Origin of the sequence: Kribbella soli, from assembly GCF_004331345.1 — a bacterium.
Taxonomy (GTDB): Bacteria; Actinomycetota; Actinomycetes; order Propionibacteriales; family Kribbellaceae; genus Kribbella; species Kribbella soli.
In genome coordinates this window covers 740963-971648 of record NZ_SJJZ01000004.1, presented here as the reverse complement: position 1 = coordinate 971648, position 230686 = coordinate 740963, and the positions used below count along the sequence as shown (strand labels likewise).

The window sequence follows — 230686 nt, the reverse complement described above, 5'->3', positions numbered from 1 at the left end:
CGCCGCCTTCTCCTGGCGACCCAGACGGGACTCGAACCCGCGACCTCCGCCGTGACAGGGCGGCACGCTAACCAACTGCGCCACTGGGCCAAATGACTCGATGATCTTACAGCATCTTCGAGGTACTTCTTGCACCGGTCTTTCGACCGTATCCCCAACGGGATTCGAACCCGCGTTACCGCCTTGAAAGGGCAGCGTCCTAGGCCACTAGACGATGGGGACTCGGACCCGCGGGAGCCGAAGCTCCAGGGACAGCCGTAAGCATAGAGGAGACCGCGCCAGCTTCCAAAACGGGATACTGGCCGGGTGATCGAGATGAGTCGGGGCGACTTCGAGGGGCTCGTGGCGCAGGCGCTGGACGAGGTGCCGGAGGAGTTGGCGGCGCTGATCGACAACGTGGCGGTGTTTGTGGAGGACGAGCCGCCGGCGAGCGATCCGGATCTGCTCGGGATCTACGAGGGCATTCCGTTGACCGAGCGCGGGCACGACTACGGCGGCGTACTGCCGGACCGGATCACGATCTATCGCAGCCCGACGCTCGCGATCTGCGAGACCGTCGACGACGTCGTCGATGAGGTGAACATCACGGTCGTGCACGAGATCGCGCACCACTTCGGCATCGACGACGCCCGGCTGCACGAACTCGGGTACGGCTGACCGTAGGCCGATCGCGGATTGGTGAGGTAGCCTCGGGCGGCCGGTTTCGGGGACCGGACCGCCTACTCTTTTGAACGATCTAGTGAGGCTCCCGCCGTGAGCGATCAGCAACCGCCTGCCTGGAACCCCGACCACCGCCCGACCGGGCCGTACGGCGCCCCGCCGCCACCGCCCGGTACGCCGTCCCAGCCGTACGGCGCACCGTCCCAACACACCGCTCCGTTGCCGCAGTACGGCCAACCGCCGTCCCAGTACGGCAACCAACCACCGCAATACGGCGGCCAGCCACCCCAGTACGGCAATCAGCCACCGCAGTACGGCAGTCAACCGCCCCAGTACGGCGGTCAGCCGCCTCAGGGCCCGTACTCAGGCGGCCAGCAGCCGCCTGGCAAGCGTCCGAGGGGCCCCTGGCTGCTAGTCAGCGCTGTCGGTGTGGTCGTCGCGCTTGTCGCTGGTGCAGTCGTGCTGCTGACGACCCGCGGCGACGACACGGCCGACGGCGGTGCCCCGGTCCCGACGGCCACCTTCACCGACGCGGTGGAGACCCCAACCGCCAGCCCGTCCACCGAGCCCCCGTCGGTAACCCCGTCGAACACGCCGACCCCGTCCAACACCTCCAAGCCCACGCCTGCCGAGCGGCGCCGGACCCTGAAGGACGTCGACCAGGGCATCGCCGTGTACGACGACGTGTACGTGAACCCCGCCGCGGGCTGGCGTAAGAGCCGCTCGACGACGTACTCCGTCACGCTCGGCGCCACGACCAGGGCCGGTGCCGCCATGGTCGTGGTCAGCCCGGCCGGTATCTCCCCGCGGACCGCGGTTGTCGCGGTTGCGCAGGCGCTGATCAAGGCCGACAAACTGAAGGCCGCCAAACAGGGGCCCGTACGGACGGTCAGCCCGGCGAACTCGAACATCGGCGCCCAGGCCGAGATGACCTACTCGGGCCGCTACACCTCGCCGGACGGTGCCGTGTTCTCGCTCGTCGCCAGGTGTACGACGATGACCGGCGTCGAGTCGATCCACAATGTGACGGTCACGCTGTGCATCGCGGCCCGGAAGGACGCGCAGAAGCCGGTCTTCAGGGACGGAGCCCGCATGCTCGCCTCCGTCGCGCGTTCGATCTGATGCCGCAGCAGAACCCTGCGAGCGGTCGTGCGATCGCGCTCTTGACGGCTGCCCTCGCCGTACTGCTGGTCGGCGTCTTCATCCTCGCCGGGCAGCTGACAAAGGAGCCCACCCGAGCAGCATCCGCCGAACAGACGACTCCCAAGCCGACAAGGCACAAGGCGACAGCGAGCGAGCCGGCGCCGTCGGTGACGCCGTCGCGCAACCCGCGCCGAGAGCCCGACGTCGACCGCGGTACGCCGCTCGGTCAAGGCGTCTTCGTCGAGGTCGCGGACGGGTGGACGACTGTCCACTCGTTCACGAACGGTCTCGAGGTGACGTCGTGGGACCGCGGCGCGGACGCAGCGTTCTCGTTGTCGCCGCGACCGATGCCGTCACTGCCGTTGATGCTGCCGGCCGCGAAGGCGTTCGCCGACGAGCAGTCGATCTACGGGTTCCAGGCCGGGCGTGCCCGCGCAGTGCCGCTCCCCAGCCGCAACATCGTCGAGGCGGTCTCGATCGGTTTCACGGGCCGGCTTCGTCAGGACGACGTGACGTACTCACTGGCCGGCGAGTGTGTGCGGCTGCGGGGTGTGCCGGAGACCAACGATGTCAGCATCAGCGTCTGCTGGGCGGCGTACGTGCAGGACCTCGGCACGGTGCGTGCCGAGATCCAACAGATGATCGCGTCGGCGGCCCGGTCGATCTAGGAGCGGCCGAACAGGAGCTTCCACGGCATCAGGGCCGACTCGAGCTGGACCTTCAGTGACATCTTGGAGACGCCTTCGGTGCGTTCCTCGAAGTGGATCGGGACCTCGGCGATCTTCAGGCCGCGCTTGACCGTCCGGTAGTTCATCTCGACCTGGAACGAGTACCCGTTGCTCTCGATCGACGACACGTCGATCCAGCGCAGGGTGTCGGCCTTCCACGCCTTGAACCCGGCGGTGGCGTCCTTCACGTGCAGCCGCAGGATGGCGTTCACGTAGAAGTTCGCGAACGCGGACAGCGCCCGCCGGTGCCAGCCCCATTCGGCCGCGGCCGAGCCGCCCGGCACGTACCGGGAGCCGATCACGACGCCGGCCTCCGTGGTCCGCAGCGTCTCGACCATGGTCGGGACGACCGAGGCCGGGTGCGACAGGTCCGCGTCCATCTGGATGACGATGTCGGCGCCTTCGTCGAGCGCGCGGGTGATCCCGGCGACGTACGCGCGGCCGAGTCCGTCCTTCGCGGTCCGGTGCAGTACGCCGACCTTCTCCGGCGAGGCCTTCGCCAGTTCGTCGGCGACGTCGCCCGTACCGTCGGGGGAGTTGTCGTCGACGACGAGAAGCTCCAGGCCGGGCAGGTTCAGGTCGGACAGCAGCCCGGCCAGCACGGGCAGGTTGTCCCGCTCGTTGTAGGTCGGTACGACGACCACGATCTTGGCTAGCTCACCCATGACTTTCCTTCGTCGGAGACACCGAAAGCTACCGTATCCGCGGTCAGAGCTGGGTGAGCGCCTCTGCGACCGTGCTGTAGATGCGGAACTGACCGCCGAGGCCGGTGACGCTGAGCGGGCGGTCGATCGGGCGGCCGACGCCGACCAGCGCCAGGGTGATGTTGTGCTCCCCGGCCAGGTTGCGGGCCTCGACCAGGTTGCCGAGGCCGGCCGAGCTGCAGAACGTGACGGCGGACACGTCGATGAGCACCAGCCGTGCCGGCGGCGCGACCGCGGCGCGGATCGCCTCGGCGGCGAAATCGGTGCTTGCGATGTCGATCTCGCCGGACATCCGGACCAGCAGTACTCCTGGTTCCAGCTCCTCGGTGACCGCCTCGAAGGTCGTCCTGACCATCTCGCCGTCCCGCGGCTCTTGGTGGCTGGTCACGCGGGTTATCTCCCCCGGGTAGCGCCACGAACGCGGGTCCTGGCGGAAATGGAACTGCCCTGTCCTCACACCGTATGCCCCAGGGCGCGGCGTCACAACGGGTCTGCCGTCGATGGACGCCGGAGCGTGACCTCAGGGCTGTAAGCGCTGTCAGAGTAAAACAAACGACGGACCTAGCAGGGTGGTAGACAAGGCGGTATGGGCGTTCTCGACGGTAAGACAGCGCTGGTCACCGGAGGTTCACGGGGCATCGGTGCGGCGATCGTACGGCGGTTGGCCGCGGACGGCGCCGTGGTGACTTTCACGTATGCGAGCAGCGAAGCGGCCGCGGCCGAGGTGGTCGCGGAGGTGAAGCGGGCCGGCGGCGAGGCAATCGCCGTACGGGCGGACCAGGCGGACCTGTCCGCGATCGACGGACTGTTCGATCGCGCGGCCGAGCCGACCGGGACGCTGGACGTCTTCGTCTGCAACGCGGCGCAGGCGTTGGTGAAACCGATCGCCGACGTCACCGTCGAGGACTACGACGAACTGTTCGCGACCAACGTCAAAGGTCCGTACTTCGCGATCCAGCGCGCCGGCCGCGTCCTCGCCGACGGCGGCCGGATCATCGCGCTGTCCACCCTGAACACGGTGATGCCGGGACCCGGGATCTCGCTGTACGCCGCGAGCAAGGCAGCGCTCGAGCAGTTCGTGAAGATCGCCGCCCGCGAGTACGGCCCACGCGCGATCACCGTCAACACGGTGTCCCCGGGAGCGACCGACACCGACATGTTCCACGACCACAATCCGCCGGCGGTGCAGGACGCCCTGGTCGGCATCACCGCGCTCGGCCGGATGGGCGAACCCGCCGAGGTCGCGGACGTGGTCGCGTTCCTCGCCGGTCCCGACGCCCGGTGGATGACCGGGCAGAACCTCCGGGCGACCGGAGGAATGCTGGTGTGAGTACGCAGGACCTGATCGCCGACATCGACGCGGCCGCGGATCCCGCGGTGGCGGAGGTGCTCGCGCGGTACTTCCAGCTTCAGCCCGGCGGATACGGCCACGGCGACCAGATGATCGGCGTGAAGCTCTCGACGATCCGCGGCATCCTCAAGCCGTACCTGCGCGCCGATCTCCCGCTGCCCGAGCTCGAGCAGGCCCTGACCAGCCCGGTGCACGAGCATCGTCTCGCAATCCTTTGCCTGCTGGCCGATCGCGCGTCCCGCAGTCTCAAGCCACGTACGGCGAACCCGCACGAGCTGACCGCGATCTACGAGCTGTACTCCCGCAGTACGGCGTACATCAACAACTGGGATCTGGTGGACTGCAGTGCTCCCCAGGTCGTCGGCGGGTACCTGATCGACAAGCCGCGCGATCCCCTCTACACGCTGATCCGCTCCAAGGAGCTCTGGGAACGCCGGATCGCGCTGGTCGCCACGCAGTACCTGATCGGCCAGGGGCAGACCGCGGACACCTACAAGCTGGCCGCCGAGGTACTCGACGATCCGGAAGACCTTGTCCACAAGGCCTCCGGCTGGATGTTGCGGGAAGCGGGCAAGCGGGTTTCCGAGGACGAACTGCGCGCCTTCCTGGACCGGTACGCGACCCGGATGCCGCGCACCATGCTCCGCTACGCCATCGAGCGCCTGGATCCCGTCAGCCGCAAGCAGTACCTCGCGCGATAAGTCGACAAATCAGCTCGGTGTCCGACTGTCGGCGTACGGCGGGGCTTCCAGCGCGCAATGCGTGTGGTGGTGCACGAGGTGGCGCTTGTGCGGTTCGGCGCGATCGCCGAGGGTCACCCACGCGATCACGCCGCCGGCTGCCGAGAGGACGGCGGAGATCCACAACGCGTGCCCGAATCCGTTGTGGAAGGCAACGGGATCGAGGTACGCGTCGCCGGTGATACCGGCCGCCATCGGGATCGCCGCGACCGCCATCAGTTGCGCCGACCGGGCGACCGCGTTGTTCACCCCGGACGCGATCCCTGCATGGTGGTCCTCGACCGACGACAGTACGGTCGCGGTCAGCGGCGCCACGGTCGCGACCAGACCGAGCCCGAGTACGACGACGGCGGGCAGCACGGCGCTGTAGTAGCTCGTGTCGGTGTCGATCCGCAGCATCAACAGGAACCCGACGGCCATCAGCACCGGCCCGACGGTCATCGGGATGCGCGGGCCGATCCGGTCCGCCAGGCCACCGGCGTACCCGGACAGGCCGAGCATCAGCACGGTCATCGGGAGCAGGGCCGCCCCGGCCCAGAGGGCGGAGTAGTGCAGCGCGGTCTGCAGGTAGACGACGACGAGGAACGTCGCCGTACCGAGGGCGCCGTACACGACGACGGTGACCAGGTTCGCGCCGGTGAAGCGGCGGTTGGCGAAGATACTCAACGGCAGCATCGGGTGCGCGCCGCGCCGTTCCACCTCGATGAACGCCACGAAGGCGACGACCCCGATCACCAGGCTGGTCAGCACCATCGGGTCGCCGAAACCGTGGTCGCCCGCGCGGATCAGGCCGTACGTGATGCCGGCCAGGCCGAGGGTCGCGAGGATCGCGCCGTTGATGTCGAGCTTGCCGGCGGCCTCCTCGTCGCGAGTCTCCGGGACGTGCCGGAGCGTGACCAGAACGGTCACCAGAGCGAGCGGCACGTTGAGCAGGAAGATCAGCTGCCACGATCCGCGGTCGACCAGACTGCCGCCGACGAACGGGCCGACGGCCGCGGCCACCGAGGTGAGACCGGACCAGGTACCGACGGCCTTGCCGCGATCGGAGTGCTGGAACGTCGTCTGCAAGATGGCCAGGCTGCCCGGAGTCAGCAGCGCGGCACCGATTCCTTGCAGGACGCGGCCCGCGATCATCACCTCGAGGTTCGGCGCGATCGCACACACGATGGAAGCCGCGGCGAACCAGATCACCCCGACGACGAACGTCCGCCGCCGCCCGAGCCGGTCGCCGAGCGAACCGCTGAGCAGCACGAGCGACGCCAGCATCAGCATGTAGCCGTTCACGATCCACTGCAGACCGGCCATGTCGGCGTTCAGGTCCTCGCCCATTGCCGGCAGCGCGACGTTGACGACGGTCCCGTCCAGGAATGCCATGCCCGACCCCAGCGCGGTGGCGGCCAGCACCCACCGCCCTCGCGCCGTGCCCAGCGCGATCCGCTCATCACTCATGGAGTCAGCGTGGCAGATTCAGCTGGAGTACGACGAGGGCCTTGCCGGCCGGGATGGCGGGCCGGACCGTGAGCCGGGGCGGATCGCCGACAGCGCACCTGGGCTCGTCCAGCAACGGGCAGACCACGTTCAGCAGGCCGCTGGTGATCGTGAGATCAGTCGGCAGGGTGCTCTCGACGCTCGCGGTGAGGGGACTAATGGCCGCGCCGGCCCGGGTCGACCCCGAAGGGGTGGCGCGCACCGTCGAGCCGGACAGCCGGTAGGTCAGCTGGATCTTGGTCGCGCCGGGGGGCAGCCGAACGAAGCCGGCGCCGGTGATCGTGGTGTTCCCGAGCGGCACCGACCTGCCGTTGGCGGCCACCTTCAGGTTGGTCACGCGTGGTGTCGTCGGGGCCATCATTCCGGGCAGGTTCTTACCGGACGCCGGTAGCTGCAACGGCAGCCTGCCGGTGGCCTCGGGCAACACCAGGTTCTCGGTGACGTCGAACGAACCATCGGGAAGCGGTACCGCAGTGAGCTTGATCCCGGGCTTGGTCTGGTTGGTCGCCGGCTGAGAGGCGACCGGTGGACTCGCCGGCGCGGACGGAAGGGAACCGCTGACGCCCGGGCTCGGGGCAGCCGGGGCCTGCGACCCGTCCGAGCAGGCGGCGGTCGCGCTGTACCCCAGCACCAGCGCGACCGTCACCAGATATCGGGCTCGGATGCGCCGGGGCTCCTCCACCCCCGATGCCCTGGCCGGGAGGAACCCTGGGCGTCCGCGTCCTGACACGAAGTCACCGCCCCCCAAAAACGGACTTGGCCGGAAAGAAGAAAGCTTACCTCTGGTGAGCAGGTCGGACTTCCGCATACGATACGCCCCAATTCATGGGGTCGGGCGTTTGTTTCATAATATCGGGTGAACTCCGAGGGGGAGAAAAAATGCGGAGACGGAGCGTGTCCGGGCAATCCCGGGCGGTGCATCAAAATGTTTCGAGAATTCACGGTCCGGTAATTCGGCGGGCCCTTGGGCTGCTGCTCGCGGTGCTGGTCGCGGCCGCACCGGCACTACTCACCGTGCCCGCCGACGCGGCCGCGGGCGCCAACCTGTACTTCGTCCAGGGCCTGCCCGGACGCACTCTGGACATCAGTATCGACGGCCGTCAGGTCGCCACCGGAGTGGCCGGTGGGAAGCTCGTCGGACCGTTCGGGGTCGCGTCCGGCAAGCGGACGATCGTCGCCAAGCAGGACGGGAAGGTCGTGGTCCAGCGCGCGATCACGGCGGGTTCCGGCGCGAGTCTGGACGTCGTCATTCATCAGCCGGTGTCGCCGACCGGGGCGCCGCTGATCACGACGTACGCGAACAAGCTGACCGCGGTGCCGAAGGACAAAGCCGGATTGCGGGTCGCGCACGACGCGGCGGTCGGGCCGGCTGACATCCGGGTGAACGGAAAGGTGCTTTTCCAGAACGTCGCGAACGGTGAATCCCTGGACGTGGTCGTTCCGGCGGGCACGTACAAGGTCGACATCGTGCCGACCGGTGCGACAACGCCGGTCGTTCTCGGTCCGCTGGATCTGCCGGTGCAGGCGGGGTACCTGACCCGGGTGTTTGCGATCGGCGCTCCGAGTCAGAAGACCATGACCGTCGCGCTCGGCACGATCAAGGTCCCGGCCACCGGATCGGCCAAGCCGGCCGAGGTGAACACCGGAACCGGCGGACAGGCAGCGGGGCTCGACCAGGCGCAGAGCCCCGCCGGCCAGTCCGGTCTCTGGATCGTGGTGTTCCTCGCCGCGCTCGGGGTGGCGGTCGTCACGGGCCGGAAGGTGGTCCGTCGCTGAACCGGCGACTGACTGGTACGGCGTTGTGCTGTCTCGCCTTGGCCGGCTGCTCGGCCAAGGCGGACGGCGCGGCGCCTTTACCCACGACTACGGTCAGTTTCAAGTTCGGCGGTACGCCGTCACCCGCCGGGCCGACCGCATCACAGTCCGCACCGCTGCCCGCGCCACCGGATCGGACCGGTACGCCGGCGCCGAGCCAACGCATCCGTTTCGTCCCGCAGCAGGTCGTGCTGCCCGGGGGAGCCGGCGCATCGGTGCTTCCGGCAACTACCGTCTCCGGTCAGCTCCAGGTGCCGGTCAAGGCGCAGCGGGTCGGCTGGTGGGACGGTGGCGCCCAGGCCGGTGATCCGTTCGGTTCGGTGGTGCTGGCCGGACACGTCGACACCAAGACCGAGGGGCTCGGGTTCTTCGCCCGGTTGCTCGACGTACGGCGCGGTGAGGTCGTCGTACTGAAGGGGTTCGGGCATACGGCGTCGTACCGGGTCGTCTCGGTGGTGTCAGTGCGGAGGGACGCGCTCGCGACGAGGAGCGGCGCGTTCGACCAGACCACCGACCACCGGCTCGTACTGATCACCTGCACGGGTGCGTACGACGCCTCGCGCGGCGGCTACGAGGACAACTTGGTGGTGACCGCACTGCCCATCGGCCTGGCCCAGTGAGGGCATGTCTCCCGACCCCACGCCTACTGCGCGGCACTCGGCACGGCACCTCGCCGCACGTGAGCAAAGGCCACGATGCTCCGCATCGAGACCTTCGCCCCCGCACGCCGAGCCACCGCACCGAGCACCTGCTCGCGACGGCGTGGGATCGGGAGACATGCCCTAAGCTCGGCGGTCATGGCCAGGTATTTCGACATCCATCCCGAGAACCCTCAGCGGCGGTCGATCGGGCAGGTGGTGGACCTGCTGCGTGAGGACGGGCTGATCGCGTACCCGACCGACTCCTGCTACGCGCTCGGCTGCCAGCTGGGCAACCGGGACGGAATCGACCGGATCCGCACGATCCGGCACCTGGACGACCGGCACCACTTCACGCTGGTGTGCGAGAACTTCTCGCAGCTCGGTCAGTTCGTGCATATCAGCAACGCGGTCTTCCGCTCGATCAAGGCGGCCACGCCGGGCAGCTACACGTTCATCCTGCCGGCCACCAAAGAGGTGCCGCGGCGGCTGCTGCACCCGAAGAAGAAGACCGTCGGTGTGCGCATCCCGGACCACGTCGTCACCCAGGCGCTGGTCGCCGAGCTGGGCGAGCCGCTCGTCTCCAGCACGCTGCTGCTTCCCGGCCACGAGGAGCCGATGACGCAGGGCTGGGAGATCAAGGAAGAGCTCGACAACCAGATCGACGCGGTCATCGAGGGCGAGGCCGGCACCGAGCCGACCACCGTCATCGACTTCTCCGAGGACCTCCCCGAGGTCGTCCGTGTCGGCTCCGGAGACCCAACCCCGTTCGAGTGATCTACCAGCGGTCCCAATGCAGGACCTGCTCACGCGGGACCCGCTTGGCCGGCCGGAAGTCGGTCCCGATCGTGAAGGCCAGCGGGATGAACGTCGCCAGCATCACCTTGTCGTAGGGAACGCGGAGAACTCCCGCGAGTTCACGTTCGAGCGGACCCTGCGCGGTGGTCCAGACCGTGCCGAGACCGCGTTCGCGGGCCGCGAGCATGAAGCTCCAGACGGCCGGCAGGATCGAGCCCCAGGTCCCGGCCTGCTCGGTCGTCGAAGCCCGGTCGGTCCGTCCTTCCACGGCCGGGATCACGAACGCAGGCACCCGACAGGTTCAGGGCCATGGGAAACCTTCCGCTAATAGATAGTCTGCTTCAGAACTATCTCATATCCTCTTGTTCCCAGGTAGTGAATGACCGATGGTGGCGGGTGAGCGTTAGTTAGTTACCTCATCCGCCCCGGAGGGACTCATGCGACGTGTTCTGCTTGTTGTGGCCGTTGTGCTGGTCACTGCCCTGATGCCGGCGTCCGCGCAGGCCTACGCCAACGCCTTCTTTCCGACCCAGAGCAGCGGCAACCGCGGTGCCGACGTACAGGCGCTCCAGTTCCTGCTGCAGCACGCCGGGCAGTCCGTTGAAGCGGACGGGGTGTTCGGCGCGACCACCGTCACTGCAGCGAAGGCGTTCCAGGCCGCCAAGGGTCTGGGGGTCGACGGGATCGTCGGACCGCAGACCTGGGGAGCGTTGGCTCCGACCATCCGTTCCGGCGACAGCAACGCCGCGGTGAAGGCGCTGCAGGTCGAGTTGAACGCCAAGCGCCGCCTCAGCCTCCCGGTCGACGGTGTCTTCAGTACGGCGGTCCGCGACGCGGTCGTGTCCTTCCAGTCGCACGCGGGGATCGGCGCGGATGGCGTTGTCGGCCCGATCACCTGGCGCAATCTGGCCTGGCACTACGACTACCCGGACTTCAGCGCGAACCTGTGCGACCAGGACCCGGACGGCAACGGTACGGCGGCCAACTGGGCGGCTGCTGCACCTGTGGCGCAGATGGAAGCCGCTGCCCGCTCCTTCGCGTCCACCGGCCAGGGCAAGGTTCCGTACGGCGATGCGGGGTTCGAGCACGGTGGCGACATCCCGGGTCACGCCAGCCACGACAACGGGATGGACATCGACATCTGGCCGATCCGTACCGACAACGCCCAATGCACCGCGGGCCGGATCACTTGGGAGTCCTCGACGTACGACCGGGCCGCTACTCGTCAGCTCATCCAGGCCGTTCGTGCCGCGGCGCCGGGGCACGTGAAGTACATCTGGTTCAACGACCCGACCCTGATCAGCGAGGGCCTGACGCAGAACTGGCCGGCCCACGACAACCACCTGCACGTCCGGTACTGCGAGAAGGTCCACCCGAACAGCACCTACGTCTGCTGACACACTGTCCGCGTGACCTACACCCTCGACCTGAACCCCGACGAGCTGCTCACAACGACTCGTACCGTCCGCAAGCGGCTCGACCTCGAGCGGCCGGTGCCGATGGAGCTGATCCGGGAGTGCATCGAGATCGCGTTGCAGGGCCCGTCGGGGAGCAACCGGCAGACGTGGCACTGGCTGGTGATCACGGACGCCGAGAAGCGCGCTGCGGTCGGTGAGTACTACCGGCGCGCAGTGGAGCAGTACCTGGCCGGCCCAGGTGCGGCGGGGAAGCTCCACGCCGACGACCCGGAACGCGGTCCGGTCCAGCGCCGGATCGGCGACAGTGTGGCGTACCTGGGCGAAAGGATGGGGCAGGTCCCGGTACTGGTCATCCCCTGTCTGCAGGTGCGAAACCTGCCTGCTGGGAATCAGGCCGGGCTGTGGGGCTCGATCCTGCCGTCGGCGTGGAGCTACATGCTCGCGGCGCGTGCGCGCGGCCTCGGTACGGCGTGGACGACGCTGCACCTCAGCTACGAGCAGGAGGTGTCCGAGCTGCTCGGTCTGCCCGAGGACATCCGCCAGACGGTGCTGATCCCGACGGCGTACTCGATCGGGACGAACTTCAAGCCGGCGCCCCGGCAGCCGCTCGACGACGTACTGCACGTCGACAGCTGGTGATCAGGAGGCGGCCATCTCCTCGATCGTGAGGCCGCTCAGGACCGAGCGGGGCTCCGTGACGGTCAGGTCCAGGGCCGGATCGGCGTCCGCGTCCTTCACCTTGACCAGCAGCCAGTCGCCGCCGGTGCGGGTGAAAGCCCAGGCCCCGTTCAGCTTCACGCCGTGCAGTTGCACCTTCAAGTGTCCCCGTTCGATCGCCTCGGCCGGGTCGACCAGCTGCCGCCGGTCGTCGCGGGTGAGGTTCGTGTAGACGCCGGCGTCCCAGACGATCACGGCACCGCTGCCGTACTGCGCGTCGCGGTGCACCCCCTCGTACGACGCGTACTCGAGATCGTGGTCCGTGGTGAACACCGCGAGCCGTTTCACGATCGGATCCAGCGACGGTCCGCGCGGCACCGCCCACGACTTCAGTACCCCGTCCACCTCGAGCCGGACGTCGTAATGCAGCCGCCGGGCATCATGCAGTTGCACGACGAAGATCGGCTTGGACAACTGGGCTCCTGGATGAATTCGAGTTACCGCTAACGGTCTGTCATGTTGCGGTTGTACGCTTGCGACTGGTCGGGAAACCGGCCCCCACAAACTTCCTCCATCATCCGCCCCTGTCCCTAAGCAGGTGCCCATGCCCGTAGCCCCCTCACCGGCGCGGCCGATCGCCGTCCAGATCCGCATCGGCGGACGCTGGATCGCAGGCCAGGAGCTGGGTCGCCGGACCGGGACGGCCGGGACCGACGAGATTCTCGTCAGTCACCACGGCCATCTCGTCTGGGTCGACCAGAGCTCCGTCCGCGAGTCCAGAAGCTGAATCCCCTTACAGGTAAGGGTTTTCAGCAAAGAGTTTTCGCAACCAGGTTGCCGATCTCGACCGCCGACCCTGACCCCGTCGGATCGAACAGCGTCCTGGTCAGCGCGAACGTGACCCCTGAACGCGTGTCAGCCCACGCCACGCTGCCACCCATGCCCGGCCATCCGAACGACGCCGGGCTCTCCTCGGCGGTCGACCCCAGCCGGCCGATCGCGTAGCCGAGCGCCATCGTCGCCGGGTTGCCGAGCAGTTCGTCCTGCGCGACCAGCGCCGGTCCGGTGATCGCCGGGACTGCTTCCGGCCGGACCAGGCGGACCCCGTCCACCTCGCCGATCAAGCCGGCGTACAGCTTGGCGATCCCACGAGCGTTGAGGATCCCGCTCGACGGGTCCTCGATCGCGAGCTGCTCAGGCCGGTTCAGTACGGCGGCCCGCGGCTGCATCGCCCGCGGTACGACCTGCTCGAACATCCCGGCCAGCATCGCGAACGTCTCCTCGGCGCCCTCGGGCTCCACGAGTTCGGCGAGCCGATGCCGCTGATCCACGGGCAGCGCGAAGAATACGTTTTCCTGCAGGCCGAGCGGGGTCAGGATGTCCCGCAGTACGTCGGAGATTGTCCGGGCGGTCGCGCGGTGGACGATCTCGCCGACCAGCAGGCCGAAGGTCTCCGCGTGGTAGGTCATCTTCGTCCCCGGCTCCCACCACGGCTTCGCGGCGGCCAGGCGCTCTGCTTGCTCGGGGAGCGTTTTCCGGGTGGTGTCGACCGGTAGCGCGGGCAGGCCGACGGAGTGCGTCAGCACGTGCCGCAGCGTCGCCTTGTCCTTCCCGTGCGCGCCGAACTCGGGCCAGAGCTCGACGATCGGCCGGTCGTAGTCGAGGACGCCGCGATCCACCAGTACGTTCGCGACCGTCGCGGACGCGCCCTTGCCCGTCGAGGCCGCGAAGTACAGCGTCTCCGAGGTCACGCCGTCGCCGGCCACCGCGTCCACGACGAGCTCGCCGTGTCGATACACCGCGACCTGCAGACCGAGTTCGGTCTCCACCAGCTCGTCGATCCGCCGCTGCACCACATCCTGAAGCTCCATGCGGGTACGTCGGCGCTGCGGCGGGAGGTTCGACATCGCCTGGAGCCTAGGCGCTGCGGAGCCGTGTGACAGGTTCTGGTGGGCTTGCACCTGATATTTCCTGTCCGCAGCACCTGGAAGTTGTCTGTTCCCCCAGCGGTCGGGCGGTTTTCGACACGTCTCAGACGTAGTCGTGCGCGAACTGGATCGTGCGTGCTCGCTCCGCGTCCGTCCCGACCGGGCAGACCAGGAACTCCGTCGTACCGGCGTCCGCGAACCGCTGCAGTTCCTTGGCCACCGTCTCCTCGTCACCGAGGACGGCGGTGTCCTCCGGGCCCGCCTTGCCGCCGCGGTCCAGGACGGCCCGGTACGCCGGCATGTCCCCGGCTGCCCCGAACTGGTCGTGGATCCACTGCCGCGTCGCGTCCGGATCGTCCGTGACCGCGACGCAGACGCCCGCGATCACCTGCGGCTCGGGCCGGCCCGCTGCGGTCGCGGCCCGGTCGATCGTGGGGCGGATGAAGTTCTCGATCACCTCAGGACCCGCCCAGCTGGTCGCCGTACCGGCGGTCAGTTCGCCGGCCGTCTTCAGCATCCGCGGGCCGAGTGCGGCCAGGATGAGCTCGGGCGTCTCGGCGCCGGCGATGCCGATCTGCCCGCGGGCGGTCAGCCGCTCGCCCACGTAGTTGGTGGGCTGGCCGGCCAGCAGCGGGCCGAGCGCCTCGACGTACTCGCGGACGTAGGCCGCCGGGCGGTCCATCGGCAGGCCGAGCATGCCTTCCACCATGTGCGGATGGCTGGCGCCGACCCCGAGCGTCAACCGGTTGCCGGTCAGCACCTGGACGCTGAGCGCCTGCGCCGCGAGCGCCAGCGGATGCCGTGGGTACACCGGCACGACGCCGACGGCGTACCCGATGGTCGAGGTGTACGGCGCGACGCCCGCGATCAGCGTCAACGCGTCCCACCCGAGCCGCTGGCTGAACCAGATCCGGTCGATGCCGGCGTCCTCGGCGGCCTTCGCGGCGGCCCCGATCTCGTCGATGGTCTGGCCCTCTTCGTCGATCCACAGTCCGATCCTCATGTCCACCAGTCAACGGTTCCGGAGGCCGCCGACCCAGACGCAGTTACGCTGTGCAGCGATAAGGGATCGTGATCGCCGGAGGTGTCCGATGGAGCTGCGGCAGCTGCGGTACTTCGTGACCGTCGCCGAGGAACTGCACTTCGGCCGGGCCGCCGAGCGGCTCAACATCGTGCAGCCGGCCGTCAGCCAGCAGGTCGCCCGGCTCGAGCGCGAACTCGGTCTGCAGCTCCTCGACCGGTCCTCTCGGCACGTCCGCCTGACCGGCGACGGGGAGCGGATGCTGCGTGAGGCACGCGCGGTCCTGTCCGCTGCGGATCGGGCTGGTGAGGTGGCCGCGGAGCTTGCCTCCGGGCGTTCCGGCGTACTGCGGATCGGCACGGCGCCGGGGCTCCGGGACCGGCTGGAGCGTGGCCTCGCGGCGCTGCGAGCCGAGACGCCGGATCTCGACCTCAGACTCACCTCGGGCTCCACCGCCGACTACCTCACGGCGTTGCGGGCCGGTGAGCTGGACTTCGCGTTCGTGCGTGGTGACGTGGCCGCCGCCGATCTGCGGGTGATCGAGCTCTGGCGCGATCCGCTGTCCGTCCTGGCGCCGGCGTCGTACCGCTGCGACGACGGCGTCAAGCTGGTCGATCTGGCGGACCTGCCGCTCCGGCTGCCGTCCGACCAGTGGTTGCGCGATGAGGTGACTGCCGCCTGTCGGGCAGCCGGTTTCGAGCCGCGGATGGGCCGGCCGGCGGATGATCTCGAGGCCGCGATCGTCGAGATGTCGACTGGGTCGCCTGCGTGGACCGTCGTCTACGGCACGGCCTGTGAGGCCGCCGAGGGCGCGCTGTGGATGGGGCCGTTCGCGTCGCCGCTGAGCGCCCCGGGGCAACTCGTCGTCGGACCGGGGCCGACCGCCGAGTGCGTCGACGTACTGGTGGCCGCCTTCTCGTGAGGACCTCCGGCGGGCCCTGACAGCTCCGCCGGAGGCCGGGTGTTGATTACTCAACAAGCACCGGATCGTACGTTGGAAATCGCGTTCCGAGGAGGGTCCGTCTCATAATGCGCCGAACCGGCGTTTGATGGCTCCCGGTGAACGGTTGCTGACGGTGCGGGATTAAAGTTGGTAGTTGCAACCAAATAGCCAGGTCGGGTGAGGGCATCGCCGGCCGTTTCCGCCTCGGAGCAGCACACGCCGCTGCTCCGGTCGTCGCGTTCCCGCCGTACGAAACGGAAGCTGATGTCTGCCACCCAGGCCTCGCCGGCCACACCTGCCGCCGGCTCCACACCACCTCGGTATCGCTCGCGGTACGCCGCCGGTGACCCCGACCCTGCGCCGTCCACACCGCCGCCGCCCACCCCACCGGCCGGAGACCCCGAGCTCACCCACCGCGAGATCCTGGAGATCCTCGCCGGGCTGCTCGCCGCGCTGTTCACCGCGGTCCTCAGCTCGACGATCGTCAGCAACGCGCTGCCGACGATCATCGCGGACCTCGAAGGCACCCAGACGCAGTACACCTGGGTGGTCACCGCCAGCCTGCTCGCGATGACCGTGTCCACGCCGGTGTGGGGCAAGCTGTCCGACCTGATGAGCAAGAAGCTGCTCGTGCAACTCGCGATCGTCATGTTCGTGACCGGCTCGGTGCTGGCCGGCGCCTCGCACAACGTGCCGTTCCTGATCGGATCGCGGGTTCTGCAGGGGATCGCGATGGGCGGGCTGATGGCGCTCGCGCAGGCGATCATCGGCGCCGCGATCCCGCCGCGGTCGAGGGGCCGGTACTCCGGGTACATGGGTGCCGTGATGGCGCTCGCGACCGTCAGCGGCCCGTTGGTCGGCGGCGTGATCGTCGACACCTCGTGGCTCGGGTGGCGGTGGTGCTTCTACGTGTGCGTGCCGCTCGCCGTACTGTCGCTGATCGTCCTGCAGCGGTTCCTGCACCTGCCGGTGGTGAAGCGCAAGGTCAAGATGGACTACCTCGGCGCGCTGCTGATCGCGGGCGCGGCCAGCCTGCCGCTGATCTGGGTCTCGTTCGCGGGCGAGCACTTCCCGTGGTGGTCGTGGCAGACCGGTGCCTACCTGGGCGGTACGGCGGTACTCGCGATCCTGGCCGTGGTGGTCGAGACGCACGCGGCCGAGCCGCTCGTGCCGATGCGCGTCGTACGGGAACGGACGACGGCGCTGGCGATCCTCGCGAGTGTGGCGGTCGGGATGGGGATGTTCGGGAGCGCTGTGTTCCTGGGGCAGTACTTCCAGGTGGCCCGCGGGTACAGCGCCACCGAGGCCGGGTTGCTGACGATCCCGATGATGTTCGGGTCGTTCCTGGGATCGGTCGGATCGGGGCAGTTGATCACCCGGTTCGGGAAGTGGAAGCGGTACCTGGTGATCGGCGCGTTGTTCCTGACCGCGGGGCTCGGGCTGCTCGGGACGATCGACCACACGTCGCCGTACTGGTATGTCGGGCTCGGGATGCTTGCCATGGGCATCGGGATGGGCATGACGATGCAGAACCTGGTGCTCGCGGTGCAGAACACCGTCGACGTCAGCGAGGTCGGGGCCGCCGGTGCGTCGGTCACGTTCTTCCGGAGCCTTGGTGGTGCGGTTGGCGTGTCGGTGCTGGGGGCGATCCTGGCGACGCGGGTGACCAACCTGATTACTGAGCACCTGCGCGAGCTCGGTCCGGGTGCGGCTGCTGCGGCGCAGGGTGGTTCGGGGAGCCTGCTGGACGTGAACGCGCTGCCGGGGCCGATCCAGGAGATCGTGCGGCACGCGTACGGCGACGCAACCGGCCGCATCTTCCTGATCGCCGCCGGCGCCGCCGCGGTGAGCTTCCTAGCAGTCCTGTTCATCCACGAAGTCCCCCTCCGCCAAACCGTCGCAATCCGCCCGTCCACCGACGGCACACGCGACGACGCGACGGACGGTGCGACCGGTGCGACCGGTGCGACCGGTGCGACCGGTGCCGCCGGTGTCGCGGCGGACGGTGCGGGCGCGGGTGGTGCGGCGGGTGACGGGGCGACCGGTTCGGGTGCGGCGTCGTACCGGGAGACGGCGGACGACCCGGCTGAGCGGGCTGCGGTGGTTGCGCTTGACGTGATCACGTCGGCGGAGCGTACGGCGCGTGAACGTGAGCGGGAGGCCAGCGAACGGGTGCAGGCCGCCGCGAACACGATCCGCCAGATGCGGACCGACGTCGCGGACCTGTTCACCCGCGTGGACCAGCAGATCGCCGACCTGGAGAGCACCCTTCCGGACGCGGCCATCCCGCACCCGGCCGCGGCAATCCTCGACGCCCAGCGCCCCGCAGGCGAACTCGTCGACGAACTCCGCCGGTACGAGCTGAGCGTCCTCAGCGCCAGCCAACGCACCGCCGACCACCTCCGCGAAACCGCCCGCACCGAAGCCGACCACCTCCGCGAAACAGCCCAGGCCGAGGCAGACCAGCTCCTCGCAGAAGCCCGCGCCGAAGAACAGCAACTCCGCACCCGCATCACCGAACTAGAAGCCGTAGAACACCGCCTCCTAACCACAGTCCGCAACACCCTCTCCACCACCCCACCCCCACCCAGCACCCCACCCACCCACGAAACCGCCCCACCCACCGCCCCACCCACCGCAGCCCCCGCCCCACCCACCGCCGCACCCGCCGCTGCATCGGTGCACGAAACCGCCCGACCCGCCCACGCATCCGGGCATCACGTCCACCCGCCCACTCACGCACCATCCACCCACGACGCGACACCACCAGCCGCCTCCGGCAACGGCTACCCCGAGGAACTCCACAACCGCCAACCCTTCGGCTGATCCCCATTTGCCTGGCAGACCCACAAATTTGCCTGGCTGACCCACCAAATGCGGGGTTCCACACCCACGTTCAGGGTCCGGAACCCCGGATCTCGTGGGTGGACCAGGCAAATGCGGCGGTTGGGACGGTGCGACTCAGTGTCGGGGTGGTAGGGGGTCGGGTGTCGGTGGGGGGTGGCATGCTTCGGGTAGGGCATGGTGAAGGAGTGGTGTGGGGTTGTGGGACGTGGAGCAGGTGGTGGGGCTGGCGCCTGATCCTGCGTCCGCGAAGGCTGGGCAGGGGCTGGCTCGGGGGGAGAAGTGGTCGGCTGCCGGGGCGACGGAGCGTGCGGTCTGGGGCTTGTGCCAGGGCAGTGGGAAGCAGCCGTACCAGACAGTCGTGGATCTCAGCGGCCCGGCGTACAAGTGTTCCTGTCCGTCGCGGAAGTTTCCGTGCAAGCACGCGCTCGGCCTGCTGTTGCTCTGGGCGAAGCACGAGGTTGCACCAGGAGACGAGCCGGACTGGGTGCAGAGCTGGGTCGACCAGCGGGCCGAGCGGGCTGAGCGGCCGGAGCGGAAGCCCGGGGAGGTGGCCGATCCGATTGCGGCGCAGGAGCGGGCTGCCCGGCGCGCGGATCGGGTGTCGGCGGGTTTGGCGGAGTTGGCCGGGTGGCTGGACGACCAGGTGCGGCAGGGGCTTGGTGGGTTCGATCAGCGGGCGTACACCGAGCTGAGCCGCCTCGCCGCACGGATGGTCGACGCACAGGCGCCGGGAGTGGCAGGAGCGGTACGTCGGGCAGCGGGTGTGGTCGGACGTGGTCACGGCTGGCCGGGTGAACTGCTCGAGGAGCTGTCCCTCGTCCACCTGGTCGTCGCGGCGCACGGTCGTCTCGCGGAGCTCCCGCCCTCGCTCGCCGACACGGTGCAGAGCCGGATCGGCTGGACCACCGAGACGGCCCGCGTACGTGAGGAAGGCGAGAAGGTTGAGGACGACTGGCTCGTGCTCGGCCGCGTGATCGAGCCGGACGACCGTCTCACGGTCCGCCGCGTGTGGTTGCGCGGGGCAACGACTGGCCGGATCGGGCTGATCCTCACGTTCGCGGCCGCCGGACGCCCGTTGGACCCGCTCCCGGCTCGCCCCGGTGAGTACGTCCCCGGCGCGCTGTCGTTCTATCCGGGCGCTCTTCCGATGCGCGCCCTCCTGACTCAGACCGATCCGCGCCTGCCCGCACCACGTCCCGCCGGACTCACGGTCCGCGAGGCGTTGGCGTCGTACGTCGAATCGCTCGCGGCCGACCCGTGGAACGAACGCTGGCCGCTGGTGCTGCAGGACGTACGACCCGCACGGCACGGCGACGGCTGGGCGCTGGTGGATGAGGCCGGCGACGGACTGGAGATCGTTCCGGGATGGGATGCGTTGAAGCTGCTCGCGGTCTCGGCAGGCGAGCCGCTCACCGTCGCCGGTGAGTGGAACCGCGCCGGCCTCCGCCCGATGACCTGCTGGCACGGCGATCGGCCGGTGATCTTGTGAAGGGCTGGGACGGGCTGGTCAGTTCGGCGTTGCTCGGCACCGATCGGCGCCCGCCGCACTTCGACGAACTGCCCGAGCACATCCAGGAGCGCCTCGGCGACGGCAACCTGCTCGACGCTGCTGCGCTGGCGACCGTGTACAAGCGAGCCGGACGCAAGCCGCTGCACGATCTCGAGCCGCTTCCGGCCGCTCCTGGTGAGGATCGGCCGTTGCCGCGGTCAGGAGCGGTTCGGCGGCTAGCCGCGATGCTGGGCGGGTTCCAGACGTCCGCACTGGGTGAGTGGTTGCGTACGGCGGACGCACACGGCTGGGGCGTTCCGCCCGAGCACTTGCCGGCGTTGGCGGACTACGCGCGCAATCGTGCGGAGTACCGTCCGCTTGTCATCGCCGCTGCCGGTCGTCGTGCGCGCTGGCTCGCGGATCTCAACCCCGAGTGGCGATTCCTGCACGCAGCGGTTGCTGAGCGCAACGACCCGGAGTTGTGGACGCACGGCAATGCGATCCAACGACGTACCTGGTTGCGCGCCGCCCGCGCCCAAGATCCCGCCGCCGCACGCGACGCGCTCAAAGAGGTCTGGCCGACCGAGTCGGCTGCCATCCGGGCCGATTTCCTCGGGCTTCTCACGGACAACCTCGCGCAGGCGGACGAGGAGTTCCTGGAGTCCGCGCTCGACGACCGTTCCCGTGAGGTACGGCGGGTGGCCGCGCGGCTGCTCGCCCGGTTGCCGGGATCGCAGTACGGCGTACGCATGACGGAACGCCTGCACGCGCACCTCCTGCCCAGCCAAGGCGTGCTCGCCGTCGACCTTCCGCGCAGTCTCACCCAGTCGATGGAGCGCGACGGGCTCGACTCGCAGAACCCGGAAGGTGTCGGCAAACGCGCGTGGTGGTTCCATCAGATCGTCGCCAACACGCCCTTGCAGGCGATGGACCTCACCTGGCTCCAGACGCCCGTCGAGGGGTGTGCCGCCGAGGTACTGCAGTCCGCCTGGACCGAGGCCGCCATTCGCGAGAGCTCAGTCGAGTGGTCCCGGGCGATCCTGCAGGCCGGATCGAATACCGGCAGCCGTGGTCCGGCCGAGTTGTTGCGGTTGTTGCCCGCGGAGGAGTGGGCGAGCGCGGTCGACGTACTGCGGAAGAACGTCGATGTTGCCGAGCTGGTCGGTGGGTTGCCGGTGCCGTGGCCCGCTCCGCTCGCGAGCATGATCCTCGACCAGCTCGCCAAGGTCGGCACCAACCGTGCCTGGGCCCGCCTCGCCAGCATCGCCGCCCGGGCCGCGCCGCCCGACGTACTCGACCACCCGATCACCCGCGAACCCACCGGCGAGGAAGACACCTGGCGCCGCCGCCTCGTCGAAACCCTGACCTTCCGCCGCGAAATGTACGAGGAGCTCACATGAAAGTACTGATGCCACGCCTCCGGCGCGGCGGGTCATGGGGCTGTGACTCCTGGCCTTCCCTCGTCGCTCCGGTCGCTCCGCTCCCTACGCTCCTCAGTCCAGGCCAGGAGGCCCCATGACCGGCGAAGTACTGCGCCCGCACGCGGAGGTCGAGTACGCCGACGAACTGCAGGCGCTGCGCGCAACGGACGACAAGCCGCGACCGCCGGCCTGGCTGATGTCCCCGAGCGCCGTCGTCACGTACCTGCTCGGTGGGCAGGCCGGTGACACCGAGATCTCACCGAAGTACGTCGGCCCGCGCCGGCTGGTCGAGGTCGCGGTCGCCACCCTCGCGACGGACCGGGCGCTGCTGCTGCTCGGTGTACCGGGCACGGCGAAGACGTGGGTCAGCGAGCACCTCGCGGCCGCGATCAGCGGCGACTCGACGCTGCTCGTCCAAGGCACGGCGGGCACCGCGGAGGAAGCGATCCGGTACGGCTGGAACTATGCCCAGTTGATTGCCCAAGGCCCCAGTGAGGCGGCGCTCGTGCCGAGCCCGGTGCAGCGCGCGATGGCCGAGGCGAAGATCGCCCGGATCGAGGAGCTGACCCGGATGCCGTCCGACGTCCAGGACGCGCTGATCACGATCCTGTCCGAGAAGGCGCTGCCGATCGCCGAGCTGGCCATGGAGATCCAGGCCCGTAAGGGATTCAACGTCATTGCCACCGCCAACGATCGCGACAAGGGCGTCAACGAACTGTCCAGCGCGCTCCGCCGGCGCTTCAACACCGTCGTACTGCCGCTGCCCGATTCCGCCGAGGACGAGGTGGAGATCGTCTCGCGCCGAGTGTCGCAGCTGGGATCGGCGCTCGAGCTGCCGCAGCCGGACGATGCGCTGGAGGAGATCCGCCGCGTGGTGACGATCTTCCGCGAGCTCCGCTCCGGCCGGACCGAGGACGGCCGTACGGCGGTCAAGTCGCCGTCCGGCACACTCTCCACCGCCGAGGCGATCAGCGTCGTCACCGGCGGTCTCGCGCTCGCGGCGCACTTCGGCGACGGCGTACTGCGTCCGACGGACGTGGCCGGCGGCATCCTCGGCGCGGTCGTCAAGGACCCGTCCGCGGACCGCGTCGTGTGGTCGGAGTACCTCGAAACCGTCGTCCGTGAACGCGACGACTGGGCGCCGTTCTACCGAGCCTGCCGAGAGATTTCCGGATGACCGTTCACCTGCTCGGGATCCGGCATCACGGGCCGGGGTCGGCGCGGGCGGTGGCGACCGCGCTGGTCGAGCTCCGCCCTGATGTCGTCCTGATCGAGGGGCCGCCGGAGGCCGACAAGATCGTCGAACTGGCGGCCTCGGAGGAAATGGATCCGCCGGTGGCGCTGCTCGCGTACGCGGTCGACGACTCGACGCGGGCGGCGTTCTGGCCGTTCGCGGTGTTCAGCCCGGAGTGGCAGGCGATCAGGTACGGGCTGGCCGCCGGGGTGCCGGTGCGGTTCTGCGATCTTCCGGCCGCACAGCAGTTCGGCTCCTCGGGCGGGCGGTCGGTGTCGATGGATCCGCTCAAGACGCTGGCCGAGGCGGGCGGGTACGACGATCCCGAGCGCTGGTGGGATGACGTGATCGAGTCGCGGCGCGGTGGTGCCGAACCGTTCACCGTGATCGCCGACGCGATGCGCGAGCTGCGGCACGGCGAGGAAGCGGTTGGCCGCGAAGCGCAACGCGAGGCCTACATGCGAACCGTTCTGCGTAAGGCGATTCGTGAAGGATTCGAGCGGATCGCCGTGGTCTGCGGAGCCTGGCACGTGCCTGCTTTGGAACTACCGTTGCCGCCAGCAACGCATGACGCGCGGATCCTGAAAGGCCTGCCGAAGCGCAAGGTCGCCTGCACCTGGGTGCCGTGGACGCACAGCCGGCTGGCGGCGGTCAGCGGGTACGGCGCCGGCATCACGTCACCTGGTTGGTACCACCACCTGTTCACCGCGCCGGACCAGATCACGACCCGTTGGCTCTCCAAGGTGGCGCGAGTACTGCGCAACGAGGACCTGCCGGTGTCCAGCGCGCACGTGATCGAGGCGGTGCGGCTCGCGGACACGCTGGCGGCGTTGCGTGAACGTCCGCTCGCCGGGTTGAGCGAGGTGACCGAGGCGACGCGGGCAGTGCTCTGCGGCGGGAACGACGTACTGCTGGACCTTGTGACGCGCGAAGCGGTTGTCGGCGAGCTGCTCGGGTCGGTGCCGGGGGAGACACCGCAGGCGCCGGTGGCGGCGGATCTGGCCGCGCACGCGCGCCGGTTGCGGATGAAGCGGGATGCGGCCGAGCGGGTGATCGAGCTCGACCTGCGGAAGGCGAACGACCTGGAGAAGTCCAGACTCCTGCACCGGTTGCGGATTCTCGGGGTCCACTGGGGCGTGCCGGCCGCCGACGAGCGGCGGGCGCAGGGCACGTTCCGGGAGATGTGGCGGCTGGCCTGGGATCCCGGGCTCGAGGTCGAACTGGTGGCCGCCGGCGCTCACGGTACGACGGTGCTCGGCGCCGCGACGTCCGTGATGCTGAAGGCCGCGGACTCGCCGACGCTGGCCGATGTCACGGCTGCGTTGGAGAAATCGCTCCTCGCCGACCTCGCGGAGGCGCTGCCGCCGCTGGTTCAAGGTATCGACACCCGCGCGGCAGCCGACGCCGATGTCGGGCATCTGATGGCGGCACTGCCCGCGCTCGCACGAGCCTCGCGGTACGGCGACGTACGCGGCACCGACACGGCCGGGTTGGCCGCGGTCGCAGGGCGGATGGTGTCGCGGGTGTGCGCGGGTCTCGCGCGGACCGTTCACGGGCTGGATCCGGATGCGGCTGCCGCCGTACAAGAACTGATCGACGGGGTGCAGGACGCGACGGTACTGCTGGCTGAGGACGTGCGGTCGGAGTGGCTGAACACCCTGCAGGGGTTGAGCGATCGGGCGTCGGTGCCGCCGTTGATCCGGGGCCGGTTGACCCGGTTGATGCTGGACACGTCGCGGTTGCCGGATCACGAGGTCGCGCTGCGGCTCGGGCGTTCGCTGTCACCTGGTACGGCGACGGCGGACGCGGCCGGGTACGTCGAGGGCTTCTTGGCTGGTGGCGGGTTGTTGCTCGTGCACGACGAGCGGTTGCTGGCGATGGTGGACGGGTGGTTGGCGGCGATCCCGGACGACGCGTTCGTCGAGGTGCTGCCGTTGCTGCGCCGTACGTTCGGTACGTTCGCGGCACCTGAGCGACGCTCGATCGGCGCACGGGCCCGGGTCCTTGCAGATCCTGGTGCTGTGGTTGTTGCTGATGGCAACGAGCTGGATGCCGAGTTGGCGGCGACCGCGTTGCCGGTGGTCGCGCAGTTGCTGGGGGTCTCATGAGTGACGAGCGTCTGCGCCGCTGGCGGCTTGTGCTGGGCGGTGAGGCCGAGGAGGAGACCGGTACGACGTTGTCGGCCGAGGACCGGTCCGTCGATGCGGCGTTGGCCGCGTTGTACGACGCCGCGGAGGGGGAGTCGGGTACGCAACGGTCGGCCGGGTTGGGTGCGTCGGCGCCTCGGGTGGCTCGGTGGTTGGGCGACATCCGGCAGTACTTCCCGAGCACCGTCGTCCAGGTGATGCAGCGGGACGCGGTCGAGCGGCTCGGGATCACGCGGATGCTGATGGAGCCGGAGTTGCTGGGCGCGGTCGAGCCCGACGTACATCTGGTGTCCACGTTGCTCGCGCTCAACGAGGTGATGCCCGAGGAGACCAAGCAGACCGCGCGGGACGTGGTCGGCCGGGTCGTGGCCGAGCTCGAGGCGCGGCTCGCCGAGCGAACGCGGGCGGCGGTGACCGGTGCGCTCGATCGGGCCGGGCGGACCGCGCGGCCGCGGCATTCGGACATCGACTGGGACCGGACGATCCGGGCGAACCTCAAGCATTTCTCGCCGACGCTCGGGACGATCGTGCCGGACCGGCTGGTCGGGTACGCGCGGCGGAACCACAGCGTGCAGCGGGACATCGTGCTGGCGATCGACCAGTCCGGGTCGATGGCCGAGTCCGTTGTCTACGCCTCGCTGTTCGGTGCGGTGCTCGGATCGATCCGGACGCTGCGGACCTCGCTGGTCGTGTTCGACACCGCGGTGGTGGATCTGACCGATCAGCTCGAGGATCCGGTCGACGTACTGTTCGGGACGCAGCTGGGCGGCGGGACGGACATCAACCGGGCGCTCGCGTACTGCGAGGAGCTGGTCACGAAACCGGCCGAGACCGTGCTCGTGCTGATCTCCGATCTGTACGAGGGCGGGGTCCGGGAAGAGATGTTGCGTCGGGCGCGTTCTTTGGTGGAGTCCGGCGTACAAGTGATTGCTCTGCTGGCGCTCGCGGACTCGGGTACGCCGTCGTACGACGCCGAGAACGCGGCCGCGCTGGCCGAGCTCGGCGTACCGACGTTCGCCTGCACACCGGACAAGTTCCCTGACCTGATGGCCGCTGCCATCCGCCGCGAGGACATCGGCGGCTGGGCAGCAACCAACATCACCTGAGAGGTACGTCGATGTCGACAGTCGAACTGACCCGTTTCCGTGTGCTGCCGTCGCGCTCGGAGGAGCTGCTCGCGGCGCGCGCCGACATGCTGAAGGACTTCGAGGCGGATCGGGCCGGCTTCCTCGGTGCACGGCTGGTGCAGCTCCCGGACAACGAGTGGCTGGACATCGTCGACTGGGCGACCCCTGCGGACTTCGCCGCATCTCGCGAGAAGGGCGCCAACCTGCCCGGCATAGCCCGCTTCTTCGCGGCAATCGACTCGCTCGTCACCGCAGAGGAAGGCGTCAGCGCACCGTAATTCGCCTGACAGCCGCGGGCTCCGGTGCGACGGTGGCGGGATGGAGATCAGCGACGTCCGGCCGGACGAGTACGACCGGGCGGCCGAGTTGTGGGAGGCGTCGGTCCGGGCGACGCATTCGTTCGTGACCGAGGTGGATCTCGACGTGTTCCGACCGTTGGTACGGGCGTCGTTCCCGGAGATCGCGCAGTTGGCCGGGTTGCGCGGTGACGACGGGCTGCTGATCGGGTTCATCGGGGTGGCGGACGGGAACGTCGAGATGCTGTTCCTCGATCCGGCGTACCGCGGGCGCGGCGGCGGCAGCCTGTTGCTCAAGCACGCGTTCGCGCACTTCGCTGCCACCTCGGTCGACGTCAACGAGCAGAACCCGCAGGCCGTGGGTTTCTACGAGCACCACGGCTTCCGGCTGGTGTCGCGAAGTGCTCTGGATTCAACCGGCAGGCCGTACCCGATCCTGCACCTGACGCTTTAGCCCGCGACCTCCAGGATGTCGATCTCGGTGTACGGGTCGGCCTCGGCGAAGCGGAGGGCCCATTGGACGGCTTCCTCCTTGGTGTCGACGCGGATGATCGAGACGCCCGCGACGAGTTCCTTGGTCTCGGCGAACGGCCCGTCGATCACCCGCGGCTGGCCGGGTGCAGGGAACGTCACCCGGGCGCCACGGGAGCTCGGCATCAGGCCCTCGCCGAGCACCAGCACCCCGGCCTGACGCATCTCCTCGAGTACGGCGTCCGCCCGCTCGAGGATGTCCGGGTCCGGCGGGTTCCCGGCCTCCAGGCTGTCGTTGGTCTTGTGCAGCAGCATGTACCTCATAGCGCTGACCTTAATGCGGTCCAGAACGCTTCCGGCACCTCATATTCGTGCCACGCCGCGACCTCGGCGATCTCCCGCGGGCTGCGCGCCCCCACCACCACGGCCGGTACGGCGGGATGCGTCAACGGGAACTGCACCGCAGCAGCCAGCAGCGGTACGCCGTACGCGCTGCAGAGCTCCCGCAGTACGTCGATCCGCCGCAGCACGTCCCGCGGGACTCGCTCGTACCCGTGCGGTGCCCCGTCCGCGGTGTCGGCCAGCACCCCACCGTGAAACACCCCCGCCGCGATCACAGCCACCCCCAGCTTCTCGCACAACGGCAACAACTCATCCGCCCCCGACTGATCCAGCAAGCTGTAACGCCCCGCCAGCAAGATGACGTCCGGCCCCTCCACACCCCTGACATCAACCGCGCTTTCGCGGAGGAAGCGGGCGGCTACGTCGGTGTGGTTGACGCCGAGTGAGATGGCTCGGATCGTGCCCCGGCCGCGTAGCTCGACGAGGGCGCGGAACGCCTCGGTGGACGCGGTGAGGAAGTCCAGTTCCGGATCGTGGATGTGCAGGACGTCGATCCGGTCGATCCCCATCCGCTCCAGACTCGCCTCGAACGACCGGATCGTCGCGCCGTACGAATAGTCCAGCCGCGGCCCCACCCCGGCCGGCGGCTCGGCCCAGATCGGCTGCAGATCCGGCCCGCCCGGCTCGATCAACCGCCCCACCTTGGTGCTCAGCACGAACTCGTCCCGCGGCCGCCCCCGCAACGCCAGCCCGGCCCGCTGCTCCGACAGGCCGTACCCGTACACCGGCGCGGTGTCGAACAACCGCACGCCCAACTCCCAGGCCCGATCGATCGTCGCGACCGCCTGCCGCTCCGGCACGGCCGCGAACATCCCCCCGACCGAAGCAAGCCCCAGCCCCAACTCACTGACCCGCAACCCCGTCCGCCCCAACTCCACCGTCCGCATGCGCCCAACGCTAGGAGCCTGCACCGACAGGAACCGCCACGCCGCCAGAAGTCCGGTTCCGGGCCCGATTCGGCCCGTTGACCCGACTTCTGCCTGCATGGCCGTCCGCAACACCGCCGACGCAGGGTGGACCCTTCCCTCGATGGCTGTGGGCGCGGGACTATGCGGGGATGGGTGAGATCGCGGAGCGGTACCGTCGGCGGGCCGAGGCCTTCGAGCGGAAGGTTGCGGCGGTGCACCCCGAGCAGTGGGGGAACCAGTCACCGTGCGCGAAGTGGACCGCGCGAGACGTGGTCGATCACGTCGTCACGATGCACGCGGTGATGCTGACGCCGGTCGCGCGGAAGCTGGAGCCGGCGGACGACCCGCTGACCGCGTTCCAGGAGGCACGGGCCGCGATCGAGGACGTACTGGACGACCCGGTGGCCGCGCTGACCGAGACCGACACCCCGGCCGGGCGGCTGACCACCGAGCAGCACATCGACCAGGTGGTGTCCGACGACCTCGTCCTGCACGGCTGGGACCTGGCGCGCGCCACCGATCAGGACGAGACGATGGACCCGGCCGACGTCGAGCGGCTCTGGGAGATCGCGGTCGCGATTCCGCCGGAGCTGATGACGAAGTACCGGACGCCCGGCGCCTTCGGCGAGGGCATCGAGGTGTACGGCGCCGAAGTACCGGTCGAGCCGGACGCGCCGCTGCAGGACCGCTTACTCGGGTTGCTCGGCCGCGAGCCGTGACAGGCTGCTCGGCGCGTAGTAGCTGCTCGGGTCGTCGCAGAGCGGTGCCTCGGTGAGTTGTCCGGGACGAGACATCAGGAGCGCGTGACCCTTGGCGATCGCCGGGTCGAGGTACTCGTGCCCCGGGAGGTTCGCGACCGCCGTACGGCAGCCGAGTGCCATGCCCTCGAACAGTGCAGTGGTCGAGACGCCGACCTGGTACGTCGCGGTCGCGAGCAGATCGAGCGTACTGCCGCGGGTCGAGAGCTCCACGCCGTCCGGAATCGTGTAGTCCTCAGCGCGCTCGCTCGGGTGCAAGCGGTAGAGAATCTCCAGGTCCGGGTGCTCCTTGGCCACCGCGTCCGCGACCTCGACGAGCTCCGATCCGACCGTTCCCTGCGACAAGAAGACGACCCGGTGCGGTTCCTTCGGGCCGGGCGGCGGCAGGAACGGCGCGCCCATCACCTCGGTCCGCATCCCCGCGGGCAGGTCCGCGACATCGGTCCAGTACGACCCGAAACACCACAGCTCGTCCGGCTGATCCGCGACCACGGGCCGGCCCGGGTAGCTGTACCCGAGGTGGAACGGGCTGATCGCGCCGTGCTGCAGTTCGACGACGCGGATCCCGAGATCGCGGGCTGCGCCAACGATGTGCTGGTGGAAGTACGCGACGACCAGGTAGACCGTCGTGATCCGGTGCTTCTTGAGGAGCGCGCGGTAGAGGGCGCGGAGCCGCAGGTGCTTCGGGACCTCACGGGCCAGCAGCGCGCCGATCGGGATCCGGACACCGGTGAGTTTCTCCAGCGCGGCCGCGATGCCGCGGTCGTCGGCGGTACGGCGATGGACCGCGCCGGCGGCCGACGTGAAGAAGTCCAGGTTCTTGCTGCCCGGAAGCGGGGTGCCGTTGATCCCGGAGTCCAGGATCAGGGCGCGGTCGCCGAGCGCCGCGCGGAGCTCGTCGGTGTAGATCTCGACACCGTTCGGTTTCCGCGGATGCGGTACGACGAGCGCGTCGTACCGGCCGGGGAACGGGGTGCGCGTGACGACCCCGGCGACGTGTTTCCCGACCAGGGCGGCCTTGTCGTACGGCGTCCGTCGTACCGGATGCGGCGCGCCGTGGATGCCGGTGCGGCGGGTCAGCTCATGAAAGACGCGCATCCGGATGATCGGCCAGGGGTGCGCTCCCCGGATCTGCCACTCGAGCAGCTCCAGGTCCCGCTCCACCGTCCAGATCGCCCGGCACAGCTCCGCCACCGTCGGCCGAACCGTGCCGTTCCCGGTACTCGTCATGGTTGATCCCTACTATCCCGGCGAGACTACCGACGCCCGAGAAGAACCGGCGGACTGCCTTCAGCAGGTGCGTCTTCCGGCCGAGCAACAGCCCGGCGAGGGCGAACCCGATCGCCGAGATCACCCGGGCCGAAGCATAGGCCAGCACCAGGACGTAGCTGACCGCGCCCGGGCGGATCAGCAGGCGGCTGATCGTGTCACCGCTGCCCGAGCGGAAGGCACGCCGTACCAGCCAGCGCAGCGTGGTGCGGCCGACCGGGACCTCCTCGGCGATGCAGGCCTCCTCGCACCAGACGATGCGGAACCCGGCGCGGTGCACGCGGAGGAAGAAGTGCAGGTCGCTGGAGCCGGTGTACCGGAACGCGGGATGGAAGCCTGGCGTGACCGCGTGGTAGACGCGGCGGCTGACCAGCGTGTTGTTCGTGTACGCCTTGCGCAGCTCCTCGCCGGTGGTGTGCCGGCCGGTGGAGTCGTGTACGTCGCTGTAGGCGTTCCACGGCGGCGCGCCGGGCGGGAGATTGCCCTTCACAGGGCCGGTGACGACATCGGCGCCGGTGGACTCCCACGCCTTGAGCAGCGTCGCCAGCCAGCCGGCCGGGGCGACCTCGTCGTCGTCGACGAAGATCAGCGCGTCGTCGTTCCAGCAGAGCTCGACGGAGCGCTCCCGCGCGAAGGGGATCCCCGGCTCCGGTTCCACGACCGACTCGATCGGGTACGGCGTACCGTCCCCGAACTCCTCCAGCACCCGCGCGGCCGACCCTTCCGCGTCGTTGTCCACCACGACGATCCGGATCGCGTACTCCCCGTCCGAGGGCAGCTCCTGCGCCTGCAAACTCGTCAACAACCCCCGCAACAGAGCAGGTCGCCTGAAGGTAATCACCGCGATGGCGACACTCGTGCTCATGGCGCCCGAGACTATCGGTCCCCACCACCAACCGCCCATCCACCGCGTGTGACATTCCCAGCCGCCACCCCGCCCCCCGCCGCCGGAGTGTCGGAACAACCGCCGGAGACCGGAAACAGGCAATTACATGTCCCCATACCCCGCGGGGTATTCCCAGTCCAATCAACTCAGGCGTCGGACACCGCGGATTCCCCGGGTACGGCGGTGGAGCCGATGTGATCGATCCGGATCACGCGCCGACTCATGGCGCCCGAGACTATCGGTCACCGGCCCGCCTGTGGTCTGGGAACAAGGGCCGGCGGCTGGGGACAGGCAATTACCTGTCTCCCGGGACCGCGGGGTGTTCTCAGTCCCGCCTGGTGGTGGGGGTGACGGAGATGAGGGGGAGGCCGAGGTCGCGGATTCGGGCGAGTACGCCGTGGAGCTCGGACTGGTCCGCGATCGTGCCGCGGAGCGTGGTGGTGTCATCGGGTTCTGGGGTGAGGGTGAAGTCGGCGAACCAGCCGGACCAGCTCGGGTCGATGCGCCCGGCGACCCGGACCTCGTAGACGGTCAACTCTGGACCGCAACTGGCTGCCGCACCGCTGTCGTCGTGCGCCAGAGCGAGTAGCCGAGGGCGATCATCGCGATGCCGTTCGGGTAGGCCAGCAGGCGGTAGAGCGAGTCCGGTGCCACGGTCAGCGCCGCGGAGACGAGACCGCCGACGGCCAGCAGGACCGTCGCCCAGCGAGCCAGCACACGGGCGCGGAAGAGCGCGATCCCGAGCAGCAGGCCACCGGCCAGGTAGGCGAATCCCTGCACCTTGAAGACAGTCCCGAGGGCCCCGATGTCGCCGATCGCGTGGCCGCCGGTCGCCACCTCGACCACGTCACGCACATACCCGGGGCTCGTGCCCGCGATCGACGGCAGGACGAACGCCGACACGTACGTCGTGCCGGCAATCAACAGGTAGCCGAACGCGAGGACGACGTACCCGATGAGCCCGAGGACGCCGTTCCGGCGGATCTGACTCAGGTACAGGCCGGTGATCCCGACCAGCGCCAGCGCCGCCATCAGCAGCTTCAGCGTGTTCCGTACGGCGAGCTCGGTCGTGACGATCGAGTTGACGTCGACGTGCGGGTGCCCGATCTGTACCCCGATGAAGATCGCTCCGGCAGCGACGGCGGCGGCGCCGGCGGCCCGGGTCAGTGTGGTTGCGGTGACAGTCATTTCCGACTCCCTCGTTAGTGGTAATCGGAACGTAGGCCGCGACGTAGGGAGTAGGCGTCACCACATGTGGTGACTTAGAGGAGGCCGCGTTCGCGGGCACGACGTACGGCGCCGGAGCGGTTGGTCGCACCGAGCTTGGTGAAGATGCGTTTCGTGTGCGTGCGCAGGGTGTTCAACGAGACGTAAAGCCGGCGCGCGATCTCCGGGCCGGTGAGCTCGGTGTCGAGGAGCCGCAGTACGTCGAGCTCCCGCTCGGTCAGAGGGTCCGGCAACGCGGTCGGTGCCTTCAGGAGCCGGCGTACGAGGGGTTCGTCGGGGGCCGCGTCCTGCAGCAGGGCGCGCATCGGAGCGCCTTCGTCCAGAAACAAGCGCACGTATCGCTCAGGCTCCGGTGCCGCGGCGAGCGCTTGGCGCAGGGCAGCGAGCGCATCGGATCGTTCGCCGCGCACGTGAAGCGCAAGCGCCCGCAGTACGTCGATCTCCAGCAGGCTGCCTGCCCGTCGTGAGGCGTCCCCGCGCAGCCGATCCAGCAGTCCGAGTACGTCGTCACCGCGATGAATCAGCAGCCGCGCAAGGGTCAGCTGCTCGTACTCGTGCAAGTACGACACCGTGTCAGAGATCCCAGTCGCCCACGCTCCGGCCGCGACGAGATCCCCGGCCGCGAGATGGACCCGCGCTCGCATCGCCGCGATCGGTCGGATCTCGGGATACGTCCCGCGCCGGTACAGCCCCTCCGCGTCGTCGAGCAGCCGGAGGGCCGCCGCGACGTCGCCGCGCGCGACCTGCACCTGCGCCATCGCGACGGACCATCGGTGCCGGTTCTCGGTGATCGAGCCGTGCTCGGCGAGGGTCCGCGAGGTCTCGAGATGTGCCTCCGCGCCGGCCAGGTCGTCCAGTTCTCGGTCCAGCTCGGCCAACCCGACGTGCAGGTCCGCCGTGACCCGCGGATACGGCTCGCCGTCGCGGGTCGCCGCTGCCAGCGCCTGCTCAAAGGTTTGCCTCGCCCGCGACGGTCGCCCCGCCGCCATCCAGAGATCGCCTATGACCACCGCACTGTCCTGCACGTCGGTGAGACTGCCCGACGCCTGCAGGCTGCGAACCGCCGTCGCGAACGTCGTCAACGCCTGCTCGACATCACCCGCCGCCCACGCGGCCAGCGCGACGAACCCACCCGCGGCGCCCAGGACGAAATGATCGTCAGGCCCCGCCAGTTCCAGCGCCCGCTCGGCGCACAGAACCGTGGCGGCGACATCACCGCGCGCCTGCGCCAGCGCCGCCCGATAGACCAAGATCAAGGCCGGCGCGGTGCGCAGATCCTCGGTGTCCGCCCAGGTCCCAGCCGGGTCGCCGGCTGCCAGCGCAGCCTCCGCGTCGTCGAGCCAACGTGCCATGCGGTCCAGTTCGCCGGCCATCATCGACGCCCACGCCGCCGTGATGCAGAGCACCGGACGCCGCCGTACGACGGACTCGGGCAGCGACCGGATCCAGCTCAGGAGCAACGAGTCCTGCCGCGCACGCCGTGCCTCAGGCAATGCCTCCTCGATGAGGAACGCGGCCCGCTCATGGTCACCGGCCGCCAACGCGTGTCGTACAGCGTCGGGAGCCATCTGCTGCTCGACGTACCACTCGCTCGCTGCCCGGTGCAGCCGCGGCAGCTCCTCCGGGCGCTCAGCGAGCAGACGCGCACGCAGTACGTCGTGGAACAGGTGGTGGTACCGGTACCAGGTCCGACCGGCGTCCAGCGCGACCAGGAACACGTTGCCGCGATCCAGCTCGTCCAGCACCCGATCGCTGCCGCGCTGACCGGTGACCGCATCGCACAAGGAGCCGGTGAGCCGATCGAGAACCGCCGTACGGAGCAGGAAGTCCCGCACCGGAGCAGGCTGCCGCGCGAGCACCTCGTCGGCCAGATAGTCGATGACGAACCGATGGCTGCCGGTGAAAGCATCGATGAACCCGGCAACCTCGGACACGCCACGCAACGAGAGCGCAGCCAACTGGAGCCCGGCGACCCAGCCCTCGGTCCGCCCCTCCAGCGCCAGTACGTCGTCCGCCGCCAACTGCAGCCCCATGACGTCGTTGAGAAACGCACCCGCTTCCGCCGCAGCGAACCGTAGGTCGTCGACGCGTATCTCCGTCAACTGCCCGCGACCACGCAGCCGAGCCAGCGGGAACGGCGGATCCGCGCGCGTCGCCACCACCAGGTGCAGCTGATCCGGCAGATGATCGAGCAGAAACGCCACGGCCTCATGTACGTCGAGCGCCTCGATCACGTGGTAGTCGTCGAGCACAAGCACTGACTGCGTGTCCGGCCGAGAGGCGTAGTCGTTGACGAGAGCAGTCAGCGCGGCCGTCGTCGGTACGTCGGCTGCGGGCGGCGCGACCTGGATACCAGGCAGGGCCGCCCAGAGGTGCGCCAGGAACCGGGGGAGCTCGTTGTCGCCGTCGTCGAGCGACAGCCAGCCCACCCGCTCGTGACCGGCTGCCCACTCGGCGACGAGGGTCGTCTTGCCGAAACCGGCCGGTGCGGAGACCAGAGCGAGCCGATGACCGGGCTCCAGCGTGCTGTCCAGCCGCTCCACCAGCCACGGTCGCGCCACCAGCCCGGACCGCCGAGCCGGCGGGAACAGCTTCGTGGCGAGCACGGTGGTCGGCACCTACGGATCATAGATCCCGGGGCGTTGTAACGCCGAGGGTCGGTCCAACGATTTAAGGCCTGGACCGAATGTGGTCGGTTCACTCATCTTGGGGGTCCCCTGTTGTCCCGTCCCACTCAACTGCTGCGCCTGGCCCTGCCCGCGGCCCTCGTCGCAGCCGGCTTGGTCGCCCTCTCCGGATCGTCCGGCACCGCCGCGGTCTCCGCCGAGCCGAACGTGCTGCACGCGAAGTTCCGTCCTAGCACTGCTAGCGGACCCGCGTACGACGCCAAGTCCGTGATCGTGAAGTTCAAGCCGAAGGCCACCACCTCGGCCCGGAAGGCGGCGCTGGCCAAGGCCAAGGGCACGCCCGACGTGTCCGTCACGTCCGACGTGGTCACCGTGACCGGTGACAGCCCGGCGCCCGAGCTGCTGAAGAAGGTCAAGGCCGACCCGTCGGTTGAGCTTGCCTCGCTCAACTACATCCGGCAGAAGTCCGCGACCCCGAACGACTGGCTCTACACGAACTACCAGAAGTACCTGTCGACCGTCCGTGTCAACAGTGCCTGGGACCTCTCGAAGACGGCCGGAACCCAGACGATCGGTGTCCTCGACACCGGCGTCGACGCCGGCCACCCGGACTTGGTCGGTCACCTGCTGCCGGGGTACAACACGTTCAACACGGCCCTGCCGCCGAACGACGGCGACGGCCACGGTACGGCGGTGACCGGCATCATCGCGGCCGGTACCAGCAACGGGATCGGCGTCGCCGGTGTCGCCTGGAACGCGAAGGTCCGCCCGGTCAAGGTGCTCGACGACGACGGCACGGGCGACGACTCGAACCTGATCAACGGCATCAACTGGGCGGTCAAGAACAACGTCCGCGTGATCAACATGTCGCTCGGCGGCGAGGGTGACGACCCCGTCCTGCACCAGGCGATCCAGAACGCCGTTGCCAAGGGCGTCGTACTGGTCGCCGCGGCCGGCAACACCGGCTCCTCGGACCTGCACTACCCGGGCGCGTACCCGGAGGTCCTGTCGGTCGGCGCTACCACTTCGGCCGGCGTACTGACCAGCTTCAGCACCTGGGGCGACTCGGTCGACATCGCCGCCCCCGGCTACGACATCACCAGCACAGCGCCCCGCGCGCAGACCGAGGCCGGCTACGAGCCGTACTGGCTCGGCCTCAGCGGTACGTCGTTCTCGTCGCCGATCGTTGCCGGTGTCGCCGCCCTCGTCCGCAACAAGTGGCCGTCGTTGACGCCGGCCCAGGTGATGGCGCGCCTGAAGGCCACCGCCCGCGACGCAGGCCCGCGCGGCACCGACCCGTACTACGGCGCAGGCATCCTGGACGCCTACCAGGCCCTCGGCGGCAAATGGACCACTGACTTCCCGCAGGGTGTCGCAGACAAGAACGACCAGCCGGCCCGCGCAGGCGAACTGATCGCCGGCGTCGCGGTCTCGTCGACGATCAGCGTCGAAGGCGACGTCGACTGGTACAAGCTGCCGACGGACTACGCGCACCAGGTCCGCATCGACGTCAGCGGGCCGATGTTCAACTCGGGCGTCTACGCGCAGAACTTCGGGCCGGTCGTATCGGCGTACGACGAGAACCTCAAGCCACTGGCCTTCGTGCAGAAGCCGGAGCCTCCGGTGGACAGCCACGGGTACGAGATCCCGCAGCCGCTGACCGCATCGACGTACGTCACCGTTCCGGCCGGGCCCATGTACGTCGCCGTCCGGAACGCCAACGGGTCGCGGGACAGCCGTACCTACTCCTTGAAGGTCACCAACGCGGACGGCAACGTCGGCACCGCGCCGATCGACGCGTACCCGGTGCGGGACGTGCAGCCGGCGAATCTGTCCTCCGGTGTCTCGGTCCTTGTCAAGCCCACCGTCACCTTCCCGCGGGAGGTCGACGAGAACAGTGTCGCCAACGGCGGCGTGAAACTGCTCAACGGCAAGACCGGTGCGGTGATTCCGGCGACCGTCTCCTACGACCAGTCCATCCACCGGGCGGAGATCGTGCCGGCGTCCCCGTTGGCTGAGGCAACGCCGTTCCGGATCGTCGCCGACGGTGTCGTCTCGCTCGATCCCACGGTGCCGATGGTGCCGTTCACCTCGGTGTTCAGTACGGAGGACCGCGCTCCGCAGCCGGTGCAGCTCATCGGGGTCGGCGCCTACCTGGCTGCCAACCTGTCGTGGACGATCCCGCCGACCACGGATCTCGACCAGGTGATCGTCCGGCGGAACGTCGGGAGCAAGGCGCCGACGCCGACGACCGGGACGCTCGTCTACGCGGGCACCGGGACCTCGGTGAAGAACACCGGGCTCGCGCAAGGTACGACGTACACGTATGCCGCCTGGGTCAAGGACCGTGCCGGGCACTACAGCGCCCAGGCCGCGGTGAAGCAGCTGCTCGGGATGAAGTCGGGGATCGCTGTGTCGTCGACGCTGATCAACTACGGCGGGGCGATCACGATCAAGGGCAGCACGCTGCGGATCGACAACCTGGCGTACGCCGGGCTGCCGGTGAACGTCTACGTACGGCCGAAGACGTCCTCGAAGTTCACGCTGCTCGCGGCGCTGAAGACGTCGTCGACCGGGACGCTCTCGGTGACGCACAAGCCGCTCGTGTCGTCGGTCTACATGCTGACGTTCCCGGGCAACGGGATCCTGATGGGCACCCGCACCGCCGACGTCACGGTCCAGGTCAAGCCGACGATCTCGGCCACCCTGTCACCGGCCTCGATCCGCCTCGGCGGAACGACCGCCTTCACCGGCTACGTCGCCCCGGCGCACTACGGGCAGACCGTCTACCTGCAGCAGTACGGCAGCAAGGTGTGGAAGTCGATCGCCTCGGTGAAGCTGAGCACCTCCGGCAAATACGCCTTCGGCATCAAGCCCGCAGTACGCGGCCAGATCGCCTACCGCGTCTACTTCCCCGGCGACGCCGACCACGCCCCGACGTACACGCCCACCAAAATCCTCACGATCAGCTGAGGGTTGGGGAGGATTCTGTGCCGATTCGGGTGCAGAATCCTCCCCAACTTCACCTGTACCTCTGGGTACAGTGGGGTGGGTGGAGACAGTGGAGCGGTTGATCCGTAGTACGCAGGAGTTGTTGTGGGAGCGGGGGTATGTGGGGACCTCGCCCAAGGCGATTCAGCGGGCTGCGGATGCGGGCCAGGGGAGCATGTATCACCACTTCACCGGCAAGGCTGAGCTGGCGAAGGCAGCGATCGAGCGGTCCGGGGCCGAACTGCGGGAGGCCGCTGAGGTGCAGTTGGCCGGTGAAGGTACGCCGGCCGAGCGGATCAGCGGTTATCTCGGCCGGGAGCGGGACGTGCTGCGCGGGTGTCAGGTCGGGCGGCTGGCAGCGGATCCCGACGTGGTTGCGGATCCGGAGTTACGGGCACCGGTCGCGGAGACCTTCGAGTGGTTGCGGGCCAGGCTCGCCGAGGTGGTTGCTGAGGGCAAGCGTACGGGCGACTTTCCCGAGTCCCTGGACCCGGAGCGGACCGCCGCGACGATCGCCGCCGTACTGCAGGGTGGGTATGTGCTCGCCCGGGCGGCCGGATCGACCGAACCGTTCGAGCTCGCGGTCCAGGGACTCGTCGACTTGTTGGGAGCGAAATGAAGATCGGTGCGGTGTTCCCGCAGCTCGAGATCGGCGCCGACCCCAACACAGTGCGGGATTGGGCGACGACTGTGGAGGACGCCGGGTACAGCCACGTGCTCGCCTACGACCACGTGCTCGGCGCGGACCCGTCGAACCGCCCGGGCTGGACCGGGTACACCGACAAGTCCTTGTTTCACGAGGTTTTCGTACTGTTCGGGTACCTGGCAGCGATCACGACGAGGCTCGAGCTCGTCACCGGCGTACTCGTCCTGCCGCAGCGCCAGACCGCGTTGGTGGCGAAGCAGGCGGCCGAGGTCGACATACTGAGCAGCGGCCGGCTCCGCCTCGGCGTCGGCATCGGCTGGAACCAGGTCGAGTACGACGCCCTCGGTGTGCCGTTCGAGAAACGCGGCGCGCGGTTGACCCAGCAGGTCGAACTGCTGCGCAGGCTGTGGGCGGATCCGGTCATCTCGTACGACGGCACGTTCGACCGGGTCGACCAGGCAGGCCTGAATCCCTTGCCTGGCAGGGAAATCCCGATCTGGTTCGGCGGCAGTGCTGATGCGGTACTGCGTCGTACCGGGCGGATCGGTGACGGCTGGATGCCGCAATCGGCTCCGGACGAGAAGGCGCGCAAGCAGATCGCGACGATCCGCGAGGCGGCGGAGGCGGCCGGCCGCGACCCGCAGTCCATCGGCATCGAGGCGAGGCTGACGCTGGGCGCCGTACCGGAACACGACTGGCGATCCTTCGCCGACGGCTGGCGAGACCTCGGCGCCACCCACCTCTGCGTCAACACCATGAACCTGGGCCTCTCCCACCCGGAGGAGCACGCCGCGGTGCTCGCCGAGGTGCTCCCGAAACTCACCTGAGACCGCGCCCGGTGGAAAGGAACCCACCGTCGGAGCAACCCAAAATGTATCTCCCGGCGCTTCCCGATCATCCGAACAGGTAAGGGGAGTTTCGTCAGGGAGAGGGGACGGCCATGGCCTCCCAGAGTGATTTCGAGAAGCGGACGTACAACTACCTGCGGCTGGCGATGATCGGAGTCCTGATCATGCTCGCGGTCGCGGTGCTGCGCGAGCACTGGAAGACGGCGTCGGACTGCTGGCAGGGATCGATCAGCGCGTACTACTACACGCCGGTGCATGCGGTGTTCATCGGTTCCCTGGTGACGATCGGCATCTGCATGATCGTCCTGAAAGGCACAACGTCCCTGAAGGACGTGCTGCTGAACCTCGGCGGACTCCTCGCGCCGGTCGTTGCCTTCGTGCCGACGCCGAACGCCGGCAGGTGCTGGTCGGAAGACGTCATCTCGCGCCAGGCGGACGCGGACATCGCGAACAACATGGTGGCGTACTTCGCGGTCGGCGGCGTAGCGCTGCTCGCCTCGATGTTCATCGGGCTGACCTCGAAAGGCAGCGCGAAATGGGACTGGAAGCAGGTCGCGGGTCTCGTCACCTCTGTGCTGCTCTGGTTGGCGGGGATCATCTGGTTCGCGACCTCGCGTCCCAGCTTCGTCGGCAATGCGCACTACACCGCCGCTGTGCTCTTGTTCGCAGTCTTCATCGTCATCGTTGTCCTCAGCGCCAGAGGTCAGCGTCACGAGCCGGCCTCTCGGGCTCCCGAGCGGAGGGCGTTCACCGGTGCCTACGGCCTGATCGCGGTCGGGATGTGCGCCTGCCTCGCGATCGGACTGATCTGGAGGTCGTCGGCGATCCTCGTGGTCGAGACCGTTCTGCTCGTGCTGTTCCTGCTGTACTGGGTGCTTCGAACTGCTGAACAGTGGCGCGCGGGCGAACCTGCAGCCACGGAGAACCTGGCGGAGTCCACCACGCCATGAACGAGGTGCTCAGCACCAAGGACAGAGTGCGGTTGTTGCCGACGGTGATGGGTCGGCTGGCGTCGACCACGGTCGAGTTGGCGGCGTACCGGCTCGGAAAGCGGGGAATGGAGACGGCGATCCTCCCCGCCCCGAAGCCGACGCCCTGGACCTCCAGTGCCGCAGACCTCGGGCAAGACATCCTGAGCCGGGGCTTCCTCGAGCACTCGGTCCGAACCTGGCGTTTCGGGATGGCGCTGGCGCGGGCCGACGGAGCCGACCTCGATCCGGAGTTGTTCTACGTGGCTGCGATGCTGCACGACATCGGGTTGTTCAGGCCCTTGGCCGGCAGGTGTTTCACCGCGGCCGGCGTCGCGGCTGTGCGGGAGACGGCGCCGACGGGAACTCCGGTACGGCGTATCGAGGAGGTCGAGGCAGCGATCTTCGAACACCTCGAGATCCGGAGGCCGCAAGCGACGCTGTCGTGCTACCTGCAGGCCGGATCGCTGCTGGACGTGGCGGGGACGCGGATCACCGCCCTCGGTCCGCAGTTCGTGCGTGCGGCCTGCGAGCACCGCGCCGGGTTTCCCGCAGCGTGCAGAGACGTTTGGCGCGCGGAGTGCCGACGGTTTCCCAAGGGGAGGGCGGCCTACGCGCGTTGCCCGGGCGGTCTGTTGATCGGAACCCGGCTCAACCCTTTGCCGCACTGAGCGGGTGGACGTGCAGGAGCAGGACGGCTGGATTACGGTCGGGGTAGACCGGATCACCGATCACGAAGTCGTAGTTCTGAGTTAAGGAGTCCCCTGTGGCAGTCGAGGTCACCGGCCCGATGGGCGAGCGGTACGACGAGATCCTCACCGAGCGGGCGCTCGGACTGATCGAGACGCTGCACCGTGCGTACGACGGACGGCGGCGGGAGCTGCTCGAGCGGCGCGCGCAGCGGGTCGCGGAGATCGCGGCCGGGGCGTCGCTGGGGTTCCTGGCGGACACGAAGGACGTTCGGGACGACCCGGAGTGGCGGGTCGCGCCCGCTGCTCCGGGGCTCGTCGACCGGCGGGTGGAGATCACCGGACCGACCGACCGGAAGATGACCATCAACGCGCTGAACTCGGGCGCCAAGGTGTGGCTCGCCGACCAGGAGGACGCGAACACGCCGACCTGGGAGAACGTGGTCGGCGGCCAGCTGAACCTGCTGGACGCGATCACCCGGCGCATCGACTTCAGCACCGACACGAAGAGCTACGCGCTCAAGCCGGACGAGGAGCTGGCGACGATCGTCGTACGGCCGCGGGGCTGGCACCTGCCGGAGAAGCACATCCTCGTCGACGGCGAAGAGACGTCCGGCTCGCTGGTGGACTTCGCGCTGTACTTCGCGGCGGCCGCGCAACTGCAGCTCGTCCGCGGCCAGGGACCGTACTTCTACCTGCCGAAGATGGAGTCGCACCTCGAAGCGCGGCTCTGGAACGACGTGTTCGTGACCGCGCAGGACGAGCTCGGGATCCCCCGCGGGACGATCCGCGCCACTGTGCTGATCGAGACGTACCCGGCCGCGTTCGAGATGGAAGAGATCCTGTACGAACTGCGGGACCACTCCGCCGGGTTGAATGCAGGGCGCTGGGACTACATGTTCAGCGTGATCAAGACGCACCGGACCCGCGGTACGGACTTCCAGCTGCCGGACCGGAACAGCGTGACGATGACGGTGCCGTTCATGCGCGCCTACACCGAGCTGCTGGTGCGGACCTGCCACAAGCGCGGCGCGCACGCGATCGGCGGGATGGCGGCGTTCATCCCGAGCAAGGACCCGGCGGTGAACGAGCAGGCCTTCGCGAAGGTCGAGGCCGACAAGACCCGCGAGGCCGGCGACGGCTTCGACGGTTCCTGGGTCGCGCACCCGGGGATGGTCGAGACGTGCCGGAAGGTCTTCGACGCGGTCCTCGGCGAGCGTCCGAACCAGGTCGACAAGCTGCGCGAAGACGTCGCGGTGACCGCTGAGCAGTTGCTGGACGTCGCGGCCACACCTGGTGAGGTGACCGAGGCTGGCCTCCGCAGCAATGTCAGTGTCGCCATCCAGTACCTGGCCGCCTGGCTCGACGGCACCGGCGCCGTCGGCATCTTCAACCTGATGGAGGACGCGGCGACCGCCGAGATCTCCCGGTCGCAGATCTGGCAGTGGCGCCGGAACCAGGTCACCCTCGACTCCGGGGATACGGTCACCACCGAATTGGTCGAACGGATCGCCGACGAGGAGATCGCCAAACTCGGTACGCCGGACCGCTTCGACGCCGCTCGCGCCCTGTTCCTGGAGGTGGCGCTCGCCGACGAGTACGTCGACTTCCTGACGCTGCCGGCGTACGAACGCTTCAGCTGACCAGGCGTCTGCCACCGGGGGACACCGATCTAGATCAATTTCGGTAATGGCCGTAAAGCGTTGACATCGACGCTCGTACGGCCCTACGGTCGCGCCATAAGTCGAGTTCAGGACGCCAGAAAGGCGACACTCCATGGCCAAACGCGCGAGCTCGGTTCCCCCTGCCGGCCAGACCCGGCGCGACTTCCTGCGATTGTCCGGTCTGACCATGGCCGCGATCGGCGGCAGTTGGTCGCTGACCGGTTGCGGTCTGTTCGGTGACGACAGCAAGGCGGCCGACGGCCAGTCGACGCTGAAGATCGACTACGTACCGGTCGAGGTGCTGGACCCGCAGGTGATCACCAACGGCATGTGGATCCTCAGCCGTGGGATCTCCGAGGGCCTGGTGGCCCAGAACGAGAAGGGCGACGGAGTGCTGCCGGCCGTCGCTTCCGAATGGAAGGTCTCCGACGACCACCTGACCTACACGTTCACGCTGCGCGACAACGCGCAGTGGTCCGACGGCAAGCCCGTTGTCGCACAGGACTTCGAGCGGACCTACAAGCGGCTGTTCACGCCGGCGGCGACGTCGGCCGGCGGTACGACGCTCGGCGCGAACAGTTACCAGGTCTCGACCGGGATCAAGGGCGGCAAGGACTTCCTGGCCGGCGTACTGACCGACTGGTCGAAGGTCGGCGTGAAGGCGAACGGGGACCACGAGCTCGTGCTCACCCTGTCCAACCCGAACCCGGACTTCCTGCTGGCGCTGACCCACCCGGCGATGCTGCCGCTGCCGATGGACCTGGTCGAGAGCAAGCCGAAGGACTGGCAGAACCCGCCGAACTACGTGTCCAACGGGCCGTACACGGTGACCGAGTGGGTCCAGAACTCGAAGCTGATCCTGGTGCCGAACGAGAAGTACTGGGACCGCGGCAACGTCAAGATCGGCCGGATCCAAGTCAACCTGGTCGAGCCCAGTGCGGCCGCGACTGCGACCGTGGCGTACGAGAACGGCGAGACCGATCTGGTACAGCTGGCCGGGCCCGACGTACTGCGGTTCCAGAAGGACGCGAACCTGTCGAAGGAGCTCCAGCAGACCGAGAACTACAGCATCCTCTACCTGGCGAAACTGCGCAGCCAGCATCCAGCGATGGAGGATGTCCGGGTCCGCAAGGCGTTGTCGCTGGCGCTCGACCGCAAGACCCTGGCTGGTGTGCAACCCGGTCAGGAGCCGGGGGTCTCGCTGGTGACCAGCCGGACCGGGGGTTGGGACGCAAGCCTCGGGATCAAGGAGGACGTCGCCGAGGCGAAGCGGCTGCTCGCCGAGGCCGGCTATCCGAACGGCCAGGGCCTACCGCCGGTGCGGATCCTCGTCGGCGTACCGGACACCACCCTCGCCGACGCGATGGTGGACAGCTGGACCAAGCAGCTGGGCATCAAGGCGAGTGTCGACCACGTCGAGTCCGGCGTGTACACCGAGCGGCGCTGGCAGGTTCAGAAGGGGAACTACATCGGCTTCTACTACGGCACGTTCGCCGGGCTGCCGACGTGGCCGACGATGGTCGGTTCGCTCTGGTCGCCGAAGAACGTGCAGGAGATCAGCCTGCCGAGCGACCAGTGGCAGAAGTACCAGGCTGTGCAGGAAGACAAAAACCTCAAGCCGGCCGACAAGACCGCCCAGCTCGACGCCATCCTCGCCGGGCACGCCTCGAAGCCCGCACGGGAGATCGGCACGCTGGTCGACAAGGCCAACACCGCGGCGGACGACGCAAAGCGGATGGAGCTGTACAAGCAGGCCGCGAAGCTGCGCGAGGAGCAGTACCTGTACCTGCCGGTGCTCTGGCTGAGTCTCTTCCACGCGGTCAAGCCGAAGGTGCACGGGCTGCAACTGCGGGCCTACCCGGACTACTTCTACCTCAAGTCGCTGAGCGTGGGGAGCTGACGTGGGGCTCGCCGTCTACCTCGGCAAGCGCGGGGTGCGCCTGGTCCTGTCGTTGATCGCGGTCTCGATCCTGACGTTCACCCTGCTGCAGCTCGCGCCCGGCAACTTCGCCGATCTGCAGCGGGTGAACAGCGGCGCCACGAACTTCGGCGGCGTCGGCACCGAATCGATGGTCGGCGAACTCGAGTCCCGGTACGGCGCCGACGTCCCGGTCTGGAAGCAGTACCTGATCTTCATGAAGGGCGCGGTCGTCTGGGACTTCGGGCCGTCGTACAAGTACGCCAGCCGCAACGTCCAGGACATCATCGCGGAGGCGTTCCCGGTGTCGGCGACGCTGGCGTTGCTAGCGGTCCTGCTCGCGCTGCTGATCGCCGTACCGATCGGGGTGTTCGCGGCGTTGCGGCAGAACACCAAGACCGACCACGCGACGATGTTCGCGGTCACCCTCGGGCATGCCTTGCCGAGTTACCTGACTGCGGCGTTCATGATCCTGCTGTTCTCCGCGACCCTGAAGTTGTTGCCGTCCGGCGGCTGGAACGGCCCGGAGGACCTGATCCTGCCGGTGCTCGCGCTCAGCCTCGGCCCGGCCGCGGTGCTGGCGCGATACGTGCGGTCGAGCATGCTGGAGACGCTCCGCGAGGAGTACGTGACCGCGGCGCTGGCCAAGGGCGGTCCCCGGCGGACCGTCATCATCCGGCACGCGCTGCGCAACTCGCTGATTCCACTCGTCACTGTGGCCGGTCCCCTGCTGGCGGCGCTGATGACCGGCACGGTGTTCGTCGAGGCACTGCTCCGGATCCCCGGTCTCGGGTTGTACTTCGCGAACGCGGCAGCCAGCCGGGACATGCCGTTGCTGATGGGTACGGCGATGTTCTTCGCGCTGATCCTGATGGTGACCAACCTGGTCGTGGACCTGATCTACGGGCTCCTCGATCCCCGAATCCGTACCGTGGGAGGTGGGTCCCATGACGGCCACTGAGGGCGTCGAGGCCGTGGTCGGCACCATGAGTACCGGCGAACCGGAGCCGATCGAGCGCGGGACCACCGCGCGCGGTCCCTGGTCGCGGGCCTGGTCCCGGTTTCGCAAGCACCGGCTGGCTTTCGGCAGCCTGATCTTCTGCGCGTTGCTGATCCTCACCGCGCTCGCGGCGCCGCTGATCGCGCCGTACGGCTATGAGGAAACCGACATCCAGCACAAGCTGGCGGGACCCGGTGCGCCGGGGCATCTGCTCGGCACCGACCTGCTCGGCCGGGACATCCTCAGCCGGCTGATCTACGGCCTGCAGACGGCGCTGACCGTGGCGTTCGGCGCCGAGCTGACGGCACTCGTCCTCGCATTGGCGATCGGGTTGCTCGCGGGCTATCTCGGTGGTCGCGTCGAACAGGTGCTGATGGCATTCACCGACGTGATGTACGCATTCCCCAGCTACCTGTTCGCGGTCGTGATGGTCACCGTGCTCGGTCGCAGCATCTTCGCGCTGGTGGTCGCGATCGGGATCGCGTCGTGGGTCACCCAGGCGCGGCTGGTCCGGGCCCAGGTGATGACGCTGAAGGAACGCGAGTACGTCGAAGCAGCGCGGTCGATGGGCGCCAAGGGCAGCACGATCGCGATCCGGTACATCCTGCCGAACGCGATCGGGCCGATCCTGGTCACCACCAGCTTCGCGATCCCGGCCGCGATCGCCGCCGAGGCGGGGCTAGCACTGCTAGGACTCGGCGTACAGCCGCCGACCCCGTCCTGGGGCGCGATGATCAGCGAGGGCAGCCGGTATCTGCTGGCGGCGCCGCACATGCTGGTCGCGCCGGCGGTGCTGTTCGCCCTTACCCTGCTGGCGTTCACCTGGATCGGCGACGGCGTACGGGATGCTTTCGACCCGAGCGGAGAGCAGCGATGAGTGAAGACGCGTTGCTGTCCGTCCGCGAGCTGCGGACGACGTTCCGGCGCGATGGCGCCGAGCCGCTGACCGCGGTCGACGGGGTGTCGTTCGACGTACGACGTGGGCAGGCGCTGGCGATCGTCGGCGAGAGCGGTAGCGGCAAGAGCGTCACCATGCGCAGTGTGATGGGCATCCTGCCGCGGACCGCGCGGATCACCGGAGGCCAGGCGCTGTTCGGCGGCCGGGATCTGTTGGCGATCGGGGACAAGGAGCTGCGCAAGGTCCGCGGCCGCGACATCGCGATGGTCTTCCAGAGCGCGATGGAGGCGATGAACCCGACGCTGACGTTGGAGCGTCAGCTCACCGAACACCTACTCTGGCACGGCCTGTGCACGAAGGCGGAGGCCAAGAAGCGCGCGGTACGGGCGCTCGGCGACGTCGGCATCCCCGACCCGGAGAAGCGGATCCGCACGTACCCGTTCCAGCTGTCCGGCGGGATGCGGCAGCGCGCGATGATCGCGATGGCGATGGTGACCGAGCCGGCGCTGCTGATCGCCGACGAGCCGACCACCGCCGTCGACGTCACCGTGCAACGGCAGATCCTCGACCTGCTGGCGGAGCTGAAGAACCGTGGCACCGGCGTCATCATGATCACCCACGACCTCGGTGTCGCCCGCTACTTCTGCGACGACGCGGTGGTGATGTACGCCGGTCGCGTGGTCGAACGGGCGCCGATGGACCGGCTGCTCGACGACCCGCGCCATCCGTACAGCGTCGGCCTGCTCGGGTCCGGGGTCGAGGTCGGCGGCCGGGACCTGCCGCTGCGGCCGATCCCGGGCAGCCCGCCCGACCTGTCCCACCGTCCCGAGGGCTGTCCGTTCCATCCGCGCTGCGCGCGGGCCGAACTGCCCAGGTGCGCTACCGAGCAAGAGACTCTGACGATCGGTCCCGGCCGGGACGCCGCGTGTTGGAAGGTGGCCGTCGATGCCTGACGAACTGGTCCGCGCCGAGTCCGTGACCAAGGTCTTCCGGACCCGTGCCGGAGAGGTCCGCGCGGTCGACGACGTCTCGCTGACGGTGCACCGCGGCGAGACGCTCGGCCTGGTTGGCGAAAGCGGTAGCGGCAAGTCCACGATGGCGCGGCTGATGATGGGCCTGCAGACCCCGACGTCGGGCCGGGTCGAGTTCGACGGGCAGGATCTGAACAAGCTGCCGGCTCGCGAGTTGCGGACGCTGCGTCCGCGGATGCAGATGGTCTTCCAGAATCCGTACGGCTCGTTGCTGCCGCATTTCAGTGCCATCGGCAACGTGATGGAGCCGCTGCGCCTGCACGAACGGGGCGACAAGGAGTCCCGGCGTACCAAGGCGCTCGAACTGCTCGACCTGGTCGGCATCAACACCGGCCACGCGGAGCTGTACCCCCGGCAGTTCTCCGGCGGTCAGCAGCAGCGCATCGCGATCGCCAGGGCGCTGGCCCTCGAACCCGACCTGCTGGTCTGCGACGAGCCGACCTCGTCCCTGGACGTCTCGATCCAGGCCCAGATCCTCGAACTCTTCACCGACCTCCGCGACCGCCTAGGCCTGTCCTTCTTGTTCATCTCCCACAACCTCGCGGTCGTAGAACGCCTGGCCGACCGCGTAGCAGTCATGAACAAAGGCCAACTCGTCGAGGAAAGCACAACCGAAGCCCTGTTCCGCGCCCCCCAAGACGACTACACCCGCCAACTCCTCTCCGCCGTACTCCCCATCCGCCAGGACTCAGGCCTGAGCTAGATCGACCGCCCGGCTGACGGGTTATCTCACCGATAGCGCGTTGTAGCCCGTCAGCGGTCACATAACCCGCTAGCCGCCTGTGTCCCCCCGCCAATGCCCACCCGAAGCTACGCCGTGTGCCTCGGCCAGGTCTGGGGCTGGGGACTCCTGAGGTCGTTCTAGTCGAGGGTGGGGAGGGTTTTTCCCGTTTTGGGTAGGAAACCCTCCCCAGGTGGCGGTTCTAGCTTGCGACTGCGTTGGTGAGGGTGGTTGCTAGGGCTTGGGTTTGGGGTTCGGTGCCTAGTAGGTAGGGCTGGGGGAGCCAGATGGTGTCGGTGGAGACTTTGTCGGCGTTCGGGCAATCGGCTTGTGGGTAGGGCTGGCCGAGGCGGTCGGTGATTGCTTTTGATTCTCGGAGTACGGCGGCGTTGCGGTGCAGGGGGACGTAGCCGCTGGATGCTCTGGTGACGCCTGCGGCGGCGAGGGATTGCAGGACTGCGTCGCGTTGGCCGGGGACTCGGAGCATGAACAGGTGCCGGCCGTGTGCGGTGATCGCTGGGTCATCGGGGGCGAGTTGGACGCCGTCAACGTCGGACAGCAGGTCCGTGAGCAGTCGGGCGTTGCGTTCGCGCAGCTCCTGCAGTCGCGGGTGACGCCGCAGCTGGACCCGCAGAATCGCCGCCTGGAACTCGGTCAGCCGCAGGTTGTACCCGACCGCCTCGTGCTGGTACCAGCCACCACCCGGCACCCGGCCGACGTTGACGAGCGAATACACCGTGCCCGCCAACTGATCGTTGTCGGTGAGTACGGCGCCGCCTTCGCCGGCGGTGATGTTCTTGCTGCTCTGGAAGCTGAACGTGCCGAGGTCACCGATCGCGCCGACCGCCCGGCCTTTGTACGCCGCCCCGTGCGCCTGGGCCGCATCCTCGATGATCGTCAGCCCGTGCTTGGCGCCGAGCACGTTGAAAGCGTCCATGTCGGCAGGTCGACCCGCGAGGTGAACGACAACGATCGCCTTGGTCCGCTCGGTGATCGCAGCCTCGGCCGCGGCCGGATCGAGGAGATGAGTGTCCGCATCCACGTCGGCAAAGACTGGCACCGCACCCACGAACAGGGCCGCCGAAGCGGTCGCGATAAAGGTGTACGGCGGCACGATCACCTCGTCGCCGATCCCGACACCAGCGGCCCGCAGCGCCACCGCGATGGCCAGCGTCCCGTTGGCGAGGCAGATCGCGTGCCCGGCCTGCTGGTACTCCGCGAACTCCTCTTGGAAGGTCGCGACGACATCACCGCTGGTGCTGCCCCACTTCCCCGAGTTCAGCACCTCCAGCAGGGCCTTGGCCTCTTCGTCGCCGTACTCCGGCCACTCCGGCATTTCAGACATCATGGTGTGATCACCCATCTGTTGTCTCCGGCAACGATATCGGCGGTCAGTTCGACGAAGGGCCGGCCGAGCCGCACCACCGTCCGGGCCGAACCCTCGCCCTCCTTGACGATCGGGCTCGTTCCCGCACTCGGTACGGCGAGCAGCACCGCAGCGCCCGGCACCGGCTCCAAAGCCTCTGCTCGCACGGCCAGACCGTCCGGGTGCGGCTCGATCGACAACACGACCCCACGCCGGCTGCGCTCCCAGCTGTTGATCCGGGTGGCCGTCCACCACGCCATCCCGCGCCGCCGAGCCTCCACAGCGAGCTCGATACACGCTGCCCGGGTCGGTGGGCGCAGGTGCAGATGCGGCCCGTGGAACAGGAAGTGCGCGACGCCGTGTACCGACTGGGCCCCGTCCAGGATCACGTCCCGGACGGAGGCGTGCCCGGCCCAGGCGAGATCCTGGGTGTGCAGCGGCAGGTTGAGTACGTCGTGCATCCGGTTGCCCTCAGCAACCGGAGCCATCGGGAACGATACGTGTGAGGCGCCGAACGTGAAGCCCACATCACCTTGTTTGCTTGGCCCGCGCGACTCGTCGATCTGGATGCCGAGCCGCTCGCACCAGATGTAGAACTCGGTCCAGCCTTCCCAGCGGGTGTAGTGGTTCTTGTTCGAGACGATCTGCTCGGTCTCAGTGACAGCTTGCGCCCAGGCGTACTGCGCGCGCATCTGAGGCCAACCCCAGACCGCGAGGTCCGCGTCGCCCATCGCGTTGTAGTGCAAGGCATTCTCGTGCCCGGCCGCGGTGATCGCCGCGTACAGCTCGGGTGAGTACCCGCCCGGGAACACGTGGCACCACGTGACCTGAACCTCGGCCTCGGCGAACGCGTCGAGGGCCGCCTGACCGTGTTCCTCGACATTCTGGTCGGAGTCGTGCGACATGTGCGCGACGGCGTCGACACCTGCTGGCCAGTACCAGAGCCAAGGCACCGCCGCGCCGGCCTGCGAAGCGCCCCACCACAGGCTCTGTGCGAACAACGAGCACCACCAGTCGGCCTGCGGCTGGTCGAACATCGGTACGGCGCTCGGCGGCGGATAGGTGTGCTCGTACGTCGGAAGCAGTTCCGGCTCACCCGGTGGCATCGCCCGGTCCCGCTCGAAGCTGAGCACCATCCCGTCCTCGCACTTGAGGACGCCGTCGTCGATCGGCGCGGTGCCGTCGGCGGCGGGTTCACCGTCGGCGGTGACGGCGTACCCCTGCTGGATCCGGACGATGCTCTGCCACAGGTCGACGCCGTACGTCAGCACGACGCCCGCGTCGAGCTGCCGGAGGGTGATGGCGGCCGTGTCGTCGTCCTGCCAGCGGGCGAGTGTCTCGACACCCTGGCCAGTGAGTCGACGACCGCCGACGGCGTGCAGTGCGACCGGTGGGAGGGTTGACCAAACCGGGGTTTCGGACAGTACGACGTGGCCGTCCGGGACGCTGTCGCCGGCCGATACACCCGCGAGCGCGGAGAGCGGACCGGGATCGCCGACGAGGATCAGCACGCCGCCGTCGCGCACCCACTGCTCGAGACCGTCGGCGGGGTCGTCTGGAGTGGTCGCGTAGACCAGCACGGACACATCGTCCGGCGGGGCGGCCGCTTCGCGAGGGGAGATCGACCGATAGGGCAGCCGCAGGTGTCCGAGCACCTCGGCCAGGTAGGCCCACCAGGCGTCCTGACCCGCCTGGTGGGCCCGCTCGGTCGCCGCCTGGTCGTCCACCACTGCGACTGCATGAAGGGGTTCTGGCACGCGACCAACCCTGCCCCAGGCGTGCTCCTGCGGCAAGACCTAAATAGCTGTTATGGACGACCGTAATAACTAGCGCGGGATCTTTTCGACCAGGAGTTGGTATGGGCGTGGTGGTCGGCCGAGCTTGCTCGAGCGTGGTGGCGGCATCGGCCAGGCCAGCCCTTCGTCCACCAGCGTGCTCAACGTTCGGCGCGCGGTTCGTAGTGTGACGCCGAGGAGTTCGGCGACCTTCTCCGCGTCGACGATCCGCTCGGTGTCGTTCGCGTTCTCCAGCTGCTCGGCCAGCGTGGCCAGGATCTGGAGCGCGCGAGAATCCGATGGCACCGAGCGCTCGGCGGCACGCGTGCGCTCGCCCGGGACCTGCAGCACAAAGCCGTGCGGCCCGACGACGAACGCGGTACCGCCACCCGCCGCCTTGTCGACCGCGGACTGGGCGTTCACCTCCGCCTCGCGGGTCGACGTACCGAGTCCGATGCCGATCTCGAGCCGGATCCCCAGCTCCTCGGAAATCCGGTCCAGAAAAGGCGCCATCGACAGGTTGTCAGTTGCCAGTCGCAACGAGCCCATCGTCGTGACGATCAGGAAGCTGTGCTCGTCACGCGGCACCACCGCTGCGTCCATCGGCCTGGCGTCGCGCAGCAACTCGCGGTGCAGCGACAGCCGCAACTCCTGGTACCAGTACGCGCTGGCGCTCGCGTGCGCCGGCAGCGACGCGGCAGGCACCCGGACGATCATGGTGACGATCCGGGACTCCTCGAGCTTGGCGCCGCTGCCCATCAGGATCGCCGTGGTCAGCGCCTGCCGGATCGTCATCGACGACGGCGTCATCCGCAGTGTCGGTACGCCGGCCTTGCGCAACGCGACGTCGACCGTCGGGACCGTGGTCACCGCCCCGGTGGTCCGTCCGCGCTCGTGCAGGGTGCGGTGGAAATCGAGGAACGTCTCGGCCGACTCGGGTCCGGTGTACTCCTTCAGCCGTACGCCGGACGCGCTCAGGCCGATCTCTTCGTAGACATGCGTGAGATCGCGCCGCGACATGGTGTCGACGCTGATCCGGGCCGGATCGAAGACCTTCTCGAGCACGCCGCGGAGCAGGGTCGAGAACAACGCCGGCCCGCCGCTCGGCACGTACGTCGCCGGTACCGGCAGCCCGCCTGCGACCGCTACGTCGTACGGCAGCGGTCCCGCGAACAAGAAGGAGTCGACGCGGGAGGCGATCCGGGCGGCCTGTTCGTGTGCGTCGTGCTCGTCGGCGTACTGGGCGGTGACAAGCCGGAGGCCGGGGTTGTCCAGCTCGCGGGCCAGGTTGATGATCCGGTGCACGATCTGCTCGGCGCCGACGACGCCGACCGTCACCTGTTCGTGGGTCGCCACTCCGTCAGGTTAACCGGCTCACCCGCGCGGGGGCGGGTCGACGTTGACGGTGGGGATGCCGCCGCCCGCGCGGGCGATGATCGCCAGGGACGGGTCGTCGGTGGGGTTGCTCTCGCGGTGGACGGTGAAGGCCGGCACGTGCACGAAGTCGCCGGCGACCGCGTCGAGGTACTCGTCGGTGCCCTCGAACTCGAGCCGCAGTACCCCTGACACGATGTAAAGGCTGCTCTCGTTCCGGTCGTGGTGGTGCCAGCCGGAGATCGCGCCGGGCTGCGTGATGACCTGGCCGGCCCACAGGATCGGGAGCTCGAAGGCTCGCATCCGGAGCATGCCGGCGGTCGGGTCGGCGGCGACCAGGTCACCAGCTTTGATCACACGGACTGGCTCACTCATGGCAACAGTCTGCCTCTGCGGGAACTGCCCGGCTATCGGAGTGGCGCGTAAGGTTCGGCTATGGCGAGGATTGTGTTGCGGGTCCGGATGATCAGCGGTGACCACCTGGATGTCGCCTACGAGGAGCCCGGGGCGGCGGACGACGTGACGATCCAGCATGCCGTCACGGCACTCGCGAGTGACAACGGACTGCTTCGGTGCAGACACGGCGACCGCCAGATGGTGCTGTACTCCCGCGGCGTCGCCGCCGTCGAGATCGCGCCACGAGGCGCGGTCCTCTGAGCACAGCCGGATGCCCTGGCCGCCTCGGCCAGGGCATCCGGTGTCGGTTCAGCGTTTGGGGTAGGCCGCGTCGACTTCTACTTCGACGAGCCAGCCGCCGACCGGGAGGTTCTCGATCTCCAGGGCGAAACGGGACGGGCGGGACTTGTTGACCACGAACGGTTTCGCGGGTGCCGCCGTACCGAGAGGGACCGGGACGTAGGCGCCGGTGGTGAGGTCGGTGTTCGCGAAGTACTGGCGGTACGCGCGGTTCCACCCGGCGAAGTCTGCGACTGTCGCGCCGGCTGGGTTCTGCAGGAAGACCCGCATCGTGTAGACGTCGGCGTAGGACAGCCCGGCGGCCGCCAGGTTCTCGCCGATCCGCCGGAGTGCGTTGATCCCTTGTGCCTCGGTGATGGTGACGCCCGCGGGTAACGTCCCGCCCGGGAAGATCGCGGTGTCGATGTACGACGCCTCGGACCCGGCCGGGGCGCCGGTGTTGAGCGCCGACGGCCCGATCCCACTCGTCTTGTAGACCGGGGTGTTGGCGCCGATCCCGACACCGCTCGCGATCATCGGGTTGGCCTGTCCGGCGGGCAGGGCGGGGACGACGGTGCCCGGTTTCGGCGGCTTCGGCCGGTCCCACCATCCGGCCGCCGTACCGGCACCGGCTGTGAACGACACGACCAACGCGACGGAACCCGCGATCAAAGAGGTGCGCTTCATCGGCTCGCCACCCGACTGTGCAGGGCGGTCACGGCCGCGCGGGCGGACACCATCGCACCGTGCTGCCAGGCGATGGCGTGCGACAGATGGTCGCCGGCGAAGTAGATGTTGCCGGTGGCATCGAGCAGCCGGGCGTAGATGCCGTCGGTCTGCGACGGCCAGCTGACCCAGGACGCCTCGGAGTACTTGGTGCCCATCCAGTTCACCGAGAACGACGCCTTCACGTCCTTCGTGTAGACGTCACCGTGCATCTTGGCGCCTTGCATCAGCGCGCGCTCCAGTCGGGCCGGCGGCGTCAGAGCGCCGTACGCGTTGGCGTTGGCGCCGGTGTTGTAGTAGCCGATCACGGTTCCGCGGTTGCCGTGGAACCCGTACGACGGGTACCAGGTGTTGACCGTGTCGAGGTTGCTGTTGGTGATGCCGCCGTAGATCCGGTGGTCCTCCTCCCACCAGCGCCGGCCGTACTCGATGCCGATCTTGCCCGCGTTCGTCGGCACGGCGTACTTGAGTGCCTCGACGATCGGCGCCGGCAGGTTGGACGGAACCTTGGCGGCCAGGTGCGGTGGCAGCGTGCAGATCGCGTAGTCCGCGGTGATCATCCTGGTCCGCGACCCGGTCTTGTAGGTGACCTGGACACCGTTGCCGGTGTTGCTCATCCCGGTCACCTCGGCGCCGTACCGGATCTTGTCCTTGCCGACGGCCCGCTCGAACGCGTACGGGATCCGGTCCATCCCGCCGACCGGCTGGAACATCATCACCGCCTGGTCCCAGCCGAACTCGAACGAGAAGTAGTTGCCGACACCGCTGGCGAAGACGTCGCTCAGCGCGTACGGCGCGGCCGTCGTACCGCCCTCCATCCCGGCGCCCGGCTCGACCGTGTAGCCGCGGCGGCCGTCGGTCCCGGTGTAGGCGAACCCGGAGGCCTTGTTCCCGATCGAGCCGAAGCTGCTGAGGAACCCGATCAGCGCCTGCTTGTCGGCCGCGGTCAGCATGGTGTCGAGCGCGCCCTGATCGGCGGCCGTGGCGAGCAGTTCGGCGACGTAGCCGTACACGTCCGCCTTGGCGGTGCGGTGCCGGATCGGCTTGTTGGACAGGCTGGTGGTGCCTTCGCGGTAGAGGTACGCGTCCGCGTTCTGGTTGACGAACGGCTCGATCGCGACGCCGAGCTCGCGGCAGTAGTCGAGCGTCACGTGGTGCTGCGGCAGCCGTGCCGGCCCGGCGTTCATGTACTGACCGGGTGAGAACGTCGCGCGCTGGGTGTTTCCGGCCAGGTCCGTCTCGACGGTGCCGCCGCGAACGGTCCAGTTGCGGCCGCCTGGGCGCTGCCGGGCCTCGAGCAGCGTGACCTTGTAGCCGGCCTTCAGGAGTTCGTACGCCGACGTGAGTCCGGCGATCCCGGCGCCGAGGATGACGACGTGCTTGGCGCCGCGGCCGTTGAGATCGGCCCGCGACGGGGCGGCGTACGCGGGAGTCTCGGCGACGCCCGTGAGGCCGAGCGCCGACATGGTGGAGTAGAGCACCCCCGCTCCACCGGTGATTCCGACCTGCTGCAGGAATTGACGACGAGTCTGCGCCATACCTTCTCCTCACTGGGCAACTGGGTAGCTGACCAGAAAGGTAAGGACATGGTGTGTTCGGGGCGTGACAGGACCGTAACGTATTGACGCTCGTACTGACAGGTATGTTTCGGATTAACGAACCTGTTGGAGCAGCGCCTTCGCCGCGCCCGCGATCTCCGTGTAAACGCCGGGCTTACCGGGTTGGGCGCAGCCCTGACCCCAGGAGACGACGCCGAGCAGCCGACCGTTCAGGACGAGCGGACCGCCGGAGTCGCCCTGGCAGGCGTCGGTGCCGCCCGCGAGGTAGCCGGCGCAGACGTTGGTTGCGGCGGCGTACCCGTTGGAGACGTAGCTCTTGACTCCCAGGCAGGCCTTGTCGCCGAGATCCGGTACGGCGGCCTTCTGCAGGGTCTCGTCCGGACCGGTGTCCTGCGTGTCACCCCAGCCGTAGACAGTCGGTACGGCGCCCGTCCGGTCCGCCCGCGCACGGGTCTCCAGGGGCAGTACCGGTACGCCGACGAACGGCTTCGCCAACGTCAGCACGGCAACGTCGTACCGGTGGTCCTTCGTGTTGTATCCAGGGTGGACCCACGCCTTGCTGATCGCCGACACCCGCCCGACCGAGCCGTCCGCGAGGTCGGCCCGCCCCTGCACCGCGTAGTACGTCGACACCGCCTCGTCCATGCAGTGTGCGGCGGTCACGATCTTGTTCGGCGCCACGAGGGCGGCCCCGCAGTACCGGCCGCTCGACGACATGGACTGCGTGTTGTTCAACGCGATTGCCCACGGCGCCTCGGTCGGACTCGCCACCGTCCCCCCGACGACCACCGGCTTCGCGCCGGCCGTGACAACCAGGAGAACCCCGACAAGAAGTGCGGCCCGCTTCAACATTTCCCTAACCCTACGTGCGACGACTGTCACAGTAGGTTAGCGAACGTCCGAGCCCACGGGTGCTTGGAGGCTGCCGTAGCGCTCCATGCGTTGCCAGCGGAGCCTGGTGCCGGCCAGTGCGGTGAAGACCGACTGGATGACCACCAGGTACATCAGCTGCCGGTAGACGAACTGCTGCAACGGCAGCGTCCACAGCGGCCCGGCCCGCTCCCCGTCCAGCCGGAATGCGTAGAAGCCCATGGCCACCTGCAGTAGGACGAAGCCGCCCCAGACCGCGAGCACGCGGACCGGGTCGAGGAACACCAGGCCGTAGATCGCGAACACGTCCACGACAGGCGCCAGCAGTGGCAGTAGCACCTGGAAGAGCATGAGGTACGTCAGACCGCGACGGCCGAACTTCCCGGCCCGACCGCCCTGCACCATCGCCCCGCGGTGCTTCCACATCGCCTGGAGCGTCCCGTAGCACCAGCGGTACCGCTGCCGCCACAGTGCGCCCAGCGACGCCGGCGCCTCGGTCCACGCCACCGCACTCTCCTCGTAAACCACGCGCCACCCGTCCCGGCACAGCGCCATCGTCAGGTCGGTGTCCTCGGCCAGCGTCACGTCACTCAGTCCGCCGATCCGCTCCAGCGCCGTACGACGGAACGCGCCGACAGCACCAGGCACGGTCGGCATGCACTCGGCGAGGTCGAACAACCGGCGGTCCAGGTTGAACCCGATCACGTACTCGATGTGCTGCCAGCGGCCGAGCAGGCCGCGCCGGTTGCCGACCTTGGCGTTGCCCGACACAGCCCCGACGGACGGATGCGCGAACGGCTGGATGAGGTTGCGGACAGTGTCCGGCTCGAACACGGTGTCGCCGTCGACCATCACGATCAGTTCGAACCGCGCCGCGCGCAGCCCGGTGTTCAGTGCGATCGGCTTGCCCGCGTTGGCCTGCCGGATCACGCGGACCCCGGGGATGTGCAGTGCCTCGACAATGTCCGCCGTACCGTCCGTCGACCCGTCGTCGACGACGATGACTTCCAGCGGATGGTCCGAGGCGACGAGCGAGCGGATCGCCGCCTCGATACCGGCACTCTCGTTGTACGCCGGAACGATGACGCTGACCGGTTCCGTCACCGGGGGCCCGTACGACCAGTTGCGCATCTTCACGTGCCGTCGGGCCGCGATGACTGTGGTGATCGCGCGCAGGACGCTCAGCGCGCCGGCGGCGTACAGCAGCCAGCCGATCAGGGTCATTACGGCGTCGCTGATCCGCATCGCCCAGATCACGGCGAGACCGCGACTGCGGTCCAGCACGCTCGCTTTCCGGGTGGGGTCGGGTAGACCGACCGAGTCGCTGACCGTGGCGAACCGGAAGCCACGCGCCTTCAGTCGGGGGAGCAGTTTGCTCAGCGCCGCTACCGTCTGGCTGCGGTCGCCGCCCGCGTCGTGCATCAGCAGCACCTGTCCGGCTGTGCTGCGAGGCATCGAGTTGGCAATGACCTGCTCGGTCCCGGGCTTACGCCAGTCCTCACTGTCCTGGCTGGTCAGCACCGCCAGGTACCCGGCTTCACGGGTCTCCTGGAGTGCTTTCCAGTCGCGGTCGGTCAGCGCATTCGGCTCGGAGGAGTACGGCGGCCGGAGCAGCGTCGTACTGACACCAGTGGCACCGGCGAGGATCAGTTGGCTCTGCTTGAGCTCCAGTGAGCGCCGCCAGGAGGAGACGGTCGACAGGTTCGCGTGGGTGAAGCTGTGCACTGCGATCTGGTGACCTTCGGCCACGATCCGGCGGGCCAGGTCCGGGTGCGCGGCCACCGCGGTGCCGACGACGAAGAACGTGGCGTGCACGTGCTGTTCCCGCAGCAGGTCCAGGATCCTGGGGGTCCAGACAGGATCAGGACCGTCGTCGAAGGTGAGCGCGATGGTGCGGGCCTTCGGTGACACGGAGCGGGGAGTGCCGTCGCCGGCGTCGATGACGGGTCCGCCGGTGACGATCTGCCGCGGTACCGATCCGGATCCGCCGGTCGGCTGGACCGCGCCGTCGGGCGCCGTACCGAACATGTGGTGCGTGTAGCCGTTCAGCAACAGCATGCTGGCCAGGCAGACCAGCAACATGGTCAGCACGATCCAGTGCGTGCGGAGCGGGACCTGCTTGGCTCGCCGCGCGGCAGGTCTGCTCACGGGGCAGTCGGCGCCTTGGTCTTACCGGGCGGAGTGGTCGGCTTGTTGCCGTGCGTCGTGGTCGCCGTCGGTGCGGGTGTGGTGGTCGTCGGCGAGTTCGTCCGGCCCGGTGGTGTGGTCGCGGTCGTCGGAGCAGTCGTCGGTACGACGGTCGCCGTCACCGGCGGGATGCTTGTCGGGACGGTCGTCGGCCCTGAGGTCGGTAGGCGGGTGGGGGTCGTCGACGGGGTCTGCGGCGTGGAGTTCGGCCCGTCACCCGGCGTACCGGAAGTGTTCGTCGGCCGGGGTGTTTCGATCGCGATCTCGGCCGGCGGAACGGTCGGCCGGTGCTTGGGCTTGGCCGCTTCCGGGAGCGGAATGAGCGGAGTGTCCATCCGCGGCCCGCCGAGAAGGCTACTGGCCATGAGCACGAGGTAACCGACGGTAGGTACGGCGAGGAAGGCGCCAGTTCTGCGGATGGTGCGACGGCGACGCCCGGTCGAGTCCAGGAAGACCGGCCGCCGGGCGGAATGCGACTTCACAAGCGCGAGAGCTTAGCCGAATCGAGTCAGAATTGGGATGTTGCAAGTCTTGCAGCTTCCTGCAAGCCCTTCCCCGGTGAATTCTCGCAACCGAAACACCCGGGGGTGCGGTGGCCGGGGGCAGGGGTGGCTACTGTCGTCAGGTGCAGAAATGGCCTGGTCGTCCTTACCCTCTCGGCGCCACGTACGACGGCGCCGGGACGAACTTCGCGGTGTTCTCGGAGGTTGCCGATCGAGTGGACCTGTCGCTGATCGGCGACGACGGAACCGAGCAGCTGGTCCAGCTGACCGAGGTGGACGGTTTCGTACACCACGCCTACCTCCCCGGAGTGCAGCCGGGACAGCGCTACGGCTTCCGGGTGCACGGGCCGTACAACCCGGACGAAGGCGACCGGTGCAACCCGTCCAAGCTGCTGCTGGACCCGTACGCGAAGGCAGTCGACGGGCAGATCGACGGTGACGAGTCGCTGTTCAGCTACCGGTTCGCGAAGCCGGACGAGCTGAACACCATGGACAACCGCGAGCACACCATGCTCTCGGTGGTGACCAACCCGTTCTTCGACTGGGCCAACGACCGCCCGCCGGGCCACGCGTACCACGAGACCGTGATCTACGAGGCGCACGTCAAGGGCCTCACCAAGACGCATCCGGGGCTGCCGGACAACATCCGCGGCACGTACGCCGGGATCGGCCACCCGGCCGTCATCGAGCACCTCAAGGAGCTCGGGGTGTCCGCGATCGAGCTGATGCCGGTGCACCAGTTCGCCCAGGACGGCCACCTGCAGGAGCTCGGCCTGTCGAACTACTGGGGCTACAACACGATCGGCTTCTTCGCGCCGCACAACGCCTACTCGTCGACCGGCACCCGCGGTCAGCAGGTGACCGAGTTCAAGGCGATGGTGAAGGCGCTGCACGAGGCGGACATCGAGGTGATCCTCGACGTCGTCTACAACCACACCGCCGAGGGGAACGAGTTCGGCCCGACGCTGTCGTTCAAGGGCATCGACAACGCGGCGTACTACCGCCTGGTCGACCAGGACAAGTCGCACTACTACGACACCACCGGCACCGGTAACAGCCTGCTGATGCGGCACCCGCACGTGCTCCAGCTGATCATGGACTCGCTGCGCTACTGGGTCACCGAGATGCACGTCGACGGCTTCCGCTTCGACCTCGCGGCCACGCTGGCCCGCCAGTTCCACGAGGTCGACCGGCTGTCGGCGTTCTTCGACCTGGTCCAGCAGGACCCGGTGGTGAGCCAGGTGAAGCTGATCGCCGAGCCGTGGGACGTGGGCGACGGCGGTTACCAGGTGGGCAACTTCCCGCCGCTGTGGACGGAGTGGAACGGTAAGTACCGCGACACCGTGCGGGACTTCTGGCGGGGCGAGCAGTACACCTTGGCCGAGTTCGCGTCCCGGCTGACCGGCTCGTCGGACCTCTACCAGGACGACAGCCGCCGGCCGCTGGCGAGTATCAACTTCGTCACCGCCCACGACGGCTTCACGTTGCGTGACCTGGTGTCCTACAACGAGAAGCACAACGAGGCGAACGGCGAGGGCGGCAAGGACGGCGAGAGCCACAACCGCTCCTGGAACTGCGGTGTCGAGGGCGCGACGGACGACCCCGAAGTACTGCGGCTGCGCGCCAGGCAACAGCGCAACTTCCTCACCACGCTGCTGATCTCGCAGGGCGTGCCGATGATCGCGCACGGCGACGAGCTGGGCCGGACGCAGAGCGGCAACAACAACGTGTACTGCCAGGACAACGAGATCGCCTGGGTGGACTGGGAGCTCGGCGAGCCGCAGAAGCACCTGCTCGAGTTCACCCGGTCCGTGGTCCGCCTGCGCAACAACCACCCGGTGCTGCGCCGTCGCCGCTTCTTCCACGGCGACACGGGGATCGACGGACTCGGCGACCTGGTCTGGTTCGCGCCGAAGGGCGCCGAGATGCAGAACGGCGACTGGCAGCAGAACGACGCCCGGGCGATCGCGGTCTTCCTCAACGGCGACGCGATCTCCGAGCCGGACCTCCGTGGCGAGCCCGTGGTCGACGACTCGTTCCTGATCCTGCTGAACAGCAACTACGAGCCGGTCGACTTCCTCCTCCCACCCGAGGAGTACGGCGAGAACTGGACGGTCGCGGTCGACACGACGAGCGCCACCGGCGCCGGGACCGACGAGCCACACGCCGCCGGGACCACGGTCCAGCTGGAGGCCCGCAGCACGCTGGTCCTGACCCGCCCGAGGCAGGCGGCCGGATGAAGGGGGTCCCGCAGGCCACCTACAGGTTCCAGCTCCGCGGCGAGTTCGGCTTCGACGCCGCCGCCGCGGTAGTGCCGTACCTGGACGGCCTCGGGATCTCCCACGCGTACCTCTCCCCGATCCTCCAGGCCGCACCCGGTTCGACCCACGGGTACGACGTGGTCGACCACAGCCGGCTGTCCGAGCCGATGGGCGGCCGTCCCGCGTTCGACCGGTTGTCCGCGCAGCTCACCGAGCACCGCATGGGTGCCGTCGCGGACGTCGTACCGAACCATGTCGCCGTACCGACGCCGGAGAGCCTGAACAAGGCGCTGTGGTCGGTGCTGCGGCTCGGGCCTGGTTCGCAGTACGCGGACTGGTTCGATGTCGACTGGGGTGCGGGGAACCAGCCGTTGCTCATGGCGGTGCTGGGGCAGCGGATCGGCAAGGTACTGGCGGACGGCGAGCTGTCGGTCGACGGCGACGTACTGCGGTACTACGAGCACGAGTACCCGCTGCGGCCGGGGACGGAGGAGCTGCCGATCCAGGAGCTCGTCACCGAGCAGTGGTACCGCCTCGCGCACTGGCGGGTCGCTGACGAGGAGCTGAACTACAGGCGGTTCTTCGACGTCGACACGCTCGCCGCAGTACGTCAGGAGACGCAGGAGGTCTTCGACGCGACGCATCAGCTCCTGCTCGGGCTGCTGCACGAGGGCAAGCTCAACGGCTACCGGATCGACCATCCGGACGGCCTGGCGGACCCACGCGGCTACCTGCGCCGACTGGCCGAGCGCACAGGCGGCGCGTGGGTCGTGGTGGAGAAGATCCTGGAAGGCGACGAGCAGCTGCCACGCGACTGGCCCTGCGCCGGCACCACCGGGTACGACGCCCTGCTGCGCGTCGGTGGCCTGTTCGTGGACCCGGCCGGTGCAGCACCGCTTGCAGCACTCCACTCGGAGCTCACCGGCGCACCAGCCGACTTCGGGCCCGTTGTGGAGGAGGCGAAGCGCGAGATCGTCCAGCACGGGCAGTACGCCGAGGTGCACCGACTGGTCGAGTTGCTGGCCCGCATCTGCCAGGACGACGTACGACTGCGTGACCACACCCGGCGGGCGTTCCACGAGGTCGTGGCCGAGCTGCTGGTCCAGTTCGACATCTACCGCGCGTACGTCGTACCAGGAGAAGAGGCGCCTGCTACTGCGGTTGCTGCGATGGAGCGTGCGGCCGAGAAGGCAAGGGCCAATCTCGACGAGGACCGGCAGGCGACGCTGGACGTAGTACTGCACCTCCTGCTGGGGCGTGAGACGAACGCGATCGACGAGCAGGCGCGAGCAGAGCTGATCGTGCGCTTCCAGCAGACCTGTGGTCCGGTGATGGCCAAGGGCGTCGAGGACACCGCGTTCTACCGATGGCTGCGGCTCACGTCGCTCAACGAGGTCGGTGGGGACCCGGAGCACTTCGGTGTCACGCCGGAGGAGTTCCACGCGTACGCCTCCCAGCTGAACCGGCACTGGCCCAAGACGATGACCACGCTGTCCACTCACGACACCAAACGCTCTGAGGATGTCCGCGCGCGTCTCGGCGTACTGTCCGAGCAGCCGGCCGCCTGGTCGGAGGCGGTGCGTGAGTGGCGCAGGCTCTCGGAAGACCACCGGAGCCCGTTGCTGGACGGCAGCACGGAGTACCTGTTCTGGCAGACGCTCTTCGGTACCTGGAACGACGGACCGCTCGCTGAGGACCGTCTGCAGGCCTACCTCCTGAAGGCGATCCGCGAAGCCAAGAGGCACACGAGCTGGATCTCTCCGGACGAGGAGTACGAGCAAACCGTCGCCGCCTTCGCAAAAGCAGTCCTGCACGACGACACCGTGCTCGACTCGGTACGCCGCTTTGCTGACGAGCAGACCGACTACGTGCGCGCAGCCACGCTCGGACAGAAGCTGGTGCAGCTGACGATGCCCGGCGTACCGGATGTGTATCAGGGCACCGAGCTGGTCGACCTGTCCCTCGTGGACCCCGACAACCGGCGCCCTGTGGACTACGAGGAGCGCATCGATCGGCTGCGGCGTCTGGATGACGGTGGCAAGCCGGAGGACCTGTCCGACGAGAAGCTGCTGGTCACGTCGCGCGCGCTCCGCCTCCGTCGGCAGTACCCGGACGCCTTTGCCGGCAGCTACACGCCGCTCCCGACGTCAAGCGGACATGCGGTTGCCTTCGCCCGTGGAGACGCAGTCATCACCGTGGCCACCAGACTGCCGGCTGCACTGCAGCGTCTGGGCGGCTGGGGTGAGAGCACGGTGGTGCTGCCGAGTGGCCAATGGAAGAACGTGCTGACCGGCCGCGATGTCGGTAGCGGGGCTGCGAGGATCGTCGAGCTGCTGACCGACCTGCCAGTTGCCCTGCTGGTCAGGAGCTGACAGTCATGCACACCTTCCGCGTCTGGGTCCCCGAGGCGACCAACGTCGACCTGGTACTGCGCGACGGTGTGCTGCCGATGCGCTCCGTCGACGACGGCTGGTGGGAACGCCAGGTGGTCGAGGCGCACCACGGCACCGACTACGCGTACTCCGTCGACGGCAGCGACCCGCTACCCGATCCACGCAGCCCCTGGCAGCCGGACGGCGTCCACGGGTTAAGCCGGGTCTTCGAAGCGGACCGCTTCGAGTGGAACGACGACAGTTGGACCGGTCGCGACGTACGCGGTGCTGTCTTCTACGAACTCCACCTGGGCACGTTCACGTTGGAAGGCACACTGGACGCCGCCGCCGAGCACCTGGACTACCTGGCTGTGCTCGGCGTAGAGGTGGTCTCGCTGCTGCCGATAGCCGCGTTCCCCGGCGCACACGGCTGGGGGTACGACGGCGTGGATCTGTACGCCGTCCACGAGCCGTACGGCGGCCCGGAAGCGTTGCAGCGGTTCGTCGACCGGTGTCACGACGCTGGACTCGCCGTCTGTCTCGACGTCGTCTACAACCACCTCGGCCCGAGCGGGAACTACCTGGCGAGCTTCGGTCCCTACTTCACCACTCGCCACTCCACCCCGTGGGGCCCGGCGGTGAACCTCGACGACACCGGCAGTCCCGAGGTACGACGGTGGATCTGCGACAACGCACTGCGCTGGTTCCGCGACTTCCACATCGACGTACTGCGCCTGGACGCCGTACACGCGCTGGTCGACGACAGCCCGACCCACGTCCTCCAGCAGCTGTCGACCGAAACCGCAGCGTTGTCCGAGGACCTGGGACGCCCGCTGGGGCTGGTGGCCGAGTCCGACCTCAACGACCCGCGCACGGTCGAGCCTGTGGCGCAAGGCGGGATGGGCATGACCGCGCAGTGGAGCGACGACTTCCACCACGCGCTGCACGCCCTGCTGACCGGCGAGCGGTTCGGGTACTACGTGGACTTCGGGGATCCGGCCGTGTTCGCGAAGACGCTGACGCGGGTCTTCCTGCACGACGGGGAGTACTCGACGTTCCGCGGCAAGGACTGGGGCCGGCCGATCGATCCACACAAGCAGCGCGGCGGCGAGTTCCTCGTTTACACGTCGAATCACGACCAGATCGGCAACCGGGCGCTCGGCGACCGTCCGGCGCTGACGCCGGGACAGCTCGCGATCGGCGCCGCGCTCGTGCTGACCTCGCCGTACACGCCGATGCTGTTCATGGGTGAGGAGTGGGGCGCCTCGACGCCCTGGCGGTTCTTCACCGATTTCACCGAGCCTGCGCTGGCCGACGCGGTGCGGACCGGCCGGCGCCGGGAGTTCGCGGAGTTCGGCTGGGACGCGGACGAGATCCCGGACCCGCAGGATCCGCAGACGTGGCGGAGCTCGGTGCTCGACTGGTCCGAGCCGGACGAGGCGCCGCATCGCGACGTACTCGCCTGGTACCGGCACCTGCTGACGTTCCGGGCGCGGATGCCGGAGCTGCGCGACGACCGGCTCGAGTCCGTCGGGATCGCGTTCGACCCGGCCGGCGCCTGGCTGGTGGTGACCCGCGGCAGCCTGCGAGTGGTCGCGAACCTGACCGCATCCGAGGCGGTGGTGCCGGTCGACGCGATCCCGGAGTACCTGGTGATGTCGTTCGCCGGGGCCGAGCTGACCGCCGCCGGCGTGCGGTTGCCCGCTCACGGCGTCGCGATCCTCGCCGTCTGAATTTTCCAAACAAGTGCACATTTGTGGGTCAAACCAACACAACACGGCGTTCGAGCGTGTTGATCCGTGGTGATTTCCGGAATCGCTTGCTGCCTGGGCTCTGGTGACGGACTGTAGATGAGCCAGCAGGGGACGGGGGGTTTGAGGGAGGACCGGATGACAGTCGGAGGCGTCGACACCTACTACGATTACGAAGAGAAGCAGTGGAAGAGCCGGAAGCTGGGGGGCGGCCCGATCCGCCGTGGCCCCGTGTGTCCGGCCCCACGCACCGCGGATCACGCGGTGCACGACACACATCCCGAGCGCCGTCGCGACCGCGACGTGCCGAAGCACACGCTGAACTGAAACCACTCCGGTGGCAGGGCCCGCCAGACCAGGTCACCGATCGCACCACAGCGGCCGCCGTAAGACGGTCGCTGTGGCATGCCCTGTTCAGCCGGCGGCGGACAGGATTCTCATGAGGCGCGCTCGAGGAGCCAGCCGCGGTCGGCGGCCTTGACGCCGGCCTGGAAACGGCTGCGGGCGCCGAGGCGGTTCATGATCTGTGCGACCATCCGGCGTACCGTCCGGACCGAGATGTCCAGGTGCGCCGCGGCCACCTCGTCGGTCGCGCCGAGGGCCAGCAGGCGCAGCATCTCCTGCTCGCGCAGCGACAGGTCGGTCTCGTCCGGCAGGTCCCGGTCGGCCAGCGGTACGGCGTCCGGCCAGATCCGCTCGAACAGCTCGAGGGCGGTCACCACCACGCTGGTCAGCCGCAGTACCGCGATGCTGCTGTTGGTGGAGTCGGCGGGGAGTACGGCGACCGAACCGTCGATCACGATCGCGTTCATCGGCACATGCGGGATCGTCCGTACGGCGACACCGGCGAGGGACAGCGCACCGAGGTGCCGTCCGACGGTCGGCGTGGTGCGGGCGTGGTCGGGGAAGATCGCCCGGTAGCGCACACCGTGCTTGACCTCGCGCGGCCCGAACGTCGGACCGGCAAGGGTGCTCATGGTGATCACCTCGTCCTCTGCGGACGCGAGCAACTCGGCGAGCCCACTGTGGGCCGGGATCTGCTGAAAACCGGTGGACCGGTTGAGCATCGTGACAGTCATGAGAGAGGGACCCCCAGAGGTGCGTCGTGGCGGGTAGAAGTCGAATGTGCTGAGCTGGCGGTGGCGGTGGCTGAGGCGCCGCACCGTAAGCGGCGGACCTCATGCGACCAGCTCCGCTTTGGGTCCGGCGATCACCAGCAGCTGGCCGGCGTGATCGCGGACGATCGGGTGTAGGTCGAACCGTCCCGGTGCCGGCTCGGCGACCAGGTTGAGGTCCATCAGCTGATCGATCATCAGCTCGGCCTCGGACTGGCTGGTGCCGGTGAGCCGGGCCGCCTGGCGCAGATCGAAGCGCGTTGTCATCCCGATCGACCGGTACAGCCGCTGGACCGGGCCGGGGAGCGCCTCGTACGCGGCGTCGAAGCGGGCCAGGACCTCGCCCAGCGCCTGGCACCGCGCTGCCTGGTCCTCGAGGCGGGCGGCCATCCGCGCGACGGTCCACGGCTGCCGGTTGCGCAGTCGCTCGACCAGGTGCCGGATCGCGCCCGGGTGACCGCCGCAGCAGCTCAGGATCTGCTCGAGATCGGTGAGTTTCGCGGCCTCGTCCGGTGCCAGTAGGTCGAGCGTCATGGCCGCCGTACGGTCGAGATCGGAGAGCCGCCGGCGGCTGATCACCAGCACCAGCGCGCCCGGGTCGTTCGGCAGCAGGTGCCGGACCTGGTCGGCGTGCTCGACGTTGTCCAGGATCAGCAGGCCGGTTGCCGACGGCCCAGAAATCGGCACCGAGGTCGGGTGGTGTACGTCGACGTACTGCTGGGTCTCGAAACCGGAGGCGGCGGCGACCTCGAGCGCGAACGCGGTCTTGCCGATCCCCGGCATCCCGTCGATCGTGATCACGCCGGTGGCGCCGCGCAGCGCGCGCAGCTCGGGACCGCGGCCGACGAAGGTACGAACCCGCGGCGGCAGGTTCGAGCTCACCGGCGGCACCGGCGTCGGCAGGACCGCGGGCGACTCCTCGCTGAGGATCTGCTGGTGCAGCGCGGTCAGCTCGGCGCACGGCTCGATCCCCAGGTCGCGGACCAGCGCGGTCCGGGCCCGCTGGTACGCCGCCAGCGCGTCGTGCCGTCGCCCGACCTGACGGTACGCCGCCATCAACCGGGCCCACGCCAGCTCCCGGAGCGGCTCCTCCTCGGTCAGCGCCCGCAGTACGGCGATCGCCTCGGCGGGCCGTTCCAGCAGCAGCTGTGCGTCTGCCAGGTCCTCGCGGAGCGCCCGGTGCAGTTCGGTCAGCCGGTCCACGGCCGACGTCGCATCGGCCGTCAGACCGTCGTACGGCGCACCGCGCCACAAGCTCAGTGCGCGCTGGACGACGGTGACCGCCTGCGCCGCGTCCTTCCGGCTGAGCCGCTCGCGGGCCTCGTCGCACAGGGCGGCGGCGACGTCGGCGTCGAGCTCCCCGGGCAGGACGCGCACCCGGTACGCACCCGGACGGCTCTCGATCCGCTCCTCGGGAAGCGAGCGGCGGAGCTGCCAGACGTACGTCTTCAGGTTGTTCTGCGCCGAGGCCGGCACGTCCCGGCCGGCCCAGACCGCGTCCACGAGCTGCTCGGTGCTGACCCAGGCGTTGCGGTGCAGCAGGAGCAGGGTCAGCACGGTCGCCGGCCTGCCGCCGCAGAGGTCCAGTGGGTGTCCGTCGGGCCCGTCGACCTCGAGCGGGCCCAGCACCCGGAAGCTCAACCGGTCTGGTGTGTGCGCTGCGTGACCGTTCATGACACATACGATCCGGGGAGACGATGACATTTCGATGACACACGAGGTTGACCGTGCGCGTACTGGTGGTAGAGGACGACAAGGAGCTGCAGGTGGCCGTCCCGGCGGCGCTCCGCTCCGCCAATCTCGCGGTCGACCTGGCCGTCGACCTGAAGGTCTACAACGTGGACGAAGGCGGCGCGATCTTCGAGATCCAGCTCCCTGCCGTCCAGTAGTAGACCGGTTCTGTACGGCGGATGGACCAGGGCTGAGTAGGGTCACTCAGTGCAGTTCGGCGTACACCAGGGGAGATATCTATGAGCGCGACGATTCCGCCCGGCGAGGCCTATCGGCTGGTGGCGGACAACCTGGCGAAGGTGATCTACGGGAAGCCCGAGGTGATCCGGCTGGCGCTGACCGCGCTGTTCGCCGAGGGGCACCTGCTGATCGAGGACGTGCCGGGGCTCGGCAAGACCACGCTCGCCCGGTGCATCGCGCGCAGCATCGACGCGAGCTGGAACCGGATCCAGTTCACGCCGGACCTGCTGCCCGGCGACATCACCGGCGTGATGGTGTACCACCAGGGCACCGAGTCGTTCGCGTTCCACCCGGGCGGCATCTTCGCCAACGTGGTGGTCGCCGACGAGATCAACCGCGGTACGCCGAAGACGCAGTCCGCGCTGCTCGAGGTGATGGCCGAGCGCCGCGTCACGGTCGACTCGAACACCCGCGCCGTACCGGACCCGTTCCTGGTCATCGGCACCCAGAACCCGATCGAGATGGAGGGCACCTACCGGCTGCCCGAAGCCCAGCTCGACCGGTTCCTGATGCGGATCGAGATCGGTTACCCGGACCACGACGCCGAGGTCCGGATCGTGCTCGGTGACACCGGCCGGGTCGGACCCGACTCGCTCAGCCCGGTCATCGACGTACCCGCACTGCGCAACGCGATCGCCGCCGTCCGATCGGTCCACGTGGACCCCGCGATCAGTTCGTACGCCGTGAAACTGGCCGCCGCGACCCGCGAGCACACCGCGGTCCGGTACGGCGCCAGCCCGCGCGGCAGCATCGCCCTGGTCCGCGCGGCGCGGGCGTTCGCCGCCACCGACGGCCGGGCGTTCACGACACCCGACGACGTCAAGCAGGTCGCGCATCCGGTGCTCGCGCACCGGCTGGTGCTGACGCCGGACGCGGAGCTGAGTCAACGGCCGCCGTCGTCCGTGGTCGACGAGGTGCTGTCCGCCGTACCCGCGCCGACGGCCGGCGCGACAGCGAGCTGACATGCGGCCGGCCGGATGAGGCTGACGGGACGTGGAGTGGCGGTGCTGCTCGGGTCGATCGCGGCGTACGCGCTGGGCCGAGGGCGAGCTAGTTCCCGTGTCGCATAGAGTGACTGCTGTCTCGACAAGGAAGGATTCCGCGCGATGGCCGACGCAGACAAGCCGACGGAGAGCGGACCGTTCCCGGGCTTCGACACGACCAAGCCGAGTATCGCCCGGACATACGACTACCTGCTCGGGGGCAAGGACAACTTCGCGGTTGACCGCGCGTTCGGGGACCGGTTCATCAACGAACTGCCCGGATCCCGGGTGATCGCGTACGACAACCGCGGTGCGCTGACCCGCGCGGTCCGCGAGATCGTCACGAAGACGCCGGTCCGGCAGTTCATCGATCTCGGCAGCGGGCTGCCGACCGCGGACAACGTGCACCAGGTCGCCCAGCGGTACGCGCCGGACGCGAAGGTCGTGTACGTCGACAACGACCCGATCGTGCTCGCGCACGGCCGCGCGCTGCTCGCCGAGAACGACAACACCACGGTCATCCAGGCCGACCTGCGGGAGCCGAAGGCGATCCTCGAGCACCCGGACACCGTGCGGCTGATCGACTTCGGCCAGCCGGTCGGCGTGATCTTCAGCGCCACCCTGCACCACGTGAACGACGACGAGGACCCAGCCGGCATCGTCGCCTTCTGGAAGGACCGAATCGCCTCCGGCAGCCACGTCTTCATCAGCCACTTCCGCAGCGAGAACGACCCCCGCAGCCAGGAACTCGAGCGGGTCCTCCAAGGCTCCCTGGGCCGCGGCCGCTGGCGCACCGACGCCCAGATCCGCGCCCTCTTCGGCGAAGGCTTCACCGTCCTCGAGCCCGGCATCGTCCCCGCCGTCAGCTGGCGCAACGAAGAAGCCCCCGACGACCTCACCGACTACCAACGCCTCATCGCCGCAGTACTCGCGGTCAAGAACTAACTGTTCTTCGGGGATAAGCCCCACGCGTCGGGCTGTAGAGCGGGAGAACCTTCCGTCGGCCACAGTTGCCGGCGGGCACCGGTCAGGTGTCGGATTTCCAGAAGAACTTGTTGGAGGTGTAGGTGCCTTCGGGGCCCTGGACGGTTACTCAGGTGAGTTGGCCTACGGCGCTGCAGGGGGAACTGGTCGGGGACGAGGAGTTGGCCCTCGGCGTCAGGTTCTCGATCCGGACCTGGACGAACGCGCACTCCGGGTGCTGACAGTCGTCGCCGATCGTCGCGGAGGTGGTGGTCGACGTCACCCGCCGAGTCGTGGAATGTGGTCGTGAAAACCAGCCACGATCCACGACTCGGCGGATGGGTCGCGGGTCAGTGCCGACGGGTGAGGAACGCGAACTGAGCGGTCTTGGTGCTGCCGTCCGGTTGGGTGATCTTGGCTTCGGCGCCGAGGACGAATCCACTGCGGCGGAAACGGTCGATCGCCCGCGTGTTGCGTATGTCGGGCTCGACCACGATCCGCGGATGCCCGAGGTGGCCGAAGGCGAAGCGGGCGAGTGCGCTGACCAGATGACCCGTGAACCCGTCGCGTGCCTCGCCGGGCGCGATCAGCAGATGTACCCCGAGATCCCCGGCCGCGACGTCGTACGCCGCACCCGCGGGATCCGCCTGCGGGTCGTAGGTCTGCAGTAGCGCGACCGGTACGTCGTCCAGCCGTACGACGTACACGTGATGTGTCGGCACCGAGTCCAGGAACTGGTACGTCGCCGCGATCTCGTCCCGCGACAACGCGCCCATGCCCCAGAACGCCGCCCGCTCCGCCGTCACCCACTCGTAGATCAGGTCGAGGTCGCGCGATGGATCCGCCTCCTCGATCCGCACGGTCCCGAACCCGTCGACTGCGACCGAGTACGTGCGATCCTCCCGGACCACCGCACCGTCCGCGGGCAGGAGCGAACCGCGCAACCACGACGGCAACTGGTCGTGGTGATGCGGATCCCCGAGTACGCCGGATGCGCCGAGCGGCACCACCCATCGGCTGGCCGAGCGGTCGGCGAGGTCCCAGGCGTAGCGGGCGGCGGACGCGCGGATGCAGACATCGGTGAGCCCGGGCAGGCTCGACGTCGACATCACGCAGTGGTGGTCGCCGGAGAGGCCGAGGTCGTACGGCTCCTCGCCCGGCGCGAACACCGGACCGCGCAAAGCGTGCAGCGGTGTGAGTTGGTGGGTCTCGCCCCACGGCGGCCGCGGGCTGTTGGCGGCGACCTCTTCCAGCGCCTCGCGGGCCAGCCATTCCACGTTGACGTTCGGGAGCAAGTCGGTGGCGAGGAGGCTCTCGAGCGCGTACGAGACGTGCGTCAGCGGGTCCATCCACGGGGTGAAGATGTCGGCGACGTCGGCGTTCTCGAGCATCGTGAAGTGGTCAGTGAGACGGGAGACGAGCGCCTTGCGGATCGCGGCGTACGACGACGCCGTCGTACTCGTCGCGTCCATGTGACGGTCCCAGGCGAGCAGTTCGGTGCGGAGGGCAACTGCTTGTGAGGACAGGTCATCGAGGCCGGTCAGCAGGTCCAGGACGGAGCCGGCCGAGCCGAGGTACGTGTCCCGATGGATGGTCGGCATGTCGTCGAGCGTCCAGTCGGTGCGTGCTTCCACGAGTTCGCGGATCCGGTCGGCGCGGTGCGGCGCGGCGAACTCGACCCCCAACGGCGTCGCCAGTCCGCGCGCGTTGGCCATCACCGCCGGGCCGTCCACGTCCGCCCGCGGCATCTCGTGCCACCCGTCCCACCCGAACCCAGCCTCCCAGGCCGGTACGACGCGCAACCTGTTCTCCCGCGCCCGCCGAGGCACGACCCCGGCCGTCCGATGGAGCAACCCACCCGCGGTATCAGCCGCCAGTACGACGTTGACCGGCTCAACCCACTCGTCGAAAGCCGCGTCGACATCCGCAACGCTGGTTGCCCGCAGCAACCGCCCCATCACCTCGAACCCAAGCCGCCCGGTGACACGCGGCGGATAACGAAGACTGATTCCCTCCTGAATGATCGGGCCGCGCTCGGTCTCGATCACCTCGATCTCGACGGGATCGGCTCCGGCGACCTCTACCACCTCGGTGTGGTGAGAAGCCGGTTCCCAACCGTCCGGGCCCAGCGCTTCCACGCCCGGACCGGTGCGGCGGAGTTGTTCGGCGTACAGGTCCTGGTAATCGGCCATCGCGTTGGTGATCGACCAGGCGACGCTGCCGGTATGCCCGAAGTGCGCGAGCCCCGGAATCCCAGGAACCGCAAGCCCGAGTACGTCGTACTCAGGGCACGTCAGCCGGATCTGCTGATAAACGCCCGGGCTCTCGATGTACCGATGTGGATCGCCCGCAACAATCGCCTGACCGCTGGCGGTGTGCGACCCCGGGATCAACCACCCGTTACTCCCTGCCCCGTGTGGCCCCTCCGACGAGAACAGCTCCAGCGCCGAGTCTCCGAGGTGCTCTGCGACATGGGTGCGCCAGAGCTTAGAAGGGAACCCGGCGAACAGGATGTGCACAGCCAACCAGATCCCGAGCGGCGCCCACGGCTCCCACTCCTGCAGCGTCAGCCCGGTCTCGGCGAACTCGGGCGCGCGCAAGGCACCACCCGGCAGCGCATGGTTCACACCCTCGACGTACGCCGTGACCCACTCGCGCGTCTCGTCGTCGAGCGACTCGAAACACCGCTGCGCCGTGTCCGCCAATCGCGCCTGCCGCGCGAACACGTCCCACGCGACCGCCTCCGCCCCGAGGAACCCCGCGCTCGTCCCGAGGCACCGCCGGCGCTCCAGCTCGAGCTGCCAGGCGCGGTCCCGCGCGGCGTTCACCCCTTGCAGGTACACCAACGCGAGCGGATCCCCGGCTTGCAGGTGCGGTACGCCGTACGTATCCCGGAACACCCTCGCGTTCACAAACGGTCCCCACTTCAGTTAGGTTAGGCTGCGCTAACTTACTCGGCAATAATCTGCCACCACAACCGCATTCTCGCTGGAGGTCCATCGTGAGGCATGGCTGGGAAGGCGCTGTGCTCAAGCTGTTCCGGGGGAAGGACTTCACCTTCACCGTGACCGGTGCCGAACAGGTCACCGAACGCTACCGCCGCGTGCACTTCATTGACGGCGGTCTGCTGCAGGCGCTCGGCGTCCACCCGACGATGTGGGTGCGGCTCTGGTTCGACAACGCCGGCAAGCCGCACCAGCGCGCGTACACGCTGGTCGATCCGGACGTCGAGACCGGTACGTTCAGCCTGGAGTTCGCGCTGCACGACGGCTGCGCGAGCGACTGGTCCCGCAAGGCCGAGCCCGGCGACACCATCGAGGCGACGGTGCAGGGGACCGGGTTCGACGTACCGGATCCGCTGCCGCCGCGGATGCTGGTGGTCGGCGACCCGGCGTCGCTGCCCGCGATCAACTCTCTGCTCGCGGTCGCCCCGAAGCTGCCGGCCACGATCTGGTTCGAGACCACGCACGACACCGACGACGAGCTCCCGTTCCGGATCGAGGACCACCACGACCTCCGGACGGTTCCGCGGCCGCAGATGGTCGAGCAGGTGAAGGCCGATCTGCAGCAGCTCGTCACCGCGGGCACCTTCGTGTGGATCGCGTGTGACACCGCGACCACCCGTGAACTCACGTCGTACGTCCTCAAGGACCTCGCCGTTCCCAAGCACCGGGTGAAGTCCCTCGGCTACTGGAAGGCCGCGTAATCTGGCGCTCGTGATCACGCCGCTCGACCTGACCGACCGCGCTCTCGCCGAGCGACTGCTGGCGATCCAGCACGCCGCGTACGCCGTGGAGGCCGAGCTGATCGGCTTCGACGGCATCCCGCCGCTCCGGGAAGATCTCGACGGCCTGATGTCCTCGACCGAACTCTGGCTCGGCCGGTACGACGGAACGCACCTCATCGGCGCGGTCGCCTACGAGCTGCCGGACGAGCTCACCGTCGAGATCTCCCGCCTGATCGTCGACCCAGCGCACGCCCGCCGCGGGCACGGCCGAGCCCTCCTCGACCATCTCGACCGGATCGAACCACGACCGGTCAGTCTGGTCTCCACGGGCTCGGCCAATCTCCCGGCCGTCAACCTCTACAAGTCCCGCGGCTACGCCACGGCCGGCGAGGTAGAAGTTGCCCCCGGCATCTACGTCACGCAGTTCCGCCGCGCGTCCTGACCTGCTCGAACGCGTAGTAGACCGCAAGCAGGAAGACCAGCAACAAGGTCAGCTGGGCGGAGACGAACGACACCCCGATGCAGGCTCCGTAGATCACGGTGCCGAACGAGTACCTGATCAGCGACTTCCGCATCTGGGCGCGGTCCATGTCGTGCTCGACCAGGTGCTTGCGCAGCACGTGCCACCAGATCGCGCTGAACGCGATCGCGGCCAGGGTCAGGTTGGCGCTGTAGACGGCCGCGGCGACGTTGGCGTTGATCGAGTGGTCTTCCAGGTGCTCCGCGAACATGCTGGTCGGGAACGGCAGCAGGGTGACCCACAGCAGCAGCAACAGGTTGAGGAACATCAGCCCGCGGTCCGCGCGCTGGATCTGGCGGAACATCGAGTGATGGTTGACCCACATGATGCCGAGGATCGCGAAGCTGGTCAGGTACGCCGCGAACTGCGGCCATTCGTGCAGCAGCGCCGGCCACAACCGCTCACCCTCCTCGAGCTCGGGACTGCGGAGTTCGAGGACGAGGAGGGTGATCGCGATCGCGAAGACGCCGTCACTGAAAGCTTCGAGACGACTCGTCTCGGCAAGGTCGGACTGTGTGCTCACGGGGACACAGTCTGAGCCAGCCTCGTCAGTTCGTCGACAGAGAAAGCGCTGTCCAGCTGATCGCCGGTAGCGTAATCGTCAGCTTGCCGTCGACCAGCTGTGCGTCGACCTGTTGTGGGGTAATGCGGTCCGGGTGGTTGGCAGTGTTCGTCGCCAGCCCGTCCTCGTCGTGCACGATCACCGCCTCGTCGATGGTCGACACACCGCTCCGGCTGACGTCGATCGTGACCTCGATCGGGCCTTCGGTCGACCGGTTGACCGCGAAGACCGCGAGCTTGCCGTCGTCGTAGGTTGCGACTGCGTCGACGGCGGACACGTCGCCGTGCTTCGCCGTCGTCACGACGGGCGAGTCGGTCTCCACCCGCAGCACCTGACCGGCCGCGAGCCGGGACGTGATCGCGAACGGGTGGAACGTCGGCTGCCGCCAGGCGGCGCCGCCGGGCTCGGTCATGATCGGCGCGATCACGTTCGCGAGCTGCGCGAGGCACGCCACGCCGACCCGGTCGCTGTGCCGCAGCAGCGAGATCAGAAGGTTGCCGACCACAACCGCATCGGTGACGTTGTACTCGTCCTCGATCCTTCGCGGCGCCACCTCCCACTGGTCGCCCGGTCCGTCGGTGCGGCGGGAGCGCTCGCCGTACCAGACGTTCCACTCGTCGAACGAGATGCCGATCTTCTTGCTGCTTTTGAGTTCCGCGCCGACGTGGTCGGCGGTGGCCACCACGGACTCGATGAAGTGGTCCATGTCCACCGCGGACGCCAGGAACGAGGCTGTGTCGCCGTCGTCGTTGCCGTAGTACGCGTGGCAGGAGATGTATTCGACGAACTCGTACGTCTCCCGCAGCACGTCCCGTTCCCAGGTCCCGAACAGCGGCATCTTCGACGACGACGAGCCGCACGCGACCAGCTGCAGGTCGCGATCGATCATCCGCATCGCCCGCGCGGTCTCCGCCGCGAGCCGTCCGTACTCCGTCGGCGTCTTGTGCCCGACCTGCCACGGGCCGTCCAGCTCGTTGCCGAGGCACCACAGCTTGATCCCGTACGGCGACGCGCCGTGCTGCTCGCGCAGATCGGACAACGTCGTACCGCCCGGATGGTTCGTGTACTCGAGCAGGTCGAGCGCCTCCTGGACCCCGCGGGTCCCGAGGTTGATCGCCATCATCGGCTCGACGCCGGCTTTCACACACCAGCGGCTGAACTCGTCCAGCCCGAACTCGTTCGTCTCGACACTGTGCCAGGCGAGGTCGAGACGCCGCGGCCGATCCGGGCGCGGGCCGACGCCGTCCTCCCAGCGGTAGCCGGAAACGAAGTTTCCGCCGGGATACCGGACGACGGAAACGCCGAGCTCACGGGTCAGTTCGAGGACGTCCTTGCGGAAACCGTCCTCGTCGGCGGTCGCATGGCCGGGCTCGTAGATACCGGTGTAGACGCACCGGCCCATGTGCTCGACGAAGGTTCCGAAGGTTCGGCGGTTCACGGGCGCGATCGTGAACGCCGGATCGATGGTCAGATTGGCAGAGGGCACCAGGTTGCTCCTGTCTTGTGTCTAGCCCTTGATTCCGGCGTCGCCGACACCGCGGACGACGTGGCGCTGGAACAGGGCGTAGACGATCAGCAAGGGAAGACCGCCCAGGACCGCAGAGGCCATGATCTGGGCGTAGCGCAGGCCGTACGAGCCCTGCACGTTGGCGAGGCCGACCGGGATCGTCATCATCGACGGGTCGGTGGTCACGATGAAGGGCCAGAGGAAGTTGTTCCAGGCCCCGATGAAGGTGAAGATGCCGACGGCAACGAGGATCGGTCGCGACATCGGGACCATCACGCTCCAGACGATCCGCCAGCGGGACGCGCCGTCGACCCGGGCGGCGTCCTCGTAGTCGCGGGAGATGCCGTCGAAGAACTTCTTCAGCACGAACACCATCACCGGCGCGACCACCTGCGGCAGCACCATGCCCCAGTACGTGTCGACCAGGCCGAGCCCGGTCATCTCCTGGAACAACGGCACGATCAGCACCTGCGGCGGCACCAGGATGCCGGCGATGATCAGGCCGAACAGCACCTTGCGCCCCGGGAACTTGGTCCGGGAGAAGCCGTACGCCGCCAGGACCGACACGACCAGCGTCAACGTCGTCACGAGGACCGAGACGATCGTGCTGTTGAAGAACCAGCGGATCAGGTCGCCTTGGTCGATCACGCTTCGGTACGCGTCGGCGGTCGGAGCCTCTGGTAACCAGGTGATCGGAGCCCGGGTCGTCTCCGGCTCCGGCTTGAGCGAGGTGTCGAGGGCCCAGAGCAACGGAATCAGCCAGATGACGGCGAGGATCACGGCGCCGACAGCGCTCGCCGCCTTCGGGAAGGTCCAGCGCACCGGACGGCTCGGCTTGGTGGATGCAGGCAAGGTCGCGGTTGTCATTCTGCCTCCCCTCGGCCGGAGAACAGTTTGAACTGTGCGACCGCGACGATCACGATGATCGCGAAGAACAGGTACGAGATCGCGGACGCGTAGCCGATCCGGTAGCTGGTGAAGCCGGTCTCGTAGATGTACATGATGATCGGCCGGGTCGCGTGGTTCGGGCCGCCGGTCGTCATCAGGTAGATCTGGTCGAAGATCTTCAGCGACGCCACCAGTTGCAGTACGACGATCAGACCGGTCGTGCGGCTCAGCAACGGCAGCGTGATCCGGAACAGTTGCTGCCGGCCGTTCGCTCCGTCGATCGCGGCAGCCTCGTAGACCTGGGCCGGAATCCCTTGCAGGGCGGCCAGATAGAGCAGGAAGTTGAACCCGACCGTCCACCAGACGGTCGTGATCACCACGGCGAGCATCGCCCGGTTCTCGGTGTTCAGCCAGTCGATCTCGGCGAATCCGCCGGCCGTCAGCAGGCCGTTCACCAGGCCGAATCCGGGCTGGTAGATCCACACCCAGATCAGGGTCACGACGGTGGCCGGCAGGACGAACGGAGCGAAGTACGAGAACCGCAAGAGCCAGCCGAGCAGGCCTTTGCGGTTGGCGAGCAGCGCCATCACGAGCGCGATGATCACCAGCGGCGGCGTACTCATCGCCGTGAAGACGAGGGTGTTCTTCAGCGACGACCAGACGGCCGGGTCACCGAACAGGTCCCGCCAGTTCTGCAGGCCGAGGAACTCGTGCTTGACGCCGGCGAGGCTGGTGTTGAAGAAGCTGTTCCACAGGCCGGAGACGATCGGCCAGAGCATGAACAGGACGAACAGCAGCAGGAACGGCGCCACGAAGAACAGCCCGCCCCAGCGTTCCTTCCACGGCTGTTCGGTGCCCGCCTTCGCCGCGGTCGGCGGCGTACCGGGGGTGACGCGAGGTGGTGTCTCTACGGCCATGACCGACCTCCTTAGACCGGGGACGGGGTGTCGAGAAGCTTCTGGGTGGCGGCCTTGAACTGCGCGAGCGCAGCCTTCGGGGTGATCTGTCCGGCCGCGATTCCGCTGAAGGCCGCTGCGGACTCGTTCTCCAGCTGCGCCCCCGAACCGCTGAACCATGCATCCGGGTCGTACAGCACGTTCGGAGCGGTGCTTCGGTACTCCGCCTGCGGCTTGAGTTCCAGGTACTCCGGGCTCTTCGCGACCGGCTGGTACGCCGGGATGTGGCCGCCGGCCGCCCATTCGACGCTGTGCTTCAGCATCCAGGCGATGTACTCGATCGTCGCCTTCGTGTCGTCGGCGTTCCGGTGGGCCTGGTGCGGCAGCACGAAGGTGTGCGAGTCGCCCTGGAACTTCGGCACGTCGTACACGACCGGGAACGGCGCCATGCTGAACGGCATCTTCGCGGTCTGGTACGTCGTGACCTCCCACTCACCGTTGAAGCTCATGCCCGCGTCTCCGTTGGTGAACATGGCGACCAGGGCCGCGTAGTTCGCCGACCGGGGCGTGAGCCCCTCACTGGCGAGCTTCGCGATCAGGTCCAGGGCCTCGAGCGCCTTCGCGTCGTCGAGCACCAGTTGCGTGCTGTCCTCGTTGAAGAACTCGCCCTCGAGTTGGCCGTAGAGCGTGTACCACAGCCGCCACGGGCTGGTGGTGTCGACCGAGACGGCGTACTTGCCGGTGACGTCCTTGACCGCGCGGAGCATGTCGAGGAACGGGGTCACGCCCTTGACCGGCTTGATCTTTCCGTCCGGGCCGAGCAGCCCGGCCTTCTTGCAGATCTCGGTGTTGTAGTAGAGAACGAACGGGTGCTGGTCGAGCGGTACGGCGTACAGCTTGCCGTCGACGACGCAGCGGTCCCAGGTGGCCGGCAAGAAGTCGGATTGCTGCACTCCGGCTGCGTTCAGCAGGTCGACCGGGATCGGGTCCAGCATCGTGGTCGGGCTGAAGCCCTTCAGCCGGGACAGGTGCAGGGTCGCCACTTCGGGCGACCGGCCACCGGCCGCGGACATCGCGAGCTTGGTGTAGAACGGCGGACCCCAGGCCAGCGTGTGCGCCTCGAACGCGACGTCCGGGTGCTCGGCGACGTACTGCTGGTGGATCTGCAGGAGGCGGGCGCCGTCGCCGCCGCCGAACAGGTTCCACTCGCGGACCTTGGGCTTGGAGTTGAGGGCGCCGCAGCCGGTGAGGGCGAGGGTGCCGAGCAGGCCACCAAGTACTGCTCGACGCCCCGGGCGGAAGGGGGCGTGGTCAGGGGGCATCTGTCCTCCAGGCGGAAGCGGAGCACGGATTTACATCGGTGTACTACATCGGTGTAGAAGATCGCATGAGCTGTCTTGGACGTCAAGACCTCAGGGCTCGGTCAGTGCACGATTTCAGTGCACGCCGAGTGTCGACTCGCGCGCGTGCAGCTCGTACCGGGCGGCGATCTCCTCGTGGTCGGAGTCGTCGCCGGCCATCCGCCGGACCAGCAGGTCGACGGCCTTCTTCGCGATCTCCGTGCGGCCGGGGTCGACCGTGGTCAGGCTCGGCGTGCTGTAGCTGGCTTCGTCGATGTTGTCGAAGCCCGCCACCGCGACGTCGTCCGGGACCCGGATGCCACGCTGGGCGAGCACCCGCAGCGCGCCGAGCGCGAGGGTGTCGTTCAGGCCGAGGAGGGCGTCGAACTTCAGGCCGGAGGCGAGTAGCCGTTCGGTTGCCTCGGCGCCTGTTGAGCGGTGCCAGCGGCCGGCCGGAAACGCCAGTTCCTCCGGTACCGGGAGGCCGTGCGCGGTGAGGGCTTCGGCGTACGCGCCGTACCGGATGGCCGCGGTGCCGACCTTCTCTCCGGGGTGGACGCCGAGGACCGCGATCCGCCGGCGCCCAAGGGCCAGCAGGTGCTCGACCGCTGCCTTGGTGCCGGCCACGTTGTCGATCATGACGTGGTCGACCGGGCTGTGGAAGATGCGCTCGCCGAGCAGCACCATCGGCGTATTGGCCTTCAGGTGGTCGATGTCCTCCTGGCCCAGGCCGAGCGGGCTGTAGAGCAGGCCGTCCACGAGGTGGCCGCGGGGCCGGGCGAGGACGGTCAGCTCGCGGTCGCGGTCCGCGCCGGTCTGCTCGATCATCACGGTCAGGCCGTGCTCGTCGGCGGCCATGATGACCTGGTCGGCGAGCTCACCGAAGTACGGCAGGCTGAGCTCCGGAACGGCCAGCCCGATCACGCCGGTCCGGCCGGACTTGAGGTTCCGGGCGGAGAGGTTCATCCGGTAGCCGAGGGCATCGATCGCCGCGAGCACCTTGGTCCGGGTCTCCTCGCGGATGTACGGGTACCCGTTCATCACGTTCGAGACCGTCTTCGGGGACACGCCGGCCTTGCGCGCGACATCGCGCATCGTCACAGCCATGGCCTCAGCGTAAGGGCTGTCAAATAATAACCGTCATCTGTACTGTATTGGGCGAAAACCTTCATCTTCCGTTCCGCCCCTCGGAGGTTGCGATGGTTCGCCGATCGATTGTGGTTTGCCTTGCCCTGGCTTTGACCGGGCTCGCGTTGCTGGTTCCGCTGCGACATTCCCAGGCCGACGAGCAGGCCGGTCCGACCGCCGACCAGCTCCGGTCCAGGGCGTCGTGCGAGTCGCAGGTGTCGAACGGGAAGTACGCCCACGACTCCGGCGGATCCAAGACCGCCGCGGTCTGCCGGTCCGGCGACGCGGTGCACTGGACCGCGGACTTCGACATCGACTGCGACGGGCAACGGACGACGCAGTGCAACGAGAACACCGATCCGTCGTACCAGCCGGAGACGTCCTGGCAGCAGTCCGACGGCCGCCCGCTGAACTCGGCCGGCCTGCCGTTCATCGTCGTACCGCTGCCGAGCTCGATCTGGGACTACCGTACGTCGGGTATCGACGGCGCGACCGTCGCCGCGGTCGTGTACCAGGACAAGGTCGCGTACGCCGTCGTCGGCGATCAGGGTCCTACCGGGATCGTCGGCGAGGGCTCGTACAAACTGGCGCAGCAGCTCGGGATCAATCCGGACCCGGCGTCCGGCGGTGTGGACGGCGCGGTCGTCACGTACATCCTGTTCCCCGGCGTCACGTCCGTTCCGATCGAGAACGCGGCCGATGCGGTGAGCAAGGGTGAGGCGGCCGCGAACGCGTTCGTGAACAGCACCCAGACGTGTGCGAGTACGAACCTCGACTTCACGTCGTACCCGACGATCCAGTCCGGCTCGACCGGTTCCGCGGTCGAGGCCGCGCAGTGTCTCCTTGGTGGCACCAACGAACCGTCCGGCACCTTCGACACGGCGACCGCCGATGCCACCAAGTCCTTCCAGACCAGGGTCGGGCTGCCCTCCGACGGTGTGATCGGCGCGTCGACGTGGACCGCACTGCTGGCCGCCGGCGATCAACCGACGCTGCGCCTCAACTCGACCGGTGCAGCGGTCAGCCGCCTCCAACGTTCACTGACCGCGGCCCTCGCCCGAACGGTCGCGATCGACGGCCAGTTCGGTCCACAGACCGAAACGGCAGCCAAGGACTACCAAACCTCAAGACAACTGATAGTCGACGGCGTTGTAGGCCCCGTGACCTGGACTTCCCTCCAAGGTGGCAAGTAGTCAGCGGTCGGACAGGACGCGGCGGCGCTGGGTGACGTCGGTGAGGGACTGAGGTTGCCAGGCGGCGTCGGCGCGGTACAGGTCGGTGCCGGGTGGGACGATCTCGTCGATCCGGTCGAGGGTCTTGTCGTCGAGCGTCAGGTCGGCGGCCTTGAGCAGGCCCTCGAGTTGCTCCATCGTGCGCGGTCCTGAGATCACCGACGTGACCGCGGGATGCGTGGTGACGAAGGCCATCGCCAGTTCGGGCAGCGACGTACCGATGCCGTCGGCAACTTCGACCAGTTGCTCGACGGCGTCGTACTTCGCCGCGTTCGCGGGCAGCGCCTGGTCGAAGCGGTCGGGAGCGAGCGCGGCCCTGGCGGACAGGTCGAGCGGCTGGTTCTTGCGGATCTTCCCGGACAGGAACCCGAAGGCGAGGGGGCTGTACGTCAGCACACCCATCCCCAGCCGGCGGCTGGTCGGGAGGACCGAGCGTTCGATGCCGCGGGCCATCATCGAGTACGGCGGCTGGTTCGTGCGGAACCGCCCGTACCCGCGCCGGTCCGACACGTGGTACGCCTCGACGATGTCCTCCGCCGGGAACGCCGAGCACCCGAACGCGCGGATCTTGCCCGCACTGACCAGGTCACTCAGCACCCACAGCGTCTCCTCGATATCGGTGGTGTGGTCCGGCCGATGGATCTGATAGAGGTCGATCCAGTCGGTATCGAGCCGGCGCAGGCTGTCCTCGACCGCGCGGGTGATCCAGCGCCGCGAGTTCCCGCTCCGGTTCCGGCCCTCGGTGAACGGAAAGTGCACCTTGGTTGCGAGTACGACGTCGTCGCGGCGGTCCTTCAGCGCCTTGCCGACGATCGTCTCGGACTCGCCCGCGGAGTACATGTCCGCGGTGTCGACGAAGTTGATCCCCTGGTCCAGGGCGGCGTGGATGATCCGGACGCAGTCGTCGTGATCCGGGTTCCCGACCGCCCCGAACATCATCGCCCCGAGACAGTGCGTACTGACCTCGATCCCGGTCCCACCCAGCGTGCGATAGCGCATGAACTCCAGCTCCTCTGTGATGACTGCCCCGCACGCTAGGAGCTAGACCGCTCTCTAGGTCAAGCCCCACTTTGAGCACCCACCAACCAGATCGAGGCTCCGGAAATGGTTGGTGGGTGCTCAAAGTGGGGTCCGTAGGGTGGGGGCGTGGAGATTGCGGAGCTTTGGGATGCTGAGCCCGGCTGGTTGAACACTGCCTCGTACGGGCTGCCGCCGCGGCCGGCGTGGGAGGCGTTGCAGGCTGCCTTGGCGGACTGGCGCGTCGGTGCGACGAGTTGGGAGCCGTGGGACGCGTCGACGACGCGGTCCCGGGAGTCGTTCGCGCGGCTGGTCGGGGCGGAGGCGGCGGACGTGTTCGTCGGCAGCACGGTGTCCGCGGCGCTGGCGCCGATCGCGGCCGCGTTGCCGGACGGCGCGAAGGTCCTGACCGACGACGTCGAGTTCACGTCGAACGTGTTCCCGTGGCAGGTGCACGCGGACCGGGGCGTCGAGGTGATCGCCGTACCGGGTGACGAGGTGGTTGCCGCGATCACGCCGGGAATCGACCTGGTCGCGGTGAGTGCGGTGCAGTCGTCGACCGGCGTCGTCCTCGACCTGCCCGCGGTAGTTGCTGCCAGCAAGCAGATCGATGCGCTCGTGGTGATCGACGCGACCCAGGCGGTCGGCTGGCATCCGATCACGGTCGACGGCGTCGACGCGTTGATCGCCCACAGCTACAAGTGGTTGATGTCGCCGCGCGGCGCGACGCTCGGGTACCTGTCGCCGCGGTTGCAGGAGCGCTGCCGGCCGTCGGCGGCGGGCTGGTACGCCGCACGTGACGTCCACGGGTCGTACTACGGGCCGGTGATGGAGCTCGATCCGGCGGCGCGGAGGTTCGACCAGTCGCCGGCCTGGTTCAGCTTCGTCGGCGCGGCGCCGGCGCTCGAGCTGATCGAGGAGATCGGCGTCGAGACGATCAACCGGCACAACCTCGCGCTTGCGAACGAATTCCGCGCCGGGCTCGGACTGGAGCCGTCGAACAGTGCGATCGTCAGTACGAGCCTGCCCGGGGCGCAGGAGGCGTTCGCGTCGGCCGGGATCCGGGCCGCCGTACGCGACGGGAAGCTGCGCGCGTCGTTCCACATCTACTCGACGCGTGACGACGTACAGCAAGCTCTGTCTGCGCTGAAGCCTTTGATCCGGAGTTAGGGTGCGGACATGGATGGACTGAGCATCGGGCAGGTCGCGGAGCGGACCGGGTTGAGCGTGCACGCACTGCGGTTCTACGAGCGTGAGGGACTGCTCGCGGACGCCGTACGGCGGGAGTCGAACGGGCGGCGCGTCTACACCGAGGACGACGTCGACTGGCTGAACATGTGCATCAAATTCCGCTCGTCCGGGATGCCGCTCGACACCATCCGTAAGTACACCGAGTTGGTCCGGCAGGGGGCCGGCAACGAGGCGGACCGGCTGGCCCTGCTCAAGAGCCATCAGGACCACGTGCGCGCGCAGATCGAGGAACTCAACGAGTGCCTCAACGTGATCACCTGGAAGGTCGACATCTACCAGCAGCACGTGGACGCCGGCACCGCCGACGGCCTGTGGGTGACTCCGTCCACGCAGACCGCCAGCGAGGCGTCCTGATCACCTTCAAGCGATGAGAAGGCGGAGGCCGAGATCTGCCGCGTCGAGGTCGGCCAGGTCGCCGTTGCGCTCGGCCCACCGGCCGGAGGCGAGGTCGTCGCCGAGGCCTCGCACCGCGCGCTGCTCCGCCTCCGGACCGACCCTCGTCCAGACCGACATCGCGCGGCGCACGTGGTCCTCCAGATAGGCCTCCGGCCGGCGCCAGTACGCCTCGAACAGGCCGTCGGCGCAGTCCCATGGGACGGGTACCGGCTCGGCGCGGGCACCGATCGCGTCGCCCATCCCGGCGATCGAGGGGAAGCCCTCGAGGACGGAGGCGAACTCGGGCAGGTAGTCGCGGGTGAGCCAGAACCGGTCCTGCCAGCCGGGTTCGTCGGTGTCGAACGTGAAGACCACCACGCGGCGGGCCACCCGGCGCATCTCGCGCAGCCCCGCGATCGGGTCCGCCCAGTGGTGAACGGTCGAGACGGCCATCGCGACGTCGAAGGAGTCGTCCTCGAACGGCAGGCTCTCCGCGGCGGCAGCCACGCACGGCGCCGAGCCGGCCGGCCGCTGACCGCGCATGACCTCCGAGGGCTCGACCGCGGTCACGTCGCGATCGGTTGGCTCGTAGGATCCGGTGCCGGCTCCGACGTTCAGCACCGTCTGCGCATCCCCGAGCGCCTCCCAGATCCGCGCGGCGATCCGCGGTTCGGTACGCCGTGTCGCCGGGTAGGCGCCGCCGATCACGTCGTACAGCCGCGCACCTAGTACCTCCAGTTGCTCCTCCGGTGTCACCCTCAGTCCCTTCGCCCGCGTCTCGAGTTCCCTGTCGATAGCCCGCACCATGGCGTCCGTACGATCACGCCCCTGCACCAGCAGCCCGCGCAGCTGGCGCAGGCGCGCGACCGCATCGGTGGACGGATCGCCGACCAGTTCGCCGACCTCCCGCAGCCCGAAGCCGAGCCGTCGATAGGCAAGGACCTCCCGCAGTCGCTCGACGTCGGCCGCCGAATAGGCCCGGTAGCCGGCCGAGGTTCGCGCCGACGGCCGAACGAGCCCGAGGTCGTCATAGTGGTGCAGTGTGCGGACGCTCACCCCGGCCAGGTCGGCCACGCGTCCCACAGTCCAGTGATCGTCCACGGCACGACTATGGAACCTGACGCCACGTGAGGGTCAAGAGGGTGTGTCGAGAGCCGACTGCATGGCGGCGAGGGTGGTGCGCATGTTCGCCGCCAGTTGGTCGAGCCGGCCTTGGATGACGTCCGCTGCTCGGTCCGGGTGTTGCGCGACGCCGATTCGCATCCCGCTGAGGCCCGGGCCGTGGGTGAACGACTGACGGACGAGGGTCTCGGTGCCGCGGTCCTCCAGCTCGTACTCCCAGTGCGCGAGCGGCACCGTCTCGTCGCCGTACACGTCCCAGCCGAAGCGCTTCCGCTCCTCGAGGACGGTGACCGTGCAGGTCACGTACGTCTCCAGGCCGTCCGGGAAGCGGTTGCGCGCCTCGAAGCGGGCACCCTCCTCGAGCCAGGCGCCGTGGATGCACTCCGGGCTCCACTCGCCGTACCGCTCGATCGCGGTGATGCCGGACCAGGCCTCGTGGATCGGCAGCTTGATGAGTACCTCGACGCCGGTGGTCGCACCGGTCACTCCGTAGTCGTTCATGCCCGGTACGTCGTACGCACCTCAGCGGCCTCGACATTTACCCGTTCCGGGCGGCTGTACAGGTTCAGGTTGCCGTTGCGGATGAAGCCGGCCAGGGTCAGGCCGGACTCGGCGGCGAGGTCGATGGCGAGCGAACTGGGGGCGGAGACCGCGCCGAGGATCGGGATGCCGGCCATCACCGCCTTCTGGGCGAGCTCGAACGAGGTCCGTCCGGAGACGATCAGGATCAGGCCGCGGGCGGGGATCCGGCCGTTCAGCAGGGCCCAGCCGACGACCTTGTCGACGGCGTTGTGGCGGCCGACGTCCTCGCGGACGACGAGCAGCTCGCCGGTCGGGGTGAACAGGCCTGCCGCGTGCAGACCGCCGGTGCGGTCGAAGACCTGCTGCCGGGCGCGGAGTGCATCGGGGAGGGTGGCGAGTACGTCGTACCTGATGGTGACGTCGTCGGTCGCCGGGGAGTGGCGGGTCTTGGTACGGACCGCGTCGAGGGACGCCTTGCCGCAGACGCCGCAGGACGACGTGGTGTAGAAGTTGCGCTCGACGCCGGTGACAGGAGCGGGTACACCGGGCGTGAGGCCCAGGTCGAGGACGTTGTACGTGTTGCGGCCCTCGTCGTCGCGGGAGTCGCAGTACCGCGCGTCATGGATGTCATCGACGCTGCCGATCACGCCCTCGGTGTGCAGAAAGCCGTGCGCGAGCTCGACGTCGTGGCCCGGCGTCCGCATCGTCACGGCGAGCGGCTTCCCGTCGACCCGCAACTCGAGCGGCTCCTCAACCGCAATCGAGTCGGGCCGGGAACGGCTACCGGCCGGGCCGACGCGCACCACCGGCCGCCGCGCAATCAACCGCCCCATGGGGCGGCTCCCGGGTTGAGGGGGAGGAGGCGGGCGGCGATGGCTTCGGCGGGGCCGGGGGCTACTACGGCGAGTGCGTCGGCGGTGGCGGGGCCTCGGAGCATGGCGGCGCCACCGTGACCGACGGGTACGGCGCCTTGTGCGGTGCGGCGGATCGGGACGAGTCGGGTGCTGGTGGGGTGGCAGGGGATACCGCCGGGGACTGCGATGTTGGTGAGCTCGGGGAGCGGGAGGCCGCGCATGCGGGTGATGGCGGCGACACCCAGCGTCAGGAACGCGACCAGCGCGGCGAACGGGTTGCCGGGGAGGCCGATCACGAGGCGTCCGTCCGGCAGTTGCGCGAGCGCTTGCGGATGCCCGGGACGGCAGGCAACTCCGTCGACGATCAGCTCGGCGCCGAGCGTCTTGAGGGCCGGCCGGAGGTGATCGGCTGGTCCCGAGGCGGAGGAGCCGGACACGAGGATGAGCTCGGCCTCGGTCTCCCGCAGCGCGCTCACCAACTGATCCAGCGAGTCCGGCAGATGCCGCACAGAGGCGGCGGGTTTGGCACCGGCACGGGTGATGAGGCCGGAGAGCATGGGGCCGATGGCGTCGCGGACTCGGCCGGGGGTCGACGGGCCCTGGCGGACCAGTTCGTCGCCGGTGACCAGGGCTGCGACCGTGGGAGGGGAGATGACCGTAAGGCGGTTGAGGCCGACGGTTGCCGCGAGGCCGAGAACGGCCGGGTCGATGACAACTCCGGCCGGCAGCAACAGGTCGCCAGGCCGGCATTCCTCGCCCGCGCGCCGGATGTGCCGCCCCTCCTCGGACGGCCCGTCCAGTCGGTCGCCCGTCAAGACAGCGTCTTCCGACCGCACCACGGACGTCGCCCCGGCCGGCACTGCCGCGCCGGTGACGATTCCGGTCGCCTGGCCGTCCTCCAACTCACCAGGATCGGCGGTCCCGGCCTTCACGTGTCCGACAACGCACCACGGCCCGGCGCCACGTACGGCGTACCCGTCCATCGCGGCCCGATCCGCCGGCGGCACCGCAACCGGCGACACCAGCGGCGTGGCCAGCACGCACCCGTCAGCCTCGTCGAGCCCGCGCCGTACGACCGCTCCCGGCCGCGCCACAGCGTGCGCCAGCCCCCGAGCCACGTCCCACGCAACCGCATCCCGCCGCGCCCTCGCGGCACGGCCTTCAGCAGTTGTGTGCCCAGGCCCGTCCTCCACAGGCCCACCCTCTCCGACGCGCCCCCGGTTGTCGAACCGATCCCGCACGCCGGACGGTATCTCCGCCCTGGTCGTGCCGGCCTGAGTCATGCGGGGGCCCGGAGTTGCTGGGCGGCCAGCGCTGCGGCGGGATCGAGGTCGGTGGCGCCGGAGGCGACGTGGGCGATCAGCGCCTGCTTCATCCGGGGGTCCCAGACGGCCTTCATGTGGTTCGCGATGGCGGTGGCGGCGTCCGCGGGCGGACGGTGCGCGAACTGGGCCGCGATCTCGTTCGCCAACCGCACGTACGACGGTACGCCGCCGCTCATCGATTGCCGCCGGCAACGACAGGCTCACGGGTGGACTCGTCGGCGACCGGCTCCGGGATCAGGTCGACCTGGACCGCGGTGACCTTGTACTCGGGGCAGTTGGTGGCCCAGTCGGAGTTCTCCGTGGTGACGACGTTCGCGCCGCTCACCGGATGGTGGAACGTGGTGTAGCAGACGCCCACCGGCATCCGGTCCGAGATCGTCGCGCGCAACTCGGTCCGCCCGACCCGGCTCGACAACGCCACCATGTCCCCGTGCGTGATACCGCGCACCTCGGCGTCGTGCGGATGGATCTCCAGCACGTCCTCGGCATGCCACGCGACGTTCGCTGTACGCCGGGTCTGCGCCCCCACGTTGTACTGCGACAAGATCCGCCCGGTGGTCAGGATCAACGGGAACTTCCGCGTCGACCGCTCCGACGTCGCCACGTACACGGTCTCCATGAACCGCCCCTTGCCGCGGGTGAACTCGTCCTCGTGCATGATCGGCGTGCCCGACGGGTGCTCGAGGTTGCACGGCCACTGGATCGAGCCGAGCTCGTCGAGCTTGTCGAACGAAACACCCATGAACGTCGGCGTCGTCAGCGCGATCTCGTCCATGATCTGCGCCGCCGAGTCGTAGTGCATCGGGTAGCCCATCGCCTGCGCGATCTCGCAGATGATCTCCCACTCCTGCTTCCCGGTCCGCGGCGCCATGATCGGCCGCACCCGGTTGATCCGGCGTTCCGCGTTCGTGAACGTGCCGTCCTTCTCCAGGAACGATGTCCCCGGCAACAACACGTGCGCGAACTTCGCCGTCTCGTTGACGAACAGGTCCTGTACGACGAGCAACTCCAGCGCACCCAGTGCCGCGAACACGTGCTGCGTGTTCGGATCGGACTGCGCGATGTCCTCGCCCTGGACGAACAGCGCCTTGAACGAGCCCTCGATGGCCGCGTCGAACATGTTCGGGATCCGCAGGCCGGGCTCGTTGAGGATCGGCGTACCCCACAACTTCTCGTAGATGTCGCGGACGTCCTCGTTCGACACGTGCCGGTACCCGGGCAGCTCGTGCGGGAACGAACCCATGTCGCACGAGCCCTGCACGTTGTTCTGCCCGCGCATCGGGTTCACGCCGACGCCCGCCCGGCCGATGTTGCCGGTCGCCATCGCGAGGTTCGCCATCCCCATCACCATGGTCGAGCCCTGGCTGTGCTCGGTGACGCCGAGACCGTAGTAGATCGCCGCGTTCCCGCCGGTCGCGTACAGCCGGGCCGCTTCCCGGATCTTCTCCGCCGGTACGCCGGCGATCTCGGCCACCGCCTCCGGGCTGTGCTCGGGCTGCGCGATGAACGTCTCCCAGGCCTCGAAGTCCTCGCACCGGCTCGCGACGAACTCGCGGTCGACCAGGCCCTCGGTCACCACCACGTGGGCGAGTGCGTTGATGATCGCGACGTTCGTGCCCGGGCTGAGTTCGAGGTGGTACGCCGCCTCGATGTGCGGCGACCGGACCAGGTCGATCCGCCGCGGGTCGATCACGATCAGCTGCGCGCCCTGCCGGATCCGCTGTTTCATCCGGGAGGCGAACACCGGATGCGCGTCGGTCGGGTTCGACCCGATCACCAGGATCACGTCGGACTCGTCGACGGAACGGAAATCCTGCGTTCCGGCGGATTCCCCGAAGGTCTGCTTCAGCCCGTACCCGGTCGGCGAGTGGCAGACCCGTGCGCAGGTGTCGACGTTGTTGCTTCCGAAAACTGCGCGGACCAGTTTCTGGACCGCGTACACCTCCTCGTTCGTGGTTCGTGACGAGGTGATCGCGCCGATCGAGCCCTGCCCGTGCGCGGCCTGGATCTCCCGGAGCCGGCTCGCGGTGAACGAGATCGCCTCCTCCCAGGAAACTTTCCGCCACGGTTCCGAAATCGTGTTCCGCACCATCGGCTCCAGCACCCGGTCCGGATGCGAGGCGTACCCGAACGCGAACCGGCCCTTCACACAGGAGTGGCCCTCGTTCGCGCCGCCGTTCTTGTACGGCACCATCCGGACCAGTTCGTCGCCCCGGAGCTCGGCCTTGAACGAGCACCCGACACCGCAGTACGCGCAGGTCGTCAGCACGGTCCGGGTCGGCATCCCGAGTTCGACCACCGACTTCTCCTGCAACGTCGCGGTCGGACAGGCCTGCACGCACGCGCCGCAGGACACGCAGTCCGACTCGAAGAACGACACCCCGGCACCGGCCGCGACCTTGGAATCGAACCCACGCCCCTCGATCGTCAGCGCCAGCGTTCCCTGGACTTCGTCACACGCGCGCACGCACCGCGAGCACGCGATGCACTTGGACGCCTCGAAGTCGAAGTACGGATTGGAGGAATCGGTCGGCAGGTCCATGTGGTTGGCACCGGCCTCCACACCGGAGCCGTACCGGACCTCGCGCAGCCCGGTGACGCCGGCCATGTCCTGCAGTTCGCAGTCACCGTTCGCAGAGCAGGTGAGGCAGTCGAGCGGGTGGTCGGAGATGTACAGCTCCATCACGCCGCGGCGCAGCTTCCCGAGCCGCTCGTTCTGCGTCCGGACGACCATGCCGTCCCGGCACGGCGTCGTACATGAGGCCGGCGTACCTTTCACACCGTCGATCTCGACCACGCACAGGCGGCACGACCCGAACGCCTCCAGGTTGTCGGTCGCGCACAGCTTCGGTACGTCGACCCCCGCCTCCTTCGCTGCGCGCATCACGGACGTCCCCGGCGGAACCTGCACGGTCACGCCGTCGATGGTCAACGAGGTCGTGGCCTCACCGGAGCGAGCCGGCGTACCGAAGTCAGGTTCCTTGAGCAAGCTCATGCGTTGAAGTCCTCTCCGAAATGGCGGACGGCGCTGCGTACTGGCATCGGGGTGAGGCCGCCCATCGCGCAGAGCGAGCCGTCGGTCATGAGTTCGCACAGGTCCTCGAGAACGACCAGATTCTTTGCGCGGTCGGTGCCGGACACGATTCGGTCGATGGTCTCGACGCCGCGGACCGCGCCGACACGGCACGGCGTGCACTTGCCGCACGACTCGGCCGCGCAGAACTCGAACGCGAACCGCGCCATCGCCGCCATGTCCACGGTCTCGTCGAACACGACGATCCCGCCGTGCCCGACCATCGCCCCGGCCGCCGCGAACGCCTCGTAGTCCATCGACAGGTCGAACTGCTCGACCGGCAGATAGGCACCGAGCGGACCGCCGACCTGGACGGCGCGCACCGGCCGCCCCGACGACGTACCGCCGCCGAAGTCGTTCACCAGTTCGCCGAGCGTGATCCCGAACGCGGTCTCGACGATCCCGCCGCGGGCGACGTTCCCGCCGAGCTGGAAGACGCTGGTGCCGAGCGAGCGGCCAGTGCCGTACGCCGCGTACTCCGCGGCACCGTGCGCGAGGATCGTCGGAACCGTTGCCAACGACAACACGTTGTTGACGACCGTCGGGCGGCCGAAAAGCCCTTCCAGAGCAGGGATCGGTGGTTTCGCGCGGACCATGCCGCGCTTGCCCTCCAGGCTCTCGAGCATCGAGGTCTCTTCACCGCAGATATACGCACCCGCGCCGACCCGGACGTGCAGGTCGAAGCCGAACCCTGAGCCGAGAATGTCCGGCCCCAACCAGCCTTCGTCACGCGCACGCTCGATCGCGTCCTCGAGCGTCGCGACCGCGTCCGGGTACTCCGAGCGCAGATAGACATAACCCTCCGAGGCGCCGACGGCGTACGCCGCGATCGTCATCCCCTCGATCAGGGTGAACGGATCGCCCTCGATCAGCATCCGGTCCGCGTACGTGCCGGAGTCGCCCTCGTCCGCGTTGCAGCAGACGAACTTGAGATCCGCGTCGGCGCCGAGCACGGTCCGCCACTTGATCCCGGTCGGGAACCCGGCCCCACCGCGTCCACGCAGCCCTGAGTCCACGACGGTCTCGACCACGTCGGCCGGCGCCATCGCTAGCGCCGCTAGCAATCCGCGCGTCCCGCCGTGCGCCACGTAGTCCGCGGTCGACAACGGATCAACCACGCCCACCCGCCGGAACGTCAACCGCTGCTGCCGCTTCATCCACGGCAACTCTTCGACCAGACCGAGGCTTTCGCCCTCGCCGGCGAACATCCCGGCGGCAACCAGCCCGTCCACGTCCTCCGGCGCAACGGGCCCGTAACCGACCCGTCCCGCCGCCGTCTCCACCTCCACGAGCGGCTCCAGCCACAACATCCCCCGAGACCCGGTGCGCACGATCTCCACATCACCCGAAGCAGCTGCGGCGTGCGCGGAGATACGTTCCGCGACTTCGTCCGCGCCGACGGAGCAGGCAGCGGAATCGCGCGGCACGAATACCCGCACCGGCGAGGCTGCGGGCGTCATCGGGCCTCTCCCAACAGTGCGTTCAGCCTGGTCGATGTGACCCGGCCGTGGAGTTTGCCGGCGACTTGTACCGCGGGGCCGAGGGCGCAGTTGCCGAAGCAGTAGATCTCTTCGAGAGTGACCCGGCCGTCGTACGTCGTCTCGCCGAACTCGCAGCCGATCGTGCGTTTCGCGTGCTCGGCGAGTTCGACCGCGCCGACCGAGCGGCATGCTTCCGCCTGGCAGATCGCGACGGTGGTGCGGCCGGCCGCCGTACGCCGGAAGTCCTTGTAGAACGTGACGACACCGTGCACCTCGGCGACCGCGAGGTTCAGTACGTCGGCGATCACCGCGATATCCGGCTGGTCGACGTACCCGAACTCCTCCTGCACCGCGTGCAGGATCGGTATCAGCGCACCCCGGAGACCGCGCAGTTCCTCCGCGATCTCCCGCACACGCTGGGCACGCCCGGGAGCCGGGACGGGGGCAGCGGCCACGACCTCACTCGTCATGTATACAATATTCCGTCGCCGCCAAGCCACGGTCAAAGCAATGCTGCCTATCAACTGATAGACAGCAGCTATCAATCCTCAGTCCCCGGTTCCTGCCCGATCCGGGCAGACCTCCAAAGAGCGGGGAAACAAAGTTGCATATCGCGACGATTTCTTTCCCCGCCACGACAGCTCCCGTCGCCCGTGCAGTCTCACGCCGAGTCGTGGCGTTGGTTGCCACTCGAAACCGCGAGTCGTGGATCGAGGCTGCATTTGACCGCCAAGACCCACGACTCGACGAACACCAGCACCTGCGCCAGGTTCGCTCGCCGGAGCGCCCTCAATCGGCCGGTTGTGTGCAGCTCGACAGGTAGAGCACCAGCGAGACACCGTACGCACAACCACAATCACGCTCAGGTACACTACCCGGCCAACCAAGACATCCTGTCCTAATGCACGCCGTGCCCCTTCACCGCACCACCCCGAACACATCGACCGGGCCGTAGAGGGCGGTGGGGTGGTTCTCCAGGTAGGCCCAGTAGCGGTCGCCGTACGACCAGTGCCACCACTCGGTCGGGTAGTTCACCAGGCCGGCAGCAGACAGTACGTCGGCCAGCAGCGAGCGGTTCGTCCGCGCCTCGCGGCTGATGTTGGTCGCCGCGAAGAAGCACGCGCCGCTGCTCTGCTCAGGTGTCGCGTCGATCGGCGTACCGAGGTCGAGCGGACCGTGTGCGCCGATCAACGTCAGGTCGACCGCCGCGCCGGCCACATGCGGTGCGACCTCGATCGGCGATACGAAGCGACTGGCGAGCACGTGTGCGTCGTGATCGGAGATGCCGGGATGCAGCCGCTCCAGCTCGGCGCGGTACCCATCCCAGATCTCCTGCTGACTCTCGACCGGCCGCAGTCCCTCGACGACTTGCAGACGGATGCCGACCGGCAGGAACGTGTCGGCCACGGCGAGCCGGTCGGCGACGCTCTCCCGCACGAGCTGCCGCCCGGTCGTCAGCACGTCCCGGGTGAACAGGTCGACCAGCGGCTCACCGCTCTCGATCGCCGGGATGCTGGTGATGCGATCGTCGCTCAGTAATACAGTCATCCGCGCTCCACCGCTGTACGGATCAGGGTGTCGACGACCTCGGCGTACGACATCCCGGCCGCGGCCCACATCCGCGGGAACTGCGACGCCGGCGTGAACCCGGGGAATGTGTTGATCTCGTTGACGACCGGCTCACCGTCGGGCGGTACGAAGAAGTCCACCCGGGCCAGCCCTTCGCAGCCGAGCACCTCGAACACGTCGATCGCCGTCCGCCGCAGTCGGATCGCCAGCTCGGGATCGATGCGTGCCGGTACGACGAACCGTGTGGCGCTGCTGTCGTACTTCGCGGTCGCGTTGAAGAACGGCTGCTCCGGATCCGGATGGATCTCCAGTGCCGGCGCGGTCTCCACCCGCCCGTCCGGGAACTCCAGCACCGCGAGGTCGATCTCGCGACCCACCATCTCCTGCTCCACCAGCACCTGCGGACCGAACGCGGTCGCTTCCGCGATCGCCGCCAGCAGCGTCGGCAGGTTCGTCGCGCGGGTGACGCCGAAACTCGAGCCGCCGTTCGCCGGTTTCACGAACAGCGGGAAGTCCAAGCCAGCCACTTTCAGCTTCTGCAGCGCGGCTTCGGTGTCGGTCAGCTCGGCGCCGCGCAGCGTGACCCCCGGCGTCACCGGGATCCCGTGTGCCTTCAGAACCGCCTTGGTCAGGTGCTTGTCCAGCCCGACCGCACTGGCCGCGATGCCGCTGCCGACGTACGGGATGTGCAGCTGCTCGAGGAAGCCCTGCAGGCTGCCGTCCTCGCCGCCCTCGCCGTGCAACGCCGGGATCGTGACATCGCACGCCTGCAGGATCTCGATCGCTTCGTGCTGCCCGTCCAACCAGTTGCCTTCAGCATCGATCACCAGCGGGATCGCCGTGTGGCCGAGCAGTTCGACGGCCTTCACGATGCCCTTTCCGCTGGCCAGCGAGACGTCGTGCTCCGGGCTCGCCCCACCCATCACCACTGCGACCTTCATCGGGTCCCCTCCTCGTAGCTCCTACGCACCCGGGAACCGATGCCGCAGTAGATCTCGTGCGGGATCGTGCCGGACCACTCGGCCCACTCGGCAGCGGTCGGCTCGCCGTGGAAGCCGTCGCCGAAGATCGTCACCGGTTCACCGGGCTCGACCGTGAGGTCACCGGCGTCGACGACGAACTGGTCCATCGCGATCCGCCCGATCACCGGCATCCGTACGCCGCGGCACTGCACACTCGCCTGCCGTACGGCGGCCCGCGGGACACCGTCGGCGTACCCGATCGGCACCAGGCCGATCGTCGTGTCCCGGTCCGCCACGAAGTCGTGCCCGTACGAAACCCCTTCGCCGGCGCGGATCCGCCGTACCTGGGTCAGCTTGCTCAGCAGCCGCATCGCCGGCCGCAACCCGATCCCCAGCTCGTCGATCCCGTACAGGCCGGCGCCGATCCGGACCAGGTTCGTGTCCGGTGCGTCGAGCGTGATCGCACCGGCCGAGTTGGCCAGGTGGACGACACTCGGCCGCAGACCGGCTCGGTGCGTGAGACCCACCCCGGTCCGCAGGAGCTGCAGTTGCCGCCGGCTCTGCACGGCGTCGGCGGAATCGCCGTGCGAGAGGTGCGACCAGATCCCGCGGACCGTGACGGCGCCGAGCGCCTCGTAGTGCGCCGCCGTTCGGGTGAGCTCGATCCACTGGTCAGGTGCACTGCCGGCCCGGTGCAAACCGGTGTCCAGCTTGAGGTGCACGTAGTGGACGGACGGAATGGACACGACGTGTTGCAGTTCGGCGACCGTCGAGACGCTGACGTCGACGTCCATATCGCCGAGCAGCATGAGTTCGGTCGCGTCGTACAGCCAGGTCAGGATGGGGACGGTCAGCCCGGCCGCGCGCAGTTGCAGCGCTTCGTCGGCGTGCGCGACGCCCAGCCAGGTCGCACCCGCCTCGACGGCTGACCGCGCCACCGGCACGGCGCCGTGCCCGAAGGCGTCGGCCTTCACCACGGCCAGAACGCCCTGCGGAACACGTTTTCTGAAGTTTCGGACGTTGTCGCGGACGGCGGACAGGTCGACGACGGCCTCCGACAGTCCGGTGATCCCACGTGCTGCCGGGCGGTGGCGGGACTGAACCAGGGTCATACCCGTCATTGTTGTTTCTGGCAACGATCGGGATCATCGGAGTGCGGACGGATGTCTGCCTACGACCCTGGTATGACGTACCTCCTCCACAAGAATGAGCGATACTGGACGGGTGCAAGCCACCGATCATCTGCAGGCGTCGCTGCAGGCCGCGATCGCGCTGGCCAACACCTTCGGATCCGCCGAGCGGCAGGGTCGCCCGGCGGTTCCCCCGGACGCCGCGGCGATCGACGCCGTACTGCGGCTGACCACCAACCGCCCGCCCGCCGTCGATGCCGCCGACTACGCCGTCGGCGGGAAAACGTTGTACGACGCCCTCGGCAGACTCCCCGACGTCGATCGGGCCGTCGAACGGGTGAATGCGCTGCTCAGGGAGACCAAGGCCGCGCCGCAGTTGACCCGGGACGGGGGAGCGCCGTGGCACCTGCACTTCGGCAGTCCCGACGACGCGAACGGCTGGCTGGCCGAATTCGCCACCGCCGTGGCGATGCTGCTCGGGAGCGACGAGGCGGAGCGGCTCCGCCGGTGCGAGGCCGACCGATGTGACGACCTGTTCCTGGACTCGACGCGGAACGGGAACCAGCGATTCTGCTCAACCGCCTGTCAGAACCGCGCCAAGGTCGCCGCTCATCGGGCGCGGGTCCGCAACTCCTGACGCCGTCACCATCGTCGCCTCCGCTTCCCAGCCGAGCTTGCGGTAGAGGTGGAAGCCGTCGGTGGTGGCCATCAGCAGGCCGGTCCGGGCGCCACGCTCGAGCGCTCGTGCGGCCAGTGCGCCCATCACCACGCTGCCGAGTCCCCGTCGCCGGTACGCCGGATCGGTGTGAATGTCGTGCATGACGGCGTCGTCGCCGACGATCGCCACCATCCCGCCCGCCGCGACGGTGCCGTCCACGAGGACCTTCACGTACTCCAGTGGGCCGTCCGTCTCGGTCTCGGCAGTCGCCCGCGGGTGCGCGAGCAGGTCGATCGACATCAACGTCTTCTGCTCTTCGAACGGCTGTGTCCCAGCATCTGCCAGCCGGCGGGCGATCTCCGCGCCGTGCTGCGTGGTGACGGTCAGCCAGGTGTCCGCGGGCAGGCTCCGGGCCAGCCGGTCAACGGTCGTCGGGTCGTCGGTGCGGGTGAACAGTTCGCGGTCGCGCCCGGGGAGCCGCAGTACGGCGGCGTACGCGTCGTCGTACTCGATCACCGGCGCCAGGCCGCGGCACAGCCGCCAGCCTTCCAGCCATCGCCTCATCATGGAGCCAGTGTAACTGCCTATGGAGAAATAGACAGTTACTCGATTCCGAGAACGAAGGTCTGGATCGCGACCACGGCGGCGCCGCGGGCCCATTCGCTGAAATCGGCAGGTTGCAGAACCATCGGCAGCTCGGCGGCGGACGGGTGCCGGTTGGCGTGCAGGCCGGCCAGCAGCTCGTCGTGCGCGACCTCGGCGAGCCGGACGCCTTCGCCGCCGAGGACGACCAGTTCGGGCATGGTGAAGTTCGCGGACGCCGCGATCAGCTTGCCCAGTGCGCGACCGGCCCGGCCCACGATCGCGCGTGCCGCGGGATCGCCTTTCGCCGCGAGATCGAGCGCCTCGTCGTACCCGACCTCCCTGCCGAGCTCCGCGCCGACCTGGCTCGTGACGGCGCTGACCGTCAGCAGGCTGAGCGCGCAGCCGCGGTGGCCGCGGTCGCAACGCGGGCCGTCGTGGAGCAGCGGGTGGTGGCCGATCAGGCCGAGCGTGATGTCCGGACTATCGACCACCCGGTTGTGGATGACGAGCCCGTAGCCGACGCCGGCGCCGATCGTGAGCAGGACGAAGCGGTCCGAGTTCCGGCCGGCGCCGAACCAGTGGGTGGCTTCGACGAGCGAGGTCAGGTCGTTCGCGATCACGATCGGGACGCTGGTGTGCGCGGCGAGGAGCTCGCCGAACGGTACGTCGACCCAGTTCAGGTACTGCGCCAGGCGAACCTCGGAACGATCCGCCACCCGGCCGCCGAGCGAGACGCCGAGCCCGCTGATCGCCACATCCTTGATCCCATGCTGTCCACCCGGAACCTGGATCGCCAGCTCGTCGGTCAGCTCGAGCACCAGGTCGGCGACCGCGGACGGTGTCGGGTCGGTGATCGGGCGCTCGACGCTCGCGAGCACATCCGCGCGCAGCGTCGTGAGTACGCCGATCGCGGAGTCGCCGGTGAGCTTGATGCCGACGAAGTGATGGGCGTTCGCGTCCAGGTCGAGCGGCTGCGAGGGCCGGCCGACGCGGGCGTCCGTGGGGCCGCCCTCGACCTCGACCAGCAGGCCGGACTCGACCATCGGTTTCGTCAACCGCGTCAGGCTGCCGGGCGACAGGCCGACCCGGCGCGACAATTCGGCGCGCGACAGCGGCCCGTCCAGCAGGATCTCCAACGCCACCTGCCGCGAGGGCCCCGCCAACGGCCGCCACTCACCCATTGCGTCAGACTAGCTGCGCTTGAGAGGGGACGCCGGGACGTGACCCGGTCCGCGGTACTGGCCGCACAAATCCCGGCGTCAGGCTCATCCCGAAGTATGCAACGGATCGTGGCGGGTGGCGCCGGGACAACGGTGTCAGATTCTCTTCAGTGCGGAAGCTTGCGCGTATCGATCAGTTGCTGAGCGACGTCGCGCAGTTTGGTGTTGGTGTCCTGGGAGTACCGCTTGAGGATGGCGAACGCCCGGTCACCGTCCACGTCGAAGCGCTCCATCAGGATGCCCATCGCCTGACCGACCAGCTTCCGCGCGTCGACGGCCTCCGCCATCGTCGCCTCGTGCCGCGCGGACGCCACCGCCACGGACGCGTGCCGCGCGAGGATATGCGCGATCGCCTCGTCGTCGGCGGTGAACGCCTCGGGCGCCGAGCTGTACAGCCCGAGCACGCCGACCGTACGTCGCGGCGCGTCACCGGTCGCCAACGGTACGTCGAGAACGCTGCGGATCCCGAGCGCGGCGACCTTGGTACTCCACTCGGGCCAGCGGTCGTCGCACGTCGTGTCGGGGATCAGGACCGTGTTGCGTTCGCGCAGTGCAGTGATGAGCGGGCCACTCTCCGCGGTGATCTGTGGGTCGTAGATGTCGGTGACGACCTGATCCGTGACCGCGGCGATCTCCGCCTGCGAGCCACGCGTGTAGAGGGCCACACCGGCGTACGTGCAGTTCACAGCCTGCAAGGCGAATTGCACCACGGCGTCGATGGTCTCCTCGACACCAGGCGCATCGTGCAACTCGATCGCCAACCGGGCGAATGTATCCGCCGAATGGGCAAGCTCAGGCTCAGTCACTGGAAACTCCAGGGCATGGTCACGCAGTAGGGCACAGTAATAATGCAGCCCAACCCTGCCGCAGTGTTAGCCGCCACCAAAACACGTCACTTCGCGGCCACACAGAGGACAGTCGGAGTCGTTTCAAGCTGTCCCGATTACAGTGTTCGCCATGGCGGAGTTGGCCGGTCTTTTGAGCGGGCGGACTGACTGGCGGCGGGGATTTGCGGCGCCGATGCGGGCGTTCTTGCGGACCGAGGCGGGTAGTTCGGGGGTGCTCGCGGCCGCGATCGTGCTGGCGTTGGTGTGGGCGAACGTGTCGCCGGGGACGTACGACGAGGTGTGGCGGACCGATCTGTCGATCGGGCTCGGGCACGACGTACTGAGTCTGGATCTGCAGGAGTGGATCAACAGCGGGCTGATGACGCTGTTCTTCCTGGTCGTGGGGCTGGAGGCGCGTCGCGAGTTCGACCTCGGTGATCTGCGGGAACGCAGCCGGTTCGTGCTGCCGATGCTGGCCGGGATCGCGGGGATGATCGCTCCGGTGCTGATCTACCTGGCGTTCAATGCCGGCGGTCCGGGGTCGCACGGCTGGGGTGTCGCGATGTCGACCGACACCGCGCTCGCGCTCGGTCTGCTCGCGTTGGTCGGCCGTGGTGTGCCGGATCGTGTGCGGGTGTTCCTGCTGACGGTGTTCGTGGTCGACGACCTGCTCGCGCTGGTGGTGATCGCGGTCATCTACAGCGAGGACATCAGGATGATGCCGCTCGTGCTGGCGATCGTCGCGTTCGCGGTCGTGCTGGTGCTGTCGCTGTTCCATGTCCGCAAGGCCTGGGTCTACGTGATCCTCGGCGTACTGATGTGGGCGGCCCTCCTGAAGAGCGGCGTGGACCCGGTGGTCGCCGGGCTCGCGATCGGGCTGACGGCGCCGGCGTACTCGCCCGGGCGTGAGCAGCTGGAGGAGGCGACCGGTCTGTTCCGGTTGTTCCGTGAGCAACCGACGCCGGAGCTGGCGCGGTCCGCGACCGTCGGACTGACCACGACGATCTCGCCGAACGAGCGCCTGCAGTACCTGTACCACCCGTGGACCAGCTACCTGATCGTCCCGCTGTTCGGCCTCGCGAACGCGGGTGTGACGATCGACGCGGCCTTCCTCGGGCAGGCGTTCACCTCGCCGATCACGCTCGGCATCCTGGTCGGGTACGTCGTCGGCAAGCCGCTCGCGGTGACGACGGTGTCCTGGCTGCTCGAACGTTTGAGCAGCGGGCGGATCCGGCCGGGGGTCGGCTGGGCCGCGGTCGTCGGCAGCGGGACGATCGCCGGCATCGGCTTCACGGTGTCGTTGCTGATCGCAACGATCGCGTTCGACGGGCCGCAGCTGGCCGAGGCGAAGGTCGGTCTGCTGTCCGCGGTGATCGTCGCGTCGGCGCTGACCTGGGCGGTGTTCCGCGCGGCCAAGCTGCTGTCGCCGCCGAAGAAGGCGCTAGCACTGCTAGGGGACGCGGAGCAGCTGGTCGACCTGACCGACCCGGTGGATCCCGAGCGGGACCACATCCGCGGCCCGGAGACGGCGTCGGTGACGCTGGTCGAGTACGGCGACTTCGAGTGCCCGTACTGCGGGATGGCCGAGCCGATCGTCCGGGACCTGCTGCAGGACGACGACCTGCGGTACGTGTGGCGGCATCTGCCGCTGTCCGATGTGCACCCGCGCGCCCAGATCGCGGCTGAGGTGGCGGAGGCGGCGTCCGCTCAAGGTGCTTTCTGGGAGATGCATGACCTGCTGCTCGCGAACCAGGAGAACCTCCAGCCGAAGGACCTGATCGGGTACGCGGAACAGCTCGGTCTGGACACCGATCGGTTGCACGACGACGTGAAGCGGCACGTGGCGGCGGCGCGGGTCGCGCAGGACGTCGAGTCGGCGGACACGAGCGGCGTGTCGGGTACGCCGACCTTCTTCGTGAACGGGCAGCGGCACTACGGGGCGTACGACATGGAGACCCTGAAGCAGGCGATCAAGGTGGCGCGGGCGCGGGCGAAGATCACCTCGCGACGGGGCTGAATCAACAACTCAATCGGCGTGGCGGAATCTTGATGTGCTACGTCATTTCTGCCACTGTCGCTGTACCAGGCGGATCGCCGACGCTGGTGGCTCCCGATCAAGGAGGCATCACATGACGACCTCGGCCGTACTGCAGACCCCGGCTGCCGGGCGGGACGCCGCCGTCGCACATTTCGCCGGCCGGCTCTCGTTCGAGGTGGACGCGGCCGATGTCGCCGCGGACATCGGCGCCGGCGTCACCGGCTGGGTGCTGATCGACAGCCGGAGCCGGGAGAGCTGGGACCAGGGGCACGTGCCGGGTTCGGTCCACCTGCCGCACCGCGAGATCGCGGCGCGCGCGGCGGACGTCGTACCGGACGGGGTGACGGTCGTGACGTACTGCTGGGGCCCCGGTTGCAACGGCGCGACGCAGGCGGCGCTCGCGTTCGCGCAGCTCGGCTATCCGGTGAAGGAGATGATCGGCGGGTTCGAGTACTGGGTGCGCGAAGGCGGGCCGATCGAGACCGCGGACGGGATCGAGCGCCGGGAGTCCGACCCGCTGACCGCGCCGCGCGGTGTCGCCTGCGCGTGCTGAAACCCCTGCACGGGTTGAGGTTTTACAGAGATTGAACTCGCCGTGGTGAAGCGCTGACTCTCTGTGCGTTACCCTCGTAATGAACGTGTGCCCCCGCGTCGCGAGGAGACGGTGTGACCGATCAGCCGATGTACGAGAGCGGGCTGATCGCGCACGGGATCGACACCACCCGGCCGAGCGTCGCCCGCGTCTACGACTACGCGCTCGGCGGCAAGGACAACTACGAGTCCGACCGTGAGCTGTATCGGCAGATCATGAAGATTGCGCCGGAGACGCCCGTGTGGGCGCGGGCGAACCGGCTCTGGCTCAAGCAGGTGATCACCTGGCTGGCCGCGGAGGCCGGCGTACGGCGGTTCATCGACGCGGGCTCCGGCCTGCCGACCGTCGAGAACACGCACCAGATCGCCCAGAAGGTGAGCACGGACGCCTCGGTGATGTACATCGACAACGACCCGTCCGTGGTTGCCCATGGGCGGGCGCTCCTGCTGGACAACGACCGGACGCAGTTCACCGCGGCGGACCTCACCAAGCCCGACGAGGTGCTGGCGGATCCGGCGGTCGCGGGGATGCTGGCCGACGGTCAGCCGGTCGCGCTGGTGATGGCGCTGATGCTGCACCACATCGCCGACTACGACGAGACGCTGGAGATCGCCGGCAGGTACGTCGACGCGCTGCCGCCGGGCTCCTATCTGGCGATCACGCACGCCTGTAACCCGGGCGACGGTGGTCCGGTCGACGTGCTCGTGACCGAGCTCCTCGAGAAGGTCAAAGGCGCCTTCCCGACCTTGGCCTTCCGTTCGGTCGAGCAGATCTCGTCCCTGTTCCACGGGCTGGAGGTCCTCGAGCCGGGCGTCGTCCGGCTGGCCGACTGGCATGTTCCGGGCGGCCGCGTCGAGGTGGACCCGCAGGTCGGTATCCGCGACGCCATCTACGGCGGCGTCGCGCACAAGGCTTAGAGGCCTGCCAAGTAGTCGGCGTTGCCGCGGATGGCGGCTTCGTAGCGCTTGATCTCGGCGGAGTCGACCTTGTCGGCGATCACCAGCAGGAGCGTCGCGAGCGACTTGTCCTTCATCCCGGCGGCGTGCAGGGTCAGCGCCTTGAAGACCCGGAGCGAGTCCGACTCGGGGAACTCCGCGCACGCGCTCTTGAAGACGGCGAGCGACTCGTCGAAGCGGTCGAGGTTGCGCAGCGTGCTGCCGTACTGGAGCAGGCACTTCCGACGGGTCTCCCCGCTCAGTCCGGGCAGTGCGCGCTCGTAGTACGCGACGGCCTTCTGCTCGTCGCCGGCGGTGTCGTACGACCCACCGACCTCGTACAGCACGTAAGGGTTGTCCGGGTGCTCGGTGAGGAGCTTCTCGAAGAAGGCGATGGTCGGCCCCATGTTCGCCCGGTCGCGCCGCGCGAACGCCTCGTCGATCGTCGCCGCCAGTTCCGGCGTCAGGTCGACGGGGGTGGTGGGGCGGGGAAGGTATTGGCTGGTCACGGTTCCATCATGCCGCGTCGTCCCGGCGGGTCTGCCACGGCCATGACCCGGAGATCTCCACTTCGAGCGCGAAACTGAGCACGGTCCGGATCACCACGATCAGGCCCAGCACCAGAACGCTCTCGACCGAGCTCTCGACGATGATCGTCCGGATGATGTCCCCGACGATCAGGATCTCCAGCCCGAGCAGGATCACCCGGCCGAGGTTCACCCGCAGCTGCTGGTAGCTCCCGGTGCCCTTGCGGAGGACGTCGTAGCAGTACCGCACCAGGACGACGGCGAGTCCGATCGCCATGATGACCACGCCGGCGCCCTCGATCGTCCGGGCGACGTCCGCGAAGACCTGCTCGAAGTCCATTCCTCAGGGTTACCAGTCAGGCGGCGGACTCCGTGGTCGGCTCGCCGGGCCGGATGTTCTGGTTCAGGTGGAACACGTTGGCCGGGTCGTACGCCGTCTTCAGCGCGATCAGCCGCTCCAGCGTCGCGGGCGGGAACGCGCGGTGGATCGGGTCGTCGTTCAGCGTGTTCACGTACGCCCCGCTCGCGTACGGCGCCAGCGTCGCGGCGTACTCGCGCAGCCGGCCGATCCGCTCCTCGTCCTCGGCCGGGTCCTCCCAGCGCGTGGCGGTGACGAACTCGAACACCGTGTCCCGGTGACTGAATGCAGCGTTTTCCGTGGGTACGTCGGCGATCGCGCCGCCGTACGCCTGCAGACTCGCCGAGACGCCCGGGTTGTCCAGCAACGCGTGGATCGCCTCGTCGGGCAGCGACTTGAAGTAGTGGCCCTTCCAGTACCGCCGAAAACGGTGTCCTTGGACGTTGTCGTCCCGCGTCTGCAGCTTCAGGTACGTCGTCTCCTCGACCATCTCGTCGCTCACCGGCCCGAGCGCGCGGAACGCCGGCAGCAGGTCGTACCCACCCTCGCCGACCCACACATACCCGACCGTCACCGAGTCCGCCGTGATACTGGCGGTGAACGTCGCCTCCCGCGGCGCGTCGGCGTTCAGCTCCCGCCATCCACGCAGTACGTCGAACCCCGCCGACACCGGATAGGTGAACTCGACGATCACCGCGCGTGTCCCGACCTGGTGCAGCTGGAACTCGAACGACGTGACGATCCCGAAGTTGCCACCGCCCCCACGCAGCCCCCAGAACAGCTCGGGGTTCTCGTCCGCACTCGCCCGTACGACGTCACCGTCCGCCGTCACGACCTCGTACGACACGACGTTGTCGCAGGCCAGCCCGAACCGTCGCGCCAGCCAACCCATCCCGCCGCCGAGCGTCAGTCCGCCGACGCCGGTGTGTGACACGTTCCCGGCCGTCGTCGCCAGCCCGTACTTCTGCGCCGCCTTGTCCAGCTCGCCCAGCAGCGCGCCGCCCTGGACCCAGGCCCGCTTGGCCGAAGGGTCCACGCGGACCGCGTTCATCGGCGTCAGGTCGATCATCAGCCCGTCCTCGGGCACGGCGAGACCGGCGATGTTGTGCCCGCCGCAGCGGACTGCGATCTCCAGTCCCGCGGCCCGTCCGAACCGGACCGCCTCGGCGACGTCCGCGGTGGTCGCACACCGGGCGATCACGGCGGGCCGGCGGTCGATCATCGCGTTCCAGACGGTGCGCGCCTCGTCGTACCCGGCGTCTCCGGTGCGCAGCAATACGGTCATCGCTCTCAGCTCCCTGATGAGTTGGTCTGTCCACAACCCTGACAGCGAAGCGGTACGCCGATAAGGTCCAGTTCTGTGAGCCGAATGAGGACCAGTTCCGGGGCCGGTGAGCTCCTGGTCGAGCTGCAGCGCGACAGCGGCGTCCCGCTGCACCAGCAGCTCGAGAGTGGAATCCGGACCAGGATCCGCGCTGGGCTGCTACGCGCCGAGACCGTGATGCCGTCGACGCGCGCCCTCGCGCAGGACCTCGGCCTGTCCCGCGGTGTTGTCGTCGAGGCGTACCAGCAACTCGTCGCCGAGGGGTACCTGATCAGCCGCGCCGGCGGGTACACGCAGGTCGCCGACATCGCCGTGATCGAGGCGACGACCGCACTGAAGACCGACGCAGGTCCGCCGCGGATCGACTTCCGCTACAGCCGCCCGGACGTCTCCGAGTTCCCACGCGCCGCATGGCTCCGATCGGTACGGCGGGTGCTCAACGAGACGCCGTACCGCAGCCTCGCCTACATCGACGGACGCGGCACGATCGAACTCCGCACGGCCCTGTCCGACTATCTGAACAGAGTTCGCGGTACGGCGGCGCGCCCGGAGAACATGCTGATCTGCAACGGGTTCGCGCAGGGCTCGCGATTACTGCTGCAGGTGCTGGCCGCGCACGGGCGCCGGCGGCTCGCGGTCGAGGACCCGTCCGACAACGACCTACGGGACGTCGCGCGGGCGGCCGGGCTCGAGGTGGTCGGCGTACCGATGCTGGAAACGGGCATCGACGTCGGTGCGCTGGAGCGGTCGGGTGCGGACGTCGTACTCGTGACGGCCGCGCATCAGTTCCCGACCGGAGCGGTGGCCTCGGCGGAAACCCGGGCGGCTCTGGTCGCGTGGGGCGGGCTGGTGATCGAGGACGACTACGACGCGGAGTACCGCTACGACCGGGAGCCGATCGGCGCGATGCAGGGGCTCGCGCCCGACCGCATCGCGTACGCCGGGACCGCGAGCAAGACGCTGGCGCCCGGGCTGCGGCTGGGATGGCTGATCCTCCCGTCGTGGCTGGTCGAGCCGATGGCGCAGGCGAAGCTGATGGACGATCGCGGGTCGCCGGTGTTCGACCAGCTGGCGTTCGCGGACTTCGTGGCGCGAGGCGAGTTCGACCGGCACCTTCGGCGGATGCGGCCGCGGTACCGGACGCTGCGGGACACGCTGGTCGAACGGTTGGCGGCGCGGCTGCCGGAGCTCGAGCCGGTCGGCATCTCAGCCGGGCTGCACGTGATGACGTGGCTGCCGCCCGACCTCCATGAGGAGGCATTGCGCGACGCGGCCCTGCAGCGCGGGCTCGGCGTCTACGGGCTGGCGCCGTACTGGGTGTCCGGAGAAGGGCCTGCCGGGCTGGTGTTCGGGTACGGCTCGCTCTCCCGGAAAGAAGTTGTCGAGGGCATCGAGTTGCTCGCGGACGTGGTCGCGACGACCCGCGGGCGATGAATAATTATCCATTTCGTTGCAATTCGATCCGGACGGTTCTACGCTTGGTGGAGTGATCGCCGAAGCTCGCATGGATGCCCTGATGAACCAAGGCTGGCCCGCCGCGCACAGCACCGAGCTGGACGGCTGGCTGGTCCGACACAACGCCGGGGTCACCCTGCGAGCCAACTCGGTGCTGCCCGCGAGTGCGCCGTTCGACCTCGACAGGGCCTTGGAATACGTGGAGAACCTGTATGTCGCGCACGACATCAGGCCGTCGTTCCAGGTGGGTCCGGCGGCGCAGCCCGGCGACCTCGACGAGTACCTGGCGGCCCGCGGCTACGAACTCCGCAATCCGACGTTGGTGATGTGTGCGGAGGTTGCCGACGTTCTCGCGAAGCTGTCCGAGCCGCTCGCCACGGTGAATATTTCCACCGCGCCCGATGACGACTGGATGGACTTCTGGTGGGCCGTCGACGGCCGCGGCGGGTCCGCCGCACAGGCGGCTGCCCGGCAGATCCTCAACCGCAGTCGTGCGCTGTACGCCGTGATCCCGTCCGGCTCGCCGATCCAGGCCATCGGCCGGCTCGCCCTGGTCGACGGCTGGGCCGGTCTCTACTGCCTCGCGGTCGATCCCGGCCATCGCCGCCGAGGCCTCGCCCAGACCGTCATCCACGGCTTGTTGCAGCGGGCAACAACCCTCGGTGTCACCCGTGTCTGGCTCCAGGTGGTCGAGTCCAACACCCCGGCCCGCGCTCTGTATGACCGCCTCGGCTTCCAGACCGCCTCGCGCTACCACTACCGCGTCCTGCCCTGAGCGCGTGCAGCTCGACAGGACATATGCGACCACTGCAGCCCACAGCACGCCTGAGCACACCGGGAATCTGGCTCGATCGCCGGACACCTCCTGTCCAAAGTGCACACTTCAGGCCATGTGCTCGACAGATGGAGATCTAAGATCGCACTCGTGCTGACTCTCCCGGATCACCGGACCGGCCTGCTGCAACGCGGTACGAGCGGGCCGGCGGTGGTGCTGCTGCACTCGCTCGGCCTCGACAAACTCATGTGGGATCCAATCCTCGACCAGCTCGCCGTCGGCCGCCGGGTGTTCGCGTACGACCTCCGCGGTCACGGCGAGGCTGCCGGGTCGCCGCGCCCGTTCACGCTGCATGACACCGCGCGGGACCTGATCGCCGTACTCGACGAGCTCGAGCTGGTCACGGCGCATGTCGTCGGGCTTTCGTACGGCGGTGCGATCGCCCAGACAGCAGCGATCGAGTCACCCGGCCGGTTCGCCTCGATGTCACTGCTGGCGACGACCGACCGGGCGTTCCCCGACGTCTTCGAGCGGCGGGCCGTGTCGGCGGAGTCCGACGGTATGCGTACCCAGGTGGACGAGACGATGACTCGGTGGTTCACCCCTGCAGCCCTCGCGGACAACACGCTTGGCGTGCAGTACGCGCGGGGCTCCGTGCTCGCGATGGATCCGGCCGACTGGGCGGCGGCGTGGCGGTCGATGAAGGAACTGGATGCCCAGGGCAAGCTTGCCCACTTCCCAGCGCCGGTGCTGGTGGTTGCCGGCGGAGCGGACGTGTCCGGGCCCACCGCCGTACTGCGACAGCTCGCGGAGGGGATCGCTGGTGCGAGCTTCCGCGAGCTGCCCGGCGTACCGCATATGCAGACTCTGGAACATCCCGAGGAAGTGGCCGCTGTTCTTGACGAGTTCCTGCCTACAGCGTGACCTGCTGCAGGTGATCGAGTATGACGAATTCGGCGCCGGTCTTCTCGACGGACGTGCGGAGCGGCGTCAGGTCGGTCCACGGGATGCCCGGGTCGTCGAGCGGCTTGTCGAAGTCGTCCCAGTGCGTGGCGATCACCTTCCGGACCGGCTTGATCGTCTGCAGCAGGCGATCGGTGATGCCCGGCTCGCCGCCCGGAGCGGCTAGTACGACGTCGACCTGGAGGCCGCGCAGTGCGTTCGGGTCGAAGTTCGCCGTACTGAGGCTGAGGATGCGCAGGCCGCCGATCGTGATCACGAACGCGAGCGTGCCGCCTTCGACCAGGTCCTCGATCACGCGCGGGCGCGGCGGGACGTCGTACCGGTAGCCCGGGTACGCGTACGTGTGCCGCTTGCCGCCGCAGGAGTGCAGCGACGGGAACACCTCGATCGCGAAGCCCTCGAACGGTAGGTACTCGCCGCCGCGGACCGGTGACAGCAGGTCGTTCGGCGTCTTCATTGCGCGCAGCATGTTCGCGTGCGTCTCGGTGCAGAGCACGGTGGCCTGCGTCTTCTTCGCGACGTACGGTACGTCGGCCATGTGGTCGTAGTGGCCGTGGTGGACCAGGATCGCGTCGGCGGTGCTCAGGTGCCGGTCGATCACCTCCGGCTTGATCACCAGCTTCGTCTTCGGGTCTGCGCCCTCCGGGGTGAATGTCCCGGTGTGGAATCGGGTCAGCCAAGGATCGGTCAGTACGACGCTCTTGCCGCATCGGATCTGCCACGCGTGCGTCCCGAACCAGGTCAGCTCCACCGACTCCCGGGTGGGCTGGGCCGCCTTGGGTGCGGTCGCTGCCTCGCTCTGGTTCTCGAACGCGATCGCCCCGACCACACCGGCAGCGCCGGCCGCCGCTGCCCCGGTCAGCATCCCTCTCCGACTCACCTTCACGCTGTTTCCTCTCGTCGTCTGAAACCTCAGTCAAGGCGAGGCGTGCTGGGCATGTCGAATATGCTCTTGCGCATGGAGCGATTGGCTGGAGATATCACCGCAGGTCAGTCACCTCATGATCACTGAAAGGCACTTGCAGATCTTCATCGCGCTGGCCGAGGAGCAGCACTTCGGCGACGCGGCACGGGCTGTGGGCATCACGCAGCCGCCGCTGTCCCAGGGCCTGCGCCGCCTGGAGGCGCTGGTCGGCGCGAAGCTCTTCGAACGCGGTGCCGGTGGCGTCGAACTCACGCCCGCCGGCGTCGCGCTGCTGCCGTACGCGCGGCGCGCGCTGACCTCGATCGAGGACCTGCACCAGGCGGCCGTCGCGCGCGATCCGGAGGGTCCCGAGATCCGGCTCGGTCTGGCGCCCGAGGTTCCGCCGTCGGCAGGTGCGGCGGTGGCCGCGGCCTGCGGCTCGATGATTCCGGGCAGTCGGGTGACGGTGGTGACCGCGCCGACGAGTTCGCTGGTCAATCAGGTCGGCACGGGCCGGTTGACGTTGGCCGCCGTACTGCATCCCGCCGTACTAGATGGTCTGGAGGCTGGGCCGGTATCGCTCCTGCCGACTTGGGCGCTCGTGCCGGCAGCGACCGTCGACAGTGAGGTCGTGGCGTTGCGGCAGTTGAAGGGCTTGCCGATCGCGGTGCGGCCGCGGGCCGAGGCGCCGGCAGCGCGAGATCTGTTCCTGGACACGTTGGCGTTGCACCGACCCGACGGTGGGACGGTCGTGGTGACGGACGAGCGCGCCGGACTGGCGATGGCTGCCGCCGGCCAGGCGATCGTGGTGACCGCCGACCCGGCACTGATCGCACCGGGGGTCGGGCGGCATCGACTGGCCGACGATCCGCTGCCGTTGCGTCTCCGCCTCGTCTGGTCGAGGACGCGGACGCCGTTCCTCCGGCCGAACGACGTGATGGCTCAGCTCACGGAAGCGCTGGCATCGTGAACGCCCGGATCCGTGGGATCTTCGAGGACGCCGGAGTCCGCGGCTGGATGCACGCGGTCTCGCTCGACGAGCCTGAGGCGAGCGTCGAGCTCGACGCGGACGCCGTCGTCCCGATGGCATCGGTCTACAAGTTGCCGCTGCTCGCCGGGTTCTGTCGGCTGGTGGACCTAGGGGAGCTCGATCCACGCGAACGGGTGACGCTCGAGCCGTCGGCGCGGACCGCCGGACCGACCGGACTGTCGGCGTTCGCGGACCCGGTGACGCTGTCGCTGCGCGATCTGGCGCTGTCGATGGCGACGGTGTCGGACAACGCGTCGGCCGATGCGCTGCTGGACATCGTCGGGCTGCGCCGGCTGGCCGAGATCCTGGAATCGTTCGGCCTGCGCCGTACTTGGGTCCGCCGCGGTACGGCGGCCAACCTGCGAGACCTGCAACGCCGTACGGGCGTCGACGATCCGGATGCGGCCCTCGCCGTACTCGCGGACAACGACCGGACCGATCCGGTCGGCGTGTACGAGGCGGCGAACGCGTCAGCGGCGAGCGCGCGCGACCTGACCCTGCTGCTACGGCGGTTGTGGGCGGGGGAGTTGCTGTCGGCGTCGCAGACCGAGTTCGTGAAGACGACGATGCACCGGCAGGTCTTCCTGAACCGGTTGGCCTCCGGTTTCCCGCACGACGGCGTACGCGTCGCGGGGAAGACCGGAACGTTCGGCGCGTTGCGGCACGAGGCCGGCGTGGTCACCCTGCCCGGCGGGGCGGCGTTCGCGATCGCGGTCTTCACGCACGCCGCCCGCGGCGACTTCCGCCAGCCCCGCGTCGACGCCGCAATCGGCGAGGCCGCGCGGGTAGCGGTCGACGTACTGCGCTAGACGATCGCGAAGGCCTCGATCTCGATCAGGGCGAGCGGGCTGAACAGTGATGCCACCTGCACCGCCGAACTCGCGGGCTTCGGGCCCGGGATGTACTTGTCGCGGACCACGCGGATCTCCGGCAGGTGGCTGATGTCCGTCACGAAGTACGTCAGCTTCACCACGTTCTCGAACGTCGCGCCGGCTGCTGTCAGGCAGCGCGCCAGGTTCGCGAACACCTGCTCCGCCTGCACCGCCGGATCATCGCGGCCGACGAACTGCCCGTTCACGTCCAGCGCTACCTGCCCGGAGATCGCCACCCATTGGCCAGATCCGGTCACCACATGGCTGTAGCCGTTGCCCGGCGCGACGCCCTCGACCTGCGGATACTCCAACTCGCTCACAGTTCCTCCGTTTGCCGTGTCGGTCCATCATGCGTGGTCCGAGGGTTGAGAAACCGGTTTCCATCGGGAGAGGATACGGGGGTGGGACGCACACCGAAGGACTCGATCACGATTGCCGACGTCGCGCGGGCGGCGGAGGTGTCGCGGGCGACCGTGTCCCGGGTGATGAACGGGCGCCTCAGTGTCGCACCAGAGATCGTCGCCCGGGTGCGCGCCGCGGCGGAGCAGCTCAACTACCGGCCGAGTGACCTGGCCCGCAGCCTGTCGCTGGGCCGGACGAACATGGTCGCACTGGTCGTCCCGGACCTCAGCAACCCGCTCTTCCAGCAGATCCTGCGCGGCATCACGAACGCGTCCGCGGCAGCCGGGTACAAGGTGCTGGTCGCCGAGACCGACGAGGACCCGAACGCCGAGGCGGCGATCGCGATCGAGGCCCGGCGGCGCTGCGACGCGCTGATCATGGTCTCGCCGCGGATGGACGAGGAGCGGCTGCTCGAACTCCTGCCGCAGGTGCAGCCGGTGATCCTGGTCAACCGTCAGGGGCCGGCGGAGGTGGCGTCGGTGGTGGTCGACTACGGCCGCGCCGTACGGATCGTCGTCGATCACCTGGTCGGTCTCGGGCACCGGCGGCTTGCGTTCCTGTCCGGCCCGGCGGCGAGCGCGTCCAACGTGCTGCGGCTGCAGGCGCTCGCGGTCGCTGAGCGGGAGATCCCGGGCCTGGAGCTCGTCCGGCTCGAGTGCGGCCGGTCGATCGAGGACGGGTACGCCGCGGTGGAGCGGGTGCTCGAAGCGCAGGTCACCGCGGTGGTCGCGTTCAACGATCTGGTGGCGTTCGGGTTGCTGGCGCGGCTCAACGAGGTCGGGGTCGCCGTACCGGCTGATCTGTCGGTGACCGGGATGGACGACATCGGGCTCGCGCGGTTCGCCGTACCGTCGCTGACGACCGTGCGGGTGCCGCAGAAGGACCTCGGCGAGCTTGCGTGGCAGCGGTTGCACGCGTCGATCACGGCGCCGGAGGGCGAGGCGGACGCCGTACCGGAGCTGCGGCTGGCAGTGCGGGCGAGCACCGGTCCGGTGCCGCAGGAGCCGCGGTCTCAGGCGTCAGCTGATCAGATCGGGTGGCAGCAGCAGGGGGATATCTTCGCGCTGGGGAGTTCGGCGGGGTTGCTCGCGCGGTACGAGTTCGGACGGCGGATGCCGCAGGTGCACGCGCCGCGGCCGTACCTGCACCCGGTCCGGACGCTCGGTGGTCACCCGCTCACCGAGGTCAGCCCGGTCGACCATCGGCATCACTACGGCGTCTCGCTCGCCGTCGCGCAGGTCAACGGTACGTCGCACTGGGGCGGCCGGACCTACGTCCGCGGCCAGGGCCCGACGCTCCTCACGAACCACGGTCAGCAGCGCAGCCGCGGCGTCACCGTGAACGATCGTGAGCTGGTCGATGACATCACCTGGTACGACGAGCAAGGGCGACCGCAACTCGTCGAACGCCGGCGCCTGTTCGGCGATCTCGCCTTCGGCGGCTGGCGGCTCGACTGGCGCAGCGTGCTGACCGCCCGCTACGGCTCGATCCGGATCGACAGCCCGGCGACTTCGGGTCGGGCCGGGGCGGGGTACGGCGGTCTCTTCTGGCGACTGCCGGCTGCGGAGACGACCGTACTCAGTGCCGACGGTGAAGGGCTGGATGCCGCCGTCGGGTCTTGTAGCCCATGGCTGGCATTCGTGCAGGGTGACGTCAGCCTGCTGTTGCTGCAGCCGGATCAGGTGTGGCCGTGGTTCCTGCGATCCGGTGAGTACGTCGGCGCGTGCCCGGCGCTCGCGTGGGAGCAGCCGTTGGTCCTGCAACCCAACCAGGACCTAACGTTGTCGCTCACCGCGCTCCTCCTGGACCGGGCGGTCGACTGGGCGGAGGCTAAAACGTTGGCAGGCCAGTTGTAGGCGACGACGCCAGCGCCGACTGCCATCTCTTCGGCACGCGACCAGCGAGGCGTGCGTTTCGGCCGGCCGAGACGGCATCGCGCATCGCGGCGGCCATCAGAGCGGGCTTCTCCGCACGGGTGACCGGGGTCGCGAGCATGACCGCGTCGCATCCGAGTTCCATCGCCAGCGCGGCGTCACTCGCCGTACCGATGCCGGCGTCCACGATCACCGGGACGTTGGCTGCCTCGGCGATCAGCGCGATGTTGTGCGGGTTGCGGATGCCGAGCGCCGAACCGATGGGTGCGGCCAACGGCATCACGGCCGCGCAACCGGCCTGCTCGAGGCGGCGGGCGAGGATCGGGTCGTCGTTCGTGTACGGCAGCACGGTGAAACCGTCGGCCACCAAGGCTTCCACGGCATCGAGCAGCTCGAACGGGTCGGGCAGCAACAGGTGGTCGTCGGCAACGACCTCGACCTTGATCAGGTCGGTCCCGAGCGCCTCGCGGGCCAGTTTCGCGGTCAGCACGGCCTCGGCCGCGGTGTGGCAACCGGCCGTGTTCGGCAGTACGTCGATGTTGTGCTTCTTCAGCACGTCGAGCACCGAGCCTTCGTGACCCGTGCCGAGGCGGCGCATCGCGACCGTGGTGAGTTGGGTGCCGGAGGCAATCAATGCCTCCTCCATCACTTCCAGGTTGGCCGAACCGCCGGTCCCCATGATCAGCCGCGACGTGTACGTGCGCCCGCCGAGCTCCAGTGGATCATCCATGTCAGCCTCCCTGCGTCGCGCTGACGATCTCGACCCGGTCGCCCGGCCGCAGGGTGGTTTGCGCCCATTCGGCCTTGGTCAGCACGTTCTGATTCACCGCGACCGCGATCCCGGTGGCGCGATCGGAGTACTCCGAGATCAGCTCGGCCACCGACTTGCCGGGCGGTACGTCGATCGCCGTACCGTTCACCCAGACGGATTCCATCGCTTCCTCCCTACGCCGGAATTACCCGATTCAGGTTCAGCGGTCGGTGACGGGTCGGTCACCCTCTCAGCCCACTTCCTGCGAGCTCCCGCGGACGTTTCGACTATAGCTGACGGCTCAGTCGACGGGTGTTCCGGTCAAGAGGGCCGCGAGCTCGGTCGGACGGTAGAGGACCTGTTTGCCGGTGCGTTGCGGTTCCACGAGACCGGTACGGCGAAGGAGCTGGAGGTGCTGGCTCACCGCGGACGGCGTCACCTTCAGTTCGCCGGCCAGATCGGTCGTCGTACGGGGATAGGTGAGGAGCTCGAGGATGTGCGCTCTCGGCGTACCGATCAACTGGGCGAGGTCGTGGCGGGACGGTGGCTCGACGACGGACCACAGGTGGGCCTGGCCGCGTGGCGGGTAGCCGAGCAGCGGTTCGGCGCCGGGGTCGAACGGGATGACGGCGTGCGGTCCGAACAGGGTCGGCTGCAGTACGAGCCCGCGGCCCTCGACGTGTTCGGTGCGGCTCTGCTCGGCGACGCGGTCGACTTTGAGGAGCCCATCGGCGTACGTGATCGCAGGGCCCAGGCCGTTGAGCATCGCGCCGGTTCCTTGCTGGGTGACGACGTGGCCGCGGTAGCTGATGTCGGCGGAGAGGAGGGTGCGCATGCGGCTCCAGTACGGCGCCATGACGGCGTCCCAGTACTGGCTGAGCGTTTCGACCACCTTGCCTACGGTCAGGTCTTCTGGGAGCTCGCCGTTGACCGCTAGTAGTTGTCGCTCGAAGGTGTCTTGTGTGACTCTTGCGATCACGTCGAGCTCGTCGGAGAGCTGGGTGAGCGGGGAGGTCGGTCGTGGCGTCAGGAAGTCCGGGCTGCCCATCGTGTCGTTGACGAGCCACCGCAGTACGGACCAATCGAGGGCGGCGACCTGCGGCTGTACGGCGCGGACCCAGCTGAGCTGCAGCGGGAAGCGGCCGGGATCCCTGAGTGCGCGCAACGACAGCACCATCTCCGCGACCGGCGACACGGCGAACCGGACGTCGGCCAGATCCTGCGAGTTCAGGACGTAGGTGAGCACCGCGCCTCGCTTTCAGTCACGACACGAAGTATGGCCGAATTGTCGGTGGCTGGTGGGAGCGTGGTTTCCATGGGGTTTCGAGCGATGGACGACGACGAAATTGCAGAGTTCCTGGCGCAGCCGGTGGTGGCCGTGCTGGCGGTCGACGACCCGGGCTGGTCGCCGCATGTGACGCCGGTGTGGTTCCACCACCTGCCTGATGAGAACAGATTCCAGGTGATGACGCCGGCCAAGTCGAAGAAGACCAGGCTGCACCGGACCGGCACGGGAGAGCTGTCACTCTCGATCCAGACGGTCGACGGGGCAACGGCGAAGTACGTCAACATGCAGGGCGTGGCGCGGTTCCTTCCGCTTGCCCCGGACCTGCTGAACGCGATGGTGGAGAAGTACCTGCCGGAGGAGCATCGCGCGGAGTACCTGGCCAACCCACCCGAGGACTCGATGTTCGACATCACCCCGCGACGGATCACCTCAGCGGTCATCGACTGACAGTTCACCGCGCTGCCTCGTCGTACCTCGTATGAGTGACTACTACGTACTCGATGGGGAGCTGACCCGGATCGGGTTCGTGGCCGCCCACCGCGTGGGCGGCAAGGTCCATGGCCGATTCACGACGTTCGAAGGCGCCTTCCGGGTGGACGGCGCGGCGTCGACAGGCTGGCTCACCGTCCAGCTGGACAGCGTCGACACCGGCAACCCCCGCCGCGACGCCCAACTACGCCAGGACTTCTTCGGTACGTCGACCTACCCGGCAATGACCTTCGTCGCGACCACCGTCGTACAAACCGGACCTCAGCGCCTCGACGTGACCGGCGACCTGACAATCCGCGGCGCCACCCACCCCATCACCATCCCCTTCACCCTCACCGAAACCCCCAACGAACTCCGTTTGCAGACGTCCCACACCCTCAACCGCCACACCTGGAACGCCAACTGGAACCGCCTCACCACAGCCCTGATCCACCCCAACGTCGCCCTGGACCTAGCGATAACCGCCATCCACCACGCCGACCACGAGCACACCCAATCCGAGCACGCGTGAAACGAGCGCACCTGAGCGCCCACCTCACCCCGCGCCACCTGGCATCTGAGGGGCCAACGCGCCAACTCGAGCCCCAGCTCTCCGCTCGCGGTGCCGCTTGCTGCGTGTTGGGGAGGATTCCTTCCCGATCCGGGTAGACGATCCTCCCCAAGTTCTACTCGCAGGCGATCCCGTCGTGGTCGGCGTCGAGGCGATAGATGTCGGAGCCGACGACATCGACCGGCCCGGCGACGTACTCAGGCCCGTTCCCACTCCCGCCCGAGCAATCAACGTCACTGGCGATCGGAACGCAACCGGAGTAGTTCGGGTCGCACCCACCGGACTGCTCCGGCTCCTCAACCTTCGTACCAACCGCCGTCACCTGCGAACGCGGCTCCTTCGCCACCTCCTGCCGAACCATCCGCTTAGCCGTCTGCACGCCGTTCAAGTACGTGACCCGATAGACCAGCCGCCGCGTACCGTTGACCCCCGCCGTACGCACCGTCCGCTCACCCTTGGCCAACGAGTCATCCGTCACCGTCTTCTTCTTGAACGGAATCACCCGAATCTCCACGACCTCCTTCGTCGTGGTCACCGACGGCTTGACGCTCACCTTGGGCGAAGTGGACGTCTTCGGCGTCACCACCGGAGCGGATGTAGTGCCCGGCAAGGCCGGATTGATCGGCCCCGCCGTGCTGACCGCTGTCGGTGTCACGCTGACCTGCCCACTGGCGACCGCAGCCGGCTCACGCACCCCCGACGTACCCGAATCCGCCCCACACCCCCCAAGGAGCGCCACCACCGCAACCGACCCCAACGCAGCACGAAGCAACAACACGATGTATCCCCCCAAACCCGCCGTCGGTTCCCCCCGCGGCAGGATTTGTCAGCACCCCGGACCACCCGAGCGAATTCCGATCTGTACCACCACCCCGCCCGCCGCACAACCCCTCACCCCAGCCCCCCACCAAGCAAACCCCCACCAAACCTGACACACTGTTCCCCTCACCAGATGAGGGCCTCTAGCTCAATTGGCAGAGCAGCGGACTTTTAATCCGCGGGTTGTGGGTTCGAGTCCCACGGGGCCTACCTCTTTCCTGTATTAGCCCGGGTCATCCTTGACAGGTTGGCTCGGGCTGTTGCTTTACGCGGCTCCGGTAGATGCTTGACGGTGGCTTCGGTTGTTTCTTGACACTCGACTCATGTTGCAGGAGTTGAGCGTGCAGGAGCAGAAGTACCAGGCAGTACTCGCGGTGTTGTCCGACGGACGGTCGGTGAGCGAGGTTGCTGAGCAGTGGGGCGTGTCGCGCCAGTCGGTGCATGCCTGGCTGCGGCGCTACGAAGACGAGGGCCTGGCCGGGTTGGCGCCGCGGTCGCGCCGGCCGGCGTCGTGTCCGCATCAGCTCGGCGGGGTCGTCGAGGCCAGGATCTTGGAGCTGCGCCGGGTGCATCCCGGCTGGGGCCCGCGCCGGATCCTGTACGACTTGCAGCACGATCAGAGGCTCGCCGACTCGCCAGATGTGGTGGTGCCGTCGCGGTCGGGGATCTACCGGGCCCTGGTCCGGGCCGGGATGATCGACCCGGCCGCCAGGAGGCACCGTGACGAGCATTGGCGACGCTGGGAACGGGCCGAACCGATGGAACTGTGGCAGATGGACGTGGTCGGCGGCTTCGAGCTGGCCGACGGACGCCGCGCGAAGGCGCTGACCGGGATCGACGACCACTCCCGGTACTGCATCTGCGCGTACCTGATGATCCGAGAGACCGCGCCCAGGGTCTGTGACGGGCTCGCGGCGGCGATGCGGACCTACGGCGTACCGGAGGAGATCCTGACCGACAACGGCAAGGTGTTCACCGGCCGGTTCAACCACCCACCGGTCGAGGTGCTGTTCGACCGGATCTGCCGCGAGAACGGCATCACCCACCGGCTCACCGAGCCCCGCTCACCCACCACGACCGGCAAGGTGGAACGGTTCCACCGCACCCTGCGCGCGGAGTTCCGCACCCGCTGCCGAGGAGCGGTGAGCAACCACTCAGGACGATCGGCAGCTACTCGGACGGGCAATCCGGGGCGTCACCAGTTCGCCGAGAGTGATCCCATTGCCGCCGTGATCGCAAGTTCCGCCCGCCTGCATCTGCTGTGGTTCAGCCTTTGCCCGACCTGTACCAGCAAGAGGCCACCGGACCAGGGGCGATCAACTTCAACCTGACCGAAGTATCTGAGCTCAACCGTCCAGCTGATCCCAGCCAGTCGGCAGCCTGGGCGCGAACGATACGGCCCGTGGTGCCCACCGCGACCAGTCTGCCGAGAATGGCCACCGCAGATGAGCGATGTCATCCATCGCCAACCTGGCCTGCCGCTCGGCGAACCTCATGGTCGAGGAATCCAGGATTCCTGCGTCGCCTGCCCAACGAAACTCGTCCTCGTCTTTTAACCGCCACGACCTCAGATCGTCTGAGGCCACAACGTCCAAAATCAGGTCAGCGCTGTCATAGCCGCAATGAGAGCTCTTCCATGGCAGTTCGAGGTTGATATACCAGCCGCGAAACTGTCGCTCTACAGGGTTCCAGTTTCGTAAGATGGAGTATTGCCTGTCCTTCAGGTGAACACGAACATTCTCGCCCATGAACGCAGGCGCGTCTTCATAGGAACCGTCCCAAGCGTTTGGCAACATCCGATTCCCGCGAGGCCCCCGCACTCTCGATCCGGATCTTCGCTTGGGGACGGAACGTGGCACGTGATGGATCGCGATCGAATCGCCGGCGTCGCTGAGCATAATAGCCGGCATCGCGTACGTGATGTGCCTTGGTGAATCGTATCGCGACTCCTGGATGCATCGCCAAGCCACGATGTCGCCGAGGCCGTGCTGCGGTAATCTATCCTGCGGGCCACCTAGAGCCACATGGACCTCATTTCTTATGCGATTGGTGTTGTTGTCATGTGACTCCAGAAGTCGGAGCCAATTAGCGTGGGTCAATGAAAGCCGGAGGTGATGCCCGTGGGATCGCTGCCAACGCTCCTGTTCTTCTCCTGGGGAGGTGGCCTTGGGCACGTGTCGAGATGTGCTGTCATCGGCCGTGCTGCTAGGGCTCGAGGCTGGCGAGTGACCATTGCGGTACGGAACGTGCAAGCAGAGATCGCGCTAGTTAGAGATGCAAATTGTGAGCCAGTTGTGTACCCCGCCAACCTGATTCCGCGGGAACTTTGGCAGTGCTGGCGGGACTACGATCATGTGCGAGATGCTGTTGAAGCCGATGGGGCCTTGATCGCGCGAGCAGGAGCGGACGTGGTCGTGCACGACAATCGGCCGAGTGTGGTAGTCGCTGCAAATGCAGCAAGTGTTCCGGCTGTCTCGATCTGCCAGCAGGTGCATCTAGTTGGTTTTGCCTATGACGGTGCGAGCCGGACATGGTCATTAGCGGTGGAGCCATTCAATCGCGTCCTTTCCGCCCATGATCTCCCTGAAATAGGAGGGGACCTCCGGGAGTTGTATGCGCGAGGGCTGATCATTGTTCCGAGTATCCCCGAATTCGATCCAGTTCCAGGTTGTCAGCCAGTTGAGAATGTGAAGCATGTTGGCCCACTGACAATGCTAAGTGATCCCGGCGCACCAGGTGGCAATCATGACACCGAGCGAGGCGGAATATTCTTCTACAGAACAATGTTCGACGCTGCGCGAGCGGAGGAGTTCATGGATGCGTTCGGTGATCTTGGTAGCAGAATCATGATAGCGACAGGTGACGACGATGCAGCGCGGCGTCTTCGTGATTCATCTCAATTTGGCCAAACTTCCATAAGGGTGATGTTCGACATGAGCGTCGTGGCAAGAACTGCCAAGTGCGCAGTTACCATCGGAGGCCACGGATCCTGTCTGAGTTGCATCCAGGCATCACTGCCGTCAGTTATCGTCCTCAATCCAAGTCCAGAGCGAGAACTCAATGCCAAGTGGATGGAGCGAATGGGTCTCGGGCGCGTTCTCCGCCCGCAGGCCACTCACCTTCCTGTCATTCCATGGGCGGAGGTCCGCTCAGTAGCTGAGCATCTTTCCTCCGATAGCCAGGTCCGGTCAAATGTCGCACACTGGCGCGCGCGGCTCCATGGCGACGGAGCTGCGATCGCGGTCGATCAAATTGCTAGGTTCGCGAACTTGTAGGACGGCGGCTGTCGCCTTACGGCGTTAGGACGCTCAACTCCGGTCGCAGGCAAGAGCTCTCTATCTGCTGAGTGCTGCCTTGAGTAATGGAGACGTGTACGGATTCCATGATATCGACGATGTGATAAGCAAGACCGGCATGCAATATTGGCTGGCGGTTGTTATCAATGGCTGAAGCCAGATCGCGTATCCCGGTGCCGAGGTCCTGCGACTGTCGCATCGGGATGTTCTGAGCTTCGCTCTCATACTGCGGTAGGAAGAGAACGTTGCCGTTGTTGCTGACTGGGTCAGGCAACACGACGGTCGCTTCCGAGCCGTAGATCTCGATTCTTGGCAGGCTGGTGTTCCAGACATCGAAACTCATCACGACGGTTGCAATTACGCCGTTTTCGAAGGCTAGATTTGCGGATATGTGCGTCGGGACCTCCACCGATATCAGATCGCCAGCCTTGGATCCTGTCTTGATTTCGCGGCTGGGCCACGTGATTCGTCCCATAGCCGAAACCTCGGCAACCGGACCGAACAGGTTAATAAGTGCCCCCACGTAGTAGCCGGCCCGGTTGTAGAATGGTCCGCCTCCCGGTGGTGCATAATAGCCGGCCGGATCGGGATGCCATTGTTCATGGCCGCGATTCATCATGAAAGCGGTCGCGGCGATCGGGTTTCCGATTCGCCCGGCGTCGATCATCTCGCGGGCTCCCCGCATAGCCCCGGTGAGGATCTGATCTGGCGCACATGCAAGGAGGCAGGTGGACGACGCCGCTGTGTGCATAACTAGACGCGCCGCCTCCCGCGTTGTGGCGAGCGGTTTCTCCGAATAGACGTGCTTTCCGGCCTCAAGAGCCGAGACGGTGACGGCCTCGTGCGCATGAGGAGGTGTCAGGTTGAGTACAATATCCACCGACTCATCCTGGAGCAGAGCTTCAAGCGAATCAGCGACGTCGAATCCGTGAGCATCTGCGACGGCTTGCGCGTTAGCCAGGTTCAAATCAGTACATGTGGCCAGTATCAATCGGTCGGCAGCGCGAATTGCTTCGATATATTTCGAACTGACGCGGCCACAACCAACCATTCCCACGCGTAGCGGCTCTGGATTCGCTCTCAACGCGACACTTCCTTCCTTTTCTCCCGGCGCCGGAATATTGTCCGTTCATTGTTGGTTGCGTTATGCTGCTCGCTGTGCGGGCTCTGAGCGAGCTGGGGGTGTGCTTAAAAAGTGGCCAGCTTCGTGGTCGCTAGCTCCCGGGGCTCGAATAGTGCCGTGACTCAAGATGGTAGATGGCGACGGCGAACGTCATCAAGATTGGCCCGTAGGCAGGCGTAGCCCAGGCGATTTCCGTCGGGAAGCCCAGATCCGCACCTCGATTGAGTAAGACGGCGGCCGGCGCCCATGCAATGAATGCCAACGGGACGGCGAACGTGAAGAATGCGGAGGCAGCCCCTCCGAAGATCTGCAAGGGAAAGTTCGAGTATGTTCCAACCAAACTGTCAATTGTTCCGGTGAGGGCATCGGTATTTTTGAGGCGAAATGCTGCTGCCGCGCGGAGCGTCTGGAGAGAAGCCTCGATGAGCCCGCCACCGATGACCGAAGCGCCACAAAAGAGCGCCAGTCCAACGTTCCAGTCGATCGATGCGTTGCGAACCGCGGTTCCCAGGACCGCTGCCGCGATGACAACGTCTCCCAGTTGTTGAAGATTGAACTGGCGCGTCAACAGCTGCAAGAACGGCGAGATAGGTCTGAGGAGATACCGATCGAATTCTCCGGTGTGGACGACACGATCGTTGTCGATGACGCGCCTAAAGAAGAACGCATAGACCGCATGCCCTGCCATGCGCAATCCTACCAGCAGCATGATTTCACTGGCGGACCAACCGCCTATTGCCCCAAACGAATTGAGGATCACGCCGATCAACAACAGCTGGGTCGCCTGTGCTGCGGCGCCACCGATCAAGGATTGGAGCAGGTTGCCTCGATATTGTAGCTCGGATGCCAGGCTCAATCGGATGAGGACTCGGAAGACAGTAAGGGTGTTACCCGCCATTAACTACCACCACTCGTAGAGCGCGACTGGCGACCAGGTGCAGCAACGCGAGTAGTAGTGCGAGCCACCCAACTTGTTGAATCAATAGTTGCTTTGACTGATCCGATGTCACCTGCCCGAACCATATTTCGAGTGGGCCAAATACTTGGAATCTGAAAGGCAGTGCGTTCAGTATGTGTGCGAGCCGTTCTGGCATGAACCATAAGGGGACGATTGCGCCGGAGCAGAAGGTTGCGATGGTCCGGTAAATATAGAACGCGCCACGAGTATCGGTGGTCCAAAACGCGATCATCGCCACTGTCAAGTTCATGGTCCATGCCATCAGAAGTCCGAGTCCGACGCTCAGCACAAAGAGGCCACCCGCCCATAGATCCGGAGGATCGCTGATGCCACCGAGTGCCCAGCCCACAATTAGAGCAGCGACCGATCCGGGCAAGGCCGCGGCTGCTTCACCGACGCTATGGGCGAGGTTCTGAGACGTGACGCCAAGAGGGCGGATGACGTCTGTGGCGATCGCGCCCAGACGGACACGCTCGGGGAGGGAGGACAGCCGGAACGGCAGTGCCAGATGGGCGACCGCGACAGAGAGGATCGCATATTGAACAGCAAGGTCGACGTCGACACCCTGCACAGCTTGACGGTTCGCATAGACATTTCGCCACACGACGACCAGTAGGGCGGCCTGCAAACAGGCACCGACGACGCTGATCCCAATGTTGACACGAAAGTGAAATGCCGACTGTGCTCCAAGGCGGACCATCGCCGCTGTCCCGCGAAGCGCTGCCCTCACGGGCTGTCTCCGTAAAGGCGGCGTACGACGTCTTCCAGCTGAGGATCGAGGAGCGAGAGATCGGACACGTCGAACTGGCTCGATACCGACTGGATGACCTCCGGCGCTGACACCTCCTCGGGGTCGAAGCGCAGGGTTACCTTTGCGGATCCTGGCGAACTGACGCGTGTAGCGAGGCCTGAATCGATTCGGTCAGCATCGCCCGGGGACCGCGGCGTGACGATCAGATCGCGATAGGGGGCGAATCGTCGCTTGAGGTCGTTGAGGTCGCCCTCGTACAACATTCTTCCGCCGTCGATGACCATGATGCGTTGGCACAGTTGCTCGACATCATCCATGTCATGCGTCGTGAGCATTACGGTCGTTTGGCCGTCAACGTTCAGGCTCGTGATGAGGTCACGTAGGGCGACCTTGGCCACGACGTCGAGTCCAACCGTGGGTTCGTCGAGATAGAGGACTGGTGGGCGATACAGAGTCGCCGCAGCAAGGTCACCGCGTATGCGCTGCCCGAGCGACAACGATCGAACCGGAGTATCGAGAAAGGAGCCGAGGTCAAGTAGATCGTCGAACTGACTCATACGAAGGCGGTAGTCGGCAGCAGACACCGAGTACAAGTCCCGAATTGCCTCCAACGATCGGCGCAGCGGCAGATCAAACCAGAGCTGAGATCGCTGACCGAATACGACACCGATGTTGAGTGCGTTACGACGCCGATGCCGCCACGGCACGATGCCGGCGACCTCGACCCGACCGGCGGTCGGCACCAGGATCCCGGTGAGCATCTTGATGGTCGTGGATTTTCCCGCCCCGTTCGGACCTAGGAATCCGACTATTTCGCCTTTGTCGACGGTGAGGCTGATGTCATCGACTGCCCGGACGGCCTCACGGGCCGCGAACCACGACCGGAACCTGGAGGCGGGGCCTTCTGCTGAGGCTCGGCGATGGAACTGCTTGACCAGATGTTCCGCAACGATCATCGACATGTCTTGACGACCATCTCGGGTTCTCCCGGGCAGCGGAAGCGCAGGCTTGAACAAGTCTGCCGTCGTACGGTTGCTAAGAACAGCGTCGGGTGTCGAGGGTGTGCTCCCTGAACAGAGACGACCGTTCTCTGCCTGACCAACGGCAACAGAGAAGGCTGGTTCCGGGGAGGCCGCAAGACTCTGAGGGACCCCATCACCGTGTCCTGCATTCAGATCCCCTCGAAGCTGCTAGTGATTGTCGCGGCATGGGCGGCAATAGCGACGCCTTTCGGACCGCCCCGGCGTTGCCTCGACTTGTCGAGCGATGTGAAGGTGCAAGCGCGCACCTGCGCAATGACTCGTCCCGAAGGTCCAGACCTTCCCTCCACTGGCCGTATATTAGCCGGATCTCTCTGTGCGCGGCCGGGTAGGTGTGTCGTCGTTAAGCCGCGTCCGGGAGTGGCTGTGGCGGTGCTTGGATCTTGCGGTGACTCGAGTGTCGTCGTCTCGGCACATCCAATCCCGGTGCCCCGGCACTTCCCCCCACCAAGTCCCTACCTGCGGTCGCTCCGCGGGCGTCGCGCGGTAGGCGCGCCGGTACTGCAAGCAAGCCCGTGCTGCTCATACGAAGGCCGACGGCCTCGAGCTGGCATATAGGTGGTCGCCGTAGCGCTGTGCCGACAATTTCCCGGCATACTGGCCAAACTCTCCGCCATGCCCAGGTGCGTGACGAGGCTTAATTGTGTGCGCACGTCGTGATTCCCGGAGAAGACCTGCCCCGCAGATGACCCTGCAACTGGCTGGCCCGTGGATGTCCGCTAGGGAGGGTCTTGATGGCAGTTGTGAGGTCTGGACACGGTTCCTTCCGGCTCGGGACAGACCGGTTCAGTTGTGAGTTCTCCGCCTCTACTCAGGAGAATCAACGGAGGCCGATGACTGTGCACGGTCACGGATGCGCAGCCTGGTCGTATGAATCCGCAGGTCATGGGTAGGTTTGGCAGTGGATGACAACCGATGAGCAGACGCATTCCATAGTCCGCGGGTTGTGGGTCGAGTCCCAGGGGCCTACAAATTCCCAGGTCAGGCGTCTGTTGGCTCCGTTCCCGGACCTCTGGGTCAGCCTGTACTCAGCCGATTGGCTGGGTTCGCTGCGGAGTGGCTCGCTCGCGGAGGGAATCATCGTCTGATCGGGAACCCGTCTGCTCGCGCCGACACCTAACGATTGCAAGGGCAATCGTGAGGGGAGTGTGGAGTGAGCGGCATACGGGCTTTGCCTGCTGTCTCGGATCGGGATCTGTGGGATCGAGCCGCGGAGGGCGACTCCGAGGCGTTCGCGCAGCTGTACGACCGGCATGCCCGGGCGATCTACAACTTCCTGCACCGCCGGACCGGGTCCTGGAGTGACGCGGAGGACCTGACGTCCGCGGTCTTCCTGCAGGCATGGCGGCGACGGGGTGACATTGTGCTCGATCGTGACTCGGCTCTGCCCTGGCTGCTTCGGACGGCCGACTACACCGCCCGCAACGAGTGGCGGAGCAAGCTTCGTTACCGCCGCGCGCTGGCCGCCGCGCATCTCATCCACAGCGAGGTCGAGGACCCTGCGGACGACGTGGCGCGGCGGCTCGATGACGACCGCCGGATCCGGGCGGTCCAGGCGTCGATGAAACGCCTGCCCAGACAGGAACTCGAGATCGTCGAGCTGTGCGTCTGGGCAGGACTCGATCAGGCCGCGGCGGCGGTAGCGCTCGACGTACCGATCGGCACGGTCAAGTCGCGGTTGTCCCGCGCTCGAAAGCATCTGCGCGAACTCAATCTGGAGACCCAGGCATGAACATTCTGCTGCCCGACGGTGACCTGCGCCCGTCGACCCGAGAGCGTCAGCGCGACGAACTGATCTCGATCCTCGAGAGCGAATCCGGTACGCCGTCACGCCGCCGACTGCTCGTTCCGTTGGCCGCGGTCGCGGCGGTCGTCCTGGTCGTGGCTCTTGGCTTGGCTCTGAGAAACGGCAACCCGCGCCTTGAGCAGGTTGCGTCGGCGCCGGCGGTCGAGCCGTTGAGCGCGGGGGAGAAGGCGCATCTCGGTCAGCGCTGCCTGGTCAGCTACAACCTCGCGACGTCCACGGGCCACGCGGTCCTCGACGGCTTCCGGTTCGTGAACCCACCCGGCGACGCTCATGTCCGGACGTGGGTCGTCGGCTACGGCGACGGCATGTGGGTGAACTGCGGGTTCAACCAGGCCGGAGTCCTGGTCTCGGGTACCGCGGAAACACCGAGGCTGGGGTTGTTCAACGAGGTGCAGGCGGGCGGGCCGGGCAGCGGCGGGTACGTGAAATCGGTCAGGCGCATCACCGTCACGCCGCTCGGCGGCGAGCCGGTCGAAGCCCTGCTCCGCAACGGCTTCTACTACGCCCCGGTCAGGTCCGTGCCGGCCAGCAAGGCGCAGACCGACAGTAGCCCTCGCCCGTACGTCGTTCGCGGGTACGACGCCACCGGAAACCTCGTCTACACCAGCGCCGAGACAGAGGCCGACCGCAGGGCCGACGAGGTCGCCTGCCGCGCCGACCCGACGGGCCGCAAATACTCCTTGATCGGCTCGGAAAGGCCACTCCCTGCTCCCAAGGACTGCCGTCCCAACCTCCCCTGGACCTGGCTACCCAACTGACGCCTCGGGGCTCTGGGGAACCGTGTCATTTCAGTTTGATGATGATCCTGCCGCGTGTGTGTTCCGCGAACGCGGTGGGGACGGCAGAGAGGTCGTGGACGGCCGTTACGAGTGGTGTGAGTTGCCCGTTGCGGAGGCGGGTGGCCAGTTGAGTTGATTGTTCGCGGTTGGGCTCGACTACGAAGAAGATTGATTTCCCGTTGCGAGGGTGCACGGTTGGCGGGTCGGCGACGGTGACTAGGGTGCCGCCGGGGCGCAACAGGGCGGTGGAGCGGTCGCGGATCTCGCCGCCGATCACGTCGAACACCACGTCGACCTCGCCGGCGTCCTCGAGGCGGTCGCTGTCCAGGTCGAGGAACTCGTGGGCGCCCAGGGTGCCGGCGAGGTCCCGGTCGGACGCCCGGCCGGTGCCGATGATGTGGGCTCCGGTCTCGCGGGCCAGTTGTACGGCGACGGATCCGACGGAGCCGCCGGCGCCGTGGATCAGGACGGTTTGGCCTGCTTGCAGGTGAGCGTGGTCGAACAGCGCCTGCCAGGCCGTCAGACCGGGCATCACCAGAGCGGCACCGGTGACGTGGTCCACGTCGGCGGGGAGCGGAGCCAGGTTGCGGGCCTCCACGGCGGTGTACTCGGCGAGCGAACCGTTGCGGGCCCAGTCGGTCAGCCCGAAGACACGCTGGCCGACCGTGAGACCCGTCGTACCGTAGCCGAGCTCGACGACCACACCGGACGCTTCGTGGCCGAGGACGCTCGGCGTGCGGTCGCGGCCGGCGCGGTCGGTCCAGGTCCCGGGCCAGTTCGGCTCGTCTCGGATGAACCCGGCGGCGTGGACCTCCACGATGACGTCGTTCTCGGCGGCGTGGGGGTAGGGCAACTCGGTCAGGGACAGCCCGTAGCCTTCGGCCTCGCGGTCCCGGACAGTGATGGCACGCATGAAGATCCTTTGTGGTGGTCGTTGTGAATGGCTCTCAATCGACCGTAGGCAGCCGCGGCCCGCGATCAATGGGCCATTCGGAGTCGGTTTCGATGGGCCACCCGGAGCGCGGGCGTGGGTGGGCTGGTGGCTTGTTACGGTCGGGTCGTGCTTGTACGCCGTCGGGCTGTCCTTCTTGGTGCTGCCTCTGTGCCCCTGCTTGCGGCGTGTGGGGAGACCGCGGACAAGCCCGCACCGAAGTTGAAGCTCGAGAAGGTTTGGCAGGAGCGGGTGGTGACGCCGGGGCCGGCTATGCCTGGGCGGGTGCAGTTGGTGGGCGATACCGTCGTGATGGTTGACGGTACGGGGACGGAGAACGCTCGGGTCTGCTGTTTCAGCGCGCCGGACGGTGCGCTGAAGTGGGTGATCGACGGCAAGAAACCGTTCGCGGTTCCGGAGCTGGAGGCCGTCTGGGTTTGTGCCGTCGGCCCGGGGTTTCTGGGCAACGTGGCGGAGCTGGTTCAGCGGCCGGCGGTCCGGGCTGCCGGCGACATCCTGCCGATCTCCGTTGCGTCCGCACCCAGGGGCACGGCGACGAGTGGGGTCGTCGGCGTCGACGTCCGAACAGGCGATCCGGTCTGGGGTTTTCGGGCCGTGGCGACCCCGTCCAACGAGCGCACGATGGTCACGGCGGTGTCCGAGTCCGTCGTACTCGCGACCGTCAGCACGCCGTTCGGCCCTGGCTGGCCGACAAGTGCCCAGTCACCGACCACGATCGCGCTCGATGCCAAGACCGGCGACGAGTTGTGGCGTGCCGTAGACGTCGTCGGGGTCTCGGGTGACGGGAACTCGGTCGTCGTCGCGAAGCGGACGCCGTCGGGCTGGAACATGGAGGTCCGGGATGCGCGGATTGGAACGGCTCGCTGGACCGGTACGCATCAGTCGCGCGGACCGCACGAACACGAGGGAACGGCCGGCGACCACACCGTGCTGCAACACGCGGACCGCACGGATGTCGACGTGATCCGGTTGTCCGATGGTGAGCCACTCGCTTTCGATACCGACACCGTGCCGACCGTGGTGGCGAGCGATCCACCGTTGCTCGTCTGGGACAACGGCGTCGCCTGGTGGGCGAAGGGTCCGAACGGGTTCGTTACCCAAGCCCTGCCCAAAGGCTCGCCCACAAAGGGGAAGCATCGGCCCAAGGGCCTGGAGTTCAGGGCGGCGTACGGCGTCGGGCCGTACATCTGGGGCATCCTCGGCGACACGCAGCAAACCGACAAGAACGACTACTACCTAGTTGGGACGATCGCGGTGGACCGCACCGGTGCACCGTGCTCGCCGAGCCTGCCAGGCATAGCCCTCGCCGACGTCTCCGACAAGTGGCTGGTTGCCGGCCGAGGCGGGTACGTCGAGGTTCACCGGATCACGCCCGCTTGAGTAGGCCGGCCGAGAGAAAGACAGCGATAGATGCAGACAGTTCTGTCCACCGATCCGTCCGCGCCGGTGCGCGCCGTGCTCGTCGGTGCCGGGCATCGTGGCGTGCTCTACTCGCGCTACGCGCAGGTCGCGCCTGACGAGCTGGCGATCACCGCGATCGTCGAGCCTGATCCGACGCGTCGCGAGCGGTGGGGCACCGAGTTCGGGATTCCCCAGGCAGCCCGGTACTCGTCGCTGACCGACCTTCCGGAAGCAGGCGCGGTCGCGGACGTGGCGATCGACGCCACGATGGACCAAGATCATGTGCCGACTGCCATCCACCTGCTCGCCGCCGGGTACGACGTGTTGCTGGAGAAGCCGATCGCGCAGAGCGCGCCGGAGCTCATGACCTTGGCACAGGCGCAGCGAACGTCCGGGCGGACCTTGATGATCTGTCACGTGCTGCGCTACGCACCGTTCTACAGCGAAGCCAAGCGCCGGATCGTCGCCGGCGAGATCGGCGAGCCGCTGAGCATCGAGATGGCTGAGCACGTCAGCTACGACCACATGTCGATGGCGTTCGTGCGTGGTCGCTGGGGCAACTCCGAGCAGTCGGGTTCGTCGATGCTCCTGGCCAAGTGCTGCCACGACCTGGATCTCATGACGTGGCTGTGCAACGCCGCAGCCCCGGCCCGCGTCGCCAGCTCGGGATCTCGTGGCATGTTCGTACCCGAGCGGGCGCCGCAAGGGGCAGGGACGCGGTGCCTGTCCGACTGCTCGATCGAGGCGACGTGCTCGTACTCGGCACAGCGTCTGTACGTCGACCTGAACAAGTGGCCGGAGTACATCTGGGAGCAGGCCGAGCACCTGAGCCCCGACCTCGACCTGGACCAGAAGCTCGAGTCGCTGCGCACCGACAACCGCTACGGCCGGTGCGTGTGGCACGCCGACAACGACGTACTCGATCGCCAGACTGTGAGCGTCGAGTTCGCCGACGGGGTTATCGGGTCCTTCGCGTTGGCGACCAACACACCGGCGTCGAGCCGCACGCTCCATGTCGTCGGGACGACCGGCGAGATCTCCGGGGCGCTGGAGGACGGGACGCTGCGGGTACGTCGCATTCGTACCGACGGAGCTGCTTCGTTCGACGAGGAGATCATCACCACGTCGGTGGTCGACGACATGCACGGCGGCGGTGACCATCGGCTCGTGGCGGACTTCGTCCGAGTCGTGCGCGGAGAGCCGGCGAGCGTGTCGAGCACGCAGCTCGCCGACTCGGTCAACGGCCACCTACTGGTCTTCGCCGCCGAACGCGCCCGACAGCAGCACCGCTGGGTCGAGCTCGCCGAACTGCAGCCCGTGGTCGACGCCTGACGTCTCACCAGTCGAAGCGACGGCCGGCCTCGTCGATCGGCTCGAGGTCCGAGTCGACCGTGCTCGATGGCCAGACGCCGCAGCGCCGAAGCTGAGCCGTACTAGTTGCTCTCGGCAAAGGAGTCTCGGCGAGCGGTTCCGCGGTTCAGAGCCAGATGCCCGCCGAGGAAGCCCGCACCCGCTATCACCAGGTTCCCGGCCAGGGCGAGCTTTGTGCCGGTCCGGTGCCTGCCGCGCAGACGCGCGACGAGCGAGCTGGCGAACAGGAAGATCGCAGTGTCGGCGGCGAGCGCGTGGATTGCGCCGATCCGGCGTTCGGCGCCCGACAGATCGGCCCAGTCGGCGGCGCCTGCGATGGCCGTCGGCACGGACGCCAGTACGCCGAACCCGGCGAGCAGCGCCGCTCCGCGACGCGAATCGGATCCACCGGTGAGGTCGAGAAGGGACGTGCCCAGCCAGCACCCAGTGGTCACGTCGGTCAGCGACGGATGTATCGAATGACCGAGTACGTCGGTGTGCAGCGGACTGCGCCGTACCCACTCGATCAGCGGCGCATAGGCCAGCTCCTGAGCGCGGGCCACGCGCTCAGAGAGCGGGCTTTCGCCGACCGCGCGGACCGCGCGCTGCGGCAAGGGTCTCGAGGCCACGTTCTCAAGATACGCACACACCCGACACCCTTGGAAGCACTGAGTGACCTTGCTCAGGGGCGGGCCTGACCCAGGATTCCGGTTTGATGGGGGTGGCGCGGCATGGTGACGGGCAACTACCTTCTGTAGCGAAACGTGGGCGGTGGGTACGGAACCGCTTTGTGGGTCTTTGCGTCGGAGTGGTTCGGTGTGAGTCCAGCGCAGGTGGAGGTGGTGCGGCGGTGTTGTTCCGGGTGCTGGGGCCGGTGGAGATCGATGGCACCGACGCGGTCAGCTATATCCGTGCCGACAAGCCCCGCGCGCTGCTCGCGTTGCTGTTGGTGAAGGCGAACACCTGGGTCGCCGTGGGCGAGATCATCGATACGGTCTGGGCCGGTAAGACCCCTCCGGTGTCGGCAGAGCGCAACATCGGCACGTACATCTGGCAGCTCCGCCGGGCTCTCCCACCGCTCGGTGCGGACGGCCAGCGGATCGAGAGCCGCTCCAAGGCGTACCGGATCCGGGTGGACGCCGGCGAGCTGGACTCCGATCGGCTGCAGGCGCTGCTGGCCGCAGGTGATGAGGCTCTGGCCGCGGGCGACGCGGCGAGAGCGCTCAAGCACCTGGAGTCGGCACAGTCGCTCTGGCGAGGTACGCCGTACGAGGGGCTCGTCACCGACGGGCACCAGCCGGAGGTGGTGCGGCTGGCCGAGCTGCGCTGGTCGGTCCGGGAGCGGCTGGCGGATGCGTTGATCGGTACGTCGCGATTCGCCGACGCGATCGCGCTGTGCAAGAGCCTGACGGCCGAGGACCCGCTGCGGGAGACGAACTGGGTGCGGCTGCTCGTCGCGTATCGGGACGCGGGACGGCGTGCTGACGCGCTCGCGACGTACCAGAAGGCCCGGAGTGCGCTCGTGGACGAGCTGGGCACGGAGCCGGGGCCGGAGCTCCGTGCGTTGCAGCAGCAGCTGTTGGCCGACGTACCGGAGGAGCCGAAACCTGAGGCGGCCAAGCCCGAGGGGCCCGGACCTGATGCGTACGTGCGGACCGTGCTGGACGCTGCCGCTGCCCTGAACGGACAGCATGCGGCTGCGGCCCACCACTGGTTCACCACGCGGCACGTCGAGTTCACCACTGCCATCAGCCAGCTGCTGGCGGCGAACGAGGTGGCCAACGCGTGGCTGCTGACCACTGCGGTACACCAGTTCATCGAGACCGGTGGTGACGTGCCGGACTGGGCTCCGCTGGTTGCTGAGGTCGCCGCCGCGACCAGTGCCGGCAAGGACTGGTACGGCGAGCTCATCACCCGCAACATCCTCGGGATCGCGCAGACGCGGTCCGGTCGGGTCCACGACGCACGTGCTGAGTTCACGGCCGCTTTGGCGATCGCCTCGGTGCACGGAGACCGGGAGGCCGAAGGCACTGTGCTGGTCAACCTGGCCCTGGCTGAGGCCAGCACCGGCGCGCGTCAGCAGGCAGCGGAGTACCTCCGCCGTGCGCTGCGGCTGCTGCCGGAGTCGCCGACCGCAGGCGAGGCCCGTGCGGCTCTGGCCGAGCTGGGCGAACCGGAGGTCCCGGCGCGGTCAACGGTCGCTTCGTGACCCGTGCTGACGACCGCTTCCGGACGACTCGTGGCCGGATGTATCGCCGCTGTACCGCAGCTGGACAGATGAGAGGCACCTTCTACCCATGACCCGCATTGCTCGCGCGATCCGTCGGCCCGTTGCGTGGTGGACGGTCGCGGCCCTGATCCTCGGGACGTTCGTCGGCCTGTCCGCGCTGGGTCGCGGCGCCCCCGCGGTCGCCTTCCAGCAGGCCGGCCACTGGGTCTACAACGCGACTGTCGGCGCGGTCTTCCGGGTCGACGGCGGCGGCAAGAGCGTCGACGCCGAGGTCCGTGGTGTCCAGACCGAGGCGGGCAGCCAGGTGGTCCAGAGCAGCACCAACGGGTACGTCGTGCGCGCGGACGGCGTGATCGTGTTCGGCAAGTCCGACCTGACCGTGAAGAGCACGGTCCGGATCGGGATCCCGGAGGAACCGATCGGTATCGAGGCGCAGGGCGGGCCGTACCTGGTGTACCGGCAGCACGGTCAGATCGTCCGGCTCGGTGACCAGCAGCAGACGGTCACCGTGGGCAGTGTCGTGTCCAGTGCGATCGCTACAGCCGATGGTGCGCTGTGGGTGCGCAACGCAGAGCAGTTCTGCCAGCTGGCGCCGGGCTCGACCACGCTGGCCTGTCAGCTGCCTTCACAAGCCGGTGATGCCGGTGCGCTGTTGAGCGTGGGCGGCAAGCCTGCGTTCGCCAACCTGTCCAAGCGGACCCTGACCCCGCTGACCGGTGAAACGGCCGGCCGTGCCGTGCCGATGGACATCAGCGGTTCGCTACCGACCACCTCTGTCGTAGCTCAGTCGGACGTCAACGGCCGCATCCCGATCCTGGCTGGTCAGCGGCTGCTGCTCGTCGACGCTGCCGGTGCCAAGAAGGCCGAGAGCATCAACCTGCCTCCGGGGCGGTACGACGCTGTCGCCGCGACCGGCGCCGCTGTCGCCGTACTGGACGGCGAGAAGCGGGTCGTGCGGACGTACGCACCTGACGGCAAGCCGCTGCACACGCATGAGCTCAGCAAGAAGAAGGGCGACCACAAGGGCGGTCCGCGGGTGACTGCCGGGCAGGACGGCCGGATCTACATCGACGACGAGACCGGTGAGGTCGTGACCGTGGTCGACGGCGACGGGACCGTGAGCGAGGTGGATGTCGACGGCGGCAACAAGCCGGTGTCGCCTGCTGCCACCCAGAAGCCGACCCCGAGCACCCCGGCCCCCAGCAGCACGCCGACGTCGACGCCGACCTCCACCCCGCCGTCCACACCGCCGACCCACAGGTCGATCCTGCCGCCGATCCAGGTGACCGTCGGCCCGGGGAAGCCGCGCCGTACCGAGACCGTCGAGCCCAGGGAGACGGAGCGCACGCCTGGGAAGACCGAGACGACCAGGCCGACCACGCCGCCGCCGGTCAGGCCGACGGCGAAACCGACCAGCAAGCCGACGTCGAAGCCGACCTCACCGCCACCGGCCGCGCCGGGAGCCCCCGGATCGGTCTCCGTCAAGCCAGGTGACGGGAAGGCGACCGTCAGCTGGACTGCGGCGCGAGCGAACGGAGCTGCGATCACCGGCTACAAGGTGAGTTTCCGGACCGCGCCAGGGACCTATGTGGTCGGCCTCCCCGCCTCGGGGTCGGTCGCCGTCGTCGGCAGCACCCGCAGCCACAGCTTCAGCGAACTGCTGAGCTTCGGCAGCTACATCTTCACGGTGTCCGCGACCAACCGGGTCGGGACCGGACCGGCCGTGGACTCGAAAGTGACGTCGATGACCGGGCAGGCCGAGCCGCCGAGCGCACCGACCAAGGTCAGTGCAGCTACCAAGGCGGACGGCTCTGTCACCGTCTCCTGGACCTCACCGAGCACCTCCGACTACACGATGTCCGGGTACACAGTGCTCGGCTCGGACGGGTCGAAGACACAGGCGCAGACGTACCAGAGCTCGATTTCGCTGAAGCCGGCGCTGGGCAAGGGCGTGAGCTACCGGGTGACGGCCACGAACAAGGCGGGCACCTCACCGCGTTCGGCGGCGACGCGCACCGTCTACCCGTACTCTCCGGCCGCAGCGCCGAAGGTGACCGCCACTCCGGGCAAGGGCTCGGTGTCGCTCACCTGGACCGCACCGAACCTCAACGGCGGCCAGCTGGTGCACTACGTGGTCTCTGCCACCGGTCAGGCGGACAGGACCGTGACAACCACCAGCACTCGCTACACCGGTCTGTCCGCTCTGCAGTTGACCTTCACGGTCAAGGCGATCACACGGGAGCGCAACAACAGCAGCAGTCCGACCGCTACCGGTGCAGCCGGCTCCGCCACGGCTGCTCCGGCAGCCGCGGCCCCGGCCTTGCCTCCGGCGAGTACGTCGGCCGCACGAGTACGACGTACCTCGCGTCGACGGAAGGATGCGTAGTGGTGATGCGGGAGGCGGGGCACGGGATGGAGCCGCAGCAGGCGTACGAGCTGATCTCCGCGAACATCCAGCGGGTGATCCGCGGCAAGCCGCAGGTGGTCCGGCTGGCGATCGCGACGCTGTTCGCCGGCGGGCACTTGCTGATCGAGGACCTGCCCGGGCTGGGGAAGACGAGCCTGGCCCGCAGTCTCGCGCGCAGCATCGGGGGCCGCTGGAGCCGCATCCAGTTCACCCCGGACCTGCTGCCCGGCGACATCACCGGGGTCGTTGTGTACGACCAGGGACAGGGCAGGTTCGTGTTCCACCCTGGTGGCGTCTTCGCGAACGTCGTGCTCGCCGACGAGGTCAACCGCGGTACGCCGAAGACGCAGTCCGCTCTGCTCGAGGTGATGGCCGAGCGGCAGGTGACCGTCGACGCTGACACCCATCGCGTACCGGACCCGTTCATGGTGCTGGCCACGCAGAACCCGATCGAGATGGAAGGCACGTACCAGTTGCCGGAGGCGCAGCTGGACCGTTTCCTGCTGCGGATCGAGATCGGCTACCCGGACCTGGACGCCGAGATCGAGGTGGTCGCGCTGGACGGCGCGGGACCGACGCCGGACGACCTGGAGCCGGTGATCGACCCGGACACGCTGCGAGGGGTCGTCGCCGCGGTCCGGTCGGTGTACGTCGACGAGGCAGTGATGGCCTACGCAGTACGTCTCGCTGCGGCGACCCGGCTGCACAGTGCAGTCCGGTACGGCGCTAGCCCGCGGGGCAGCATCGCCCTGATCCGCGCGGCCCGTGCGATCGCCGCGACCGACGGACGGTCGTTCGTGACACCGGACGACGTGAAGAGCATCGCGCATCCGGTACTGGCACATCGCCTGGTGCTGACGGCGGACGCCGCGCTGGCCCGTCGTACGGCGGAGAGCGTTGTGGACGACGTACTCGAAGACACTCCGGCCCCTGGCAATCCGGTACGGCGCGACCTCAAGCGGGCTCTTGGCGTCGTGTCATGAGGACCAGGCTCACGCCACGAGCCTGGGGAGTGTTGGTCGGCTCGATCGCCTTGCTGGTAGCGGGTCAGCTGCTCGGCTACCCCATGCTGCGAGTGCTGGCGGGAGCTGGTCTTGCTGCGGTGCTCATCAGCGTGTTGACCGTCGTACGTCGTCCTAAGGTGACTGTGGAGCGCGTGCTGTACCCGGACCGAGTCGAGTGCGGTCAGCCTGCCTTGGCGCGGCTGATGGTGCGCAACGAGTCCACGCGGCGACAGCCGGCGTTCGTTGCCGCCGACACCGCTGGTGCGCACCAGTCCGAGGTTGCGGTCACGGCACTGGCGCCGAACGGCGTCGCGACGTACCATTACGAGCTGCCGACCGCTCGTCGTGGGCCACTGCCGGTCGGGCCGTTGCTGCTGCGTCGCTCCGACCCGTTCGGCCTCGTGTCCTGTCAGGTCTCGATCGGTAGCGCAGCCACGCTCCTCGTCCACCCGAAGCGGTACGCCGCTCGTACGGCGACTGGCATCCGGCAACGGCACCACTTCGAAGGGCCGGTGTCCGCTGGTCCGCTGCGCGGCTCGATCGACCTGCGCCGGCTGCGTGAGTACGTGCCCGGTGACGAGGTCCGCCACGTGCACTGGAAGGCGTCCGCGCGAGCAGGTCGGCTGATGGTCCGCGAGTACGTCGACCCGGACCAGCCGCGACTGCAGGTATTGCTGGATACGCGTACGACAGCACTGACCGCAGACCAGTTCGACACCGCTGTTTCTGTCGCGGCGTCGATCCTGGTGGTTGCTGCACAGTCCGGTCAGCGGTTGCGGCTCACCACACCCTGCGGCACGGACCACGACGTACAGTCCGTCAGCGATCTGCTCGACGAGCTCGCCAGGGTCGAGCAGGCGACGAACACCACCAACCTGCTCGAGTCTCTGCCGGTTGGACGTGACGGCGGCGCACTGGTCGTGTTGACCGGCGACACCGCTGGTCTGGCCGAGGTGCCGAACCTCAGGTCGAGCTACCGCCCGGTGGTGTGCATCGACGTGACCCATGACGAGCCGGCGCTGCACACCGGTGCCGGCGTCCACGTCATCCACGCCAACGCAGCACAGAACGCAGTCGACGCCTGGAACGCCGTACCCGCATGACACGACGGTTGCCGATCCTCGGAGTCCTTGCTGCCGGTGTGGTGGCGGGGCTGCTGTTCGCGCCGCTGTTCGGTACGTCGGCTGTGCTCTGGCCGATGCTGGCGGTCGCCGTAGTTGCGTACCTGGTTGAGGAAGGGATCCTGCGTCGACCGCAGCTTGCTCGCTGGCGGGTGCCGCTGACGCTGGTTGGTGGAGTCGTCGCACTGCTGGCGGTCATCCCTGGTGCTGCTCGTCGACCGGTGTCCCTGTGGGATGCGGTGACGTCCGGTTGGCGTCGTACGCTCGAGTCGACGTGGCCGGCCACTCCGTCACCGGATCTGGTTGCGTTTGTACCGGTGCTGGTTCTCCTCGCCTGTCTGGTGGGCGCGCGCGTGCTGCAGCGGTCTCGGCTGTTGGCGTTGCTGCCTGCGGTTGTGGTGGCCGGTCTGTCGCAGGCGTACGTCACAGTGACCGGACTGGACGCAGTACTCGTCGGACTGGCGCTCACTGGCTGTTTCGCGTTGGTGCTGGTGCAGTGGCCGAGTGAGCGTGCCGCCTGGGTCCGTCTGGTCGCAGCACTCGCCGCCATGGCAGTTGGTGCCAGCACTCTCGGGCTGGCGTTGCCGACGTCCACTGCGGCCCACCTGGCGAAGCCGAGCCCGCCTGACTCACCCACTGTGCTCAGCAACCCGCTGACCGAGATCGCCGCGCGACTGCACTCGCCGGACACCGTGGTGTTCACTGCCCGAGCTGACGGTCCTGTGGACCGCTGGCCGGTGATTGCCCTGGACAACTTTGACGGAGTGACCTGGACGGCCGCACCGAAGTTCCAGCGCCTCGGACGCGAACTGCCACTCGACTCCCACGTGACGGTGCCGGTACGACGGCAGTCGGCGGATGTCGCGCTGGCGGACTGGTCGCTGCCGTGGCTGCCCAGCCAGACGCGGACGCTGTCGGTGGTGGACGACCTGCCGCTACTGGTCGATCCGGCGTCCGGTGCGTTGCTGGCCGAGCAGAAGCGACCGTCGCAGTACCGGGTCACCTGGGCCGAGCCGACGGTCGACTCGGACCAGCTGGCGTCGTCCGGCGTTGACGCGGACCCGAGCAGCGGTGCGGATCTCGGTGAGGTGCCAGTAGGCATCGACGACTTGGCCCGCAGCATCGCCGGTGACGTGCGGCCGTCGTTCCAACTGGCGCTGGTACTCGAGAAGTACCTGCGGACGAACTACAAGCTGGCCACCGGTGAGAACCTCCCCACCGGCCACGGGTACCCGCAGCTCAACCACTTCCTGCTGCGCAGCAAGCGCGGTACGTCGGAGCAGTTCGCCGCGTCGTACGTCGTGATGGCGCGGCTGCTCGGGTTGCCGGCACGGCTCGTTGTCGGGTTCAAGCAGCCGGACACACCGAGCCCGGACGGGACGTACGTGATCCGCAACCGCGACGTACTCGCATGGCCCGAGGTCGCGGTGACAGGGGTGGGCTGGGTGCCGCTCGACCCGACCGGAACCGCCACGTCCAAGGCGGGTGGTGGGCTGGCAGGTGCGGCGGAGACCGTGCGAAAGCAACTGCCGTCCAAGAAGGAGATCGAGCGCGAGCACCGGTCCGAGCCGACGCTGCCGGCGCCCGAGGACCCACAGACGGCGCATCACTGGCCGGGCTGGATGGCGTTGGTGGTGGTCGTTGCTGCGCTCGGGGCCATGGTGCTGTTGTGGATCATCGGGGTGCCGCTGGCCAAGGCGGTACGTCGTCGGCGGCGCAGGCGGCACGGGACGCTCGGAGCGTGGGCCGAGGCGCGTGACCTGCTGCGGGATCACGGCATGCGGGTGACTCCGGCCGCCACGGCACGGGACCTGGCACGTGACTCGGACGGTCCCGTGTCGCAGGCGATGACGTTGCTCGCCGGGTGCCTGGACCGGGCGTTGTGGTCGGGGCAGGACTCCGACCCGGACCGGGAGTTCGCGTGGTCCGCCGTACGCAAGGCTCAGCGCGGGCTGGCCGAGGGGCGGTTGTCGGAGCGGATCCGTACGACGCTCAGCGCGCGCAGCCTGATCGGGTGATCAGCGCTCGCACTGGGCGTCGCGGACCGGTCGCGGGTCGGTCTCCATCTTGTTGATGCCGTCGGTGGCCTGTACGGCGAAGCAGTACTGGATTCCGGGGACGACATTGACGCGGTACTTGGTGTGTTTGTAGACGAGCTTGACGTCCGCGGGTTGACCGACCTGGGCGATGACGACCGCATAGTTCACGTCGGACGGGCCGGTCCAGCTGAGGTCTACGTAGGTGCTGTGGTCGGCCGGTGGGTTCAGCTTGACTGCGAGCGCTGGTGTGGAGGCTGTTGTCGGGGTTGGGCCGCTGATCGGGGGTGTGTCGGTTTGGCCCTTGCGGTTGACCAGGGCGAACGTGGTGATGACAGCAGCCGCAACGACAACGCTCGCTGCCACAAGCAACCAGTTACGCCGCTTGACCCCAGCCACGGCCGGAGGCGCAGCAGGCGACGAGGCACCACCCGCCGGAGCGGCAGCGGGCGGCGGGCTCGCGGGCGACGGCCCCTGGCCTCCAGACTGCGGTGGGGCGGCCGGCGGCGTCGGTCCGCCAGTGGCTGGTGGTCCGGCAGGGGGTGACGGAGCAGCAGCCGGCTGTTGCGGAGCTGGGGTGGTTTTTTGCTGTGGGGTGGGGGCTGTTGTGGTGGGCCACGAGCGGAGGGTGGCTCGGGACATCACTGCCGGCCGCGGTAGGGGTGGTGTGGCGGGGGCGGCCTGCTTGGTTGGTGCTGCGGTGACAGGACGCACGGGAGGCATCGGCGCGGTCGTCGGTGTTGCCAACGCTGCGAGAGCCGCGGCGACGACCTCAGCAGACATGGGCCGCTTGGCAGGGTCCTTCTCCAGCAGTAGCGCGATCAGTTCCGCGAACTCATCCGGCAGTACTTCGAGACGCGCCGGCGGCTCGTTCAGCACGCGCAGGATGTGTTCGCCGGCTGTCTCACCCATCCGCGCAGCCAAGGGCGGCTTCCCGCTGATCGCAGCGTGCAGCACTGCACCCAGCGCGTACAGATCGGACGACGCAGTCAGCGTCCCGTCCCGCAACGTCTCAGGGGCGACGTACAGCTGACTCGGTGAGTTCAACGCGGCGTGCCCAGTGTGCTGGCCCAGCCCGAGCGTGAGCGCAGACAGCTGCGGACGCCCGTCCGGCAGCAGAACGACCGCACCTGGCGTGAGACCGCCGTGAATCAGCCCAGCACCGTGCAGAGCAGCCAGACCTTCCGCGAGCTGCCGACCAAGCACCGCCAGATCAGCAGGTGAGCGCAGCTGGCTGCGTATCTGCTCTGCCAGAGTCCCGGCGTCAGCGATGCTGATCAGGTACGGGAATCCGTCAGCTACACCGGACTCCAGCACCGACGCGACATGCGGATGACTGACCCCCTGCAGCGCCTTCGCCTGCTTGTTGAACGCCGCCGCCGTGCTCGCATCGACGCGGACCGGGTAAACCAGCGCACTGGCCGCAGTCCCTTGCCGCAGGCACCGGTACACCCTCGGGATCCCAGAACGGACCAGGACCACGTTTGTACACCCCGGAAGCGCCGGAGCGGAGTCAGGTCCTGCCTTGTCGGTCACGTGTCTATCTTCCCGTGTGAACAGGTCGTTCGCCGCCAGCCCGGCGCCTGCGGCCACACACTGGCCACATGCTGCAAGCGGTCTCGCAGCGTGCCTGGCACCTGTCAGCCTGAGAAACATGACTCTGTTGATGTTTCCGATCGGCCAGTGTCTCGGAGTGCACCTCACCGGCGCTGCGGAGAGTCATGTGCAACAGGTGCGGCTCGGCAGCGAGATCGTTGAGCTGACCGTCGAAGAGTTCGCGGTGTGGGCGCTGGCGCACGGTCTGACCGACGACCGCAGTCCGTGGGAGCGCAGCCGCATCGTCGCGCTTCTGGACGACAGCGAGATCACGAACGGCGCAGTACTGATCGACCGTTTGTTGACCAGGAACCTGCTGGCCGAGGTCGACCTGGACAGCCCCGCCGACTTCGCAGCCGGCCACAGGCTCCTTCCGCTGCAACTCGGCCTCGGGAACACGTCGGAGATCCCCACGATGTTCAGGTCGGGCACTACCGAGCTGGCACTCACCGGGATGACCCGAACGCTCTACGACCTCTGGCTGTGGGGACACCTGTCTCCCAATCTGCTGATCGCGTGCAAGGAACATGAAGCCGACCTCACCGCCGTACTGACCGCACTGCATTCGCTGCTCGGTCCGAACGCAGCGTGCCTGGACCTCGCCGTACAGGAGTACTGATGACCACTGTCTTTCCGGTCGGCCACGGCGCCGGACCCGAGTCGGAGCACCACGTCATCCGCGTCGGCCGTACGGCGGAAAACCTGAGCGCAGCCGAGTTCGACGTCTGGGCTCTGGCGCACCGCTGGACCACCGTGACCGAACTGGTCGCCGAGTGCCTCGCCGCCGACATCGACGACGCGGAGCAGCACGTCGACGCGTTGCTGAGCCGAGGCGTGCTGACGCAGGCCGACGACGCTACCGAGTTCGCGCACCGGTACCGGCTGCTGCCGCTGTTCGTGGGGTTCGGCAATCGTCCCGACGACCTGGAGCGGTTCGCAATCGGCGTACCGGGGCTGGAGCCGCTGGCCCTGGTGAGTACGACGACGTACGAGCTGTGGCAGTGGGGCTGGGTGGCGCCGTCGCTGTGGGCGCACTGCGAAGTACTCGCGACGATCGGCGAGCCGGGCACACCAGGTGCCCAGCTCGACGTAGTACTCGACGGGGTTGCTCAGCTGTTGTCGGACTTCGTTGCTGTCCTCGAACCGGTCTCATGACACCGCTGCGGCCACGTCAGCGAGCTGCAGCGTACGCAGGTCGCTGAGACCGGGCATGCCGTCGAGCCGGCGCAGGCGCTGCGACTGTGCCTTCCGGGCCCGGTCGAACAGCCGACGCGCGTCGCGGGCGTTGCCGAAGTTCGCTGCCTGTGAGACCGCCGCGAAGTGTTGCTGCAGGATCGGTGCGGCCCTGGCGTCCAGGTCGTACTCGTTCGCGGCGACCATCCGCTGCACGATCAGGGTGAGCTCGTCAGGGGAGTAGTTCTCGAAGTCGATGGTCTTCGAGAACCGCGACGCGAGACCGGGGTTGGCGTCCAGGAACTGCTGCATCTCGTGGCTGTATCCCGCGACGATCACCGCCGCCTCGTCGCGATGGTCCTCCATCAGCTTGACCAGGGCGTCGATCGCCTCCTGCCCGAAGCTGTCGTTCTCGGCGCCGGCCCGCGACAGCGCGTACGCCTCGTCGATGAACAGCACGCCACCTAGCGCGTCCTGGAACACCACCGAGGTCTTCTCCGCGGTGTGACCCTGGTACTGGCCGACCAGGTCGCGTCGTGCGACCTCGCTGAACTGCCCCTTCGGCAGTACGCCGAGTGCCGCGAGCAGCTTGCCGTAGATGCGGGCGACCGTGGTCTTGCCGGTCCCGGGACCGCCGGCGAACACCAGGTGGTGGCTCAGACTGCCGACCGGTAGCCCGGCCTTCCGTCGCCACTCGTTGACCTGGATCTCGTCGATGAGGCTACGTACCTCGTCCTTCACACCTGCGAGTCCGACCATGGCGTCCAGCTCAGCCAACAGTGACTCCACGTCTGCGGCGGCGGGCTCGTCCGTGGTCGCGCGTGGCTCCACCTGCACTGCGGCTGTCACCGAGACGAGCTCCGGTTCGGCCAGGTCGAGTGCTGGTTCGGCTGTGTTCTCCCAGCGGCAGGACACGACCTCTCCGTGGCAGCGGCGCCCGAACACCACAGCCGGTCCGGCGGTGTCGCGGATCAGTGTGTGGCTCAGCATCGCGGTGGAGTCGTAGGCGATCAGCACGCCCGCTTCCGACGTACCTGAGACCTCGCAGCTCTCGATGGTCGGTCGGCCGTACTGGTACGCGTAGATGCCGCGGCGTCCGCAGTCGGTGAACTCGCAGTCGCGCAGTACGACGGCTGCGCCCAGGCGGATGATGACGCCGTCCGCGGACACACCGGACACCTTGGTGTGCTCGACCTGCGCAGTGCAGTCCTCGAGCACCAGCCCGTGTTCGCCGCCGTCGACTTTGCAGTGTGACACCGACACCTCGGCCGGGCCGGTGACGAGTACGACCGGACCGAAGCGGCCCGAGAGCGCGCAGCGTTCGGCACGCAGCGCACCGCCGTTGAGCTCGACTGCTGGGGCGTCACCGGCCCGGATGGTCAGGTCGCGGAGGACGAGTCGTCCGCCCGCGGTCCGCAGTACCGGAGTCTGAGCCGAGGTGGCGTCGATGACCACGTCACCTGCGTCGGCAGTCAGGGTCACCGATCGGTCCGCGAGGTCGATGACCTCTCGGTAGACGCCCGGTGCGATCGAGACGACCGCGTTGTCGGGGGCGTCGAGTACTGCGGCTCCGATGCTCGGGTAGGCACCTGGACGGTCCGGTGCCACCAGGAGGGTGCGGCTCATCGCGTCCCCGCCCAGCCACGCTCGGCCGCCTTCAGCCCGGCCTGGAACCTGCTCTGGGCTCCGAGACGGGCCATCATCTCGGACACCATGCGGCGTACGGTCCGGACCGACACACCCAGCTGCGCGGCAGCGGACGCGTCGGTGCCGCCGTCGCCGAGCAGGGAGAGTACTTCGCGTTCGCGGACGGTCAGCCCGGACGCGTCTCCCAGTCCGGTCGGCTGACGCAGCGGGGTGGCCGCGTGCCAGATGCGCTCGTACAGCTCGGTCACTGCGCCGACTGCGGACGCCAGCCGGAGGATGCTGACGGCGCCGCGACCGGTCCGGTCGGCGGGCAGGGCCACGGTCGCTGAGTCGACGATCATTGCGCAGAGCGGGACGGTGGTCGCCGTACGGACCTGCGCGCCGTTGCGGGTCAGTTGCTGCAGCCGGCGGGCCAGCATCGGGTCGGTACGGGCGGCGTCCGGGACCAGGATGCGGTAGCGAACCGGAGGGGCCAGGACGCCGGTGCCGAGCTCGCGGAGTCCCGCGATCGGATCGGCGAGCGCTGCGGTGGCCGGCGTACTCACCAGCACCTCACCGGCTGCTGACTTGAGCAGACCCTCGATGGTGCGCTGTGCGGCGGCCGGGCTGCCGGCCCAGTCCAGGGCGCTGTTGCCGTCACCGAGCGGCGCCGGGTGGCGGCGGGCGAACTCGCCGGCGATCTCGGCCGCGGCGACCCGGCTGCGTTCCAGGTCGCGGGTGACGCGGGCCAGGTCGGCCTCGCGTTCGGCGAGCAACGCAGTGAGGCTGAGGCGCGGGTTGAGCGGGCGGACCACGTCGCCCGAGCTGCCGCGGGCAAGCAGTCCGAGGCTGGTCAGGTGCTCGATCACCTGGTGGGTCGCGGCGTCGTCCAGCCCGAGCCGCTCGCCGAGCTCGGCCGGGGTCCAGGAGGGCCGCTCGAGGACAACCAGGTAGGTGCGCTCGGCGGTCGCGTCGACGCCCAGATGGGCGAGCCGCCGTCCGGTGGTGCGGACCTGCGGCGCGGATTTCACAGCTCGCGGGTAGCGGGCCGTACGGAGGTACGAAGCGCCTTCGGAGGGCTCTGAGTGGTACACGGGACACCTCGCTCGATTCGGTCGAGTCGGTGCGACTCGGTGAACACCAGAACCATCGCGGCCCCCCATCCAGCGCGAATCTCGCCGCTGTCCACGCCGGATACACCCGATACATTCCCTGTCCAGCGCGCTGATCCAGCCGCTGTATCAGGCGTGAATCAGGCGCGGATCAGGGCAGGGAGGCGAGGAACGCGGCGCGCTGCCGGCCGGTCCGGGGGACCGCGACCGGGGCGGGAGGGGCGTCGGCGTGGGCCAGAACCAGGGCGTGGTCGAGGTCGCTCGAGGTGGTGACGGTGACGGCACCGGCCTGCTGCAGTGCGAGGTGCGCAGGTACGGCGTACATCCGGTAGCGGCCTGGGCCGAGGCCGAGGGCGTCCCACTCCTCGGAGATGTGCTTCGGGGTGAGGGTGGTGAGCAGACCGGTCAGGTCGTTCGGGTCGAGCGGCTCGGCGCGGAGGCCGCGACGGCGGAGGCGTTTGGTGAGCCGGCGCACGGTGTTGGCGAGGAGCAGTTCCAGCTCGGTGTCCTGGTGGCGGCCGGCGGATCGGAGCGCGGTGACTGCGATCCAGGCGCGGCCGGGTCGCCGAAGCAGTTTCACCCGCAGACCGGTGTGCTCCTCGATCAGCTCGGCCGGAGTCAGGTCTGGGGGTACGTCGCTCTCCAGTACGACGGTCACGCCGTCGGGCCGGATGATCGTGCCCGCCTCCACGTCACCTACCTCGAGGCGTCCGCGGACCCCCTCGACCGCCACGAACCGAGTGCCCCGCACCAGGTAGCCACCGGCCAGTCGAAGCCACTCGTAACACCACAACCCACGCCACCGGCAGGCGGTAGTCACCAGCACCCCAACAGCCACCAGCCCTGCAGCCACATCAGCAACCCACCCCCGCCCAACCAGCCAAGCCACCAGCCCGACCCCCACCTCCCAACACACCACCTGTCCCAAGCCAACCCGCGCACCACGCACCGGAGCAGGCGCAGGTACGGCAGCCGATGCCAACGGCACGACGGGAGCGGGACTAGCTGCGGAGACAGGTGCGGGACGGGACGCCGCTGCTGGTGCAGGCCGAGCAGGTGGAGTTGGCCTGGCAGCCAACTGAGCGGTGCGGGGTGGAGCGACTGTGGTGGTGATGAGGGTGTTGGTGAGGCGGGGTGCCGTGGGGGTGGCGGCGGGGGCGGTGGCTGGGGTGGTAGTCATGCGGCCTCCCGGCCTATGGGTGTGGGGTGAAGAGTTCGTCGTCCAGCAGCGGACCCGGGGTCTGGCGCCGGGGGCGGGGGAGCGTGAAGTCCGCGTCCTCGGTAGGGCGGCCTTGGAGGGCGGGCTGCACGCCGGACTCGCGGAGGTGGTCGTCCTTGGCGGAGCGCTTGCGGGAGCCGGAGCGGACCTCGTTGGAGCCGCCCCCACCGGACGCCCCGGACATCGGCGGAGTGATCGCGGGCATTGACTTGGCGGCAGCCGCGGCGCCCCGCGCAGTACTACCGGCCAGCCCCGGTTCACTGCCCGCCGCGATCCGTGCCCCGGCAGCCGAGGATGCGACTCCCGGCGTACTGCGGAGGGAGCTGGTCATTGCGCCAACCGTCCCGGCGAGAACCGCGGCCGGGATCCCACCGGGCGACCCACCGGCTGCACCGACTGTCGACAGCGGCACCCCGATCGACGGACTGGGCACCGATGCCGTCGTACTGGCCCCGCCGGCCAGCGTCAGGTCCGGATGGATCATCGTGCCGGGCAGGTCCTTGTACCCGGGCAGCTTGGTCAGCGTGTCCTGCGCGTCGCCGAGACTCCCCGACTGCGCCAGCCCGGTGACGGTCTGCACCAGGTTCGCGCCCTTCTCCAGCGCACTGAACAACTTGTCCGTCGCGTCCAGCACATCCGTCACCGACGCGGCGGTCACCGGCGACGACGGCATCGCTCCGCCACCGCCCGGCCCCTGCCAGCCCTGAGTCGGCTGCGGTACGGCGGTGGGCGCCTGCATGACCACCCCGACCGCCTCCATCATCCCGCCGCCGACCTGCTGCAGACCGACCGCGACCTGCGCCGCGAACGGCCCGATGATCGGTACGCCGCTCAACGCGACCGCGGTGTCGTACCCGCTCTGCAGCGCCGGCATCACCGCCTGCGCCGCATTCAGCGCCGTACCGCCCAGCCGGAGTGCCGCGGACATCGCACCGGTGTACGCCGCCCACTCGCCGAGCGACGCGAGACTGCCGACCACCTGTCCGTTGAACGCCATCTGCGACACCGAGCCGATGCTGAGCGGCCAGGTGGCGATGGCAGAGTTCGCCGCACCGAGGTCGCCGTGCGTGGCGAGCAGCTGCTGGCACGCCGAGCCCCACATGTCGGCGCCCGCGTGCCAGGGCTCGGCGCGCTGCCCGTACAGCATCGTCGCCATCGCGTTCAGTTCCATCCCGAAGTACGCACCCATGATCGCGTCCCGTCAGTCCGTTGCCGTCGGCAACTCGTCGGCGAGCGTCCGGTGCGTGATCGCGTTCGACTGGTCGGTGGACTCGAAGCGGCCGGCGATCGAGAGTGCGGCGTCGATGAGGGTCGCGATGCCGTTCGTGGCCTGCAGCGTGACCGTGCCGGTGTTCTCCACGCAGAACCGGACGTGCGCGTCGACGGTCGCGCTCTCCGGCATCGAACCGGCCAGCGGCGGCGTCGCCTGGACGGTGCCGGAGACCGGGGTGACCGTCGCCAGTGGGGCGAGCGCCGCGAACTGGCGTAGCTCGTCGGGCACCACAGTCAGCGTGCCGATGTCCATCTTTCCTCCTGAGGTTGAGGGATTGGTCAAGGTCCGATCGGGTAGGTCGCCGCGTCGGGATCGAGCGCGTGACCAGCGGGCAGTCGGCTGATCAGCTCGGCCGGCAGCCGGACCACAGGTGGTTGGTCGTAACCGAGAACACCCAGTACGTCGCGATTCGCCAGCTGGTACCGCCGCCCGAGGTCACTCACGAACGACAACGCCCCGGACCCGGCAGGCTGAGCAGGTGACGCCATCGCCTCCACGACCGCCCCGTGCCCGGGCTGTACGACGACCACGTCCGCCAACGGCAGTCCGCCGGTGCCACGTCCGGTGGTGACACCTGCGTCGCCGGCCGAGGGCAATGAGCCGGCCAGGGTGAACCGCGGCCGGAACTCACCACCGGAGAACACGGCGCACACCGAGTCCCCCGACGACTCCGGTCGCGCGAACGTCGGCCGCGTGGTCGGCAACGCCGAGTCCGTGGTCGCCGTACCCACGCCACCCGACACCTGCGCCACCACAGCCGGATCCAACCGAACGGCCTCCGGCACGGACCCTGGATAAGCCTTCCGCGTCACCGGCGCCGTGCGCTGTACGTCGTACTGCAGCGAACTGATCGCGACCAGTCGATCCCGCTGCAGCAGGTAGTACTGTCCCTGCCCGGTCGACGTCTGTACGACGTACAGCGTGCCGATCCGACCCGGTCGGAGCAGACCGGACTGTGTGCCGGCACCAGGCACCGAGATCGGTCCAAGCGGCGGACCCGACGGAACGAGGTCCAGCCACACGGAAGGCACCTGCAACCACGCCTCGTTGTTCAACGCCAGCGCCGCCGCCACAGTGGCCTGCTGCTGGATGAGATGCCGGTAGCCGCGCCAGATGAGGTACCTCTGACCATCAGGCCCGACAACAAGCAACGAGTCAGACGCGGCACCGGACTGCTCGGTCCCGACCAGCAGAACCGACCGCACGACCGGACTGCCGGCCGAGTCGACACCTGGTTGTGCACACAGCGACCAGCCGCTCCCGAGTAGGCGACTCTTGGCTGGCAAGGAGTCCGGTGCGTCCGGGATCCCCACCCGCTGGCCACGCGGTACGCCGAGCAGCGACTTGGCAGACACCATCAGCGGCGCGCTGTACTTGTTCGCGAGCAGCAACGCCGACACATAGTTCGCCGCCGGGTACAGCACCCCGTCCCGGTATACGTACCGCGTGCCCGTCTCCTTCTCGACGATGACCCGGTCACCGGACTTCCAGGAGGTCTTGCCGCCCGGCGAAAGCGCCCCGTACACACCTGCGCCTGCAAGTACGAGTACGGCGAGCCCGATGCCGATGAGCATCGCGACGACGCCACGGCGGAACGGCGGGAACTCAGGGTCGGTCTCCCGCAGCAGCAACGCATGCGTCATGCGCTGCTGAACGAACTGGTGCGACTGCAGCTGATCCCGTTTGGAGGCCATGCGTCACCCACCCAGTCCGCGTACGTACGCGTACAGCCCCAGCACCCACAGCAGCACCGGCACCACGAGGAGGACCAGGACCACCTCAGCCAGCTCGGCGTACCGCGCCAGGTACGCACCTGGCCTGTGCCGCGCGTACCAGAGCCCGAGGAACGCAGCGACCGCCGAGAACCCCAGCAGCGAGTACGGCGTGAGCACGAGCAACCAGCCGAGTCCGAAGAGACCTGCACCGATCAGACTGAGCCGATGCGTCACCACTGGTAGCAACCGCGCGCGAAGCAAGCAGATCCCGACGACCAGAACCACCAGCACCCGTCCTGGTGTCGAACTGGACCGCGCCAGCACGCACAGGCAGCAGGCGAGCCCGACGGCGAGTCCGGCGAGGATGCCGGTGTAGAGCGCTGCAGAACGCAGTACGGCGGCGTACACCAGGCGTCGAGGCGGCTGGGGCGCGTCGGCCAGCAGATCCGCAGTACTGGTGGGCAGAACGGGTTTCGGTAGCCGACCGATCCGCATCGCGATCGGCGCGGCCATCGGTATCAACGCGACCGCCACGGCACCGACAACGGCAGCGGATCGTGTGCCGCCCAGCGCGCCACTCAGCCAGCCGGCAACGAGTGCGAGGACGCCCGCGGTCACCGAGGCCACGAACACCGCAGTGTGTCGCGCGATGCCGACGTACCCGATCAGCCCGAACAGCAGCACTGCCGCGCCGCCCGCGGTCAGCTGCGGCGCACCAAGCTCCGACAGTCGAAACGATGCGGCAGGCAACAAGGCTCCGCCGGCCAGCGCGAACACTATCGACACCGCTCCGGTGGTAGCAGCCGCCGAGGCATCGCCGACAGCACGCGACAGTACGACGCCAACCGTCATCAGCACGCCCGCGACGACCAGCGCGAAGAGGGCCACGGAGGACCACGGCGGTCCACTGTGCAACTCCAGAGCAAGTGCGGTGAGCAGGGCGGCCGCTCCCGCGACCAGTCCGCACCAGCGGGTCGCTCCTGGCGTCCAGGCGCGGCCACCGGACCGCGCATCGGTGGCGATAGCGTCCACGAGGTCGTCGTACTCGAGCTCCGGCCACTGCTGGTGTGCCGGTGCGAGATGCAGGACCTCGCCGTCCCTGACGTCCTGCCCGGCCAGGTCCCGGTGTGTCTCCAGCGCCTCGCCGTCGGGTCGTCGGAGGACCCAACCGCCTTGTAGTGCGCCGAAATCGGCGAGACCGTCGCCGGCGTGCCGCAGGATGCCGGGCAGCACCTCGGCCACCGTCGATCGCTCCGGCAGTGCCAGGTCGATGCGGCGTTCGGGTGCGTCGATGGTGACCTTGACCAGTCCACGAATGCTCACGGCAGCAACCGTGGCACGCACAGCATCACAGGGCCCTGTGCTTGCAGCTTGTGGACTGTCAGCAAGTGGCCGCCGCCCTCTGTGCTCCTGCCGCACCACCTAACGTCCTGGAGCATGTCGACAGTCATCGTCAGCAGACCGCCACGGCGCGACGGCCCGGCGCTGCCCACCGGCGACGTCACCCTGGATCCGCCGCCGGCGTTGCCGCAGCCTGCGAGCAGGCAGCTCTCGCAGTACGTGATGATGGTTCCGATGCTCGCGGGCGGTGCCGCGATGGCGTTGATGTACTCGACACTCGGCGGCGGCGGCCGGATGAGCTACATCGTCGGCGGTCTGTTCGGACTGTCCGCGCTGGGCATGGCGGCGGTGGCGTTCGCAGGACAAGGCGCACCACGCCGAGAGATGGCGCGCGCACGACGCGGCTACCTCAGGCACCTGTCCCAGCAGCGCATCCGGGCCAGGCGTGCCGTCACCCAGCAACGTACGGCGCTGTCGTACCTGCACCCGGACCCGACACAGTTGTGGACGTTGGTCGAGAGCTACCGGCTCTGGGAGCGCCGCCGCAACGACGCCGACTTCGCGATTGTTCGAGTAGGCACAGGTGCACAGCCGCTGGCCACACCGGTCGCTCCGCCCGACACTGCACCACTCGAGGAGCTTGAGCCCTTGTCCGCCGGTGCACTGCGCCGCTTCATCACGACGTACTCGTCTGTGCCCGGACTGCCCGTGGCGATGGCCCTGCGCGGCTTCTCCCGCGTGTACGTCGACGGTGAACCGGACCGTGCTCGCAGCCTGGCGCGTGCCCTGGTTGCTCAGCTGGCGACGTTTCACTCGCCGGACGATCTACTGATCACCGCTGTCATCGGTCCGGAGACCAGAGCGGACTGGGAGTGGCTGAAGTGGCTGCCGCACGCACACCACCCAGAGAAGTCAGACGCCCTCGGACCGATTCGGCTGATCAGCAAGAGCGTTCCGGACCTGGAGTCCGTGCTGGACGATCTGCTCGCACAACGGCCACGGTTCGACCCGGCCGCGTCGAGTCGGGTGGACGGCCCGCACATCGTCGTATTGATCGACGGCGGTGACGTAGTCGGCTCCGACCACCTGATGACTGGCAACGGCGTGGAGGGCGTCAGCGTCATCGACCTGACCACCCAGCCGCCACGGCTGCTCGATCGCTCCACAGTTCTGCTGGACGTGTCCGATGACGGCGCGCTGACCAGCATCACCATGGACGGCGAGTCGGATGTCGGTACGGCGGACAGCTTCACTACTGCAGACGCGGAGGCGCTGGCACGGCTCCTCGCGCCACTGCGCCTGTCGACCGGAACGGACGGCGACGAGAGCTTCGCGTCCGCGTTCGGACTGACCGACCTGCTGGGGCTGGGAGAGCCGTACGACTTCGACCCTGCCCGCCACTGGGGACCTAGGCCCAACCGCGACCGGCTACGCGTCCGGTTCGGTGTGACTGCCGACGGTACGCCGGTGGAGCTCGATCTGAAGGAGTCGGCCCAGGACGGCATGGGACCGCACGGCCTGCTGATCGGTGCGACTGGCTCAGGCAAGAGCGAGCTGCTGCGCACCCTGGTCCTCGCGCTGGCGGCCACCCACTCGTCGGACAGCCTCAACTTCGCACTGGTCGACTTCAAGGGCGGTGCCACGTTCACCAAGCTGGACCGGCTGCCGCACACCAGTGCGGTGATCACGAACCTCGCCGAAGAGCTGGCCCTGGTCGACCGGATGTCCGATGCGATCGGCGGTGAGATCATCCGCCGCCAGGAGCTGCTCCGGCGAGCCGGCAACTACGAGTCCATCCGGGAGTACGAGCTCGCCCGGGCCGCCGGTGCCGACCTGCCCGAGGTGCCGACCCTCCTGGTGATCTGCGACGAGTTCTCCGAGCTGTTGTCCGCCAAACCGGACTTCATCGACATGTTCAACCAGATCGGTCGACTCGGCCGCGCACTCGGCGTACACCTGCTGCTGGCCAGCCAGAAGCTGGAGGAGGGGCGTCTGCGTGGGCTGGACGCCCACCTGTCGTACCGGATCGGGTTGCGGACGTTCTCCGCGATGGACAGTCGCGTAGTGCTCGGAATCCCGGACGCCTACGAGCTGCCACGGGCACCGGGGCACGGGTTCCTGCAGATCGGTACCGAGACTCTCGTCCGGTTCCGTTCCGCCTACGTGTCCGGTGTACATCGCCCGGCGGTCAGCTCGATCGCGTCCGGTAGCGACAACGCGGACGACGTGGCGGTGTACACCAGTGCCTATGTGTCGAAGCCGGTGACAGAGGTCGAGGAGCAGCCGGAGGAGGACGGTGTCGGTGAGAAACTGCTCGACATCCTCGTCGATCGCCTGGAAAACAAGGGCAAACCGGCCCACCAGATCTGGCTGCCGCCGCTGGACGACCCGCCGCCGCTCACCGACCTGCTGCCGACGCTGACCGTCGACCCCGACTACGGGCTCACGGCGGCCGGACCACGTGGAACACTGCGCGTGCCGATCGGGCTCATCGACAAGCCACTGGAGCAGCGGCGTGACCCGTTGGTCGTGGACCTCTCCGCCGGCGCAGGGCATGCGGTGATAGTCGGCGGCCCACACAGCGGCAAGAGCACGGCGATCCGCACGCTCGTCTCCGCGCTCGCCCTGACCCACACCCCGCGCGAAGTGCAGTTCTACTGCCTCGACTTCGGCGGCGGATCGCTCACCACGCTCCGCGAGCTCCCGCACGTCGGCGGTGTGGCGTCCCGCCTCGACGTCGGCGCCGTACGCCGGACCGTCGCGGAAGTACTGCAGCTACTCAGCAACCGGGAACGCTTCTTCGCCGAACACGGGATCGAAGGCATGGCGTCGTACCGGGAACGGCGCGCGGCCGGCGAGTTCGCGGACGACGCGTGGGGTGACGTCTTCCTCGTGGTGGACGGCTGGCCGGTGCTGCGTTCCGACTTCGAGGAGCTCGAGACGACGCTCGCCGAGATCGCCGGCCGCGGCCTCGCATACGGCGTCCACGTGGTCGCGACCTGTTCGCGGTGGTTCGACCTGCGCGGCACGATCCGCGACCTGTTCGGCACCAAGATCGAGCTGCGGCTCGGCGACCCCGCGGACTCGGTCGTCGACCGCCGGGCCGCGATGAGCGTGCCGGCCGACAAGCCCGGTCGCGGCCTCGCAGGCAAGGGACATCACCTCGTCGTCGCGACGCCGGCCGGCGATCTCGGTCCGCAGCTCGCCGCGGCGTGGCCGGTGTCGGGTGCACCGCGAGTACGCCTGCTTCCGCTGCAATTGCCAGAGGAACAGCTGGCCGCCGTACTGCGTCGGCAGCCGGAACCACGCGCCGGGTTGCCCATCGGACTGGCGGAGCGCGACCTCGGACCGGCGTACGTCGACCTGGACGCAGACCCGCACTTCCTGCTGTTCGGCGACACCGAGACCGGCAAGACCGGGTTCCTGCGCTGGATCGCGCGCTCGATCGTCGAGCGCTACGAGCCCACCGAGGCGCGGGTCATCGTGGTGGACTACCGCCGCTCACTGGCCGTCGACGGCGAACACGTGATGGGAACCTTCACGGATCCGCGGGGAGTCGAGGCGATGGTCGCGGACCTGCTCCCGGTGCTCGAACGCCGGCTGTCCGGCGAGTGGACCGGGCCGCAGATCCACGTCCTGGTGGACGACTACGACCTGGTCGCCGGCCACACGAACCCGCTCGCCGGCCTGGTCGACTACCTCGCCCACGGCCGCGACATCGGCCTGCACCTGATCGTCGCCCGCCGCAGCGGCGGCGCCGGACGCGCGATCTTCGAACCCCTGATCGCACGCCTCCGCGACACCGGTACGCCGGGCCTCGTGATGAGCGGCGACAAGACCGAAGGGCCGCTGCTCGGCACCACCAAACCCCAGGCGCAGCCGCCCGGCCGCGGCCTCCTCGTCGGTCGCCGCGGCGACGCCCACCTCATCCAGCTCGTCAACTGCTCGATCTGACAGGAGTCACTGATGGTCCAGGTCTCACCGCAGGAACTGCGGGACTTCGCCGCGATGCTGCACCCGGCCGACTTCAACGCCCTCGCCCAGCGGCTCACGGGATTCGACCTGAGCGGCGGGATGCCGGACGCCGCCACGGCGAACGAGTTCATCAAGAAATGGGCGCCGCAGGTGGCCGGCTTCGGGCAGGACCTGGGTCGCGGTGTCGAGGCCTTCGGCACCATCGCCCAGAACGCCGCCGCCCGCTTCGAGACCACCGACCAGGTCTCGGCCGGCCGCTTCCAGACCACGGATCAGAACGCCAAGGACATCATCGCTACCGAACTGAACCCGGTCCGGCCCCGCGACTGGACCGATTCCGAAGGTCTGCCGCTCCCGCCGCCACCGCCCGTGGTGAGCGACCCGCCGAAGCCGGCCGCGACCACGACCCACGACCCGGACGTGGACATCCTCGCCCCCGGGCCGTTCGACTACCCGACCGACTGAGGGGTCTCCGATGGCTGACTACAGCAACACCTCGATGGCCGACATGGTCGCGCAGCTCGGCGGCGTCAAACCCGACGTCTGGCTGCAGGCCGGCGAGACCTGGACGACGACGGCAACCAACCTGCAGACCACGCAGGACAACCTGCAGCGCGCCTGGGACAACACCCACGCCTTCGGGGAGAGTGCGGCGTTCGCGAGTTTCCAGAACGAGGTCAACAACAGTCGCGCGTCCGTGGACGAGTGGCGACCGTTCGTCGAGCAGGTCGGCGGGCAGCTGACGAACATCGGCGGCACGATCGTCGACACCCAGCGGATCGTCGGCGGGCTGGTGCAGCCGTACGCCGACGCCGAGCGCCGGCACCTGACCGCGACGGACGCCACCGAAGGCAAGGCGGCGTTGCGCGAGATGGACGACATTCGCGGGCAGGCGGCCAACGTGATGGGCGTCCTGTCCTCGCTCATGCAGCAGACCTTCGAGCGAATCACCCCGGTTCCGCACGCCAAGTACGGCGGTCCGATGGCGCCGAAGCAGGCGGCGGACGACAATCCGAACGCCGGTGACCCGAACGCCGGTGATCCGAACGCGACGGCCGGCACCGGCGGCGGCAGCGCGCCAGGAGACCTCGGCGGCGCTCCGGCCGAGACCCCCGCCAAGGATCCGTCAACACCCAAGACACCGGAGGCGAAGGATCCGGTCGAGGAGGCCGGGAAGCTGATCGACGTGGTCGGCAAGGGGATCGACCTTGTCGGCAAGGTGCCGGAGAACCTGGACAAGTGGGTGACGCTCGCCCAGAACGCGAAGGATCTGCTCGGAGCTGACCCGTCGTCGGCGGGCACGACGCCGGACCCCGGCAGCGCGGTGTCGAACGGACTCACGACCGACGAGCCCGCGTTGGCAGGTAGTACCAGCACAGCGCCGATCTACAAGCCCGAGCCCTACACACCACCTACCACGAGCGGAGGCGGCTTCGGTGGCGGCGGTCTGGGCTCGATCGGCATGCCCTTCTCCGGCGGTGGCGGCGGTGGCGGTCACACCGGATTGCCGTCGGGTACGACGGACCGCCCGGCGTCATCGTTGCGCTCGGCAACTACTGCGGGCGGTGCCGGAGCGGAACCCGCACTGACCGGGAAGACCGCGACCTCCGCCACGACCGGAACGCAGTCGAGCGCGCCGCCGATGTATCCGCCGATGAGCGGAGCAGGTGCGGCCGGCGCCACCGGCCGCGGCGAGATCCGTCCTGGCGCGGCGGCATCCAAGCCTGGCTTCACCGTGCCGTCCGAGTCCACTGCATCCGAGCGGATGCGCCGCCAAGGTGTGCAGTCCGACCTCCAGGGCCGGACCAACGGCGAACACGGGACCCCGTCCGGAGCGCCCCCGCTGCGCAAGCGCAGGGCTTCCGCAAGCTCCCGGCGTACCGCCACCGAAGACGTGCTGGACGAAGAGCTGTGGAAGCTCTAAGAGGTGTCTGAGGACACCCGCTGACGGCACAACTGGCCATTCCATGGCCGCAACCGGAATGCGCCCGAAGGACGCGGAACCGGGACCTAGCGTGACATCGACCGGTGATCACGCGCCGGCAACCACCGAGGAGGAAACACCATGGCCGGTGTGGAGACCGAACTCCAGCGAATGCAGCGGACGGCGCACGAAGCCGCCACGATCGGCGACAACCTGAAGGCGGTGATGACCGCGCTCGACAACGCGATGGGCGGCCTCACCCCGATGGACGGGCAGATCAAGAACGTCTTCTGGCAGGGACACAACAACCACCTGGACGCGGTGGGCAGGCTCTGCGCGAAGCTGCACCAGATGTCCGAGGGCATCACCACCTCGAAGAACGGCTACGAGTCCGAGGACACCGGCAGCCAGGCCGCGTTCACCCAGGTCGGGTCCGGCACCGCACTCGACGTCACCAAGCTCTGAGGAAGGCGCACTCATGCTGATCAATTACCCATTGGACGCGATGGCACGTGGCGCGTTCGACATGGTCACCGCGAACCGCAAGGTGACCGAACTGCAGAGCCAGCTCCAGTCCGCCATCCAGGCGCTGCTCGGCGCATGGCAGAGCCAGGAAGGCTCGCCGCAGCTCCAGGCGGTGCAGCAGCTGTGGATTCAGGCGAACGAGGAGATCAACCTGGTCCTCAGCCGCCGGAGCGACGCTCTCGACGACGCACGGATCCGGATGCACCGCGCGGACCGGTCGGCGGCCAACGCCCTGGACATCCGCGCCTGATCCACCGCTCGAGCCCGGCCCCTGTTGATCGAGGGGCCGGGCTCCTGTCATTTCGTCAGCCGGCCCGCCAGCCGCGACGGCGGCCGAGCGGTACGACGACCGCGGCGATCACCACCAGCAACGCGCAGATCCCTGCCAGTACGGCGATCCGCCGCCCTTCGCGGCCCGCAAGGTTCCAGGCAGCCGTACGACGTTCCGCGGCCGGATCGACGGTCGACGGCCGGACAGGCGGCAGTACCGCAGGCTTCGTCGTACTGAGAACGTCCTGGACGGCCCGGTACGGGTTCACCACGCCGGCGCCGTACTGATCGGCCGGCCCGGACGCCGGGGTAGCGGTGGCGATCAGCCGGGCCGCGACTTCGGTGGCGGGCAGCCTCGGATCGGCTGCGCGGACAAGGGCCGCCGTACCGCTGACGAAACCCGTCGCGAAGCTCGTGCCGTCGTAGTAACGGTGACCGCGGACGCGGGTCGCGGCCAGTACGCCGCCGCCCGGCGCGGTGATGTCGACGTACGGCCCGACCTGCGAACTCGGGAGTCGCGAGCCGTCGATCGTCATGGCGCCGACACCCAGCACACCCGGGTACGCCGCCGGGTAGGTCACGGGATCCGGTCCCTGCTGGGCGTGGGCGTTGCCGGCCGCCGCGACGATCAGAGCGTCGTGGCGCTGGGCGTACCGCACGGCCTCGCGGACCGGTTTCTGGTCGGCGTACAGGGACAGCGAGATGTTGATGACGGTCGCGCCCGCGTCGACGGCGTACCGGATCGCGCCGGCGAACACGGTCGCGTCCACCGCCGCGCCCTGCTGCTCGCTCGCGTCGCGTTCGCTGACCCGGATCGGCAGGATGCGTGCGCCCGGGGCGACGCCGCGGAACCCGGTCCCGGGCAGCGGTCGCGCGGCGATGATGCTCGCCACCGCCGTACCGTGCGAGACGCAGTCGAAGTTCGCACGTTTGTCGCCCGGCGTCAGGACGTCCTTGCCGGGCAGGACCGCGCCGGGTTCGCGCAGCTGCGGATGATCGGCGTCGACGCCGGAGTCGATGACGGCGACCGTCACGCCGCGGCCGGTGCTGACCGGCCAGGCGCGTTCCGGCGCCAGCCAGGTGGTTGCCCAGGGCATCTTGGTGACCGGCTGCCCGCCGGCCTCTGCGGTCTGGCACTGCCCGGCCGGCGGCGTCGCCGACGCGGGGGTCGCGGTGGCGGCCAGCGCACCGAGTACGGCGGCCGCGGCTGCTGCTCTGACAGGCTTCACGATCCGGACCGTACGGCGCGGCCCGATCGGGCCACGGGTTCTGACCCCTTGTGGCCAAGGACTGACCACGATGCCACCGACCGCCGACGCTAGGAGTCGGAGGTGTTCCCATGGAGATGCCGAATCTCAACCTGGGCAAGGAACTAGCTGCGTTAGGCCTGAACAGCGGGCTCGACGAGTTGACTGCCGCGACCGACGCGCTGGATCGCGCCTTCGACGAGACGGTCGCGACGGCGGTCTCGCCCGACCGTCTCGTCAAGGTCACCGTGACCGGACGCGGCGACGTCCGCGAGATGGAGTTCGACCCCGGCATCTACCGCACCGAAGACCCGCGCGCACTGGCCGCGACGATCCTCGCCACCCTCGGGCAGGCCCACGCCGCCGCGGCCGCCAGGATGCAAACGGCGTACGACGCCTTCCAGGAGCACCTCGATGACTGACCGGATCCAGGTCGACTACCTCGGAGTGGCCCGGGCAGCGGACGTCTGCCGCACCGTCGGAGCGGAGGCCGGCCGGGAGACGTACCGGCTGCTGGGCGCGCTGACCAAGGAGGTGATCGAAGCAGCGGCCGGTCATGACGACTACGGCAAGCAGATCACCGACGGCTGGGTGAACAGCCATGCCGATACCTTCGACGACTTCGGCAAGGCGATCGGGGAACACCTGATCGGTCGTGGCGACCAGATGTCGTCCTGCGGGGAGAACATCAAAGCCACCGACGGCGACGCGTCCCAGCAGGTACGGGCGGCCGACCTCGGGCTCACCCAGACGCCGACAGGTTGGGCGATGACGCCGGCCGACGGCACCTGAAGTGGGACTGCATCTGCCGGGATGGCTGAAGGCGATCCTGGAAGGTGGTTACGAGCCGCAGGCCGACGAGGACAAGCTCTACGCGCTGGCCGACCAGTACGACCTGTGCGCGAAGTACCTGTGCGAGACACTGCCCGGTCAGATCGACGCTGCGGCGACCGGTTTCGGGTCGGCGTACCACGGGGAGGCAGGGGCCGCACTCGAAGGATTCCTGAAGCGGTACGCGCGCAACAAGGACCTGCAGGGCCCGGCGGCGTTGGCCGACGGCGCGACGCACCTGGCCGAGTTCCTCCGGACGATGGGGGACACCATCGTGCGGACGAAGCGCGAGCTGCTGATCATCGGCATCGTCAGCTGGATCACGATCCTGGCCGGCCTCGGGCCGATCATGGGAACGCTGATCCGCAAGCTCGGGCAGGAAGGCGTCAAACGGCTGCTCCTCACGCTGTTGAAGAAGCTGGTCAACCGGGAAGCGAAGAAGCTGCAGGCGAAGATGGTCGCCGAGATGGTGGCGAACGCGGCCCAGCAGACCGGCAAGTTCGTGTTCAGCCGCCAGATGGTGCCGAAGGTGCTCGGCCTCGTGGGCGCCGAGCTCGCCGACGAGGTCATCCCGCACACGCTGGCCGGCTTGTGGGGCGACCTGACCGGCCAGGACCGGCGACTCGTCGTCGACGACAACGGCAAGCCGGTGATGGACGACGACAACCACTTCGTCACCACCCATGACTGGGACTGGCGCGGTACGGCGATGACGGCGACCGGCGCCGTGGTCGGCGTACCGCTGTCGCACGGTCTCGGGAAGGGACTGGCCAAGGTTCCGGGGCTGGGGAAGATCGGGCGGACGTTCGCGAACAACGCCGTCACGTCGCCGTTGGCCAGCTCGCTGACCGCGTGGGGATACGGCGAGGGGTGGCACAACCCGAAGCTGGAGGACGCCTTGATCGCCGGTGCGCACGGCGCCGTCCGCAACTCGACCCCGAGCGACGTCCACGGCCCGCTCGAACGCGTCGGCGAGAAGGCCGGCGAGTGGGTCGGCAACAAGATCATCTCTGCTGTTCCCGGCGGCAACCCGCCTGGCCCCGACGGCGGCGGGCACGTCCCGAGCCTGCCGGTCGACCAAGGTGCTCCCGCGACGTCCGGCAGCCCCTCGACCTCCAATCCGACCTCTAACGCGACTGCGAACGCGGCATCGTCCGCCACGAGTCAGGTCGAGCAATCCTCCGTAACCCCCGCCGTCGCTGCGATCCCCAACCAGGCAGCCACCACCCAGACCACCAACACCCAGGCGACCCGCACCGCAACCGCCACTGACCAAGACCAAGCAGCCCGCCGAGACTCCGCCAAACAGTCCACGCGCTCCACCACCCCACCCGACAACAACAACCCCGACACCCCCACCGAAGAAGAAGCCGCGGAAGCCCAGTCCCAAACGCCCGAGGCGCAACCCCAGACCGCACAAGCCGAACACCAGACCCCGAACGCCCAACCCCGAACCGCAGACACCCAACAACCGGCCCCAGAAACCCATCAACCCCACGCCCCCACCGCCGAAGCCGCCCCCACCGCCCAAGCCGCGCCCCACTCACCCACACCCGGCGCCTCCCAGACCCTCACCCCGCAAGCCGACCCAACCGCCGCCGACCCCCCAACGCCTCAACTCGCCCAGACCACCCCAGCCCCCACCCCGACCACCACCGCCCCGCTCACACCAAGTACGCCGGGCACACCGATCGCGCCGAGTACGCCGGACGTGAGTACGCCGACTGGTCGGGCGCGTAGGGGGCGTGCGGATGACGTCGTACCGGAGGCGTTGCGGAGTGCTCCGGCGTACCAGGGCCTGTCCGAGGCCGACCGTCTCCGTGTCGCCGAGGCGATCGTGCGGGTGACCAACGGCGACCCGGCACGGATCGAAGGTCTGCAGCCGTTGCTGGACAGTCCGGGGCTCCGTGAGCTCGACTCCGCGCAACTGCTCGCCGAGGTCGCCCGGTGGGATCGCTACGAGCAGCTCTTCGGCCGCGCGGTCGAACTCGGCGCCCGGATCGCCGGATCGCCGGAGACCACGGACGTGAGCCAGTGGGCGTCGTACACGTGGGCCGATGCCACCGATCTGAAGGAGCTACAGGCACTGCCGGAGAAGCTGAGCACCAGCGGTCGGCGCGGAAAGCTGGTCAACCTCGACGAGCACGCCGGCGTCTACTCGATCCGGCGCGACGGCGCCGAATGGATCGTCAAGCTGGTCCCTGACGGCGAGAGTCACCGGCTGGAGCTCGCCGCCGAGTTCAAGGGTCTCGTCGCCGCGGCACAAACCGGCTACGGGCCGACGCCGTACGGCCTGGTCCGGGCAACCATCAACGGCAAGTCGTACGTCGGCATGGCGATGGGCCGGGTGCCTGGTGCGATGGTGCACTCTCCGCATCCGACGGAACCAGCGGCGCGCGCCGAGGTCGAGCGCGCCCGCCGGGCGGTGACGTTCGACACCGTGTTGCAGCTGCACGAGTACCTGCAACGCCTGCTCGCAGGCGACCACCACTCGCACGGCGAACTGCAACCTCTGATCGACCCCGAGACCGGGAACCTGCGGGTGATCGACCTCGCCGATGTCCAGCAGGTTCTCGACGATCCGCAGTACCGGAAGATCGCTCATGCCGACTACGGTTTCAGCCTGGAGGCCGACGACATCCGTCGTCAGCTGATCGACGCCGCTGTCGAGAACGCGCGCCGAGCCGCGGAGGAGGACTCCGGTCGCGCGCGTCTGCAAGGTACGTCGGTCAACCGCGGCGGGCTGAGCGTCGACGCGGTGCAACAGGCAGTGGATGTGGTGTGGCGGCGGATGCGGTTGCCGCGGGGGATCGATCTGAAGATCGTGGTCGGCGAGGACACCGACGCGTTGGCGCGGGACCACGGGATCGAGCGGAGCCGCGGCCCGCGGCCGGGGTACTTCCGGATGGAAGGCGGGGTTGGCGCCGTCTACCTGTCCGCCAAGGACCACTCCTCGGCCGACGATGTTGCGGCATCGGTCTGGCACGAGGTGGTGGGCCACTTCGGCTGGAAGCTGTTCAGCCCGGAGGTGCGTGCCGAGGTGCTCGCCGCCGTCGACGAGCTCCGCGTGCTCGATCCGGACCTCTCGGCGGACACCGATGAGTTGTACGCCGACCAGCCGTCCGACGTCCGCGCCGAGGAGTTCCTCGCCCGACTCGCCGAAGGTGGTGTCCCCACGCGCCTCCGCCAAGCCTGGAACGGGCTGCTCTCCACTCGCCTCGGCGCGATCTTCGCGAGGATCGGTGCCATCAGCAACGAGACCCTCGAGCAGGCTCGCCGCGACCATCGCCTCGAGCCGCTGTACAAGATCGTGCGCGCCCTCGTGCGGTCCATCCGCGAGCACCGCCCGCAGCACCAGCACGCCCCGTCGCCCCGGTCCCGCGCCGATCGCCCCGACGCGCCTCGGTCTCGCACGGACCGTCCCGGGCCGAACATCTCGCGGATTCGGCCGGCTCGGCAGAATCGGTACGACGGGGGCGGTCTCGCGCCGTTCAGTGCGGGCCTCGTCGAGACGTCGTACGACGACCTCGTGAGCGGCACGCCCGACGAGCAGGCTCTCGCCGCCGCCCTGCCGGCGCACACGGGCGGCGTGGTCAAGCGCTTCCTCGTCAGCGCCGTCGACGACAACCACTTCGAGATCGAAGGCGCTCGGCTCACCCCGCACCACCTCGCGGTGATGACCGACCTGTACCGGAACGTGTCGATCGCGCTCGACCTCCCACCCGGAACCTCACCGCACCTCGCCCAGAATCTCGCCAACATCATGGGCCTCGACATCACGGTTCGTACGACGGACGGCTGGCAGGTCCTGCACCCGACAGCGGACGCCACCCTCCAGCGCGAGGGAACAGTCGAGTTCGGCCCCGACGACACGATCGTCCTGCGTACGCCGGAGAACCCGGACGGCGTGGTGATCGAGGACCTCGAACCGCATCTCGGCCGCCTGCTCGGTATCGGTGGATCGAAGGCCGCGTTCGCGTTCTACGACCAGGTCGTCCTGATCGCGCACCCGACGATCGAGGTGTCGTTCTTCAAGCAACTCGGCCGAACGCGTGACCTGCTCACCAAGCCTGGCGCGGACGAAGTCATCGCCCCGCTGCGCTACACCACCGTGTTCGAGCGCGACGCGTTCGTGGCCGGCCGGTTCCCGACCATCAGCCGCGACATCTGGGCGAGCATCCCGGACTTCAACGGTCCTCAGGTTCTCCAGCCGACGCAGGCAAGCCTGGACAGCCTGCTGGCGATCCGCGCGTTCTTCCTGACGAACAACCTGGTCATCACCGACCTGCAGTTCGGCATCGACCCCGACGGCCGCTTCTGGGCGTACGACGTCGGCCGCATCCGCCCACTGCCCACCGAACTGCCCGCCGCGCCAGCCGGTGTGAACCTGGACATCTTCACCCGCGCCAACACCGACCCGCTCGAGATCATCGACGCCTGGATCGCCTGGGCCGCCGACGGTGTCCCGAACCGCACCTTCACTCCATCCGGACCGGTCCGCAAAGCACCGGCAGCACGGGAAGACCTGCAACAACCGTCGTACGACTGGGCGACGGCGATCCCGAACCATCCATCGGCAGAGCTCTACCCCGACACCCCGGAAGCGCGCGACCGCGCCGTCGCGGAGCTCGAGCATGCGTACGTGGCCGCCCGCACCGGCTATGGCCCGGTACCTGTCGGACTGGTCACGACCGAGATCGACGGCACCCGGTACGTCGGGTTCGCCGTGGAGGATGTTGATCCCGCCGTACACACGGAAGCGATCACGCTCGACACCGTCCTGCAACTGCACGACTACGTACGCCGGTTGCGGGCTCTCGGCCACCGTCCTCCCGCCGATCTGCAGCTGGCTGTCGACGAGCGCGGAAACATCCATCCGGTCAGTTCCCGCGGACTCGAGTCATTGCCGGTCGAGGTGCTCAGCGACCGGCTGCTGCAGGCTGCGATCGACAACGTGAAGCGCACGGCCGGCGACGACACTTCTCGTGATCGCCGGGTCCGTCCCGGTCGGGCCAGCAGGATCGTTCGCAGTGACTTTCGTGGTGACGGGCGTCGGATGCCGGACCGGGCTGCGGTTCGGGCTGCGGCGCGGGGCGCCGTGCCGCAGATCGTTGCGGCGGTTGCGGCTGTTCGTGGGGAAGCGCGTGATGTGGCGATCGACGGGGAGCGGATCACGGTCAGGTTGGAGGACGGGCAGCGGCTCGCCGTCACGCTCGAGGTGTCTGGCATCTTCGCCGACAGCGGGCCGGTCCGGTGGGAACGGACCGCCGGAGCGACGGACTGGGCCCAGATCACGCTGTCACCGCAGGCCAGTGACGAGGTGGTTGGACGTGCGGTCGCGCACGCGGTTGCTGGTGTGTTGTCGGCGTACCGTGGCGAGTCGGAGGTTGATCAGGCTCGAGCTGCTCGGCGCGCTGAGGTCGGGTACCTGGTCGACCGGCTGGAGCGGGGCGAGTCGTCGTACCGCTTGCGCAGGGAACTGGGGCACGTTCTGCGGCAGCTGAACAAGCTCGAAGGGCGGCGTCTTGGTGTCCCGCCGCTGCCGCGCGGCCTCCGGCAACGGGTTCGGGCCGTTCTGCCCCGGAACGCCGTCCGCGCTTGGCTGGCGGAGGAAATCGATCAGCGGGAAGACCAGCTGACCGAGCCGGCCTCCTCCCGTCCGACGCGACTGCCGAGCATTGAACCCACGCAGTCGCATGCGTCCGATCCGGCCGTGGATCGCTTTGTGCACAGGCTTTTCCAGCACTTCGCCGACCAGCCGACGGTGGAGTCGGGGCTCTCGGCGAGCCAGCAGGCGGTGCTGCGCGAGCTGCCGCTGTTCCGGCAGTTCGTCAACTGGCACGGTGCTGACCTGGCGGTTGCGTTCGGCAGGATGACTGCGGACGACTTCGCGGGGCAGATCGCCGCGGCCGATCAGCAGTCCGTCGCGGATGCGTTCGCCAAGCTTCGTAGCCTGCTCGATCAGTGCGACAACGGGCGCTCCTGGTTTCAACGCAGTACGGCAGCACGGCAGTTTGCCGAGCTGGCCGACGCTCTCGGAGTTGTTGCTCATGACAACCTCCGGGCTGCCCTCCCGCATGACCTCGCGTCCGCGGTCGCCGAGCTGGAGCCGAGTCTCGTCAAGCGGATCAACCGGTCCGTCGACAACGGCGTACGGTCGCTGCCGAGCATGCCCGCGGACCTGTCCTTCAGGTTCCTGCAGACCCTCCCCGCCGGCGCGGTGTCCGCAGCGGTACTCGCCGGGCATGGCCAGATCGGTCTCGCCGCAACGGTCCTCACCGGCAGTGCCCTCGCCTGGCCGGCCCGCACCATCATCAGCCGGTACGCCGAGGCCCACCGGTCCGACGGTGAGGCGACCACGAACAGGCGTCGGCAGGCCGCGATCGCCGGAGTCGGGGTCGGTGTGGCCGCTCTGGTGGCGCACAGCCTCCACCTCGACCCGACGTACCTCGAGGTCGCCGCCGCGGCCGGTGCCGTCCAACCCGTCAACCTCTACGCGAAGTACCTGCGGCGCCGAATGCACGCCAAGGCAGCCACCGTCGAGCAGCGCATCGCCGCCGAGCTCGACCAGAACCGCGCCACGATCCCCGAGCTCAAGGCACGCCTGGCCGACCTCGACGCCGAACGCCAACGCCTCCTGCAGCGGTACGACGCCGGCGTCCCGACCGAACTCCACCAGCTCACCGAGGTCCTCGTCCGCATCTCCACGACGTTCACGCAGTACGCCGACGCCATGCACAAGGCCGGCCTCGATCCACACACCCGACCCGACGGTCCCGAGGGTCGCCCGGTCAGCGCTTCGATCCTGCACAACGACCCGATCCACACCCGCAACCTGACCGACCTGACCTGGGCACCCGGCCGCCACCACGAGCCGAGTGTCGACGCGGAGAACGCGGCCCTGATCGCCGCGAAGATCCACCAGGCCACCAACGGCCGCTACGGCCCGTTCTCGCTGGCGCAGATCCAGTCCCACGCCGTCACCGGCCGCGGCCTGCTCGACATCGCCGCCGACCTCGTGTTCGCCGAGGAACATCGCCGTACGCCGTCCCGCAGCACCGCGGACGCCCGCGCGCTCGCGGCACGGGTCGACTTCCACCGCAGCCTGACCGCCGACCAAGCGCGAGCCGTCCCGACCAGCCTGTTCCAGCCAGAACGACCCCCGCTCGACTGGCCGACGTACGCCGAACTGCGGCCGAACGCCCTCCAGCAACAGCAGACCGAACTCACCACCCGAGCCGCCGCCCGCACCGAGAGCGCAGCGAAGGCCGAGGCCGACGCAGCCGCGATGGACGAGGCGAAGGCGACGGACGAGCTCGCCAAATCCGCCCGCCACACGGCGATCGCGGAGGCATGTACGACGGCCGCGGAGCAAGCCGACCAGGCATGCCAGGCCTGGCAGGCTTACCGCGACAACCCGAGCCACGCAACGCTCCAGGCAGCCAGGAAACAGGACGACCTGTACGAGCAGCGGCGCGCGGAGAGCCTGCCGCCGAAGGACGTCCTGCAAACCGCCACGGTCTCCGGCCAGTTACCACACCTAACTGCCCTGACGAACGAGCTAAATGAGGCGCTAGCCCAACAAAACAAGGTGTTCCGCTTCACGCCGGAGCTGCTGCACCGCACCCTGCGCGCGGAGACTCGGCGGCTGCTGTCACCCGGCGGACTCGTCCTGACCGTGGGCAACGATCCAAGAGCGGATGTCACCGAGCTGACGCAGTTCGAGCTCACCCTCGATCCGAGCGAGCTCCGAGAGGTCCTGGACAACCCGGTGCTGATCGAGGAGGCGCAGCTCGGCCAGTTGGTGCAGGGTGGCTACAGCGTCGCTACGACCACGACCCAGACGGTCGGCACCAACGGCGGCCTGAAGCTCGCTCCATTCCTGTCGGCATTGCCGGACACGAACCCACTGAAGGTCGCGGCGCTGATCTCGCCGAGTGTCGAGTACTCGAAGAACGTCGGTCTGAGCGTCACGGGCGGCGCGACGGAGTACGGGCTGCCGGGTGCCGTCGAGGTCATCCAAGGCGAGCTCCTCCGCTTCCGCTCGTCGCGCCCCAGTTGGTCGTGGCGGATGCGGACGTCCGCCGTCGGCTCCTGGTCCGCGCGGCACGTGGTCGCCGGCGGTACGACCAAAGACACCGCGACCCTCGAGCTCGGCATCAGCCACGCTTACACGGTCGGCGCGCCCAAGGAAACCGTGAGTATCCCGTCGGACGAACGCCGTACCGACCTGCCGGAACACGTCGCCACCCGGGTCGACGGCCTGAGTGAGCTGGCCGACCAGGCGATTGCGGGCCTCAGGCAACGGCTTGGTTCGCTCGACCGGGTCGGGCATGACCAGCTGCGTGGCCTGCTCACCGAGGACGCGCCGGGCCGGCTGGCCGAGACGACCCGTCCGGGCGGTCTCACCCGGATCATCACCAGCGACGGTCGCGCGGTCGCGTACGCCCAACTCGAGACGGTCGCGGTGTGGGAGCAGGCCACGTTGCTCGGCGACAGCTCGAAGGACCACAAGGTCGAGCGACTGCGGGTCGGCTTCTCGGGTACGTCGGGCGGCGAGACGTTCTCGGCCGGCGACTCGTTCTCGGTCTCGGCGGGATACAGCCCGACGGCAACGCAGGACCTGGGTACGTCGTCCTGGGACCTCGGACCGAGTGGAAAGGCCGGCCTGAACGCAGGTCACGACACCTCGGTGAACACCGGCGACACCGCGATCCATCCGAGCGTGCAACGCATGCAGCCGACCGTCGGCATGAAGCTGCGCCTGGAGCACCGCCTCACCATCCATCGCGTCGACCAGGCCGGCAAGTTCACGCTGACGTCCGCCGGTGACGCCGTACTGCGGATGCCCGAGAACGACGCGTACCGCTACGGACTCCCGGTCCCGTCGTCGGCAATTGTCCGCGACCAGGACGGACAACCAAGGTACGGCGTGGACGGGCGGCAACTGCTGCGTGGCGACCCGCAGCCGACCGACAAGGCCATCGGGCTCCCGGTGTGGATGCACAGGGGCTGGCGCCACGTCGAGGAGGGACCGTACCGGGACCAGGAGGGCCGGCAGCCGATCCGTGGTGCGGGACCCGCTCTCGTGCAGGAGCTCAGCGGCGCCGACGAGGCTCTGCAGGAGTTCCTCGAGCACCTGTCCGCGAAGGGCCTGATCCCGAACGGCGAGCTCGGCGGGAAGGACCCGGCCCTGGCCGCCAGCCAGCTCGCGAACCTCGAACGCGTCGGTCAGCAACTGGCCCGGCACCGCCTGGAGACCGGCTACGATCCGGCCGCCCAGGAAGGCATCGTGCTCCGTCTCGACCGGCACCGCACCGGTTTCCCGCCGGAGCAGCACACGTACCGGATCAGGCTCCGGTCGTACACCGGCGAGGCCAAGTTCCTCGGGCTCTCCACCGGCGAGACCGTGGTCAACCTCGACATCGGCTCGAACACCACCAGCCGGTCCGGCGGACGGTCCAGAAGTCTTCCCTGGCAGGCCAAATTCGGCTTCAGTGACAAGCCTCGGTCGGGCGAGGAAGGCCCGACGCCGGAGATCACTCCGAGCTACGGACGCTCCTCGCTCGGCCGGTTCATCAGCTGGGCGACCGGAAGTACGGTGAACCGTGTCTCGCTGACCGAGAGCACTGCGCCGGTCGCGGTCTTCGAAGTACCGCACACCATCGTCATCACCGAGGTCGGCCACGAATCCAAGCCGATCGTCACCGTCGACGGCACCGCCCGGCTCTCGATCGACAGCGAGTTCTGCCGGCGTGACGACACCGAGCCGACGCTGGCGATCGAGGGCAAGGTCGACCCGTTCTTGTTGCAGTCGGCAACCTTCCAGGCAGTCGACGTCGGCGATCTGGTGGGGCGGCTGACCGCCAAGCTGCCACAGCTCGCCCGCGGCGACAGCTCCGCGCTGCACCACCTGAGTGCGTTCCTGAACCCGCGTAACCTGGCGGCGCGCCCCGAGTTGCTCACCGCGCCGTACCAGACCAGCCTGCTGGTCACCCCCGCGCCGTCGAACGTCGACCAGGCGTTGACCCAGCGCGGTGTGACCACCGGCCGAGCACGGTTGACGGTCGACACGACGCTGCTGAACCTCAGGTACGTCGGCTCCGGACACCCGGTGAACGGCGAGATCAACCTGACCCTGGGCAGCTCGACGATCACCACCGGATCCTCGACCAGCGGCACGTTCGGCCTCGGCGGCGGTACCGGCGCGGTCGGGACGGACGGGTCGTCGTACGGCGGTTCGCTCAGCGGGAGCCGCTCGAAGGACCGGTCGACGAGCAGCACCGAGACGCAGATCGGCGGCGTGGAACGGCTCGCGATCCGCGACGGCGAGCACTACCAGTTCTGGGCCGACCTCGGGGTTGTCGCGGAGCTGCGGGCTGTCGGCGCGGAGCCGCGTGCGGCTGAAGTGCGCAGCGGCGCGGTCATGCTGACGCTGCCGGAACGGGACGCACTGCGGCTGTACGGACTGGGAAAGCTCGACCTCCCGACCGCGAAGGTGAACGAAGCCATCGAGCGCCTGCTCGACGGCGAACTGGACCTTCCGTCGCGAACTGTGTTGGCGCTCGCCCGCCGGCAAACGGACCCCGTTCAGCACGAACGGTTGGAATCGATGCTGCGCGAGACGGTCACGCTCTTGCGGATGAACTGGTGGCTGGACCGGATTCGGCAGCACCGGGCTGGGTTGGTCTCCTTGCTCGACGCCGTGATGCCCACGGCCGAAGAGCTGATCGAGCGCGGGTCGATTGTGCGGCTACCCGACTTCTACGACACCACGATGGGCGCCGGAGTGATCGACCAGATGTCTCTGCAGGACCCGGACGGCAACGAAACCGATCTGTACCGCGAGGCCCTCGCCGCCGTCGACGACAGTGCGCCGGAGGCCCTCGACGACCCGGTGCTGGCAAGCGGCCTGCGCGGGGACCTCGCTGGGCGGCGTGGGCACGGGCATGTCGACAACCTGCTCAGTGAAAGTGGTTTCGTGACCGAGTACCCGACGGGTGACGGTCGGCAGGAAAGGCTGCGAATCAAGCTGGAGTACGTCGGCCCGATCAGGATCGACGGCGTACCGGGCGCCGGCGGTAAGGAGAACGCGTCCAACATCTTCCATACCTACGACTTCCGCGAGGAGGGCCGCAGCGTCACAGCCGCCACGACGTACAACCCCCAGGTCGGCGGCGCGCTCGGTGAAGTCGGATCGGGTACGGCGGGGGTCGGGACGGACCTCGGTACGTCGACGACCGCATCAAGCACGGAGCAGAACACCCGGATGACGCGCGCCTACTGGAATCTGACCACGCGGGTGTCTCGCGGCTACCGGATCACCATTCAGGTCAACGAGGCCACGACGCGCACCCTGACCGGTGAGATGACGCTGCTCGTTCCGGCGTCGGTGGTCAACGCTCCGATGCCGGAGGCCGCCGACACGGAAGAGGTCGCGCTCCCGCGCGGGACGGTCGTCGAAGGGACGATCGCCCGCAAGCTGTTCACGACCGTCCACAGCAGGCTCGGGAAGCCGGACATGCTCACCGCGGAAGGCGCTCGCGTCCACCGGACCGCCCTGGAGAACATGATGTCCGCCGCCACGCGACTGGCCGCGTTCGAGCGGATCGCCTCGCCGGAAGGCCACACGATGGTGCAGTTGCCGGTGCCGGGTCGCCGATCGCGCGTGGTCGCCGTCCAGGTCCGGGCCAAGTTGTCCAACGTGCAGTTGGTGGCCGAGGGGGACGCGCAACTCGGCCAGATCGACCGGCAGCAACGGATCACGCAACTGACGACGAAGAGCAACAGGCTGCTGCCGGCGTCCCGGTCGCTGAGCGGGTCGAACCCGGCCGGGATCCAGGGCGGTCTGTCCAGCGGCGAACAGGTCGGCGAGAAGAGTTCGGACAGCACCGGCAACCGCAACGAGACGACGATGAACGAACGCGGCCAGGTCGTCACGGTGAAGGTCGACGTGGACTACCACCTGCGCTACGAGGATCGCCGCCTCGACCGGAACGGCGGCTTCCAGGTCGCTTCGACGGACACCGGTTCCTCCCATGGAACGGCGTACCTGACGATGTTCCGCCACGAGTACGACGCCCTCCGCGGCAAGTCCTCCACGCCGCCACCGCCGCCGACGGAGACCGAAGGCAACCTCCACACCGCCGGCAGCATCCCACCCCCCAATCCCTCGGGAGCCAGCTAGCTCAGTTCGGCCAGGCGGGGTTGCGGCCGAGGTGGGCGACGATGCGGTCGAGGGTGTCTTCGCCGGACCACGGTACGTCGGGTGCGAACGGCGTACCCGGGGCGACGCGGACATCGCCGGTGGGCACGACCTGGGCCACGACCTGCGCCGCCTCGAGGGTGGCGGGGGTGAAGGTCACCGTCGTACCGAGGGACTTCGCGACGTCCCAGCTGTGCACCACGTAGTCGATGAAATGGAAGCTGAGCGCCTGGCCACCGGGGAACGCGGCGTCCGGGCCGAACTCGGCGAGCGTGAACGTCCGGTCCACGACCCCCGGCTGCGCGAACGCGTCCAGGACGTGCTCGGCCGATTCGACGTACGCCTTCACCGGGTCGTCGCCGAGATCGCGGACCTTCCAGATCACGGGGTCGGACTCGCCGCGAGAGGCAGCCGCGAAGCCGTAGTGCTGGGTGGCCATGTGGGCGAGCAGACCGTAGAGGGTCCAGGCCCGGCACGGGGTCGGCCTGGACAGGTCGTCAGTGGTCGCGGTCGAGACGAGCTCGATGCTGGTCCGGACGGCCTCGGCGTCGAGCTGAACGTAATCAATAGTAGGCATACGCATATCGTAAGCGACAGCATATGATTGCGCCAGTGCTACCTTTTCGGGCATGGCAACCGAGCGCCCCGACCTCGCGGCGATGCTGTATCCGCTGGTGCGGGAACTGATCGCGCTCGAACTGCCCGTGCTCGCCGCGCACGACGTCTCGATGTGGGGCTACTCGGTGCTCACCGCGCTCGACGACACGCCGGTTCGCACCCAGGCCGCGCTGGCCGAGGCGATCGGTGCGGACAAGTCCCGCATCATCGGCACCCTCGACGAACTCCAGAAGGCCGGCCTGATCGAGCGCACCCCGGACCCCGCGGACCGTCGCGTTCGCCTGCTCTCGATCACACCCCTGGGCCGCCGGGTACGCCGTGCCGTCCGCAAGGAGATCCAGGCGCAGGAGGAGCAGGTCCTGGCCACGCTCGCGCCGGCCGACCGCAAGACCTTCCTCCGCATCCTGCAGCAGTTCCACGCTTCACGCTGACGGTGGAGGCCGATCCCTCGCGCGGGTGATCCGAGCGCGGCCAGGGCTCAACAGACTGGCCGTATGAGGCGAGCGGTCGTGGTGTGGGCGGTAGCGTACGGCGGTCTGCGGATCTGGTTCGCGACCGGCCACGCACCCGAGTGGAAGCTGCCGGGTGACGACCTGCTGATCCCGAACTGGGTGTCGGTGATCGGCTGCCTGGTGACTGCCCTCGCCATGATCCGTATCCGGCCGCGGCTGCTCTGGGCGCTCGCCGCGGGCTGGCTCGCCGCGGCCGGCTTCATCCTGCTCGACCTGGTCGCCACCGTTCTGCCCGGGCTCGGCATCCCGCACGATGTACCCGGGATGCTCAGCCGACTCGGCGCGGTCGCCGGCGCCGTACTCCTCGGCAGCCTCGCCAAATCCCATCAGCCCGAGGCCAAGCCCTGGCCGCCGTGGGTCTCGACCGCGGGCGCGTGCCTCGCGGCCGTCGGATGCCTGACCAGGCTAGGGGCGCAGGCAGTCGTCGGTTTCGAGCAGGTCCCGTACGGCGGCAACCTGTCGATCGTCCTCTTCGAAGGCGGCTTCGTCCTCGCGGGAACCGTCCTCCCGTTCCTCCTCGTGCACCGCATCGGCCGGTACTTCCCGCGCTGGCTCCTGCTGCTCCCCGGCTACACGATCGGCGCCGGCATCACGGCGTACTTCACGGTCGGCCTGCTCCAGATGATCGTGAACGTGGTCCAGGGTCAGCCCGCGTACGACGATGTCGGCCTCCCGCAGAGCTTCTTCTGGGTCGCGGTCCCGGCGTACGTCGTCTGGGGCGCCGGCCTGACCGTCGCCGCCCGCGGGTACCAATTCGCCACCCGAAAGGCAACCGATTCGGAGTGTGATCTTCAAATCACGCAGCGTTGAACCAAGTAGAGCACTCAATCGTTCGAACCAGGCACAAGACCCATCCACACCGCGAGGAGTGAGGCCCTGTGCAGGTGCTTGAGCGTTTTCAGAAAGAAGTGACCGGCGTCTTCCGGATCGTCGTCGGGTTCCTGTTCGCCACCCACGGCGCGGCCGCGCTGTTCGGCGTCCTCGGGACCGAGCAGGTCGGCGCGTTCGTCTGGCCGTCCTGGTGGGCGGCGTTGATCCAGACCGTCGGCGGCGCGCTGGTGATGATCGGGCTCGGCACCCGGTACGCCGCGCTGCTGTGCTCGGGATCGATGGCCTACGCGTATTTCAGCGTGCACCAGGCGGGTGCTTTGTTGCCCGTGCAGAATGGTGGCGAGAAGGCGGCCCTGTTCTGCTTCGCCTTCCTGCTGATCGCCTTCCTGGGGAACGGCGCCTGGTCGGTGCAGCGGGCAGCGAAGGCATCAGCGCAGGCAGCCGCAGCGACCAAATGACCTGATGTCAGACCCGCAGTCCCACAGAGCAGGAGCGCCGATGGCCGACGACCGGGCGACGCTGCTGCGTGAGCTGCACGATGTGCATGCTCCTGCGCTGTGGCGGTTCGTCGTCCGGTTGACCGGCGACGACCGGCTGGCAGAGGACGTCGTCCAGGAGACCCTGCTCCGGGCCTGGCGGCGGCCGAACATCCTGGCCGAGGACGAGGCGGGCGCCCGGGCGTGGCTGTTCACGGTGGCGCGCAACCTCGTCATCGACGACCGGCGCAGCGCCCGGGTCAGCCGGGAGGTCGCCAGCGACGACCTCCCGGAGAACCCGAGCGCCGACCACGCGAACGCCGTACTGGATGCGTGGCTGGTGGCCGAGTCGCTGGCTCAGCTGTCGGAGGAACATCGGCAGGTGATCGTTCGTGCGTACTACGGACGCCGTACGGTCACCGACATCGCCGAGGAGTTGGACATCCCGTCGGGCACCGTGAAGTCGCGGCTGCACTACGGGCTGCGAGCGTTGAAGCTCGCGCTGCAGGAGAAGGGGGTGACGAGCCAGTGAGCCACCCGTACCGGGAGTGGGACGCGGCCTATCTGGTCGGTGCGTTGTCGGCGAAGGACCGGCGCGCGTACGAGGAGCATCTGCACACCTGTGAGGAGTGCTCGGCCGGGGTCGCGTCCCTGGCAGGGATCCCCGGAGTGCTGGCCGCCTTGCCGGCCGAGCGGGCGCTGGCCACCATCACGGCGGATCCGCCGAATCTGCTGCCTGGTCTGGTCCGGAATGTCCAGCGCGACCGGCGCCGGCAACGGATCCGGTTCGGCGCGCTCACGACCGCGATCGCCGTCGCCGCCGCGGTCATCGGAGCGGTGATCATCGTCCCGCTGACCAACAACGAGCCGAAGGGTGACTACGTCGTACTGTCCCAGACCGTCTCCAGCAAGCTGTCCGCGGACGCCCGGCTGGTGCCGGAGCCGTGGGGTACGACGATCGAGATCAGCTGCCGGTACGACGAACTCGCGACGCCGAGCGAACGGGCCCGCGGATACGAGCTGTACGTCACGGACACGTCCGGAAAGGTCGAGCTGATCGCCAGCTGGACATCCTCGCCCGGAACGACTGTGAAGCCGGCGGCAACTACCAAGCTGCAGCGCAGTGAGATCAAGGCCCTGGACATCCGCAGCTCGGAATCCGGCCGCGTATTACTGGCTGTTCGTTTCTGAGCACGCATGACCGCGGTCCGTCGGGGCACCAGGAAGGCAAGAGCGGTGGTCGCTCGAGAGGCCGCCGATCCAGGCCCCGGTGTTCAGGGACGTGCACCGGGGCCGCCGTACGTCGTGATGCGGCTGCAAGAAAAATCAGGCGAATCTGTAACACTCGGGCCGTCACCAGCGATACACCCTGTGTAACGCCACTGAGGATCCCGTCCCAGGCCGACCGCCCGAAGGGTCTGGGGCGGGGTTCTCGATGCTTCTGAGGCGCCCGAGCAGCGTTACGAACGAAGGCCCCCGGTGACTCATCACCCCGGGGGCCTTCGCACTGCGTTCCCTCCCTAGGACGCTTTCTCAGTCGGGCCGTTCGACTCCGGGAGAGCGATCCGGTCCGCCGGTAGGCGTTCCGTTCGCTCGGTGCCGTCGTCGCCCTCGTACTGCACCAGAGCGGTCCATCCCGATTCCTCGTGGTCGCGGCCGATCAGCCAGCCGCGACGCCACTTGCCATCCGCGAGGACGACAACATGGCTGGGCAGAGGGAGTCGGGACACCAGATCGGTGCCGGGCTCGAACTCAGTCATGGCCGAAGGCTAGGGGGTTTCGGAGTCGAGCGCCTCCCGGACGCGTGTTACTTCTATGTTTCACGCGGGCCGGGCTGCAATTCTTTGACAACTCTCACAGGCAAACCGAACGCTTGAACCGAACCGGTCACCTTCAACGCGCGACCGCCCGGGATGTGCGTCACCCAGTCGTGTCGCAGTGCGTGCTTGCACAACGCCGCCCCGACCGCGCCGGCGAGATGCGGGCGGCGTTCGGTCACGTCCAGACACGACCGGAGGGCCGGCCGGCCACGGCGTACCTCGAGCTCGATGCCGAGATCTTCCAACCAGGCTTGGCCTTCCGCCGTCAACGCGATCCCGTCCGACCAGTCGATCAGACCGCGCTCGGTCATCGCGTCGGCGAGCGCGACTCCGAGCTTGCCGGCCAGATGGTCGTAGCACGTCCGCGCCCGCGCGAACGCGTCCCGCTTGCTCACCGCAGCCAGACTGTTCGCCACCTCGGTACGCCGCGGCGTCAACGCGGCAAGCCCTTCCAGCAACTCGGCCGTATCCGGTCCGGCGAGCTTCACGTACCGGTGCCGCCCCTGCCGCACCTCGGTCAGCAACCCGCCGCTGACCAGCTGATTCAGGTGTTCACTGATCGTCGGCCGGGACACCTTCGCCAGCCTGGCCAGCTCACTAGCAGTCCACGCCCGCCCGTCGAGCAACGCCAAACACACCGTCGCCCGAGTCCCATCGGCCAGCATCCGAGCCCACCCCGCCAACTCCTCACCCTCGGCCGTCATACCCCCATCATCCCGCCCCCACAGTTAGGCCCCCACCGAACGGTCCCGTGTCTAGCGTCGGTTCCCGTGACTCACCTGACGATCGAACCTTCCATCCTGTACGTCGGTACGCCGGTTGCGCTGCTCTCGACCGTGAATGAAGACGAGAGTGTCAACCTGGCGCCGATGTCGTCGGCCTGGGCACTCGGTGACGTTGTGGTCTTGGGGGTCGGTGCTTCGGGACAGACTGCGGTCAACCTGCGTGCGAGGCCGGAAGTGGTGATCAACTACCCGTCGCCCGATCAGTGGGATGCCGTCGAACGCCTGGCCCCGTTGACCGCGGCCGACCCGGTCCCTTCGCACAAACAGGACCGCTTCCGCCACGAACGCGCCAAGTTCACCGCCTCCGGCCTGACCCCCGTCCCCTCCGACCTCGTCACACCACCCCGAGTCGCCGAATGCCCACTCCAGTTCGAGGCCACAGTCGTCCACTCAGAACTAGATGCCAAAGGCAGCTTCCTGATCGCGCAAGCCCGAGTTGTCCGAGTGCACGCCGCCGAGGAGATCGTCGTACCAGGAACATCACACGTCGACCCAGCCGCCTGGTCGCCCCTCATCTACAACTTCCGCCACTACTACGGCCTAGGCCCCGAACTAGGAGAATCCTTCCGCACCGAAACCCCACGGTAGAGAGCCTTCACGCTGATCGGGTTACAGAGTGGCTTTGTGGCGGCGCAGGCGACCGACGGCGGCGAGTCCGGCTCCGGTGATGGCGATCCCGCCGAGTGTTCCGGCGCCGATCTGCGCCAGGTCCAGATTGAAGCCGCTGTCTGCGGTGCGGGTCGATGGTGGCTGGACATTCGCAGTCACACCGGGTTCGGGTTTGGTGATGGCGTTGGCCGGCGCGGTGATGGTCAGCGGGATGCCGGCGATGCCGATGGTTGCGGCGATGGCGGCGAGTCTGCTGATGGTCTTGGTGGACATTGGATTCGGCTCCTTCGTTAGTTGGACATGCCAATGACTGTCCGGGACAAGGAGTGCCGCCGGCATCGGGTACCCGCGCTCAGATCGGCCGTCGGTCGCCTTATATCGCCGCTACTTGGAGCGCTAGTGCCTTAGTTGCGGTCTCTGTGTCGACCAGGGCTGCTCTGCGTGGTCTTCTCGCGACTGGGAGACAAGCCGATGGCGCGATTGCGGGGTAGGACCTCTATGGATGCATGACAATCGCAGCGCATGATGGTGTGTATGGCCGACTTGATGGTCGGACGCGGGGACGAGGCTCCGGTACTGCGACGATTGATCGCTGATCTGGCGGAGCGCTCAGCAGCCGTGGTGGTTCGGGGTGAGGCGGGCATCGGTAAGACCCTGCTCGTCCGGACAGTTCTGGACGAGCAATCTGGTAGCGGTGTGCGAATCTTTCGCGGCGCCTGCGCGCCGATGTCCGGTGCGACCGCTTATAGCGGCCTCGGCGCCGCGGTGACGGCTGCGCTGAGCCAGTCGGCAGCATCCAGCCAGTTCCCGTCGGCTGCTGCGGCCCGAGCATGGTCGGTGCAGACCCTCGCCGGAGTGCTCGACGGGGACGTGGCACAGGGCACGGTTCTGCTGGTCGAGGACGTTCACTGGGCGGATTGGTCGACGCTCGACTTCCTTGCCCATTTGACGCGTAACCTGCCCGAGCGACGGTTGCTGGTCCTGCTGACATGGCGCGACGAGACAGTCGAACCCGACCGCCTGACCTGGCTGGGGGAAGTGCTTCGAACCCCGGGGCTCGTCGATCTGCCGCTTCGCCGGCTGACCGAGCAGGAGACGTTGCAGCAATTGCGCGCTCTCCAACCCGACTGCACGGCGGAGACGGTCGCTACCGTTTACGGGCGCAGCATAGGCAACCCATACCTGAACGTCGAACTCGTCCGCGGTGACCTGACGGTCCCGGCTTCGTTGCGCCAGCTGCTGCTCGCGCGTCTGCAGGCACTCTCGCCGACGGCCCGTGCAGTCGTCGCGGCCACTGGCTCATTGGCTCGCGCTCTCGATGACGATGACCTGCTGGCGGTGGCTGACTCTGCCGCCGACGCCGTCCGAGAGGCGTGTGACTCCGGTCTGGTGATCCGCGACTCGGAGGTCGGCTGCGCCGCGCGGCACCCGGTGATCGCCGAGGTCGCCTACGACCAGTTGCTGTCTTCGGAACGCCGCGACCTGCATGCGCGACTCGCGAAGCATTTGGCGGACCGGATCGGCAGCGAGACGACAGCATCGGAGCTCGCCGAGGTCGCTGAGCAGTATCACCGCGCGAGCGAACGAGATGCTGCGTTCAGTTGGGCTCTGATGGCGGCCCGTGCCGCCGAGAAGGAGTACGCGTTCGCGGAGGCCGGGCACTGGTTCGCCGTTGCGTCGTCGTTGTGGAGGCCGTCGGACCTGGCCGATGACCGGGTGCCGCAGCGCCTCGTGCTCGCCGAGCGGGCGGCGTCCCTGCTGGGCGGCGCCGGCCGGCACGCCGAGGCTCTCGCCTTGCTCGAGGCAGCGGTGCATGAATCCGACGCCGAGGTGGGCACGCTCGAGGCGTTGCTGATGCGTGGCAGGCTGCGCGCACTGGGCGACGACCTCGCCGGCGCGATGGCGGACCTGGAGCGAGCACGGCGTCTGGTGCCAGTCGAAGACGATCGACTGCTCGGCCAGGTCGCCATATCGCACGGGACGATGCTGAACGGCTACGCGCACACGGCGGAGACCGCCGAGGCAGCACAGGCGGCGCTGGAGCACGCAACCAGAGCCGGCGACACCCGGACGATCGGGCAGGCTCGGGCGATGCTTGGAGCGGTCGCCGCCAATGAGGGCCGGCTCGACGAGGCGTTCGCAGAGGTGCTGGCAGCGCTCAAGATCGCTCGCGACGTTGCCGAACCCGAGGATCTGGCCATGGCGGCGATGATCCTGACCTATGTGCACGGATTGCGCAACGACTCCGCCCAGGCCGTGGCGGTCGCGGACACCATCCAGGCCGAGCTACGCCACTTGATGGTGAACGAGCATTGGATTGAGGGCCTCCTCGAGAGCAACGCCGTCTACAACCTCTATCTCGCCGGTCGGTGGGATGAAGCGCTGAACAGAGAGGACAAGGGTCGGCCCCCGTCTGGACCGGCCTTCAAGGACTCCCAGCTCGCGCTGATACATCTTGCGCGCGGGAACCTCCAGAAGGCCGTCGAACTGATGCGCGGACAAGAGGTGTTCGCGGTCGATGATCAACCCCAGGACAAGAGCGATTACGCACAGATCACGGCCCAACTACGCCTGGTCCAGCACCGCCCGCGCGAGGCCCTGGCCCTTGTGCTCGACGCCGCCGAGCTCAGCCACGACACCGAAGACGAACTGGTGTCCGGCTCGCTGCTGTGCGTCGGTCTCGAGGCAGCGGTCGCGGCACAGTCGCCCGACGGCTTCGATCGACTCTTGACGCTCCTACCGCGCGCTGTATCCGGGGTCGAGGCTGCCGCGCTGGCTGCGAGTGTCGACGGTGAACGATCCAGGATCCGCGGCACGCCGGACCCGGCGGCGTGGCTCACCGCCGCGCAGGAATGGGCGGCACTCGGCCGGCCGTATTGGGAGGCGCAAGCCCGACTGAGGGCAGCCGAGGCGCTGCTGGCCCAGCGTAGGCAACCCGGAGCCCGAGGACGCGCGACCGGCGAGCTGGAAACGGCGCGACGGATCGCCGGCCAACTCGGCGCGGCACCGCTGCTCAGCCGAATCCAGGCGCTGGCGAAGATCGCCCGGATCCATCTCGACGACTCTGCGACCGAGCACCACGAGCACCGCGGCGCCACCGCAGATCCACAGTCACCGTTGACCGAGCGTGAGCGGCAGGTCCTTGCCTTGGTTGCGGCTGGGCGGACAAATCGTGAGATCGGCGCGACGCTCTACATGAGCCCCAAGACTGCCAGCGTGCACGTCACGCACATTCTCGAGAAGCTAGGCGTACAGAGCCGTGTCCAAGCCGCCGCCGAAGCGGTCCGGCTCGGCCTGACGGGCCACCCGGAACCACCCACCTGACGACTGCTGCCTAGTACGCGTGGGTTTAACGCGTCAGACGAGGCGAAGGCGGTCGACTTCTTCTTCGCTGAGGGTTACGTCGAGGGATGCCAGTACGTCGGGGAGGTCGGCCGGCGGGACGGGGCGTTCTATGGTGCGGCCGTTGGCGTGTTCGGTGGTGAGGGTGTCGCCGACCAGGCGGCGTACGACGCCGTCGGCGACTCGCATCACCACGGGGCGGCCGGTGAACGGGGACTTCGGGTGGGTCGAGACGTAGTGGTGGTAGACCTCGTAGTCGATCGGGCGGACCGGCTCGTCGTTCGAGGCGTGCTGGGGGACCCATCCGTCCGCGGTCTGCTTCGACAGTGTCCACAGGTCGCCGTCGAGGGTGAGGCGATGGTCCCAGCCGGCCTGGTCGACGACGGCGCCGTCCTTCAACGGGGTCGGGTACAGCTGGCCGGCCCCGAATCCCACGTCGGCCAGGAACTCCTGCCCGTCGACGCCCACCTTGAGCAGCGCGTGCGTCCGCGGTCCGGCCTTGTGCGGCTGGACCCGGGCGACCCGCCGTACGACGTCGAACCCGAGCTGCTCGAGTGCGGCGCCGAACAATAGCGCGTGCTCGTAGCAGTACCCGCCGCGCTGCCGTCCGACCAGCTTGGCCTGGATCGCGTCGAGACCGATCCCGGGATGCGTGCCGAGGACCACGTCGATGTTCTCGAACGGGATCGCCAGCACATGCGCCCGATGCAGGCTCCGCAACGCGTCGGCCGACGGTCGCACCCGCTCGTGGCCGATCCGGGCGAGGTAGGCATCCAGGTCCAGGTCGTCGATGTTCCACATGCCCGCTACCTCAACACTTCCAGTTCACTTGAGGTCAAGCTCGGTGAACAACGTGAGTTGGATGCCGCCCGGAGTTTCGAGGCGGGCGTTCAGCGAGTTCCACGGCGTACGGACCGGGTCGGCGATCACTTGAGCGCCGGCGTCGGCCAGCCGCGTCGTTGTCTCCGCCGAGTCGGAGACCTCGAGCGCGACCCGGAACTTGCCGGCGACCCGCCGCCCGACCTCGACCTCGTCGATGTACTCGGCCTGCGCGGTATTCGCGATCTCGAGCGTCGCCCGACCGGCCTCGAGGATCATCACCTGAGCATCCCCTGTCGTGTAGGACTCGCGCTCGGGCAGCCCGAGCGCGTCCCGGTAGAACGCCACCGCGGCGTCGTAGTCGTCAACCGTCACAACCAACCGCAGCTCTTCGACACTCATCCAGCCAGTATCTACAACCGCGACACCTGGTAGTGCGCAATCAGCCAACCATCGTCCGTCCGCCGGAGCAGCACGCTGAGATTGACGGTCAGAGTGGGCCGGTCGGTGAACGTGAAGTCGACCGTCAGGTATCCGAGCAGCAGGTCGTCGCTCAGCTCTCGCGTCTCCAAGCTCCGGTACTGCGGTGAGAGTCCGAGAGGCTGTGACTCGTAGTAGTCCGTGACGGTGTCGCGACCGACGCCGTACGGATGCAGGCCCTGGAAGATGGCGTCCTTCGTGAAGAGGGCCGCGACGCGTTCGGGATCGTGGTCGTCGATGCCTGACTTCCACTGGTCCAGGACGTTGGTGAGGATGTCGTTCATGTGAGGCTCCTAGAGGGATGGCGGACCAGGAGCGCGGCGGCCGCGGCGAGGGCCACGACGCCGGCGCTCACCAGGAGCGCCTGGTGATATCCGTTGTGTAGTAGGGGTCCGACCGCCAGCGGCCCGACGATCTGGCCGAGGCTGTAGCCGGTGGTGAGGATGGCGACCGCGTGCGGCACATGGAGTTCGGTGCCGATCGCGATCGCGAGGTTGGCGACACCGAGGAACGTGGCGCCGAAGAGGGCGGCGGAGATCAGCGCGGCAGCGACCCCGTGGACGACCGTCGGCAGTGCGATACCGACTGCCTGGAGCATCAACGCAGCCAGGAGAAGGGTCGCCCTTGACCAGCGGCGGCTCAGGTGAGCCCAGAGCGCGGTCGACGGTACGGCGGCGATGCCGACGACGATCCAGGCGCCGTTGCCGACCGGCCCGGAGGCGTTTTCGTTGATCGCGGCCACAAGGAACGTACCGGCGATGATGTAGCCGATCCCTTCCAAGGTGTAGCTGGTGAGAAGCGCGGTGAAGTCGCGTGACCGGGTCCCGCGCTCAGTGGTCGGCTGTGTCGGCGATCCGGTCAGGTACCAGGCCGGGAGCGTGCACGCGATCGTCAGCACGGCCGTGATCCACCACGCCGTACGCCAGTCTCCGCCGACCAGGACTGTGCCCGAGAGCGCGATGCCGCCGCCGACACCGCCGAAGGTCCAGCCGACGTGGTGGCTGTGCAGCCGGGGGAGTACGGCGTTGACCGCGATCACGAACACTAAGGCGCTCGCGATTCCCGCGATCAGGCGTAACCCCAGCCAGAGCGAACCGCTCCGGCTCAGTGGCATCAGCGCGAGCGTCGCGGCGAGGATCAGTAGCGACAGCCGGAGCGCCCAGCGGGAGTGGAGGATCCGCGGCGCGACCACCGCCGCCAACGCACCGGCGAGGTAGCCGGTGTAGTTGGCCGTCGCGAGGGCTGCGCCGAGTCGCGGTGACAGGCCGGCCTGGGTGTGCATCATCGGCAGGATCGGCGTGTACGCGAACCGGCCGATGCCCATCCCGCCGGCCAACGCCGCCGCACCTTGACCCGCCAGGCGCCAGTGCTTCACGTCAGTGACCAGCCTGCTGGCCGCCGTCCACGTGCAGCACCTCTCCGGTCACGAACTTCGCGCTCTCCAGGTACGTGACCGCGTCGACGATCTCCTCGATCTCGCCCAGCCGGCCGACCGGGTGCAGCGCGGCGAGGAACTCGTGCGTTTCTTCAGGGTGCATCGGCGTACGGATGACACCTGGTGCGACCGCGTTGACGCGGATGTTGCGTGCGGCGTACTCGGTGGCGAGTGACTTGGTGGCGGAGTTCAGGCCGCCCTTGGTCAGCGCGGCCAGGACGGCCGGAACGCTGCTGAAGCCGCGGTCCGCGAAGGTGGTGGTGATGCTGACCACGTGGCCGCCCTCGGGGTTCTCGAGCATCGCCGCGATCGCAGGGCGGGTGATGTCGAAGAAGCCGCGCAGGTTCAGGCCGGTGGTCAGGTCGTAGTCCTCGTCGGTGTACTCGGTGAACGGCTTCGCGACGAAGACGCCCGCGTTGTTGACCAGCGTGTCGATCCGGCCGAAGGTGTCGAGGCCCTGATCGATCACCCGGGCGCCTACGCCCGGCTCGGAGAGGTCGCCGGGCACGGCCAGCACCTCGGGGTCGTCGGAGCGCGCGATCGTGCGCGAGTTCGCGACGACGGCGTAGCCGAGTTTGCGGTACGCCGTGACGAGCCCGGCGCCGATGCCCTGGGACGCTCCGGTGATCACGGCAACTTTGTTGTTGTTCATGAGGTTCGCTTTCTCGAGTGGATGTACTTCGATCGTTGTCGAACCATGGGCGCTTTTCCACGACCGGTTTGCTCCCAGCTGAGAGGCGCGGCCTACTACGCTGCAGGCGTGGAGCTGCGACAGTTGCGGTACTTCGTGGCGGTCGCCGAGGAACTGAACTTCGGGCGGGCCGCGGCCCGGTTACACATCGCCGGGCCGTCGTTGTCGCAACAGATCAAGTCGCTCGAGCGCGATCTCGGCGTACGGCTGTTCGAACGCGATCGCCGGACCGTCCGGTTAACCGCCTTCGGCGAGACGTTGCTCCCGCAGACGCGAGCATTGCTCGAGCAGGCCGACACGTTGCGACGTACCGCTCGGGGGTTCGCGGCGAGTGAGCCGGTGCGGTTGGGCTACGTCAGTTGGCGGCCGGCGGATCTGGCGGAGCGGGTGTCCGGGGTCGCGCAACTGCTCGTGGATGCCTGGGTGATGCCGTCGCACACCCAGGCCGGGCGGGTCGCGGACGGGAGCATCGACCTGGCGATCTGCTGGGTGCGCGCGACCGACCTGGCCGAGCAGGAACTGACCGGCTCGTTGCTGGGTGCGGACCGCTTGTTCGCGTTCTCGATCGGTGACGATTCGCCCGTGCGGGCGCGCGACACGGTCGTGCTGGTCGACGCGGACACCGAAGCATGGGCCTCGTGGAACATCTACGCGGTGGAGTTCGCCCGCGCCACCGGAGCGTCAGTGGTCCGCATCGACGACCACGGCATCACCGGTCCTGCCTTCTACGAACATGTACGCCGCCTGGGACGCCCGGTCGTCAGCTCGCCGAAACGGGACGCGACCCCGCTACCGCGCGACTTCGCCCGCCGGACGGTTGTCGATCCGATCCCGTTGTGGACGTGGGCGCTGGTGTCACGACAGGACGAGATGCGTTCCGCCGTACTCGCGACCGTCGAGGCGTTGACGCGGGACGTGAAGGTGGAGTTCGATCCCCGCGCGTGCTGGCTGCCGGCCGACGACCCGTTCCACGCGGAACTCGGCGCGTGATGGCCTGGGCGTCCGGCTACCAGGCTTGGGCCAGGGCGGTGGTCGCTGGGGTGAGGCGGTAGCCGGTGTTGGCGGAGAACTCGGCGGAGAGGGCGAAGCGGTCGCCGCGGACGATCGTGTGCCGCCACTCGACCGGACGGTTCTGCGCGGTGCCCTGGCGGATGATCGAGAAGACCGCGGCGTCGGGAGGGCAGTGCAGGAGCGCGCGCTCGGCCGGGCTCGGGTTCATCGCGCGGATGTCCTCACGCCCGTGGTCGAGGTTGATGCCGGTGCGTTCGGCGAGCTCGTTGTAGAGGCTGGTGTGGGTGAAGTCCGCGGCCAGCAGCGGCTCCGCGAGGGCGGCGGGCAGCCAGACGCGGTCGAGGGCGAGCGGCTCGTCACCGGCGTACCGGAGGCGTTCGAGGTAGAGCAGGGGGATCGACCCTTCGAGGTCGAGGCGGGCGGCGACCACGCCGTCCGCGCGGAGGTCGAGTGCCCGGACGACGCTGTGCTGCGGCAGGCCGGATTCCTCGACGGAGGAGAACAGGCTGTACAGCGCGCCCATCGGCTGCCGGATCTCCGGTGCGGTCGCGACCCGCGGCTGCCGACCGCGCTCCGCGACGATCAGCCCGTCGGTGCGGAGCTGCCCGAGTGCCTGGCGGACGGTGTGCCGGCTGACCCCGTACTCCTCGACCAGCGCGAGCTCGCCCGGGAACGCGTCATCGAACTCCCCGGAGCGCAGCCGCCGTACCAGATCCTCCTGCAGTTGCTTCCACAACGGATCTCCACCGGCCCGGTCGAGCCTGCGCACGTTCACCCGGTTCCTCCCAGTTGCCAAATGTCCGGTCATCTCCTACCGTGAATGTACGTACATTTCTCGCAGGAGGGAACCGGCTAGTGGTGCAGCTTGAGGTTAGGCCACCTCGCCCCCACCCCGCCGCTCCCACCGTCCGTCGCCTCGGGTCTGCCGTACGGCGGCTGCGCGGGTTGTGGATCGTGCTGCTGGTAACTGCCGTGGCGGTCCCGCTCGGGCGCCTCGTGCCGCTCGTCGGCGGACCGGTCTTCGGGATCCTGCTCGGCGTGATCGCGGGCAGTGTGATCCCGGCCCTGCGCTCGGAGGTTTGGCGTCCCGGGTACGACTTCGCCTCGAAGACGTTGCTCCAGCTGTCGATCGTCGTACTCGGCACCGGGCTGTCGCTGCAACAGGTCGCGCGCGTCGGCGTCTCGTCGTTGCCCGTCATGCTCGGCACGCTGGCGCTCGCCCTCGGCGGCGCGTGGTTGTTCGGGCGGATCCTCGGCGTCCGCGGCGATACCCAGATCCTGATCGGCGTCGGCACCGCGATCTGCGGCGGTTCCGCGATCGCGGCCGCGACCGCCGCGATCGGCGCCAAGCGCTCGTCCGTCGCCTATGCGCTCGCGACGATCTTCACCTTCAACATCGTCGCCGTCCTGACGTTCCCGCCGCTCGGCCACCTGCTCGGGTTGAGCTCGGAGGCCTTCGGGCTGTGGGCTGGTACGGCGGTCAACGACACGTCGTCCGTCGTGGCGGCCGGGTACGCGTACAGCCAGGCGGCCGGCGACCAGGCGATCGTCGTGAAGCTGACGCGGTCGCTCACCCTGATCCCGATCGTGCTCACGCTGGTCGCGCTGAAGATCCGGCGCGAGAACCGCGTCGCCCGCGCACTCGACGCTGCCGCAGAGGGCTCGTACGCGGGGGCCACGGCCTCGATTCGTAAGCCGTTGCCGTGGCGCAAGCTCGTTCCGCTGTTCCTGATCGGCTTCATCGCCGCAGCGGGCCTCCGCTCGGCCGGCGCCGTACCGGAGTCTTGGCTGCCGACCCTCACCGTCGTCGGCAGCACCCTCATCACCGCCGCGCTCGCCGCGATCGGTCTTTCACTGCGCCCGAGCGAGCTGCGCGACGCAGGACCCAGGCCGCTCCTCCTCGGAGCGATCCTCTGGATCCTGGTCGCTGTCGGCAGCCTCGGGATTCAGTCCTTCTCGTAAGCGGCCTGGCGGTCCTGGACCGCCTTGATCCGCGGCACGTCGAGCTTGTTGCTGCGGTCGAAGTTGTAGATGCCGTTCTCTTCCTGGAACACGTCGGTCAGCTGCGTGTAGCAGTAGCCGAACATCAACTCGTTGTCGAGCAGCGCGTCGACCAGACCGGCGAAGCGGGTGTAGAAGTCCTCCTCGTTCGCGACCCGCTGGCCGTAGCCCCAGGAGTCCGCGGAGTTCCCGCTCTTTCCGGCGGCCGCCTTCTCCGCGTTCCACCAGATGCCGCCGAACTCGCTGCAGAAGTACGGCTGACCGTCGTACGCCAGCGAGATCGGCTTGCCCTCGGGGCCGCCGGTGTTGCCGTACGGCTTGTCGTTCACGAGATCCGCCATCTGCTTCGCGAACTCGGCCGGGTCCTGCTCGTAGTTGTGCGAGTCCCAGACGTCCGTCTCCGGCACGCGGTGCGAGTACCCGGACGCGTCGAGCACCGGACGGCTGGTGTCGGCGGCCTTGGTGGCCAGGAACATCGCGCGGGTCACGTCGTCGAGCTGGGTGATCCGGTCGTGCAGCAGCTGGTGCGTCTCGTTCAGCGGGCACCAGCCGACGATGCTCGGGTGGCTGTAGTCGCGTTCGACCGCCTCGAGCCACTGGCCGACGTACGACGCGGTCGGCTGCTGGTTGTCCTTGTCGGTGTTACCGACGCCGGAACCCCAGTCGCCGAACTCGCCCCAGACCAGGTACCCGAGCCGGTCCGCGTGGTACAGGAACCGCTCCTCGAACACCTTCTGGTGCAGGCGCGCGCCGTTGAACCCGGCCGCCAGGCTGAGCTCGATGTCGCGGACCAGCGCCTCCTCGGACGGCGCGGTCATCAGGCTCTCCGGCCAGTACCCCTGGTCCAGCACGAGCCGCTGGAACACGTGCTTGCCGTTGATCAGGATCGCCTTGCCGTTGATGCTCACCGACCGCAATCCGGCGTACGAGTCGGCTCCGTCGACCACGTTGCCGTTGGCATCGATCAGCTCGAGGCGTACGTCGTACAGGTGCGGATCCGTGGTGTCCCAGAGGCGGACGCGGTCGGCCGGGACCAGCAGGGTCAGGCGCGGCGCCAGGTCGAGGTCGGCGCGGACCTCGTGGCTGACGATCTCTCCGTCGGCGTCCTTCAGGGCGGCCTTGATGGTGTAGCCGGCCTTGTTGGCCGAGACCGGTACCTCGAGGTGGAAGCTGGAGCCCGCGACGTCCGGGGTGATCCGGGGCCGCTTCAGGTGCACCGTGGGGACCGCTTCGAGCCAGACGGTCTGCCAGATGCCGGTGGTGCGGGTGTAGAGGCAGCTGTGGTTGAAGTACAGCTGGCTCTGCTTGCCGCGCGCCTGCGGACCGCGGTGCGTGTCGCGGGCGCGGACGACGATGGTCGCCTCCTCGCCGGGCCTGGCGACGTGGTGCAGGTTGGCGCTGAACGGGGTGAATCCGCCGCGGTGCCGGACCACCTCTTCGCCGTTCACCCAGACGGTGGTGTCGTGGTCGACGGCCTGGAAGTGCAGTACGGCGTCCTTGCCGTCCCACTCCGCGGGGATCGTGACGGTGGTGCGGTACCAGACCGCCTCCATGAAGTCGACGTCCTCGATCCCGGACAGCTCGGTCTCCGGTGCGAACGGTACGACGATGCGCTGCGTCAGCTCGCGTTCACGCAGGCCGCGCTCCAGCCCGGAGTCCGACCGGTCGATCTCGAACTGCCACTCGCCGTTCAGATTCACCCACTCGGGCCGAACGAACTGCGGACGCGGGTACTCCGCACGAGGCTGCGACATGTTGTCTCCCGTGTTGCTTGATCGGTGGCGGGACAGGAGCACTTTACAACGTTGGAATGACCCCAGCAATGCCCAGTTCCACCGACTGGAAATGGGCCCCTCAGGGATGACTGAAGAGGGCGGCGTTGAGGAAGTCGGGGGCGAAGGTGCCTTCGCGGTCCGGGTGTACGGCGCGGAGCTCGAGGGGAGTGAGGGCGCCGAAGATCGTGCGGAGGTCCTCGAGGGAGAACGTCATACCGCCGTACGTGTCTCCGGTCGTGACCACGTCGAGGTCGCTGGGCGTCTCCATCCGCTCGGCGGCGAACGCGACGATCCCGAACCGCCCGCCGGGGCGCACGAGCGGCAGGACGCGCTGCAGGTACGTGATCCGGCGGTGCGGGGCGATGTGGTGAAAGCACCCGGAGTCGTACACCACGTCGTACGCACCGGCCGGCAGCGGATCACGCAGTACGTCGACCGCTGTCAACGTGACCGCGGCGGGCATCGTCGGCCGTAGCGTGTCGAGGAGGTCTGCAGCGAGATCGATCCCGTCGACGGTCGCGCCCTGCTCGGCGAACCACCTGGTGTTGCGGGCCGCGCCGCAGCCGACGTCGAGAACGCGCGCGTTCTCGAGCTCCCCGAGCAGACCTCGCTCGTACCAGTCGACCAGCGGTTCGTCCGGGAGTTGGGTGGTCAGCGGATGCCCGGGTGTGGTCAGCAAGCCGGTCCAGTACTCCGCGGCGGAGGTGCTGGAGCGGTCCCCTCGCCCACTCGCACTCACCACCTGATCGAGAACGTCGAGCAACTGGTCAACCGTGAAAATGCGAGGTCCCGTCACCAGTGAATTCTACCGGAATTCCCTTTGCGTAGCAGCGTGTTCCGGGCTGATCGACGTACTTTCCCCAGGGTGCTGTCAGTGCGTATCCGCTCGACTCGTACAGGGCGATCGCCTCGGGCTGCAGCGCACCTGTGGACAACCGAAGGGTGGGGTGGCCGGCTGTGCGAGCTGCCCCTTCCAGACCGGCCAGCAGCGCACGCGCGTATCCCCGCCCACGTGCGGCCGGGGCGACGTACATCCGCTTCACCTCGCCGTCGCCGTGATGCTCGCTGTCCGGCTCGAACGCCTGTACGGCGCCGCACCCGACGGCACGCCGCGCGTCGTCGAGCACCACGAAGTACCGCGCACCGTCCTTGACCTGCGACCGTCCCTCGACCCCGTACTTCGCAACCAGCTCGCCGAAGGCCGCCGCCAGCAGCTCACCCAGCTCAGCGTCCTCCGCCGACCGCTCCTCCACGATGTGCTTCACCCCCGCATCGTAAAAGCAGGTGAGTTGGTACGCCGGAACGCCCTAAGGTGTCGCCCGATGCAGCGTTTCTGAAGGTGTAGGTACGTCGTGGCGGGCCCTGGACGGGGTCGGCTCGATGTGGCGTGCCTGCGCCGCGCTTCGACTGTTCTGTCGATCGCGAGCCTTCAGGAGCCTTCTTGTCCGGCATGGTCATGCCCTGCATCACCGATCACCTTGTCCTGCGCACCATCGATGGCGCCGCCGATCTCCTCGTTGAGGAGCTCCGGGCGATGGCGTCGATCCACTCGATCCGTCAACCGTCCGTCGACACTGTCGAGTGCACGCTCGACGGATCGCTCGACGAACTCGCCGCCTGTGGTCTCTACTCGACAGTCGCCGTACGTGACCTCGATCAATCGCTGCGAACCGGAGCTCTCAGCAGCCTTCCGCTCCCTGTCCGCTTTCGGGTCGGGACGGCCGATCCGGCCCAGCGACGGGAGATGATCGACGCGACCGAGCAACGATTCGGCTGGGTGAACCGGCCGGGTGACTGGGACGTCAACCTCGTCCCGTCCGCCGGCGGGTGGATCGCGGAGTTCGGTCCGTTGTCGTGGACGCGGCGGTTCGGCCGCCTGGAACGGTTGCCGTGGTCAACCAACCTGATCGTCGCCGAGGTACTGGTCCGGTTGGCGAAGATCCAGCCGGGGCAGCGCGTCGTGGATCCGTTCTGCGGTACGGGCACGATCCTGCTGTCGGTACGACGCAGCCACCCCACCACCCGTCTCCTCGGCCTCGACCACAACGCGACCGCTCTTACTCTGGCCACCGCGAACTCCGTCGGCGGCTCGTTGTCGTTTGTCCGGGGTGTGGCCGAGTTGCTGCCGATCGCTGGCAGGAGTGTGGATCGGGTTGTCGCGAATCTCCCGTTCGGCAAGCAGGTCGGTAGTCATCGCGCCAACCGCACCCTCTATCCCGCCGTACTGGACGAGATCGATCGAGTCCTCACCGCCGACGGTCGCGCCGTCCTCCTCACCGAGGACAAGCGCCTGCTGCAGGGCGTGATCGAGCGGCAGCGCGCTTTGAAGGTCGTGCGTCAGCGTCTGCTCAGATACAACGGCGCTACGCCGACGGCCTACGTCCTCGCTCGGACGCGTCTGTCCAGAACCGCTCGTCTTCCCAGAACCGCTCGGGCGCGATAACATCGCCGAATGGCGATGAGTCAGATTGCGGTTGACGAGACGGCTGCGTTGGCGGTGGCCGGCTGTTTGTTTCACGGGTTCAGTGATGCGTCGCGGTTGGCGATCGTGCGGCACCTGGCGTTGGGGGAGCACCGGGTCGTCGACCTGACCGAACACCTCGGTCTGGCGCAGTCGACGGTCTCCAAGCACCTCGCGTGTCTGCGCGACTGCGGGCTGGTCGAGTCGCGCCCCCAGGGGCGGGCGTCGATGTTCAGCCTGTCGCACCCCGAGGCAACGATGGACCTGCTGTCGGCCGCCGAACGCCTCCTCGGCCTAACCGGCGACGCCGTCGCCCTCTGCCCAAACTACGGCCTGGCACACGAGGCCCCCACAGAACCGGAGTCGAGCCATGGCTGAACCTCTGCAGCTCGGGTCGGCGGGGTCCTCTTGGGTGGTGGATCCTGCTGAGCGCCGCCGGTTGGGGAAGCGTGCGCAGCTGCTGGCCGGCGCATCCGTTGCGTACAACGTGGTTGAGGCAATCGTCGCAATCACGTCCGGCTTGATCGCGGGCTCAGTCGCCCTGGTCGGATTCGGCCTGGACTCGGTCGTCGAGGTCTCCAGCGGCCTGATCATCCTCTGGCAGTTCCGCCACCCATTGCCCGAGTCCCGCGAACGCCAAGCCCTTCGATTGCTGGCGTTCTCGTTCTTCGCGCTAGCGGCGTACGTCGGCTTCGAGTCGATCCGCACCCTGGTGATCGGAGCCGATCCCGAGACCTCGCCGGTCGGAATCGGTCTGGCCGTAGCGTCGCTGATCGTGATGCCGTTCCTCTCCTGGGCGCAACGCCGTACCGGAAAGGCGCTGGGATCGAATGCCGTCGTCGCGGACTCGACGCAGACGCTCCTGTGCACCTACCTGTCCGCGGTGCTCCTCGTCGGCCTCGTCCTGAACGCCACCCTCGGCTGGTCCTGGGCCGACCCGATCGCCGGCCTGATCATCGCCGCCGTCGCGATCCGCGAAGGCATCGAAGCCTGGCAAGGCAAAGGCTGCTGCTCACCCCTCGGCGGCCCCTGCAAAGCCTGAACTCCGGGAACAGCGCCGCGCAGCGGTGACAGCGCGAGACCGTGGAACTCGATCCGAGAACCCAGGCCGAGGCACGTCGTTCCGCAGCCGGATTGTTCTGGAAATTGTTCTGGAGGACCCCAACGGCGCGGCCCGGTTGTTCGTCTAGGTGGGTGAGGGGACGGGTGGTGTGGTGGCTGACTGGGAGCGTGCGTTCCGGACGTTGCTGGCTACGCGCGGCGGCGCGCTTCGTAGCTACGCCTATCTGTTGACCGGTGACCCAACGACCGCTGCCGACCTGGTCCAGGAAGCGCTCACGCGGGTGTTCGGCCGCCGCCGGATCGGCGAGGACATCGACCAACTCGAGGCGTATGTCCGGCGCGCGATGCTGAACCAGTACGTCGACAGCCGCCGGCGACTCAAGCGGTGGAACGCGACCCGCCATCTACTGGTCGACGTACCTCACCACGACGACGACCGCGTCGCGGTGGCGGACGAGGTCCGGAGAGGGCTGGCGACCCTTTCGCCGAGGCAGCGGGCGTGTGTTGTTCTGCGCTACTACGAAGACCTGACCGTCGCCGAGATCGCCGACGAGCTCGGCTGCGCCGAGGGCACCGTGAAACGACACCTGGCCGACGCAAGGGCGAAGCTCGCCGTGCAGCTCGGCATCACGGAGGAGAGCACGCAATGACTGCCAACGATCTACGAGAAATGCTCCAGGTCACGGCTGCCGAGGGCAGCGACATCGTTGACCTCGCTGAGGACGCGATCGCCGAACACATCCAGCGCCGCCGGATCCGCAGCAGACGACTCGCGGTCGGAGGTGTCGCGTTGGCCGCCGCGGTGGTGCTCGCGGGGACCACGTGGGCCGTCCGCCCCGGCGGCGAACACCCGCCGACAGCAAGTGGACCGTCCACAGCCGCCCTCCCGCCTCGACTCGCCCGGTCTGACCTGGACAACCCCAGTGGGATGGAGGCGGCCCTCCGAGCCACGTTGACCGTCGACGCAAGCGGGTGCGTGCGGGCGAGTTCGGGTCAGTCCGGGGTCACGCTCGTGTGGCCCCGTGGGTACACCGTCCGGGGAGATGCACAGTCATTCGAGATCCTCGACCGCACGAACAAGGTCATCGCGAAGTCCGGTACCCCCCTCTACATCGGCGGTGGTGGTGTCGACCGCTTCAAGGACACCTGGACAGGCCGCGACTGCGCAACCGGCGGCACGCTATGGCTGGTCGGAGACATCACCCCCTCCCGATAGCCGTTCTCCTTCACCCCAAAGGTGCCGTCCGCCGGACGGCCGCCCCACGGATCGACCATCCGATTGTTGCCGAGAGCTCCGATCTCGGATGTTGAACGGCCCTCGTACATCCATCGCCTTCAAACCCACTCGAACTCACTGTGCTCAAGGCGCCCGAACAGAACGACCCCGCAAAGATCCGCGCCCGCCAGCACCAAAGCCCGGCAGCCCTGGGCCTGACCCGTACGCCGTAACACGCCGCGCCGCCCCAGGGCGCGGTGTGGCTCCCCGGTCCAGCAGGTCCACCGCGCCAGCCGTCCGGTGGGCTCGAGGATTGCGGTGGACGCGGTAGGGTCAGATTGTGGCGAAGGATGGCGGGCCGGCGCCGGACTCGTTCGTGGCACGCTCACCCCACACCGCGAACCGGGCCGCTTCCGCGCGCGTCAGCTCGTCAGCCTGCCAGCGGCTCGGTCTCACACCCGGTGCGCCGGCCGCGGGCAGGTCGGTCCCACCCCACGGATCGTCTGCTGGGGTTGAGATTTGGGACCTTGGGTTGCCGGTGGGCGTGAGTCCGCCGTCCGACTGATCTGAGGGCGTGGGGTGTTCACCCGGCGGCTCGTGTGTCCGGGGTGTGTCGTCCGGTGGTTTGTGTGGACGGCGGGGTGGTGGGTCGGCCCAGGCAGGCCTGGTTACCTGGACTTCGCCGTTGGTGATGGTGACGGTCCAGTGGCCCTGGTGCAGGTCGGTGTGGTGGCGGCGGCACAGCAGCGCCAGGTTGGAGGTCTTGGTTTCGCCGCCGTCGATCCAGGAGATCAGGTGGTGCGCGTCGCACATGATCGGCGGGGCTCCGCACACGACACAGCCGCGGTCGCGGGTGTTCAGGGCGCGGCGCATCGCCCGGGTGACCAGCCGCTCACAGCGGCCGACATCCAGCGGTTCGGAGTTCGAGCCGAGCACGATCGGGATGACCTTCGCATCGCAAGCCAGGCGGCGGATCGTGGCTGCGGACAGTCCGTTGCCGTAGACGGTCTGTCCGATCGCGTCGGCGGTGGCTGCCTTCAGGTCTTCCAGGTCGATCGTCACGGTCAGGTTCGCCTTCGCCCCGAACCCAGGCACTACGTCACCACCCACCACGCCAGCAGCCACATCAGGTTGTTGGTCGGCTACCGCCGCACCGTCCGCAGCACCATCCGAGCCGCTCACCGCGTCGGCGGTTGTTTCCACCGTGGAACCAGTCTCCGTCGAGCCAGCCGTGGAACCACTCGCCGTGGAACCTGTCTCCGTGGAACCTGTCTCCGTTGAATCGGCCGTCGTGGAGCCAGTCCGCGTGGAACCCGTCTCCGTGGAGCCTGGCTGGGTGGGGTTGGTTGGTGTGTTGGTGGGTCGGGGGATGGTGGGTGAGGGGGTGCCTGCGTCGAGGGCGGTGGCGGCGAGGGTCAACGTGGTGGTGAGGGCGTCGGCTTGGCGCTTTTCGCGGGAGCGGGGGTCGGGGTCGCCGTCGAGGGTTTTGTGGGGGCGGGCGCCGGCGACGATCATGGTGCGGAGGAGTTCGGCGTTCTCGTTGGCGAGGTAGCCCTTGAATTTGACGCCGCGGTCGGCGGTGGTGAGGGTGAGGGTTTCGCGGGCGGCCGCCTTGTGTTCTTCGGGTTCGGGGCCGTCGGTGTCGAGGATGTCGCGAGACTGGTCGGCGGCCTTGCGCAGGTCGATCGGTGCCAGGTGGCGGGCGAGGCGGACCAGTTCTTGTTCGGCGAACTCGAGGTCGGCGACCGGTACCGTCGTCGGGACTTTCTCCAGGGCGGTCACGATCGCTTCGGCTTGCGCCGGCCGCAACACCACCTCAGGCACCAGGGCACCGGCCTCGGGATCCGATCCAGCCTCGGGCATCTCCGGGATGTCGACGAAACCGGGGAGGGCGGCGGTGACCGCCGCATACTTCGGCAGGGCGCGGGCCAGGCGGACGTCGCGGTAGGCGCGGGAGTGGTCGAGGCGGTACCGGAATTCCAGGTACTGGACCATGTCGCGGGCGCCGGCCTGTTCGGCGTAGCCGGACTTGTCCATTGCCGCCACGATCCGCAGCCGGCGGGTCTCGATGCGGGCCAGATCGGCGTCGGCCTGGTCGAGAGCGCGCACCAGCTCGGCGTCGCTCATCAACTCAGGCGGCCTGTCCATGCATCAAAGCCTAGACATCCCCACCGACAGTTTCCAAAGCCACAACCCCTTGTTTCCAAGGGATTCTGTTATCCACACCCCCAACGTCTTGTGGATCTTGCTAAAGGCAACAAATCACAGACCGAGTAGCCGGGCGCCGTTCTCGTGGCAGACCGCGCGTAGCCAGTCGTCGCCCAGTTCCAGCGACTCCAGCGATGTGAGCTGGACGGCGTACTCGTAGGGGATGTTGGGGAAGTCGGAGCCCAGGACGATGCGGTCCTGGAGGTCGGCCAGGCGGGGCACGAGGTCGCGGGGGAACGGCATCAAGGACTCAGTGAAGGGTGTCAGCGCCATCGTCGTGTCGAGATGCACGTTCGGGTACGACGTGAGCGCGAGATGCTCGGCGTACTCCGGCATTCCGAGGTGGGCGATGACCGCGGTCAACTGGGGATGCCGTCGCAGTACCTCGCCCATCGGCCCGGGACCGGTGTGCCGTCCGGGGATCGGGCCGGAACCGCAATGGACGACCACAGGTACGCCGGCCTCCGCCAACTGGCCCCACACGTCGTCGAGCTCGCCGGAACGCGGATCGTAGTCACCGACCTGAACATGCACCTTGAAGATCCGCGTCCCCCACTCCAAAGCCTCGCGAACATACGAGGCCGCACCGGGCTCGGGAAAGAACGTCCCACTGGAGACGCAGCCTGGTGTCACAGCAGCGAAGTCCCGCGCCCACGCGTTCAACGAGGCAGCCATCCCCGGCTTGTGCGGGTAGACCAGCGCCGGAAACGCGCGCACGCCCAACGAATCCAGTGTCTTCAGCCGCTCCTCGACCGACGTCCGGTACGCGATCGGCCACTCGGTCCCGTAATGCTCGGAGGCCTGGTCGAAGTACGCCCAGACCGCGTTCATCACCCGGTCCGGCAGAAAATGCACATGCACATCCACCAGACCGTCCAGCCCGAGCCGCCGCCACCAGGTCGGCACATCCGCGTCACGCACGCCTCTAGCCTGCCTGATCGGCTACCCAGTGGTCGGTGAGGCCCTTGAAGTGGGCCATGAACTTGTCCTGTTCGTGCGGCGGGTACGTCGCGGCGACGGTCTCCTGGAGTATGCGGGCGAAGTCGGGGCCGGCTACCCAGTCCCGGACTCGCAGGTCGAAATCGCCCAGGTGGGCGGCGCACCACTCGTGGTACTTCGTGGTTTCGAAGTGCTCGTCCGCGAGGGCCAGGTACGCGTTCAGCTTGGCGTCGTAGTCCAAAGACGAGTCGTCCGCGATCTCGAAGTACCGCTCGGTGTGCAGGTCCACCGACGAACGGCGGCCGGTCGCCAGGCAGAAGACCGACCACTTCACCAGCGCACTCAGCGCCCACGGGAAGTAGTAGTGCAATGACGTGACCGCGACGTCCGGGCAGGCGTTGGCGTAGTCGATCGGGTGTACCGAGTTGCCCTTGACCAGCATCTCGCAGGAGTTGAACTCCCAGCCGAAGAACGCGTTCACGATCCGGCTGATCGCGACCGCCTCGTGGCCGGCGGCCGGGCTGAGGAAGTCGTGCGAGACGGCGTACCGGTTGTGCATCGGCTCGTCCGGGCGGAAGTCCATCACCATGGTCTCGGCGCCGATCGACAGCGCCCGGGCGAACTTGTCGTACTCGACCGTGGCCTGCAGATGCATCAGCATCTCGCCGGACTCGTCGTACGCGCGGTGCAGGTCGTCCTGGTTGTTGATCCGGGAGACGCCCCGCCAGCCGCCGCCGTCGAACGGCTTCATGTAGAGCGGGTACCCGAGGTCGTCGGCGATCGCGTCCAGGTCGAACGGCCGGTTGTACGTCGCCGACGTGTACGCCCAGCGCACGTTGTCGAGCGGGTTCTTGTACGGCACCAGCACGGTCCGCGGGATCTTCAGGCCGAGCCGGAGCATCGCGCAGTACGCCGAATGCTTCTCCATGGCCTGGAACGTGAACGGGGAGTTCAGCAGGTACGTCCCGTTCATGAGCGCGGCCTTCTTCAGCCACTCGCGCGGGTGGTAGTACCAGTACGCGAGCCGGTCGATCACCAGCCCGACGCGCACCGGGTCGTTCAGGTCGAACGGCTCGATGGTGAGGCGCCGGGACCCGAACTCGTGCTCGTGCCCGTCGATCGTCACGGGACCGACCCGCTGCAGCAACGACTCGAACGCCTGCGGCCAGTCCTCCTCGGCGCCCAGCAACAACCCGATCAGATGACGAGTGCGGTCGGTCACGGTGATCCTCCGAACGTCGGCGTGGTTTGAGGGTAGACCGGACGGCCACGCAGACAGAACCTACTCCGGAGTGGGCAAAAGCGGTCTTTGGCCGGGTTCTGCCTGCGTGGCAGTCCGCCTAACAGAACCGCGGTAGGTGGTGGGCGAGCTGCCGGCGCCACCACGGCCAGTCGTGGGCGACGTCGTACCCCCACATGTCCAGCTCATGCGGGATGCCCTTCTCCTCCAGCAGGGCGGCGGTCGCGCGAGCGGACGGCAGCGAGCCGGTCGGGTTGGTCTCCCAGTCACCCTGACCCACGGTGAGCACGATGAACAGCCTGCGGCGTAACCAGTCGAGATGGTCGCCGGACAGACCGGGCAGGTAGTCGGCCGGGTTGTTGAAGTACGTCGCGTCGCCGCGCTCGCCCCACGGGTGCCAGCTGGTCGCGTCGTAGTTGCCCGACTGGCAGATGGCGACCGGGAACAGGTCGGCCCGCTTGAACGCGAAGTTCAGCGCGTGGAACGCCCCGAGGCTGCAGCCGGTCGTGATGATGTCGCCGACCCCCGGCGAGTCCGACCCGATCGTCGGCACCACCTGGTTCAGGATCCAGGACTCGTACAGCTCGTGCCGGCGGGCCCGGTCCTCGAGCTGGATGCTGCGGTCCGACCAGCTCACGTGGTCGTAGGAGTCGACGCAGTACAGCTTGACCCGGCCGTCCTCGATCAGGTCTGCGACCGCGTCGACCATGCCGTTGTTCTCGTAGTCCCAGGCGCGTCCCTGCTCGCTCGGGAAGACCAGCACCGGGCGGCCGAAATGACCGTACCGGATCAGCGTTCCGCGGCGGTCAAGCCCCGGTGCCTCCAACTCGACCTGCTCCCGTTCCATCAGCCCCACCCCAGGTCCGTCGCAGTAGCTCCGTCAGCTCAGGATCCAGTACATCCCGCCATGCTGTGAAGTTGTGCATGTCGGGAGTTTCGTCGAGGGTCACATCCAGCCCGAGTTCCGCGAGCCGCGCCGCCATCACCCGGTTGTTGTGCACGTTCTCCTCGGTCGTCCCCGCGGTGATGCCGACCGCCGGCGTACTCGGCGCCGTGGTTGCCGCCAGCACCTGCGCGACGAACCCGGTCACCTCGGCGTAGAACTCGAACTTCGCCTCCTGCGGATCGGTCTCCGGCGTGAAGAACGACCCGGACTGCAGGAACAGCCCGGCGAACGTCCCCGGGAAGCTCCACTCCGCGTGCAGCGCCGCGAGCGCCCCCAGACTCGCCCCCATCATCACCGGCCGCCGGCTCCTGTACTGCGCCTGCACGGCCGGCAGCACGTACTGCGTGAGCGCGGAGGCGTACTGCGGATTCGCGGCGTACCACAGGTTGCGGGAGGTCGGCTCGATCAGCGCCAGCCGGAACGGCGGCAGCGCGGACCCGGCGACCATCGCGCCGGCGTACTGCGCCAGACCGGCGTACGCGGCGAACTCGGGACCGTCGTGAGCGAGCAGCAGCGGCAACTCGAACGCCGGAGCGATGCCTTCCGGCGCCCAGACCTGTACGTGGACCTGCCCGAGCGGGGACTCGACGGTCACCGGGGTCAGCGTTGACGGGATTGGCTGCACGGTGAGCCAGGCGGGCTCGACGTACCCCGGCAACGGCAGCCAGGAATGCTGCCCGAAGGCTCCGCCGACCGCCCGCGGGTTGGTCGGATCGATCCGTGTGCCGAGGTTGGCGATGTCGAACAGGTACTCCATCCGGTGCACCGACGGCCGTGGCAACCGCAGCTCCCAGCCGTAGTCGACCGGCTTGAACTCGAGCAGCTCAGCCGCGAGGCCCAGCTCCTGCCACAGCCGGACGCCGGCGAACGCATGGGTGGGGTCATCGAGGCGGAACACCACCTCGGCTCCCTCGACCGCGCTCACGTTGGCAGGCATTCAACTACCGTAGCGACGTAAATACTGACAAGAGGTGTCAGTGATGGCGTTCTATCGTGGGAAGGTGGTCGATCTCACCGATATCCGCGAAATCACCGCGGACCTCCCGCGCAGCTACGAGGTACTGGTCCGGGACCGGATCAAGTTCCGCGTCGGCCAGATCGTGTATCTCGCGGTCGCGGCCGACGAGCAGACCATCGGCCTCGGCTTCCCGCGCGAGGAACGCGCCGCCGCCCTCGCCGCCGAGCCGGACAAGTTCCTCCCGCCGCGCCCGTCTGACGAGCGCTTCCAGTGGATCGAGCTCAACCTCGCAGCCGTCGAGTACGACGAACTTCGCGAGCTGATCCTCGACGCCTGGGCGCTGTGCGTCCCGAAGAAGGTCCGGAGGGAATACTTCGGCGAATGAGGCAATCGACAAAGGCAGGGGCCACCGGCAACCAGCTCATCCTCAGGTAGTAGACCAGAACCATCCTGACGGCCGATGGGTGGCGCGGTTTCGCGAGCAACTCTGGAAGCATGACTGGGGACTTCCTACCCCGGCGCCAGAAGGCGTCGGTGCTGAGCCAAGCCGTGACCGTTGTAATTCTGCTTGCCGTTGTGGCGGTCGGAGTCTGGCTGTTTACCTAGGAATCCCAGCGCACGTCCGCTTCGCCCGGCCGGACCACTCCGGCCTCGTAGGCGACCACGACGGCCTGGACCCGGCTGGACAGGCCGAGCTTCGACAGCACCGAGCTCACATGGGTCTTGACCGTGGTCTCGCTGACGAACAGCTTGGTCGCGAGGTCCCGGTTGGACAGCCCACGGGCCATCCAGACCAGGATCTCCCGCTCCCGTTCGCTCAGGTGGGACAGCAGCCCGGCCCAGCGCGCATCCGGTTGCGCCGGCGTGCTGATCGCCGTACCGCCGTCGACCTGACGCTCCAGTTCCATGCAGCGCTCGAGCAGCACGCGGGTCGAGGCCGGATCGACGAGCGAGTCGCCGCGGTGAACCGCCCGTACGGCGGAAACCAGGAGATCGGGATCGGTGTCCTTCAGCAGGAACCCGGACGCTCCCGCGCGGACGGCGGCCAGCACGTACGCCTCGTCGTCGAACGTCGTCAGCACCAGTACGGCGGGACGCGCCCGGCCGGCCTCCCGGTTGGCGGTCGTGATCCGCTCGGTGGCGACCAGACCGTCCATCACAGGCATCCGGATGTCCATCAGGACGACGTCCGGGTCGTGCTGCTCGATCAGCCGGAGCGCCTCCTCGCCGTTCTCGGCCTGCGCGACCGTGGTCAGGTCCGGCTCGTGGTCCAGGATCATCGCCAGGCCCATCCGGATCACACCCTGGTCGTCGGCGACCAGGATCCGGATCGGCTCGCTCACTTCTGCGGCGGCAGCCATGCCTGCACTCTCCATCCACCCAGGGGGCCGGCCGCGACGGCGAGGGTGCCGCCGACCGCTGTGGCCCGTTCCCGCATCCCGATCAGTCCGTTGCCGCGGCCGCTTTCCTTGCGGCGCGCCGTCTCCAGCACGTTCACCGGCGGCGGCCCGCCGTTCCCGTTGTCGTCGATGGTCAGCAGCTCGCCCTGCGGTCCACTCTGCCAGGTCACCCGCGCTGCGCTCGCCTTGGCGTGCACCATCACATTCGTCAGCGCCTCCTGGATGATCCGCACCGCGGTCAGGTCGGTCGCCGACGTGAGCTGCCGCTGTCGTGGCGGCAGGTCCATCGTCACGTCGATCCCGACCGCCTTCAGCCGCTCACCCATCCGCGCCACGTCGGCCAGGTCCGGCACCGGCGCGGTGCCGCCGCCCGACCCGGTGTCGCCGGCGATCTGCGGCGACGCGGTGTTCAGCACGCGGACGGTCTCCCGCATCGCGGTCAGCGCTTCCTTGCCGCTGGCAATGATCCAGCGGATCGCCTCCCGCAGTACTTCGGGTCGCTCGTCGGCCACCCGGTCCGCCGCTTGAGCCCGGATCACGACCGCGCTGACGTGGTGCGAGATCACGTCGTGCAGGTCGCGGGCGATCCGGGTCCGCTCCGCCACCGCAGCCCGCTCCGCCTCGACCGCGCGCAGCCGGACCAGTTCGGCGTTCCGCTGCTCGAGCAGGGCCACCGACTTCCGGCGCCGGCGCGCGTCCGCGCCGAGCAGCACCATCCCGCAGATCAGTGCCTCCGCGAACACGAACAGTGACACGTCGATGTACGAGTACAGGCTCGGCACGTCCCGCGGGAGGCTCTGGTACCGATCGCCGCGCAGGATGTCGCGGTTGACATGGCTGAGGACGATCGCGACCACGGCCGGCAGCCCGATCATCAACCCGGCCAGGCTGCCCATCGTGAAGAACAGGCAGATGAACCGCCGTACGCCGGCCGACGCCGCCAGGTACCCGACGACGAGCAGCGGGACCAGGTGGATCTCCGACTGCAGCGCCGCGTCGCTGATCTCGGGCTGACCGAACATCGTGAGACCGAGCTGCGCCGCCAGGCCGGTACCGGCCGCGGCGTACAGGAACGGATATAGCACCGAGACGACGAGGAGCATCGTGCGCGGGATCCGCCGGACGAGGGCGACCGTGGCGACCAGGAAGACGCCCGTGACGACAGAGACGGCCGGGTTGTGCGGGCGCAGACCGGTGCCGTTGATGAGGTTCAGCACGGCGAACCAGACCAGCCCGATGACCGCGGCGCGCAGCAAGTCCTGCTGCCCCTGCGACAATCGGCGCCAGACACTCATCATGTCGCCCAGCGTAGTCAGCCCGTGTTTGCTAAAGCTTCATCTGCCCGGAGGGGCGGTCTCTCCAACTTTTGGAGGAGGCTCAGCGTCCGAACTGATACTCAGGGGCTACAGATGGGACGTGAGAACGGTCCCTGGGACCGATGTGCCGCCACACCCGGATCCGAGAGGCTGTACCCCATGAGCAACGACCTGCCGCCGCGCCCGAACAGTGCGGGGCGGACGCGGTTGCTGTCCGTGATCGGTGTGGTCGGGGTCGGTGCCGTCGTCGGAGCGCTGCTGCTGTGGCACGCGCAGGTCGGCGAGGTGCTCGGCCTGGGCGCGGACAAGGAGCCGGTGGTGTCGACTGTCGGCGCGCCCGCGATCGGCGCACCGCCCACCACCACGAAGCTGGTGACCCCCACGCCGTCCCGCCGTACGACGCGGTCGACTCCGACTGCACCGCCGAAGACCGCTACGACGCCCTCCAAGAAGCCGACGAAGAAGCCGACACCGGTGTCGCGTGAGGAGAGCATCGACGGGCTCTCGCCGAAGCTGAAGTCACGGCTGACGAAGGCGATCGCGGCCGCGAAGGCCGACGGGGTCAAGATCAGCATCACCTCCGGCCGGCGCAGCGCGGCGAAGCAGCAGCGGCTGCTGAACGACGCGATCAAGAGGTACGGGTCGTACAAGCTGGCGACGCGCTGGGTGCTGCCGCCGAAGTACTCCGCTCACGTGCAGGGCAAGGCCGTGGACATCGGTCCGGCGGCCGCCATGACGTGGCTGAACAAGAACGGCTGGCGGTACGGCGTGTGCCGCCGGTACGACAACGAACCCTGGCACTTCGAGGCGCTCACAACGCCCGGCAAGAAGTGCCCGCCGCGAGAACCGCACGCGGTGGCCAAGGCAGATTGATCACAAGGGGGAACCGAGATGACCATGACCTACGCACAGCCCCTCACCCGGCGCTACACCCGCGCCCGGCTCGCCGTACCCGCCCTGTGGCGCCAGGTGATCCGGACCAGCGACAGCGCCAGTGACAGGGCCGCGCGGACGACGACGGAGCCGGATCGCTCCGCGCATACGCAGCTGGAGATCTACGACGGCATCCTGGCCGCGTTCGAGCGCCGTGACGAGGTGGCAGCGGTACTGCGGGCATCCGCGGACCGTTCGACCGCCGTACGACGTCTGCGCGCGGACTTCGGCCTCAGCCACCTGCAGGCGGCCGCGCTGATCGACCTGCCGCTCACCACGGAGTGCCGCGACCGCATCGCACACCGTGCCGAGGAGCTCCGCACCGCCCTCGGCCGCTGACTCCGCATCCTCCACGCGAGCCGCATCTCGGTGGTCGCGGCTCGCGTGGACCTGCGGGGTTTGCGTGCCGTGGGGAGGATGGAGGGGTGATCACGATGGAGCAGGCCGGACGACTGCGCAAGGCCGGGGTGCTGTGGACACCGGCGGCCGGGGATCGTTTCGCCGTACCGGACCGGGACATGGACGACGACGTGTTCGTGGTGAGCGACATGACCGTCGAGGTGCACGACTACCAGGGCAGCAAGGTGATCGGCTTCAACGGCACCACCGAGTGGGCCCTGGACAGCATCGAGCAACGCGAGGTCATCTGGCTCCCGCGCGAGGAGCAGCTCCGCGCTCTCCTCGGCTCGCACTTCCAGTCCCTCGAAGCCACCCCCGACGGCTACCGAGTCACCCTCACCAACAGCACCCACACCTCCGACGACGCCGAACAGGCGTACGCCCAAGCAGTCATCCACCTGCTCGGCGCTTAGGCCGTTGACCGCCAGTACTGCGTCTTGTCCTTGTCCTTGACGCTGTAGCCGAGGTTGGCCAGGTCGGTGCGGAGCTCCCGCAGGTCGGCCTTGCCCTTGTCGCCCTGGTCGAAGGCCTTGGAGCGGGCCCTGAGGAGCGCGTTGGCCGCGGGCGAGAGGTCCGGGTCAGCCTCGACCCAGCGCCGGAACTCGGACTCGTGCGGGTCGCCGGAGTCCGACCACGGGTAGCCGTGGGCACGGAAGGCCGCCGGGATCCGCCTCGCCTCGGACTTCAGCTGGTCGTGCCTCTCCCGCGCCAGCTCGCGGGACGCCGCGTCCTGGAGGACGATCTCCTTCCCGTCCAGGAACGCCACCGCCACCTTCACGCGCGGCACCGTCACGGTCTTCTGGTTCTTCAGGAACTCGACCGACTGGCTGGTGATCGTCACCTTCAAGGTGTCGTCGAGCGCCATTCCGGCGAGCAGTACGCCGGCCACGAGCCCGACGACCACGCAGATCACCACGACCCACCAGCTGTCCCACGCGGCGATCAGCTTCAGCGGACCCTGGAACGGCACCCATTGCCGCCCGGCCGCCCAGTCGGCGATCCGTGGCAGGAAGAACCCGAGGACCAGCCCGGCCAGCGGCAACCCGCCGAACAGCAACGTCTTGTCCGCGGCGGAGTGGCCGATCACCGTGCGATCCGCAGTCGTAGGCCCCATGTCCCGAACGTAGCGTGACGGCCTGAAACTAAAGTATCGACCGACGGCAACCGAAGGAGCCACGTGACGGACGGGATCTGGCTGCGCTTCCTCAGCGGCCCCGACATCGACGGGTTGGGGCTCACCAGGCTGGAGATCGTGGACGCCGTGGAGGACGCGGTCCGCGAGCACGGCGAGGGCCGGACGAGCTTCGAGCCGCGCATGCACCTGATGCCGAACAACGGCGGGATCGGCCACTTCAACATTCTCCGCGGGCACCTCGACGGCCTCGGCGAGCACGGGGTCAGCGGCGTGAAGGTCGTCGGCGACTTCGTCCCGAACTACCAGAAGGGTCTGCCCAGCGAGCTCGCGATGGCAACCCTCTTCGACCCGACCACCGGCGTACCGCTCGCGATCCTGGACGCGACGATGATCACCGCGGCCCGCACCGGCGCGATGACGACCGTCGGTGCCCGCCACCTGGCCCGCCGGGACAGCAAGATCCTCGCGCACGCCGGCGCCCGTGGTACGGCGTGGTGGAACGTGACGATGCTCGACGACCTCCTCGACCTCGACGAGATCCGGGTGACGTCGCGACGGCCGGAGTCCCGGGAGAAGTTCGCCGTGGACCTCTCCGCGGAACTGACCACGCCGGTCCGCGTGTGCGCGACCGCGGAGGAGGCCTTCGACGGCGCCGACGTACTGGTCGAGGCGACCCGCCTCACCGAGCCCGAGCCGCTGCTGCGGACGGCGGCGGTCCGGCCGGGCGCGTTCGTCGTACCGTACGGGACGGTCTCCGCGGTCGAGCTCGATCTGCTCGACGTGATGGACAAGGTGGTCGTGGACGATTGGCGGGAGGCGCAGTCCGGGCGGTTCGGGTCGCTGCGCCGGCACGTGGACAGCGGGCGGCTGTCGCCGGAGACGCTGTACGCCGAGATCGGGGAGATCGTCGCGGGCCGCAAACCCGGCCGCGAGAACGCTGCCGAACGCAACCTCTTCTGGCACCGCGGCCTGTCCCTGCTGGACGTCGCGATCGCCCACCTGATCCTCCGCCGCGCCGAAGCCGCCGAAGCAGGCACCATGCTCCGGTTCCACTGATGACCGCGCCGCGCACGACCAGCGAACCGGTGCTGATCCACGGACCGTCGGACCTCGATCCGGCCGCCCCAGGCCCGATCGAGCTGGCGCCCGCCCTCCTTGACCGCTTGGCCGCGATCCGCGCCGCCGCCCTCAACACCCTCCGCTCCGGCCGGCCCGTGTACGGCGTCAACACCGGCATGGGCAACCTGAGCAAGGTCCGACTGACGGAAGACGAGCAGCGGGTCCACCAACGCAACCTCCTGCTAGGTCGAGCGGTCGGCGGCCCACCCTGGCTCCCACCGGACGAAGCCCGCGCCGTCCTGATCGGCCGCCTGAAAACCTTCCTCACCGGCGACGCAGCCGTCTCCGTCGAACTGATCCACCAGTTGGTTGCCCTCATCAACAACGGCCCGCTGCCGAACATCCCGGCGGAAGGTGCCGGTTCCGCAGGCGAGATCATCCCGCTCGCGCATGCCTTCGCCTCCCTGGAGCCCGGTCCCAAGGAGGGCATCGCCTTGCTGGCCGGCATCCCCGGCGCGACCGGCAGAGCCGCGCTCCACGCAACCAGAGTGCACCGGTTGGCGGATCAGCTCAGCACCGTCGCGGCCGGCGCGATCGCAGTCGTCGGCGCCAACCGGGATCCGTATCAGCCGCTCGCGGCGCGCGGGGACGACGTGCTGGGGGTTGAGTTCGCCAGGCTGCGAGAGTTGGCAGGTCCCGAGCCGGAGCCGCGGAGTTTGCAGGCGCCGGTCTCGTTCCGGGTCGCGGGGCACGTGAACGCTCATCTTCGGCGGACCTTGCAGCAGTTGGACGACGCGGTGGACCGGGCGTTCACCGGCGTGACGGACTCCCCGGCGTACCTCGACGGCGAGTTCGTCGGGACGGCCGGGTTTCACGGGATCGATCTGGCGGCGTACTGCGATCACCTGACAGCCGCACTGGCGCACGCGGCCGAGGTCTCGGCGGCGCGGCTGCACCGGCTGCTGGATCCCACCGTCACCGGCCTCACCGCCCAGCTCGCCCGCGAACCAGGCCCGCAAGCCGGCCTGGTCGCCGTCCACAAGCGCGCGGTCGCGACCGTCCACCAGCTCCGCCGTCTGACGTTGCCCACGGCAATCAGTACGGCGGAGACGTCCAACGGTCAGGAGGACGTGCAGACGTTCTCCTGGGAAGCGGTCGGCAACCTCGGCGAAGCGATCCGCCTGACCCGCGAGACGATCGCGTGCGAGCTGCTCGCCGTACGACAGGCCTTCGCTCTGTCCCAACGCCCGATCCCAGCAGGTCTGCACAGCGTGATGCGGGCGGTCGACGCCGTCGTACCTCCGATCGACGCCGACCGCCCGTTCGGCGAGGACCTGACCAGCCTCCTCACCAAGGTTCTTTAACCGGCTCCCCAGCCCGATGCAGTCCTGCCGCACCGCCCGGCTTTCGGGTTGGTGTGGGCTCGGCTTGTCGTGTGATGTGCAAGGTCGACAGGTAGTGCACCGGTGAGACGGTGTACGCGCGGACGCGTTCACGCTCAGGTGCACTACCCGGCGACCAGACATGTCCTGTCGAGCTTGCACATCGCACCGAGCCCGGCACCGCCCCGCCACCCGACATCAGTCAGGAGAGCCGTTAACCCTTCCCGGCCAGGGCGTTCTTCAGCATCGGAGCCAGCTTTGGGAGTGCGTACTTGATGCCGAGCGGTCCGCCGATCGACATCGCGCTGGAGAACTCAGCGCTCGGCGTCGCGGTGCTGATGACCGGCGCACCACCCCAGTACGCGACGTGGCCGGCCTTCACCGCCGGCAACTGCGTGTTGCCGAACCAGTCGGCGCCCGCCACCGGGACCACGCCGAGCGCGATGGCCGCTTCCGTGTCGCCACCGCCGAGCGTCACCACCCGCTGCGGTTTGGCCTTGATCGTGGTCGAGCCGTACAGATGGTCGATCGTCACCGGGAATCCGGCGGTGTCGCGCCTAACCTGACTAAATCCCGGTCTCGTGATGGGTTGATCGAAAAAAGCCAGCCGACACGCGGGATGTGGTGAAGCCGCAAGTAGCCCGCACCGGGTCTGTGTCGTTGGCCTGGTGCGGGGGATCGGCGTCGGTGAGTGGAGGAGTTCTCTTTGAAGCGGTTCGTGGTGCCGCCGAGCTGGCCGTCCCCGCCCCGGCGCAGCTGGGTCCCACCGAAGACCTGGCGCCCGGATCCGTCCTGGCCGCCGGCTCCGGAGGACTGGCGATTCTGGGTCGACGGCAAGGGTGAGCCGGTCCTCGGCCCGATCGGCCGGTACGGCGCGCCGTCCCGCAGGGCGGCGTACGCCGCAGCCGCGGCGATGATCGTGTTCGCCGGGGTCAACCTCTGGGCGGTGCTCATGATCGGCCAGCTCGGTGGACCGGATGATTCGGCGGTCGTGACGTTCGTCGAGGAATCGCCGTCCGCGGGTCCGGCGGTCAGCTCGACGAGTCCCGCCGTACCGCGGACGACGACCACGCCGCCGCTGGTGCCGCGGACGAGCCTGGTGCCGAGCAAGGCCCCGACGTCCCGACCGGCCCAGCGGTCGACCCAACGCCCGACCCCGAAGCCGACCGCGACCAGGACCACCGAGCGGACCACGCCGACGCCCAGGCCGACGCGCACGACCACCAGTACGACGACCGCGAAGCCGTCGCGTCCGACCAGTAGCCCGTCGACGCGGGAAGAACTCCTCCGGCAGTACTGCATCGACCGCGGCATCGACCCGGCCTGGTGCGATCCGGCCAACTGGGAGCAGACGCCTGGTTGACAGCCGGGGCAATCAACACCATTCTTAACCATATGGTTTTGGAACCACTTGGTTATGAAGACGGACTGACCGGCGTCTTCGCGGCGCTCGCCGACCCGACCCGCCGGGCGATCCTGACCCAGCTCAAGCACGGGGACGCGACGGTCGCCGAGCTCGCGGCGCCGTTCAGCATGTCGCAGCCGGCCGTCTCCAAACACCTGAAGGTGCTCGAGCACGCCGGGCTGATCAGCCGCTCGCAACGGGCGACGGCCCGGCTCAGTCACCTCGAGGCCGAACCGCTCCGCGCGGCCGTCGGCTGGTTGATGGACTACCGCGCCTACTGGGCAGAGAGCTTCGACCGTCTGGACGATCTGCTCGACGACCTCAGGGAGGAGTCGTGAAGGTCATCGCGGAGCCGGGGATGCCGCAGGTCGTCATCATCCGGGAGTTCCGGGCGCCGCGGGAGCTGCTGTTCCGTGCGTACACCGAGCCTGACCTGGTGAAGCGCTGGCTCGGTCCGGCCGGGCTCGAGCTGGTCGTGAACCAACTCGAACCGCAGCACGGCGGTCGCTGGCGGTGGACCCACTACGACGGCGACGGCAAGGGCTATGTCTTCCACGGGCTGTACCACGGGGAGCCGACGCCGGACCGGATCGTGCAGACGTACGAGTTCGACCACGCACCAGGAACCGTCTACCTGAATCTGATCACCTTCGACGAGGCCGACGGGGTCACCACCCTGACGCAGAACACCGTGTTCTTCGCGGTCGAGGACCGCGACCTGTACGTCGACGGCGGCATGGAGCGCGGCATCCGCGCCTCCCTGCAGCAACTCGACGACCTCGTCACCGAACTGGCGAAGGAGGCCAACTCATGATGCTCAACGGCAAACAGGCGATCGTGTACGGCGCGGCCGGACCGATCGGCGGTGCGGTCGCCAAGGCGTTCGCCGCCGAGGGCGCGACCGTCCACCTGGCGGGCCGTACGGCGGAACGACTCGAACGGGTCGCGGACGAGATCCGCGCCGCGGGCGGCAAGACCGAGATCGCGGTCGTCGACGCCCTCGACGAACGATCGGTCGACGACCACGCCGCCGCGGTCGGCCGGATCGACATCTCGTTCAACCTGATCGGTCACACGCAGTACTTCGGTACGCCGCTGATCGACATGTCCCTCGCCGACGTCGAGGAGCCGGTGCTGAACATGCTGCGCACCTTCTACCTCACGTCCCGCGCGGCCGCCCGGCGCATGGTCGAGCAGGGATCCGGCGTGATCCTGACCTTCGGCGGGTACGGCGACCCGACGGCGAACCTCGGAGCGTTCCAGGCGGGGTTCGGTGCTGTCGAGGCATTGCGACGCAGCCTGGCGTGTGAGCTCGGCCCGCACGGCATCCGGGTGATCACGCTGCAGACCAACGGCGTACCGGAGTCGAACCCGGACACCTACCCGGAGGACTTCCGTCGCGAGATCGCCGAGCAGACCGCCGCCAAGACCATGCTGAACCGCGCCGCGACCCTCGCTGACGTGGCCGCCGTGGCCACGTTCGCAGCCTCTGACCGGGCAGCCTCTATCACCGGCACGGCCATCAACCTCACCGCCGGCGCCGTCGTCAACTAACTCAGGAAGTCGACCGTCCGGGAGTCGCACTTCGACGCCTGGTAGACCGGCCAGGCCATCGCGAGGTCCTGCCAAGGCAGCCCGACCGGCGCATACACGGTGATTTCGTCCGCCGATCGGCGGCCGGCGGTGGCTCCGGTCAGCACCTCGGTGATCGTCGCGTGGGCCGCATCGGCGGACAGTCCAACGTTGCCCAAGGCGCCCATTTGCGCAGCGAGGGCGCGGTCGTCGACGATCACGCGGGCGGCCGTCAGCAAATCGGCGGACAGCTCCACCTTTCCGGGTTCGTCAGCTCCCAACGTCGTGAGATGCGAACCAGGGCGGACATCGGCCGCGGTGAGCAACGGCTCCCGGGACCAGGTCGCCAGCACGACAACCTCGGCCTCCGCAGCCACCTCCTGCGGGCTACTGACCACCACGCCCGGAATCCCTTGCTGGGCAAGGAAATCCGAAGCCCGCTCCGGCACGACGTCATGCACAACGAGGCGGTCGACCTGCCGGAGGGCGACCAACCCTGCAAGCGTCATCGCAGCCTGAGCTCCGGTCCCGATGACACCAACTGGTCCTGCTGGAGCCAGGGCATCTGTTACGAGGGCGGCTGCCAGGCCGGTGCGCCACGCGGTGATGGTGGAGCTGTCGAGGAGGGCGAGGAGGGCGCCATCGGCGAGGTCGTGGAGACAGACCACGCCGCGGAGTGCCGGCGTGGCCCCGGGGAACTTGGCGTTGACCTTCACGGTGTACGCCGGGATGCCCGGGATCAGGCCCGGCAGCAGCGCGGTCGCCGTACCGGGTCCAGGCAGGTCGGTCCGGATCCGCAGCGGCTCGATCTCACTCGACTGGAGGAACCCGGCACGCAACGCCTCGAGTACAGCAGGTACGTCGAGCGCACGCAGGACGTCCGACCGGGTCAGGAGAGCCGTCATCAGACAATGTTCCGCTCGGGGCGAACGGTGGAGAGGAAGCGGTCGGCGCTCAGTGGAGTTATGTCGACGAACGGCTCCCGGCCCAGGTAGAGGTCGCGGATCACCTCGCCGACAGCAGGCCCCTGCAGGAACCCATGCCCCGAGAACCCTGTCGCATAAAGGAACCGCGAGACCCCGTCCGCCTCGCCGATCAGGGCGTTGTGGTCGGGTGTCACCTCGTACAGACCTGCCCAGCCGCCGGTCAGCCCGATGTCGAGGAGCGAAGGTGCGCGTTGTGCCATCGCCTCGGTCAGCCGGGGGATCCACGCGTCCGTCCGGTTCAGGTGGAATCCGGGCTGCTCGTCGGGATCGGACATGCCGACGAGCAGCCCGGGACCTTCGCGGTGGAAGTAGAACGTCGTACCGAAGTCGATCGTCATCGGCAGATCGGGCGGCAGCCCCGGGACCGCCTCGGTGACAACGATCTGCCGCCGCAACGGAACCACCGGCAGTTCCACCCCGACCATGTCACCGAGTTGCGCGGACCAAGCGCCCGCCGCACAGATCACCGTCCCGGCCCGCACGTCGCCCAGGCTGGTCCGCACCACGGAGATCTGGTTGCCTACCGCATCGATCCCCAGCACCTCGCAGCCGGTGACCAGCCTCGCCCCGAGTCGTCGAGCAGCCGACGCATACCCCAGTACGACGGACTCCGGCGTGCAATGCCCCGCGCTCGGCGAGAAGCACGCACCGACCAGCCCGTCCGCCGCAACGACCGGCGCCAGCGAAACCGCCTCCTCGATGGAGACCATCCGCGTCGGAAGGCCCGAGCCCGGCTGCAACTTGTTCTGCAGCGCGGTGCTCTCGCGGAAATGCTCGACCTGCTCAGCACTGTCCAGCAAGAACAGATACCCGACCCGGTGCAGATCGATCTCCTGCCCGGGCCGCTCTCCGAACCGCGCAAAAGCCTCGAGACTGCGGGCGCCCAGCGCGATGTTCACCTCGTCCGAGAAGTTCGCCCGTACCCCACCTGCCGCCTTGCAGGTCGACCCCGACCCGAGCTCGTTCATCTCCAGCAGCACCACATCCCGCACGCCGGCCTCGGCCAGGTGAAAGGCGATGCTCGTCCCCATCACCCCGCCACCGACAATCACCACATCCGCAAACCCAGGAACCTCAGCCACCACCAACCTCCTCCAGGTAGATCGTCCCCGCCAGTTGGACCACTTTGAGCACGGATCAACCACAAACCGACCCCCAAAAACGGTTGACCCGTGCCCAAGGTCGCGGCGGACAGCCGGTCGGCGGCCGGATGGGACGACTTTGTGCACGAGATCCGTAGCGGCGGACGCCGGACGTGCGGATCTGGTGCACAAAGTGCGCGAGCTGCTAGGGGAGCTGGTACGACAGGTCCGCCTCGACTGTCTGGGTGTCCATTTGGGCCTTTTGGAGTTTGCCTGAGTAGTCCCAGTTCATGGACTGCCAGCGGGTGAACTGGTCCAGGACCCAGATCCCGCTCTGCCGGGAGCCGTTGCCGGACTTCCCGTTCCCGCCGAACGGCAGGTGCGCCTCGGCGCCGGACGTCGAGTTGTTGACGCTCACCATCCCCGCCGATATCCCCTGCGCGAACCGGAACGCCTTGTTCGGGTCGGTGGTGTAGATCGAGCTGGACAACCCGTACCCGGACTTGTTGCCCAGAGCAATCGCCTCGTCGAGCGTCGAGTACGGCGTGACGCCGACGACCGGCCCGAACGTCTCGTTCAGGAACAGCTCGTCGTCCGGATGCACCCCGGCCACGATCGTCGGGTGGTAGAACAGCCCGGCCGCCGGATCGCCGACGAACCCGGCCCGCGGGTTGTCCGCCGTGACCCGACCGGTCCGGCCGATCACCCGGTGGTGAGCCGCGATCCACCCCAGCGACTTCTCGAACCCGGCAGCGAACTTCTCGTCCAGCAACGGCCCGAACAGCACGTCCTGCGTCGGGTCGCCCATCGCCGCGTCCGCGGTCGCCTGCCCGAAGCGGTCCAGGAACTCGTCGTACACGGACCGGTGCACGATCGCCGAACCCAAGGACGTGCACCGCTGTCCCGCCGTACCGAAGCCGGAGAACAGCGCGCCCTCGACGGCCAGGTCCAGCTCCGCGTCCTCGGTGATCACCATCGGGTTCTTGCCGCCGAGCTCCAGGCACGGCGTCTGCAGATGACGGCCGCACAACTCGCCGATCCGGGTGCCGACCGCGCTCGATCCGGTGAACCCGACCTTGTTGATCAGCCCGGCCTCCAACGCCTGCTCCAGACCGCTGAACGTGTCCGGCCCGTCGGCGTACACGACGTTGAACACCCCGGCCGGTACGCCGGAATGCGCGAAGATCTCGTAGAACGCGTCCGAGACGACAGCGGAGTAATCCGCCGGCTTCCAGACGACCGTGTTGCCGCAGAGCAACGCCGGCACGATGTACCAGGACGGGACCGCGACCGGGAAGTTGCCGGCCGTGATCACCGCGACGGTGCCGACCGGGCGGCGGAACGTGAACAGCTGCTTGTCCGGCATCTCCGACGGCACCGTCTGCCCGTACAGCCGACGGCCCTCGCCGAGGAAGAAGTCGCAGGTGTCGATGATCTCCTGCACCTCGCCGAGCGCTTCACCCAGAGGCTTCCCGATCTCTCGAGTGACGAGCGCGGCGAGCCGGTCCTTGTTCAGAGTCATCAGCCGACCGACGTTCGAGATCACCTGGCCGCGTTGCGGCGCCGGGGTCGCGGCCCAGGCCGCCTGCGCGGACCGCGCTGCCTCGGCAGCCTGCACGAACACTTCCGGCCCGGCGCTGCCGACCGTCCCGACGACCTCGCTCAATCGTGCGGGATTGGTCGACGGAGTACGCCGTACCGCTTCCGCCACTCGTTCGCCACCGACAACGGACAGGACCTCACCGGCCATACGGCTACCTCCTCGTAGTGGGCCTCCACCCTAAGTCGGCGGCGGGACCTTGTGGTCGGGGTAGAGGTCCGGGATCGGGATCGGCATCCGCCACAGGCGGGAATCGGGGTGGATCATGCCGTGCCGAATCGCGACGTACCGGAGCAGTCGGAGCGGGCCGGCGATCAGTACGACCGCCAGCGGCAACTCGACCAGGAACGCGCTGAGCAGCGCCTGGGTGAGGTCGCCGCCGCGCTGGCTGGTCATTACGTCGAACCAGGCGTCGCAGATCAGCAGGACACCGGACGCGAACGCGGTCGGGAACACCAACTGCTTGCGTTTCCAGCCGGCCAGCGCGGTCAGCACCAGCATTGTGAGCAGCAGAATGTCGAACCCGACCCAGGTCGCGACCCAGTTCCGCGCGACGTAGTGGTTGGGCAGGGTGATCGCCAGGTACACCGTCCACGGGATCAGGGCGGCCGCGCAGACCAGCATCAGCACCGTCCGCCACTTGCGGATCCGGTCGATCGTCCGCCGGGACGGCAGCCCGGCAGGTCGCGGTGCGAGTCGCAGGATCAGCTCCCGCCGCTCCTCAGGCGTCATCGCCGCGATCTCTTCGTCGGTCACCTGCACATCTCGAGGCTGCACATCTTCAGTATGGCTTGTGATTGCATTCACAAGCCGGTATTCTGCTCGTACGGAGAAGCTGTCGATGATGACAGGCGAGGTGTGGCCATGACCAAGCGCAGACCACCGGGCATGAGTAACCAGGAGTGGGTCGAGTCGCAGATCAAGCTCGCTCAGAACCAGGGCGAGTTCGACGACCTGCCCGGTGCCGGCAAACCACTGAAGCTGGCGGATCAGCACGACCCCGACTGGTGGGTGAAGGACTTCATCCGTCGCGAGGACGTCGAGACCGAGGCGTTACTGCCACCGGCCGTTCTGCTCCGCAAGGAGAAGCAGCAGGTCCACGAGAAGGTTCGCGGAATGCGGCGCGAGTCCGAGGTCCGCGAGTACCTGGCCGACCTCAACAAGCGGATCCGGCTCAGCATCCGCGACACCACCGGACCGGTCGTGCCGACGGGCCCGGTGGACGAGGACGTGATCATCGCCCAGTGGCGGATGGAGCGCCCCGCGCGCGAGCCGCTTCCGCAGCCCACCGAGGAGCACCGGCCGAAGAAGCGGTCCTTCTGGCAGCGGCTGTTCAGCTGAGCAGCTCGCGGGCCGCCTTCTCGATGGTCTGTTCACTCAGCAGTACGTCGTGCGCGGCCGCGCCGAGCGGGACGTACGAGTCGTAGCTCGTCACCCGGGCCAGCCGCCCGGCGTACCCGTGGTCGATCAGCGTGGCCAGGATGCCCTCGGACACGCCGCCGGACCGGCGGGTCTCGTCGGCGACCAGCACCCGCCCGGTGATGTTTGCCTCGCGCAACAGGTCCTCGACCGGCAACGGCGCCAGCCAGCGCAGGTCGAGGACCCGGATTCCCGGGACCCCGGCCGCCACCCGCAGGCTCATCGGTACGCCGTTCCCGAACGTCACGATGGTCAGCTCGGTGCCGTCGCCGTACGTCCGGCCGCGCCCGATCGGCACCGGCTCGTCGGGGTACGGCGCCAGCCACTGCTCGTCGCCCTCCTCGTACAGGTCCCGTCGGTGGTAGAGCGCGATCGGCTCGAGGAACACGCTGACGGTGCCGGACGACCGGGCTGCCGCCGTACATGCGTGCAGCATCGCGGCCGCGTCGTCCGGACGGGACGGTGACGCGATCACGATCCCCGGGATGTCCCGCAGTACGCCGATCGCGTCGTCGTTGTGGAAGTGGCCGCCGAAGCCCTTCTGGTACCCGTAGCCGGCGATCCGCAGCACCATCGGGTTGGCGTACTGCTCTTGCGAGAAGAACTTCAGCGACGCGGCCTCGCCGCGGAGCTGGTCCTCGGCGTTGTGCAGGTAGGCGAGGTACTGGATCTCGGGGATCGGCAGCAGGCCCGAGACGCCGGCGCCGAGCGCGAGGCCCAGGATCGACTGCTCGTCGAGCAGCGTGTCGAAGACGCGGGGCGGCCCGAACGCCTTCTGCAGCCCGCGCGTCACGCCGTACACGCCACCCTTGCGACCGACGTCCTCGCCGAAGACCATCGCCTCCGGGAAGGACGCCAGTACGTCGCTCAGCGCGCGGTTGATCGACTGACTGAGCGACAAGGGCTCCGCGGCGGGCGTCCGTTGCGGCAACGCGTCGGCAACCGCCTCCGGCTCGGGGAATCGCAAGGGCGCGGCGACGACTTCGGGCGAGGTGAGCTGCGGGAGGCCCGCGACCTCGGCCGCGATCCGGAGCGCCTCGGCGTGCTTCTCGTCGTACAGCTCGATGATCTCGTCGGCGGTGTAGCCGGCTCCGAGCAGGTAGCGCGCCGTACCGAGCAGCGGGTCGAGCTCTTCGTCCGCGGCCAGCTCCGCGGGGGACCGGTACGCCGCCTCGACGTCGGAGCCCGCGTGGCCGAGCAGACGGACCGTGCGCAACCGCAGGAACGCCGGGCGCCGGTTCCGCCGTACGAACGTCGCCGCCTCGGTCGCCATCGACAGGGCCGCGTCCAGGTCGGTGCCGTCCGCGTCGAAGTACCGCAGGCCGGGGCGCGAACCGTACGCCTGCCGGATCCAGCCGTCCGGGGTGCGCACGCTGATCCCGATCCCGTTGTCCTCGCAGACCAGCAGCAACGGCATCGGCAGACCCTGGTACGACGCGTGCAGGGCAGCGTTGATCGCGCCGGTCGCGGTCGAGTGGTTCGCGGACGCGTCGCCGAAGCTGGTCACCACGATCGCGTCGGACGGCCACGGGGACGGTACGCCGAGCTTCGCCGACCGGTTCATCGAGAACGCGACGCCCATCGCCCGCGGCAGGTGCGAGGCGATCGTCGACGTCTGTGGGATCACCGACAGTTCGTGCCGGCCGAAGACCTTGTGCCGGCCGCCCGCGATCGGCTCGCTGGTCGCGGCCGCGACACCGAGCAGGATGTCGCGCAGGCCCTCCTTCGCCCCGCACTGGGCGGCGCGGGTCAGGTAGAAGGCGCCCGACCGGTAGTGCAGGAGGGCCGGGTCGGTCGGCTCCAGGGCGGCGGCGACGGCCGCGTTGCCCTCGTGACCGGCCGAGCCGATCGTGTAGAAGCCGGTGCCCTGGGACTGCATCCAGCGGGCCGCGAGGTCCGCGTGCCGGCTGCCGAGCTGAGCGTCGTACAGGCTGCGGAGCAGCTCTGCGTCGTGCTCCCACGGGGCTGGGGCGAGGCCGCGGACGCGTTCGGCGAAGGTCCTCATTTCATCCATGATCCGGGATCGGCTCGCCGAGCACAGCTCCGCCCACGAGTTGAACAGGTCACCCCGTCGGTCGGGGGAACCGGGCGGAGGGGTTGTTCGTTCTAGCTCAGAGGGGGACTCTGTGGGGTGTGGTGACGGTGAGTGAGCCTTGGTGATGCAGCTTTCCTGGGTACGGCGGGTGGGGATCGCGGCTGGTCTCGGAGTCGGGACAGCCGGCGCGCTCGCCGGTGTCCTGCTGCTCGGTCCGATCGCCGCGTCGATCCTGCTGGTCGTGGTGTTCCTGCTGGTCTGGCCGCTGGCCGCGGTGGTCCGGCACGTCGCGGACGATGCGCCGTACGGTTCGGCGGCCTTGGTCGCTGGCGTGGCGGCTGCCGGAATGCTCTGTCTGCCGGGGATGGTGCGGTTGCTCGCGTGGGGTGCACTCGGGCTGGTGACGGCGCTGATCCTGGCCGCACTGTTCGTGCTGATCGACCTCGCCGTACCCGATCGGGTCCCGCGCCTGCGTCCGTCGCGTAGGCAGCGCAAACTGGTGCGCCTGACCGAGACACAGTTGGTCGAGGACGAGCAGCTGATCGCGTCGCTGCAGTGTCCGCTCTCTATCGAGGAGCTCTGCGGAGTCTGGTCCGAGACCGCCACGCAGCTCGCCCAGGGCGCCGCCCCCCGCGACCGGCAGGCCGTCGCCGAGGTCCGCCGGATCTGCCTCGACGAATTCGAACGCCGCAACCCCGACGGCTTCAACCGCTGGCTCGACGCCGGCGCCCCGGCCAACCCCGGCCGTTACCTCCTCGGCAACAGCAACAACTAGGCAGCCTTCTTCTTGCTGGTCTTCTTCTTGGCCGCCGTTTTCTTTGTCGTGGCCTTCTTCTTCGCTCCGCGGGACTTGCGGGCCTCCTCGACGCTGGCGCGGAGGGCGGCGACCAGGTCGGTCGGGTTCGTCGCCTGCGGCTCCTCCTCGGAGTAGACGACCTCCTTGCCCTGGTGCTTGGTCTTGACCAGTTCCTTGACCCGCTCGGTGTAGGTGTCCTGGTACGACGCCGGCTTCCACTCGCCGCTCATCGCCTCGATCAGGTCGACGGCCATCGACAACTGCTTGCCGGCGCCGGACTTGCGGGGCAGATCGCCGAGCTCCTCGTCCAGGTCGACGAACGTGTCGATCTCCAGCGACCGGGACTTGCCCGGCGCGATGTCGTCGAGCTCCTCGGGTTCGACGATCACGTACTCGCCGCCGCCGACGTCGTGACCCTTCACGATCTTCTCGTACGGGACCTCGCGGCCGGTACCCAGTTCAGAGCCGGTTGTAGCGCTTTCGCGCCTCGCGGCTTTCTTTCTGGGCGTCACGGGCGGCCCGGCGGGCCTCGTCGAGTTCGGCGCCGACGCGGTGGACCCGGGCCTGAGCCTCGGAGAGGGCTTCGCGGGCCTTGTCGAGCTGGGTGTCCAGGTCCTCGACCTTCGCCTCGGCTGCCTGGGCGGCCGCGACCGCCTCCTCGAACGTCTGCTTGGCCAGGGCGCGCTCGGCCGCCTCACGTTCGTCCTGCTCCGTCTGCTTGCGGTGAGCGGCTTCGCGCTCTTCCTCGGCAGTTTCGGTTTCGGCTTGTTGGGCCTTCCGCCGGTCGCGGGCGGCCTGGCGGCGCTCGTCGGTGAGCGGGGTGACGTTGGACGGTTCGCCGTTCTCGTCGACGACGCCGAACCCGACGTGCCGCAGCGCGCTGCTCAACCGGCCCTCGCGTACGGCGTCGCCCGCGGCTGGATCCACCAACGCGGCGTCCAGCGTCTCGCGCAGCTTCTGACCGACGTCCGGGCTGACCTTCTGACCTTCGTCGGCAGCCAGCCGGGCGGCCTCCTTGGACAGCTTGTCCAAAAGCCGGTGGCGCCTCGGCGTCAGGTCCCGCAGCCGCTCGCCGTCGAGATCGGCGGTCGCCTCCCGGAACTCGTCACCGAGCGCGAGCAGGTCGTCGAGCTCGTCGGGCAGCTTGCGGGCGAGCAGGTTCGCGATCCAGGCCGCGACTGTCGGCTTGCGCAGCGCCTTCAGCCGGGTCGACGCCGCCGCGTCGCCACCGGCCTTCAGCTGCTTGGCCAGCTCGTTGCGAGTAGCAATGAAGTCGGCCGCCGGCGCCGCATAGACCGCATCGGCCGCCTCCTCGAAGTCCACGAGGCGACGGTACCCGAATCAGCCGCCGCTGGGGCCCCGTTGCACGGCCAGTTCGGTGCGGAGGGTTTCGAGGATGCCGCGGAGCAGGCGGGAGACCTGCATCTGACTGACGCCGAGCTCGTTGCCGATCTCCTCCTGCGTGAAGCCGTTGCAGAACCGGAGCTGGAGGATGCGCTTGTCCCGCTCGCCGAGGTTCGCGACCACAGGCGTCAGGGTGTGCACGTTCTCGACCAGGTCGTAGCCGTCCTCGGCGTCGGCGACCGTGTCCATCAGGCTCGTCCCGCCGTCCGACGTACCGGGCGCGTCCAGCGAGAGTGTGCTGAAGCAGCCGCGCACCGAGGTGGCCTCGGCGACCTCGGACGGATCGGTGCCGAGCGCTGCCGCGGTCTCCTCGTCGGTCGGCACGTGACCGAGCCGCTGGATCAGCTCGGGCTCCGCGGCGGCGATGCTGCCCTGCATCTCCTGCACCCGGCGCGGCGGCCGGATCGTCCAGGCGCAGTCCCGGAAGTACCGTTTCAGCTCACCGCGGATCGTCGGTACGGCGTACGACAGGAACGCCGTCGACGCCTCCAGCTTGTATCCGTTCGCGGCCTTCACCAGGCCGAGGTACGCGACCTGCTCGAGGTCGTCGGAGTCGACGCCCTTGCTGCGGTACCGGGAGGCGATCGATCTCGCCACCGGCGCGTTCAGGAGTACCACCTCGTCGAGGCACGCCTGGTGCCGGGGATCCGGGACACTGTCCGCCTCGAGCAGCAGCTCGTGGGTGGCGTCGGCGATGTTCTGTTTGGAGCGTTCTGCAAGTGCGATCGTCACGGGAGATACCTCGTCGTGTCGTCGTGCAGGCTTGGTGGCAGGGGCTGAACCACTGGCTCCACCAGATCAAAATCGGCCGGAGCTTGCAAGTACCCGTCTGTTACGGGTGCTTGAAACGCTTGTCTCCTGACAGTAACTGTCAGGTTTCAGTGGTTTGCTCACACTCATGAACGAGTGTTGCGCCGTCGTCGACCTGCGCCAGTACACGCTGTACCCCGAGCAACGGGACACCCTGATCGAGATCTTCGACACGTATCTCGTCGAGGGACAGGAACAGACGGGTATGCACATCGTCGGTCAGTTCCGCGATCTGGACGATCCGGATCGGTTCGTCTGGATCCGCGGGTTCCGCGACCTGCCCGCGCGGGCCGACGCGCTGAACGCGTTCTACTACGGCCCGGTCTGGCGCGCGCACGCCGCGGCGGCGAACGTGACGATGATCGACTCGGACAACGCCCTGCTGCTGAAGCCCGTGCGGCTCGGGGCCGGCTACCCGACGCTCGATGCTCCGCGACCGGACGACACTGCGAGTTCGGTGATCGGTGGCGCGGTCTACCACCGCGCTGCCGAGGACGACGGGTTCGTCGAGTACTTCACCGATCAGGTTGTGCCCGTGCTCACGGCGACCGGCGCCGAGCCGGTCGCGGTGCTCGAGAGTTTGGTTGCCGAGAACAACTTCCCGCCGCTGCCATTGCGGGGCGAGGTGGTGCTCACCTGGTTCGCGCGGTTCGCCGACGACACGGCGTACGACGACCATCGCCGGCAGCTCGCCGCGTCGCGGGTCTGGCAGCAGCGGGTGCTCCCCGAACTGGTCTGCCGGTCGGCGAAACCGGTCCAGGAGCTGCGGCTGCGGCCGACCGCGCGATCGCAGTTCCGGTAAATACGTTGCGGGGTCCGGATCGGGCGTGCATCCTGGGTTGACCGAGCGGCGGCGAACGCTGCCTGGACTAAGGAGGGCTGACGGATGGCCATCACTGTGCTGCGGCATGTCCGCGTCAGTTTCACTTCTTCGTTCAGGAGCACACCAGTTGTCTGCAGAGTACGAACTCACAGCTAATTACCCCGACCTCGACTCACGCTGGGCAGATCTGACCCAGGACGAGTCCCAACCGGATCCGACCGACGCCTTCGTCTTCAAGTTCCACTCCGTCGACGAGCAACTGGGACCGGATCAGCGGTGGTCCACCTGGCTGGACGTCGAGCGCGGTTCTCGCGGCCCGGAACCACGCCCCTCGTGGGTTGTGACGGAACAGGCCGCGATCGACACCGAGCTCGGCGTCCTCAAAACCGGTAAGGAAGCCGACGTCTTCCTGGTCGAACGGGCCGTCGAAGCCATCGGCGACAACCCGGCGAAATCCTCGCTGCTGGCCGCGAAGCGGTACCGCACCGAGGAGCACCGGTCCTTCCACCGCAGTACGTCGTACGTCGAAGGACGCCGTACCCGCAACAGCCGTGACAGCCGGGCGATGCACAAGAAGACCGCGCACGGCCGCAGTGTCGCGGCCGGGCAGTGGGCGTACGCCGAGTGGGACGCCCTCAACCGGTTGTGGAAAGCCGGCGTCCCGGTGCCGTACCCCGTCCAGGTGGACGGCACCGAACTCCTGATGGAGTTCATCGACGACGGTGAGGGCGGTGCCGCACCACGGCTCGCCCAGGTCCGGCCGTCGAAGGAGCTGCTCGGTCAGTACTTCGAGCAACTCCGCGGCGGGATGCGTGAACTGGCCCGGGCCGGGCTGGCGCACGGCGACCTCTCGCCGTACAACGTCCTCGCCCAGGGGGAGCGAATCGTGATGATCGACCTGCCGCAGGTGGTCGACATCGTCGGCAACCCCAAGGGCATGGACTTCCTGCTGCGCGACTGCCACAACATGGCCGCGTGGTTCACGAACCGCGGGCTGGAGATCGACGAACAGGAGCTGTTCGCCGACCTGCTCACGATGGTGTTCTGATTGCCCGCTGCAACAGGGGGACGAGCGGTACCAGCTGGTCGGGGTAGGTGTCGACGAGGCCGTCGACGTGGTTACCTGCCTCGACCCGCTGGTACGTGTGCAGGCCGGTGCCGCGGGCCATCTCGGCGTACACGTCGGAATCCTGGGTGATCGGCAGCAGGCTGTCGTACGTGCCCTGGATGGTGATCAGCGGCTTCTTGATCTTGCCGGTGAGCGCGATCCGTTTGATCGCCCGGTGCGCCTCGGGCCGCTGGGCGTAGTCGTAGTCGGCCTCGCTCCCGGTGTACGTCGGGTCGAGCTCGGCGGCGTAGATGCGCTGGGTCAGCTTCCAGTAGACCGTGTAGTGGTAGTCCCAGAGGAAGTCCGAGTGCGGATCGAAGCCCGCCGCGACGATCGCAGCCGGGTCGTGCTGCTCGTAGCCTTTGATTGCCTGAGGCAAATACGTGAAGAGGTTCGGTCCGTCGGCCTTCCACAGCGTGCCTTCCAGGTCCACGCCGCGGGTGAAGAGCTCCGGGTGGTTCTCGAGTTGCCAACGGACCAGGTAGCCGCCGTTCGAGATTCCCGCGGCGACCACCTCGCGCGCCGGGTGACCGTAGTACTGCGACACCGTGGCGCGAGCGGCCCGGGCGAGTTGCGTCGTACGCACGTTCCACTCGACGATCGCGTCGCCGGGGCGCAGGCCGTCGGTGTAGAAGGCGGCGCCGGTGTTGCCCTTGTCGGTCGCGGCGTACGCGTATCCCAGTGAGAGCACGAAGTCCGAGATCGCCTTGTCGTTCGCGTACTGCGCTCGCACGCCGGGCGATCCGGACACGACGAGTCCGCCGTTCCACGTCCGCGGCAGCCGGATCACGAACTGCGAGTCGTGGTTCCAGCCGTGGTTGGTGTTGGTGTGCGAGTTGTCCGGGAAGTACCCGTCGATCTGCACCCCTGGTACGCCGGACTGCTGCGGCAGACCCGCGTGCGTGAGGCCCGCGTAGTCAGCGGGATTGGTGTGACCCGACGCGACCGTGCCGGCCGTGGTCAGGTCGTCCAGGTGGGCGACCTGTTGGTACTCGGCACCTGGAACGCGGACGGTGCGGTGAGCTTCGGCCGGCACGGTTACACCTGCGAGCAGGACAGTGGCGGTGAGCAAGCTGAAGAGACGACGCATGCGGTCACGCTAGGAGCCGCCCTTCTGCTCGGACATCGGATCGGAGCACACAACAACGGGCCTGACGGTGGTCCCTCAGGACACCGCCTTCGCGGCCGCGCGTCCCGCCGTACGGCCGGTGAACAGGCAACCGCCGACGAAGGTGCCTTCGAGCGATCGGTAGCCGTGGACGCCGCCGCCACCGAAACCGGCGACCTCACCGGCGGCGTAGACACCGGGGAGTGGGGTGCCGTCGGTACGCAGTACGCGCGACTCCAGGTCGGTCTGCAGGCCGCCCAGGGACTTACGGGTCAGGATGTTCAGCCGGACGGCGATCAGCGGGCCGGCCTTCGGGTCGAGGATCCGGTGCGGGGACGCGACCCGGATCAGCTTGTCGCCGCGGTAGTTGCGGGCACCGCGCAGCGCGGTGATCTGCAGGTCCTTGGTGAACGTGTTGGTCATTTCCCGGTCCCGCGCGACGATCTGCCGCTCGAGGTCGTCGAGCTTGATCAGGTTGTCGCCGGTCAGGTCGTTCATCCCCCGGACCAGGTCCGGAAGGTTGCCGCGGACAACAAAGTCGGCACCCTTGTCCATGAACGCCTGTACGGGTGCCGTTGCTCCTCCGCGGGCCCGGCCGAGTACACCCTTGACGTCCTTGTTGGTCAGGTCCGGGTTCTGCTCCTGGCCGGAGAGCGCGAACTCCTTCTCGATGATCTTCTGGGTCAGCACGAACCACGTGTAGTCGTACCCGGTCGTCATGATGTGCTCGAGCGTCCCCAGCGTGTCGAACCCGGGGAACAACGGCACCGGCAGCCGCTTCCCGGTCGCGTCGAACCACAGCGACGACGGCCCGGGCAGGATCCGGATGCCGTGCATCGGCCAGATCGGATCCCAGTTCTGGATGCCTTCGGTGTAGTGCCACATCCGGTCCCGGTTCACGTACCGGCCGCCGGCCTGCTCGGTGATCGCGAGCATCCGGCCGTCCACATGGGCCGGTACGCCGCTGATCATCCGCTTCGGCGGTTCGCCCATCCGCTTCGGCCACTGCGAGCGGACCAGATCGTGGTTGCCGCCGATCCCGCCGGACGTGACGATCACCGCCTGCGCGGTCAGCTGGAAGTCACCGACCTCGGTCCGCGAGCTCGACACCCCACGCAGTACGTCGCTGGGCTCGAGCACCTTGCCCGCGACGCCGTCGACCACACCGCCCGTCACCGTCAGCTCGTCCACCCGGTGCCGGAACCGGAACTCGACGAGCCCCTTCGCGACGGCCTCCCGCACCCGGCGCTCGAACGGCGCGACCAGGCCCGGCCCGGTGCCCCACGTGATGTGGAAACGCGGCACCGAGTTCCCGTGGCCGTCCGCGTTGTATCCACCGCGCTCGGCCCAGCCGACGACCGGGAAGAACCGCACGCCTTGTGCGTGCAGCCACGGGCGTTTCTCGCCGGCCGCCCAGTCGACGTACGCCTCCGCCCACTGCCGCGCCCACTTGTCCTCGTCGTCCAGCCGGTCGAACCCGGCTGAGCCGAGCCAGTCTTGCAGTGCGAGATCGCGGGAGTCCTTGATCCCCATCCGGCGCTGCTCCGGGGAGTCCACGAACAGCAGTCCGCCGAACGACCAGAACGCCTGGCCGCCGAGCGACGCCTCGGGTTCCTGGTCGAGCAGCAGTACCTTCCGGCCCGCGTCGGCCAGTTCGGCGGTCGCGGCCAGTCCGGCCAGCCCCGCCCCGACGACGATCACATCAGCGTCCATAGCGACCATGTATAGCGCACTTGGGAAGATGGAGTTGTGACGATCCTTTCTGTTCAAAACGTCGTACTTCCTGCAGCTTCGATCGGTTCGGAGAACCCGCTCGCGCCGCTCCGCACCCAGCGCGAGCCACACCACGTGGAGAACATCGCCGAGCTCCCCGCCGACCTGCGGGAGAACATCGAGTACGGGCGCCTGCACAGCCCACTGCCGTGCCTGAACCAGGACGGGTACAACCGCACCCTCGTGGAGACAGCACTGCCTGCCCTGGTGCTGGAGAACGACCACGTTCGTGCGACCGTCCTGCCAAGCCTCGGTGGCCGGTTGTACTCGCTCGTCCACAAGGGGACCGAGTTGCTCTACCGCAACCCGGTCTTCCAGCCCGCGAACCTCGCGCTGCGCAACGCCTGGTTCGCCGGCGGCGTCGAGTGGAACGTCGGCAGCACCGGCCACTGGACCGGCACCTGCGCGCCGATGCACGCCGCTCGCGTCGAGGGTCCGGACGGTACGCCGGTCCTGCGGCTGTGGGAGCTCGAACGGACCCGCAACCTCGTCACCCAACTCGACTTCTGGCTCCCGGAGGACTCGGAGTTCCTGTACGTCGGCGTACGGCTGCAGAACCCGTCCGACGTCGAGGTCCCGGCGTACTGGTGGTCGAACATCGCGGTCCCGCAGTCGCCGGACCGCCGCGTCCTCGTGCCTGCGGACCAGGCCTGGCGGTTCGGGTACGGCAGTCGCCTCGACCTGGTCGACGTACCGCTGTACGAAGGCGCGGACCTGACCTATCCGACGCGGCACCCGCGCGCTGTGGACTTCTTCTTCGAGCCGCTCGCCGACGAGCAGTCGTGGATCGCGTCCGTCGACGGAGCGGGCAACGGCCTCGTGCAGGCGTCGACCGAACGGTTGCAGGGTCGCAAGCTCTTCGTCTGGGGGCAGGGCGACGGCGGACACCGGTGGCAGGAGTGGCTGTCGCCCGGGCTGGAGGGCGATGGGTACGCCGAGATTCAGGCCGGACTCGCGCGCACCCAGATGGAGCACCTGAAGCTGCCTGCCGGGACGGACTGGCACTGGCTGGAGGCGTACGGCCGGGTGTCGATGGATCCGTCCGCTGCCCACGGCGACTGGGGTGCTGCCCGACGCGCGGGTGCGTCCGCGCTGAGCCCGCTGCTCGACGGGCTGCCGGCCCGCGAGCAGGCGTGGCTGGAGATCGTCGACTCTGCCCCGGCGGAGCAGCTCGCAGTCGGATCGGGATGGGGTGCGCTGGAGCTCAAGCGCACCGGCTGGACGGTGTCGGACGGTACGCCGTTCAGCGAGGACACGATGACGTCGCGGGAGCAGGCGTGGCTGCCGCTGCTCGATGGGCAGTTGCCGGCAGCGGACGCCGTACCGGACGGGACTCTGGTGGCGTGGCGGGACCTGCTGGAGGCTGCCGAGGACAACTGGCTCGTCTGGTACCACCGGGGCGTCGCTCGGCACTACGACAGGGACGTCGACGGTGCGATCGAGGCGTGGCGGCAGTCCGGGGACAACGCCTGGGCGCTACGCAACCTCGGTGTAGTCACGGGAGAGCTGGAGCACTACGAGCGCGCCGTCGAGCTTATGCCCGACCTGGTGCCGCTGGTCGTGGAGGCGGTCGCGGCCGCACTCGACACCGACGTGACGCGGGCGGAGCGGATGCTCGAGCACGCGCCTGACGACCCGCGGATCCAGCTGCTGCGCGTCCGGCACGCACTGGAGACCGGTGACCCGGCCACAGCGCACGACCTGCTGGCTGCGGGCATCCAGCTCGCGACGGTCCGGGAGGGTGCGAACCCGCTCACCGACTATTGGCTGGCCGCCGAAGAGGCACTTGGCACACAGCGGCCAGTTCCGCCGCAGTACCAGTTCGGAATGGGCGGAAACTGACAACTTCAGGTCAACTCTACCTCTAGAAACACCGCTCCACCGGACTCTACTATGGTCCTGTAGAGAAGTTTTTGAATTACATGGAACCAAGTGGAGTCCGGTGGCGTCCCACCGGGTGAGCGGCAAAAGCCGCGCAAGGGCAGTTTCGACAAACGACCGCGTCGCTCGCGGGCGACGCGTCGGGGGTGAGTGCCATGTTGACGATCGTTGTACTCGGTGGGTTCGGCCTGGTGCTGGTGGTCGCGGCCTTCATCGTGACCGAAGTTCTGGCCGGTCTTCGGCCGTCCCAGATCCCCACCGGCACGGAAGAGAAGACCGCGGGACGAGTGATCCGGGTGCGTGGCCCGGTCCGCGGCCAACTGCAGAGCGGTGCCCCGGCGATCTACACCGAGGTCATCGTCGAGTACTACTCCCGTCGGGGTGAGGGACCGTACGAGGTCGCTCGCAAGTTCCCGGTCGGGAGCAGGATTACTTACGCCAAGGGTGACCGGGTGATCGTCGCGTACGACGTCCGCACCCCGCGCCGGGCTCGCCTGGCCGGCCGGGTCAGCCACTGGCCGGCCCTGGGCCTGCCTTCCGCGGCCTGACGGTTCACCTGCTTGAGCCTCCTCTCCGGCTCAAGCAGGAAGATGAGGGGCGAGCAGGTTGTAGAGCACCGGCCGGCCCTGATCCAGAACGTACTCCGCCTCGTCCGCGGACAGCCGGTCCGCGAGGTGCGCGAGCGCCTCGCCCATCGTGATGCTGAGCGTCACGGCCAGGCGGAAGTCCCGCGAGTCCCGCGCGCCGAAGCGCCCCGCCAGCAGCTCCGCGAACTCGCCGGCGTGCTGGTCGTCGAACTCGCCCGGCTTCGCCTCCAGCTCCGGATCGCCGAGCCCGCTCAGCACGACCGCCTTGAAGCCCGGGTCGGTCCGGTGCATCTCCCGGAACGTGTCCAGCGTGACGTCGACCGCCGCGCGCCAGCTCGTCACGTCGGCCAGCCGCTCGCTCACCGCGTCGGTGTAGCGCGCCTGGTTCCGCCGCTCGATCGCCTGGATCAGGCTGCGCTTGTCCGGGAAGTACCGGTACACGCTGCCGACCGCGATCTCGGCCCGCTTCGCGATCCCGCTCGTCGACGCCGCGTCGTACCCGCGCTCGACCACCTCGGCACAGGCCGCGTCCAGGATCCGCTCGACCTGCCGGTTCGCCCGGTCCTGGGTCGGCGTCCGGCGCAGCGGATATGCCCCCGAAGTCACCATTCACTCATTGTCCACGCTCCCGGGGACAACGTTGCCACCTCTTTGTGACAGATTGCCGACAGTTGGTCGTGGTTCGGTCCTGAGGAGGGGAACTTCGTATGCGCATCAACAAATCCGCCGTTGTCGGTCTCGCATCCGTCGCGCTGGCCGCGTCCGGGGTCGCCGGTACGGCGCTCACCCGGGAGAACTCGGCGTCCGCCGAGAACGGCTCGGGTCTGCGGTTCAATCAGGTCCAGATGATCGGGTCGCACAACTCGTACCACCGCGAGCTGAGCCCGGCCGAGCAGAAGGTCCAGCAGGCGCAGAACCCTGGCTCGGTCGACCTCTGGTACTCGCACGCGCCGATCACGCAGCAGCTCGAGGACCAGAACGTCCGCACGCTCGAGCTCGACCTGCTGCCGGACCCGGACGGCGGTCTGTACACGTACCCGCTGATCCGGAAGCTGACCGGGCAGGGGCCGCTCACCGACCCGGCGATGGCACGTCCCGGGATCAAGGTCATGCACATCCCGGACTTCGACTACAACACCACCTGCGACACCTTCGTCCTGTGCCTGCAGCAGGTGAAGTCGTGGTCCGACCAGCACCCGAACCACGTGCCGATCACGATCAACCTCGAGCTCAAGCAGTCCGACCCGAAGGTGGTCGCGGCAGGCGGAGTCCAGTCGCCGCCGTGGGACGCAGCCAATCTGCAGGGTGTCGACTCCGAGATCCGGTCGGTGTTCTCCGAGAAGGAGCTGCTGACGCCGGACGACGTCCGCAAGCCCGGCCTGACGCTGGAGCAGTCGGTTCTGACCAAGGGCTGGCCGAAGCTGGACGAGGCCCGCGGCCAGGTCCTGTTCTACTTCGACAACGGCGG

General features: G+C 68.3%; 214 protein-coding genes, 3 tRNA genes, 1 pseudogene and 1 riboswitch (1 of these 219 only partly in view). Of the genes and pseudogenes, 110 read left to right on the top strand and 108 right to left on the bottom strand.

The annotated features are described in order from the left end of the window. Positions 1–13: 13 nt before the first annotated feature. Positions 14–90, bottom strand: a tRNA-Asp gene (locus E0H45_RS35460). A gap of 59 nt (positions 91–149) precedes the next feature. Beyond that, positions 150–222: transfer RNA gene (locus E0H45_RS35455), tRNA-Glu, on the bottom strand. A gap of 84 nt (positions 223–306) precedes the next feature. On the opposite strand from E0H45_RS35455, the gene E0H45_RS35450 reads away from it, so the two are divergent. The 3 genes from E0H45_RS35450 (at position 307) to E0H45_RS35440 (ending at position 2471) form a co-directional block, all read left to right on the top strand. Next, a complete protein-coding gene (locus tag E0H45_RS35450) occupies positions 307–657 on the top strand; it encodes a metallopeptidase family protein (RefSeq protein WP_202868469.1) in 351 nt (116 codons plus the stop codon). A gap of 96 nt (positions 658–753) precedes the next feature. Further along, positions 754–1782 (top strand): hypothetical protein, encoded by a 1029-nt coding sequence (locus tag E0H45_RS35445; protein ID WP_131345615.1) that lies wholly within the window; start codon positions 754–756, stop codon positions 1780–1782. Then, positions 1782–2471 (top strand): hypothetical protein, encoded by a 690-nt coding sequence (locus E0H45_RS35440; protein ID WP_131345612.1) that lies wholly within the window; start codon positions 1782–1784, stop codon positions 2469–2471. The genes E0H45_RS35445 and E0H45_RS35440 overlap by 1 nt, the downstream gene beginning before the upstream one ends. On the opposite strand, the gene E0H45_RS35435 is transcribed toward E0H45_RS35440, so the two are convergent. Continuing rightward, positions 2468–3196 carry a polyprenol monophosphomannose synthase gene (locus E0H45_RS35435; protein WP_131345609.1) on the bottom strand — a complete coding sequence of 243 codons (729 nt, stop codon included), beginning with the start codon at positions 3194–3196 and terminating at the stop codon, positions 2468–2470. The genes E0H45_RS35440 and E0H45_RS35435 overlap by 4 nt on opposite strands. A gap of 43 nt (positions 3197–3239) precedes the next feature. Continuing rightward, complete coding sequence (locus tag E0H45_RS35430; RefSeq protein ID WP_131345606.1) at positions 3240–3623, bottom strand: STAS domain-containing protein; 384 nt, start codon at positions 3621–3623, stop codon at positions 3240–3242. A gap of 198 nt (positions 3624–3821) precedes the next feature. Between E0H45_RS35430 and E0H45_RS35425 the strand changes: the two genes are divergently transcribed. After that, positions 3822–4565 (top strand): SDR family oxidoreductase, encoded by a 744-nt coding sequence (locus E0H45_RS35425; protein WP_131345603.1) that lies wholly within the window; start codon positions 3822–3824, stop codon positions 4563–4565. Further along, entirely contained in the window at positions 4562–5287 is a 726-nt protein-coding gene (locus E0H45_RS35420) for a DNA alkylation repair protein (protein WP_131345600.1), read from the top strand. The genes E0H45_RS35425 and E0H45_RS35420 overlap by 4 nt, the downstream gene beginning before the upstream one ends. 9 nt (positions 5288–5296) lie before the next feature. On the opposite strand, the gene E0H45_RS35415 is transcribed toward E0H45_RS35420, so the two are convergent. Next, the gene (locus tag E0H45_RS35415) at positions 5297–6775 is read right to left on the bottom strand and encodes an MFS transporter (protein WP_131345597.1); all 1479 of its coding nucleotides are present in this window, start codon (positions 6773–6775) and stop codon (positions 5297–5299) included. A gap of 4 nt (positions 6776–6779) precedes the next feature. Further along, a complete protein-coding gene (locus tag E0H45_RS35410) occupies positions 6780–7496 on the bottom strand; it encodes a hypothetical protein (RefSeq protein WP_238155530.1) in 717 nt (238 codons plus the stop codon). Positions 7497–7795: 299 nt separating this feature from the next. Between E0H45_RS35410 and E0H45_RS35405 the strand changes: the two genes are divergently transcribed. From E0H45_RS35405 to E0H45_RS35390, 3 genes are all read left to right on the top strand, one after another. Next, positions 7796–8590, top strand: a complete 795-nt coding sequence (locus E0H45_RS35405) for a DUF4397 domain-containing protein (RefSeq protein ID WP_238155529.1) — start codon at positions 7796–7798, stop codon at positions 8588–8590. Positions 8591–8628: 38 nt separating this feature from the next. Continuing rightward, positions 8629–9249, top strand: coding sequence for a class F sortase (locus E0H45_RS35400; RefSeq protein ID WP_238155527.1), 621 nt, complete (start codon positions 8629–8631; stop codon positions 9247–9249). A gap of 177 nt (positions 9250–9426) precedes the next feature. Then, complete coding sequence (locus E0H45_RS35390; RefSeq protein ID WP_131345594.1) at positions 9427–10044, top strand: L-threonylcarbamoyladenylate synthase; 618 nt, start codon at positions 9427–9429, stop codon at positions 10042–10044. A 1-nt stretch (position 10045) separates the two neighbouring features. Here E0H45_RS35390 and E0H45_RS35385 read toward each other — a convergent pair whose 3' ends face one another. Continuing rightward, positions 10046–10357, bottom strand: coding sequence for a nitroreductase family protein (locus E0H45_RS35385; protein WP_202872661.1), 312 nt, complete (start codon positions 10355–10357; stop codon positions 10046–10048). A gap of 145 nt (positions 10358–10502) precedes the next feature. On the opposite strand from E0H45_RS35385, the gene E0H45_RS35380 reads away from it, so the two are divergent. Together E0H45_RS35380 and E0H45_RS35375 are read left to right on the top strand one after the other, a co-directional pair. Then, on the top strand, positions 10503–11462 hold the full coding sequence (locus E0H45_RS35380; RefSeq protein ID WP_131345591.1) for a penicillin-insensitive murein endopeptidase: 960 nt from the start codon (positions 10503–10505) through the stop codon (positions 11460–11462). A 12-nt stretch (positions 11463–11474) separates the two neighbouring features. After that, positions 11475–12122: a nitroreductase family protein gene (locus tag E0H45_RS35375; RefSeq protein ID WP_165546701.1), complete on the top strand. Its 648-nt coding sequence runs from the start codon at positions 11475–11477 to the stop codon at positions 12120–12122. Here E0H45_RS35375 and E0H45_RS35370 read toward each other — a convergent pair whose 3' ends face one another. Further along, positions 12123–12614 (bottom strand): DNA polymerase ligase N-terminal domain-containing protein, encoded by a 492-nt coding sequence (locus E0H45_RS35370; protein WP_238155526.1) that lies wholly within the window; start codon positions 12612–12614, stop codon positions 12123–12125. Between the two features lie 130 nt (positions 12615–12744). On the opposite strand from E0H45_RS35370, the gene E0H45_RS35365 reads away from it, so the two are divergent. Beyond that, positions 12745–12927 carry a hypothetical protein gene (locus E0H45_RS35365; protein WP_131345588.1) on the top strand — a complete coding sequence of 61 codons (183 nt, stop codon included), beginning with the start codon at positions 12745–12747 and terminating at the stop codon, positions 12925–12927. Positions 12928–12949: 22 nt separating this feature from the next. Here the strand turns inward: E0H45_RS35365 and E0H45_RS35360 are convergent, their stop codons facing one another. Together E0H45_RS35360 and E0H45_RS35355 are read right to left on the bottom strand one after the other, a co-directional pair. Further along, the gene (locus E0H45_RS35360) at positions 12950–14047 is read right to left on the bottom strand and encodes a serine hydrolase domain-containing protein (RefSeq protein ID WP_131345585.1); all 1098 of its coding nucleotides are present in this window, start codon (positions 14045–14047) and stop codon (positions 12950–12952) included. Positions 14048–14171: 124 nt separating this feature from the next. Continuing rightward, positions 14172–15071, bottom strand: a complete 900-nt coding sequence (locus tag E0H45_RS35355; protein ID WP_131345582.1) for a TIGR03564 family F420-dependent LLM class oxidoreductase — start codon at positions 15069–15071, stop codon at positions 14172–14174. A gap of 88 nt (positions 15072–15159) precedes the next feature. Here E0H45_RS35355 and E0H45_RS35350 point away from each other — a divergent pair, with 88 nt between their 5' ends. The 9 genes from E0H45_RS35350 (at position 15160) to E0H45_RS35305 (ending at position 27047) form a co-directional block, all read left to right on the top strand. Continuing rightward, a complete protein-coding gene (locus tag E0H45_RS35350) occupies positions 15160–16011 on the top strand; it encodes a LysR family transcriptional regulator (RefSeq protein ID WP_165546700.1) in 852 nt (283 codons plus the stop codon). A 285-nt stretch (positions 16012–16296) separates the two neighbouring features. Beyond that, complete coding sequence (locus E0H45_RS43505; RefSeq protein ID WP_238155525.1) at positions 16297–18858, top strand: MFS transporter; 2562 nt, start codon at positions 16297–16299, stop codon at positions 18856–18858. A gap of 211 nt (positions 18859–19069) precedes the next feature. Then, positions 19070–20368 (top strand): SWIM zinc finger family protein, encoded by a 1299-nt coding sequence (locus E0H45_RS35335; RefSeq protein WP_131345576.1) that lies wholly within the window; start codon positions 19070–19072, stop codon positions 20366–20368. Next, the gene (locus E0H45_RS35330) at positions 20365–21768 is read left to right on the top strand and encodes a DUF5691 domain-containing protein (RefSeq protein ID WP_131345573.1); all 1404 of its coding nucleotides are present in this window, start codon (positions 20365–20367) and stop codon (positions 21766–21768) included. The genes E0H45_RS35335 and E0H45_RS35330 overlap by 4 nt, the downstream gene beginning before the upstream one ends. Positions 21769–21883: 115 nt before the next feature. Beyond that, a complete protein-coding gene (locus E0H45_RS35325; RefSeq protein WP_131345570.1) occupies positions 21884–22966 on the top strand; it encodes an ATP-binding protein in 1083 nt (360 codons plus the stop codon). Further along, positions 22963–25131, top strand: a complete 2169-nt coding sequence (locus tag E0H45_RS35320) for a DUF5682 family protein (RefSeq protein WP_131345567.1) — start codon at positions 22963–22965, stop codon at positions 25129–25131. Before E0H45_RS35325 ends, E0H45_RS35320 begins: the two co-directional genes overlap by 4 nt. Beyond that, positions 25128–26276, top strand: coding sequence for a VWA domain-containing protein (locus E0H45_RS35315; RefSeq protein WP_131345564.1), 1149 nt, complete (start codon positions 25128–25130; stop codon positions 26274–26276). The genes E0H45_RS35320 and E0H45_RS35315 overlap by 4 nt, the downstream gene beginning before the upstream one ends. Before the next feature lie 11 nt (positions 26277–26287). After that, a complete protein-coding gene (locus tag E0H45_RS35310; RefSeq protein ID WP_131345561.1) occupies positions 26288–26575 on the top strand; it encodes a hypothetical protein in 288 nt (95 codons plus the stop codon). A 40-nt stretch (positions 26576–26615) separates the two neighbouring features. Next, positions 26616–27047, top strand: coding sequence for a GNAT family N-acetyltransferase (locus tag E0H45_RS35305; protein WP_131345559.1), 432 nt, complete (start codon positions 26616–26618; stop codon positions 27045–27047). Here E0H45_RS35305 and E0H45_RS35300 read toward each other — a convergent pair. Beyond that, positions 27044–27388: a YciI family protein gene (locus E0H45_RS35300; protein ID WP_131345556.1), complete on the bottom strand. Its 345-nt coding sequence runs from the start codon at positions 27386–27388 to the stop codon at positions 27044–27046. The two genes, E0H45_RS35305 and E0H45_RS35300, sit on opposite strands and share 4 nt — an antisense overlap. Then, positions 27385–28353 carry an aldo/keto reductase gene (locus tag E0H45_RS35295; protein ID WP_131345554.1) on the bottom strand — a complete coding sequence of 323 codons (969 nt, stop codon included), beginning with the start codon at positions 28351–28353 and terminating at the stop codon, positions 27385–27387. The genes E0H45_RS35300 and E0H45_RS35295 overlap by 4 nt, the downstream gene beginning before the upstream one ends. Before the next feature lie 170 nt (positions 28354–28523). Here E0H45_RS35295 and E0H45_RS35290 point away from each other — a divergent pair, with 170 nt between their 5' ends. Further along, positions 28524–29093, top strand: coding sequence for a TIGR03086 family metal-binding protein (locus E0H45_RS35290; protein ID WP_131345551.1), 570 nt, complete (start codon positions 28524–28526; stop codon positions 29091–29093). Here E0H45_RS35290 and E0H45_RS35285 read toward each other — a convergent pair. The 5 genes from E0H45_RS35285 to E0H45_RS35265 all read right to left on the bottom strand — a co-directional run bounded on the left by E0H45_RS35285 (position 29064) and on the right by E0H45_RS35265 (position 35132). After that, the gene (locus tag E0H45_RS35285; RefSeq protein ID WP_131346029.1) at positions 29064–30230 is read right to left on the bottom strand and encodes a hypothetical protein; all 1167 of its coding nucleotides are present in this window, start codon (positions 30228–30230) and stop codon (positions 29064–29066) included. The genes E0H45_RS35290 and E0H45_RS35285 overlap by 30 nt on opposite strands. Then, positions 30214–31266 carry a glycosyltransferase family 2 protein gene (locus E0H45_RS35280; protein WP_131345548.1) on the bottom strand — a complete coding sequence of 351 codons (1053 nt, stop codon included), beginning with the start codon at positions 31264–31266 and terminating at the stop codon, positions 30214–30216. The genes E0H45_RS35285 and E0H45_RS35280 overlap by 17 nt, the downstream gene beginning before the upstream one ends. 346 nt (positions 31267–31612) lie before the next feature. Beyond that, positions 31613–31822 (bottom strand): hypothetical protein, encoded by a 210-nt coding sequence (locus tag E0H45_RS35275; protein ID WP_131345545.1) that lies wholly within the window; start codon positions 31820–31822, stop codon positions 31613–31615. Continuing rightward, positions 31819–32475 (bottom strand): hypothetical protein, encoded by a 657-nt coding sequence (locus E0H45_RS35270; RefSeq protein ID WP_131345542.1) that lies wholly within the window; start codon positions 32473–32475, stop codon positions 31819–31821. The genes E0H45_RS35275 and E0H45_RS35270 overlap by 4 nt, the downstream gene beginning before the upstream one ends. Positions 32476–32549: 74 nt before the next feature. Beyond that, complete coding sequence (locus E0H45_RS35265; RefSeq protein ID WP_131345539.1) at positions 32550–35132, bottom strand: winged helix-turn-helix domain-containing protein; 2583 nt, start codon at positions 35130–35132, stop codon at positions 32550–32552. Positions 35133–35234: 102 nt separating this feature from the next. Here E0H45_RS35265 and E0H45_RS35260 point away from each other — a divergent pair, with 102 nt between their 5' ends. From E0H45_RS35260 to E0H45_RS35210, 11 genes are all read left to right on the top strand, one after another. Beyond that, the gene (locus E0H45_RS35260; RefSeq protein ID WP_238155523.1) at positions 35235–38114 is read left to right on the top strand and encodes a S8 family serine peptidase; all 2880 of its coding nucleotides are present in this window, start codon (positions 35235–35237) and stop codon (positions 38112–38114) included. 79 nt (positions 38115–38193) lie between these two features. Then, positions 38194–38751 carry a TetR/AcrR family transcriptional regulator gene (locus E0H45_RS35255; RefSeq protein ID WP_131345533.1) on the top strand — a complete coding sequence of 186 codons (558 nt, stop codon included), beginning with the start codon at positions 38194–38196 and terminating at the stop codon, positions 38749–38751. Beyond that, positions 38748–39605, top strand: a complete 858-nt coding sequence (locus tag E0H45_RS35250; RefSeq protein WP_131345531.1) for an LLM class F420-dependent oxidoreductase — start codon at positions 38748–38750, stop codon at positions 39603–39605. The genes E0H45_RS35255 and E0H45_RS35250 overlap by 4 nt, the downstream gene beginning before the upstream one ends. A gap of 113 nt (positions 39606–39718) precedes the next feature. Beyond that, the gene (locus E0H45_RS35245; RefSeq protein ID WP_131345528.1) at positions 39719–40576 is read left to right on the top strand and encodes a hypothetical protein; all 858 of its coding nucleotides are present in this window, start codon (positions 39719–39721) and stop codon (positions 40574–40576) included. Beyond that, positions 40573–41265, top strand: coding sequence for an HD domain-containing protein (locus tag E0H45_RS35240; RefSeq protein WP_131345525.1), 693 nt, complete (start codon positions 40573–40575; stop codon positions 41263–41265). Before E0H45_RS35245 ends, E0H45_RS35240 begins: the two co-directional genes overlap by 4 nt. Before the next feature lie 95 nt (positions 41266–41360). Next, positions 41361–42926, top strand: a complete 1566-nt coding sequence (gene aceB / locus E0H45_RS35235) for a malate synthase A (protein WP_131345522.1) — start codon at positions 41361–41363, stop codon at positions 42924–42926. Between the two features lie 133 nt (positions 42927–43059). Further along, the gene (locus E0H45_RS35230; protein WP_131345519.1) at positions 43060–44847 is read left to right on the top strand and encodes a peptide ABC transporter substrate-binding protein; all 1788 of its coding nucleotides are present in this window, start codon (positions 43060–43062) and stop codon (positions 44845–44847) included. Position 44848: 1 nt separating this feature from the next. Then, entirely contained in the window at positions 44849–45826 is a 978-nt protein-coding gene (locus E0H45_RS35225; protein ID WP_131345516.1) for an ABC transporter permease, read from the top strand. Then, positions 45813–46742 carry an ABC transporter permease gene (locus E0H45_RS35220; protein ID WP_238155522.1) on the top strand — a complete coding sequence of 310 codons (930 nt, stop codon included), beginning with the start codon at positions 45813–45815 and terminating at the stop codon, positions 46740–46742. The genes E0H45_RS35225 and E0H45_RS35220 overlap by 14 nt, the downstream gene beginning before the upstream one ends. Further along, positions 46739–47716 (top strand): ABC transporter ATP-binding protein, encoded by a 978-nt coding sequence (locus E0H45_RS35215; protein ID WP_131345513.1) that lies wholly within the window; start codon positions 46739–46741, stop codon positions 47714–47716. Before E0H45_RS35220 ends, E0H45_RS35215 begins: the two co-directional genes overlap by 4 nt. After that, positions 47709–48497, top strand: coding sequence for an ATP-binding cassette domain-containing protein (locus E0H45_RS35210; RefSeq protein WP_131345510.1), 789 nt, complete (start codon positions 47709–47711; stop codon positions 48495–48497). The genes E0H45_RS35215 and E0H45_RS35210 overlap by 8 nt, the downstream gene beginning before the upstream one ends. Before the next feature lie 220 nt (positions 48498–48717). Here the strand turns inward: E0H45_RS35210 and E0H45_RS35205 are convergent, their stop codons facing one another. The 4 genes from E0H45_RS35205 to E0H45_RS35190 all read right to left on the bottom strand — a co-directional run bounded on the left by E0H45_RS35205 (position 48718) and on the right by E0H45_RS35190 (position 53405). Further along, positions 48718–49851 (bottom strand): DegT/DnrJ/EryC1/StrS family aminotransferase, encoded by a 1134-nt coding sequence (locus tag E0H45_RS35205; RefSeq protein ID WP_238155521.1) that lies wholly within the window; start codon positions 49849–49851, stop codon positions 48718–48720. 8 nt (positions 49852–49859) lie between these two features. Further along, positions 49860–51638: a polysaccharide deacetylase family protein gene (locus E0H45_RS35200; protein WP_131345504.1), complete on the bottom strand. Its 1779-nt coding sequence runs from the start codon at positions 51636–51638 to the stop codon at positions 49860–49862. Between the two features lie 69 nt (positions 51639–51707). After that, positions 51708–53012 (bottom strand): transcriptional regulator, encoded by a 1305-nt coding sequence (locus tag E0H45_RS35195; protein WP_131345501.1) that lies wholly within the window; start codon positions 53010–53012, stop codon positions 51708–51710. Positions 53013–53030: 18 nt separating this feature from the next. Continuing rightward, positions 53031–53405 carry a cupin domain-containing protein gene (locus E0H45_RS35190; RefSeq protein WP_165546699.1) on the bottom strand — a complete coding sequence of 125 codons (375 nt, stop codon included), beginning with the start codon at positions 53403–53405 and terminating at the stop codon, positions 53031–53033. 60 nt (positions 53406–53465) lie between these two features. Here E0H45_RS35190 and E0H45_RS35185 point away from each other — a divergent pair, with 60 nt between their 5' ends. Continuing rightward, positions 53466–53687, top strand: a complete 222-nt coding sequence (locus E0H45_RS35185) for a hypothetical protein (RefSeq protein WP_131345495.1) — start codon at positions 53466–53468, stop codon at positions 53685–53687. 48 nt (positions 53688–53735) lie between these two features. On the opposite strand, the gene E0H45_RS35180 is transcribed toward E0H45_RS35185, so the two are convergent. The 5 genes from E0H45_RS35180 to E0H45_RS35160 form a co-directional block, all read right to left on the bottom strand. Beyond that, a complete protein-coding gene (locus E0H45_RS35180; protein WP_131345492.1) occupies positions 53736–54392 on the bottom strand; it encodes a Rid family hydrolase in 657 nt (218 codons plus the stop codon). After that, positions 54389–55969: a flavin monoamine oxidase family protein gene (locus tag E0H45_RS35175; protein WP_131345490.1), complete on the bottom strand. Its 1581-nt coding sequence runs from the start codon at positions 55967–55969 to the stop codon at positions 54389–54391. The genes E0H45_RS35180 and E0H45_RS35175 overlap by 4 nt, the downstream gene beginning before the upstream one ends. A gap of 114 nt (positions 55970–56083) precedes the next feature. Then, on the bottom strand, positions 56084–56842 hold the full coding sequence (locus tag E0H45_RS35170; protein WP_131345487.1) for a S1 family peptidase: 759 nt from the start codon (positions 56840–56842) through the stop codon (positions 56084–56086). Between the two features lie 36 nt (positions 56843–56878). Next, positions 56879–59008: a bifunctional polysaccharide deacetylase/glycosyltransferase family 2 protein gene (locus E0H45_RS35165; protein ID WP_238155520.1), complete on the bottom strand. Its 2130-nt coding sequence runs from the start codon at positions 59006–59008 to the stop codon at positions 56879–56881. Continuing rightward, a complete protein-coding gene (locus E0H45_RS35160) occupies positions 59005–59412 on the bottom strand; it encodes a hypothetical protein (RefSeq protein WP_131345484.1) in 408 nt (135 codons plus the stop codon). The genes E0H45_RS35165 and E0H45_RS35160 overlap by 4 nt, the downstream gene beginning before the upstream one ends. Positions 59413–59672: 260 nt before the next feature. Between E0H45_RS35160 and glgX the strand changes: the two genes are divergently transcribed. From glgX to E0H45_RS35140, 4 genes are all read left to right on the top strand, one after another. Beyond that, a complete protein-coding gene (gene glgX / locus E0H45_RS35155; RefSeq protein ID WP_131345481.1) occupies positions 59673–61790 on the top strand; it encodes a glycogen debranching protein GlgX in 2118 nt (705 codons plus the stop codon). Further along, entirely contained in the window at positions 61787–64183 is a 2397-nt protein-coding gene (gene treY / locus E0H45_RS35150) for a malto-oligosyltrehalose synthase (RefSeq protein WP_131345478.1), read from the top strand. The genes glgX and treY overlap by 4 nt, the downstream gene beginning before the upstream one ends. A 5-nt stretch (positions 64184–64188) precedes the next feature. Beyond that, positions 64189–65916: a malto-oligosyltrehalose trehalohydrolase gene (gene treZ, locus E0H45_RS35145; protein ID WP_131345475.1), complete on the top strand. Its 1728-nt coding sequence runs from the start codon at positions 64189–64191 to the stop codon at positions 65914–65916. A 156-nt stretch (positions 65917–66072) separates the two neighbouring features. Continuing rightward, positions 66073–66261 carry a hypothetical protein gene (locus E0H45_RS35140; RefSeq protein ID WP_131345472.1) on the top strand — a complete coding sequence of 63 codons (189 nt, stop codon included), beginning with the start codon at positions 66073–66075 and terminating at the stop codon, positions 66259–66261. Positions 66262–66371: 110 nt separating this feature from the next. On the opposite strand, the gene E0H45_RS35135 is transcribed toward E0H45_RS35140, so the two are convergent. Both E0H45_RS35135 and E0H45_RS35130 read right to left on the bottom strand, forming a co-directional pair. After that, a complete protein-coding gene (locus tag E0H45_RS35135; protein WP_131345469.1) occupies positions 66372–67013 on the bottom strand; it encodes a helix-turn-helix transcriptional regulator in 642 nt (213 codons plus the stop codon). A gap of 99 nt (positions 67014–67112) precedes the next feature. After that, the gene (locus E0H45_RS35130; RefSeq protein ID WP_165546698.1) at positions 67113–68723 is read right to left on the bottom strand and encodes an AfsR/SARP family transcriptional regulator; all 1611 of its coding nucleotides are present in this window, start codon (positions 68721–68723) and stop codon (positions 67113–67115) included. Between the two features lie 53 nt (positions 68724–68776). Between E0H45_RS35130 and E0H45_RS35125 the strand changes: the two genes are divergently transcribed. From E0H45_RS35125 to E0H45_RS35115, 3 genes are all read left to right on the top strand, one after another. Next, positions 68777–68938 (top strand): response regulator transcription factor, encoded by a 162-nt coding sequence (locus E0H45_RS35125; protein ID WP_131345464.1) that lies wholly within the window; start codon positions 68777–68779, stop codon positions 68936–68938. An 81-nt stretch (positions 68939–69019) separates the two neighbouring features. Beyond that, complete coding sequence (locus E0H45_RS35120) at positions 69020–69982, top strand: AAA family ATPase (RefSeq protein WP_131345461.1); 963 nt, start codon at positions 69020–69022, stop codon at positions 69980–69982. Positions 69983–70126: 144 nt separating this feature from the next. Continuing rightward, complete coding sequence (locus tag E0H45_RS35115; protein WP_131345458.1) at positions 70127–70948, top strand: SAM-dependent methyltransferase; 822 nt, start codon at positions 70127–70129, stop codon at positions 70946–70948. 368 nt (positions 70949–71316) lie between these two features. Here the strand turns inward: E0H45_RS35115 and E0H45_RS35110 are convergent, their stop codons facing one another. Then, positions 71317–73878 carry a GNAT family N-acetyltransferase gene (locus tag E0H45_RS35110; protein ID WP_131345455.1) on the bottom strand — a complete coding sequence of 854 codons (2562 nt, stop codon included), beginning with the start codon at positions 73876–73878 and terminating at the stop codon, positions 71317–71319. Between the two features lie 89 nt (positions 73879–73967). Between E0H45_RS35110 and E0H45_RS35105 the strand changes: the two genes are divergently transcribed. Next, positions 73968–74672, top strand: coding sequence for a siderophore-interacting protein (locus E0H45_RS35105; protein WP_131345452.1), 705 nt, complete (start codon positions 73968–73970; stop codon positions 74670–74672). Between the two features lie 10 nt (positions 74673–74682). Next, positions 74683–75135 (top strand): GNAT family N-acetyltransferase, encoded by a 453-nt coding sequence (locus tag E0H45_RS35100; protein ID WP_131345443.1) that lies wholly within the window; start codon positions 74683–74685, stop codon positions 75133–75135. Here E0H45_RS35100 and E0H45_RS35095 read toward each other — a convergent pair. The 6 genes from E0H45_RS35095 to E0H45_RS35070 all read right to left on the bottom strand — a co-directional run bounded on the left by E0H45_RS35095 (position 75110) and on the right by E0H45_RS35070 (position 81513). Further along, positions 75110–75736 (bottom strand): TMEM175 family protein, encoded by a 627-nt coding sequence (locus E0H45_RS35095; protein ID WP_131345441.1) that lies wholly within the window; start codon positions 75734–75736, stop codon positions 75110–75112. The two genes, E0H45_RS35100 and E0H45_RS35095, sit on opposite strands and share 26 nt — an antisense overlap. Positions 75737–75761: 25 nt before the next feature. Beyond that, a complete protein-coding gene (arfA, locus tag E0H45_RS35090) occupies positions 75762–77261 on the bottom strand; it encodes an arabinosylfuranosidase ArfA (RefSeq protein ID WP_131345439.1) in 1500 nt (499 codons plus the stop codon). A 21-nt stretch (positions 77262–77282) separates the two neighbouring features. After that, positions 77283–78149: a carbohydrate ABC transporter permease gene (locus E0H45_RS35085; protein ID WP_131345437.1), complete on the bottom strand. Its 867-nt coding sequence runs from the start codon at positions 78147–78149 to the stop codon at positions 77283–77285. Next, positions 78146–79087, bottom strand: a complete 942-nt coding sequence (locus tag E0H45_RS35080) for a carbohydrate ABC transporter permease (RefSeq protein ID WP_131345435.1) — start codon at positions 79085–79087, stop codon at positions 78146–78148. The genes E0H45_RS35085 and E0H45_RS35080 overlap by 4 nt, the downstream gene beginning before the upstream one ends. Before the next feature lie 11 nt (positions 79088–79098). Beyond that, complete coding sequence (locus E0H45_RS35075; protein ID WP_131345433.1) at positions 79099–80388, bottom strand: extracellular solute-binding protein; 1290 nt, start codon at positions 80386–80388, stop codon at positions 79099–79101. 114 nt (positions 80389–80502) lie between these two features. Next, positions 80503–81513, bottom strand: a complete 1011-nt coding sequence (locus tag E0H45_RS35070) for a LacI family DNA-binding transcriptional regulator (protein WP_131345431.1) — start codon at positions 81511–81513, stop codon at positions 80503–80505. Between the two features lie 92 nt (positions 81514–81605). On the opposite strand from E0H45_RS35070, the gene E0H45_RS35065 reads away from it, so the two are divergent. Next, a complete protein-coding gene (locus E0H45_RS35065; RefSeq protein WP_131345429.1) occupies positions 81606–82727 on the top strand; it encodes a glycoside hydrolase family 75 protein in 1122 nt (373 codons plus the stop codon). Here E0H45_RS35065 and E0H45_RS35060 read toward each other — a convergent pair whose 3' ends face one another. Beyond that, the gene (locus E0H45_RS35060) at positions 82728–83765 is read right to left on the bottom strand and encodes an aldo/keto reductase (protein ID WP_131345428.1); all 1038 of its coding nucleotides are present in this window, start codon (positions 83763–83765) and stop codon (positions 82728–82730) included. Between the two features lie 147 nt (positions 83766–83912). Between E0H45_RS35060 and E0H45_RS35055 the strand changes: the two genes are divergently transcribed. Beyond that, positions 83913–84953, top strand: coding sequence for an aminotransferase class V-fold PLP-dependent enzyme (locus E0H45_RS35055; RefSeq protein WP_131345426.1), 1041 nt, complete (start codon positions 83913–83915; stop codon positions 84951–84953). 9 nt (positions 84954–84962) lie between these two features. Beyond that, entirely contained in the window at positions 84963–85388 is a 426-nt protein-coding gene (locus tag E0H45_RS35050; protein ID WP_131345424.1) for a MerR family transcriptional regulator, read from the top strand. Positions 85389–85394: 6 nt separating this feature from the next. Here E0H45_RS35050 and E0H45_RS35045 read toward each other — a convergent pair whose 3' ends face one another. From E0H45_RS35045 to alr, 11 genes are all read right to left on the bottom strand, one after another. Beyond that, positions 85395–86510, bottom strand: coding sequence for a MerR family transcriptional regulator (locus tag E0H45_RS35045; RefSeq protein ID WP_202872660.1), 1116 nt, complete (start codon positions 86508–86510; stop codon positions 85395–85397). A 33-nt stretch (positions 86511–86543) separates the two neighbouring features. Continuing rightward, entirely contained in the window at positions 86544–87032 is a 489-nt protein-coding gene (locus tag E0H45_RS35040; protein ID WP_131345422.1) for an SRPBCC family protein, read from the bottom strand. Beyond that, positions 87029–87886, bottom strand: a complete 858-nt coding sequence (fdhD, locus tag E0H45_RS35035) for a formate dehydrogenase accessory sulfurtransferase FdhD (RefSeq protein ID WP_131345420.1) — start codon at positions 87884–87886, stop codon at positions 87029–87031. The genes E0H45_RS35040 and fdhD overlap by 4 nt, the downstream gene beginning before the upstream one ends. Beyond that, positions 87874–89025, bottom strand: coding sequence for a molybdopterin molybdotransferase MoeA (locus E0H45_RS35030; RefSeq protein WP_202872659.1), 1152 nt, complete (start codon positions 89023–89025; stop codon positions 87874–87876). Before E0H45_RS35030 ends, fdhD begins: the two co-directional genes overlap by 13 nt. A gap of 161 nt (positions 89026–89186) precedes the next feature. Continuing rightward, entirely contained in the window at positions 89187–89408 is a 222-nt protein-coding gene (locus tag E0H45_RS35025; RefSeq protein ID WP_131345416.1) for a formate dehydrogenase subunit delta, read from the bottom strand. Further along, entirely contained in the window at positions 89405–92227 is a 2823-nt protein-coding gene (fdhF, locus tag E0H45_RS35020; protein WP_131345414.1) for a formate dehydrogenase subunit alpha, read from the bottom strand. Before fdhF ends, E0H45_RS35025 begins: the two co-directional genes overlap by 4 nt. Beyond that, the gene (locus E0H45_RS35015) at positions 92224–93765 is read right to left on the bottom strand and encodes a formate dehydrogenase beta subunit (RefSeq protein ID WP_131345412.1); all 1542 of its coding nucleotides are present in this window, start codon (positions 93763–93765) and stop codon (positions 92224–92226) included. The genes fdhF and E0H45_RS35015 overlap by 4 nt, the downstream gene beginning before the upstream one ends. Continuing rightward, on the bottom strand, positions 93762–94256 hold the full coding sequence (locus tag E0H45_RS35010; RefSeq protein WP_165546697.1) for an NAD(P)H-dependent oxidoreductase subunit E: 495 nt from the start codon (positions 94254–94256) through the stop codon (positions 93762–93764). The genes E0H45_RS35015 and E0H45_RS35010 overlap by 4 nt, the downstream gene beginning before the upstream one ends. 448 nt (positions 94257–94704) lie before the next feature. Next, complete coding sequence (locus E0H45_RS35005; RefSeq protein WP_131345410.1) at positions 94705–95334, bottom strand: M15 family metallopeptidase; 630 nt, start codon at positions 95332–95334, stop codon at positions 94705–94707. Then, positions 95331–96296 (bottom strand): D-alanine--D-alanine ligase family protein, encoded by a 966-nt coding sequence (locus E0H45_RS35000; protein WP_131345408.1) that lies wholly within the window; start codon positions 96294–96296, stop codon positions 95331–95333. The genes E0H45_RS35005 and E0H45_RS35000 overlap by 4 nt, the downstream gene beginning before the upstream one ends. Next, positions 96293–97429, bottom strand: a complete 1137-nt coding sequence (alr, locus tag E0H45_RS34995) for an alanine racemase (protein WP_131345406.1) — start codon at positions 97427–97429, stop codon at positions 96293–96295. Before alr ends, E0H45_RS35000 begins: the two co-directional genes overlap by 4 nt. 112 nt (positions 97430–97541) lie before the next feature. On the opposite strand from alr, the gene E0H45_RS34990 reads away from it, so the two are divergent. Further along, complete coding sequence (locus E0H45_RS34990) at positions 97542–98084, top strand: CGNR zinc finger domain-containing protein (RefSeq protein WP_165546696.1); 543 nt, start codon at positions 97542–97544, stop codon at positions 98082–98084. Here E0H45_RS34990 and E0H45_RS34985 read toward each other — a convergent pair. The 3 genes from E0H45_RS34985 to E0H45_RS34975 form a co-directional block, all read right to left on the bottom strand. Then, positions 98022–98672, bottom strand: coding sequence for a GNAT family N-acetyltransferase (locus tag E0H45_RS34985; protein ID WP_165546695.1), 651 nt, complete (start codon positions 98670–98672; stop codon positions 98022–98024). The genes E0H45_RS34990 and E0H45_RS34985 overlap by 63 nt on opposite strands. A gap of 35 nt (positions 98673–98707) precedes the next feature. Then, positions 98708–99871 carry an ROK family transcriptional regulator gene (locus tag E0H45_RS34980; RefSeq protein WP_131345400.1) on the bottom strand — a complete coding sequence of 388 codons (1164 nt, stop codon included), beginning with the start codon at positions 99869–99871 and terminating at the stop codon, positions 98708–98710. A 146-nt stretch (positions 99872–100017) separates the two neighbouring features. Next, positions 100018–100716 (bottom strand): GAF and ANTAR domain-containing protein, encoded by a 699-nt coding sequence (locus tag E0H45_RS34975; protein ID WP_131345398.1) that lies wholly within the window; start codon positions 100714–100716, stop codon positions 100018–100020. 151 nt (positions 100717–100867) lie between these two features. Here E0H45_RS34975 and nhaA point away from each other — a divergent pair, with 151 nt between their 5' ends. From nhaA to E0H45_RS34960, 3 genes are all read left to right on the top strand, one after another. After that, on the top strand, positions 100868–102754 hold the full coding sequence (gene nhaA, locus E0H45_RS34970; RefSeq protein ID WP_131345396.1) for a Na+/H+ antiporter NhaA: 1887 nt from the start codon (positions 100868–100870) through the stop codon (positions 102752–102754). A 112-nt stretch (positions 102755–102866) separates the two neighbouring features. Beyond that, positions 102867–103328, top strand: a complete 462-nt coding sequence (locus tag E0H45_RS34965) for a rhodanese-like domain-containing protein (protein ID WP_131345394.1) — start codon at positions 102867–102869, stop codon at positions 103326–103328. 113 nt (positions 103329–103441) lie between these two features. Beyond that, complete coding sequence (locus tag E0H45_RS34960) at positions 103442–104284, top strand: SAM-dependent methyltransferase (RefSeq protein WP_131345392.1); 843 nt, start codon at positions 103442–103444, stop codon at positions 104282–104284. Here E0H45_RS34960 and E0H45_RS34955 read toward each other — a convergent pair. The 3 genes from E0H45_RS34955 to E0H45_RS34945 are packed head-to-tail and all read right to left on the bottom strand — an operon-like array spanning position 104281 to position 106472. Then, entirely contained in the window at positions 104281–104811 is a 531-nt protein-coding gene (locus E0H45_RS34955) for a tetratricopeptide repeat protein (protein ID WP_238155519.1), read from the bottom strand. The two genes, E0H45_RS34960 and E0H45_RS34955, sit on opposite strands and share 4 nt — an antisense overlap. A 7-nt stretch (positions 104812–104818) precedes the next feature. Further along, a complete protein-coding gene (locus tag E0H45_RS34950) occupies positions 104819–105169 on the bottom strand; it encodes a DUF1622 domain-containing protein (protein WP_131345388.1) in 351 nt (116 codons plus the stop codon). A gap of 16 nt (positions 105170–105185) precedes the next feature. Further along, positions 105186–106472, bottom strand: a complete 1287-nt coding sequence (locus E0H45_RS34945; RefSeq protein WP_131345386.1) for an FAD-binding oxidoreductase — start codon at positions 106470–106472, stop codon at positions 105186–105188. A gap of 84 nt (positions 106473–106556) precedes the next feature. Between E0H45_RS34945 and pdxR the strand changes: the two genes are divergently transcribed. The 3 genes from pdxR to E0H45_RS34930 all read left to right on the top strand — a co-directional run bounded on the left by pdxR (position 106557) and on the right by E0H45_RS34930 (position 109665). Then, positions 106557–107945, top strand: coding sequence for a MocR-like pyridoxine biosynthesis transcription factor PdxR (gene pdxR, locus E0H45_RS34940; RefSeq protein ID WP_238155518.1), 1389 nt, complete (start codon positions 106557–106559; stop codon positions 107943–107945). A 52-nt stretch (positions 107946–107997) separates the two neighbouring features. Then, the gene (locus E0H45_RS34935; protein WP_202872658.1) at positions 107998–108741 is read left to right on the top strand and encodes a GNAT family N-acetyltransferase; all 744 of its coding nucleotides are present in this window, start codon (positions 107998–108000) and stop codon (positions 108739–108741) included. A gap of 150 nt (positions 108742–108891) precedes the next feature. Beyond that, on the top strand, positions 108892–109665 hold the full coding sequence (locus tag E0H45_RS34930) for an alpha/beta fold hydrolase (RefSeq protein ID WP_131345382.1): 774 nt from the start codon (positions 108892–108894) through the stop codon (positions 109663–109665). Here the strand turns inward: E0H45_RS34930 and E0H45_RS34925 are convergent. Further along, positions 109655–110584 carry an MBL fold metallo-hydrolase gene (locus E0H45_RS34925; RefSeq protein ID WP_131346008.1) on the bottom strand — a complete coding sequence of 310 codons (930 nt, stop codon included), beginning with the start codon at positions 110582–110584 and terminating at the stop codon, positions 109655–109657. The two genes, E0H45_RS34930 and E0H45_RS34925, sit on opposite strands and share 11 nt — an antisense overlap. 121 nt (positions 110585–110705) lie before the next feature. On the opposite strand from E0H45_RS34925, the gene E0H45_RS34920 reads away from it, so the two are divergent. Continuing rightward, a complete protein-coding gene (locus tag E0H45_RS34920; protein WP_131345380.1) occupies positions 110706–111578 on the top strand; it encodes a LysR family transcriptional regulator in 873 nt (290 codons plus the stop codon). Beyond that, positions 111575–112447, top strand: coding sequence for a serine hydrolase (locus E0H45_RS34915; protein WP_131345378.1), 873 nt, complete (start codon positions 111575–111577; stop codon positions 112445–112447). The genes E0H45_RS34920 and E0H45_RS34915 overlap by 4 nt, the downstream gene beginning before the upstream one ends. Here the strand turns inward: E0H45_RS34915 and E0H45_RS34910 are convergent. After that, the gene (locus E0H45_RS34910; RefSeq protein WP_131345376.1) at positions 112444–112830 is read right to left on the bottom strand and encodes a RidA family protein; all 387 of its coding nucleotides are present in this window, start codon (positions 112828–112830) and stop codon (positions 112444–112446) included. The genes E0H45_RS34915 and E0H45_RS34910 overlap by 4 nt on opposite strands. A gap of 81 nt (positions 112831–112911) precedes the next feature. Between E0H45_RS34910 and E0H45_RS34905 the strand changes: the two genes are divergently transcribed. Further along, positions 112912–114768: a DUF6807 family protein gene (locus tag E0H45_RS34905; protein WP_202872657.1), complete on the top strand. Its 1857-nt coding sequence runs from the start codon at positions 112912–112914 to the stop codon at positions 114766–114768. On the opposite strand, the gene E0H45_RS34900 is transcribed toward E0H45_RS34905, so the two are convergent. From E0H45_RS34900 to E0H45_RS34890, 3 genes are all read right to left on the bottom strand, one after another. Then, entirely contained in the window at positions 114743–115516 is a 774-nt protein-coding gene (locus E0H45_RS34900) for a thiazole synthase (protein ID WP_131345372.1), read from the bottom strand. The two genes, E0H45_RS34905 and E0H45_RS34900, sit on opposite strands and share 26 nt — an antisense overlap. A 1-nt stretch (position 115517) precedes the next feature. Then, positions 115518–115721 (bottom strand): sulfur carrier protein ThiS, encoded by a 204-nt coding sequence (gene thiS / locus E0H45_RS34895; protein ID WP_131345371.1) that lies wholly within the window; start codon positions 115719–115721, stop codon positions 115518–115520. Then, positions 115712–115823, bottom strand: a riboswitch (TPP riboswitch). (Overlaps the previous gene by 10 nt.) Before the next feature lie 15 nt (positions 115824–115838). Then, the gene (locus E0H45_RS34890; RefSeq protein WP_131345369.1) at positions 115839–116783 is read right to left on the bottom strand and encodes an ArsR/SmtB family transcription factor; all 945 of its coding nucleotides are present in this window, start codon (positions 116781–116783) and stop codon (positions 115839–115841) included. 84 nt (positions 116784–116867) lie between these two features. Here E0H45_RS34890 and E0H45_RS34885 point away from each other — a divergent pair, with 84 nt between their 5' ends. After that, positions 116868–117272, top strand: a complete 405-nt coding sequence (locus E0H45_RS34885; RefSeq protein ID WP_165546693.1) for a pyridoxamine 5'-phosphate oxidase family protein — start codon at positions 116868–116870, stop codon at positions 117270–117272. 31 nt (positions 117273–117303) lie between these two features. Next, positions 117304–117825, top strand: coding sequence for a YceI family protein (locus tag E0H45_RS34880; RefSeq protein ID WP_131345365.1), 522 nt, complete (start codon positions 117304–117306; stop codon positions 117823–117825). A 154-nt stretch (positions 117826–117979) separates the two neighbouring features. On the opposite strand, the gene E0H45_RS34875 is transcribed toward E0H45_RS34880, so the two are convergent. Next, the gene (locus tag E0H45_RS34875) at positions 117980–118558 is read right to left on the bottom strand and encodes a G5 domain-containing protein (RefSeq protein ID WP_202872656.1); all 579 of its coding nucleotides are present in this window, start codon (positions 118556–118558) and stop codon (positions 117980–117982) included. Positions 118559–118820: 262 nt separating this feature from the next. On the opposite strand from E0H45_RS34875, the gene E0H45_RS34870 reads away from it, so the two are divergent. Both E0H45_RS34870 and E0H45_RS34865 read left to right on the top strand, forming a co-directional pair. Continuing rightward, positions 118821–118893 (top strand) — tRNA-Lys (locus tag E0H45_RS34870). A 116-nt stretch (positions 118894–119009) separates the two neighbouring features. Further along, positions 119010–119804 (top strand): annotated as a pseudogene (locus E0H45_RS34865) (IS481 family transposase); the annotation flags it as partial. 225 nt (positions 119805–120029) lie between these two features. On the opposite strand, the gene E0H45_RS43940 reads toward E0H45_RS34865, so the two are convergent. Then, the gene (locus E0H45_RS43940; protein WP_165546692.1) at positions 120030–120479 is read right to left on the bottom strand and encodes a ribonuclease FAU-1 family protein; all 450 of its coding nucleotides are present in this window, start codon (positions 120477–120479) and stop codon (positions 120030–120032) included. Between the two features lie 612 nt (positions 120480–121091). Between E0H45_RS43940 and E0H45_RS34855 the strand changes: the two genes are divergently transcribed. Then, positions 121092–121958 (top strand): glycosyltransferase, encoded by an 867-nt coding sequence (locus tag E0H45_RS34855; protein WP_131345362.1) that lies wholly within the window; start codon positions 121092–121094, stop codon positions 121956–121958. Positions 121959–121974: 16 nt separating this feature from the next. On the opposite strand, the gene E0H45_RS34850 is transcribed toward E0H45_RS34855, so the two are convergent. The 4 genes from E0H45_RS34850 to E0H45_RS34835 form a co-directional block, all read right to left on the bottom strand. Then, positions 121975–123063: a Gfo/Idh/MocA family protein gene (locus E0H45_RS34850; RefSeq protein ID WP_131345360.1), complete on the bottom strand. Its 1089-nt coding sequence runs from the start codon at positions 123061–123063 to the stop codon at positions 121975–121977. Positions 123064–123193: 130 nt separating this feature from the next. Further along, complete coding sequence (locus E0H45_RS34845) at positions 123194–124000, bottom strand: ABC transporter permease (RefSeq protein ID WP_131345358.1); 807 nt, start codon at positions 123998–124000, stop codon at positions 123194–123196. Then, entirely contained in the window at positions 123990–124790 is an 801-nt protein-coding gene (locus tag E0H45_RS34840) for an ABC transporter permease (RefSeq protein WP_131345356.1), read from the bottom strand. Before E0H45_RS34840 ends, E0H45_RS34845 begins: the two co-directional genes overlap by 11 nt. After that, on the bottom strand, positions 124787–125773 hold the full coding sequence (locus tag E0H45_RS34835; RefSeq protein ID WP_131345354.1) for an ABC transporter ATP-binding protein: 987 nt from the start codon (positions 125771–125773) through the stop codon (positions 124787–124789). Before E0H45_RS34835 ends, E0H45_RS34840 begins: the two co-directional genes overlap by 4 nt. Before the next feature lie 1231 nt (positions 125774–127004). Here E0H45_RS34835 and E0H45_RS34830 point away from each other — a divergent pair. Then, positions 127005–127583, top strand: a complete 579-nt coding sequence (locus E0H45_RS34830; RefSeq protein WP_238155516.1) for an RNA polymerase sigma factor — start codon at positions 127005–127007, stop codon at positions 127581–127583. Continuing rightward, complete coding sequence (locus E0H45_RS34825) at positions 127580–128416, top strand: hypothetical protein (protein WP_131345352.1); 837 nt, start codon at positions 127580–127582, stop codon at positions 128414–128416. The genes E0H45_RS34830 and E0H45_RS34825 overlap by 4 nt, the downstream gene beginning before the upstream one ends. 25 nt (positions 128417–128441) lie before the next feature. Here the strand turns inward: E0H45_RS34825 and E0H45_RS34820 are convergent, their stop codons facing one another. Beyond that, a complete protein-coding gene (locus E0H45_RS34820) occupies positions 128442–129350 on the bottom strand; it encodes an NADP-dependent oxidoreductase (protein WP_131345350.1) in 909 nt (302 codons plus the stop codon). A 189-nt stretch (positions 129351–129539) separates the two neighbouring features. On the opposite strand from E0H45_RS34820, the gene E0H45_RS34815 reads away from it, so the two are divergent. Then, entirely contained in the window at positions 129540–130769 is a 1230-nt protein-coding gene (locus tag E0H45_RS34815) for a PQQ-binding-like beta-propeller repeat protein (RefSeq protein ID WP_131345348.1), read from the top strand. Between the two features lie 30 nt (positions 130770–130799). Beyond that, complete coding sequence (locus tag E0H45_RS34810) at positions 130800–132122, top strand: Gfo/Idh/MocA family protein (protein WP_131345347.1); 1323 nt, start codon at positions 130800–130802, stop codon at positions 132120–132122. 101 nt (positions 132123–132223) lie between these two features. Here E0H45_RS34810 and E0H45_RS34805 read toward each other — a convergent pair whose 3' ends face one another. Continuing rightward, complete coding sequence (locus E0H45_RS34805; RefSeq protein ID WP_131345345.1) at positions 132224–132769, bottom strand: DUF2231 domain-containing protein; 546 nt, start codon at positions 132767–132769, stop codon at positions 132224–132226. 221 nt (positions 132770–132990) lie between these two features. Here E0H45_RS34805 and E0H45_RS34800 point away from each other — a divergent pair, with 221 nt between their 5' ends. From E0H45_RS34800 to E0H45_RS34780, 5 genes are all read left to right on the top strand, one after another. Then, on the top strand, positions 132991–134349 hold the full coding sequence (locus E0H45_RS34800; protein ID WP_165546691.1) for an AfsR/SARP family transcriptional regulator: 1359 nt from the start codon (positions 132991–132993) through the stop codon (positions 134347–134349). A gap of 88 nt (positions 134350–134437) precedes the next feature. Then, the gene (locus E0H45_RS43725) at positions 134438–136756 is read left to right on the top strand and encodes a fibronectin type III domain-containing protein (protein ID WP_131345341.1); all 2319 of its coding nucleotides are present in this window, start codon (positions 134438–134440) and stop codon (positions 136754–136756) included. A 5-nt stretch (positions 136757–136761) separates the two neighbouring features. Then, complete coding sequence (locus E0H45_RS34790) at positions 136762–137760, top strand: AAA family ATPase (RefSeq protein WP_238155560.1); 999 nt, start codon at positions 136762–136764, stop codon at positions 137758–137760. After that, positions 137757–138884, top strand: coding sequence for a DUF58 domain-containing protein (locus E0H45_RS34785; RefSeq protein ID WP_131345339.1), 1128 nt, complete (start codon positions 137757–137759; stop codon positions 138882–138884). Before E0H45_RS34790 ends, E0H45_RS34785 begins: the two co-directional genes overlap by 4 nt. Further along, a complete protein-coding gene (locus E0H45_RS34780) occupies positions 138881–140920 on the top strand; it encodes a transglutaminase TgpA family protein (protein WP_131345337.1) in 2040 nt (679 codons plus the stop codon). The genes E0H45_RS34785 and E0H45_RS34780 overlap by 4 nt, the downstream gene beginning before the upstream one ends. On the opposite strand, the gene E0H45_RS34775 is transcribed toward E0H45_RS34780, so the two are convergent. Further along, complete coding sequence (locus E0H45_RS34775) at positions 140921–142390, bottom strand: serine/threonine-protein kinase (RefSeq protein WP_165546690.1); 1470 nt, start codon at positions 142388–142390, stop codon at positions 140921–140923. 202 nt (positions 142391–142592) lie between these two features. Here E0H45_RS34775 and E0H45_RS34770 point away from each other — a divergent pair, with 202 nt between their 5' ends. Both E0H45_RS34770 and E0H45_RS34765 read left to right on the top strand, forming a co-directional pair. Then, entirely contained in the window at positions 142593–143153 is a 561-nt protein-coding gene (locus E0H45_RS34770; RefSeq protein ID WP_131345333.1) for a hypothetical protein, read from the top strand. Next, positions 143153–143689 (top strand): hypothetical protein, encoded by a 537-nt coding sequence (locus E0H45_RS34765; protein WP_131345331.1) that lies wholly within the window; start codon positions 143153–143155, stop codon positions 143687–143689. The genes E0H45_RS34770 and E0H45_RS34765 overlap by 1 nt, the downstream gene beginning before the upstream one ends. On the opposite strand, the gene E0H45_RS34760 is transcribed toward E0H45_RS34765, so the two are convergent. From E0H45_RS34760 to eccD, 7 genes are all read right to left on the bottom strand, one after another. Further along, positions 143684–145333: an AAA family ATPase gene (locus E0H45_RS34760; protein WP_131345329.1), complete on the bottom strand. Its 1650-nt coding sequence runs from the start codon at positions 145331–145333 to the stop codon at positions 143684–143686. The two genes, E0H45_RS34765 and E0H45_RS34760, sit on opposite strands and share 6 nt — an antisense overlap. Continuing rightward, complete coding sequence (locus E0H45_RS34755; RefSeq protein WP_131345327.1) at positions 145330–146364, bottom strand: helix-turn-helix transcriptional regulator; 1035 nt, start codon at positions 146362–146364, stop codon at positions 145330–145332. Before E0H45_RS34755 ends, E0H45_RS34760 begins: the two co-directional genes overlap by 4 nt. A 232-nt stretch (positions 146365–146596) precedes the next feature. Next, positions 146597–147178: a type VII secretion protein EccE gene (locus E0H45_RS34750; RefSeq protein WP_165546689.1), complete on the bottom strand. Its 582-nt coding sequence runs from the start codon at positions 147176–147178 to the stop codon at positions 146597–146599. 460 nt (positions 147179–147638) lie between these two features. Further along, complete coding sequence (locus E0H45_RS34745; protein WP_131345323.1) at positions 147639–148853, bottom strand: hypothetical protein; 1215 nt, start codon at positions 148851–148853, stop codon at positions 147639–147641. Between the two features lie 12 nt (positions 148854–148865). After that, complete coding sequence (locus E0H45_RS34740; protein ID WP_131345321.1) at positions 148866–149189, bottom strand: hypothetical protein; 324 nt, start codon at positions 149187–149189, stop codon at positions 148866–148868. Positions 149190–149215: 26 nt separating this feature from the next. Further along, on the bottom strand, positions 149216–150631 hold the full coding sequence (eccB, locus tag E0H45_RS34735) for a type VII secretion protein EccB (protein ID WP_131345319.1): 1416 nt from the start codon (positions 150629–150631) through the stop codon (positions 149216–149218). A 3-nt stretch (positions 150632–150634) separates the two neighbouring features. Then, entirely contained in the window at positions 150635–151975 is a 1341-nt protein-coding gene (gene eccD, locus E0H45_RS34730; RefSeq protein ID WP_131345317.1) for a type VII secretion integral membrane protein EccD, read from the bottom strand. A gap of 114 nt (positions 151976–152089) precedes the next feature. On the opposite strand from eccD, the gene eccCa reads away from it, so the two are divergent. From eccCa to E0H45_RS34705, 5 genes are all read left to right on the top strand, one after another. Next, positions 152090–155947 (top strand): type VII secretion protein EccCa, encoded by a 3858-nt coding sequence (eccCa, locus tag E0H45_RS34725; protein ID WP_131345315.1) that lies wholly within the window; start codon positions 152090–152092, stop codon positions 155945–155947. A gap of 12 nt (positions 155948–155959) precedes the next feature. Then, complete coding sequence (locus E0H45_RS34720) at positions 155960–156433, top strand: hypothetical protein (protein WP_131345313.1); 474 nt, start codon at positions 155960–155962, stop codon at positions 156431–156433. 10 nt (positions 156434–156443) lie between these two features. After that, entirely contained in the window at positions 156444–157892 is a 1449-nt protein-coding gene (locus tag E0H45_RS34715; protein WP_131345312.1) for a hypothetical protein, read from the top strand. 141 nt (positions 157893–158033) lie between these two features. Beyond that, on the top strand, positions 158034–158357 hold the full coding sequence (locus E0H45_RS34710) for a hypothetical protein (protein ID WP_131345310.1): 324 nt from the start codon (positions 158034–158036) through the stop codon (positions 158355–158357). Between the two features lie 13 nt (positions 158358–158370). Next, entirely contained in the window at positions 158371–158667 is a 297-nt protein-coding gene (locus E0H45_RS34705; protein WP_131345308.1) for a WXG100 family type VII secretion target, read from the top strand. A gap of 55 nt (positions 158668–158722) precedes the next feature. On the opposite strand, the gene mycP is transcribed toward E0H45_RS34705, so the two are convergent. Beyond that, positions 158723–159916: a type VII secretion-associated serine protease mycosin gene (mycP, locus tag E0H45_RS34700; protein WP_131345306.1), complete on the bottom strand. Its 1194-nt coding sequence runs from the start codon at positions 159914–159916 to the stop codon at positions 158723–158725. A gap of 110 nt (positions 159917–160026) precedes the next feature. On the opposite strand from mycP, the gene E0H45_RS34695 reads away from it, so the two are divergent. From E0H45_RS34695 to E0H45_RS34685, 3 genes are read left to right on the top strand one after another with little or no spacing between them, the layout of a single operon-like run. Continuing rightward, positions 160027–160356: a YbaB/EbfC family nucleoid-associated protein gene (locus tag E0H45_RS34695; RefSeq protein ID WP_202872655.1), complete on the top strand. Its 330-nt coding sequence runs from the start codon at positions 160027–160029 to the stop codon at positions 160354–160356. Next, entirely contained in the window at positions 160349–160726 is a 378-nt protein-coding gene (locus E0H45_RS34690) for a hypothetical protein (protein WP_131345304.1), read from the top strand. Before E0H45_RS34695 ends, E0H45_RS34690 begins: the two co-directional genes overlap by 8 nt. 1 nt (position 160727) lies before the next feature. Then, the gene (locus tag E0H45_RS34685; RefSeq protein WP_131345302.1) at positions 160728–172952 is read left to right on the top strand and encodes a hypothetical protein; all 12225 of its coding nucleotides are present in this window, start codon (positions 160728–160730) and stop codon (positions 172950–172952) included. A 1-nt stretch (position 172953) separates the two neighbouring features. Here the strand turns inward: E0H45_RS34685 and E0H45_RS34680 are convergent, their stop codons facing one another. Next, positions 172954–173547: a TIGR03086 family metal-binding protein gene (locus tag E0H45_RS34680; RefSeq protein WP_238155515.1), complete on the bottom strand. Its 594-nt coding sequence runs from the start codon at positions 173545–173547 to the stop codon at positions 172954–172956. Positions 173548–173599: 52 nt separating this feature from the next. On the opposite strand from E0H45_RS34680, the gene E0H45_RS34675 reads away from it, so the two are divergent. From E0H45_RS34675 to E0H45_RS34655, 5 genes are all read left to right on the top strand, one after another. Next, entirely contained in the window at positions 173600–174019 is a 420-nt protein-coding gene (locus E0H45_RS34675; protein WP_131345298.1) for a MarR family winged helix-turn-helix transcriptional regulator, read from the top strand. A 63-nt stretch (positions 174020–174082) separates the two neighbouring features. Beyond that, a complete protein-coding gene (locus tag E0H45_RS34670) occupies positions 174083–174910 on the top strand; it encodes a hypothetical protein (protein WP_131345296.1) in 828 nt (275 codons plus the stop codon). Positions 174911–174978: 68 nt separating this feature from the next. Beyond that, positions 174979–175389, top strand: coding sequence for a DoxX family protein (locus E0H45_RS34665; RefSeq protein WP_131345294.1), 411 nt, complete (start codon positions 174979–174981; stop codon positions 175387–175389). 40 nt (positions 175390–175429) lie between these two features. After that, entirely contained in the window at positions 175430–175939 is a 510-nt protein-coding gene (locus E0H45_RS34660) for a sigma-70 family RNA polymerase sigma factor (protein WP_130388757.1), read from the top strand. After that, positions 175936–176598 carry an anti-sigma factor family protein gene (locus tag E0H45_RS34655; protein ID WP_131345292.1) on the top strand — a complete coding sequence of 221 codons (663 nt, stop codon included), beginning with the start codon at positions 175936–175938 and terminating at the stop codon, positions 176596–176598. Before E0H45_RS34660 ends, E0H45_RS34655 begins: the two co-directional genes overlap by 4 nt. A gap of 329 nt (positions 176599–176927) precedes the next feature. Here the strand turns inward: E0H45_RS34655 and E0H45_RS34650 are convergent, their stop codons facing one another. After that, positions 176928–177167 carry a hypothetical protein gene (locus E0H45_RS34650; protein WP_131345290.1) on the bottom strand — a complete coding sequence of 80 codons (240 nt, stop codon included), beginning with the start codon at positions 177165–177167 and terminating at the stop codon, positions 176928–176930. A 53-nt stretch (positions 177168–177220) separates the two neighbouring features. Beyond that, positions 177221–177931, bottom strand: a complete 711-nt coding sequence (locus E0H45_RS34645) for a helix-turn-helix domain-containing protein (protein WP_131345288.1) — start codon at positions 177929–177931, stop codon at positions 177221–177223. 66 nt (positions 177932–177997) lie between these two features. Here E0H45_RS34645 and E0H45_RS34640 point away from each other — a divergent pair, with 66 nt between their 5' ends. Beyond that, complete coding sequence (locus E0H45_RS34640; RefSeq protein ID WP_131345286.1) at positions 177998–178600, top strand: flavin reductase family protein; 603 nt, start codon at positions 177998–178000, stop codon at positions 178598–178600. A 21-nt stretch (positions 178601–178621) separates the two neighbouring features. Here the strand turns inward: E0H45_RS34640 and E0H45_RS34635 are convergent, their stop codons facing one another. Then, the gene (locus E0H45_RS34635) at positions 178622–178894 is read right to left on the bottom strand and encodes a hypothetical protein (protein ID WP_131345284.1); all 273 of its coding nucleotides are present in this window, start codon (positions 178892–178894) and stop codon (positions 178622–178624) included. 261 nt (positions 178895–179155) lie between these two features. Here E0H45_RS34635 and E0H45_RS34630 point away from each other — a divergent pair, with 261 nt between their 5' ends. Continuing rightward, positions 179156–181945, top strand: coding sequence for a helix-turn-helix transcriptional regulator (locus E0H45_RS34630; protein ID WP_165546688.1), 2790 nt, complete (start codon positions 179156–179158; stop codon positions 181943–181945). A 33-nt stretch (positions 181946–181978) separates the two neighbouring features. On the opposite strand, the gene E0H45_RS34625 is transcribed toward E0H45_RS34630, so the two are convergent. Genes E0H45_RS34625 through E0H45_RS34605 form a run of 5 tightly spaced genes read right to left on the bottom strand, consistent with a single transcriptional unit; the run spans position 181979 to position 185349 of the window. Beyond that, positions 181979–182764, bottom strand: coding sequence for an arylamine N-acetyltransferase family protein (locus E0H45_RS34625; RefSeq protein ID WP_131345280.1), 786 nt, complete (start codon positions 182762–182764; stop codon positions 181979–181981). Positions 182765–182788: 24 nt separating this feature from the next. Beyond that, a complete protein-coding gene (locus E0H45_RS34620) occupies positions 182789–183184 on the bottom strand; it encodes a VOC family protein (protein WP_131345278.1) in 396 nt (131 codons plus the stop codon). 11 nt (positions 183185–183195) lie between these two features. Then, entirely contained in the window at positions 183196–183546 is a 351-nt protein-coding gene (locus E0H45_RS34615; RefSeq protein WP_131345276.1) for an SgcJ/EcaC family oxidoreductase, read from the bottom strand. Next, positions 183543–184637 (bottom strand): YbfB/YjiJ family MFS transporter, encoded by a 1095-nt coding sequence (locus E0H45_RS34610; protein WP_202872654.1) that lies wholly within the window; start codon positions 184635–184637, stop codon positions 183543–183545. Before E0H45_RS34610 ends, E0H45_RS34615 begins: the two co-directional genes overlap by 4 nt. A gap of 1 nt (position 184638) precedes the next feature. Further along, entirely contained in the window at positions 184639–185349 is a 711-nt protein-coding gene (locus E0H45_RS34605) for an SDR family NAD(P)-dependent oxidoreductase (protein ID WP_131345274.1), read from the bottom strand. A 108-nt stretch (positions 185350–185457) separates the two neighbouring features. Here E0H45_RS34605 and E0H45_RS43720 point away from each other — a divergent pair, with 108 nt between their 5' ends. Beyond that, positions 185458–186378, top strand: a complete 921-nt coding sequence (locus E0H45_RS43720) for a LysR family transcriptional regulator (protein ID WP_131345272.1) — start codon at positions 185458–185460, stop codon at positions 186376–186378. Between the two features lie 16 nt (positions 186379–186394). Here the strand turns inward: E0H45_RS43720 and E0H45_RS34595 are convergent, their stop codons facing one another. After that, a complete protein-coding gene (locus E0H45_RS34595; RefSeq protein ID WP_202872653.1) occupies positions 186395–187174 on the bottom strand; it encodes a GntR family transcriptional regulator in 780 nt (259 codons plus the stop codon). A 179-nt stretch (positions 187175–187353) separates the two neighbouring features. Here E0H45_RS34595 and E0H45_RS34590 point away from each other — a divergent pair, with 179 nt between their 5' ends. Then, entirely contained in the window at positions 187354–188361 is a 1008-nt protein-coding gene (locus tag E0H45_RS34590) for a YeiH family protein (protein WP_238155513.1), read from the top strand. Here E0H45_RS34590 and E0H45_RS34585 read toward each other — a convergent pair. From E0H45_RS34585 to E0H45_RS34575, 3 genes are all read right to left on the bottom strand, one after another. Continuing rightward, positions 188346–190154 (bottom strand): glycoside hydrolase family 2 protein, encoded by a 1809-nt coding sequence (locus E0H45_RS34585; RefSeq protein ID WP_131345268.1) that lies wholly within the window; start codon positions 190152–190154, stop codon positions 188346–188348. The two genes, E0H45_RS34590 and E0H45_RS34585, sit on opposite strands and share 16 nt — an antisense overlap. Positions 190155–190254: 100 nt before the next feature. Continuing rightward, positions 190255–190971: a class I SAM-dependent methyltransferase gene (locus E0H45_RS34580; RefSeq protein ID WP_165546687.1), complete on the bottom strand. Its 717-nt coding sequence runs from the start codon at positions 190969–190971 to the stop codon at positions 190255–190257. After that, positions 190943–191440 (bottom strand): GNAT family N-acetyltransferase, encoded by a 498-nt coding sequence (locus tag E0H45_RS34575; protein ID WP_131345264.1) that lies wholly within the window; start codon positions 191438–191440, stop codon positions 190943–190945. The genes E0H45_RS34580 and E0H45_RS34575 overlap by 29 nt, the downstream gene beginning before the upstream one ends. Positions 191441–191625: 185 nt before the next feature. Here E0H45_RS34575 and E0H45_RS34570 point away from each other — a divergent pair, with 185 nt between their 5' ends. From E0H45_RS34570 to E0H45_RS34550, 5 genes are all read left to right on the top strand, one after another. Beyond that, entirely contained in the window at positions 191626–192618 is a 993-nt protein-coding gene (locus E0H45_RS34570) for a TRM11 family SAM-dependent methyltransferase (protein ID WP_238155559.1), read from the top strand. A 9-nt stretch (positions 192619–192627) separates the two neighbouring features. Further along, positions 192628–193014: an ArsR/SmtB family transcription factor gene (locus E0H45_RS34565; RefSeq protein ID WP_131345260.1), complete on the top strand. Its 387-nt coding sequence runs from the start codon at positions 192628–192630 to the stop codon at positions 193012–193014. Further along, the gene (locus E0H45_RS34560; protein ID WP_131345258.1) at positions 193007–193678 is read left to right on the top strand and encodes a cation diffusion facilitator family transporter; all 672 of its coding nucleotides are present in this window, start codon (positions 193007–193009) and stop codon (positions 193676–193678) included. Before E0H45_RS34565 ends, E0H45_RS34560 begins: the two co-directional genes overlap by 8 nt. 172 nt (positions 193679–193850) lie before the next feature. Further along, positions 193851–194348, top strand: a complete 498-nt coding sequence (locus tag E0H45_RS34555; protein ID WP_131345256.1) for a SigE family RNA polymerase sigma factor — start codon at positions 193851–193853, stop codon at positions 194346–194348. Further along, positions 194345–194914, top strand: a complete 570-nt coding sequence (locus E0H45_RS34550; RefSeq protein WP_131345254.1) for a hypothetical protein — start codon at positions 194345–194347, stop codon at positions 194912–194914. Before E0H45_RS34555 ends, E0H45_RS34550 begins: the two co-directional genes overlap by 4 nt. Positions 194915–195247: 333 nt before the next feature. On the opposite strand, the gene E0H45_RS34545 is transcribed toward E0H45_RS34550, so the two are convergent. The 5 genes from E0H45_RS34545 to E0H45_RS34525 form a co-directional block, all read right to left on the bottom strand. Next, the gene (locus E0H45_RS34545; RefSeq protein WP_131345252.1) at positions 195248–197062 is read right to left on the bottom strand and encodes an HNH endonuclease; all 1815 of its coding nucleotides are present in this window, start codon (positions 197060–197062) and stop codon (positions 195248–195250) included. Positions 197063–197176: 114 nt separating this feature from the next. Then, positions 197177–198043, bottom strand: a complete 867-nt coding sequence (locus E0H45_RS34540) for an amidohydrolase family protein (protein ID WP_238155511.1) — start codon at positions 198041–198043, stop codon at positions 197177–197179. A gap of 4 nt (positions 198044–198047) precedes the next feature. Then, positions 198048–199283 (bottom strand): ATP-grasp domain-containing protein, encoded by a 1236-nt coding sequence (locus tag E0H45_RS34535; protein ID WP_131345250.1) that lies wholly within the window; start codon positions 199281–199283, stop codon positions 198048–198050. A 118-nt stretch (positions 199284–199401) separates the two neighbouring features. Continuing rightward, entirely contained in the window at positions 199402–200148 is a 747-nt protein-coding gene (locus tag E0H45_RS34530) for an esterase family protein (protein WP_131345248.1), read from the bottom strand. After that, entirely contained in the window at positions 200108–201184 is a 1077-nt protein-coding gene (locus E0H45_RS34525) for an alpha/beta hydrolase (protein WP_131345246.1), read from the bottom strand. Before E0H45_RS34525 ends, E0H45_RS34530 begins: the two co-directional genes overlap by 41 nt. 43 nt (positions 201185–201227) lie before the next feature. On the opposite strand from E0H45_RS34525, the gene E0H45_RS34520 reads away from it, so the two are divergent. Next, positions 201228–201590, top strand: coding sequence for an MmcQ/YjbR family DNA-binding protein (locus tag E0H45_RS34520; protein ID WP_238155510.1), 363 nt, complete (start codon positions 201228–201230; stop codon positions 201588–201590). 217 nt (positions 201591–201807) lie between these two features. Here E0H45_RS34520 and E0H45_RS34515 read toward each other — a convergent pair whose 3' ends face one another. Together E0H45_RS34515 and E0H45_RS34510 are read right to left on the bottom strand one after the other, a co-directional pair. Then, positions 201808–202548 carry a response regulator gene (locus tag E0H45_RS34515; protein ID WP_165546714.1) on the bottom strand — a complete coding sequence of 247 codons (741 nt, stop codon included), beginning with the start codon at positions 202546–202548 and terminating at the stop codon, positions 201808–201810. Then, positions 202545–203903 carry a sensor histidine kinase gene (locus E0H45_RS34510; RefSeq protein WP_238155508.1) on the bottom strand — a complete coding sequence of 453 codons (1359 nt, stop codon included), beginning with the start codon at positions 203901–203903 and terminating at the stop codon, positions 202545–202547. Before E0H45_RS34510 ends, E0H45_RS34515 begins: the two co-directional genes overlap by 4 nt. Before the next feature lie 177 nt (positions 203904–204080). Here E0H45_RS34510 and E0H45_RS34505 point away from each other — a divergent pair, with 177 nt between their 5' ends. The 3 genes from E0H45_RS34505 to E0H45_RS34495 all read left to right on the top strand — a co-directional run bounded on the left by E0H45_RS34505 (position 204081) and on the right by E0H45_RS34495 (position 205666). Further along, positions 204081–204794 (top strand): D-alanyl-D-alanine carboxypeptidase family protein, encoded by a 714-nt coding sequence (locus tag E0H45_RS34505; protein ID WP_131345242.1) that lies wholly within the window; start codon positions 204081–204083, stop codon positions 204792–204794. An 18-nt stretch (positions 204795–204812) separates the two neighbouring features. Next, positions 204813–205193 (top strand): hypothetical protein, encoded by a 381-nt coding sequence (locus E0H45_RS34500; protein WP_131345240.1) that lies wholly within the window; start codon positions 204813–204815, stop codon positions 205191–205193. 95 nt (positions 205194–205288) lie between these two features. Next, positions 205289–205666 carry a pilus assembly protein CpaE gene (locus tag E0H45_RS34495; protein ID WP_238155558.1) on the top strand — a complete coding sequence of 126 codons (378 nt, stop codon included), beginning with the start codon at positions 205289–205291 and terminating at the stop codon, positions 205664–205666. Here the strand turns inward: E0H45_RS34495 and E0H45_RS34490 are convergent. Beyond that, positions 205663–206367, bottom strand: coding sequence for a YqeB family protein (locus E0H45_RS34490; protein ID WP_131345236.1), 705 nt, complete (start codon positions 206365–206367; stop codon positions 205663–205665). The two genes, E0H45_RS34495 and E0H45_RS34490, sit on opposite strands and share 4 nt — an antisense overlap. A gap of 63 nt (positions 206368–206430) precedes the next feature. Between E0H45_RS34490 and E0H45_RS34485 the strand changes: the two genes are divergently transcribed. Then, on the top strand, positions 206431–207444 hold the full coding sequence (locus E0H45_RS34485) for an ornithine cyclodeaminase family protein (RefSeq protein WP_131345234.1): 1014 nt from the start codon (positions 206431–206433) through the stop codon (positions 207442–207444). After that, positions 207444–208811 carry an aromatic amino acid lyase gene (locus tag E0H45_RS34480; protein ID WP_131345232.1) on the top strand — a complete coding sequence of 456 codons (1368 nt, stop codon included), beginning with the start codon at positions 207444–207446 and terminating at the stop codon, positions 208809–208811. Before E0H45_RS34485 ends, E0H45_RS34480 begins: the two co-directional genes overlap by 1 nt. A 232-nt stretch (positions 208812–209043) precedes the next feature. On the opposite strand, the gene E0H45_RS34475 is transcribed toward E0H45_RS34480, so the two are convergent. Next, positions 209044–209364: an ABC transporter substrate-binding protein gene (locus tag E0H45_RS34475; RefSeq protein WP_202872651.1), complete on the bottom strand. Its 321-nt coding sequence runs from the start codon at positions 209362–209364 to the stop codon at positions 209044–209046. A 171-nt stretch (positions 209365–209535) separates the two neighbouring features. On the opposite strand from E0H45_RS34475, the gene E0H45_RS42650 reads away from it, so the two are divergent. The 4 genes from E0H45_RS42650 to E0H45_RS34455 are packed head-to-tail and all read left to right on the top strand — an operon-like array spanning position 209536 to position 211788. Then, positions 209536–210192 carry a hypothetical protein gene (locus tag E0H45_RS42650; protein ID WP_165546666.1) on the top strand — a complete coding sequence of 219 codons (657 nt, stop codon included), beginning with the start codon at positions 209536–209538 and terminating at the stop codon, positions 210190–210192. A 32-nt stretch (positions 210193–210224) separates the two neighbouring features. Continuing rightward, positions 210225–210572, top strand: coding sequence for an ArsR/SmtB family transcription factor (locus E0H45_RS34465; RefSeq protein ID WP_131345228.1), 348 nt, complete (start codon positions 210225–210227; stop codon positions 210570–210572). After that, complete coding sequence (locus E0H45_RS34460) at positions 210569–211048, top strand: SRPBCC domain-containing protein (RefSeq protein WP_131345226.1); 480 nt, start codon at positions 210569–210571, stop codon at positions 211046–211048. Before E0H45_RS34465 ends, E0H45_RS34460 begins: the two co-directional genes overlap by 4 nt. Beyond that, a complete protein-coding gene (locus tag E0H45_RS34455) occupies positions 211045–211788 on the top strand; it encodes an SDR family NAD(P)-dependent oxidoreductase (protein ID WP_131345224.1) in 744 nt (247 codons plus the stop codon). The genes E0H45_RS34460 and E0H45_RS34455 overlap by 4 nt, the downstream gene beginning before the upstream one ends. On the opposite strand, the gene E0H45_RS34450 is transcribed toward E0H45_RS34455, so the two are convergent. From E0H45_RS34450 to E0H45_RS34435, 4 genes are all read right to left on the bottom strand, one after another. Continuing rightward, a complete protein-coding gene (locus E0H45_RS34450) occupies positions 211785–212711 on the bottom strand; it encodes an ornithine cyclodeaminase family protein (RefSeq protein ID WP_131345222.1) in 927 nt (308 codons plus the stop codon). The genes E0H45_RS34455 and E0H45_RS34450 overlap by 4 nt on opposite strands. Next, complete coding sequence (locus tag E0H45_RS34445; RefSeq protein WP_238155506.1) at positions 212711–213874, bottom strand: NAD(P)/FAD-dependent oxidoreductase; 1164 nt, start codon at positions 213872–213874, stop codon at positions 212711–212713. The genes E0H45_RS34450 and E0H45_RS34445 overlap by 1 nt, the downstream gene beginning before the upstream one ends. 205 nt (positions 213875–214079) lie before the next feature. Beyond that, the gene (locus E0H45_RS34440) at positions 214080–215624 is read right to left on the bottom strand and encodes an aldehyde dehydrogenase family protein (RefSeq protein WP_131345218.1); all 1545 of its coding nucleotides are present in this window, start codon (positions 215622–215624) and stop codon (positions 214080–214082) included. Positions 215625–215654: 30 nt separating this feature from the next. Then, positions 215655–216230: a hypothetical protein gene (locus E0H45_RS34435; protein ID WP_202872650.1), complete on the bottom strand. Its 576-nt coding sequence runs from the start codon at positions 216228–216230 to the stop codon at positions 215655–215657. 108 nt (positions 216231–216338) lie between these two features. Here E0H45_RS34435 and E0H45_RS34430 point away from each other — a divergent pair, with 108 nt between their 5' ends. Then, complete coding sequence (locus E0H45_RS34430; protein WP_131345216.1) at positions 216339–216815, top strand: DnaJ family domain-containing protein; 477 nt, start codon at positions 216339–216341, stop codon at positions 216813–216815. Here E0H45_RS34430 and E0H45_RS34425 read toward each other — a convergent pair. Further along, positions 216808–218898 (bottom strand): thiamine pyrophosphate-dependent enzyme, encoded by a 2091-nt coding sequence (locus E0H45_RS34425; protein ID WP_238155505.1) that lies wholly within the window; start codon positions 218896–218898, stop codon positions 216808–216810. The genes E0H45_RS34430 and E0H45_RS34425 overlap by 8 nt on opposite strands. A gap of 154 nt (positions 218899–219052) precedes the next feature. On the opposite strand from E0H45_RS34425, the gene E0H45_RS34420 reads away from it, so the two are divergent. Beyond that, positions 219053–219703 carry a hypothetical protein gene (locus E0H45_RS34420; protein ID WP_131345212.1) on the top strand — a complete coding sequence of 217 codons (651 nt, stop codon included), beginning with the start codon at positions 219053–219055 and terminating at the stop codon, positions 219701–219703. Here E0H45_RS34420 and E0H45_RS34415 read toward each other — a convergent pair. From E0H45_RS34415 to E0H45_RS34405, 3 genes are read right to left on the bottom strand one after another with little or no spacing between them, the layout of a single operon-like run. Then, the gene (locus E0H45_RS34415) at positions 219700–220236 is read right to left on the bottom strand and encodes a Ku protein (RefSeq protein ID WP_131345210.1); all 537 of its coding nucleotides are present in this window, start codon (positions 220234–220236) and stop codon (positions 219700–219702) included. The genes E0H45_RS34420 and E0H45_RS34415 overlap by 4 nt on opposite strands. Then, positions 220184–221047: a hypothetical protein gene (locus tag E0H45_RS34410; protein WP_131345208.1), complete on the bottom strand. Its 864-nt coding sequence runs from the start codon at positions 221045–221047 to the stop codon at positions 220184–220186. The genes E0H45_RS34415 and E0H45_RS34410 overlap by 53 nt, the downstream gene beginning before the upstream one ends. Before the next feature lie 18 nt (positions 221048–221065). After that, positions 221066–221860: a sigma-70 family RNA polymerase sigma factor gene (locus E0H45_RS34405; protein WP_131345206.1), complete on the bottom strand. Its 795-nt coding sequence runs from the start codon at positions 221858–221860 to the stop codon at positions 221066–221068. A 166-nt stretch (positions 221861–222026) separates the two neighbouring features. Between E0H45_RS34405 and E0H45_RS34400 the strand changes: the two genes are divergently transcribed. Both E0H45_RS34400 and E0H45_RS34395 read left to right on the top strand, forming a co-directional pair. Next, entirely contained in the window at positions 222027–222740 is a 714-nt protein-coding gene (locus E0H45_RS34400; protein WP_131345204.1) for an NIPSNAP family protein, read from the top strand. Positions 222741–222888: 148 nt separating this feature from the next. Further along, on the top strand, positions 222889–223809 hold the full coding sequence (locus E0H45_RS34395; protein WP_238155503.1) for a serine protein kinase RIO: 921 nt from the start codon (positions 222889–222891) through the stop codon (positions 223807–223809). On the opposite strand, the gene E0H45_RS34390 is transcribed toward E0H45_RS34395, so the two are convergent. Together E0H45_RS34390 and E0H45_RS34385 are read right to left on the bottom strand one after the other, a co-directional pair. Beyond that, on the bottom strand, positions 223793–224959 hold the full coding sequence (locus tag E0H45_RS34390) for an alpha/beta hydrolase family protein (protein ID WP_131345200.1): 1167 nt from the start codon (positions 224957–224959) through the stop codon (positions 223793–223795). The genes E0H45_RS34395 and E0H45_RS34390 overlap by 17 nt on opposite strands. 75 nt (positions 224960–225034) lie before the next feature. Further along, positions 225035–226690, bottom strand: a complete 1656-nt coding sequence (locus tag E0H45_RS34385) for an FAD-binding dehydrogenase (protein ID WP_202872649.1) — start codon at positions 226688–226690, stop codon at positions 225035–225037. Between the two features lie 36 nt (positions 226691–226726). Here E0H45_RS34385 and E0H45_RS34380 point away from each other — a divergent pair, with 36 nt between their 5' ends. Next, entirely contained in the window at positions 226727–228592 is a 1866-nt protein-coding gene (locus E0H45_RS34380) for a DUF5107 domain-containing protein (RefSeq protein WP_131345196.1), read from the top strand. Between the two features lie 194 nt (positions 228593–228786). Beyond that, positions 228787–229179: a DUF3592 domain-containing protein gene (locus E0H45_RS34375; RefSeq protein WP_238155502.1), complete on the top strand. Its 393-nt coding sequence runs from the start codon at positions 228787–228789 to the stop codon at positions 229177–229179. Positions 229180–229209: 30 nt separating this feature from the next. Here E0H45_RS34375 and E0H45_RS34370 read toward each other — a convergent pair whose 3' ends face one another. Further along, entirely contained in the window at positions 229210–229827 is a 618-nt protein-coding gene (locus tag E0H45_RS34370; RefSeq protein ID WP_131345194.1) for a TetR/AcrR family transcriptional regulator, read from the bottom strand. Positions 229828–229925: 98 nt separating this feature from the next. Between E0H45_RS34370 and E0H45_RS34365 the strand changes: the two genes are divergently transcribed. After that, on the top strand, positions 229926–230686 hold the 5' portion of the coding sequence (locus tag E0H45_RS34365; RefSeq protein WP_131345192.1) for a phosphatidylinositol-specific phospholipase C1-like protein. 400 nt of this gene lie beyond the right edge of the window; 761 of the gene's 1161 nt are visible here — the first part of the coding sequence; the start codon lies at positions 229926–229928; the stop codon falls past the right edge of the window.

What these genes read in the sequence shown, in the direction of transcription:
- E0H45_RS35440 (WP_131345612.1), top strand. Translation starts at nt 1,782, where the DNA reads ATGCCGCAGCAGAACCCTGCGAGCGGTCGTGCGATCGCGCTCTTGACG.
- E0H45_RS35435 (WP_131345609.1), bottom strand. Translation starts at nt 3,196, where the DNA reads ATGGGTGAGCTAGCCAAGATCGTGGTCGTCGTACCGACCTACAACGAG.
- E0H45_RS35425 (WP_131345603.1), top strand. Translation starts at nt 3,822, where the DNA reads ATGGGCGTTCTCGACGGTAAGACAGCGCTGGTCACCGGAGGTTCACGG.
- E0H45_RS35415 (WP_131345597.1), bottom strand. Translation starts at nt 6,775, where the DNA reads ATGAGTGATGAGCGGATCGCGCTGGGCACGGCGCGAGGGCGGTGGGTG.
- E0H45_RS35390 (WP_131345594.1), top strand. Translation starts at nt 9,427, where the DNA reads ATGGCCAGGTATTTCGACATCCATCCCGAGAACCCTCAGCGGCGGTCG.
- E0H45_RS35380 (WP_131345591.1), top strand. Translation starts at nt 10,503, where the DNA reads ATGCGACGTGTTCTGCTTGTTGTGGCCGTTGTGCTGGTCACTGCCCTG.
- E0H45_RS35365 (WP_131345588.1), top strand. Translation starts at nt 12,745, where the DNA reads ATGCCCGTAGCCCCCTCACCGGCGCGGCCGATCGCCGTCCAGATCCGC.
- E0H45_RS35360 (WP_131345585.1), bottom strand. Translation starts at nt 14,047, where the DNA reads ATGTCGAACCTCCCGCCGCAGCGCCGACGTACCCGCATGGAGCTTCAG.
- E0H45_RS35355 (WP_131345582.1), bottom strand. Translation starts at nt 15,071, where the DNA reads ATGAGGATCGGACTGTGGATCGACGAAGAGGGCCAGACCATCGACGAG.
- E0H45_RS35350 (WP_165546700.1), top strand. Translation starts at nt 15,160, where the DNA reads ATGGAGCTGCGGCAGCTGCGGTACTTCGTGACCGTCGCCGAGGAACTG.
- E0H45_RS43505 (WP_238155525.1), top strand. Translation starts at nt 16,297, where the DNA reads ATGTCTGCCACCCAGGCCTCGCCGGCCACACCTGCCGCCGGCTCCACA.
- E0H45_RS35325 (WP_131345570.1), top strand. Translation starts at nt 21,884, where the DNA reads ATGACCGGCGAAGTACTGCGCCCGCACGCGGAGGTCGAGTACGCCGAC.
- E0H45_RS35320 (WP_131345567.1), top strand. Translation starts at nt 22,963, where the DNA reads ATGACCGTTCACCTGCTCGGGATCCGGCATCACGGGCCGGGGTCGGCG.
- E0H45_RS35315 (WP_131345564.1), top strand. Translation starts at nt 25,128, where the DNA reads ATGAGTGACGAGCGTCTGCGCCGCTGGCGGCTTGTGCTGGGCGGTGAG.
- E0H45_RS35310 (WP_131345561.1), top strand. Translation starts at nt 26,288, where the DNA reads ATGTCGACAGTCGAACTGACCCGTTTCCGTGTGCTGCCGTCGCGCTCG.
- E0H45_RS35305 (WP_131345559.1), top strand. Translation starts at nt 26,616, where the DNA reads ATGGAGATCAGCGACGTCCGGCCGGACGAGTACGACCGGGCGGCCGAG.
- E0H45_RS35300 (WP_131345556.1), bottom strand. Translation starts at nt 27,388, where the DNA reads ATGAGGTACATGCTGCTGCACAAGACCAACGACAGCCTGGAGGCCGGG.
- E0H45_RS35295 (WP_131345554.1), bottom strand. Translation starts at nt 28,353, where the DNA reads ATGCGGACGGTGGAGTTGGGGCGGACGGGGTTGCGGGTCAGTGAGTTG.
- E0H45_RS35290 (WP_131345551.1), top strand. Translation starts at nt 28,524, where the DNA reads ATGGGTGAGATCGCGGAGCGGTACCGTCGGCGGGCCGAGGCCTTCGAG.
- E0H45_RS35285 (WP_131346029.1), bottom strand. Translation starts at nt 30,230, where the DNA reads ATGCGCGTCTTTCATGAGCTGACCCGCCGCACCGGCATCCACGGCGCG.
- E0H45_RS35280 (WP_131345548.1), bottom strand. Translation starts at nt 31,266, where the DNA reads ATGAGCACGAGTGTCGCCATCGCGGTGATTACCTTCAGGCGACCTGCT.
- E0H45_RS35270 (WP_131345542.1), bottom strand. Translation starts at nt 32,475, where the DNA reads ATGACTGTCACCGCAACCACACTGACCCGGGCCGCCGGCGCCGCCGCC.
- E0H45_RS35250 (WP_131345531.1), top strand. Translation starts at nt 38,748, where the DNA reads ATGAAGATCGGTGCGGTGTTCCCGCAGCTCGAGATCGGCGCCGACCCC.
- E0H45_RS35245 (WP_131345528.1), top strand. Translation starts at nt 39,719, where the DNA reads ATGGCCTCCCAGAGTGATTTCGAGAAGCGGACGTACAACTACCTGCGG.
- E0H45_RS35240 (WP_131345525.1), top strand. Translation starts at nt 40,573, where the DNA reads ATGAACGAGGTGCTCAGCACCAAGGACAGAGTGCGGTTGTTGCCGACG.
- E0H45_RS35230 (WP_131345519.1), top strand. Translation starts at nt 43,060, where the DNA reads ATGGCCAAACGCGCGAGCTCGGTTCCCCCTGCCGGCCAGACCCGGCGC.
- E0H45_RS35220 (WP_238155522.1), top strand. Translation starts at nt 45,813, where the DNA reads ATGACGGCCACTGAGGGCGTCGAGGCCGTGGTCGGCACCATGAGTACC.
- E0H45_RS35215 (WP_131345513.1), top strand. Translation starts at nt 46,739, where the DNA reads ATGAGTGAAGACGCGTTGCTGTCCGTCCGCGAGCTGCGGACGACGTTC.
- E0H45_RS35210 (WP_131345510.1), top strand. Translation starts at nt 47,709, where the DNA reads ATGCCTGACGAACTGGTCCGCGCCGAGTCCGTGACCAAGGTCTTCCGG.
- E0H45_RS35205 (WP_238155521.1), bottom strand. Translation starts at nt 49,851, where the DNA reads ATGCCGGAGTGGCCGGAGTACGGCGACGAAGAGGCCAAGGCCCTGCTG.
- E0H45_RS35190 (WP_165546699.1), bottom strand. Translation starts at nt 53,405, where the DNA reads ATGAGTGAGCCAGTCCGTGTGATCAAAGCTGGTGACCTGGTCGCCGCC.
- E0H45_RS35185 (WP_131345495.1), top strand. Translation starts at nt 53,466, where the DNA reads ATGGCGAGGATTGTGTTGCGGGTCCGGATGATCAGCGGTGACCACCTG.
- E0H45_RS35180 (WP_131345492.1), bottom strand. Translation starts at nt 54,392, where the DNA reads ATGAAGCGCACCTCTTTGATCGCGGGTTCCGTCGCGTTGGTCGTGTCG.
- E0H45_RS35175 (WP_131345490.1), bottom strand. Translation starts at nt 55,969, where the DNA reads ATGGCGCAGACTCGTCGTCAATTCCTGCAGCAGGTCGGAATCACCGGT.
- E0H45_RS35170 (WP_131345487.1), bottom strand. Translation starts at nt 56,842, where the DNA reads ATGTTGAAGCGGGCCGCACTTCTTGTCGGGGTTCTCCTGGTTGTCACG.
- E0H45_RS35160 (WP_131345484.1), bottom strand. Translation starts at nt 59,412, where the DNA reads ATGGCCAGTAGCCTTCTCGGCGGGCCGCGGATGGACACTCCGCTCATT.
- treY (WP_131345478.1), top strand. Translation starts at nt 61,787, where the DNA reads ATGAAGGGGGTCCCGCAGGCCACCTACAGGTTCCAGCTCCGCGGCGAG.
- treZ (WP_131345475.1), top strand. Translation starts at nt 64,189, where the DNA reads ATGCACACCTTCCGCGTCTGGGTCCCCGAGGCGACCAACGTCGACCTG.
- E0H45_RS35140 (WP_131345472.1), top strand. Translation starts at nt 66,073, where the DNA reads ATGACAGTCGGAGGCGTCGACACCTACTACGATTACGAAGAGAAGCAG.
- E0H45_RS35135 (WP_131345469.1), bottom strand. Translation starts at nt 67,013, where the DNA reads ATGACTGTCACGATGCTCAACCGGTCCACCGGTTTTCAGCAGATCCCG.
- E0H45_RS35130 (WP_165546698.1), bottom strand. Translation starts at nt 68,723, where the DNA reads ATGAACGGTCACGCAGCGCACACACCAGACCGGTTGAGCTTCCGGGTG.
- E0H45_RS35120 (WP_131345461.1), top strand. Translation starts at nt 69,020, where the DNA reads ATGAGCGCGACGATTCCGCCCGGCGAGGCCTATCGGCTGGTGGCGGAC.
- E0H45_RS35115 (WP_131345458.1), top strand. Translation starts at nt 70,127, where the DNA reads ATGGCCGACGCAGACAAGCCGACGGAGAGCGGACCGTTCCCGGGCTTC.
- E0H45_RS35085 (WP_131345437.1), bottom strand. Translation starts at nt 78,149, where the DNA reads ATGACAACCGCGACCTTGCCTGCATCCACCAAGCCGAGCCGTCCGGTG.
- E0H45_RS35080 (WP_131345435.1), bottom strand. Translation starts at nt 79,087, where the DNA reads ATGGCCGTAGAGACACCACCTCGCGTCACCCCCGGTACGCCGCCGACC.
- E0H45_RS35075 (WP_131345433.1), bottom strand. Translation starts at nt 80,388, where the DNA reads ATGCCCCCTGACCACGCCCCCTTCCGCCCGGGGCGTCGAGCAGTACTT.
- E0H45_RS35070 (WP_131345431.1), bottom strand. Translation starts at nt 81,513, where the DNA reads ATGGCTGTGACGATGCGCGATGTCGCGCGCAAGGCCGGCGTGTCCCCG.
- E0H45_RS35065 (WP_131345429.1), top strand. Translation starts at nt 81,606, where the DNA reads ATGGTTCGCCGATCGATTGTGGTTTGCCTTGCCCTGGCTTTGACCGGG.
- E0H45_RS35060 (WP_131345428.1), bottom strand. Translation starts at nt 83,765, where the DNA reads ATGCGCTATCGCACGCTGGGTGGGACCGGGATCGAGGTCAGTACGCAC.
- E0H45_RS35050 (WP_131345424.1), top strand. Translation starts at nt 84,963, where the DNA reads ATGGATGGACTGAGCATCGGGCAGGTCGCGGAGCGGACCGGGTTGAGC.
- E0H45_RS35040 (WP_131345422.1), bottom strand. Translation starts at nt 87,032, where the DNA reads ATGAACGACTACGGAGTGACCGGTGCGACCACCGGCGTCGAGGTACTC.
- fdhD (WP_131345420.1), bottom strand. Translation starts at nt 87,886, where the DNA reads ATGGGGCGGTTGATTGCGCGGCGGCCGGTGGTGCGCGTCGGCCCGGCC.
- E0H45_RS35025 (WP_131345416.1), bottom strand. Translation starts at nt 89,408, where the DNA reads ATGAGCGGCGGCGTACCGTCGTACGTGCGGTTGGCGAACGAGATCGCG.
- fdhF (WP_131345414.1), bottom strand. Translation starts at nt 92,227, where the DNA reads ATGAGCTTGCTCAAGGAACCTGACTTCGGTACGCCGGCTCGCTCCGGT.
- E0H45_RS35015 (WP_131345412.1), bottom strand. Translation starts at nt 93,765, where the DNA reads ATGACGCCCGCAGCCTCGCCGGTGCGGGTATTCGTGCCGCGCGATTCC.
- E0H45_RS35010 (WP_165546697.1), bottom strand. Translation starts at nt 94,256, where the DNA reads ATGACGAGTGAGGTCGTGGCCGCTGCCCCCGTCCCGGCTCCCGGGCGT.
- E0H45_RS35005 (WP_131345410.1), bottom strand. Translation starts at nt 95,334, where the DNA reads ATGACTGTATTACTGAGCGACGATCGCATCACCAGCATCCCGGCGATC.
- E0H45_RS35000 (WP_131345408.1), bottom strand. Translation starts at nt 96,296, where the DNA reads ATGAAGGTCGCAGTGGTGATGGGTGGGGCGAGCCCGGAGCACGACGTC.
- alr (WP_131345406.1), bottom strand. Translation starts at nt 97,429, where the DNA reads ATGACCCTGGTTCAGTCCCGCCACCGCCCGGCAGCACGTGGGATCACC.
- E0H45_RS34985 (WP_165546695.1), bottom strand. Translation starts at nt 98,672, where the DNA reads ATGATGAGGCGATGGCTGGAAGGCTGGCGGCTGTGCCGCGGCCTGGCG.
- E0H45_RS34980 (WP_131345400.1), bottom strand. Translation starts at nt 99,871, where the DNA reads ATGGGTGAGTGGCGGCCGTTGGCGGGGCCCTCGCGGCAGGTGGCGTTG.
- nhaA (WP_131345396.1), top strand. Translation starts at nt 100,868, where the DNA reads ATGGCGGAGTTGGCCGGTCTTTTGAGCGGGCGGACTGACTGGCGGCGG.
- E0H45_RS34965 (WP_131345394.1), top strand. Translation starts at nt 102,867, where the DNA reads ATGACGACCTCGGCCGTACTGCAGACCCCGGCTGCCGGGCGGGACGCC.
- E0H45_RS34950 (WP_131345388.1), bottom strand. Translation starts at nt 105,169, where the DNA reads ATGGACTTCGAGCAGGTCTTCGCGGACGTCGCCCGGACGATCGAGGGC.
- E0H45_RS34945 (WP_131345386.1), bottom strand. Translation starts at nt 106,472, where the DNA reads ATGACCGTATTGCTGCGCACCGGAGACGCCGGGTACGACGAGGCGCGC.
- pdxR (WP_238155518.1), top strand. Translation starts at nt 106,557, where the DNA reads ATGAGGACCAGTTCCGGGGCCGGTGAGCTCCTGGTCGAGCTGCAGCGC.
- E0H45_RS34920 (WP_131345380.1), top strand. Translation starts at nt 110,706, where the DNA reads ATGATCACTGAAAGGCACTTGCAGATCTTCATCGCGCTGGCCGAGGAG.
- E0H45_RS34900 (WP_131345372.1), bottom strand. Translation starts at nt 115,516, where the DNA reads ATGGATGATCCACTGGAGCTCGGCGGGCGCACGTACACGTCGCGGCTG.
- thiS (WP_131345371.1), bottom strand. Translation starts at nt 115,721, where the DNA reads ATGGAATCCGTCTGGGTGAACGGTACGGCGATCGACGTACCGCCCGGC.
- E0H45_RS34885 (WP_165546693.1), top strand. Translation starts at nt 116,868, where the DNA reads ATGGACGACGACGAAATTGCAGAGTTCCTGGCGCAGCCGGTGGTGGCC.
- E0H45_RS34880 (WP_131345365.1), top strand. Translation starts at nt 117,304, where the DNA reads ATGAGTGACTACTACGTACTCGATGGGGAGCTGACCCGGATCGGGTTC.
- E0H45_RS43940 (WP_165546692.1), bottom strand. Translation starts at nt 120,479, where the DNA reads ATGTTGCCAAACGCTTGGGACGGTTCCTATGAAGACGCGCCTGCGTTC.
- E0H45_RS34845 (WP_131345358.1), bottom strand. Translation starts at nt 124,000, where the DNA reads ATGGCGGGTAACACCCTTACTGTCTTCCGAGTCCTCATCCGATTGAGC.
- E0H45_RS34835 (WP_131345354.1), bottom strand. Translation starts at nt 125,773, where the DNA reads ATGTCGATGATCGTTGCGGAACATCTGGTCAAGCAGTTCCATCGCCGA.
- E0H45_RS34825 (WP_131345352.1), top strand. Translation starts at nt 127,580, where the DNA reads ATGAACATTCTGCTGCCCGACGGTGACCTGCGCCCGTCGACCCGAGAG.
- E0H45_RS34820 (WP_131345350.1), bottom strand. Translation starts at nt 129,350, where the DNA reads ATGCGTGCCATCACTGTCCGGGACCGCGAGGCCGAAGGCTACGGGCTG.
- E0H45_RS34810 (WP_131345347.1), top strand. Translation starts at nt 130,800, where the DNA reads ATGCAGACAGTTCTGTCCACCGATCCGTCCGCGCCGGTGCGCGCCGTG.
- E0H45_RS43725 (WP_131345341.1), top strand. Translation starts at nt 134,438, where the DNA reads ATGACCCGCATTGCTCGCGCGATCCGTCGGCCCGTTGCGTGGTGGACG.
- E0H45_RS34790 (WP_238155560.1), top strand. Translation starts at nt 136,762, where the DNA reads ATGCGGGAGGCGGGGCACGGGATGGAGCCGCAGCAGGCGTACGAGCTG.
- E0H45_RS34785 (WP_131345339.1), top strand. Translation starts at nt 137,757, where the DNA reads ATGAGGACCAGGCTCACGCCACGAGCCTGGGGAGTGTTGGTCGGCTCG.
- E0H45_RS34780 (WP_131345337.1), top strand. Translation starts at nt 138,881, where the DNA reads ATGACACGACGGTTGCCGATCCTCGGAGTCCTTGCTGCCGGTGTGGTG.
- E0H45_RS34770 (WP_131345333.1), top strand. Translation starts at nt 142,593, where the DNA reads ATGACTCTGTTGATGTTTCCGATCGGCCAGTGTCTCGGAGTGCACCTC.
- E0H45_RS34765 (WP_131345331.1), top strand. Translation starts at nt 143,153, where the DNA reads ATGACCACTGTCTTTCCGGTCGGCCACGGCGCCGGACCCGAGTCGGAG.
- E0H45_RS34760 (WP_131345329.1), bottom strand. Translation starts at nt 145,333, where the DNA reads ATGAGCCGCACCCTCCTGGTGGCACCGGACCGTCCAGGTGCCTACCCG.
- E0H45_RS34745 (WP_131345323.1), bottom strand. Translation starts at nt 148,853, where the DNA reads ATGGGTGCGTACTTCGGGATGGAACTGAACGCGATGGCGACGATGCTG.
- E0H45_RS34740 (WP_131345321.1), bottom strand. Translation starts at nt 149,189, where the DNA reads ATGGACATCGGCACGCTGACTGTGGTGCCCGACGAGCTACGCCAGTTC.
- eccB (WP_131345319.1), bottom strand. Translation starts at nt 150,631, where the DNA reads ATGGCCTCCAAACGGGATCAGCTGCAGTCGCACCAGTTCGTTCAGCAG.
- eccCa (WP_131345315.1), top strand. Translation starts at nt 152,090, where the DNA reads ATGTCGACAGTCATCGTCAGCAGACCGCCACGGCGCGACGGCCCGGCG.
- E0H45_RS34720 (WP_131345313.1), top strand. Translation starts at nt 155,960, where the DNA reads ATGGTCCAGGTCTCACCGCAGGAACTGCGGGACTTCGCCGCGATGCTG.
- E0H45_RS34715 (WP_131345312.1), top strand. Translation starts at nt 156,444, where the DNA reads ATGGCTGACTACAGCAACACCTCGATGGCCGACATGGTCGCGCAGCTC.
- E0H45_RS34710 (WP_131345310.1), top strand. Translation starts at nt 158,034, where the DNA reads ATGGCCGGTGTGGAGACCGAACTCCAGCGAATGCAGCGGACGGCGCAC.
- E0H45_RS34705 (WP_131345308.1), top strand. Translation starts at nt 158,371, where the DNA reads ATGCTGATCAATTACCCATTGGACGCGATGGCACGTGGCGCGTTCGAC.
- E0H45_RS34695 (WP_202872655.1), top strand. Translation starts at nt 160,027, where the DNA reads ATGGAGATGCCGAATCTCAACCTGGGCAAGGAACTAGCTGCGTTAGGC.
- E0H45_RS34690 (WP_131345304.1), top strand. Translation starts at nt 160,349, where the DNA reads ATGACTGACCGGATCCAGGTCGACTACCTCGGAGTGGCCCGGGCAGCG.
- E0H45_RS34680 (WP_238155515.1), bottom strand. Translation starts at nt 173,547, where the DNA reads ATGCCTACTATTGATTACGTTCAGCTCGACGCCGAGGCCGTCCGGACC.
- E0H45_RS34675 (WP_131345298.1), top strand. Translation starts at nt 173,600, where the DNA reads ATGGCAACCGAGCGCCCCGACCTCGCGGCGATGCTGTATCCGCTGGTG.
- E0H45_RS34670 (WP_131345296.1), top strand. Translation starts at nt 174,083, where the DNA reads ATGAGGCGAGCGGTCGTGGTGTGGGCGGTAGCGTACGGCGGTCTGCGG.
- E0H45_RS34660 (WP_130388757.1), top strand. Translation starts at nt 175,430, where the DNA reads ATGGCCGACGACCGGGCGACGCTGCTGCGTGAGCTGCACGATGTGCAT.
- E0H45_RS34650 (WP_131345290.1), bottom strand. Translation starts at nt 177,167, where the DNA reads ATGACTGAGTTCGAGCCCGGCACCGATCTGGTGTCCCGACTCCCTCTG.
- E0H45_RS34645 (WP_131345288.1), bottom strand. Translation starts at nt 177,931, where the DNA reads ATGACGGCCGAGGGTGAGGAGTTGGCGGGGTGGGCTCGGATGCTGGCC.
- E0H45_RS34635 (WP_131345284.1), bottom strand. Translation starts at nt 178,894, where the DNA reads ATGTCCACCAAGACCATCAGCAGACTCGCCGCCATCGCCGCAACCATC.
- E0H45_RS34630 (WP_165546688.1), top strand. Translation starts at nt 179,156, where the DNA reads ATGGCCGACTTGATGGTCGGACGCGGGGACGAGGCTCCGGTACTGCGA.
- E0H45_RS34625 (WP_131345280.1), bottom strand. Translation starts at nt 182,764, where the DNA reads ATGTGGAACATCGACGACCTGGACCTGGATGCCTACCTCGCCCGGATC.
- E0H45_RS34620 (WP_131345278.1), bottom strand. Translation starts at nt 183,184, where the DNA reads ATGAGTGTCGAAGAGCTGCGGTTGGTTGTGACGGTTGACGACTACGAC.
- E0H45_RS34615 (WP_131345276.1), bottom strand. Translation starts at nt 183,546, where the DNA reads ATGAACGACATCCTCACCAACGTCCTGGACCAGTGGAAGTCAGGCATC.
- E0H45_RS34605 (WP_131345274.1), bottom strand. Translation starts at nt 185,349, where the DNA reads ATGAACAACAACAAAGTTGCCGTGATCACCGGAGCGTCCCAGGGCATC.
- E0H45_RS34585 (WP_131345268.1), bottom strand. Translation starts at nt 190,154, where the DNA reads ATGTCGCAGCCTCGTGCGGAGTACCCGCGTCCGCAGTTCGTTCGGCCC.
- E0H45_RS34570 (WP_238155559.1), top strand. Translation starts at nt 191,626, where the DNA reads ATGGTCATGCCCTGCATCACCGATCACCTTGTCCTGCGCACCATCGAT.
- E0H45_RS34565 (WP_131345260.1), top strand. Translation starts at nt 192,628, where the DNA reads ATGGCGATGAGTCAGATTGCGGTTGACGAGACGGCTGCGTTGGCGGTG.
- E0H45_RS34560 (WP_131345258.1), top strand. Translation starts at nt 193,007, where the DNA reads ATGGCTGAACCTCTGCAGCTCGGGTCGGCGGGGTCCTCTTGGGTGGTG.
- E0H45_RS34550 (WP_131345254.1), top strand. Translation starts at nt 194,345, where the DNA reads ATGACTGCCAACGATCTACGAGAAATGCTCCAGGTCACGGCTGCCGAG.
- E0H45_RS34545 (WP_131345252.1), bottom strand. Translation starts at nt 197,062, where the DNA reads ATGGACAGGCCGCCTGAGTTGATGAGCGACGCCGAGCTGGTGCGCGCT.
- E0H45_RS34530 (WP_131345248.1), bottom strand. Translation starts at nt 200,148, where the DNA reads ATGGAACGGGAGCAGGTCGAGTTGGAGGCACCGGGGCTTGACCGCCGC.
- E0H45_RS34525 (WP_131345246.1), bottom strand. Translation starts at nt 201,184, where the DNA reads ATGCCTGCCAACGTGAGCGCGGTCGAGGGAGCCGAGGTGGTGTTCCGC.
- E0H45_RS34520 (WP_238155510.1), top strand. Translation starts at nt 201,228, where the DNA reads ATGGCGTTCTATCGTGGGAAGGTGGTCGATCTCACCGATATCCGCGAA.
- E0H45_RS34510 (WP_238155508.1), bottom strand. Translation starts at nt 203,903, where the DNA reads ATGATGAGTGTCTGGCGCCGATTGTCGCAGGGGCAGCAGGACTTGCTG.
- E0H45_RS34505 (WP_131345242.1), top strand. Translation starts at nt 204,081, where the DNA reads ATGAGCAACGACCTGCCGCCGCGCCCGAACAGTGCGGGGCGGACGCGG.
- E0H45_RS34500 (WP_131345240.1), top strand. Translation starts at nt 204,813, where the DNA reads ATGACCATGACCTACGCACAGCCCCTCACCCGGCGCTACACCCGCGCC.
- E0H45_RS34495 (WP_238155558.1), top strand. Translation starts at nt 205,289, where the DNA reads ATGGAGCAGGCCGGACGACTGCGCAAGGCCGGGGTGCTGTGGACACCG.
- E0H45_RS34490 (WP_131345236.1), bottom strand. Translation starts at nt 206,367, where the DNA reads ATGGGGCCTACGACTGCGGATCGCACGGTGATCGGCCACTCCGCCGCG.
- E0H45_RS34480 (WP_131345232.1), top strand. Translation starts at nt 207,444, where the DNA reads ATGACCGCGCCGCGCACGACCAGCGAACCGGTGCTGATCCACGGACCG.
- E0H45_RS34465 (WP_131345228.1), top strand. Translation starts at nt 210,225, where the DNA reads ATGGTTTTGGAACCACTTGGTTATGAAGACGGACTGACCGGCGTCTTC.
- E0H45_RS34455 (WP_131345224.1), top strand. Translation starts at nt 211,045, where the DNA reads ATGATGCTCAACGGCAAACAGGCGATCGTGTACGGCGCGGCCGGACCG.
- E0H45_RS34450 (WP_131345222.1), bottom strand. Translation starts at nt 212,711, where the DNA reads ATGACGGCTCTCCTGACCCGGTCGGACGTCCTGCGTGCGCTCGACGTA.
- E0H45_RS34440 (WP_131345218.1), bottom strand. Translation starts at nt 215,624, where the DNA reads ATGGCCGGTGAGGTCCTGTCCGTTGTCGGTGGCGAACGAGTGGCGGAA.
- E0H45_RS34430 (WP_131345216.1), top strand. Translation starts at nt 216,339, where the DNA reads ATGACCAAGCGCAGACCACCGGGCATGAGTAACCAGGAGTGGGTCGAG.
- E0H45_RS34425 (WP_238155505.1), bottom strand. Translation starts at nt 218,898, where the DNA reads ATGAGGACCTTCGCCGAACGCGTCCGCGGCCTCGCCCCAGCCCCGTGG.
- E0H45_RS34420 (WP_131345212.1), top strand. Translation starts at nt 219,053, where the DNA reads ATGCAGCTTTCCTGGGTACGGCGGGTGGGGATCGCGGCTGGTCTCGGA.
- E0H45_RS34400 (WP_131345204.1), top strand. Translation starts at nt 222,027, where the DNA reads ATGAACGAGTGTTGCGCCGTCGTCGACCTGCGCCAGTACACGCTGTAC.
- E0H45_RS34390 (WP_131345200.1), bottom strand. Translation starts at nt 224,959, where the DNA reads ATGCGTCGTCTCTTCAGCTTGCTCACCGCCACTGTCCTGCTCGCAGGT.
- E0H45_RS34385 (WP_202872649.1), bottom strand. Translation starts at nt 226,690, where the DNA reads ATGGACGCTGATGTGATCGTCGTCGGGGCGGGGCTGGCCGGACTGGCC.
- E0H45_RS34375 (WP_238155502.1), top strand. Translation starts at nt 228,787, where the DNA reads ATGTTGACGATCGTTGTACTCGGTGGGTTCGGCCTGGTGCTGGTGGTC.
- E0H45_RS34370 (WP_131345194.1), bottom strand. Translation starts at nt 229,827, where the DNA reads ATGGTGACTTCGGGGGCATATCCGCTGCGCCGGACGCCGACCCAGGAC.